The organism is Pseudomonas nitroreducens (assembly GCF_010994165.1).
Classification (GTDB): domain Bacteria; phylum Pseudomonadota; class Gammaproteobacteria; order Pseudomonadales; family Pseudomonadaceae; genus Pseudomonas; species Pseudomonas nitroreducens.
Window position 1 is genome coordinate 55523 of the sequence record NZ_WMBX01000006.1, and the last position, 228403, is coordinate 283925.

General features: G+C 63.9%; 202 protein-coding genes and 3 pseudogenes (2 of these 205 cut by a window edge). 109 read left to right on the forward strand and 96 right to left on the reverse strand.

Annotated features, from left to right (window positions below; translation table 11 throughout):
- A protein-coding gene (locus tag GJV37_RS24130) for a heavy metal translocating P-type ATPase (RefSeq protein ID WP_246228437.1) crosses the window boundary here: on the reverse strand, positions 1-1632 show its 5' portion. Its footprint begins 438 nt before the window's first position; the window shows 1632 of its 2070 coding nt (coding positions 1-1632); it begins with the start codon at positions 1630-1632; its stop codon lies beyond the left edge, outside the window.
- Between the two features lie 87 nt (positions 1633-1719).
- Between GJV37_RS24130 and GJV37_RS24135 the strand changes: the two genes are divergently transcribed.
- Positions 1720-1941: a hypothetical protein gene (locus GJV37_RS24135; protein WP_193453096.1), complete on the forward strand. Its 222-nt coding sequence runs from the start codon at positions 1720-1722 to the stop codon at positions 1939-1941.
- A 54-nt stretch (positions 1942-1995) separates the two neighbouring features.
- Positions 1996-2463 carry a Cd(II)/Pb(II)-responsive transcriptional regulator gene (cadR, locus tag GJV37_RS24140; RefSeq protein ID WP_024765664.1) on the forward strand — a complete coding sequence of 156 codons (468 nt, stop codon included), beginning with the start codon at positions 1996-1998 and terminating at the stop codon, positions 2461-2463.
- A 253-nt stretch (positions 2464-2716) separates the two neighbouring features.
- Here the strand turns inward: cadR and GJV37_RS24145 are convergent, their stop codons facing one another.
- Entirely contained in the window at positions 2717-3052 is a 336-nt protein-coding gene (locus tag GJV37_RS24145; RefSeq protein ID WP_037009585.1) for a hypothetical protein, read from the reverse strand.
- Between the two features lie 208 nt (positions 3053-3260).
- Here GJV37_RS24145 and ppc point away from each other — a divergent pair, with 208 nt between their 5' ends.
- From ppc to GJV37_RS24185, 8 genes are all read left to right on the forward strand, one after another.
- Complete coding sequence (ppc, locus tag GJV37_RS24150; RefSeq protein ID WP_170860016.1) at positions 3261-5897, forward strand: phosphoenolpyruvate carboxylase; 2637 nt, start codon at positions 3261-3263, stop codon at positions 5895-5897.
- Positions 5898-6144: 247 nt separating this feature from the next.
- Positions 6145-6792: an adenylate kinase gene (adk, locus tag GJV37_RS24155; protein WP_024765662.1), complete on the forward strand. Its 648-nt coding sequence runs from the start codon at positions 6145-6147 to the stop codon at positions 6790-6792.
- Between the two features lie 88 nt (positions 6793-6880).
- Positions 6881-7555 carry a tRNA (adenosine(37)-N6)-threonylcarbamoyltransferase complex dimerization subunit type 1 TsaB gene (gene tsaB / locus GJV37_RS24160; protein WP_193453004.1) on the forward strand — a complete coding sequence of 225 codons (675 nt, stop codon included), beginning with the start codon at positions 6881-6883 and terminating at the stop codon, positions 7553-7555.
- 66 nt (positions 7556-7621) lie between these two features.
- Positions 7622-7966, forward strand: a complete 345-nt coding sequence (locus GJV37_RS24165; protein WP_024765660.1) for a hypothetical protein — start codon at positions 7622-7624, stop codon at positions 7964-7966.
- 4 nt (positions 7967-7970) lie between these two features.
- A complete protein-coding gene (locus GJV37_RS24170; RefSeq protein ID WP_170860015.1) occupies positions 7971-8828 on the forward strand; it encodes a DUF72 domain-containing protein in 858 nt (285 codons plus the stop codon).
- A 73-nt stretch (positions 8829-8901) separates the two neighbouring features.
- Positions 8902-9729: an isocitrate lyase/PEP mutase family protein gene (locus GJV37_RS24175; protein WP_170860014.1), complete on the forward strand. Its 828-nt coding sequence runs from the start codon at positions 8902-8904 to the stop codon at positions 9727-9729.
- A gap of 3 nt (positions 9730-9732) precedes the next feature.
- Positions 9733-10425, forward strand: coding sequence for an extensin-like domain-containing protein (locus GJV37_RS24180; protein ID WP_240967360.1), 693 nt, complete (start codon positions 9733-9735; stop codon positions 10423-10425).
- Positions 10426-10480: 55 nt separating this feature from the next.
- Positions 10481-11263 carry a class I SAM-dependent methyltransferase gene (locus tag GJV37_RS24185; protein ID WP_193453005.1) on the forward strand — a complete coding sequence of 261 codons (783 nt, stop codon included), beginning with the start codon at positions 10481-10483 and terminating at the stop codon, positions 11261-11263.
- A 157-nt stretch (positions 11264-11420) separates the two neighbouring features.
- On the opposite strand, the gene GJV37_RS24190 is transcribed toward GJV37_RS24185, so the two are convergent.
- A complete protein-coding gene (locus GJV37_RS24190) occupies positions 11421-12053 on the reverse strand; it encodes a TetR/AcrR family transcriptional regulator (protein ID WP_037009583.1) in 633 nt (210 codons plus the stop codon).
- 98 nt (positions 12054-12151) lie between these two features.
- Between GJV37_RS24190 and GJV37_RS24195 the strand changes: the two genes are divergently transcribed.
- Both GJV37_RS24195 and GJV37_RS24200 read left to right on the forward strand, forming a co-directional pair.
- Entirely contained in the window at positions 12152-13255 is a 1104-nt protein-coding gene (locus GJV37_RS24195; RefSeq protein WP_038803394.1) for an efflux RND transporter periplasmic adaptor subunit, read from the forward strand.
- Between the two features lie 6 nt (positions 13256-13261).
- Positions 13262-16330 (forward strand): efflux RND transporter permease subunit, encoded by a 3069-nt coding sequence (locus tag GJV37_RS24200; protein WP_193453006.1) that lies wholly within the window; start codon positions 13262-13264, stop codon positions 16328-16330.
- Between the two features lie 68 nt (positions 16331-16398).
- Here GJV37_RS24200 and GJV37_RS24205 read toward each other — a convergent pair whose 3' ends face one another.
- The 26 genes and pseudogenes from GJV37_RS24205 to plsB form a co-directional block, all read right to left on the reverse strand.
- Complete coding sequence (locus tag GJV37_RS24205; protein WP_024765652.1) at positions 16399-17076, reverse strand: DUF4197 domain-containing protein; 678 nt, start codon at positions 17074-17076, stop codon at positions 16399-16401.
- Between the two features lie 108 nt (positions 17077-17184).
- On the reverse strand, positions 17185-17583 hold the full coding sequence (locus GJV37_RS24210) for a YbaY family lipoprotein (RefSeq protein ID WP_170860012.1): 399 nt from the start codon (positions 17581-17583) through the stop codon (positions 17185-17187).
- Positions 17584-17667: 84 nt separating this feature from the next.
- Positions 17668-19749, reverse strand: coding sequence for a YjbH domain-containing protein (locus GJV37_RS24215; RefSeq protein WP_170860011.1), 2082 nt, complete (start codon positions 19747-19749; stop codon positions 17668-17670).
- Positions 19749-20525: a capsule biosynthesis GfcC family protein gene (locus tag GJV37_RS24220; protein ID WP_024766727.1), complete on the reverse strand. Its 777-nt coding sequence runs from the start codon at positions 20523-20525 to the stop codon at positions 19749-19751. The genes GJV37_RS24215 and GJV37_RS24220 overlap by 1 nt, the downstream gene beginning before the upstream one ends.
- On the reverse strand, positions 20522-21178 hold the full coding sequence (locus tag GJV37_RS24225; RefSeq protein WP_170860010.1) for a YjbF family lipoprotein: 657 nt from the start codon (positions 21176-21178) through the stop codon (positions 20522-20524). The genes GJV37_RS24220 and GJV37_RS24225 overlap by 4 nt, the downstream gene beginning before the upstream one ends.
- Positions 21179-21187: 9 nt before the next feature.
- On the reverse strand, positions 21188-22294 hold the full coding sequence (locus tag GJV37_RS24230) for a polysaccharide biosynthesis/export family protein (RefSeq protein ID WP_170860009.1): 1107 nt from the start codon (positions 22292-22294) through the stop codon (positions 21188-21190).
- Between the two features lie 166 nt (positions 22295-22460).
- Complete coding sequence (locus GJV37_RS24235; RefSeq protein WP_169887298.1) at positions 22461-23876, reverse strand: undecaprenyl-phosphate glucose phosphotransferase; 1416 nt, start codon at positions 23874-23876, stop codon at positions 22461-22463.
- 38 nt (positions 23877-23914) lie between these two features.
- Positions 23915-24934: an NAD-dependent epimerase/dehydratase family protein gene (locus tag GJV37_RS24240; protein ID WP_170860008.1), complete on the reverse strand. Its 1020-nt coding sequence runs from the start codon at positions 24932-24934 to the stop codon at positions 23915-23917.
- A gap of 61 nt (positions 24935-24995) precedes the next feature.
- Positions 24996-26405 (reverse strand): annotated as a pseudogene (locus tag GJV37_RS24245) (mannose-1-phosphate guanylyltransferase/mannose-6-phosphate isomerase).
- Positions 26406-26466: 61 nt separating this feature from the next.
- Complete coding sequence (locus GJV37_RS24250) at positions 26467-27579, reverse strand: glycosyltransferase (RefSeq protein ID WP_170860007.1); 1113 nt, start codon at positions 27577-27579, stop codon at positions 26467-26469.
- On the reverse strand, positions 27576-28910 hold the full coding sequence (locus GJV37_RS24255) for a hypothetical protein (protein ID WP_193453007.1): 1335 nt from the start codon (positions 28908-28910) through the stop codon (positions 27576-27578). Before GJV37_RS24255 ends, GJV37_RS24250 begins: the two co-directional genes overlap by 4 nt.
- A complete protein-coding gene (locus GJV37_RS24260) occupies positions 28891-29610 on the reverse strand; it encodes a hypothetical protein (RefSeq protein ID WP_193453008.1) in 720 nt (239 codons plus the stop codon). The genes GJV37_RS24255 and GJV37_RS24260 overlap by 20 nt, the downstream gene beginning before the upstream one ends.
- Entirely contained in the window at positions 29582-30991 is a 1410-nt protein-coding gene (locus GJV37_RS24265) for a hypothetical protein (RefSeq protein WP_193453009.1), read from the reverse strand. Before GJV37_RS24265 ends, GJV37_RS24260 begins: the two co-directional genes overlap by 29 nt.
- Before the next feature lie 17 nt (positions 30992-31008).
- On the reverse strand, positions 31009-32073 hold the full coding sequence (pseI, locus tag GJV37_RS24270; RefSeq protein ID WP_170860003.1) for a pseudaminic acid synthase: 1065 nt from the start codon (positions 32071-32073) through the stop codon (positions 31009-31011).
- 15 nt (positions 32074-32088) lie between these two features.
- Positions 32089-32583: a UDP-4-amino-4,6-dideoxy-N-acetyl-beta-L-altrosamine N-acetyltransferase gene (gene pseH, locus GJV37_RS24275; RefSeq protein ID WP_240967359.1), complete on the reverse strand. Its 495-nt coding sequence runs from the start codon at positions 32581-32583 to the stop codon at positions 32089-32091.
- Positions 32584-32595: 12 nt separating this feature from the next.
- Positions 32596-33681 (reverse strand): UDP-2,4-diacetamido-2,4,6-trideoxy-beta-L-altropyranose hydrolase, encoded by a 1086-nt coding sequence (gene pseG, locus GJV37_RS24280; RefSeq protein WP_170860002.1) that lies wholly within the window; start codon positions 33679-33681, stop codon positions 32596-32598.
- Positions 33678-34382, reverse strand: coding sequence for a pseudaminic acid cytidylyltransferase (gene pseF, locus GJV37_RS24285; protein WP_169887307.1), 705 nt, complete (start codon positions 34380-34382; stop codon positions 33678-33680). The genes pseG and pseF overlap by 4 nt, the downstream gene beginning before the upstream one ends.
- Positions 34379-35539: a UDP-4-amino-4,6-dideoxy-N-acetyl-beta-L-altrosamine transaminase gene (gene pseC, locus GJV37_RS24290; RefSeq protein ID WP_170860001.1), complete on the reverse strand. Its 1161-nt coding sequence runs from the start codon at positions 35537-35539 to the stop codon at positions 34379-34381. The genes pseF and pseC overlap by 4 nt, the downstream gene beginning before the upstream one ends.
- Positions 35539-36537 carry a UDP-N-acetylglucosamine 4,6-dehydratase (inverting) gene (pseB, locus tag GJV37_RS24295; protein WP_169887309.1) on the reverse strand — a complete coding sequence of 333 codons (999 nt, stop codon included), beginning with the start codon at positions 36535-36537 and terminating at the stop codon, positions 35539-35541. Before pseB ends, pseC begins: the two co-directional genes overlap by 1 nt.
- Positions 36538-36546: 9 nt before the next feature.
- On the reverse strand, positions 36547-37716 hold the full coding sequence (locus tag GJV37_RS24300) for a lipopolysaccharide biosynthesis protein (RefSeq protein WP_246228431.1): 1170 nt from the start codon (positions 37714-37716) through the stop codon (positions 36547-36549).
- 225 nt (positions 37717-37941) lie between these two features.
- Positions 37942-38439, reverse strand: a complete 498-nt coding sequence (rfaH, locus tag GJV37_RS24305) for a transcription/translation regulatory transformer protein RfaH (RefSeq protein ID WP_169887311.1) — start codon at positions 38437-38439, stop codon at positions 37942-37944.
- Between the two features lie 36 nt (positions 38440-38475).
- Positions 38476-40713: a polysaccharide biosynthesis tyrosine autokinase gene (locus GJV37_RS24310; protein ID WP_024766722.1), complete on the reverse strand. Its 2238-nt coding sequence runs from the start codon at positions 40711-40713 to the stop codon at positions 38476-38478.
- A gap of 19 nt (positions 40714-40732) precedes the next feature.
- Positions 40733-41179 carry a low molecular weight protein-tyrosine-phosphatase gene (locus GJV37_RS24315; RefSeq protein ID WP_193453010.1) on the reverse strand — a complete coding sequence of 149 codons (447 nt, stop codon included), beginning with the start codon at positions 41177-41179 and terminating at the stop codon, positions 40733-40735.
- Between the two features lie 325 nt (positions 41180-41504).
- Positions 41505-42557 (reverse strand): glycosyltransferase family 4 protein, encoded by a 1053-nt coding sequence (locus GJV37_RS24320; protein ID WP_024766720.1) that lies wholly within the window; start codon positions 42555-42557, stop codon positions 41505-41507.
- 149 nt (positions 42558-42706) lie between these two features.
- Positions 42707-43153, reverse strand: a complete 447-nt coding sequence (locus tag GJV37_RS24325; protein WP_024766719.1) for a low molecular weight protein-tyrosine-phosphatase — start codon at positions 43151-43153, stop codon at positions 42707-42709.
- Positions 43154-43243: 90 nt separating this feature from the next.
- A complete protein-coding gene (plsB, locus tag GJV37_RS24330) occupies positions 43244-45754 on the reverse strand; it encodes a glycerol-3-phosphate 1-O-acyltransferase PlsB (RefSeq protein WP_193453011.1) in 2511 nt (836 codons plus the stop codon).
- 170 nt (positions 45755-45924) lie between these two features.
- Here plsB and GJV37_RS24335 point away from each other — a divergent pair, with 170 nt between their 5' ends.
- Together GJV37_RS24335 and GJV37_RS24340 are read left to right on the forward strand one after the other, a co-directional pair.
- Entirely contained in the window at positions 45925-46368 is a 444-nt protein-coding gene (locus tag GJV37_RS24335) for a YMGG-like glycine zipper-containing protein (protein WP_024766717.1), read from the forward strand.
- 574 nt (positions 46369-46942) lie between these two features.
- Positions 46943-47152, forward strand: a complete 210-nt coding sequence (locus tag GJV37_RS24340; protein WP_015476243.1) for a cold-shock protein — start codon at positions 46943-46945, stop codon at positions 47150-47152.
- Positions 47153-47221: 69 nt separating this feature from the next.
- Here GJV37_RS24340 and GJV37_RS24345 read toward each other — a convergent pair whose 3' ends face one another.
- The 5 genes from GJV37_RS24345 to GJV37_RS24365 form a co-directional block, all read right to left on the reverse strand.
- Positions 47222-47593 (reverse strand): hypothetical protein, encoded by a 372-nt coding sequence (locus GJV37_RS24345; protein ID WP_024766716.1) that lies wholly within the window; start codon positions 47591-47593, stop codon positions 47222-47224.
- Positions 47594-47603: 10 nt separating this feature from the next.
- Complete coding sequence (locus GJV37_RS24350; RefSeq protein WP_024766715.1) at positions 47604-48413, reverse strand: putative RNA methyltransferase; 810 nt, start codon at positions 48411-48413, stop codon at positions 47604-47606.
- Positions 48413-48592, reverse strand: a complete 180-nt coding sequence (locus GJV37_RS24355; protein WP_024766714.1) for a hypothetical protein — start codon at positions 48590-48592, stop codon at positions 48413-48415. The genes GJV37_RS24350 and GJV37_RS24355 overlap by 1 nt, the downstream gene beginning before the upstream one ends.
- On the reverse strand, positions 48589-49746 hold the full coding sequence (dapE, locus tag GJV37_RS24360) for a succinyl-diaminopimelate desuccinylase (protein WP_193453012.1): 1158 nt from the start codon (positions 49744-49746) through the stop codon (positions 48589-48591). Before dapE ends, GJV37_RS24355 begins: the two co-directional genes overlap by 4 nt.
- A gap of 132 nt (positions 49747-49878) precedes the next feature.
- Positions 49879-52476, reverse strand: a complete 2598-nt coding sequence (locus GJV37_RS24365) for a glycosyltransferase (protein WP_193453013.1) — start codon at positions 52474-52476, stop codon at positions 49879-49881.
- Positions 52477-52760: 284 nt separating this feature from the next.
- On the opposite strand from GJV37_RS24365, the gene tcdA reads away from it, so the two are divergent.
- On the forward strand, positions 52761-53567 hold the full coding sequence (tcdA, locus tag GJV37_RS24370; protein ID WP_024766092.1) for a tRNA cyclic N6-threonylcarbamoyladenosine(37) synthase TcdA: 807 nt from the start codon (positions 52761-52763) through the stop codon (positions 53565-53567).
- Between the two features lie 112 nt (positions 53568-53679).
- Here tcdA and GJV37_RS24375 read toward each other — a convergent pair whose 3' ends face one another.
- The 5 genes from GJV37_RS24375 to GJV37_RS24395 all read right to left on the reverse strand — a co-directional run bounded on the left by GJV37_RS24375 (position 53680) and on the right by GJV37_RS24395 (position 57449).
- Positions 53680-54087 (reverse strand): SufE family protein, encoded by a 408-nt coding sequence (locus GJV37_RS24375; protein ID WP_024766091.1) that lies wholly within the window; start codon positions 54085-54087, stop codon positions 53680-53682.
- The gene (locus GJV37_RS24380) at positions 54084-55289 is read right to left on the reverse strand and encodes an aminotransferase class V-fold PLP-dependent enzyme (RefSeq protein ID WP_193453014.1); all 1206 of its coding nucleotides are present in this window, start codon (positions 55287-55289) and stop codon (positions 54084-54086) included. Before GJV37_RS24380 ends, GJV37_RS24375 begins: the two co-directional genes overlap by 4 nt.
- A gap of 94 nt (positions 55290-55383) precedes the next feature.
- Complete coding sequence (gene dapD / locus GJV37_RS24385; protein WP_065084548.1) at positions 55384-56418, reverse strand: 2,3,4,5-tetrahydropyridine-2,6-dicarboxylate N-succinyltransferase; 1035 nt, start codon at positions 56416-56418, stop codon at positions 55384-55386.
- 42 nt (positions 56419-56460) lie between these two features.
- On the reverse strand, positions 56461-57087 hold the full coding sequence (locus GJV37_RS24390; protein WP_193453015.1) for a LysE family translocator: 627 nt from the start codon (positions 57085-57087) through the stop codon (positions 56461-56463).
- An 11-nt stretch (positions 57088-57098) separates the two neighbouring features.
- Positions 57099-57449, reverse strand: a complete 351-nt coding sequence (locus tag GJV37_RS24395) for an ArsC family reductase (RefSeq protein WP_024766089.1) — start codon at positions 57447-57449, stop codon at positions 57099-57101.
- A 170-nt stretch (positions 57450-57619) separates the two neighbouring features.
- On the opposite strand from GJV37_RS24395, the gene GJV37_RS24400 reads away from it, so the two are divergent.
- Complete coding sequence (locus GJV37_RS24400; RefSeq protein ID WP_193453016.1) at positions 57620-59281, forward strand: Na+/H+ antiporter; 1662 nt, start codon at positions 57620-57622, stop codon at positions 59279-59281.
- Positions 59282-59396: 115 nt separating this feature from the next.
- On the opposite strand, the gene dapC is transcribed toward GJV37_RS24400, so the two are convergent.
- The 3 genes from dapC to map all read right to left on the reverse strand — a co-directional run bounded on the left by dapC (position 59397) and on the right by map (position 64251).
- Positions 59397-60593 carry a succinyldiaminopimelate transaminase gene (dapC, locus tag GJV37_RS24405; RefSeq protein WP_193453017.1) on the reverse strand — a complete coding sequence of 399 codons (1197 nt, stop codon included), beginning with the start codon at positions 60591-60593 and terminating at the stop codon, positions 59397-59399.
- 29 nt (positions 60594-60622) lie between these two features.
- Positions 60623-63322: a [protein-PII] uridylyltransferase gene (locus tag GJV37_RS24410; protein ID WP_065084286.1), complete on the reverse strand. Its 2700-nt coding sequence runs from the start codon at positions 63320-63322 to the stop codon at positions 60623-60625.
- Positions 63323-63468: 146 nt separating this feature from the next.
- Entirely contained in the window at positions 63469-64251 is a 783-nt protein-coding gene (gene map / locus GJV37_RS24415) for a type I methionyl aminopeptidase (protein ID WP_024766086.1), read from the reverse strand.
- Positions 64252-64569: 318 nt separating this feature from the next.
- Between map and rpsB the strand changes: the two genes are divergently transcribed.
- The 23 genes from rpsB to ispD all read left to right on the forward strand — a co-directional run bounded on the left by rpsB (position 64570) and on the right by ispD (position 90248).
- Positions 64570-65310 (forward strand): 30S ribosomal protein S2, encoded by a 741-nt coding sequence (rpsB, locus tag GJV37_RS24420; protein WP_024766085.1) that lies wholly within the window; start codon positions 64570-64572, stop codon positions 65308-65310.
- 125 nt (positions 65311-65435) lie between these two features.
- Positions 65436-66305 carry a translation elongation factor Ts gene (gene tsf / locus GJV37_RS24425; RefSeq protein WP_024766084.1) on the forward strand — a complete coding sequence of 290 codons (870 nt, stop codon included), beginning with the start codon at positions 65436-65438 and terminating at the stop codon, positions 66303-66305.
- Between the two features lie 206 nt (positions 66306-66511).
- Positions 66512-67249 (forward strand): UMP kinase, encoded by a 738-nt coding sequence (pyrH, locus tag GJV37_RS24430; protein ID WP_017521181.1) that lies wholly within the window; start codon positions 66512-66514, stop codon positions 67247-67249.
- Position 67250: 1 nt separating this feature from the next.
- Entirely contained in the window at positions 67251-67808 is a 558-nt protein-coding gene (gene frr, locus GJV37_RS24435) for a ribosome recycling factor (RefSeq protein ID WP_024766083.1), read from the forward strand.
- Positions 67809-67824: 16 nt separating this feature from the next.
- Complete coding sequence (uppS, locus tag GJV37_RS24440; protein WP_037009545.1) at positions 67825-68580, forward strand: polyprenyl diphosphate synthase; 756 nt, start codon at positions 67825-67827, stop codon at positions 68578-68580.
- A complete protein-coding gene (locus GJV37_RS24445) occupies positions 68574-69389 on the forward strand; it encodes a phosphatidate cytidylyltransferase (protein ID WP_024766081.1) in 816 nt (271 codons plus the stop codon). Before uppS ends, GJV37_RS24445 begins: the two co-directional genes overlap by 7 nt.
- Positions 69386-70576, forward strand: a complete 1191-nt coding sequence (ispC, locus tag GJV37_RS24450) for a 1-deoxy-D-xylulose-5-phosphate reductoisomerase (protein WP_065084287.1) — start codon at positions 69386-69388, stop codon at positions 70574-70576. The genes GJV37_RS24445 and ispC overlap by 4 nt, the downstream gene beginning before the upstream one ends.
- Before the next feature lie 16 nt (positions 70577-70592).
- Complete coding sequence (gene rseP / locus GJV37_RS24455; protein ID WP_170859906.1) at positions 70593-71945, forward strand: sigma E protease regulator RseP; 1353 nt, start codon at positions 70593-70595, stop codon at positions 71943-71945.
- Between the two features lie 73 nt (positions 71946-72018).
- Entirely contained in the window at positions 72019-74394 is a 2376-nt protein-coding gene (gene bamA, locus GJV37_RS24460) for an outer membrane protein assembly factor BamA (RefSeq protein ID WP_024766078.1), read from the forward strand.
- A 48-nt stretch (positions 74395-74442) separates the two neighbouring features.
- Complete coding sequence (locus GJV37_RS24465; protein ID WP_024766077.1) at positions 74443-74946, forward strand: OmpH family outer membrane protein; 504 nt, start codon at positions 74443-74445, stop codon at positions 74944-74946.
- On the forward strand, positions 74946-76007 hold the full coding sequence (gene lpxD / locus GJV37_RS24470) for a UDP-3-O-(3-hydroxymyristoyl)glucosamine N-acyltransferase (RefSeq protein WP_037009538.1): 1062 nt from the start codon (positions 74946-74948) through the stop codon (positions 76005-76007). The genes GJV37_RS24465 and lpxD overlap by 1 nt, the downstream gene beginning before the upstream one ends.
- Before the next feature lie 48 nt (positions 76008-76055).
- Positions 76056-76496, forward strand: coding sequence for a 3-hydroxyacyl-ACP dehydratase FabZ (gene fabZ, locus GJV37_RS24475; protein ID WP_024766076.1), 441 nt, complete (start codon positions 76056-76058; stop codon positions 76494-76496).
- Positions 76493-77269, forward strand: a complete 777-nt coding sequence (lpxA, locus tag GJV37_RS24480) for an acyl-ACP--UDP-N-acetylglucosamine O-acyltransferase (RefSeq protein WP_024766075.1) — start codon at positions 76493-76495, stop codon at positions 77267-77269. Before fabZ ends, lpxA begins: the two co-directional genes overlap by 4 nt.
- 2 nt (positions 77270-77271) lie before the next feature.
- Positions 77272-78414 (forward strand): lipid-A-disaccharide synthase, encoded by a 1143-nt coding sequence (lpxB, locus tag GJV37_RS24485; protein WP_170859907.1) that lies wholly within the window; start codon positions 77272-77274, stop codon positions 78412-78414.
- Positions 78414-79025: a ribonuclease HII gene (rnhB, locus tag GJV37_RS24490; protein ID WP_170859908.1), complete on the forward strand. Its 612-nt coding sequence runs from the start codon at positions 78414-78416 to the stop codon at positions 79023-79025. The genes lpxB and rnhB overlap by 1 nt, the downstream gene beginning before the upstream one ends.
- 154 nt (positions 79026-79179) lie before the next feature.
- Positions 79180-82710, forward strand: coding sequence for a DNA polymerase III subunit alpha (gene dnaE / locus GJV37_RS24495; protein ID WP_024766072.1), 3531 nt, complete (start codon positions 79180-79182; stop codon positions 82708-82710).
- Positions 82711-82823: 113 nt separating this feature from the next.
- On the forward strand, positions 82824-83774 hold the full coding sequence (accA, locus tag GJV37_RS24500) for an acetyl-CoA carboxylase carboxyl transferase subunit alpha (RefSeq protein ID WP_065084293.1): 951 nt from the start codon (positions 82824-82826) through the stop codon (positions 83772-83774).
- A 69-nt stretch (positions 83775-83843) separates the two neighbouring features.
- Positions 83844-85163, forward strand: a complete 1320-nt coding sequence (gene tilS, locus GJV37_RS24505) for a tRNA lysidine(34) synthetase TilS (protein ID WP_084358877.1) — start codon at positions 83844-83846, stop codon at positions 85161-85163.
- 171 nt (positions 85164-85334) lie between these two features.
- A complete protein-coding gene (locus GJV37_RS24510) occupies positions 85335-86963 on the forward strand; it encodes a CTP synthase (protein WP_024766069.1) in 1629 nt (542 codons plus the stop codon).
- 2 nt (positions 86964-86965) lie between these two features.
- Positions 86966-87811, forward strand: a complete 846-nt coding sequence (gene kdsA, locus GJV37_RS24515; RefSeq protein WP_024766068.1) for a 3-deoxy-8-phosphooctulonate synthase — start codon at positions 86966-86968, stop codon at positions 87809-87811.
- Between the two features lie 104 nt (positions 87812-87915).
- Complete coding sequence (eno, locus tag GJV37_RS24520; RefSeq protein ID WP_015476278.1) at positions 87916-89205, forward strand: phosphopyruvate hydratase; 1290 nt, start codon at positions 87916-87918, stop codon at positions 89203-89205.
- Between the two features lie 63 nt (positions 89206-89268).
- Positions 89269-89553, forward strand: coding sequence for a cell division protein FtsB (ftsB, locus tag GJV37_RS24525; RefSeq protein WP_017521200.1), 285 nt, complete (start codon positions 89269-89271; stop codon positions 89551-89553).
- On the forward strand, positions 89550-90248 hold the full coding sequence (gene ispD / locus GJV37_RS24530; protein WP_037009531.1) for a 2-C-methyl-D-erythritol 4-phosphate cytidylyltransferase: 699 nt from the start codon (positions 89550-89552) through the stop codon (positions 90246-90248). Before ftsB ends, ispD begins: the two co-directional genes overlap by 4 nt.
- A 228-nt stretch (positions 90249-90476) precedes the next feature.
- Here ispD and yedF read toward each other — a convergent pair whose 3' ends face one another.
- The 3 genes from yedF to GJV37_RS24545 all read right to left on the reverse strand — a co-directional run bounded on the left by yedF (position 90477) and on the right by GJV37_RS24545 (position 92879).
- Entirely contained in the window at positions 90477-90725 is a 249-nt protein-coding gene (gene yedF / locus GJV37_RS24535) for a sulfurtransferase-like selenium metabolism protein YedF (RefSeq protein ID WP_024766066.1), read from the reverse strand.
- Positions 90691-91917 (reverse strand): selenium metabolism membrane protein YedE/FdhT, encoded by a 1227-nt coding sequence (gene yedE, locus GJV37_RS24540; protein ID WP_065084296.1) that lies wholly within the window; start codon positions 91915-91917, stop codon positions 90691-90693. The genes yedF and yedE overlap by 35 nt, the downstream gene beginning before the upstream one ends.
- Before the next feature lie 68 nt (positions 91918-91985).
- On the reverse strand, positions 91986-92879 hold the full coding sequence (locus tag GJV37_RS24545) for a LysR substrate-binding domain-containing protein (protein ID WP_065084297.1): 894 nt from the start codon (positions 92877-92879) through the stop codon (positions 91986-91988).
- Between the two features lie 216 nt (positions 92880-93095).
- On the opposite strand from GJV37_RS24545, the gene GJV37_RS24550 reads away from it, so the two are divergent.
- The 8 genes from GJV37_RS24550 to rpoS all read left to right on the forward strand — a co-directional run bounded on the left by GJV37_RS24550 (position 93096) and on the right by rpoS (position 100122).
- Entirely contained in the window at positions 93096-94208 is a 1113-nt protein-coding gene (locus GJV37_RS24550; protein ID WP_024766063.1) for an S-(hydroxymethyl)glutathione dehydrogenase/class III alcohol dehydrogenase, read from the forward strand.
- 45 nt (positions 94209-94253) lie between these two features.
- Entirely contained in the window at positions 94254-95105 is an 852-nt protein-coding gene (gene fghA, locus GJV37_RS24555; protein WP_170859910.1) for an S-formylglutathione hydrolase, read from the forward strand.
- A 59-nt stretch (positions 95106-95164) separates the two neighbouring features.
- Positions 95165-95638: a 2-C-methyl-D-erythritol 2,4-cyclodiphosphate synthase gene (gene ispF, locus GJV37_RS24560; RefSeq protein ID WP_170859911.1), complete on the forward strand. Its 474-nt coding sequence runs from the start codon at positions 95165-95167 to the stop codon at positions 95636-95638.
- Entirely contained in the window at positions 95635-96693 is a 1059-nt protein-coding gene (gene truD, locus GJV37_RS24565; RefSeq protein WP_193453018.1) for a tRNA pseudouridine(13) synthase TruD, read from the forward strand. The genes ispF and truD overlap by 4 nt, the downstream gene beginning before the upstream one ends.
- Complete coding sequence (gene surE / locus GJV37_RS24570; protein ID WP_024766059.1) at positions 96681-97439, forward strand: 5'/3'-nucleotidase SurE; 759 nt, start codon at positions 96681-96683, stop codon at positions 97437-97439. The genes truD and surE overlap by 13 nt, the downstream gene beginning before the upstream one ends.
- 25 nt (positions 97440-97464) lie before the next feature.
- A complete protein-coding gene (locus GJV37_RS24575; protein ID WP_088418250.1) occupies positions 97465-98100 on the forward strand; it encodes a protein-L-isoaspartate(D-aspartate) O-methyltransferase in 636 nt (211 codons plus the stop codon).
- 73 nt (positions 98101-98173) lie between these two features.
- Entirely contained in the window at positions 98174-99022 is an 849-nt protein-coding gene (locus tag GJV37_RS24580; RefSeq protein ID WP_024766057.1) for a peptidoglycan DD-metalloendopeptidase family protein, read from the forward strand.
- A gap of 95 nt (positions 99023-99117) precedes the next feature.
- Positions 99118-100122 carry an RNA polymerase sigma factor RpoS gene (gene rpoS / locus GJV37_RS24585; protein ID WP_038803400.1) on the forward strand — a complete coding sequence of 335 codons (1005 nt, stop codon included), beginning with the start codon at positions 99118-99120 and terminating at the stop codon, positions 100120-100122.
- 432 nt (positions 100123-100554) lie between these two features.
- On the opposite strand, the gene fdxA is transcribed toward rpoS, so the two are convergent.
- Together fdxA and mutS are read right to left on the reverse strand one after the other, a co-directional pair.
- Positions 100555-100878 (reverse strand): ferredoxin FdxA, encoded by a 324-nt coding sequence (fdxA, locus tag GJV37_RS24590; protein ID WP_015476292.1) that lies wholly within the window; start codon positions 100876-100878, stop codon positions 100555-100557.
- 65 nt (positions 100879-100943) lie between these two features.
- Positions 100944-103517: a DNA mismatch repair protein MutS gene (gene mutS, locus GJV37_RS24595; RefSeq protein ID WP_170859912.1), complete on the reverse strand. Its 2574-nt coding sequence runs from the start codon at positions 103515-103517 to the stop codon at positions 100944-100946.
- 82 nt (positions 103518-103599) lie between these two features.
- Here mutS and GJV37_RS24600 point away from each other — a divergent pair, with 82 nt between their 5' ends.
- The 3 genes from GJV37_RS24600 (at position 103600) to recX (ending at position 105723) form a co-directional block, all read left to right on the forward strand.
- Positions 103600-104112, forward strand: a complete 513-nt coding sequence (locus GJV37_RS24600) for a CinA family protein (protein WP_024765300.1) — start codon at positions 103600-103602, stop codon at positions 104110-104112.
- Between the two features lie 85 nt (positions 104113-104197).
- The gene (recA, locus tag GJV37_RS24605) at positions 104198-105253 is read left to right on the forward strand and encodes a recombinase RecA (protein ID WP_038803401.1); all 1056 of its coding nucleotides are present in this window, start codon (positions 104198-104200) and stop codon (positions 105251-105253) included.
- Between the two features lie 5 nt (positions 105254-105258).
- On the forward strand, positions 105259-105723 hold the full coding sequence (recX, locus tag GJV37_RS24610; protein ID WP_037016497.1) for a recombination regulator RecX: 465 nt from the start codon (positions 105259-105261) through the stop codon (positions 105721-105723).
- Positions 105724-105775: 52 nt separating this feature from the next.
- On the opposite strand, the gene GJV37_RS24615 is transcribed toward recX, so the two are convergent.
- Positions 105776-106849, reverse strand: coding sequence for an LOG family protein (locus GJV37_RS24615; RefSeq protein WP_024765298.1), 1074 nt, complete (start codon positions 106847-106849; stop codon positions 105776-105778).
- Between the two features lie 165 nt (positions 106850-107014).
- A complete protein-coding gene (locus tag GJV37_RS24620; RefSeq protein WP_193453020.1) occupies positions 107015-108436 on the reverse strand; it encodes an MBL fold metallo-hydrolase RNA specificity domain-containing protein in 1422 nt (473 codons plus the stop codon).
- 125 nt (positions 108437-108561) lie between these two features.
- Between GJV37_RS24620 and GJV37_RS24625 the strand changes: the two genes are divergently transcribed.
- Positions 108562-110967: a phosphoketolase family protein gene (locus GJV37_RS24625; RefSeq protein WP_193453021.1), complete on the forward strand. Its 2406-nt coding sequence runs from the start codon at positions 108562-108564 to the stop codon at positions 110965-110967.
- 40 nt (positions 110968-111007) lie between these two features.
- Here GJV37_RS24625 and GJV37_RS24630 read toward each other — a convergent pair whose 3' ends face one another.
- Positions 111008-111223 (reverse strand): DUF3820 family protein, encoded by a 216-nt coding sequence (locus tag GJV37_RS24630; RefSeq protein WP_024765295.1) that lies wholly within the window; start codon positions 111221-111223, stop codon positions 111008-111010.
- Between the two features lie 9 nt (positions 111224-111232).
- Entirely contained in the window at positions 111233-111640 is a 408-nt protein-coding gene (locus tag GJV37_RS24635) for a quorum-sensing-regulated virulence factor family protein (RefSeq protein ID WP_024765294.1), read from the reverse strand.
- Between the two features lie 303 nt (positions 111641-111943).
- Here GJV37_RS24635 and GJV37_RS24640 point away from each other — a divergent pair, with 303 nt between their 5' ends.
- Positions 111944-112660 carry a tRNA-uridine aminocarboxypropyltransferase gene (locus GJV37_RS24640; protein ID WP_065084302.1) on the forward strand — a complete coding sequence of 239 codons (717 nt, stop codon included), beginning with the start codon at positions 111944-111946 and terminating at the stop codon, positions 112658-112660.
- A 159-nt stretch (positions 112661-112819) separates the two neighbouring features.
- Here the strand turns inward: GJV37_RS24640 and GJV37_RS24645 are convergent, their stop codons facing one another.
- The gene (locus GJV37_RS24645; RefSeq protein ID WP_024765292.1) at positions 112820-113704 is read right to left on the reverse strand and encodes a DMT family transporter; all 885 of its coding nucleotides are present in this window, start codon (positions 113702-113704) and stop codon (positions 112820-112822) included.
- A 266-nt stretch (positions 113705-113970) separates the two neighbouring features.
- Between GJV37_RS24645 and erdR the strand changes: the two genes are divergently transcribed.
- Together erdR and GJV37_RS24655 are read left to right on the forward strand one after the other, a co-directional pair.
- The gene (gene erdR / locus GJV37_RS24650) at positions 113971-114621 is read left to right on the forward strand and encodes a response regulator transcription factor ErdR (RefSeq protein WP_024765291.1); all 651 of its coding nucleotides are present in this window, start codon (positions 113971-113973) and stop codon (positions 114619-114621) included.
- A 107-nt stretch (positions 114622-114728) separates the two neighbouring features.
- Positions 114729-115100, forward strand: a complete 372-nt coding sequence (locus GJV37_RS24655; protein ID WP_024765290.1) for a diacylglycerol kinase — start codon at positions 114729-114731, stop codon at positions 115098-115100.
- Between the two features lie 110 nt (positions 115101-115210).
- On the opposite strand, the gene GJV37_RS24660 is transcribed toward GJV37_RS24655, so the two are convergent.
- A complete protein-coding gene (locus GJV37_RS24660; protein ID WP_024765289.1) occupies positions 115211-116137 on the reverse strand; it encodes a LysR family transcriptional regulator in 927 nt (308 codons plus the stop codon).
- Between GJV37_RS24660 and GJV37_RS24665 the strand changes: the two genes are divergently transcribed.
- The gene (locus GJV37_RS24665) at positions 116136-116351 is read left to right on the forward strand and encodes a hypothetical protein (protein ID WP_139092913.1); all 216 of its coding nucleotides are present in this window, start codon (positions 116136-116138) and stop codon (positions 116349-116351) included. The genes GJV37_RS24660 and GJV37_RS24665 overlap by 2 nt on opposite strands.
- 9 nt (positions 116352-116360) lie before the next feature.
- A complete protein-coding gene (fpr, locus tag GJV37_RS24670) occupies positions 116361-117137 on the forward strand; it encodes a ferredoxin-NADP reductase (protein ID WP_017517998.1) in 777 nt (258 codons plus the stop codon).
- A gap of 172 nt (positions 117138-117309) precedes the next feature.
- On the opposite strand, the gene GJV37_RS24675 is transcribed toward fpr, so the two are convergent.
- Positions 117310-117723 (reverse strand): VOC family protein, encoded by a 414-nt coding sequence (locus GJV37_RS24675; protein WP_054908175.1) that lies wholly within the window; start codon positions 117721-117723, stop codon positions 117310-117312.
- A 60-nt stretch (positions 117724-117783) separates the two neighbouring features.
- On the opposite strand from GJV37_RS24675, the gene GJV37_RS24680 reads away from it, so the two are divergent.
- Positions 117784-118086 (forward strand): heme-binding protein, encoded by a 303-nt coding sequence (locus GJV37_RS24680; protein ID WP_024765286.1) that lies wholly within the window; start codon positions 117784-117786, stop codon positions 118084-118086.
- 8 nt (positions 118087-118094) lie between these two features.
- Here GJV37_RS24680 and tsaA read toward each other — a convergent pair whose 3' ends face one another.
- Positions 118095-118793 (reverse strand): tRNA (N6-threonylcarbamoyladenosine(37)-N6)-methyltransferase TrmO, encoded by a 699-nt coding sequence (gene tsaA, locus GJV37_RS24685; RefSeq protein ID WP_193453022.1) that lies wholly within the window; start codon positions 118791-118793, stop codon positions 118095-118097.
- Between the two features lie 57 nt (positions 118794-118850).
- Entirely contained in the window at positions 118851-119624 is a 774-nt protein-coding gene (locus tag GJV37_RS24690; protein ID WP_193453023.1) for an SDR family oxidoreductase, read from the reverse strand.
- Positions 119625-119796: 172 nt separating this feature from the next.
- Here GJV37_RS24690 and GJV37_RS24695 point away from each other — a divergent pair, with 172 nt between their 5' ends.
- On the forward strand, positions 119797-121380 hold the full coding sequence (locus tag GJV37_RS24695) for an ArnT family glycosyltransferase (RefSeq protein WP_193453024.1): 1584 nt from the start codon (positions 119797-119799) through the stop codon (positions 121378-121380).
- On the opposite strand, the gene GJV37_RS24700 is transcribed toward GJV37_RS24695, so the two are convergent.
- The 3 genes from GJV37_RS24700 to rimO are packed head-to-tail and all read right to left on the reverse strand — an operon-like array spanning position 121328 to position 123541.
- Positions 121328-121696: a DUF2784 domain-containing protein gene (locus tag GJV37_RS24700; RefSeq protein WP_169887351.1), complete on the reverse strand. Its 369-nt coding sequence runs from the start codon at positions 121694-121696 to the stop codon at positions 121328-121330. The two genes, GJV37_RS24695 and GJV37_RS24700, sit on opposite strands and share 53 nt — an antisense overlap.
- A 7-nt stretch (positions 121697-121703) precedes the next feature.
- Positions 121704-122165, reverse strand: a complete 462-nt coding sequence (locus GJV37_RS24705) for a YehS family protein (protein WP_024765281.1) — start codon at positions 122163-122165, stop codon at positions 121704-121706.
- A 53-nt stretch (positions 122166-122218) separates the two neighbouring features.
- Positions 122219-123541, reverse strand: a complete 1323-nt coding sequence (rimO, locus tag GJV37_RS24710; RefSeq protein ID WP_084358889.1) for a 30S ribosomal protein S12 methylthiotransferase RimO — start codon at positions 123539-123541, stop codon at positions 122219-122221.
- A 244-nt stretch (positions 123542-123785) separates the two neighbouring features.
- Between rimO and GJV37_RS24715 the strand changes: the two genes are divergently transcribed.
- On the forward strand, positions 123786-125690 hold the full coding sequence (locus tag GJV37_RS24715) for a potassium transporter Kup (protein ID WP_024765279.1): 1905 nt from the start codon (positions 123786-123788) through the stop codon (positions 125688-125690).
- A 68-nt stretch (positions 125691-125758) separates the two neighbouring features.
- Here GJV37_RS24715 and aceK read toward each other — a convergent pair whose 3' ends face one another.
- Complete coding sequence (gene aceK / locus GJV37_RS24720; protein ID WP_024765278.1) at positions 125759-127495, reverse strand: bifunctional isocitrate dehydrogenase kinase/phosphatase; 1737 nt, start codon at positions 127493-127495, stop codon at positions 125759-125761.
- A 141-nt stretch (positions 127496-127636) separates the two neighbouring features.
- On the opposite strand from aceK, the gene GJV37_RS24725 reads away from it, so the two are divergent.
- Both GJV37_RS24725 and GJV37_RS24730 read left to right on the forward strand, forming a co-directional pair.
- Positions 127637-128134, forward strand: coding sequence for a GNAT family N-acetyltransferase (locus tag GJV37_RS24725; RefSeq protein WP_024765277.1), 498 nt, complete (start codon positions 127637-127639; stop codon positions 128132-128134).
- An 84-nt stretch (positions 128135-128218) separates the two neighbouring features.
- On the forward strand, positions 128219-129124 hold the full coding sequence (locus GJV37_RS24730; RefSeq protein WP_038803402.1) for a DMT family transporter: 906 nt from the start codon (positions 128219-128221) through the stop codon (positions 129122-129124).
- Between the two features lie 104 nt (positions 129125-129228).
- Here the strand turns inward: GJV37_RS24730 and GJV37_RS24735 are convergent, their stop codons facing one another.
- The 5 genes from GJV37_RS24735 to GJV37_RS24755 form a co-directional block, all read right to left on the reverse strand.
- Complete coding sequence (locus GJV37_RS24735) at positions 129229-130134, reverse strand: DMT family transporter (protein ID WP_024765276.1); 906 nt, start codon at positions 130132-130134, stop codon at positions 129229-129231.
- A 441-nt stretch (positions 130135-130575) separates the two neighbouring features.
- Positions 130576-131670 carry a polyamine ABC transporter substrate-binding protein gene (locus GJV37_RS24740; RefSeq protein WP_024765275.1) on the reverse strand — a complete coding sequence of 365 codons (1095 nt, stop codon included), beginning with the start codon at positions 131668-131670 and terminating at the stop codon, positions 130576-130578.
- A 211-nt stretch (positions 131671-131881) separates the two neighbouring features.
- Positions 131882-132856, reverse strand: a complete 975-nt coding sequence (cysK, locus tag GJV37_RS24745) for a cysteine synthase A (RefSeq protein ID WP_037009637.1) — start codon at positions 132854-132856, stop codon at positions 131882-131884.
- Positions 132857-132936: 80 nt separating this feature from the next.
- On the reverse strand, positions 132937-133137 hold the full coding sequence (locus GJV37_RS24750) for a helix-turn-helix transcriptional regulator (protein ID WP_024765273.1): 201 nt from the start codon (positions 133135-133137) through the stop codon (positions 132937-132939).
- An 18-nt stretch (positions 133138-133155) separates the two neighbouring features.
- On the reverse strand, positions 133156-133545 hold the full coding sequence (locus GJV37_RS24755; protein ID WP_084358891.1) for a hypothetical protein: 390 nt from the start codon (positions 133543-133545) through the stop codon (positions 133156-133158).
- Positions 133546-133776: 231 nt separating this feature from the next.
- Here GJV37_RS24755 and GJV37_RS24760 point away from each other — a divergent pair, with 231 nt between their 5' ends.
- From GJV37_RS24760 to GJV37_RS24775, 4 genes are all read left to right on the forward strand, one after another.
- Positions 133777-134622, forward strand: a complete 846-nt coding sequence (locus GJV37_RS24760; protein WP_015476360.1) for an AAA family ATPase — start codon at positions 133777-133779, stop codon at positions 134620-134622.
- Positions 134623-134766: 144 nt separating this feature from the next.
- The gene (locus GJV37_RS24765; RefSeq protein ID WP_015476361.1) at positions 134767-135948 is read left to right on the forward strand and encodes a vWA domain-containing protein; all 1182 of its coding nucleotides are present in this window, start codon (positions 134767-134769) and stop codon (positions 135946-135948) included.
- A gap of 208 nt (positions 135949-136156) precedes the next feature.
- Positions 136157-137176 (forward strand): AraC family transcriptional regulator, encoded by a 1020-nt coding sequence (locus GJV37_RS24770; protein WP_024765271.1) that lies wholly within the window; start codon positions 136157-136159, stop codon positions 137174-137176.
- 107 nt (positions 137177-137283) lie between these two features.
- Positions 137284-137499 (forward strand): DUF3079 domain-containing protein, encoded by a 216-nt coding sequence (locus GJV37_RS24775; RefSeq protein WP_024765270.1) that lies wholly within the window; start codon positions 137284-137286, stop codon positions 137497-137499.
- Between the two features lie 75 nt (positions 137500-137574).
- Here the strand turns inward: GJV37_RS24775 and GJV37_RS24780 are convergent, their stop codons facing one another.
- The 3 genes from GJV37_RS24780 to GJV37_RS24790 all read right to left on the reverse strand — a co-directional run bounded on the left by GJV37_RS24780 (position 137575) and on the right by GJV37_RS24790 (position 141980).
- Positions 137575-138141 (reverse strand): hypothetical protein, encoded by a 567-nt coding sequence (locus GJV37_RS24780; protein ID WP_193453025.1) that lies wholly within the window; start codon positions 138139-138141, stop codon positions 137575-137577.
- A gap of 133 nt (positions 138142-138274) precedes the next feature.
- The gene (locus GJV37_RS24785) at positions 138275-139321 is read right to left on the reverse strand and encodes a class I SAM-dependent methyltransferase (protein WP_024765268.1); all 1047 of its coding nucleotides are present in this window, start codon (positions 139319-139321) and stop codon (positions 138275-138277) included.
- A gap of 199 nt (positions 139322-139520) precedes the next feature.
- Positions 139521-141980 (reverse strand): DUF3772 domain-containing protein, encoded by a 2460-nt coding sequence (locus tag GJV37_RS24790; RefSeq protein ID WP_193453026.1) that lies wholly within the window; start codon positions 141978-141980, stop codon positions 139521-139523.
- Between the two features lie 251 nt (positions 141981-142231).
- Here GJV37_RS24790 and GJV37_RS24795 point away from each other — a divergent pair, with 251 nt between their 5' ends.
- From GJV37_RS24795 to GJV37_RS29700, 4 genes are all read left to right on the forward strand, one after another.
- A complete protein-coding gene (locus GJV37_RS24795; RefSeq protein ID WP_024765266.1) occupies positions 142232-143272 on the forward strand; it encodes a histone deacetylase family protein in 1041 nt (346 codons plus the stop codon).
- A 104-nt stretch (positions 143273-143376) separates the two neighbouring features.
- Complete coding sequence (locus GJV37_RS24800; RefSeq protein ID WP_038803404.1) at positions 143377-144474, forward strand: extracellular solute-binding protein; 1098 nt, start codon at positions 143377-143379, stop codon at positions 144472-144474.
- Between the two features lie 183 nt (positions 144475-144657).
- A complete protein-coding gene (locus GJV37_RS24805) occupies positions 144658-145596 on the forward strand; it encodes a DMT family transporter (protein WP_193453027.1) in 939 nt (312 codons plus the stop codon).
- Between the two features lie 174 nt (positions 145597-145770).
- Entirely contained in the window at positions 145771-145905 is a 135-nt protein-coding gene (locus tag GJV37_RS29700) for a PA1414 family protein (RefSeq protein ID WP_255302825.1), read from the forward strand.
- Between the two features lie 56 nt (positions 145906-145961).
- On the opposite strand, the pseudogene GJV37_RS24810 reads toward GJV37_RS29700, so the two are convergent.
- The 6 genes and pseudogenes from GJV37_RS24810 to speB form a co-directional block, all read right to left on the reverse strand.
- Positions 145962-146686, reverse strand: a pseudogene (locus GJV37_RS24810) (MBL fold metallo-hydrolase).
- Between the two features lie 136 nt (positions 146687-146822).
- Entirely contained in the window at positions 146823-148424 is a 1602-nt protein-coding gene (locus tag GJV37_RS24815; RefSeq protein WP_193453028.1) for a 5-guanidino-2-oxopentanoate decarboxylase, read from the reverse strand.
- 97 nt (positions 148425-148521) lie between these two features.
- A complete protein-coding gene (locus tag GJV37_RS24820) occupies positions 148522-149901 on the reverse strand; it encodes a sodium:solute symporter family protein (RefSeq protein ID WP_193453029.1) in 1380 nt (459 codons plus the stop codon).
- Between the two features lie 132 nt (positions 149902-150033).
- Positions 150034-151548 carry a purine-cytosine permease family protein gene (locus tag GJV37_RS24825; protein WP_024765262.1) on the reverse strand — a complete coding sequence of 505 codons (1515 nt, stop codon included), beginning with the start codon at positions 151546-151548 and terminating at the stop codon, positions 150034-150036.
- Between the two features lie 25 nt (positions 151549-151573).
- Positions 151574-151984, reverse strand: coding sequence for a YybH family protein (locus GJV37_RS24830; protein WP_037011698.1), 411 nt, complete (start codon positions 151982-151984; stop codon positions 151574-151576).
- A 16-nt stretch (positions 151985-152000) separates the two neighbouring features.
- Complete coding sequence (speB, locus tag GJV37_RS24835; protein ID WP_193453030.1) at positions 152001-152960, reverse strand: agmatinase; 960 nt, start codon at positions 152958-152960, stop codon at positions 152001-152003.
- A gap of 288 nt (positions 152961-153248) precedes the next feature.
- Here speB and GJV37_RS24840 point away from each other — a divergent pair, with 288 nt between their 5' ends.
- The 4 genes from GJV37_RS24840 (at position 153249) to GJV37_RS24855 (ending at position 157331) form a co-directional block, all read left to right on the forward strand.
- Positions 153249-154145 (forward strand): LysR family transcriptional regulator, encoded by an 897-nt coding sequence (locus tag GJV37_RS24840; RefSeq protein WP_024765259.1) that lies wholly within the window; start codon positions 153249-153251, stop codon positions 154143-154145.
- Positions 154142-154735 carry a tRNA-uridine aminocarboxypropyltransferase gene (locus GJV37_RS24845; RefSeq protein WP_193453031.1) on the forward strand — a complete coding sequence of 198 codons (594 nt, stop codon included), beginning with the start codon at positions 154142-154144 and terminating at the stop codon, positions 154733-154735. The genes GJV37_RS24840 and GJV37_RS24845 overlap by 4 nt, the downstream gene beginning before the upstream one ends.
- Positions 154736-155098: 363 nt before the next feature.
- Positions 155099-156709 (forward strand): ABC-F family ATP-binding cassette domain-containing protein, encoded by a 1611-nt coding sequence (locus GJV37_RS24850; RefSeq protein WP_193453032.1) that lies wholly within the window; start codon positions 155099-155101, stop codon positions 156707-156709.
- Between the two features lie 178 nt (positions 156710-156887).
- Positions 156888-157331 (forward strand): acetyltransferase, encoded by a 444-nt coding sequence (locus GJV37_RS24855; protein ID WP_193453033.1) that lies wholly within the window; start codon positions 156888-156890, stop codon positions 157329-157331.
- 51 nt (positions 157332-157382) lie between these two features.
- Here GJV37_RS24855 and GJV37_RS24860 read toward each other — a convergent pair whose 3' ends face one another.
- The gene (locus GJV37_RS24860) at positions 157383-157739 is read right to left on the reverse strand and encodes a hypothetical protein (RefSeq protein ID WP_024765255.1); all 357 of its coding nucleotides are present in this window, start codon (positions 157737-157739) and stop codon (positions 157383-157385) included.
- Positions 157740-157813: 74 nt separating this feature from the next.
- Between GJV37_RS24860 and soxR the strand changes: the two genes are divergently transcribed.
- Positions 157814-158299, forward strand: a complete 486-nt coding sequence (soxR, locus tag GJV37_RS24865; protein ID WP_024765254.1) for a redox-sensitive transcriptional activator SoxR — start codon at positions 157814-157816, stop codon at positions 158297-158299.
- Between the two features lie 199 nt (positions 158300-158498).
- Here the strand turns inward: soxR and GJV37_RS24870 are convergent, their stop codons facing one another.
- From GJV37_RS24870 to GJV37_RS24880, 3 genes are all read right to left on the reverse strand, one after another.
- Entirely contained in the window at positions 158499-159851 is a 1353-nt protein-coding gene (locus tag GJV37_RS24870; RefSeq protein ID WP_024765253.1) for an HlyD family type I secretion periplasmic adaptor subunit, read from the reverse strand.
- A gap of 5 nt (positions 159852-159856) precedes the next feature.
- Entirely contained in the window at positions 159857-162019 is a 2163-nt protein-coding gene (locus GJV37_RS24875; RefSeq protein ID WP_193453091.1) for a type I secretion system permease/ATPase, read from the reverse strand.
- 177 nt (positions 162020-162196) lie between these two features.
- Positions 162197-163486, reverse strand: a complete 1290-nt coding sequence (locus tag GJV37_RS24880; RefSeq protein WP_376784723.1) for a TolC family outer membrane protein — start codon at positions 163484-163486, stop codon at positions 162197-162199.
- A 549-nt stretch (positions 163487-164035) separates the two neighbouring features.
- Between GJV37_RS24880 and GJV37_RS24885 the strand changes: the two genes are divergently transcribed.
- From GJV37_RS24885 to GJV37_RS24915, 7 genes are all read left to right on the forward strand, one after another.
- Positions 164036-173338, forward strand: coding sequence for a retention module-containing protein (locus GJV37_RS24885; protein WP_193453034.1), 9303 nt, complete (start codon positions 164036-164038; stop codon positions 173336-173338).
- Between the two features lie 175 nt (positions 173339-173513).
- Positions 173514-174698 (forward strand): thiolase family protein, encoded by a 1185-nt coding sequence (locus GJV37_RS24890; protein WP_024764396.1) that lies wholly within the window; start codon positions 173514-173516, stop codon positions 174696-174698.
- A 316-nt stretch (positions 174699-175014) separates the two neighbouring features.
- The gene (locus tag GJV37_RS24895) at positions 175015-176070 is read left to right on the forward strand and encodes a putative 2-aminoethylphosphonate ABC transporter ATP-binding protein (protein ID WP_193453035.1); all 1056 of its coding nucleotides are present in this window, start codon (positions 175015-175017) and stop codon (positions 176068-176070) included.
- A 1-nt stretch (position 176071) separates the two neighbouring features.
- Entirely contained in the window at positions 176072-177778 is a 1707-nt protein-coding gene (locus GJV37_RS24900; RefSeq protein ID WP_038803407.1) for a putative 2-aminoethylphosphonate ABC transporter permease subunit, read from the forward strand.
- A gap of 95 nt (positions 177779-177873) precedes the next feature.
- Positions 177874-178899: a putative 2-aminoethylphosphonate ABC transporter substrate-binding protein gene (locus GJV37_RS24905; RefSeq protein WP_193453036.1), complete on the forward strand. Its 1026-nt coding sequence runs from the start codon at positions 177874-177876 to the stop codon at positions 178897-178899.
- Between the two features lie 91 nt (positions 178900-178990).
- A complete protein-coding gene (locus tag GJV37_RS24910; protein ID WP_193453037.1) occupies positions 178991-180121 on the forward strand; it encodes a TIGR03364 family FAD-dependent oxidoreductase in 1131 nt (376 codons plus the stop codon).
- A 112-nt stretch (positions 180122-180233) separates the two neighbouring features.
- Positions 180234-181256 (forward strand): transporter, encoded by a 1023-nt coding sequence (locus GJV37_RS24915; protein WP_037012376.1) that lies wholly within the window; start codon positions 180234-180236, stop codon positions 181254-181256.
- Between the two features lie 175 nt (positions 181257-181431).
- Here the strand turns inward: GJV37_RS24915 and GJV37_RS24920 are convergent, their stop codons facing one another.
- The 3 genes from GJV37_RS24920 to phhA all read right to left on the reverse strand — a co-directional run bounded on the left by GJV37_RS24920 (position 181432) and on the right by phhA (position 183875).
- On the reverse strand, positions 181432-182628 hold the full coding sequence (locus tag GJV37_RS24920) for an amino acid aminotransferase (protein WP_024764392.1): 1197 nt from the start codon (positions 182626-182628) through the stop codon (positions 181432-181434).
- On the reverse strand, positions 182625-182981 hold the full coding sequence (locus tag GJV37_RS24925) for a 4a-hydroxytetrahydrobiopterin dehydratase (protein WP_024764391.1): 357 nt from the start codon (positions 182979-182981) through the stop codon (positions 182625-182627). The genes GJV37_RS24920 and GJV37_RS24925 overlap by 4 nt, the downstream gene beginning before the upstream one ends.
- 105 nt (positions 182982-183086) lie before the next feature.
- Positions 183087-183875: a phenylalanine 4-monooxygenase gene (gene phhA, locus GJV37_RS24930; RefSeq protein WP_170859813.1), complete on the reverse strand. Its 789-nt coding sequence runs from the start codon at positions 183873-183875 to the stop codon at positions 183087-183089.
- A 271-nt stretch (positions 183876-184146) separates the two neighbouring features.
- Between phhA and GJV37_RS24935 the strand changes: the two genes are divergently transcribed.
- Entirely contained in the window at positions 184147-185709 is a 1563-nt protein-coding gene (locus GJV37_RS24935) for a sigma-54-dependent transcriptional regulator (protein WP_169887368.1), read from the forward strand.
- An 86-nt stretch (positions 185710-185795) separates the two neighbouring features.
- On the opposite strand, the gene GJV37_RS24940 is transcribed toward GJV37_RS24935, so the two are convergent.
- The gene (locus GJV37_RS24940; protein ID WP_037012382.1) at positions 185796-186005 is read right to left on the reverse strand and encodes a DUF6316 family protein; all 210 of its coding nucleotides are present in this window, start codon (positions 186003-186005) and stop codon (positions 185796-185798) included.
- 294 nt (positions 186006-186299) lie between these two features.
- On the opposite strand from GJV37_RS24940, the gene GJV37_RS24945 reads away from it, so the two are divergent.
- From GJV37_RS24945 to GJV37_RS25015, 15 genes are all read left to right on the forward strand, one after another.
- Positions 186300-186938, forward strand: a complete 639-nt coding sequence (locus GJV37_RS24945) for a peroxiredoxin (RefSeq protein WP_024764389.1) — start codon at positions 186300-186302, stop codon at positions 186936-186938.
- Positions 186939-187120: 182 nt separating this feature from the next.
- Positions 187121-188137, forward strand: coding sequence for an aliphatic sulfonate ABC transporter substrate-binding protein (locus GJV37_RS24950; protein WP_037012385.1), 1017 nt, complete (start codon positions 187121-187123; stop codon positions 188135-188137).
- Between the two features lie 3 nt (positions 188138-188140).
- Entirely contained in the window at positions 188141-188962 is an 822-nt protein-coding gene (locus GJV37_RS24955; protein WP_170859814.1) for an ABC transporter permease, read from the forward strand.
- Positions 188962-189714, forward strand: coding sequence for an ABC transporter ATP-binding protein (locus GJV37_RS24960; protein ID WP_065086433.1), 753 nt, complete (start codon positions 188962-188964; stop codon positions 189712-189714). Before GJV37_RS24955 ends, GJV37_RS24960 begins: the two co-directional genes overlap by 1 nt.
- 149 nt (positions 189715-189863) lie before the next feature.
- Complete coding sequence (gene ssuE, locus GJV37_RS24965; protein ID WP_037012392.1) at positions 189864-190457, forward strand: NADPH-dependent FMN reductase; 594 nt, start codon at positions 189864-189866, stop codon at positions 190455-190457.
- A 134-nt stretch (positions 190458-190591) separates the two neighbouring features.
- Positions 190592-191557 carry a sulfonate ABC transporter substrate-binding protein gene (locus GJV37_RS24970; RefSeq protein ID WP_038803409.1) on the forward strand — a complete coding sequence of 322 codons (966 nt, stop codon included), beginning with the start codon at positions 190592-190594 and terminating at the stop codon, positions 191555-191557.
- A gap of 178 nt (positions 191558-191735) precedes the next feature.
- Complete coding sequence (ssuD, locus tag GJV37_RS24975; RefSeq protein ID WP_024764384.1) at positions 191736-192884, forward strand: FMNH2-dependent alkanesulfonate monooxygenase; 1149 nt, start codon at positions 191736-191738, stop codon at positions 192882-192884.
- A 62-nt stretch (positions 192885-192946) separates the two neighbouring features.
- Entirely contained in the window at positions 192947-193735 is a 789-nt protein-coding gene (gene ssuC / locus GJV37_RS24980; RefSeq protein ID WP_024764383.1) for an aliphatic sulfonate ABC transporter permease SsuC, read from the forward strand.
- Entirely contained in the window at positions 193732-194544 is an 813-nt protein-coding gene (ssuB, locus tag GJV37_RS24985; protein ID WP_065086434.1) for an aliphatic sulfonates ABC transporter ATP-binding protein, read from the forward strand. Before ssuC ends, ssuB begins: the two co-directional genes overlap by 4 nt.
- Positions 194545-194588: 44 nt before the next feature.
- The gene (locus tag GJV37_RS24990) at positions 194589-194804 is read left to right on the forward strand and encodes a TOBE domain-containing protein (protein WP_017517652.1); all 216 of its coding nucleotides are present in this window, start codon (positions 194589-194591) and stop codon (positions 194802-194804) included.
- Positions 194805-195065: 261 nt separating this feature from the next.
- Positions 195066-195485, forward strand: a complete 420-nt coding sequence (locus GJV37_RS24995) for an MAPEG family protein (RefSeq protein ID WP_024764381.1) — start codon at positions 195066-195068, stop codon at positions 195483-195485.
- Between the two features lie 93 nt (positions 195486-195578).
- The gene (locus GJV37_RS25000; RefSeq protein ID WP_170859815.1) at positions 195579-196538 is read left to right on the forward strand and encodes a DMT family transporter; all 960 of its coding nucleotides are present in this window, start codon (positions 195579-195581) and stop codon (positions 196536-196538) included.
- 186 nt (positions 196539-196724) lie between these two features.
- A complete protein-coding gene (locus GJV37_RS25005) occupies positions 196725-197246 on the forward strand; it encodes a sigma-70 family RNA polymerase sigma factor (RefSeq protein ID WP_024764379.1) in 522 nt (173 codons plus the stop codon).
- The gene (locus GJV37_RS25010; RefSeq protein WP_170859816.1) at positions 197243-198193 is read left to right on the forward strand and encodes a FecR family protein; all 951 of its coding nucleotides are present in this window, start codon (positions 197243-197245) and stop codon (positions 198191-198193) included. Before GJV37_RS25005 ends, GJV37_RS25010 begins: the two co-directional genes overlap by 4 nt.
- A 242-nt stretch (positions 198194-198435) precedes the next feature.
- Positions 198436-200994 carry a TonB-dependent receptor gene (locus GJV37_RS25015; RefSeq protein WP_193453038.1) on the forward strand — a complete coding sequence of 853 codons (2559 nt, stop codon included), beginning with the start codon at positions 198436-198438 and terminating at the stop codon, positions 200992-200994.
- Between the two features lie 259 nt (positions 200995-201253).
- Here the strand turns inward: GJV37_RS25015 and aqpZ are convergent, their stop codons facing one another.
- From aqpZ to GJV37_RS25035, 4 genes are all read right to left on the reverse strand, one after another.
- Positions 201254-201934, reverse strand: a complete 681-nt coding sequence (gene aqpZ / locus GJV37_RS25020; protein ID WP_024764377.1) for an aquaporin Z — start codon at positions 201932-201934, stop codon at positions 201254-201256.
- 167 nt (positions 201935-202101) lie between these two features.
- Positions 202102-202725 carry an NAD(P)H-dependent oxidoreductase gene (locus GJV37_RS25025; protein ID WP_024764376.1) on the reverse strand — a complete coding sequence of 208 codons (624 nt, stop codon included), beginning with the start codon at positions 202723-202725 and terminating at the stop codon, positions 202102-202104.
- Positions 202718-204112, reverse strand: coding sequence for a class II fumarate hydratase (locus tag GJV37_RS25030; protein ID WP_024764375.1), 1395 nt, complete (start codon positions 204110-204112; stop codon positions 202718-202720). Before GJV37_RS25030 ends, GJV37_RS25025 begins: the two co-directional genes overlap by 8 nt.
- 106 nt (positions 204113-204218) lie before the next feature.
- Positions 204219-205232 carry a DUF2804 domain-containing protein gene (locus tag GJV37_RS25035; RefSeq protein ID WP_065086439.1) on the reverse strand — a complete coding sequence of 338 codons (1014 nt, stop codon included), beginning with the start codon at positions 205230-205232 and terminating at the stop codon, positions 204219-204221.
- A gap of 121 nt (positions 205233-205353) precedes the next feature.
- Between GJV37_RS25035 and GJV37_RS25040 the strand changes: the two are divergent.
- The 5 genes and pseudogenes from GJV37_RS25040 to GJV37_RS25060 all read left to right on the forward strand — a co-directional run bounded on the left by GJV37_RS25040 (position 205354) and on the right by GJV37_RS25060 (position 209788).
- Positions 205354-205912: pseudogene (locus GJV37_RS25040) on the forward strand (DUF2059 domain-containing protein).
- Between the two features lie 52 nt (positions 205913-205964).
- The gene (locus GJV37_RS25045; protein WP_037010396.1) at positions 205965-206276 is read left to right on the forward strand and encodes a BolA family protein; all 312 of its coding nucleotides are present in this window, start codon (positions 205965-205967) and stop codon (positions 206274-206276) included.
- Between the two features lie 151 nt (positions 206277-206427).
- On the forward strand, positions 206428-207363 hold the full coding sequence (trhO, locus tag GJV37_RS25050) for an oxygen-dependent tRNA uridine(34) hydroxylase TrhO (RefSeq protein ID WP_065086440.1): 936 nt from the start codon (positions 206428-206430) through the stop codon (positions 207361-207363).
- Between the two features lie 3 nt (positions 207364-207366).
- Positions 207367-208002 (forward strand): DsbA family protein, encoded by a 636-nt coding sequence (locus tag GJV37_RS25055; protein WP_169887374.1) that lies wholly within the window; start codon positions 207367-207369, stop codon positions 208000-208002.
- Entirely contained in the window at positions 207995-209788 is a 1794-nt protein-coding gene (locus GJV37_RS25060; protein WP_170859819.1) for an ABC transporter ATP-binding protein, read from the forward strand. Before GJV37_RS25055 ends, GJV37_RS25060 begins: the two co-directional genes overlap by 8 nt.
- Here GJV37_RS25060 and GJV37_RS25065 read toward each other — a convergent pair whose 3' ends face one another.
- Positions 209789-210676, reverse strand: coding sequence for a class I SAM-dependent methyltransferase (locus GJV37_RS25065; RefSeq protein ID WP_193453039.1), 888 nt, complete (start codon positions 210674-210676; stop codon positions 209789-209791). It abuts the gene before it with no gap.
- A gap of 124 nt (positions 210677-210800) precedes the next feature.
- Positions 210801-211904, reverse strand: coding sequence for a helix-turn-helix transcriptional regulator (locus GJV37_RS25070; RefSeq protein WP_246228434.1), 1104 nt, complete (start codon positions 211902-211904; stop codon positions 210801-210803).
- A gap of 334 nt (positions 211905-212238) precedes the next feature.
- Between GJV37_RS25070 and GJV37_RS25075 the strand changes: the two genes are divergently transcribed.
- Both GJV37_RS25075 and GJV37_RS25080 read left to right on the forward strand, forming a co-directional pair.
- A complete protein-coding gene (locus tag GJV37_RS25075) occupies positions 212239-214689 on the forward strand; it encodes an EAL domain-containing protein (protein WP_193453040.1) in 2451 nt (816 codons plus the stop codon).
- Between the two features lie 75 nt (positions 214690-214764).
- Positions 214765-215556, forward strand: a complete 792-nt coding sequence (locus GJV37_RS25080; RefSeq protein WP_024764366.1) for an iron-containing redox enzyme family protein — start codon at positions 214765-214767, stop codon at positions 215554-215556.
- 232 nt (positions 215557-215788) lie between these two features.
- Here GJV37_RS25080 and GJV37_RS25085 read toward each other — a convergent pair whose 3' ends face one another.
- The 3 genes from GJV37_RS25085 to GJV37_RS25095 form a co-directional block, all read right to left on the reverse strand.
- Positions 215789-216745, reverse strand: a complete 957-nt coding sequence (locus GJV37_RS25085; RefSeq protein WP_038803412.1) for a quinone oxidoreductase family protein — start codon at positions 216743-216745, stop codon at positions 215789-215791.
- A 34-nt stretch (positions 216746-216779) separates the two neighbouring features.
- Positions 216780-216941: a DUF1427 family protein gene (locus GJV37_RS25090; protein ID WP_081754002.1), complete on the reverse strand. Its 162-nt coding sequence runs from the start codon at positions 216939-216941 to the stop codon at positions 216780-216782.
- Positions 216942-217429: 488 nt separating this feature from the next.
- Positions 217430-218197, reverse strand: a complete 768-nt coding sequence (locus GJV37_RS25095) for an AraC family transcriptional regulator (protein WP_024764365.1) — start codon at positions 218195-218197, stop codon at positions 217430-217432.
- 303 nt (positions 218198-218500) lie between these two features.
- Between GJV37_RS25095 and hppD the strand changes: the two genes are divergently transcribed.
- The 4 genes from hppD to GJV37_RS25115 all read left to right on the forward strand — a co-directional run bounded on the left by hppD (position 218501) and on the right by GJV37_RS25115 (position 222282).
- Positions 218501-219583, forward strand: a complete 1083-nt coding sequence (gene hppD / locus GJV37_RS25100) for a 4-hydroxyphenylpyruvate dioxygenase (protein WP_024764364.1) — start codon at positions 218501-218503, stop codon at positions 219581-219583.
- Positions 219584-219633: 50 nt separating this feature from the next.
- The gene (maiA, locus tag GJV37_RS25105; RefSeq protein WP_169887378.1) at positions 219634-220275 is read left to right on the forward strand and encodes a maleylacetoacetate isomerase; all 642 of its coding nucleotides are present in this window, start codon (positions 219634-219636) and stop codon (positions 220273-220275) included.
- Between the two features lie 112 nt (positions 220276-220387).
- Complete coding sequence (locus GJV37_RS25110) at positions 220388-221803, forward strand: amino acid permease (protein WP_084359793.1); 1416 nt, start codon at positions 220388-220390, stop codon at positions 221801-221803.
- 101 nt (positions 221804-221904) lie between these two features.
- The gene (locus GJV37_RS25115) at positions 221905-222282 is read left to right on the forward strand and encodes an MliC family protein (RefSeq protein WP_024764361.1); all 378 of its coding nucleotides are present in this window, start codon (positions 221905-221907) and stop codon (positions 222280-222282) included.
- Between the two features lie 183 nt (positions 222283-222465).
- Here GJV37_RS25115 and GJV37_RS25120 read toward each other — a convergent pair whose 3' ends face one another.
- Positions 222466-223260 carry a nucleoside-binding protein gene (locus tag GJV37_RS25120; protein ID WP_226046570.1) on the reverse strand — a complete coding sequence of 265 codons (795 nt, stop codon included), beginning with the start codon at positions 223258-223260 and terminating at the stop codon, positions 222466-222468.
- 369 nt (positions 223261-223629) lie between these two features.
- On the opposite strand from GJV37_RS25120, the gene arfB reads away from it, so the two are divergent.
- Positions 223630-224043: an alternative ribosome rescue aminoacyl-tRNA hydrolase ArfB gene (gene arfB / locus GJV37_RS25125; protein WP_170859821.1), complete on the forward strand. Its 414-nt coding sequence runs from the start codon at positions 223630-223632 to the stop codon at positions 224041-224043.
- A 62-nt stretch (positions 224044-224105) separates the two neighbouring features.
- On the opposite strand, the gene GJV37_RS25130 is transcribed toward arfB, so the two are convergent.
- From GJV37_RS25130 to glcE, 4 genes are all read right to left on the reverse strand, one after another.
- Positions 224106-225800 carry a lactate permease LctP family transporter gene (locus GJV37_RS25130; protein WP_169887379.1) on the reverse strand — a complete coding sequence of 565 codons (1695 nt, stop codon included), beginning with the start codon at positions 225798-225800 and terminating at the stop codon, positions 224106-224108.
- A 253-nt stretch (positions 225801-226053) separates the two neighbouring features.
- On the reverse strand, positions 226054-226452 hold the full coding sequence (locus GJV37_RS25135; RefSeq protein WP_024764357.1) for a heme-binding protein: 399 nt from the start codon (positions 226450-226452) through the stop codon (positions 226054-226056).
- On the reverse strand, positions 226431-227705 hold the full coding sequence (glcF, locus tag GJV37_RS25140) for a glycolate oxidase subunit GlcF (RefSeq protein ID WP_193453041.1): 1275 nt from the start codon (positions 227703-227705) through the stop codon (positions 226431-226433). Before glcF ends, GJV37_RS25135 begins: the two co-directional genes overlap by 22 nt.
- A protein-coding gene (glcE, locus tag GJV37_RS25145) for a glycolate oxidase subunit GlcE (protein WP_193453042.1) crosses the window boundary here: on the reverse strand, positions 227705-228403 show its 3' portion. The gene runs 342 nt beyond the window's last position; the window shows 699 of its 1041 coding nt (coding positions 343-1041); the start codon falls outside the window, past its right edge — the gene reads right to left on this strand; its stop codon occupies positions 227705-227707. Before glcE ends, glcF begins: the two co-directional genes overlap by 1 nt.

Sequence of the window (228403 nt, forward strand, 5' to 3'; positions counted from 1 at the left end):
GGCGGCGGTGTGCGGGTTATCGCCGGTCAGCATCAGCGTCCTCACGCCCAGTTCATGCAGCTGGGCGACGGCTTCGCGGCTGGTCTCCTTCACGCCGTCGGCCACGGCGAACAGCGCCAGCGGACCTTGCGCATCGAGCAGCACGATGACCGTCTTGCCTTGCTGTTCGAGGGCGTCGAGGCGCTCTTCCAGCTCCTTCGAGCACAGCTCCAGCTCCTCCACCAGGCGGTGGTTGCCCAGGTGGTAGGTGCGACCGTCGATCTCGCCTTTCACGCCGCGGCCGGGCAGGGCGGTCAGTTCGCCGACGCTGTACAGCGCGATGTTGTCCGCTTCGGCGGCCTGGGCCACGGCGTGCGACACCGGGTGATCCGAGCGAGCAGCGAGGCTGGCGGCCAGTGCGCGCACGTCGCCGGCGGCGGTCTCCCGCAGGGCGGTGAAATCGGTCTGGCGCGGGCGACCTTCGGTGAGGGTGCCGGTCTTGTCGAGGGCGATCCAGCTCAACGAACGGCCCATTTCCAGGAACACTCCGCCCTTGATCAGGATACCCAGGCGAGCCGCTGCCGACAGGCCGCTGACAATGGTCACCGGAGTGGAGATGACCAGTGCGCAGGGGCAGGCGATCACCAGCAGCACCAACGCGCGGTAGACCCAGTCGAGCCAGGCGCCGCCGAAGAACAGCGGCGGCAGCAGCGCAGTGGCGATGGCGATGAGAAACACCGCCGGGGTGTAGAGGCGGGAGAACTGGTCGACGAAGCGCTGGGTCGGCGCCCGCGAGCCCTGGGCTTCTTCCACCGCATGGATGATGCGTGCCAGGGTGCTGTCGTCGGCTACGCGGGTGACGCGGTATTCCAGCGCGCTTTCACCGTTGATGGTGCCGGCGAACAGGGTGTCGCCTGCCTGTTTTTCCACCGGCAGACTCTCGCCGGTGATGGGCGCCTGGTTGACGCTGGAGCGGCCGTCGAGCACCTCGCCGTCCAGGGCGATGCGCTCGCCGGGGCGCACCCGCACCCGAGCGCCGAGAGCGACGGACTTGGCGGAGACTTCCTGCCATTGCCCGTCCACCTGGACCGTCGCCTGTTCCGGCGCCAGCTGCAGCAGGCCGCGAATGGCGTTGCGCGCGCGATCCAGCGACTTGGCCTCGATCAGTTCGGCGATGGCGAACAGCACGGCGACCATGGCCGCTTCCGGCCACTGGCCGATCAGCATGGCGCCGGTCACGGCGATGCTCATCAGGGCATTGATGTTGAGATTGCGGTTCTTCAAGGCGATCCAGCCCTTGCGGTAGGTCGGCAGGCCCGCGCCAAGGATGGCGGCAATGGCCAGCGCCGCCACCAGCCACTGCGGGCCGATGGCGAACCACTCGAAGAACTCAGCACCTGCCGCCGCGACACCGGCCAGCGCCAGTGGCCACCAGGGTTTCTGCTGGGTGGGTTTTGCGGGCGCGGGGGCGTTTTCATCCACGGGCTCGGCCTGCATGCCCAGGGACGCCACCAGCTTCTGCAACGGCTCGATGCTGTCGAAACGGTGCTGCACGCGCAGCAGGCGCTGCATCAGGTTGAAGTCGAGGTCCTCCACCGCCGGCACGCGGCCCAGTGCGTCGCGCAGCAGGCGTTCCTCGGTGGGGCAGTCCATGGCCTCGATGCGCAGGCTGATCCAGCGCAGCTCGCCGGCCGCAGCCCCTGCCACGGCGCTTGCCGCTTGCGCGGGGTCGATGTGCTCATGCTGATGATCGTGATCGTGATCGTGATCGTGGTCATGGCCGTGATCATGCGGCGCAAGTTCGGCGGCCGGCGCGCGCAGCAGCGCGCCTTTGTCGCAGCCACAGCATCCGGCGGCTTCCTGTTCGCGGTGCTGATCCTGGATTGGGGCGGGGCCGTGGATGATCGGGCCCTGGCGATTGGCAGTCATGTCGTCCGTTCCTGTTTGACGAGTTGCTGCTGATTGCACACCCTGTAGCAACTACAGAGTCAAGCACCTGCTGGCGAGGAGTCGAAAATGAAGATCGGTGAACTGGCGAAACTGACCGGCTGCCCGGTGGAAACCATTCGCTATTACGAGCGCGAAGGCCTGCTGCCTGCGCCGTCGCGCAGCGAAGGCAACTACCGCCAGTACGACGCCAGCCACGTCGAGCGGCTGTCGTTCATCCGCCATTGCCGTTCGCTGGACATGACCCAGGAGGAGATCCGCATCCTCCTCGGCCTGCGCGACCGCCCCGAGTCCGACTGCGGTACTGCCAACCGGCTGATCGACGAGCACCTGCACCACGTCGAGGTGCGCATCGCCGAACTGCAGTCGCTCAGCCAGCAATTGCGCGACCTGCGCGCGCAGTGCCAGGGCGAGGGCAGCAGCGTGGATTGCGGTATCCTGCGCGAGCTGGAGCAGCCGGCGGAGCCTTCGGTGATTCCCGATGCGTGCGCCGAGGCGGGGCATTTGCACGTGCCCGGCGTCCACGGCCGGCATTGATTGGTCCGTGCAGGAAGGCAGGTGGGCCGGCTTCGCCAGTATGCTTCTGCGCTGGGGGCGGTCCTCACCCTGACCCTCTCCCGGAGGGAAAGGGGACCGGATGGAGCAGGATGAAACCATGGCGTCAGCCGGCGCAATCTGCTCCCTCTCCCTGGGGGAGAGGGCTGGGGTGAGGGGCCGTCCAGGCACCGAAGCAGCCGCAGCAGGGCAGTGCTCCTGAAGCCTGAAACCATGCGCCTCGGCAGATGCCGATTCAGGAGTGCTCCGCCTCCGTCAGTTCATGCAGGTACTTGCGCGACAGCGCCAGGAAGCGCGGCGTCGGGCCTGTGTCTTCGTAGATCGGGTCGCCCTGTTCGTCGTGGGCCACCACCTTGTTCCCCTGCACGTAGGGGAGGCTCGCCTCCAGCTCCTCCAGCGCAGCGTTGACCAGTTCTCCCAGCAATTCCTCGACGCTGCGCTTGGGGTACATGTCGTGCAGCGCGGCCAGACGCGCGGCGGTCTCGACGTCCAGCGGAATGCTGTACTGATGGTGGGTCATGCGCCCCCTGGCGTTCTGTTCCCAATGGCGTACCAGCTCGCGGATCTTCATGTTCACCTCTAGGGTCGTTACGTGGCGGTCGGTCCTCGTGAGGCCGCCGCAGGTTTTCCCGACGATGGGGGATAACTTTCAGCCTAGACGTTGTCCGAGCATGACTGCGGGCGTTCGTCGAGCGCTTGTCAGCCGCCACACCTGGCGGCACTGTGAAACTCTCAGCGTGGCCCTTTCCAATGGGCGCTCTCACTCCAAGGAGACCGCGATGCCGGATATCGATGCGCGCCTGCGCGAGGACGTTCACCTGCTTGGCGAACTGCTCGGGCAGACCATCCGCGCCCAGTACGGGCAGGGCTTCCTCGACAAGATCGAGCTGATCCGCACGGGCGCCAAGGCCGCACGGCGTGGCTCGGCCGAAGGTGCCAAGCAGCTCACCGCGACCCTCGACGGCCTGGGCGAGGACGAACTGCTGCCGGTGGCGCGCGCCTTCAACCAGTTTCTCAACCTGGCCAATATCGCCGAGCAGTACCACCGCATTCGCCGCCGCACGCCCAAGGAGCCGGAACCTTTCGAGAACCGCGTCCTGGCCGAATTGCTGGGCCGTCTGAAAAAGTCCGGCCTGGGGCCGGAAGGCCTGGCGCGGCAGGTCGCGGAGCTGGAGATCGAGCTGGTGCTCACCGCGCACCCCACCGAAGTGGCGCGCCGCACGCTGATCCAGAAGTACGACGCCATCGCCGGCCAACTGGCCGCTGGTGACCACAGCGACCTGTTGCCCGAAGAGCGCCAGGCGGTGCAGGAAAAACTCCAGCGGCTGATCGCCGAGGCCTGGCACACCGACGAAATCCGCCGCACCCGGCCGACCCCGGTGGACGAGGCGAAATGGGGCTTCGCGGTGATCGAGCATTCCCTCTGGCACGCGCTGCCGGACTTCCTCCGGCACGTCGATCGCACCCTGCAGGAAACCCTCGGCGAACGGCTGCCGCTGGAGTCCGCGCCGATTCGCTTCGCCTCCTGGATGGGCGGCGACCGCGACGGCAATCCCAATGTCACCGCCGCCATCACCCGCGAGGTCCTGCTGCTGGCGCGCTGGATGGCCGCCGATCTCTACCTGCGCGACGTGGACAGCCTGGCTGCCGATCTGTCCATGCAGCAGGCCAGCGAAGAACTGCGCGCCGAAGTGGGCGAGCTTGCCGAGCCCTACCGCGCGCTGCTCAAGCAGCTGCGCGAACGCCTGCGTGCCACCCGTGCCTGGGCCGAGCGGGCCATCCATGCCGGCGAAGAGCCCGGCAGCGAGGTGCTGCAAGACAACCGCGAGCTGCTTGAACCACTGCAACTCTGTCACCGCTCGCTGCACGATTGCGACATGGGCGTGATCGCCGATGGCGCCTTGCTCGATACCCTGCGCCGCGCCGCTACCTTCGGCCTGTTCCTGGCCCGGCTGGACGTGCGCCAGGATTCCACGCGCCACGCCAGGGCGATGAGCGAAATTACCGAGTACCTGGGCTTGGGCAACTACGCCGAGTGGGACGAAAGCGTGCGCCAGGAATTCCTCCTGGAAGAGCTCGCCAGCCGTCGCCCGCTGCTGCCGGCGAACTACCAACCTTCCTCCGAGACCGCCGAAGTACTCGCCACCTGCCGCGTGGTGGCGCAGGCGCCGGCAGCGTCGCTGGGCTCCTACGTCATCTCCATGGCCGGTCATCCATCCGATGTGCTTGCTGTGCAATTGCTGCTCAAGGAGTGCGGGCTGGAGCGGCCGATGCGCGTGGTGCCGCTGTTCGAGACGCTGGATGACCTCGACCACGCCGGCCCCTGCATCGACCGCCTGCTCAGCCTCGACAGCTACCGCACCCGCCTGGCCGGGCCGCAGGAAGTGATGATCGGCTATTCCGACTCGGCCAAGGACGCCGGCACCCTGGCTGCCGCCTGGGCGCAGTACCGCGCGCAGGAGGCGCTGGTGGACATCTGCCGCAACCACGGCGTCGAACTGCTGTTGTTCCATGGCCGTGGTGGCACGGTCGGTCGTGGCGGCGGTCCGGCCCACGCGGCCATCCTTTCGCAGCCGCCGGGCTCCGTGGCCGGGCGTTTCCGCACCACCGAACAGGGCGAGATGATCCGCTTCAAGTTCGGCCTGCCGGACATCGCCGAGCAGAACCTCAACCTTTACCTGGCCGCAGTGCTGGAAGCCACCCTGCAGCCACCGCCGGTGCCCGAGCCGGCCTGGCGCGAGGAGATGGATCGCCTGGCCGCCGACGGCGTGCTCGCCTACCGCGCGGTGGTGCGGGAGAACCCGCAGTTCGTCGACTACTTCCGCGAGGCCACGCCGGAGCAGGAACTGGGCCGCCTGCCGCTGGGCAGCCGCCCGGCCAAGCGCCGCGAGGGCGGGGTGGAAAGCCTGCGGGCGATCCCCTGGATCTTCGCCTGGACCCAGACGCGCCTGATGCTGCCGGCCTGGCTGGGCTGGGAAGACGCACTGTTCAAGGCCATCGAGCGCGGCGAGGGCGCGCTGTTGTCCCGTATGCGCAAGGAGTGGCCGTTCTTCACCACCCGCATCGACATGCTGGAGATGGTGCTGGCCAAGGCTGACCGGGAAATTGCCCAACTCTACGACGAGCGCCTGGTGCAATCGGAACTGCGACCATTAGGTGCGCATTTACGCGACCTATTGTCGCAGTCGGTGCGCGTGGTGCTAGGCCTGACCGGGCAGTCCCAACTGCTCGCCCACGCCGCCGAGACGCGCGAATCCATTGGTGTGCGCAATACCTACCTGGACCCGCTGCACCTGCTCCAGGCCGAGCTGCTGGCCCGCTCGCGACGCTGCACCGGCGATGCCTGCGGCGGTCTGGAGCAGGCCATGCTGGTGACGGTCGCGGGGATCGCGGCGGGGCTGCGCAATACCGGTTGAGGGCACATCACCCCCCACCAAAGGTGGATTGCCGAGCCGGCAAATGAGATTAATTTGATGGCTGTTCCGGGTGCCATCAAGCGCCCGGGACCGGCTCGCGCAGTCCCCATGGCCGGCTTGTCTGGCAGGGGACCGCTGTGTATCGTGAGCAACCTTTCGGCGCATGTCTGCGCCATTCCAGCACGATGAGATTGGCCCCAAGAGGCGGATCCGTGATTTCGCTTAACAAGTATTAAGGAGCATATCGATGCGTGTGATTCTGCTCGGGGCGCCCGGTGCCGGCAAAGGTACCCAGGCTCGCTTCATCACTGAGAAGTTCGGCATTCCGCAGATCTCCACCGGCGACATGCTGCGTGCAGCGGTCAAGGCCGGCACCGAACTGGGCTTGCAGGCCAAGAGCGTGATGGACGCCGGTGGTCTGGTCTCCGATGACCTGATCATCAACCTGGTCAAGGAACGTATCGCCCAGCCCGACTGCGCCAACGGCTTCCTGTTCGATGGCTTCCCGCGCACCATTCCCCAGGCCGAGGCCATGAAGGAAGCGGGCGTCACCATCGACAACGTCGTCGAGATCGCCGTTGAAGACGAAGAAATCGTCAGCCGCATCGCCGGCCGCCGTGTGCATGCCGCTTCCGGCCGCGTCTACCACGTCGAGCACAACCCGCCGAAGGTTGCCGGCAAGGACGACGAGACCGGTGAAGAGCTGATCCAGCGCGAAGACGACAAGGAAGCCACCGTGCGTCACCGCCTGTCGGTCTACCACTCGCAGACCAAGCCGCTGGTCGATTTCTACCAGAAGCTGGCCGCCGCCCAAGGCACCCCGAAGTACACCCGCGTCGAGGGTGTCGGCTCGGTAGAGCAGATCACCACCAAGGTGCTCGCCGCCCTGAGCTGATCGCTCCCGCGTCTGCCAAAGGCCCGCACATGCGGGCCTTTGGCGTTTATAATGCCCGCCCGTTTTTTATCGACTAATGGAAAGCACCATGCCCACGCTGCTGGCCCTGGATACCTCGACCGAAGCCTGTTCCGTCGCCCTGCTGCATGACGGCCGTCGGTTCGTGCGCCATGAGGTGATCCCGCGCCTGCACGCCCAGCGCCTGTTGCCCATGGTGCAGGACATCCTCGGCGAGGCCGGCATCGCGCTGTCCGCCGTCGACGCCATCGCCTTCGGCCGCGGCCCCGGCGCCTTCACCGGTGTGCGTATCGCCATCGGCGTCGTCCAGGGCCTGGCGTTCGCCCTGCAGAAGCCGGTGCTGCCGATTTCCGACCTGGCGGTGCTGGCCCAGCGTGCGCACCGCGAGCACGGCGCCGCCCAGGTAGCCGCGGCCATCGATGCGCGCATGGACGAGGTGTACTGGGGTTGCTACCGCGTGGAGCAGGGCGAGATGCGTCTGGCCGGCTCCGAGGCGGTGCTGCCGCCCGAGCGCGTCGAGCTGCCGCGCGATGCCCAGGGCGCGTGGTTCGGCTCCGGAACCGGCTGGGGCTTCGAGGAGCGCCTGGCGGTGAAGGTCGCCGCCCGCGATGCCAGCCTGCTGCCGCACGCCGAAGACCTGCTGACCCTGGCCGAATTCGCCTGGGCGCGGGGCGAGGCGGTTGACGCAGAGCACGCGCAGCCCGTCTACCTGCGGGACAACGTGGCGACACCCAAGAAAGCCTGACCTGTGCCAATTGACCGCAGCCTGGAGCGCTCGCTAGAGTGAGCGCATTCCCACCGAGTTTCTGACATGCGTATCGACGGTTTCACTTCCATATCCCAGACGCCTGAGCGCGGTTCCCGGACGGGTACTGCGGTCACGCCGTATCGGGATGTGCAGAGTGACGTCGAAGCCCGCCGCGACCAACCCGCGCCGACCTCGGCGAGCCAGGGGCTGGATTCGCAGCCGCAGACCCGCCGCGTCGAATCCTCCAGCGCCAGCAGCTACGGCGTACCGGCGACCCTGCGAGACATCGAGTACCAGCGCCCGCTGAGCTCCCGTGCTGCCCAGGCGCTGGCCAGCTACACCAGCACCGCCAGCATGGCCGGCCAGTACGAAGGCCAGGAAGTCCTCGGTCTCGACCTCTACGCCTGATTCGATGTCACTGCCGTATTTCCTCGGATGTCCATCCTGGAACGAGCCTGCCTGGCGCGGCACCTTCTATCCCGCCGACCTGCGTCCCGCCGATACCCTGGGCTTCTACTCCCAGGTGTTCAACGCCGTGGAAGGCAACACCACTTTCTACGCCCGCCCCAACGCCGATACCCTCGCGCGCTGGGCGCAGACCATGCCGGAGACGTTCCGCTTCTGCGCCAAGCTGCCCCGCGATATCAGCCACGAGGGTGACCTGCGCGGCCAGTTGGAGAACACGCGGGACTTCCTTGATCTGCTGAAGCCGCTGGGTAAGCGCGTCGCGCCGCTGTGGCTGCAGGTGTCGGCCAGTTTCGGACCGGATCGGCTGGGCGAGCTGGCGGCCTGGCTCGACGCCTTCGCCGAGCGTCGCCTTGCCGTCGAGGTGCGACACCCGGCGTTCTTTGCCAAGGGCGAGGAGGAGCGGGCGCTCAACCGGCTGCTGCTGGATCGCGGTGTAGAACGTATCTGCCTGGACTCGCGGGCGCTGTTTGCCTGCCGGTCTGACGATCCTGCCGTGCTGCACGCACAGTCGAAGAAGCCCAAGGTGCCGGTGCGCCCGGCGGCGTTCAGCGACAGCCCGCAGGTGCGCTTCATCGGTGGGCCGGACCTGGACGCCAATCTCGTTCACCTTGCGCCCTGGGTCGGCAAGGTAGCCGAGTGGATCGAGCAGGGCCTGACGCCCTACGTTTTCCTCCACACGCCGGACAACCACCGTGCCGCCGAACAGGCGCAGCGCTTCCATGCCTTGCTGCGCGAGCGCCTTCCGGGTTTGCCGGCGCTGTTCGCGCCGAAGCCGGACGTGGAGCAGCTCGGCCTGCTCTGACACCCCAACTGTGCATGGCGGCGAGCGGGCGAGGGGGCTAACCTGCTCCTTCCCGTTCGGCCAGGAGACAGCCATGACCCATCAACAACAACGCGGCGAAGCCTTCCGCGCGCTGCACCAGCGCGAGGGCCTGTTCGTCCTGCCCAACCCCTGGGATGCCGGTTCGGCGAAGATGCTTGCCCACCTGGGGTTCGAAGCCCTCGCGACCACCAGCGCCGGGCTGGCTTTCGCGCTGGGACGCCGCGACGCCGAAGGCGCGGTCAGTCGCGACGAAGCCCTGGCCAATGCGCGGCAGATCATCGAGGCGACGCCGTTGCCGGTTGCCGCCGATCTGGAGAACGGCTACGGCGATACGCCTGACGATTGCGCCGAGACTATCCGCCTGGCTGCCGCCTGCGGGCTGGTGGGCGGCTCCATCGAAGACGCCAGCGGCCGCCCGGACACACCCATCTATCCGCTGGAACTGGCGGTCGAGCGCATTACCGCCGCCGTGCAGGCGGCCCGAGCCCTGCCTTTCACGTTCACCCTGGCGGCGCGGGCGGAGAACTTCCTGCATGGCCGTGCCGACCTGGACGACACCATCCGCCGCCTGGTGGCCTTCGCCGAAGCCGGCGCCGACGTGCTCTACGCGCCGGGCCTGAAGACCCGCGAGGAAATCGCCGCCGTGGTCAGCGCCGTGGCACCGCGACCGGTCAACGTGCTGGTGGGCTCGCCCGCCGTGCAACTTGGCCTGGAGGAGCTGGCAGCGCTGGGGGTGAAGCGCGTCAGCGTCGGTTCGACCCTGGCACGCGCGGCTTACGGCGCCTTCTTCAGTAGCGCCGAAGCGCTGGCCAAGGGCGACCTCAAGCCGATGCACGGCGCCATGCCCTTCGACCGCATCAACGGACTCTTCCGGGGCTGACGCTTGCGCTGGTGGCTGCTCGCTTTCGTCCTCGCCTGCGCGGGGTTCGCGTTATCGGTGCAGCAGCAGTGGCTGGGCCTGCCAGCTCGCTGGAATCCTTGGGCACCGCTGGATGTGCGCGATGAGCCCAGCCTGCTGACCCGCTACAAGCTCTGGCGACTGCGTGACGACGTCGACCTGTGCCGCCTGGCGTTGCAGAGTTCTGATCTCAAGGCGCAGCCGATGGCCGACAGCGAGCCGGTCGCCGGTTGCCCGTTGCAGAACGTCTGGCGCGTGCAGGCCGCCGAGGTAAAGCTGAGCAGCAGCTTCCTCGCCAGTTGCCCGATGGCGGTGAGCTTCGCGCTGTTCGAGCGGCACTCGCTGCAACCGGCTGCAAGGGCCGTCTACGGCCAGCCGGTGGTTGGCGTGGAGCACCTGGGCAGCTTTGCCTGCCGCAACATCTACGGGCGCGCCGATGCCCGCCGCAGCCAGCACGCGAGCGCCAACGCGCTGGATATTGCTGCCTTCCGCCTCGCCGACGGCCGGCGCATCGTCGTGGCCAGGGACTGGTCGGGGGAGGGCGATGCCGCTCGCTTCCTGCGTGCCGTGCGCGACGGCGCCTGCAGCAACTTCGACGCTGTGCTGGGGCCGGACTACAACCGCGCCCACCATGACCATTTTCACCTCGACCTGGGCGGCTGGCAGATCTGCCGTTGAGCCCGCTGGCTGCGCGCTGCGGTAGAATCGCGGTTTTTTCCAGGATCGCCCCGTCATGACCGAAGTCCTCACTCCGCCGCGCATCGTCGTCCAGGCCCTGGCGCCTGCCTGGCAGGCGTTCGCCGAGCAGTGGGCGCAGCGGCTCGGGCTGCCGATGGGCGAGGGGGATGCGGACTTCGCCCTGCAACTGGGCGATAACGGCCTGCAATTGCTGCAATTGGGGCCGGACTCGCCCGGCCCGGTGCGGGTGGACTTCCTCGAAGGCGCCACGGCTCACCGCCGCAAGTTCGGCGGCGGCGCCGGGCAGATGATTGCCAAGGCCGTGGGTATCCAGCAGGGCGTGCGTCCCCATGTGCTGGATGCCACCGCCGGCCTGGGCAAGGACGCCTTCGTGCTGGCGACCCTGGGCTGCGAGATGCACCTGACCGAGCGCCAACCGATCATCGCCGCACTGCTGGAAGACGGCCTGGCCCGTGCCGCCGGGGATTTCGAGGTGGGCGCCATCGTCGCGCGCATGCGCCTGCTGCAGGGCAACGCCATCGAGCGCATGGCCGCCTGGGAAGGCGAGGCGCCGCAGGTGATCTACCTCGACCCGATGTTCCCGCACCGCGACAAGAGCGCGCTGGTGAAGAAGGAAATGCGCCTGTTCCGCCCACTGGTGGGCGACGACCTGGACGCGCCGGCGCTGCTGGATGCGGCGCTGAAGCTGGCCAGCCACCGGGTGGTGGTCAAGCGCCCACGCAAGGCGCCGATCATCGAGGGGCAGAAGCCCAGCTACAGCCTGGAAGGCAAGTCCAGCCGCTATGACATCTATCCGCTGAAGAGCCTCAAGGGCTGACGGCCAGCTCAAGGTCCCGAGAAACTCCTACAGAACATTTCGCCGCAGCTTTGCTTTTGTAGGAGCGAGCTTGCTCGCAAACCCGCCTAACGCCGAACTCGCCGGGAAGCCCTGTTCGCGAGCAAGCTCGCTTCTTCTCTAGGCACTCCGGCGCGAGTCAGGGCCTGAAGGCCTTGAGGAACAGCGCCACCACTTCCTGCGCGTGAGCCTCGGACTCCTCCTCGGTCGGCGGCTCCACGCAACCGATCATCAGGCGGAAGTGCACGCAGCCCTGCACCAGCATCAGGAAGTGCTCGGCGGCCCGGCGCGGGCTGTCCATCGCCAGTTTTCCCTGCTGGCGAGCCTGCTCCAGCAGGCGCTCCATCTGGTCCAGCACGCGTTGCGGGCCGGCGTCGAAGAACAGCTGTGACAGATGCGGGTTCTGCCCGCCCTGGGCAATCATCAGCCGGCTCAGCGCAATGGCTTCCGGGCTGTTGATCAACTGATTGAAGCCGCGCGCCAGGTTCAGCAGCAGGCTTTCCAGCGGCGCATCGGCCGATGGCTCAGCAAACAGCTCTGGCAGGTTCTCCGCACACTTGGCCTGCACGGCTTCGACGAACAGCGTCTCCTTGTCCGTGAAGTGGCTGTACACGGTGAGCTTGGACACCCCGGCCTCGGCGGCGATGGCCTCCATGCTGCTGCCGTCGTAGCCATGGCGGACGAAGAGCTCCTTGGCGGCCTCGAGAATGGCTTGGCGCTTGGCGGGATCCTTGGGGCGACCCGGTCCGTTCGATGAGTTCGATGGCGACATGATTTTACATTTCTAATACTGGACTGATGGGTTCTGTATTTTTACTATACCGGGGAGTATAAGAATTCCAACCGCGTTTTGCGAAAGGGTCACACATCATGTTCCGCCATGCTCTGTCTGTCGCGCTGCCTGCTGCCTTCATTCTGTCCCTTTCTGCCTGCGGTAATGGCGAGCCTCCCAAGCCCGCCGTGCGTCCGGCCATCGTGGTGCAGCCGCTGCCGGCGCGTGACGTCACCGAAGCCTATCCCGGCGAAGTCCATGCCCGCCACGAGCCGGAGTTGGCGTTCCGCATCGGTGGCAAAGTCAGCAAGCGCCTGGTGGAAACCGGCGAACGGGTGAAGAAGGACCAGCCGCTGGCGGAACTCGATCCCGAAGACGTTCGTCTGCAGCTCGAAGCCACCCGTGCCCAGGTGGCGGCTGCCGAAGCCAACCTGCAGACCGTCCGCTCCGAATACACCCGCTACAAGACCCTGCTGGAGCGCCAGCTGGTCAGCCAGTCGCAGTTCGACAACATCGAGAACACCTACCGCGCCGGCGAAGCGCGCGTGAAGCAGATTCGTGCCGAATACGACGTGGCCAGCAACCAGGCTGGCTACGCGGTGTTGCGCTCGCCCCAGGACGGCGTGATCGCCACGCGCCGTGTAGAGGTGGGGCAGGTGGTCGCCGCCGGGCAGACCGTCTTCACCTTGGCCGCCGATGGCGACCGCGAAGTACTGATCAGCTTCCCCGAACATGCCTTCGAGCGCTTCCGCGTTGGTGAGGCGGTGAGCGTCGAGCTCTGGTCGCAGCGTGACAAGCGCTTCAGCGGCAAGATTCGCGAACTGTCGCCGGCGGCCGATCCGCAATCGCGCACCTTTGCAGCGCGCGTTGCCTTCGACGATCCGAAAGTGCCCGCCGAACTGGGCCAGAGCGCCCGCGTCTACGTCCATGCCGAGGGCGCCGTGCCGCTGGCGGTGCCACTGGCCGCGCTGACCTCGGAGGCAGGCCAGCCATTTGTCTGGGTGGTCGATCCGAAGACTTCCACCCTGCACCGTCGCCCGGTGCGCGTCGGTCCCTACGCCGAAGACCGCGTGCCGGTGCTCGAAGGCTTGAAGGATGGCGACTGGGTGGTGGCAGCCGGTGTCCAGGTGCTGCGTGAAGGGCAGGAGGTACGGCCTGTCGACCGGGAGAACCGGTCGATCAAGCTGGTGGCGAAGGAGTAACGCCCGATGCAATTCAACCTTTCCGCCTGGGCGCTGCAGAACCGCTCCATCGTCCTGTACCTCATGCTGCTGCTGGGCATAGTCGGTGCGCTGTCCTACACCAAACTCGGGCAGAGCGAAGACCCGCCATTCACCTTCAAGGCCATGGTGGTGAAGACCAACTGGCCGGGCGCGACCGCCGAGGAAGTCTCGCGCCAGGTCACCGAGCGCATCGAGAAGAAGCTGATGGAGACCGGCGACTTCGACCGCATCATTTCCTTCTCGCGGCCCGGTGAATCCCAGGTGACCTTCGTCGCCCGCGAGGACTTCCACTCCCGCGATATCCCCGAGCTCTGGTACCAGATCCGCAAGAAGGTCAACGACATTCGCTACACCCTTCCGCAGGGCATCCAGGGGCCGTTCTTCAACGACGAGTTCGGCACCACCTTCGGCAACATCTACGCGTTGTCGGGCAAGGGCTTCGACTACGCGGTGCTCAAGGACTACGCCGACCGCCTGCAGCTGCAGTTGCAGCGCATCAAGGACGTCGGCAAGGTCGAACTGGTCGGCCTGCAGGACGAGAAAATCTGGATCGACCTGTCCAACACCAAGCTCGCCACCCTCGGCCTCCCGTTGGCGGCGGTGCAGAAGGCGCTGGAAGAACAGAACGCGGTCACTGCCACCGGCTTCTTCGAAACGGCCTCTGACCGGGTGCAACTGCGCGTGTCCGGTCGCTTCGACTCGGTGGAGGACATCCGCTCCTTCCCGATCCGCGTCGGTGATCGCACCTTCCGCATCGGCGATGTGGCCGAGGTGCACCGCGGTTTCAACGACCCGCCCGCGCCGCGCATGCGCTTCATGGGCGAGGACGCCATTGGTATCGCCGTGGCCATGAAGGACGGCGGCGACATCCTGGTGCTGGGCAAGAAGCTTGACGCGGAATTCGAACGCCTGCAGCAGACGCTGCCGGCAGGCATGGAGCTGCGCAAGGTGTCCGACCAGCCGGCAGCGGTGCGCGAAGGCGTCGGCGAGTTCGTCCGTGTGCTGGCCGAGGCGCTGATCATCGTGCTGCTGGTGAGCTTCTTCTCCCTCGGCCTGCGCACCGGCCTGGTAGTGGCGCTGTCGATCCCGCTGGTGCTGGCGATGACCTTCGCCTGCATGTACTACTTCGGCATCGGCCTGCACAAGATTTCCCTCGGCGCGCTGGTGCTGGCGCTGGGCTTGTTGGTGGACGACGCGATCATCGCCGTGGAGATGATGGCGGTGAAGATGGAGCAGGGCTACGACCGGCTCAAGGCGGCGAGTTACGCCTGGACCAGTACGGCCTTCCCGATGCTCACCGGCACGCTGGTGACCGCTGCCGGTTTCCTGCCCATCGCCACCGCGCAATCGGGCACCGGCGAGTACACTCGCTCGCTGTTCCAGGTGGTGACCATCGCGTTGCTGGTGTCGTGGATCGCCGCCGTGGTCTTCGTGCCCTACCTGGGCGAGAAACTTCTGCCCGACCTTGCCAAGCGTCACGCGGAAAAACACGGCGGCACCGACAAAGGCCACGATCCGTATTCCACTGCCTTCTATCAGCGCTTCCGCCGCGTGGTGGAATGGTGCGTGCGCTACCGCAAGACGGTGATCCTGCTGACCGTGGTGGCCTTCATCGGCTCGATCATGCTGTTCCGCCTGGTGCCGCAGCAGTTCTTCCCGCCATCGGCGCGCCTGGAGTTGCTGGTGGACCTCAAGCTGGCCGAGGGCGATTCGCTCACCGCCACCACCGAGCAGGTCAATCGCCTGGAGAAGATGCTCGCCGAGCACCCGGGCATCGACAATTACGTGGCTTACGTTGGCACCGGCTCGCCGCGCTTCTACCTGCCGCTGGACCAGCAACTGCCGGCGGCGAGCTTCGCGCAGTTCGTGGTCCTGGCGAAGAGCCTGGAGTCGCGCGAGGAAATCCGCCAGTGGCTGATCAAGCACATGAACGAGGACTTCCCGACCCTGCGTACTCGTATCAGCCGCCTGGAGAACGGCCCGCCGGTCGGCTACCCGGTGCAGTTCCGCGTCTCCGGCGAGCACATCCCGGAAGTCCGCGAGCTGGCACGCAAGGTCGCCGAGAAGATGCGCGAGAACCCCCATGTGGTGAACGTGCACCTGGACTGGGAAGAACCGAGCAAGGCGATCTTCCTCGACATCGACCAGGAGCGCGCCCGTGCCCTGGGCGTGAGTACTTCGGACATCTCGCAGTTCCTGCAGAGCTCGCTGACCGGCTCCACCGTCAGCTACTACCGCGAGGACAACGAGCTGATCGAGATCCTCCTGCGTGGCGACGAGCGCGGCCGGCATGACCTCTCGCAATTGCCCAGCCTGTCGATGCAGACCAGCAGCGGCCGCAGCGTGGCACTGTCGCAGGTCGCGACCCTGGAATATGGCTTCGAGGAAGGCATCATCTGGCGGCGCAACCGCCTACCGACTGTGACCGTGCGTGCCGACATCTACGACGACTCGCTGCCGGCAACGCTGGTGAAGCAGATCTCGCCGACGCTGGACCCGATCCGCGCCGAGCTGCCCGACGGCTTCCTGCTGGAAGTCGGCGGTACCGTGGAAGATTCGGCCAAGGGCCAAAACTCGGTGAACGCTGGCGTACCGCTGTTCATCGTGGTGGTCCTCAGCCTGCTGATGATCCAGCTGCGCAGCTTCTCGCGGATGATCATGGTGTTCCTCACCGCGCCGCTGGGCCTGATCGGCGTGACCCTGTTCCTGCTGGCGTTCCAGAAGCCCTTCGGCTTCGTCGCCATGCTCGGCACCATCGCCCTGGCGGGGATGATCATGCGCAACTCGGTGATCCTCGTGGACCAGATCGAGCAGGATCGCGCCCATGGCATGGATACCTGGCACGCGATCATCGAAGCCACGGTACGGCGGTTCCGCCCCATCGTGCTGACCGCCCTGGCCGCCGTACTGGCAATGATCCCGCTGTCGCGCAGCGTGTTCTTCGGGCCGATGGCGGTGGCGATCATGGGCGGCCTGATCGTCGCCACGGCGCTGACGCTGCTGTTCCTGCCGGCGCTCTATGCGGCGTGGTTCAGGGTGAAGAAGGAAGCCTGATCCCAAGGCTCTGGCCCATGAAAAAGCCCGGCGAATGCCGGGCTTTTTCCTTTCTCGTTCGGGGGAGATCAAAGCACCCCGAATACCTTCTTCGCCAGGCCGGTAGCGGCGGAAGCCGGGTTCTGGCGGATGCTCTTTTCCTGCTGCGCAATCATCTTGAACAGACCATCCAGCGCTTCTTCGGTCACATAGTTCTCGATGTTCGCGCTCTTCGCGTCCACCACGCCGAAGGCCGCGGCCTGGCTGGCGAAGGCGTTGTACTGCTTGGCGACGCCGACCTGGTCGGTGGCCTGCTTGATGATCGGCAGGAACTTGGCGCGCAGTTGCTCGCGGCTGCTGCGGTTCAGGTAGTCCGTCGCCGAGTGCTCGCCACCCTGAAGAATGCCCTTGGCATCGGTCACGCTCATTTTCTTCACCGCATCCACCAGCAGCGCCTGGGCCTGCGGCATGGCGGCCTCGGCGGCCTTGTTCATGCTCGCTTCGAGCTGGTCAACCTGGGCGCCCATGCCGAACTGCTTCATGGTCTTGGCGGCCTTGCCCAGTTTGCCGGGCAGCTCGATGCGCACGGCCGGGTCGTTGCTGAAGCCGCCGGGTTGGCTGAGCTGTTTCACGGCCACCTGCGCACCCTGGGTCAGCGCATCCTTCAGGCCGCCGGTGGCGTCGCTTTGGCTGAGGTCGGAAAGGGACAGGGCGAAGGCATTGAAGGACAGCAGGGCGCCGGCCAGCAGAACGGGGAATCGCAGCATCGATACTTCCTTGGGCGAAACACGGCGGCCGGGCGGCCCCGCGGTGGAGAATGGAGGAGGGAGATTAACGGAGGAAGGCCGCCGGGGAAAATCCGGCGGCGCGGTGAATCAGCGCACAGGGTCAACGCGGACTCGTAGTGGTTGCGGGTCGCTGCCGTCGAGTTTGACGCTGTGTCGCTCGGTGGTGATGAACAGCAGGCGGCCGTTGTCCTCGATGCGCGCACTGACGGCGTAGCTGTGGCCCGGCTTGACCTGGTTGCGCTCGTAGTCGAGGTGGAACGCCAGTGGCACCTGCCGCCCGGAGTCCAGTTGCTGCCGGGCCAGCTCGGTGACGGGCGCGTCGGCCAAAGAAACGTCCTGCAGACTGACGGTGACCTGGGCAGTTGGCGGTAGAGCAATGCGCTGCAGGTAGACAACTTCGCCGTCCAGCGACGCCTTGTCACCGGAGGGAGTGGAGCTGCACGCGGCGAGCAGGCCGGTCATCAGTAGCAGGGGTAGGGTTTTCATAAGGTAACTCTCCTTGGATCCAGGGCGCCTCAGACCATTGTGGGTGACTTTGGTTTCCGCGCCATGATCCGGGAGAGCTTCGAGTTATTTCACGATGCGTCCGAACAGGTTCTGGAACATCACCGGGTCGCGGCCTTCGGTTAGGTCGTAGAGCGAGTAGTAGTGGTTGAGGCGGGCGCCACCGTCGCGAGTCAGCGGGTCCCAGGAAAGATTGGCCCGGCGCATGGTGGAGCTGCTCATCAGTTCGTCGAACGGAATCGATACGTAGATGCCCTTGTCGAAACTGCCTTCGCCGTAGGCTTCCTTGTTGGCCGTGGTGAGGGTGACCCAGGCGCCAAAACGCACGCCGTTGCGGAACTGCCGAGAGAGATCGAGCGTGCTGCCCCAGTCGCGAGCCAGGTAACGACCAGCGCTGACCTGGGCGAGGATGTCTTCGAAGCCGGTTTGCCAGTAGAGCGTGACAAAGCCCGTCGCAGTCTGGTAATCGCGCAAGCCGAAGTGCTGATCAAAATCGCGTTGGCGGACCAGGTCCAGATTGGCACCTACGGCCCAGTCCTGGTTCATAGGGCGATACAGCAGCTCGCCGCCGATGCCGGCGTACATGCTCTCCAGGTAACCACCGTAGACCATGCCGTAGAGGTCTTGGTCGAGCCGTGCGGTCCTGTTCAACTGGAAAGTCGGCAGCACGACGCCGGAGGTGGTCATGTACTGGCGGATGTCCGTACGGACCCGCGGCAGGCCGCTGGGGGCGTCGTACTTGAAGTTGTCGTAGTTGTTGATCAGGTTGGCGCTGAGCAGGCCGTTCGCCCACAGGCTCGGGGTAAAGCGGTATTCGCTGTCGAGGTCGGCGGTGAACTGGTAAAGCAGGAAGTTATCCGGCCCGCCGATGCTCTGGTTGTAGCCCAGGCCGATGTTGTAGCCGAACGCCTCGGGCTGCTGTTTATAGACCACTTCTTCCTGTTGCGGCAGCGGCGTGTTCTGTTCAGTCGTGCGGCGCAGGTCTTCCAGTGGGCGTTCCTGCGTTGCGACATCGCGGAATATCTTGCGCGGCACACTGGTTTCGACCACGGGTTGCCCGTAACGGGTATCGATGACGGTGAACCACTGGACATCGTCATCCGCGCTGTTGTCGAGAATGCGCGAGGCGCGGCCGACAGCTTCGGGCGGATAGAGGTAGCGGGTCTGTTCGCCATAGACCACGAGCTCATGGTCCTTCTGGGCGATACGTTCGACCTTGTAGCCGGCATTTTCGTCGAGACGGCGCGAGACATCGGCCCAATCGGTTGTACCTTGCGGCTGGCCTTTGGGCTCCGCCAGTGGCTCGGGGGCAGGGTCAGAAATCTTGGCGGGGGCCTGGCGCGTAGCGAAGTTGGTGTGCACGGTGATGCCGAACATGGCGGTATTGCCGCGCTCGAAGGCCGCCTGCAGATCTATCGCGTCGCTGGCCTTGTACACCACGCCGATGTTGAAGGGAGAGCTTTGCTTCTGGTTGTTGTTCTGTGGCTCATGCTGGTAATCGTTGCCGTCGTACTCAAGCTTGATCGACAGGGGCTGCCACGGCGTTTGCCAATTGATGCCGCCGAACGGAGAGGGGCGGCCGCTGAAGTAGCTGTTGGAACTGAACTCGCCTGTACCTTCGGATCTCGGCCGAGTGTTGAAGCGGTTATCGACCCAGCCCAGCGGATTGCTCCAGTCGCCTCGATTACCGATGTATCCCCAGGCAACGCCCAGGCTGAAGTCAAGGTTGCCGACGCGCTTGTTGCCGACCAGATATTCACTGGAGAATAGCCCGGTACCGCCAATATCCCGGCCACCCATGGCTATTTCCGGTGTCCAGCGGTCTTCCTGCACCAATCGGAATTTGACGTCGAAGGCCTTGTCCTTGTAGCTCTGGTCACCGCTGAGATCATCAGGACCGTACTTGCGGTTGCTGATGGAGGTATAGCGGAAGGTCCCCTCCATCCAGTCGAAGGGTTGCAGCGAAAAGCTGTAACGCGAGTACGGATCGGTGCGGTTGGCGTTGACGCTGATCTCACCTGCCGGCGCCATGCGCGCAGTCGGGGTCTGCAGCAGGCCTACGCCGCCGAAATCGTTCTGGGTGTAGCGCGGATCGGCACCCGCCAGGCTGGCACCGGCCAGCAGCAGGTAAAGGCTGTGGCGACGCATCACGGCGACTCCGCTGGCAGGGGTTGGGTGGCGAGGAAGTCGGCCAGTTCGCGATTCAGATCAGGGGCGTTGTCCTTGAGTTGCGAAGCGTCCAGCGGCACCAGCAATACGGCGCCGGGGGCTGGTGGCTCGGCGTTATCCTCGCGGTTCCACAGGGCGACACCCAGTGGCGTGACCTTGCCGTCGGGCTGGATCACGAAGAGATAATCCGGGTCCGCGTCGGCCAGGGCCGGGCAGTCCTGCGCATAGCGATAGGCTGGCTGCAGCGGCACGAACGGAAGCGTGCAGTCCATCGATACCGCACCGGTGATACGCACGGTACTCGGCCGCGCGGGGAAAATCAGCCGGTCGCCGCCCAGCAGTCTCGGCGAGTGCGCCGCATTCAATTCGACTTCCAGCGGGTCCAGCCGGTACAGCCGGCGGCCTGTGACGGGCAGCTCGGCCACCCGCTCGCTGAGGCGTTTGGCTGTGGACGCCAGGCTGGTGTTCTCCTGCAGCGAGGCGAGGCGTTGCACCTGGATCAGGTCGAACAGGATGCCGCCCTTCAGCCGGCGCTGCTGCTGTTGCAGGCTCTGGCGCTGCCAGGAGGCACCCAGCCAGTAGCTTTGCGGATCGATCCGCTCGTGTTGCAGCAATTCGCCCAGGCGCAGGCCTTCCTGAATCTCACGTGGCCCTGGGGATGGAAGTTCGCCGAGCACTTCGATGCGGGTAGTGGCATGGGTTACTGCGCACGCAGCGATGCTGGCTGCGAGCAAGGCAAGCCGGACCTTCTTCATGGCTGCCCCCGCAACGGCCGCAATTGGATGATGGTGACCGTCAGGCTGGGTGTGACGTGCTGGCGGCTCTGCATGACGAAGCCGTCACTGGGGTCGACCCAATAGTTGTTGGTTGAGGTCATACCCTTGATGGGCGCGCTCAGGCGCTCATCGATGCGCAACAGCGAGTAATCCTGATCCAGGATGTGCACGGTTTCGAGCTCGCCCCGCCGAAGACTGCCGCTGAGTGGAATGTCCATCTGGTAGCCCGGGCCGAGGTCGACCCAGCGTTGGCTGGCCTGCTCCTCGCCGACGTGCTGCAGCCCGCTGCGGAACGGCGAATCCGCTGGCAGTCGTGTGCCCAGGAGGTCGTTCGGGAAACCAAGGCTGCGGACGACCAACCCATCCTGCAACAGCAACAGTTGATTCGACGACGTTCGCCAGTACTGCACGTTGCCCTGAACGCGCACCAGCGCCATGACTGCCGAGCCATATTCGCTGGTGACCTCGATCTGGTAATAGGGCAGGGCGTTGACCTGGGCTCGGGTCAGCTCCAGCGACGCAGGGGATCTGACACTGCTGCCCAGGGTATCGAGTGACGCCCGCATCAGCGGGTTGCAGGCGCAAAGCAACAGGCTGAGCGCGGCCAGCCCCGCGAGGCGAATGGCGATCATGGTGATGGCTCAGTTGTTGTTCAGGTTGTGCTGGATGGAAGAGCTGGTGCCGAGAATGCCGGCGGACGGAACCAATTGGCTGATGAGGCGGTTCCAGCGGGTCACGCCGGCCGGGCCGACATAGACGACGTCCTGCGGCTTGAGCTGGAACTGCTGGGCGAGGATGAAGGCTGTGGGCGAGTTGGCGTCAAGCTGGAAGACCTTGGCGCGCTCGGTCTCCAGGTTCTCCACGCCACGTATGACGTAGACCGCCTTGCCGTTCGCGGTGGTCTGGTTCAGGCCGCCTACGCTGCCCAGCGCATCGGCCAGGTTCATCTCGCGAGTCTTGAAGGTCAGCGCGCGCGGCGCGTTGACCTCGCCCATCAGGTAGACCTTCTTGCGATCGTTGTAGGGCAGGTAGATGCGGTCGCCATCCTTCAGGTACAGGCTGTACAGGTCGGAATCCTGGGCAGTGTTCAGGGCATCCAGGTCCAGGCGGTAGACCTGGTTGTCGCGCTTGAGCGTGAGGCCGGAAAGATCCGCGTTGGTGGTGTCCAATTCGGCGCTGCCGATGGCCTCCATCAGCGACAGGGGCGTGGCGGTGATGGCTTGCGGACCCGCCTTCAGGAAGGCGCCATTGAGCACGACGCGCTGGCTGCCGTAACGCATGACGGCGATATCCACCTGTGGCTGCTCGACGTAGGCGGCCAGGGCGTTGGTAATGGTCCCGCGTACGGCCTCGATGGTGCGGCCGCCGACCTTGATCTGGCCGATGTAGGGATAGAACAGGGTTCCGTCGGGGCGTACCAGACGACCGTTGGCGTCCAGTTGCTGCTGTTGGCCGGCGGGAGTCGTCAGCTCCGGGTGGTCCCACACGGTGATGTACAGCAAGTCGCCGGGGCCAATACGGTAGCTCTCCGGACTATAACCGATCAGTTCCTGGGGAACTAAACTCTGCTGTTTCGTCGCGGCCTCGACGGCGAGCAGCTTGGGTGTGATTTGCACCAGCTGGACGCGGCTCGACTCGGCCGAATCCTCCTGCATCAGCCTTCCTGTATCCAGGTTCTGGCCAGGGGAGAACATGCACCCCTGAAGTGCGAGGGCGGACAGGATCGCAAACGACAACGGACGGATCATGGGGAGGCTACATAGGAGTAGTGATTAAAAGGCGCAGGGCGCCTGTTCTTGATGGCACAGGGGGCTGGCCAGGAGGCTGCGCAAGGTAGCAATCGGGAGGCTTTTGGGATGTAGGAAAAGACGAACAGTTATCGACAGGGAATTCGCTAACGGAGGAGTGGTTCGCTCAGTACGCGTTCTGGTGCACGAAGCCCTTGAACAGAGTCAGGAAGACGATCTTCAGGTCCCACCACAGGGACCAGTTATTGATGTAGGCCAGGTCGAACTCGACGCGTTTCTGCATTTTCTCCAGGGTATCGGTCTCGCCACGCCAGCCATTGACTTGCGCCCACCCGGTGATGCCCGGCTTTACCTTGTGGCGCAGCATGTAGCTGCTGATCTGGCCCCGGTATTCCTCGTTGTGCGCGATGGCGTGCGGACGCGGGCCGACGATCGACATGTCGCCCATGAACACGTTGATGAACTGCGGCAACTCATCCAGCGATGTACGGCGCAGGAACGCGCCCAGCGGCGTGATGCGACTGTCATTGCGAGTCGCCTGGGTGACAGTTGCTCCGTTCTCCATCACGCGCATGCTGCGGAACTTCCATACCTCGATCGGCCGACCGTCGATGCCGTAGCGCTTCTGGCGGAAGAACACAGGCCCGGGGGAGGTTAACTTTATAGCCACGGAGATGAACAGCATGGGCAGGGCGATCAGGCAGAGGATCAGAGAGGAAAGAACGATGTCTTCCAGACGCTTTACCAGCGCACTGGCGCCCACCATGGGGCTGTCGAAGATGCTGATGGTAGGGATGCCATCGATGTTCTGGGTACTGGCGTGGAGCAGATCAAACACGAATACATCGGGAACGATGCAGACCGAAACGGTGGTGTCGCTCAATTGCTCCACCAGCCATTTGATGCGTGCCTCGCTGCGCATTGGCAGGGCGATATAGATGCGATCCAGGCCGCCAGTGCGAGCACGCTCGACCAGATCCTTCAAATCGCCCGAGATGGGAAGTCTTACCTTGCCATTACCCAAGCTGACCGGTTCATGGCGCATATCGTCATAGAACCCTACGAGCTCCAGTCCCATCCAGGGAGCGCTGGCTATATTGGTTGCCAGGCGCTGGCCCAGGGTGCCCGCCCCGACAATGGCTACAGAGCGGATATTGAAGCCGCGGCGGCGAAGCGTATGCAGCGCTGTGCGCAACAAGATGCGATAACTGCAAAGCCCGATAGCTACCAGGGAAAACCATTGAAGCTGGCCAGAGCCGTCGAGCAGGGTAATTTCCGGTATTAAATAATCTGCGACAGCTACGCCGGCAAAGCTGACCGCCCAAATCCCCGCTACCTTGCGCAGCTCCTCGCGGATGCGCTCGCCGCGCCACGAGGTGTAGAGCTGTCCGAAATCACTCAGCAGATAGAAGATAACGAGCGCAAACAACGTGGCGATGACGGCTGAGTAATCCCATTGTGCTGTATTGGCCGTGAGAACAATCTCCATGCCGACACAGATGACACAGAGGTCGAGCAACTTCTGCAGGACGGATATCGTGGCTTGATGGGGCCGGAGAATTCCGCGTTCCATGCCGTTCATTTTTTAATTCTCTCTGGAGCTTCGGAATCTGATGGAAATCAGCGCCACTCTTCAGGGGCGGCGGACTTCCAGTCACTGAACGCAGACTTCAGGTCGTACTGGTAGGGATATCCCAACTCGACCAAGCGGCCGGGATGAATATTGTTGGAGCGCACCAGTTTGCGAATTCGGACGGGACTGAATGGGTGACGAATGCCCAGTGGGCGAGCAACCAGATCTATGCCATAAGCGGCACATAACAGCAGAGGGAAAGGAATCGCCGGCACGCGGCGCGTTACTCCCGCGACTTGGCACACTGTATCGACATACTCCTGTATGGACGGGCCAGGGTTCATTGACATGTTGAACAGCGACAAACGCTCACCCTCTGTCTTTTGTCGCTCCAGCATCCACCATATGGCCGAACACAATTCCTTCACGTAGGTGCCGGCCTTTCGCGTTTCGCGGTTGCCCATATAGAAGAAGTAACGGCGCATCACTGCCTTGACCAGACGGGACACGTTACCACCTTCGCCCGGTCCGAATACTACGCCGGGACGGACAATAACCAGATGGCGATTTTCCTTGTCTGCCGCCAGCCAGGTCTGATGCATCTTTTCCGCCACCAGCTTCGATCCGCCGTATGCAGTCATAGGGACAGGCAGGGAGCGTTCATCCTTCTGTTCCTCGCTGGGACCATAGGGAGAGATAGAACTGGTAAAGATGATTTCATTGCAGCCAACTCGCTCTGCCCAAGCGCAAACGTGTTGTGCGCCCAATAAGTTGGTTTCGTAATACTCGAAATCTTCATGCCCTGGCTCGCGGTGCACAGCGGCAAAATTCGCGATCAGCGAAATGGGTTCCGGTGGCGTCCATTCGATGGGCTGACGGACATCGCCACGAATCTCGACGATTCTGGTCTCCGCCCGAACCAGTTCTTTTCGATAAGAGAAGCGTTTATCGGAGACTTGTTCCTTGTCGAATAAATAGACTTTTTCAAATTTCCCAGTGGATAGAAGTTTTTTGGCAAAGAAAACTCCAATGAATCCGGAGCCCCCAAAGATGACGGCGCAGCGCATAATTAACCTTTGAATAGAGATTTTTAGGACTTGTAGCTGGCAATCAGTGGAAGAATTTTAATCACGTCCGGCCGTATTTATCTTCATAGCGAACGATATCATCTTCACCGAGATAAGTGCCCGATTGAACCTCGATCAGATCGAGCGGGATCACCCCAGGGTTTTCAAGGGCATGGACCTGACCGATTGGTATATAAGTTGATTGGTTCTCCGTCACCAGATAGGTTTGGTCGCCATTGGTGACCTTCGCCGTGCCGCTGACGACGATCCAGTGTTCTGCTCGGTGATGATGCATTTGAACAGAGAGCTTGGCACCAGGCTTAACGGTTATACGCTTAACCTGATAGCGCTGACCGTTGTCTATAGAGTCATAAACACCCCAAGGGCGATAAACTTCCCTGTGATTGATATATTCAGTTCGATTTTCATGCTTGATTCGTTCAACGATGTTCTTTACTTCTTGGACCTTGTCCTTATGAGCAACCAAGACAGCGTCCTTGGTTTCGACGATTACCAGATTTTCCACTCCGACGGTTGCAACCAACCGGCTGTCCGCATGGACATAGGTGTCGCGAGTACTTTGCTCCATAACGTCGCCAGACAATACGTTGCCACAGCTGTCTTTCGCTCTTACTTCCTACAGCGCCGACCAAGAGCCGATGTCACTCCAGCCCGCATCAAGCGGCACCATGACCGCCTCGGAAGTCCTTTCCATCACTGCATAATCGATAGAATCCTCTGGGCAGGCAGCAAAAGCGTCATGGTCGACACGAATGAAGTGTAGATCATTCTTTGCTTTTTCCAACGCTTGCTGACATGCAGTAAGAATAGTTGGATGGAAGTTCTGGAGTTCTTCGAGATACCGGCTGGCGCGGAACATGAACATGCCACTGTTCCAGCAGTAATTTCCACTGGCGACATAGTCACGTGCAACATCAAGTTTCGGCTTTTCCACAAAACGGCGTACGGTGTAGCTACCATTGTACAGAGGCTCGCCTTTTTGGATATAGCCATAGCCGGTTTCTGCCTGCTGCGGAACTATTCCAAAAGTGATCAGCTTCCCCTCGTCTGCCAATTGATGCGCGTTACGGATGCCCAAATGGAAGGCGTCAATATCTTTGATCAAATGGTCTGCGGCCAGAACAAGCATGACGGCATCTCCCTTTTCCTGGATTATCTGCAGCGCAGCAAGAGCAATAGCAGGCGCCGTATTTTTACCTACTGGCTCCAGCAGGATTCGTGCGTCGCTCTTGCCAAGTTGACGAAGTTGCTCAGCCACGAGAAAACGATGCTGTTCATTACAGATAATTATTGGCTGAGCCACTTTCAGTCCACGCAGGCGTTCAATCGTGGCTTGCAACATGGAAAACTGTGCATCGGCTAAACGAAGAAATTGCTTGGGATTCAACTGTCGGGAGAGCGGCCATAACCGAGAGCCGGAGCCTCCAGCCATGATTACGGGAATGATCAAGAGTATGTCCTTAAGCTTGCTGTTGCACACCTAGAGATGGGCACAGTCTTTACTTTTCTATTCAGAGAGGAGTATTGGCGGTAGCCAACTTTTGGTTAATAAATTCTTTAATACGGTGCTGGAACACGTCTTTAGAGAATTTTTTTGCGTGCCGATGCATTTCTTCCGGCGAGAATACGAAGTTACCGGACTCAAGCTGGTCAACAGCGTCAATCAATGCCTCGACATTTTGTTCGCGAAAAAGAATGCCGGTCTTGCCGTGAATGACTGTGTCTAGAGCCCCGCCTTTCCCATAGGCAATCACTGGTGCTCCGGCTGCCATAGCTTCGACCGGTACAATGCCGAAATCCTCAAGTCCAGGGAATATCAAGCCACGGCACCGCTGCAACAGATCCTGAATAACAGTAAAAGGCTGGCGCCCCATCATCGTTACATTCGGACCGGCTATTTTCTGAAGCTTATTGAATAGCTCACCTTCTCCAACGACGGCTAATGGCAGTCCTATTTTGTTGAAGGCTTCGACGGCCAGATCTGCGCGCTTGTATGCCACCAACTGCCCAAGACAGAGATAGAAGTCGCCGCGCTTCAATAGTGGATTGAAATCTGAGACGCTGACAGGCGGGTAGATGATCTCTGATTCACGGCGATAGAACTTTTGGATTCGAGATGCGACGAAAGTTGAGTTTGCGACGAAATGGTCCACGCGGTCCGCCGAGAGCCTATCCCAGACTCTGAGCCAATGGGCAATGGCCGGGAAAAGTACTCGAATTAATCGTCCTGCGCCTGATAGATAATCATGGTACATGTCCCAGACATAACGCATAGGAGAGTGGCAATAACAAATATGAACGGCATCAGGACGTGTAATTACCCCTTTGGCTGGACCTGATTCACTGCTGATAACTAAGTCATAATCAGTTAGGTCAAGTTGCTCAAGAGCAAGTGGCATGAGCGGTAAATATTTTTGATAATATTTTCGTGATTTGGGGAGTTTTGAAATAAATGTGTTTATTATTTTTCCTTGGAAATTTTCAGGTAATGCCTTACGCATGATCTGCTCATCGCAGACGTGGATAAATATGTCCGCGCTAGGGTATAGTTCTGCAATTGCAGAGCACACTGCTTCACCGCCACGATTACTTAACCACCAATAATGAATTATCGCTATATTCATATTTTGGTCCTTTTGGTTGAATGTAAGTCTGATGTTGGCGAAGTATTGAATATTTTCATTCGGGAAATAATTGTGGAAATGGCTATTGATGAAATTATTAAATACTGACCTGCGCCAGAGGAGAATAAATTTACGACAAAAGAAAATGCTAAAAACGAATTGATTATTATAATGAGCGGGAGGTTTTGTGGCGCTCCTCGCCTAAGGCGCCTGTAATAGCTTCCGAAAAATAGACCTACTGCTAAACATGCAGGTATACAGAATATTGGCCCGAAATCGTAAACGAGTGGCCCGAAAAACGTGGTGTATACCCCTGGCCTTAGTATTCCTGAAGCGATAGTTTCTTCAATATTATTGAAACCCAGTGCTGAGCTAAGTATTTTTGCGGGAATGTAAAAGTCGATCATGCCATAGGTGGTTGCAGAGCTTGTATTCTCTGCAAGATAAAAGAATTCGTATAGGCCGTGAAGAAAATATTGACAGAAATTTACTAATGAGTAGACAAGAGCTGAGATTCCACTTATTCCGCTTTCTCTAATTAAGGATAGCGTGGCGTCACTTGCTGGAGCGAATTTAGCGTAACCGGATATTTGCATTGAGGAAATTGGGTCGATTCCATACTGTGATGCTCTCTCAATGAATATGTATGTAGATAGTCCAAATGCTAACAGTAGTCCGGGAATTAAAACTGTCGTTGTTAATATAATGGATTTGACTTTCTTGGGGTTTATAGATTTTGTTGTGAGTGTTGATATTAATAGAGTGCTTAGATATATAACTAGTGTGCTTCTAGAGCCCTGGTATAAGGTGTCAAATAGCGGGTATGTTAGACTTGCTAGAGCAAAAACATAATTCGCTCTTCTGTGTATTCCACATTTCTTTGATAGAAGGATTAGGGTTGGTAAGAGGATTAGTGTGGATGCTAAAAGTGCGGAAATTAATGCGAGTGAACCATTACCGCCTGTAGAGATTAATTCTCTATTTTCAGCAAAATTTGAAGATATATTACCTCCTGCGCGCAAATAAATTCGCTCAAATGCACGGAGGACCATGCCTAGAAGTCCAAGAATGAAAATGTAATTTGTTAATTTCTTTAGGCGCTGTGGGTCTATGTATAGTGTTAAATCATGGTTTTTATAGCTGCGTGCCCCCATGACTATTCCCAGAGCCAGAAGTGTGGAGCATAGTAAGATAACTGTTATTGATTTTGTTCCTCCTTGAAATATGAAATTTATAGGAGCTATGCACCAAAGAATAAAAAAAAGTCCAGCTCCATAGGTTAATGTTGTTATTGGGTTTAACGTTTTGATTTCAATTGCTGTGTGTTTCATTTGGAAGTTTTAATTGGTGTTCTTCTATTAGTTTTGCGATAGCGAGGCTTATTTGATCTTGATAGCCCTGCTTGAAATGGAATAAATCTTTATTGTAGTTCTCTTCATATTGGGATTCTGTCAATTTATCTAGGTTGATTAATTGCTGGGGGAATTTTTTTTGGAGGAATTTATTGATTTCCGTAGAACGCATGTTGTGGTGTTTCCCATATAGGCGACTGTCAACTCTGAGTGTTGGTATGATAAGTATGTTTTTCGATTTTTCCGAAAGTTTTCCTATTAGCTCTCTGAATTCAAATTCTAGGTCTTCAAGAGAAAGGTAGAAATCTGGAATTATACGAATTAAGATTATCCTTAATAGGAATAAAGGGATTCTAAGTATGTAGCTGGTACAGAATTTTGGTGGGATAGAGAAATACGAATCGCGAGCCTTAGTTATACCGGCTGCCCTAAGGGTAAGTATAAATTTTCTAGGGATTCGTGGGTGTATGTCAGGATTTCCAAGTCCAATAAGGATTGAGTCGTATATTTCTGGTGTGCCAGATATAGCGGGAATGGCTTTCTTTATGCTCATGCCGGGAAGCTCAATAATTTTTGTTTCCCAGTATCTATTTAGAGATTTCTTTATTAAGTTTGCGTATCCATTGCATCCCCAGTCTGTTCCGTGTGAGTCACATATTATAAGAAGTTTCTTTTTCATTTATTAGTAATTCAAAGGCATTTGATACTGTTTCTATGTTTTCTTTGGAAATACATTCAGGAAGGCTGATTGGGTCACTAATTATTCCAGGGTGAGCTTTTTTAAGTATTTCTTCGATAGCCGATTTTACTCTGCTGAGTGAGTGATTGTTGGGGCTGCTAAGTAATAACGGGATGGCAGATGGATTTTGTATTTGTTTACAAGAGGGTAGGGTGTTAAAGAACATTGGTGATAAGGTTGCTGATTTAACTCCGAAAATTGCGGCCTCATATGCAATGGTTCCTGATATTGTTATTACAAGCGAGGAGTTCTTTATTAGTTCGTGCGAATCTGTGTTTGGGTGAATTAGTCGGACATTTGGGATTTTTTGTATGTTCTTTAGATATTTTAGTGGTCTATCTCCAATGGCGTTTGAGTGCTCTTTTACATATATCTTGTATTGGCTTGGTACGTGTATTGATATTTTCTTTATTAATTCTATCTGGTTTGAGTGTTCGGTTCCTAGTACGTCAATGGATGCTTCAGGTTGTTTGTGCAAAGTAAATAGTATGTTCTTTTCTCCATGGACCGGATTCTCAAAGGCTATGTATTTTTCTAATAGCTTTGCACGAACGGAGGCGAGATATTTTTTTTCTATGAATAGATGGTGGCTTATGCTTTTTTCAGCTGCGTTCGTCTTTTGCTCGGATAAGGTTGTTAGTAATTTCTTTGGTATAGATTTTATGAGTTTTTTGTCAAATATCTTATGAGGTTTGTTGTTTGTGTAGAAGTATTGTGGCTTTTTGTTGTTTTTAGTTACATCTGTTATTAACTCTTCTGCGGTAAATTTTGATTGATTTATTTTGTGAGAGATTTCATGTATTTTATCTTCTAAGTATCCTTCAAAAAAAGCAAAATAATTGCTAGGTATTCTAATTGTGTGAGGTTTTTTGAATTCCGCCCCTCGTGTCTTGCAAATAAATGCTGTTAACGTCTCGTGAAGAGCAGTAGCTTCGCCAAAAATTAATTTTATGTTTTCATTTTTTATTTTTTCGATAATTTTGTGTGTGCAATATAGTAAGTATTTTTCTGATTGATCTTGAGGCCAATGGCTGATAATTCTATCGGACTGAATTATGAAATTTGCAGATACTCCATTTATTTTTTCGGATTCTCTAAGGGCTTCTCTAGCTATACTCTCTTCCTGAGAGGAGATATGTTCATTTTTATGTATCTGAGTTATTTTGTTTTGGTTGACGCCGTGGTCTATTAAGTATTTTGTCCACGTTGGTGATGTTGATATCCAGCTGACACTTAGATTATTAATTCTTCTTTCAAGCTCTTTGGCTATACATTGAAAGAAGACAGTTTTATTGAAGCAGGCTATGAAGCAGATGTTCAATTTTACCTACCTTTTATTTATATTTTTTCGTCTATTAAATCTAGAGAGGTTGGTGTGTTTTTTTTAATTGCAATTTTTGCTGGTTTCCCTACGATTTCATCTCGCATTTTTGGCGGTAGTCCATATCCTGGTCGAATGCTTACGATCGCGTCTTCAGTTATTGTCTGGCCGCAATCTAGATTTTTTTTGAAATATAGCGACCGTCGAAATTTTATATTCCCCTGTTCGCTTGATTTGCAGCCGTAGCTCACATTTCCCATTGCTTTCCAAGCGGATTTGCTATTTTGGCAAAGTTGTAACAGTTCATATGGTTCGATAGAGAAACTATCATCTGGTCCACCACCGGATCGATCTAGAGTAAAGTGCTTTTCAATGATGGAAGCACCCAATGCAACGCTGGTGATAGCGGTTATATTGTCTAGCGTATGATCGGATAGGCCCGTGACTAAACCGAACCGTTGCTTCATATCAGTAATAGTGTGTAGGTTGTACTCTTCCGCTGGTGCTGGATATCCACTAACGCAGCGTAGTATGGCTAGGTCCTTACAGCCCCCCTCTCTAGCTGCCTCGATGGCTTCTCCAATCTCTTCTGCGTCCGCCATTCCAGTAGAGATGATCATGGGCTTACCTGTACTGGCGACGTATTTGATAAGTGGCAGGTCCACTGCTTCAAACGAGGCTATCTTATACGCGGGGGTCTTAAGACTTTCTAGCAGATCGACAGCAGTATTATCGAACGGAGAACTGAATATGGTAATGCCAACTTTGCGCGCATGCTCAAAAAGCGGCTTGTGCCATTCCCAGGGCATTTGAGCCTCTTGGTAAAGTTTATAGAGCGTTTTACCATCCCACAGACCACCACGAATCTGGAATTCTTCTGAGTCGCAGTCGAGGGTGATGGTGTCGGCAGTGTAGGTTTGCAGTTTGATGGCATCCGCACCGGCCTTATGGGCCTCTTCAATAATCCTGAGTGCTGTTTCCAGCTTGCCGTTATGATTTGCGGAGAGCTCGGCGATAATGTAGGGGGGGCAGTCTTCCGCAATGCGTCGGCCGGCGATGGAGATGCTGGGAATTTTCTTCATGTTTGAGTTCCAGAGTTACTTTTGCCACTCTTGCGCGAGCAGCCCGAAGCAATGAATGCTGTGGTAATGGTTGCCATCGAAGTGCTGGTCTCGCAACACACCTTCCTGTTGAAAACCAAGCTTCTGGTGTAGGTGCAGGGACCGTTCGTTGTAGGCCAGTACTTGAGCGCTGATCTTTCTGAGTTTAATTTCCAGAAAGGCCATTCTGAGTGCTGCTGTGCACATGCTCGAGCCCGTGCCTCTTGGGGCGTCGGGCGCAATATAGAATCCCCATTCGGCAATTCCGCTATCGGGTTTTTCCGTGAAATTTATGTGCCCAAGAGGTGTGCTATTGTTCTCGTAAATCAGTAATGTGTACTTCGGATCCTGTGCAGCGCGACAGAACCACTGGATATGCTCGGCGAGTTGGATGGGGCGCTGGTTGAACATGTAGCGATTGATTGCAGGGTCATTACGCCAATCGAGCAATAACGGAAGGTCTGGCTCGGTCAGAAGTCTGAGTTTTCCCATTAAAAATCCTGTTTATCGCCTGAGGAGGTTCACGACCCGTTCGGCACCGCGCCCATCGGTAATATTTTTCGCTGCCTCGGACATCTGTCTAAGTTTACTCGACGAGCACATACGCTCGAACTCGCCGGGAAGTTGGGCGGCAATCTGGTCAACAGATTCGATCACGGTTGCAGCACCAACAGCCTTAAGTTGGTGAGCAACTTCGCGCTGGTTGTCCGCCAGTATGAGCATGAGACTGGGAAGGCCGAGGCAGCAGCGTTCCCACGAGGTGGAACCTGCCGCGCCAATGGCGATATCGGCTTCGCTCATCAGTTGGGCCATGCGCTGCGTGTTGATTAATACGCTCGTAGGGCAGGGCATGGCGTGAGCGACGGTTTTTACCGCCTCACACCAGGGAGCGGTCGCACCCATTATCACTTGGATGTTCCAGTGGGACTGGGCGAGCGCTTGTAGCGCTGCCAAAACTTGCCCCGTGGCATTGTGAGCATCAATGCCTCCCATAGTGATCAACAGGTTGTGGATGTGCGGATGTTTTCTCCGCAGCAGGCTTTGTTTACGCATCAGAGCGAACTCCGGCCTGAGCAAAGCGAATTGTGGCCCGAGTAGTTGCAAGCAACCTTTGGGTACTTTTGCGGAATAGTCTTCTTCTTGCCGTCCTAGACTCTGGTCAAGCAATACGTGGCAGGCATGGTCCCTATCAGCAAGATCATCGATTACCATCAACTTCTTGCAGTGCGCCGCGAGTTGGCTTTCCCATCGGAGATCCAACGCATAGTGGTCAACTATCAACCAGTGGACTGGTTGTCCCGCAGACAGATGATGCTGGGTTTGCCGGGCATCTTCCTGCCAACTTGCACCGAGCCACCCTGCATGAGCAGGTAGGGCGGTGGCGACATGTTGTTGGATGGAAGGCGCCGGTAGAACGCTTAGTGTGTGCCCTTTTTGCAGAACAGTACTGTTCATGTTTCCAGGGTGTTCGCGGCAGACGAAATGGCACTGATGCCCAGCGGTCTTGAGGGCATCGGCCAGCGTGAGGCAACGCATCAGGTGGCCGGTGCCCATGTTCAATGACGCGTCAACCCGGAAGACAATATTCATTGGGCCGTCCCGGCCTCTGCTTGCATGGCTTTGAACATCCACTCCGCCCTTTGCCAGTCTTCCTCAGTATCGATGTCCTGAACGCGGTGCCGGGGAAGCAATACTGCTGCGGAGGCATCCCCGAAAATCATATTTCCGGCGAGCCAGGCTTCGGGACGCCCCCAGTAGAACTGCCCAGCGTCGTGATACGCTTCTTCCAGGTCCTGGGAGCGTGTGGTGAAGTGTTCTGGATTGAACATACCGACGCGGCCGTTTGCAGCCAAGCGAATGGCGCGCTGAATGGGAAACGCATAACTGGTTGCCGCGAAGACATAATCCACCCGCTGCGTGTCCAGCATTGCTTTTCCTTTGCGCAGATAATCAGGCTGCAGGAACGGAGCGGTTGCATAGATGCAGCAGACTTGGCTGATGACCCGTTCTCGTTGCAGGTACCAATCGATGGCATGTTGAATGACAGGGATAGTTCCAGTGTGGTCATCCGACAGCGATCCGGGACGTTGAAAGGGCACCTGTGCCCCCGCTTGTCGGGCAACTTCCGCAATGCTTGGATCGTCGGTAGAAACGACGATTTCGTCGAAGCAGCCGCTTTCCAGCGCTGCCTCGATGGACCAGACGATCATCGGTTTCCCGCAGAAGAGCTTTATGTTCTTGCGTGGGATCCGTTTGCTACCCCCTCGGGCAGGAATGACTGCCAGTTTCATGCGCCGAGTGCCTGGCGTAGTGCTGCGACTACCTGATCTTGCTGTTCGTCGCTAAGCGACTGGTACATAGGCAGGCTGACCGCTTCGCGGTAATACTGCTCGGCTTCTGGATAGTCACCCTTCTTGAACCCGAGGCCCTGGTAGTAGGGCTGAGTATGAACAGGGATGTAGTGCAGGTTCACACCGATCCCGGCTGTGCGCAGATACTCGAAAACTTCGAGGTGGCTGCGTATACATTTATCCAACTGAAGGCGGATAACGTAGAGGTGCAAGCCTGAGTAACTTTCCGGATGTTGCCAGGGAACCACCACCGGAAGTGATGCGAGTAATTCATCATAGCGCTGCGCAAGGACATGGCGACGTGCTACATAGGCATCCAGGCGTTGCATCTGGCTGACGCCGAGCGCTGCTTGCAGTTCGGTCATCCGATAGTTGTAACCGAGGTCGATTTGTTGGTAGTACCAGGGACCATCAGCGGCATGAGTCATTTGCGCAGGATCGCGGGTGATACCATGGCTGCGAAGTAAGTTCATGCGCTGCGCCAACTCGGCGTTGTTGGTCAGCGCCATGCCACCTTCTGCTGTGGTGATGATCTTCACGGGGTGGAAGCTGAATACCGTGATGTCACTGTAGCGGCCGCAGCCGATGAAGTCTCCGCGATACTTCCCGCCGATGGCGTGGGAGGCATCTTCGATTATCTTGAAGCCATAGCGTTGCGCCAGCGCATGAATTGCCGCCATATCGCAAGGCTGGCCGCACAGGTGTACTGCGACCAGGATCCTGGGTAAGGTGCCGTTGGCCGCGGCTAGTTCAAGCTTGCGGGCCAGCATTTGGGGGCAAAGGTTGTACGTCTTCGGGTCGATATCGACGAAATCGACTTTCGCACCGCAATAAAGGGCGCAGTTGGCAGAGGCAACAAAGGTGATTGGGGTAGTCCAGAGCGTATCACCTGCTCCCAGCCCAAGCGCCAGGCAGGCCATGTGCAATGCAGAGGTGGCACTATTGACCGCGAGAGCGTAACGCGCACCGACATGCTCGGCGACGTTCTGTTCGAAGCGAGGAACCATCGGTCCTTGCGTAAGGAAGTCCGAATCCAGCACCTCGAGAACGGCATCGATATCAGCTCGGAGAATCTCCTGTCGGCCGTAGGGGATCATCAGATGCTTCCTATCTTGTCGAAGTTGCGGTCGATCCAGGTGCTGAGGGCTTCGTCAGTCATCCATTCGGAGTTGTTGTCGCTGGCGTAGACGAAGCCTTCGGGAACCTTGGTGCCGTCCTTGATTCGCTTCTTGCAGGTCGCCCAATTGTTGATGGTCGGCAGGATCTTGAAGTGTTCGGGATACTCGTAGGTGTACAGGGCATCTTCTGCGCTGATCATCTGCTCGTGCAGCTTCTCGCCGGGTCGGATACCCACGATTTCCTGGCGCGACTGCGGTGCGACCACACGTGCCAGGTCGGTAACCTTCATCGAGGGGATTTTCTTTACGTAGATCTCGCCGCCTTCCATGTCATCGAAAGCATGCCAGACGAGTTCCACGCCTTCCTCCAGGGAAATCATGAAGCGCGTCATGCGGTCGTCGGTGATTGGAAGAACACCCTTGTCCTTGATGCTCATGAAGAAGGGGATCACCGAACCGCGAGAACCCATGACGTTGCCGTAGCGAACGACAGAAAAACGTGTGTCATGTCCGCCGGAGTAGGAGTTGCCGGCGACGAAGAGCTTGTCGGAAGCAAGTTTGGTGGCGCCATAGAGATTGATGGGGCTGCTGGCTTTGTCGGTCGAGAGCGCGACAACGCGTTTTACACCCTTATCAATACAGGCATCGATAAGGTTCATGGCACCCATCACGTTGGTCTTGATGCATTCAAACGGGTTGTATTCAGCGGTGGGGACGATCTTGGTAGCCGCTGCGTGTACGACGTAATCCACTCCGTCGAGAGCGCGATAGAGACGCTCCTTGTCCCGCACGTCCCCAATGAAGAAGCGAACGCGGTTGTCACCCTGGAACTTCTTGGCCATCTCCCACTGTTTCATTTCATCTCGCGAGAAGATAATGATCTTTTTCGGAGAGTATTTGGCCAGCGTCATTGGGACGAACGTGTTCCCGAAAGAGCCAGTTCCGCCGGTAATCAGGATTGTCTTGTTGGTGAGCATCGGTATTGCCTATTTAATAAAATAAATGAACGGGTTGTAGTCGCGCGGGGTAAGTAGATAGAAGCTCAGGGTTTTTATGATCAGGATGATGAGGAAAGCTATACATAAACTGATCGGAACTGCCATGTACGAGAGAAGCGATGAGAGCACCCAGGTGCTCAGCAGGAATACGGGGCATCCGATAATGTGGCTTAGGATGATGGCGCGATCTTTCCCTTGAGCGTAAAGGCAGTAGTGGGGAATCATGCTAAATGCGTAAAGCAGAATACTGGATAAAGACCAGTAGAAGAGGTCGCTGTTTTCGGAGTAGAACGGCTTTCCAATCAAGCTGAGCGCTGGATTGAGTAGTACCGCCGCAGCCAACGCCATTGCAGATGAGAATAGGATTGTCTGGATAAGAAGATTTCGCGACTGGGCCCGAAACCGGACCGAGTCACCTTCGTTATAGGACCTTATGAGTTCGGGGTAGATGAATGAAAAAACCCCTGCATCCAGAAAGGATAGTAGGGCGCTGCTCATTCCCATGAACAAAACGTAGGCGCCCAGTATTTCGAGGTTCGCAAGCGCTTGTATCCAGTACCGATCGAACGTGAATACTCCGCGGATGGCAAGAGTGGCTACCAGGAAAGGGAGTGCGACCTTGATGCCTTTGATGATCCAGTGCCAATCGACCTTTTCTCGCCAGCCATGTATTTCCAGTTGTCGCAATTTGACAGTGCTGAGGGCTATTGCCAGTAGATCGCCAATGACCCAGAGGAGTAGGACACTGTCAAGGTTCTTGAAGCTCGGGTAGAACGTCATCAGCAGGATGACAGCCAATGGCCAGGATCCGCTACGAATAAATAGGTTGAGACTGGCGGCGTGTTGCTGTGATAAAGCGATTAATAATCTACCAAGCTCTTGATTTACATGTTCAAGAATGAGTAGCGCAAAGAACCAGATTGCCAGCTTCCAAGGGAGAAGTTTTTCTGAAAATATAAGAAGCAGTAGCGGTAAAAATATAGCGTACAGAATAACCGTCATGGTTATCTGGCTTTTCAGCATGCCGCCAAAGCCTCTCTCGCTACTTTTTGAAATTTCGCGGGTTGTATAGGTGTAGAAATCCAATCCAACAAGATAGAGCGAATAGGCAATGGTGGCGGTTAGTAGCCCATAGAGTCCAAGTTCGTTGGCAGTCAAGAGGCGGGCGAGAAAAAAATCAGGAGGAATTTGCTTGCCAATGTCGCACTGCGAAGGGCGAGATTGCCTATTCTGGATAATGGGATTTTCGGCATGTAAAGTATTCAGGCACGCTACCGCCCCAGGATTTTTCGTTCAGCTCCTGAGACGTTTAGGCCATGTTGTATATCTATTTGCAAAATGCAGATAAATACTGGGGTGGTTAATAAATATTCAGGCCAGCTATCAGTCGGCCTTACTAAAGCTGCGAGTAGAAACACTGACTTGCACTTCTCGTTGTAGAAGATTAAGTAGCAACAACACTCGCTCGGTGCCGTCTTTCGCGATAAATATGGCTTCCATGCTTTTGGTGCCGGACCAGTCGACTACGACTCTGTCTCCAGGCTGTAATTCATGCTCCAGTGGTTGATCACGAAGTCGAAGGTGCCCAATGATGTGGTCGGGAACGGGTAGCGGATTGGGGCCGAACCGAACGATTTGGCTGACGCCCCGTGTCGAGCGAATCGGCATCCAGTTGTCTTGCAAGGTGTCCAGTTCGATGAACAGGTAGCCAGGAAAAAGTGCTTCCTCTTGGCGGACCCATTGGCCATTCCGCAGCCGTTCAATCTCGTGGGTGGGCAGCAGGCACTCATACCCCTGGTGTTGCAGATGTTCGAGTGCACGAAAGCCCTGCTTGGGTTTGCACTGAACGAGGTACCAACGTTTTTCCGCTGTAGCTTGCATGTCTCTCTCCCCTTGCGGGGTATGGCTCATGGGCAGTCAGGACTTGTCCGATAGGTACTCGTACTGATAGTTGCTGTAAGCGCCATTCCCGTAGTAGTCCGCTGCGCGGCGCATCACGCCGTTGAGAATGGCTCCTTTGAGCTGGATTCCATTCTGCGCGAAGCGGCGAATAGTCAGTTCGATCTCGCGCGGGGCGTTCTTGCCGAAGCGAGTGACGATCATGCTGGTGCCTGCCTGGTGTCCAACGATGGCGGCGTCGGTAACGGCGAGCAGGGGAGGAGTGTCCAGGATGATGAGGTCGAAGGCGTTGCTCGCGGTTTCCAACAGGTTGGTGAAGTTCGAATGCATCAGCAGTTCGGAGGGATTCGGGGGAATCGCACCGCGCGAGATGAAGTAGAGGTTTTCCACGTTGGTCTGCTGCACTGCCTGTTCGAAGCTGCAGCGGCGAATGAGCAGGTCCGAAAGGCCGGACTTCTCGCTTACGCCCAGTGTCTTGTGTAAATAGCCCTTGCGCATGTCGACATCGATCAGCAGTACACGCTGTCCGGTCTGGGCGATCACGGCAGCCAGGTTTGAGCTGACGAAGGACTTGCCAACATCCGGGCTTGGGCCGGAGATCATCAGGCGGTTGTCGCCGGACTCCAGCATGGCGAAGTGCAAGCTGGTGCGCAGGCTGCGCAGGGACTCGATAGCCAGGTCAGTCGGATGGCTTGTCGCGAGCAGGGGGGCGGCAGCACGGCTGTCTTTCTTGCCGCCACGGCGTTCGTCTTCCGCGGATTTGTGCAACACGCTGAACGGAACGGAGGCGTAGACCGGCAGGCCCAGTTGTTCGATGGCATCTACCGTTTCGATGCCGCGGTTCAGGGCTTTGCGCAGCAGCACCAGGGCGATGGCGGTAAACAGGCCGAGCAGGGTGGCGATTGCAACGATCAATGCCTTTTTCGGTTTCACCGGCTTGGTGGTGTCGACATCGGCGCTATCGATGACACGCACATTGCCCACCGCGCCTGCGCGCACTACGTCGAGCTCCTGGCTCTTGTTCAGCAGTTGCGTGTAGATGGTGGTGCTGACCTCGACATCGCGAGTCAGGCGCAGCAGGTCCTGCTGGGTTTCCGGCAGGCCTTCGACGCGCTTGGACAGGCCATTCTGCTTGGCGGTAAGTTCGCCGATCTGCTTGGCCAGGGCCTGGTACGCCGGGTGCTGGCGGGTGAACTTGCGGTCCATTTCCGCCTGCTGCAATTTCAGCTCGGAGATGCTGGTGTCCAAGGCGACGCTCTGGTCGAGCAGGGCTTTGGTTTCCAGGCTGATATCGGCGGACTTGGCCTTGGTCTGGTAGCTGCTCAGGGCATTTTCGGCCGTTTCCAGATCACGCCGCACTTCAGGCAGTTGGCCACGGAGGAACTCGAGGCTGGACGCGGCTTCCGCCGACGCACGTTGAACGTTCTGGCGGACGTACTGCTGGCTGATTTCATCGAGAACAGCCAATGCGCGCGCGGAGTCGTCGTCGTCCAGCGACAGGTCGATGATGCCGGACTCCTTGCCGGTCTCCGAGACCTTCAGGGCGTCCTGATAGTCCAGGATGGTGCTCAGCCGCCGGTGTTTGATGACGCGAAAGCGCGTGCCGGGATTGGCGCGCAGGCCCTGGACCTGAAGCTTGATGCCTTGCTGGTCATAGGCTTGCCCGACTACACCGTCTACGAGCAGGTTGTCGTCATCGTCGAACAGTTGGAATCTGCCGTTCTCCCCGGCAATCAGCGTGAGCTTGTCTTCCAGCAGGGCGTCGGGGACTTCCAGCTGGAATATCTCCAGCGATTCACCTCCCCAGGCAAAACGGCTCATGCCCAGAACGGGGGCTGCCACTTCGCCGGGCTGCGTCGGCTGATAATGGCGTTGCATGAAGCTGCCGATTACCGGGAACTCCGACGGCTGGACGTCGATATCCAGGTGCAGCGTGTCCACGGCCTTGCCGATGACATTGCGCGAGGTCAGCAACTGGATCTCCGTCACGGCGGGTGACTGAGGACCGCCGAGCATATCGCTCATTTCCGTCAGGCCCGGAATGCCGGGTGTTTTCTGCTCTACCTGGATGGTGGCGGAGGCTCGGTAGATTGGCGTGGCCAGCACGGCATAGGCGGCACCGGCCAGCAGGAAGCCAGCGGTGATGCCTGCGATCATCCATTTGTGGTCGAGCAACGTGCCGAACAGAGCCAGCAGGTCGATTTCGTCATCGTCACTGACGGCCGGCTGAATGGCCGGCGCTTGAGGGTATTGCATAAGGGGCTTCTTGATGGATTCAGCGTTGAGGTTGAAGGCGTCGGGACCAGGCATCTACGCCTTCCTCGATCAAGGCGTAGGCATGCTCGAACGCTGCCGTTCCGCGGCGGTACGGGTCCGGAATTTCGCGCTCGCTCTGCCATTTACCGAGCAGGAAGGTCTTGCCACGGGATACCGGTGATAGCCGGATGACGTCCTGCAGGTGCCGGTGCTCCATGACGAGCACCAGATCGGATGCCAGCAGGATCTGCGGTGTCAGTTGGCGAGCCTGATGCTCCTGTGGTTGATGGCCGTGGCGCTGCAGGGTGTCGAGGGCGTGGCGCTCGAGAGGGTGGCCGACGAAGGCAGTCAGACCGGCGGAGCTGACCCTGATGCCCGTGCCGCCCAGGTTGCGCCGCAGCAAATGCTCACCTGTTGGGCTGCGGCAGATGTTGCCTGCGCAGATAACCAGTACATTGTTGAACACGCTGACCACCGCTACGTTTATAGATCGCTACCTATGGGGCGCGAAAATTAAGCTTCGGGGACAGGTGATTCAATGCGGTTTCCTACCGTTTTGTGGGTTTGGGAATTATCTGAGGAGGGTTAAAGGGAATCCCTTCAAAAGGGGGGTAGTGGCAGACGATTCTGGTGGCGCAATGCCGCTCTCACCAGTTCGCCGATTGATCCAGTGCGGTTATCTGAGCGCATGGGAATGTGGGGGAGTTGAAAGATGATTTGCGCGTGCGGAGGGGAAGCGGAGTTTATGGGGGTTGAGGGAGGGAGCCTGCCCTTCGGGGCAGGACTGAGAGTCAGTTGGCGGCCAGTCGCTGGACTGGGCTTGGTGGGGTGAAGCGAGCGTAGAGGTTCTCCAGCGAAGACTGCAACTGTTCGCCGCAGTGCAAGCTCTGGATGCTGTGGCTGTTGCGGATCAGGTCGGCCTGCACGAGCGGGTCGCCCTGGGCAAAGGCCAGGACTTGCCTTTTTGCCTCTGCTAGATCCCGCGCGGTGGATAGTCCTTCGGCGACAAAGGGACCGATGCGCCGCAGTGCGATGGGCAGGTCGAGTTTCGCTGCTTCCAGCACTGAAATCGGAAATCCGTCCCACGCGGCAGTGTGGAAGTAGAGGTCCAGCCCCTGCATGTGTGCGATGACTTCAGCGCGTGGGCGCCATCCCGTCACTTCGATACCGGCGTGCTCCAGTTCCGCCATGGCGCGAGCATCGCCTCCGCCAATCCATTTGAAGTGGGCGATTTCCCGGCAGCTTTCGGCCATGGCGCGGAAGTATTCATGGCCCTTCTGCCGGCTGATACGCCCGACCATGCCAACCACAGGCTTGCTGGTGAGGCTGCGAACTGTCGGCACCTCCGGCAGTTCGTCGCAAACATTGACCAGCCCCAGGGTATGCCCCGGTTCGATCAGTTCCCCGGCAATGCGTTGTTCATCCATGCCGCAGCCGGCGATCACTGCGGTGCGCCGTGCCAGCAGCGACTCGATGGCGCGGTAGGCCTTCAGCATCAAGGGATGATCGCCACGCAGGAAGGCGAAACCGTGCGGGGTGTAGACGATCTTCTGCGCCGGGATGAACGGCAAGGCGCGGATCAGCGCGCCGGCGTAGGTGCTGTGCAGGTGGATGACGTCCGGCTGTATGCGATCGATGTAGGGCTTCACCCGCGCCAGGCTGGAAAGCCGGCGCGGCACCAGTTCCATGTGCTTGAACAGGCCCTGACTTTCCTCACCGGTGGTATCGCCCTTGCGCACCGAGGCGAGCAGGTAGTGCTCATGCTGCTGGGAGTTGAGGATGTAGGAGTTGATGGCCGAGGTGACGCCGCCGCCGAAGGACTCGGTGATGTGCAGGATCTTCATAAAGCGATGTAGGCCCCTGGAAAATTACTTGTCGTAACTGGGAGACCAAACAGCTGGATATGGTCTTGCTGGGCTAGAGCGTAGCCTTTTTCAACAGTGCAATGTAAGGATTTCTGACGCTTTTTTCGGATGGCGAATAAGTCGCCAAATTACCGGCGAGCTCGCACGCGACCGATCCACGGGGCGACCGCCGATTCGATCAGCGAGTACGCGCGTTCGAAGGCTTCCGGGCCTTTGCGGTAAGGGTCCGGGATCTCCTGATCGGTCTGCCATTTGCCCAATAGGAAGGTTTTGCCGCGGGCCTCAGGTGCCAGGCGAATCACGCTGTCGATCTGCGATTGCTCCATGACCAGGATGAGATTGGCCTCATGGATCATCTCGGCGTTGAGCTGGCGGGCTCGGTGAGGTTGGGGGTGGTGACCGTGGCGGCGGAGGATGGCGAGGGCGGTATTGTCGATGGGGTGGCCGACCAGCGCGCTGAGCCCGGCGGAGGCCACGGCGATATTGGTGCCCTGCAGGGATTCGCGCAGCAGGTGTTCGGCGATTGGGCTTCGGCAGATATTGCCGACGCAGACGATCAGAATCCTGTTGAACACGTTGAGCGTCCCTGACCGCGACCGATAATCGTCAGAAATCTATCGGTCGTGGTGCAGGGGCGTCAAGCCGCCGTCAGAGGGCAGCAGGGCTCAGCTCTGGCTGGCGGGCGGCTGCTCGGCGGGAGCGGTTTCTTCCTGGGGCGGGCGCTCCAGGGCGACCTGGCGGATGGATAGGCGAATTTCCGCTGGCAGCACGCGCTTGGCGGCTCCCTCGGCCAGTTCGCCGAGCAGTTCGTGGTAGCTCAGCTTGCCGTTCTCGTCCCTGCGCAGCACGCCTTCGTCCAGCAGGGTCTGGATGAAGTGACGGAACAGGCTCTTGTCGAAGAACTCCGGGGCATTGAGGCCATGGAGGACCGACAGGCGCTGGGCCATCACGGTGCAGAGGTTTTCCAGTTCCTCGGCGGTGAGCTGCTTCTGTCCGGCGTTGAGCACCAGCGATATGGACATGTAGAAGCGCTGCAGGGTCTGGGTGATGGCGCGGGCCAGCAGGGTCAGCAGCACATACTGTCGCGAGCTGGGCGCCGGACGGATGAAGGTGTCGTTCTCCTGTTTGAGCAGTTCGCTGGCGACCATGGCCTGCAGCCACTGGTCGACCACCGCGTCCAGCTCGTCCAGGCTCCAGCGGATGAACAGCTCGGCCTGCAGGTACGGGTACAGCGCGCGGGTGTAGCGCAGGAGCTGTTCCCGACTGATTCGGCCACTGTTCTGGAAGAAGCTGGCGATCAGCGCCGGCAGGGCAAAGATGTGCAGGACGTTGTTGCGGTAGTAGGTCATCAGTACCGCGTTTTGTTCATCGAGGTAGCAGATGCGGCCGAGGGCGTCCTTCTGCTCGCTGAGCAGGTTCATGCTCTTCACGTACTCGATCAACTGCTGCCCGTCGCCCTCGGGCAGTGTGGCGCTGGGCGAGTAGGGCACCTTGTGCAGCAGGTCGAGGTAGAGGTCGATCACCCGCGCCAGGGCGGTTTCGTCCAGTGCCAGCCGGGTAGTGGATAGCAGTGCCAGTGCCACCAGGTTTACCGGGTTGATCGCGGCAGCATCGTTGAGATGGCGGGCGACGTCGCGGGCCAGGTGGTTGGTGGTCTCCGACAGCCAGGCTGGGCGGTATTCCGGCCCCAGCTCCTGTTGGCGCCAATCCGGTTGTTGCTGGTCGAGGAAGCGGTCGAGGTGAATCGGCTCGCCGAAGTTCACCCAGACTTGACCGAAGCGCTGCTTGAGTGCGCCGATGACCTTGAAGATATCGAATATCGACTCCTTCTTCTTCGCCGCTCCTCGCAGTTCACCCAGGTAGGTGCGGCCTTCGAGCACGCGCTCGTAGCCGATGTACACGGGGACGAAGACGATGGGACGGCGCGAGTCACGGAGGAAGCTGCGCAGGGTGATCGCCAGCATGCCGGTGCGCGGGTGCAGCATGCGCCCGGTGCGGGAGCGGCCGCCCTCGACGAAGTACTCGGTGGAGAAGCCACGGCTGAACAGGGTGTGCAGGTATTCGTTGAACACCGCGGTGTACAGCTGGTTGCCCTTGAAGCTGCGGCGCATGAAGAAGGCCCCGCCGCGACGCAGGATAGAGCCCACCACCGGCATGTTGAGGTTGATGCCGGCGGCGATGTGCGGCGGGGTCAGGCCGTTGCGGAACAGCAGGTAGGACAGCAGCAGGTAGTCGATGTGGCTGCGATGGCAGGGCACGTAGACGATCTCGTGACCCTGGGCGACTTCCTGGACGCGCTCGATGTGGTTGACCTTCACGCCCTCGTAGAGCTTGTTCCAGAACCAGGTCAGGGTCACTTCGAGGAAGCGGATCACCGGGTAGGAGACATCGGCGGCGATCTCGTTGGCATAACGCAGGGCGGCGGCTTCAGCCTTTTCCTGGGAAATCTTCTGGGTTTCGCATTCTTCCTGGATCGCCTGGCGCACCAGCGGCGCACGCAACAGGCCCTTGACCAGGTTTCGGCGGTGGGAGAGGTCAGGGCCGATCACTGCGGTCTTCTGGTTGCGGAAGTGCACGCGCAGGATGCGCTGGACCATGCGCAGGGTGCGTTCGTGGCCCTTGTTCTGCTCCACCAGTTCGCGCAGATGGATGGGGGCTGAAAACTGCACGCGGGTCTTGCGGCCGAGGATGAGGATGCGCGCCAGCTTGCGCAGTCGGCCAGTGACGGCCCAGTTGTCGGCGAACAGCAGCTTCCAAGCGCTCTTTTCGCTGTCCGGCGATTGGCCCCAGAACACGCTGACCGGGACGATCTGCGCATCGTCGATGCCGTTCTGGCCGATGGCGCCGAGCATGCGCACCAACGCTGGCGGGGCGCCGCGTTTGTCCTGGCGACCCAGCCAGTCGGGCTCGGGGGTCAGGTAGAAGAAGGCGGCGGGTTCGATGGATTCACCCACTGCCACCGGCATGACCGGGCGCGGCAGGCCGGCCTTGCGGCATTCGGTATCCACCACGGCGAGGTCGCTCACCGAGGGCTGCTGCAGGACGTACAGGACCGGTTTGCTGCGGTCGATCTTCAGGCTGAAGGACGACTGGTTGATGGTTTCCGAGCGCACCCAGAGGTAAAGCAGGCGGCGCAGGGCACCGAAACCGAAGCGGCGGAACGGGTAACGAGGCATACAGGCCCTATGGCTGGCAGAAATAAAACGAGCGATTGCTCAGACCGGCTAGTTTGCCGGATTAGGCCCCCGCCAGCAAAGCCGCGAGCGCTTGGTCGGAGTTGCGCGGATGCCCCGTGGGTAGCGGCTATCCTGCCCTTTGAGGGATGAACTTCTAGGGAGGTTCCGCGATGCGTGCGCTTACCTTGGGATGCCTGCTGGCGTTTTGCGCCGCGCTGCCTGCCCAGGCCCAGACAGTGGTTCCGCTCAAAGGGCAGAGCAGTCAGCAGATGCAGCAGGATATGGCCGATTGCAACGCGGCGGCGGCCAGCAGTTCCAGTTCCGATCCGCATGTCGGCGGACGGGTTCGCGGTGCGGCGAAGGGCGCGGCGGCCGGAGCCGTCGGCGCAGAAGTGCGCGGGCAGCAGCACGACGAACTCTACGACCGCGCCAGCGACGATGCCAAACAGCAGTACCGGCAGAACCGTGCCGGCGAAGTGGCGGCTGCCGGTGCGGCGGTCGGTGGCATGCGGCAGCGCCAGGAGCGTCGGCAGGATCGGCGTACCCAGAGTTCGGCAAGTGCCAGCGCCTATGGCGGTTGTATGCAGGGCCGGGGTTATCAGGTCAGTCCCTGAATTGCGGCGGTGGGTAGCCGTGACATAAAGAAACGCGATGGTGCACGGCCTGTCCGCAGTTTGATGTGCGAAGGAGAGTTCTGCGGGATATCTCCATCGACTTGGATGAAGAACGGATCGCCTATTCAGCAGCGGAATAGTCGGGCATATCGTCGCAGCGGCAACTGGAGCGCCGGCTGATCCGTTGTCTGAAAGATTTTTCGGAAGCTCGCTCAAGCGGACGAGCGGGAACGAAACTACCCGCCGCAAATGCGTGAAAGTGCGAAAAGGTCCACGTTCGAAACACTTTCGTTACGCGTGGTAACGAGCACCAAAATGGCTCTGCAGGCCCCGAAAAATGGCACTTTGTCCTGTTTGGTCATAGGGGCGCGGAGGGGATGAAAAAGTGCTTTTCAGCTGTAACTTTTGATTTATATACTCGGGAGCGCTGTCGCCCGTCGGCGTTATTCGAATTACCTTCCTACGTGCCATTCGGTGCGGGTTGGATGATAAGGAAAGCGTTCAGCCGGCGACTGCCGAAGTCCTCATTCCCGGGGGCCATCCAAAAATAATAGGCAAGTTGGAGAGTGTGGTAATGGCTGATCGTGAGGTCGGAACCGTCAAGTGGTTCAATGACGCCAAAGGTTATGGATTCATTCAACGCGATAGCGGTCCGGACGTTTTCGTTCACTACCGTGCCATTCGTGGCGATGGTCACCGCTCCCTGGTCGAAGGCCAGAAAGTGGAGTTCTCGGTGATCCAGGGTCAGAAAGGCCTCCAGGCGGAAGACGTCGCCAAGGTCTGAGCCCCCGAAAAAACAAAGGCCCGTCCATTGGACGGGCCTTTGTTTTTACAGCCTTGCGCAAGCCAGCGTTCAGCCTGTGCGCCAGGTGATTTCCTCGACGCCCGCGGCGGTCACTTTCAGCCAGCGGTCCGCGTCTTCCTCGCCCTGATCCTCGCTCCAACTGCCTGGTGCACAGCGCACTTCCACGTCCAGCGCGGCGCAGGCATCGCGGGCACAGGCGGCGTCGTCGTCCCATGGCGTACGGTCACTTTCGAGGAACAGGCTGTTCCACTTGCCCACGGCTTTCGGCAGCCAGGTCGCAGGGATGCCACCGGCGGTGCACTTGAGGGTTTCGCCCTGTTTGCGCCATTCGCTGCAAGGGCCAAGTGCCTTTTCCAGCCAGGCGCTGACGGCGGCCTGGTCGGCATCCTTGATGTAGATCTCGATATCCGGTTGGCGCATGGCGTCCTCGTCAGGGTTCTTGGCGTTGCAGCCAATCGTAGCGTACCGCGACCGTCACCTCGAAGGGCTCGGCGAGGATGCGTTCGCGTCGCTCGGCGTTGACCCGCCAGCCGTGGGGCGTCATCGCCAGCAGGTGCTCGCGGGCTTCGCGGGTTTCCAGCGGCAGCCTGAAGCTCAGTTGTTCGGTGTGCGCCAGCTTCAGTTCTTCAGGCAGATCGACGAGGTGCTTGTCTTCGACGTATTCGCGCACTTCGTCGTACAGGCGTTCGCGCAGTTCCAGCAGGTGGTCGCGTGCCGGGCCCAGGCGCAGCACGCCGCCTCCGGGAGTCAGCAGGCGTGTGGCTTCCTTCCAGTCGATCGGGCTGAACACGCTGGCCAGCAACTGGCAGGAAGCATCGGCCAGCGGCACGCGGGCCATGCTGGCGACCATCCAGGTCAGTTGCGGGGCGCGCTTGCACGCGCGTTTCACGGCTTCGCGGGAGATGTCCAGGGCATAGCCGTCGGCCTGGGGCAGGGCTTCGCCCAGCTGCGCGGTGTAGTAACCCTCGCCGCAGCCGATATCCAGCCAGCGACCGGGAGCCCGCTCGGCAGCGAGTTCGGCCAGGTGCCTGGCCAGCGGTGCATAGTGCCCGGCGCCGAGGAAATAGCGGCGCGCCTCGACCATGGCGGCGTTATCGCCTGGATCGAGACTCTTCTTGTGCTGCACCGGCAGCAGGTTCAGGTAGCCCTGGCGTGCGCGGTCGAAGCGGTGCCCGGCGGGGCAGGCCACGCCGTTGTCGGCTTCGGTGAGTGCCTCGCGGCACAGCGGACAGATCAGCATCACTTCTTCCCCGGTCCCAGCGGCTGCGGCAGGTCGTTGCGCAGCACGGTGGGCAGCGAGCGGCGGCGCTGGGCAATCTGGTACACGCGCAAGGAATAGCGGCGCTCGGCGGCTGGCGCGGGCGGCGGGGTGTCGGGCTGGATGGCGCCCAGGCAGAAGCCTTTGTTCGGTCCAGTCATGCCAGCAGTCGCACCAGGGTCTGGTAATAGATTTCGGTCAGCACATCGAGGTCGCTGGCCAGTACACGTTCGTCCACCTGGTGAATGGTGGCGTTCACAGGACCGAGTTCGACCACCTGGGTGCCCATGGTGGCGATGAAGCGGCCATCGGAGGTGCCGCCGGAGGTCGACGGCGTGGTCTCGCGGCCGGTGACTGCGCGGATCGCCGCCGCCACGCCATCGAGCAGCTCGCCGGGCTGGGTGAGGAAGGGCAGGCCGGACAGCGCCCAGTCGATGTGCCACTCCAGGCCGTGCTTGTCGAGGATCGCCGCGACGCGTTGCTGCAGGCCCTCCACGGTGGATTCGGTGGAGAAGCGGAAGTTGAAGATCACCTTCAGGTCGCCCGGAATCACGTTGGTCGCGCCGGTGCCGCCGTTGATGTTGGAGATCTGGAAGCTGGTCGGCGGGAAGTAGTCGTTGCCGTTGTCCCAGTGTTCGGCGGCGAGTTCGGCCAGGGCCGGGGCGGCGAGGTGGATCGGGTTCTTCGCCAGGTGCGGGTAGGCCACGTGGCCCTGCTTGCCGCGCACGGTCAGGGTGGCGCCGAGGGAGCCGCGGCGACCGTTCTTGACGATGTCGCCCACTAGGGTGGTGCTCGACGGCTCGCCGACGATGCACCAGTCCAGGCGCTCATTGCGGGCCTTGAGGCGCTCGACCACGGCCTTGGTGCCGTGATGGGCGGGACCTTCCTCGTCGCTGGTGATCAGGTAGGCGATGCTGCCGCGGTGGTCGGGGTGGTCGGCGATGAAGCGCTCGGTGGCGATGATCATCGACGCCAGGCTGCCTTTCATGTCCGCCGCGCCACGGCCGCAAAGCATGCCGTCGGCATCGATCAGAGCGTCGAACGGCTGGTGCTGCCAGGCCTGCTCGGGGCCGGTGGGGACGACGTCGGTGTGGCCGGCGAAGCACAGCACCGGGCCATTGGCGCCGTCGCGGCCCTGGCGCAGGGCCCAGAAGTTATCCACATCCTCGATGCGCATGGGCTCCAGGGCGAAGCCGCAGGCGTCCAGGCGCTGCATCATCAGCTGCTGGCAGTCGGCATCGACCGGTGTGACGGAGGGACGGCGAATCAGCTCGCAGGCGAGGGCCAGGGTCGGCGAGAGGGACATTGAGGGCATCCTGGGGGTGGAACGGAAAAAGGCGCCCATCTTAAAGCAAAAACGCCGGCGTTTGGCCGGCGTTCTCGGGAGCGGATCAGCGGTACGGTTCACCCAGCGGGAGCGAGCAGGCTCGCTCCCGCAGGCTTTGCATCAGTTGGCCGGCGCGACATCCGCTGCCGGCGCCTCCTGAGCCTTGGGCGCGGCGGACAGCAGCGCCATCACCAGTGCGGCGAGGTAGGGCAGCGACTGCACCAGCAGCATGGCCACCCAGAACATCATGTCGCGGCTCGGTACGCCCTGCACCAGCACGATGCCCAGTGCGGCGCCCCACAGCAGCAGCATGATGAAGACCTCCTCGCGCGCCTCTGCCAGTGCCACCAGCAGGCCGTGGTTGGAGGCCATCTTCGGCGTGCGGAAGAACGGGATGGTCTTGGTGAACGCCCCGTAGAGCACCGCCTTGGCGATGGTGTGCGACAGCGCAAGGCCTGCCACCGCCGCCTGGAACGAACGCAGGAGGTTGACGCCCACGGCACGGCGGTAGAGGAACATGATCTTGCCGAACTTGAAGAAGAACAGCGCCAGCGGCGGGATGGCGAAGATCAGCAGCGGCGGATCGACCCGCTTGGGCACGATGATCATCGCCGAGGACCAGAGCAGCGCGCCGACGGTGAAGAAGATGTTCATGCCGTCGGCGATCCACGGCAGCCAGCCGGCGATGAAGTGGTAGCGCTGGCCGAGGGTGAGCTTGCTGTCCTTGCCCTGGAACAGCGCGCGGGCGTGGCCCTTCATGATCTGGATGGCGCCATAGGCCCAGCGGAAGCGCTGCTTCTTGTAGTCGATGAAGGTGTCGGGCATCACGCCCTTGCCGAAGCTCTGGTGCGAGTAGGCGGCCGAATAGCCCTTCTCGAACACCCGCAGGCCCAGCTCGGCGTCCTCGCAGATGGTCCAGTCGGCCCACTTGAGTTCGTCCATCACGGTCCGGCGGATCATGGTCATGGTGCCGTGCTGGATGATCGCGTCGCGGTCGTTGCGGGTGACCATGCCAATGTGGAAGAAGCCCTTGTACTCGGCGTAGCAGAGCTTCTTGAAGACGTTTTCCTCGCCGTCGTGGTAGTCCTGTGGAGACTGCACCACGGCGATCTTCGGATCGCTGAAATGCGGCACCATCTGCTTGAGCCAGTTCGGCTCGACGCAGTAGTCGGCGTCGATCACCGCGACGACTTCGACGTCCGGCGCGGTGTGCGGCAGGATGTAGTTCAGCGCGCCGCCCTTGAAGCCGGCCAGGGGCGCGACGTGGAAGAAGCGGAAGCGCGGGCCGAGGACTTCGCAGTAGTCGCGCACCGGTTCCCAGACCGCCGGGTCCTTGGTGTTGTTGTCGATGATCAGGACTTCGAAATCCGGATAGTCGAGCCTGGAGAGCGCATCCAGGGTCTTCTTCATCATCTCCGGCGGTTCGTTGTAGCAGGGCACGTGCACCGAGACCTTGGGCCGATAGCCGGTATCGGTCAGCACTGGGTCGAACGGCCGGCGGCGCTTGCGCACCCACACGGTCTCGGCCAGTTCATGGGCCTCGGTGAGCAGGACGATGAATACGCCCAGCGCGCCGATGCCCAGCAGGCCGCCGACGGTCAGGCTGAACCAGGTGCTGTATTGCTGGCTGTAGTCGTAGGCGATCCACACCAGCACCGAGCCGCCAGCAAAGGCGACCACGGTGAGGAAGGTCCGCCCGCGCTGGCGCAGGGCGCTGCCGTCGATCATCAGCAGGGTCAGGGCAAGCAGCGCCATCACCACCGAGGCGACCGCCAGGGCGCGCCATTGCGGGATGTTCACCACCGGCCCGGTGAAGTTGAACTTGGGTTGGCGCTGGGCGTTATACACGCCCCAGTAGGCACCCACCGAGCCTTCGTCGCCGACTTTCCAGGGTTGGTCGAAGGCCTCAACGACGAAGTAGTTGTAGCCCCGCTTGTTCAGCGCATTGGTCAGCGTGCGCAGGTAGATGGCCTGGTCCGCCTGGGTGGCGTCGGCGGCGCCGCGCATGCGGCCGTTGCTCGGCCAGCCGACTTCGGCCAGCAGCAGCGGCTTGCGCGGGAACTTGGCGCGCAGCTCCTTGGCGCGCTCGAGGACGAACGGCACGGCGTTGTCCATCGGCGTGTATTCCCAGTACGGCAGCACGTGGGCGGCGATCAGGTCGACGTGCTTGGCCATCTCCGGGTATTTCTCGTAGATGTGCCATTGCTCGGCGGTCGTCACCGGCACCTTCACCGCCTTGCGCACGCGGTCCAGGTAGGCGGTGAGTTGCTCGACGGTGACCTCGCGGCGGAACAGCGCCTCGTTGCCGACGATGACCCGCACGACACTGCGCGAGTTGTTGGCGATCTCGATGCCGCGCTCGATTTCGGCCTCGTTCTCGGCTTCGTCCGGGCCGATCCAGATACCGAGGCTGACACGCATGCCGAGCTCTTCCGCCAGGCGCGGGATGTCGGCCAGTGAGCCCTTCACCGAGTAGGTGCGGATGTTGTCGGTGTTCCTGGAGACCAGTTCCAGGTCCGAGCGGATCTCATCGTCGCTGGGGAACTGGTCCTTCTGCGGATTCTGGTTCAGGCGGAAGGGCGAGAAGGAGAATCCGGAAATGCTTTCCGGCCAGTCGGGAACGCTGACCGGGCGGTTGTAGAGAGCCCAGAAGCCGGTGAAGAGTGCCGCGAGGGCGACGAAAACCACCAGGTTGAGGCCGAACTTGCGTGAAGACATGGTGCGATCGGGTTCCAAAGGGTGGAACGGGGAGGGGCCGGGACAGTCTCCGCGGGAGACTCTTCGGTCGGGGCGCATCCTACCCCGCACTCCGGGGGCTGTACAGGTTGCCGGCACCGTCCGCCGAGACGGCGAGCGTGGGTATTTTCCGACAGTTTAGAATGTGTGGCAGGCGCGTGGCTGAGACTGCGGCAATCCGGCTTTGTTGCACGCTCGCCAAGGCTGGTCGTTATGGGCGACCGGTCGTTATAGAATGCCGGCCGTTTCGATGCGAGGTGTGGGCGATGCAACTGGATGAACAGCGTTTCGGCGGAATCGCGCGGCTCTACGGCCGTGAGGGCCTGGAGCGTCTGGCGGCCAGCCATGTGGCGGTGGTCGGGATCGGCGGCGTGGGCTCCTGGGCGGCCGAGGCCCTGGCGCGTAGCGGCGTGGGCGAGATTTCCCTGTTCGATCTCGATGACGTCTGCGTCACCAACACCAATCGCCAAGTGCATGCGCTGGCCGGCGCCGTGGGCAAGCCCAAGGTCGAGGTCATGGCCGAGCGCCTGAAGGCAATCAATCCCGGCATCGTCGTACACGCTGTAGCCGATTTCGTTACTCGTGAAACCATGGCGGACTACATCACCCCGGAGCTGGATTGCGTGATCGACTGCATCGACAGCGTCGCCGCCAAGGCTGCGCTGATCGCCTGGTGCAAGCGCCGCAAGCTGCAGATCATCACCACCGGTGGCGCGGGCGGGCAGGTCGATCCGACGCAGATCCAGGTCGCCGACCTGAACAAGACGTTCAACGACCCGCTGGCCGCCAAGGTCCGTTCCATGCTGCGCCGCGACTACAACTTCTCGCGCACGCCGGGCCGGCATTACAGCGTGCAATGCGTGTTTTCCACCGAGCAACTGCGCTATCCCAAGCCGGACGGCACGGTGTGCCAGTCGAAGAGTTTCGTCGGCGAGGGCGTGAAGCTGGACTGCGCCGGCGGTTTCGGCGCGGTGATGATGGTCACGGCGACCTTCGGCATGGTCGCGGCGGCGCGGGCGGTGGACAAGATCGTCGCCGGGGCGCGGCGGCCTTCGGAGCGTTCCGCAGGCTAGGCGCCTTTGTAGGACTGAGGGGCGCCTAGCCCATGCTCGCGAACGCTTCGGCTGGATGCCTTGGTGTCGGGTGGGTTCGCGAGCAAGCTCGCTCCTACGAAAAAGCAGGTGCTCAGTCGCTGACCAGTTCCTGCATGCGCTTCAGGACTGCATTCAGGCCGTTGCTGCGCGACGGCGAGAGTTGCCGGCCCAGGCCCAGCCGATTGAACCAGTCGGGCAGGTCGATGGCAGACAGCTCGTCCACCGGCAAGCCTTCCACCCGTACCAGCAGCAACGCCAGCAACCCGCGCAGCAGGCGCGCATCGCTGTAGGCGCGGAAATACCAGCGGCCATCCCGCGAGTCAGCCAGCAGCCAGACGTTGCTCTCGCAGCCCTGCACGCGGTGCCCGTCGCTGCGCTCGGTTTCGCTCAACGGCTCCAGGCGTTCGCCCCATTGCATCAGCAGGCGTGCCCGTTGCTCCCAGCCCTGCAAGGCAGTGAAGGCCTGCAGCGCCTCGGCGGCTGCGGCGGGCAGGCTCATCGCAGCAACTCCAGGGCGCTGTCCAGAGCGATGAAGAAACGTTCCAGGTCGGCACTGTCGTTGTAGAGGCCAAGGGAGACCCGCAGGGCACCGGCCACGTCGAGGGTCTTCATCAGCGGCATGGCGCAGTGGTGCCCGGCGCGCACGGCAATGCCCTGTTCGGTGAGCAGATGGCCGAGGTCGGCCACATGTACGCCCTCGACCACGAAACTGGCCAGCGCCACTTCCGGTTCGCCCAGCACGCGCACGCCATCACGGGCGCGCAGGCCGGCGAGCAGGCGAGCGTGGAGGAAATCCTCGTGGGCGCTGACTTCGGCCCTGTCCTGGGCGGCCAGCCACTGCAGCGTGGCGCCCAGGGCGATCACCGGGCCGATGGGCGGGGTGCCGGCCTCGAAGCCCATCGGGGCGTTATGGAACTGTGCGTCGAAGTAGTCAGCAACGCGCACCATCTCGCCGCCGAATTGCCAGTGCGCCAGTCGCTCGAGCGACTCCGGGCGGCCCCAGAGCAGGCCGAGGCCTTCCGGGCCGTAAAGTTTGTGGCTGGAGCAGACATAGAAATCACAGCCGAGTGCCGACAGGTTGTGCCGGCCGTGGACAACGCCCTGGGCGCCATCCACCACGGTCAACGCGCCGTGCTGCCGAGCCATCTGCAACAGCTCCGGCAGCGGTTGCCAGGTGCCAAGCACGTTGGACAGCTGGCTGACGGCAAGCAGGCGCGTGCGCGGGCCGATCAGGCTGGCGGCGCGGTTCAGGTCGATGCGGCCGTCACTGTCCAGCGGCAGGATCACCAGTTTCAAGCCGCGACGCTTGGCCAGTTGCTGCCAGGGCAGCAGGTTGGCGTGGTGCTCCAGGGCGCTGACGACGATCTCGTCACCGCTGTGGAAGTCCGCCTCCAGTCCGTAGGCCAGCAGGTTCAGGGCTTCGGTGGCGCCACGGGTGAAGATGATCTGCGCCGGGCTGCCGCCATTGAGCCAGCTGGCGGCCAGGCTGCGGGTCGCTTCGAAGGCGCGGGTGGCGCGCTCGCCGGGCAGGTGCTGGGCACGGTGTACGTTGGCGGCGCCACTGGCGTAGTAGCCGGCGAGGGCGTCGATCATGGCGCGCGGCTTCTGCGCGGTGGCGGCGCTGTCGAGGTAGGTCTGGCCTTCGGCCTCGAAGGCGGCGAGGGCCGGGAAGTCGGAGCGCCAGGGTGAGGGAATGGACATGGGCGTGCGGCCGGTTGCGGAAAAAGTAAAACGGGGGCCGCAGCCCCCGCTTCTCCAAGCTTAGTGCGTACCCCGCATCTGCGGGGCGCCCAGCTTAGTTGTGTGCGTGCAGCGCTTCATTCAGCTCGATCGCGGTCTTGTTGGTCTTGCACTCGACTGCGCCGGTCTGGGAGTTGCGGCGGAACAGCAGGTCGGCCTGGCCGGCCAGGTCGCGGCCCTTGACCACTTTCACCAGGTTGTTCTGGTCGTCCAGCACGGCGATCTTGGTGCCGGCGGTGACGTACAGGCCGGCTTCGACGATGTTGCGGTCGCCCAGCGGGATGCCGATGCCGGCGTTGGCGCCGATCAGGCAGCCTTCGCCGACGCTGATGACGATGTTGCCGCCGCCGGACAGGGTGCCCATGGTGGAGCAGCCGCCGCCCAGGTCCGAGCCCTTGCCGACGAACACGCCCGCGGAGACGCGGCCTTCGATCATGCCCGGGCCTTGGGTGCCGGCGTTGAAGTTGACGAAGCCTTCGTGCATCACGGTGGTGCCTTCACCGATGTAGGCGCCCAGGCGTACGCGGGCGGTGTCGGCGATGCGCACGCCGGTCGGGACCACGTAGTCGGTCATCTTCGGGAACTTGTCGACGGAGAAGACTTCCAGCAGCTTGCCCTTCAGGCGCGCTTCCAGTTGCAGCTCGGCCAGTTCGGCCAGGTCGACGGCGCCCTGGTTGGTCCAGGCCACGTTCGGCAGCAGCGGGAAGATGCCGGTCAGGTTCAGGCCGTGCGGCTTGACCAGGCGATGGGACAGCAGGTGCAGCTTGAGGTACGCCTCGGGAGTGGAGCTGGGGGCGGCGTCTTCGGCCAGCAGGGTGGCGACCAGCGGCTTCTGGCTTTCGGCCAGGCGGTTGAGCAGCGCGGCCTGGGCAGCGTCGACGCTCTCGACGGCGTCGGCCAGCTGGTAGGCCTGGTGGGCGGTGAAGGCAATCGCCTGGTTGCCGCCTTCATAATTCAGCAGCGGGCTGATGGCTGCGACCAGTTCTGCGCTGGGGTTGAGCAGCGGCTGCGCGTAGAAGACTTCCAGCCAGTTGCCCTGGCGGTTCTGGGTGCCGACACCGAAAGCGATGCTGAACAGGGATTTCGACATGAGGGGGATTCCTTGAAAGAGATTCTCGAAGAATGAATTCGGTCAGGCCGGACGGCGACTGAGCAGCAGGCCCAGCCCGGCGCTGCCCAGCAGCGCGGCACAACCACGGTTGAACAGGCGCCGGGCGCGTGCACCGGCGAGCAGCTTGCCGAGGCGGACCCCGGCGAGCCCGTAAAGGGCGATGGCCAGCCATTCCAGCAGCAGGAAGGCTGCGCCGAGTTGGGTGAACTGCGCGCCCACGGCCTGGCGCGGATCGACGAACTGCGGCAGGAAAGCGGTGAAGATGAGGATCGCCTTGGGATTGCCGGCGGCCACCCAGAACTCCTGGCGGGCCAGGCGCCACAGGCTGGTGGCGGTAGCCGGGGCGCCATCGACGGACAGGTTCGCTGTCGGCGCGCGCCACAGCTGCACGGCCAGCCACAGCAGGTAACCGGCGCCCACCAACTTGATCGTCAGGAACAGCCAGGCCGAGGCCTGCAGTACCAGCGCCAGGCCGGAGGCGGCCAGGGCCAGCATGCCGGCGAAGGCGACCAGCCGTCCGCCACCGGCGAGGGTGGCGCGCAGCAGGCCGAAGCGCGCGGCATTGTTCAGCGAGAGCAGGTTGTTCGGTCCCGGCGCCAGGTTCAGGGCGAAGCAGGCGGGGAGGAACAGGGCCCAGGCGATGCTCATCGTCCTGCGACTCAGGCCAGGGCGGCGGCGTAGAGATCGGGCTTGAAGCCGACCAGGGTGCGATCACCCAGGTCCAGCACTGGGCGCTTGATCATCGACGGCTGCGCCACCATCAGTTCGATGGCCTTGGCCTGGTCGATATCGGCCTTCTGCGCGTCGTCGAGCTTGCGGAACGTGGTGCCGGCACGGTTCAGCACAGTCTCCCAGCCATGCTCGTTGCACCATTGCTCCAGGTGCGCGCGGTCTATTCCGCTAGTCTTGTAGTCGTGGAAGGCGTAGTCGACGCCATGTTCTTCCAGCCAGGTACGGGCCTTCTTCATGGTGTCGCAGGCTTTGATTCCATACAGCGTCCGCTCGCTCACGGGGCGCTACTCCTTTTCGATGCTTTTTTCAGGCGCGGGATTATGCCATTTCCCAGCGCCTTGCGGGACGCCGCCGGGAGGCCGGCGTATTGCAACAGTTTTTTGCCCGAAGCGTGGCTGATCCGCGCCGCGATGGGTGCTTCAATGGATGGCTGTGTTGGAGTTCGACGATGCAAACCGTTTACACCGTGTTGATCCTGTTGCTGGTCGTGGGGGGAACCCGGCTCGCCGCTCAACTGATCCCGCTGCCCCTGCCGCTGATCCAGATCGTTGCCGGCGCCATGCTCGCCTGGCCGAGCCTGGGGCTGCACGTGGCGCTCGATCCCGAGCTGTTCATGTTCCTGTTCATCCCGCCGCTGCTGTTCGCCGATGGCTGGCGCATGCCCAAGGGTGAGTTCTGGAAGATGCGCTGGCCGATCCTCACCCTGGCTTTCGCCCTGGTGCTGTTCACCGTGCTCGGCGGTGGCGTCTTCATCCACCTGCTGATTCCCGAGATACCCTGGGCTGCCGCCTTCGCCCTGGCGGCGGTGCTGTCGCCGACCGATGCGCTGGCGGTCTCGGCCATCGCCCAGGACCGCCTTCCCAGGCGCCTGATGCACGTGTTGCAGGGCGAGGCGTTGATGAACGACGCCTCCGGCCTGGTCGCCTTCAAGTTCGCCATCGCCGCTGCCATGACCGGTACCTTCTCGCTGATCGACGCCAGCCTGAGTTTCCTGCTGGTGGCGGTTGGCGGGCTGGCCTGCGGGGTGTTCATCAGCTGGCTGCTGGGGCGCATTCGCGCCTGGATGATCCGTCGCGGCTGGGATGATCCGGCGACGCACGTGGTGCTGATGCTGCTGTTGCCCTTCGCCTGCTACATGATCGCCGAGGAGCTGGGGGTGTCCGGCATCCTGGCGGCGGTGGCGGCCGGCATGATGCAGAGCTGGGCCGACCTGCTGCCGCGGCAGACCAACACGCGCCTGCTCAACCGCAGCGTCTGGTCGATGCTCGAGTTCGCCTTCAACGGCGTGGTGTTCCTGCTGCTGGGCCTGCAGTTGCCGGACATCCTGAAATCGGTCTCCCACCATGCCGATGACGTGATGTGGCGCTCGTCGCTGCTGCTGTTCTACGTGCTGGCGGTGTTCGCCGTGCTGATCCTGCTGCGTTTCGGCTGGGTCTGGTGTTACTGGAAGGTGTCGGTGCGCTTCGAGCAGTGGTGGGGGATAGAGCTGGGCGGTCGTTCGGGCGAGCCGGTACTGCGGTTGTCGGCAATCTCGGCGCTGGGCGGGGTGCGCGGGGCGGTGACGCTGGCCGGCGTGCTCTCGGTACCGCTGCTGTTGCTCGATGGTTCGGCCTTCCCGCAGCGCGACCTGATCATCTTCATCGCCACCGGGGTGATCCTGGTGTCGCTGATCGCCGCCACCATCGGCCTGCCGATCCTTCTGCGCGGCCTGCCGGCAGCCAGCAATGACCAGCGCGAGCGCGAAGTGCAGTCGGTGTGGCGCAAGACCGCGGTGGCGGCCATCCACATGCTGGAAGGCGAGGAAATGCCGACTCGCGACGGTGCGGATGCCGACGAAGCGGCGCGCCTGGCAGAGGTGAAGGCGCGGCTGATGGCCGAGTATCGCCACGAACTGGACCCGGCGCCGGACTCCCAGGAAGCCCGCGAGCGCGCCCACAGCCTGGAACTGGCCGATCAGGCGCTGCGCATCAAGGCGCTGCGGGCGCAGCGCCTTGAGCTGTACCGCATGCGTCGTGAGCATGAGATCGACGACGAGACCATGCGCGAGGTGCTGGGCGAGCTGGACAGCCAGGAAGCCTGGGTGACCAGCAAGGCGGGGCGCTGGGTGTAGTGGTGCTCTTGTAGGAGCGAGCTTGCTCGCGAACCGCTTGGCTCTGGATCTGCCGGATAGTTCTGTTCGCGAGCAAGGACTGGGCGTGCCCCTCGGTCCTACAGGGTGTGCAACCTCAGAGGCTCTGTACGTACTGCTTGATCCGCTCGGCTGCTTCCACGCACTCAGCCAGCGGAGCCACCAGCGCCATGCGCACGCGGTTGGCGCCGGGGTTCTCGCCGTTCACTTCGCGCGACAGGTAGGAGCCCGGCACCACGGTGACGTGTTGCGCATCGAACAGGCCGCGGCAGAACTCGGTGTCGGCAACCGGTGTTTTCGCCCACAGGTAGAAGCTGCCGTCCGGGCGCTGCACGTCGAGCACGCCGCCGAGGATGTCCAGCACGGCGTCAAACTTCTCGCGGTACAGGTCGCGGTTGGCGCGCACGTGGTCCTCGTCCTTCCAGGCAGCGACGCTGGCCAGTTGGGTCTGAACCGGCATGGCGCAGCCGTGGTAGGTGCGGTACAGGAGGAATTTCTTCAGAACCTCGGCATCGCCGGCGACGAAGCCCGAGCGCAGGCCCGGCAGGTTGGAGCGCTTGGACAGGCTGTGGAATACCACGCAGCGCTTGAAGTCGTTGCGGCCCAGTTCGGCGCAGGCGCTCAGCAGGCCGGCCGGCGGGTTCTGCTCGTCGAAGTACAGCTCGCTGTAGCACTCGTCGGCGGCGATCACAAAGTCGTGCTCGTCGGCCAGGGCGATAAGCTTCTTCAGGGTTTCCAGCGGCACCAGCGCACCGGTGGGGTTGCCCGGCGAGCAGAGGAAGAGGATCTGGCAGCGCGCCCAGATGTCGGCCGGCACGGCGTCGAAGTCCGGGTTGAAGCCGTTGTCTTCCAGGCACGGCAGGTAGTGCGGCTCGGCGCCGGCCAGCAGGGCCGCGCCTTCGTAGATCTGGTAGAACGGGTTCGGGCTGATCACCAGACCCTTGGCGTTGCGGTCGACCACGGTCTGGGTGAAGGCGAACAGCGCTTCGCGGGTGCCGTTCACCGGCAGCACGTGGCGCGCAGCGTCCAGCCAGCCGGCCGGTACCTTGAAGCGGCACTCGCACCAGGCGGCAATGGCTTCGCGCAGGGCGGGGATGCCCAGGGTGGTCGGATAGACGGCCAACTGGTCGAGGCTATCGGCCAGGGCCTTGGCGACGAACTCCGGCGAGCGGTGCTTGGGTTCGCCGATGGACAGCGCGATCGGCTTTAGCTCCGCCGGCGGCTGGGCGCCGGCCAGCAGGGCGCGGAGCTTCTCGAAGGGGTAGGGCTGGAGCAAGTCGAGGGCAGGATTCATGGGCAAGGCTCTTTCTTTCTAAAGTCTGACTAAATGCTGATGCGTACCGGCATGCTCTGCTGGCCGCCGTCGGAAAGGATATCGACCAGGGCGGTCTGGATGCGCTTGCACAGCTCGGGGTCGGAGAGCGGCTGGTTGTGCGCATCGGTGACGAAGAACACGTCTTCCACGCGTTCGCCCAGTGTGGCGATCTTGGCGTTCTGCACCGACAGGTCGAAGTCCAGGAATAGCCCGCCGATCCGCGCGAGCAGGCCGGGGCGGTCCGGTGCTATCACTTCGAGCACGCTGACCTGACGCGCCGCGTCGGTGGAAATGGTCACCTGCGGGTTGAAGGCGAAGTGCTTGAGCTGGCGCGGCACCCGGCGCTGGATGATGGTCGGGTACTCGTCCGGGTCCTTCAGCGCGTTGACCAAACCTTCGCGAATTTCCTCGACTCGGCTGGGATTGTTGCCGATCGATCCGCCATCGGCGTCGAGCACTATGTAGGTGTCGAGGGTGAACAGGCTGGTCGATGTGATGATCCGCGCGTCCTGAATGTTCAGGTTGAGCTGGTCCATCGCGGCCACGGTCACGGCGAAGAAGTCATGCTGGTCGCCGGCATAGATGAAGATCTGCGTGCCACCCTCGAATTCGCGCTGGGCGGTTTCCTTGATCAGCACCAGCGGGGTGCCGTCGTCCGGATGCTGGAGGATGGCTTCGGTGTGCCAGGCCACGTCGGCTGCGCTGTGGCGCAGGAAATAGTCGTCGCCCAGTTGGCTCCAGAGCTGCTCGGCGTCGTCCTGGTCGATACCGCCGCGCACCAGGATGTCGATGGCTGCGCTCTGTGTCTGGCGAATCTGCTCCTCGCGGTCGACCGGGTTCTCCAGGCCGCGTCGCAGGGCGCGCTTGGTCTCGGTGTAGAGCTGGCGCAGCAGGCTGGCGCGCCAGGAGTTCCACAAGGTCGGGTTGGTGGCGTTGATGTCGGCCACGGTGAGTACGTAGAGGTAGTCCAGGTAGGTCTGGTTGCCCATCAGCTGGGCGAAGTCGTAGATCACCTGCGGGTCGGACAGGTCCTTGCGCTGGGCGGTGGTGGACATGATCAGGTGGTTCTGCACCAGCCAGGACACCAGGTTGGTGTCCCACGGCGGCAGCTGGTGGCGCTGGCAGAAGTGCTCGGCGTCCACCGCGCCCAGTTCCGAGTGGTCGCCGCCGCGGCCCTTGGCGATGTCATGGTAGAGGCCGGCGATGTAGATCAGCTCGGGCTTGGGCAGGCGCTCCATGATCTTGCTGGCCAGCGGGTACTTCTCCGCCATGTCCGGGCGGCGCAGCTTGCGCAGGTGCTTGATCAGGTTGAGGGTGTGCGCATCCACCGTATAGATGTGGAACAGGTCGTGCTGCATCTGCCCGACGATCAGGCCGAACTCCGGCAGGTAGCGGCCGAGGATGCCGTAGCGGTTCATCCGCCGCAGGTTGCGGTGGATGCCTTCCTTGCACTTGAACAGCTCGATGAACAGGCTGGTGTTGCGAATGTCGTGGCGGAAGTCGTCGTCGATCAGGTGGCGGCTGTCGCGCAGCAGACGGATCGTATCGGCGCGCACGCCCTTGATCTCGGGGTGCTGGGCGAGCAGCACGAAGATTTCCAGCAGGGCGAACGGGGTGCGCTTGAAAACGTTGGCGTGGGTGACTTCCAGGTAGCCGTCGCGCAGCTGGAAGCGACTGTTGAGCGGCAGGATCTGGCCGTTCTCGCCGGCCCGCAGTATCACTTCCTCGAAGTGCTGCATGATCAGGTCGTTCAGCTCGGACACCGCCATCACCACGCGGTAGTACTTCTGCATGAAGCGCTCGACGGCCAGCTTGGCGTCGTTGCCTTCATAACCGAGCATCCCGGCAATGCGCCGCTGATGGTCGAACAGCAGCCGGTCCTCGGCGCGGCCGGCGAGCATGTGCAGGGCGTAGCGGACCTTCCAGAGGAATTCCTGGCTGGAGGCCAGCACCGCGCACTCGCTCTCGACCAGGAACCCCTCGCGCACCAGGGCGTGCAGGTTGAGGCTGCCGAAATGCCGGCGGGCGACCCAGAGTAGCGTCTGGATGTCGCGCAGGCCGCCGGGCGAGCCCTTCACGTTGGGTTCGAGGTTGTATTCGGTGTCGTTGTATTTGGTGTGGCGGTGAATCTGCTCCTTGCGCTTGGCCAGGTAGAACTGGCCGCTGGGCCACATCTGCTTGGCGCTGGTGGCTTCGAGCATGCGCTGGCGCAGGCTGTCCGGGCCGGAAATGGTCCGGCACTCCATCAGGTTGGTGACCACGGTGAGGTCCGCGCGCGCTTCCTCGGCGCACTCGGCCACCGAGCGTACGCTCTGGCCGACTTCCAGGCCGATGTCCCAGAGCAGGGTGAGGAAGCCTTCGATGGGCTCGCGGAAGATTTCCTGGTCTTCGCTGTCCAGCAGGATCAGCAGGTCGATGTCCGAGTGCGGGTGCAATTCGCCGCGGCCATAGCCGCCCACGGCGACCAGCGCGATGTCGGCGTCGTCGCCCCAGTCGAAGCGATTCCAGGCCTGCTGCAGGATCTGGTCGACGAACCAGGCACGGTCCTCGATCAGCCGGCGGATATCGCGGCCGCCGTTGAAGCGGCTATCCAGCACTTCGTTGGCCTGACGAATGGCCTTCTTGAAGGCGGCGATGGGGCTGGATTTGAGGGCCAGTTCCGCCTGGAACTGCCCACGGTCGAACAACTCGGGATCCACCTGCGGCATGGCGGCCTTCCTGATCAATGGCTTAGGGGAGGGCAGGGGCAAGAGGGCGGTCGGGCCTGGGCGCTTGGCGCCAGGCCCGGCAGCTGTGCCGGGCCGGGATTTCTATGTTCTACCCAGCCGTCGGCGAGATTGCAAACCGCTTCCGGTCAGGCCGGCGTGCGCGGGAAGCTTTCGTCGTTGCGCAGGGTCAGGATCTCGTAGCCGTCGGCGGTGACCAGCACGGTGTGCTCCCACTGCGCGGACAGCTTGCGGTCCTTGGTGATGGCGGTCCAGCCGTCGCCGAGCAGGCGGGTTTCCGCGCGGCCCTGGTTGATCATCGGCTCGATGGTGAAGATCATGCCTTCCTTGAGTTCCAGGCCGGTGCCGGCGCGGCCGTAGTGCAGCACTTGCGGCTCTTCGTGGAACACCTTGCCGATGCCGTGGCCGCAATACTCGCGTACCACGGAGAAGCCGTTCTTCTCGGCGTATTTCTGGATCACTTCGCCGATGTCGCCCAGGCGTGCGCCCGGTTTGACCAGCGCAATGCCCTTGTACAGGCATTCCTGGGTGATCTGGCAGAGGCGGTCAGCCCATTCCGGGGTCTTGCCCACCGAGAACATCTTGCTGGTGTCGCCGTGGTAGCCGTCCTTGATGACGGTGACATCGATGTTGACGATGTCGCCTTCCTTGAGCGGCTTCTCGTTGGGAATGCCGTGGCACACCACGTGGTTGATCGAGGTGCAGATCGACTTGGGGAAGCCCTTGTAGTTCAGCGGCGCGGGAATGGCCTTCTGCACGTTGACGATGTAGTCGTGGCAGAGACGGTCCAGCTCATCGGTGGTGACGCCGGGCTTGACGTGTTCGCCGATCATTTCCAGCACTTCGGCGGCCAGGCGGCCGGCGACGCGCATTTTCTCGATGTCTTCGGGCGTCTTGATGGTGACGGTCATGCGACTTCTCTATCAGGCGCTGCGTACGCGCGGGTAAATAAGAGGAATACGCAAGTCTATCAGATTCGGTGCCTTTCTATTAAGGGCGGGCGGCCGACCGGGCTGTTCGGACGAGGCGGTGGGGAGATGCCGGGCGTCCCTCCGGGTTTTGTTCTGGCCGAGGTTGTGGTATAAAGCGCCCCGCTCCGGAGGCTACGGCCATTCCGGGGCATTAACCCACACATGCATCGACACGATGGCCTGGGTGCCCTGCGACACAGTCGAAGGGTTGGCCGTTGGGATGCATGGAGGCCTAACCCGACTTATCGAGGAACTATCATGTCCCAAGTCAATATGCGCGATATGCTGAAGGCCGGTGTGCACTTCGGCCACCAGACCCGTTACTGGAACCCGAAAATGGGCAAGTTCATTTTCGGCGCGCGCAACAAGATCCACATCATCAACCTCGAAAAAACCCTGCCGATGTTCAACGAGGCCCTGACCTTCGTTGAGCGCCTGGCCCAGGGCAAGAACAAGATCCTGTTCGTCGGCACCAAGCGTTCCGCCGGCAAGATCGTTCGCGAAGAAGCTGCCCGTTGCGGCATGCCGTACGTCGACCATCGTTGGCTGGGCGGCATGCTCACCAACTACAAGACCATCCGTCAGTCGATCAAGCGTCTGCGCGAGCTGGAAGTTCAGTCCCAGGACGGTACTTTCGCCAAGCTGACCAAGAAAGAAGCCCTGATGCGCAGCCGTGATCTGGAAAAACTGGATCGCAGCCTGGGCGGCATCAAGGACATGGGCGGCCTGCCGGACGCTCTGTTCGTGATCGACGTTGACCATGAGCGCATTGCTATCACCGAAGCCAACAAGCTGGGTATCCCGGTCATTGGCGTCGTCGATACCAACAGCAGCCCGGAAGGCGTTGACTATGTTATCCCGGGTAACGACGACGCCATTCGCGCCGTACAGCTGTACCTGGGCTCCATGGCCGAAGCCGTACTGCGTGGCAAGAGCGCCGGTGGCGTGACTGCTGACGAGTTCGTAGAAGAAGCGCCGGCCGAATCCGCCGAAGGCTGATTCCAGGACGTCCAGACGTCCTGCGGTGCGCGGAAAGGGGGCTAGGCCCCCTTTTTGCCACCCTGTAAATTCCGCCCGGGCAGCCGGGCGATCTGGTTTTGAGAGCAACTCAAGAGGATTTCGAAATGGCAGAAATTACTGCAGCACTGGTCAAGGAACTGCGTGAGCGTACCGGCCAGGGCATGATGGAGTGCAAGAAGGCACTGGTAGCCGCCGAAGGCGATATCGAAAAAGCCATCGACGACATGCGTGCTTCCGGCGCCATCAAGGCTGCCAAGAAGGCTGGCAACATCGCCGCCGAAGGCGCCATCGCCGCCAAAGTGGCTGATGATGCCAAGTCCGCTACCATCATCGAAGTCAACTCGCAGACCGACTTCCTGGCCCTGCAGGACGACTTCAAGAACTTCGTGGCTGCCAGCCTGGACAAGGCCGTTGCTCAGAAGCTGACCGACGCTGCTCCGCTGATCGCCGAGCAAGAGTCCGCTCGTGAAGCCCTGGTTGCCAAGTGCGGCGAGAACGTCAACATCCGTCGTCTGGCTCGCGCCGAAGGTGACGTGGTTGGCGCCTACCTGCACGGCCACCGCATCGGCGTTCTGGTCACCCTGAAGGGCGGCAACGCTGAACTGGCTCGCGACATCGCCATGCACATCGCTGCCAGCAACCCGCAGTTCCTGGATCCGTCGCAGGTTTCCGAAGAAGCCGTTGCCAAAGAGAAGGAAATCTTCCTCGCTCTGAACGCCGACAAGATCGCCGGCAAGCCGGAAAACATCGTCGAGAACATGGTCAAGGGCCGTATCTCGAAGTTCCTGGCCGAAGCCAGCCTGGTCGAGCAGGCGTTCGTCAAGGATCCGGAAGTCAAGGTCGGTGACCTGGCCAAGAAAGCCGGCGCTGAAATCGTTTCCTTCGTTCGCTTCGAAGTAGGCGAGGGCATCGAGAAGGTCGAAGCCGACTTTGCTGCCGAGGTTGCTGCTCAAGTAGCCGCTTCCAAGCAGTAATAGACAGTCTCACGACTGTCGCCCCGCAAGAGGCTGCCCGCTAACGCGCGCGGCCTCTTTGCCAAACTGGGGAAGCCAAAAGGGCTGGCTTCCACGGCGCAGGCCCGCCAGGCGGGCTCAAAGGCGCCGTAAGGCTGGCTGGTCCAAGCTTTCCGCAAGGCGCCCGCAAGGCGCACAGCATTCAATCGCCGCAGGAGAAAAAGGTCATGGCTCAGCAGCTGAGCGCTCGTCAACCTCGCTATAAACGCATTCTTCTAAAATTGAGCGGCGAAGCCCTGATGGGCTCGGAGGAGTTCGGCATCGATCCCAAGGTGCTGGACCGCATGGCGCTGGAGATCGGCCAGCTCGTCGGTATCGGCGTGCAGGTCGGCCTGGTGATCGGTGGCGGCAACCTCTTCCGCGGCGCGGCGCTGTCCGCAGCGGGCATGGATCGCGTCACCGGCGACCATATGGGCATGCTCGCCACCGTGATGAACGGCCTGGCCATGCGCGACGCCCTGGAGCGTTCCAATATCACCGCCATCGTCATGTCCGCCATTTCCATGGTCGGCGTGACCGACCACTACGACCGCCGCAAGGCCATGCGCCACCTGAAGAGCGGCGAAGTGGTGATTTTCTCTGCCGGTACCGGCAACCCGTTCTTTACCACTGACTCCGCCGCCTGCCTGCGCGCCATCGAAATAGATGCTGACGTAGTACTCAAGGCGACCAAGGTGGACGGCGTGTACACTGCCGATCCGTTCAAGGACCCGAATGCCGAGAAGTTCGAGCGTCTGACGTACGATGAAGTGCTCGATCGCAAGCTGGGTGTGATGGACCTCACTGCCATCTGCCTGTGCCGGGACCAGAAAATGCCGCTGCGCGTGTTCAACATGAACAAGCCCGGCGCGCTGCTGAATATTGTTGTAGGTGGTGCTGAAGGCACCCTGATCGAGGAGGATTGAGATGATCAACGAGATCAAGAAGGAAGCACAGGATCGTATGGGCAAGACCCTGGAAGCCCTGGGACATGCCTTCGCCAAGATTCGTACCGGCCGTGCGCACCCGAGCATCCTGGATAGCGTGATGGTGTCCTACTACGGTTCCGACACTCCGCTGCGCCAGGTGGCCAACGTCACCGTGGAAGATTCCCGCACCCTGGCCCTCAGCGTCTTTGACAAGACCATGATCCAGGCGGTCGAGAAGGCCATCATGACCTCCGACCTGGGCCTGAATCCGGCCACCGCCGGCACCACCATTCGCGTCCCGATGCCGGCCCTGACCGAGGAGACCCGCAAAGGCTTCACCAAGCAGGCTCGCGCCGAGGCGGAGCAGGCCCGTGTTTCCGTACGCAACATCCGTCGTGATGCGCTGGCACAGCTCAAGGACCTGCAGAAAGAGAAGGAAATCAGCGAGGACGAAGAGCGCCGCGCCGGCGACGACGTGCAGAAGATCACCGACAAGTTCGTCGCCGAGATCGAAAAGGCCCTCGAGGCCAAGGAAGCGGATCTGATGGCCGTCTGACGGCCGGGCTCTCGTCATGGAAAAGACCAAGCAGGTGACGCCCGTGCCCCGGCACGTGGCGATCATCATGGACGGCAACAACCGCTGGGCGAAGAAACGCCTGATGCCTGGCGTGGCCGGGCACAAGGCTGGGGTGGATGCCGTCCGTGCGGTGATCAAGACCTGCGCCGAGGCCGGCGTTGAGGTGTTGACGCTGTTCGCCTTCTCCAGCGAGAACTGGCAGCGCCCGGCCGAAGAGGTCGGTGCGCTGATGGAGCTGTTCCTCATGGCCCTGCGCCGCGAGGTTCGCAAGCTCAGCGCCAATGGCATCCGCCTGCGCATCATCGGCGATCGCAGTCGCTTCGCCCCTGAATTGCAGGCGGCGATGCGCGAAGCCGAGGCGCTGACGGCCAATGGCTCCAGCATGTTGCTGCAGGTGGCGGCCAACTATGGTGGCCAGTGGGACATCACCCAGGCCGCCCAACGCCTCGCTCGCGAAGTGCAGGCGGGTCATCTGGCGCCGGACGATATTTCCCCGGAATTGATCCAGGGTTGCCTGACCACCGGCGACCAGCCGTTGCCCGACCTGTGCATCCGTACGGGTGGCGAGCACCGCATCAGCAACTTCCTTCTCTGGCAGCTGGCTTACGCCGAGCTGTATTTCTCCGATCTCTACTGGCCCGACTTCAAGCACGAAGCCATGCAGGCTGCGTTGCAGGACTTCGCCTCTCGTCAGCGCCGCTTCGGCAAGACCAGTGAGCAGGTCGAGGCCGAGGCACCTCCCTCATGTTGAAACAACGAATCATCACGGCGCTGGTCCTGTTGCCGATCGCGCTGGGTGGTTTCTTCCTGCTCGACGGTGCGGCGTTCTCGCTGTTCATTGGTCTGGTGGTCAGTCTGGGAGCCTGGGAATGGGCGCGCCTGGCGGGTTACAACGAGCAGTCCGCCCGCGTCGGCTATGCCGCGGTGGTTGCCGGGTTGATGCTCGTGCTGGCCTGGCTGCCGCAGCTGGCGGGCGCCGTACTGGTTCTGGCGCTGCTGTGGTGGGCGCTGGCGATCGTGATGGTGCTGACTTACCCGGACAGCGCCTCGAGTTGGGGCGGCCGCTGGCGCCGCCTGCTGATCGGCCTGCTGATCCTGCTGCCGGCCTGGCAGGGCCTGGTGCTGCTCAAGCAGTGGCCGCTGTCCAACTGGCTGATCGTTGCGGTGATGGTGCTGGTCTGGGCCGCCGACATCGGTGCTTACTTCTCCGGCAAGGCCTTCGGCAAGCGCAAGCTCGCTCCGCGCGTCAGCCCGGGGAAGAGCTGGGAAGGTTTCTTCGGTGGCATGGCGCTTTGCCTGGTAATCACCGTCGTCGTCGCCATCTACCGCGATTGGACCGTCCGTGAGCTGCTGCTGGCGCTGCCGTGCGCGGCCATCGTGGTAGCCCTGTCGGTCATCGGCGATCTAACCGAGAGCATGTTCAAGCGCCAGTCAGGCCTCAAGGACAGTAGCAACCTGCTGCCTGGCCATGGCGGCGTGCTGGACCGCATCGACAGCCTGACCGCTGCGATTCCGGTGTTCACCGCGCTGTTGTGGGCCGTGGGCTGGGGTGCTCCGTGAGTCATCCTCTGTGGATTACCGTGCTGGGGGCGACGGGCTCGATCGGTCTCAGCACCCTCGACGTCATCGGACGTCATCCTGATCGTTACCGCGTCTTCGCCCTCAGCGGCTTTTCCCGTCTGGCAGAGCTCGAAGCGCTGTGTGTGTGCCATCGTCCGCGCTTTGTCGTGGTGCCGGAGAAGGAGCAGGCGCAGGCCCTTCAGGATCGCCTGAATTCCGCTGGCTTGCAGGCTCGCGTGCTGGTGGGGGAGGCCGGGCTTTGCGAGGTTTCCGCGCATCCTGAAGTGGATGCGGTGATGGCCGCCATCGTCGGTGCTGCCGGCCTCAAGCCCACTCTGGCCGCCGTCGAGGCGGGCAAGCGGGTATTGCTGGCCAACAAAGAGGCGTTGGTGATGTCCGGCGCCCTGTTCATGGACGCCGTGCGCGCCAGTGGTGCGGTGCTGCTGCCCATCGACAGCGAACACAACGCGATCTTCCAGTGCATGCCGGCGGATTATGCTCGCGGACTGGGACAGGTCGGCGTTCGGCGTATCCTGCTGACCGCCTCGGGTGGGCCCTTCCGCGAGACGCCGCTGAAGCAATTGCTCGAGGTTTCCCCTGAGCAGGCTTGCGCCCACCCCAACTGGTCGATGGGGCGGAAGATTTCCGTCGACTCGGCCAGCATGATGAACAAGGGCCTGGAGCTGATCGAGGCCTGCTGGCTGTTCGACGCTGCGCCATCGAAGGTCGAGGTGGTGATCCATCCGCAGAGCGTGATTCATTCGCTGGTGGACTATGTTGACGGCTCGGTGCTGGCCCAGCTGGGCAACCCGGACATGCGCACCCCCATCGCCCATGCGCTGGCCTGGCCGCAGCGGATCGATTCCGGGGTTTCGCCGCTGGATCTGTTCTCCATTGCTCGCCTGGACTTCAGTGCGCCCGACGAACAGCGTTTTCCCTGTCTGCGCCTGGCGCGTCAGGCTGCTGAGGCTGGCGGCAGTGTGCCGGCGATGCTCAATGCGGCAAACGAAGTGGCCGTTGCCGCTTTCCTCGAGCGGCGCATCCGCTTCACGGATATCCCGGTTATCATCGATGAAGTGCTGAACCGCGAGGTGCGCACGCCGGTCGAATCGCTCGATGCGGTGCTGATGGCTGACCGACGTGCGCGCGGTGCAGCGCAGGCGTGGTTGCAGGAGCGCGGGCATTGAGCCCGAGGAGGTAGCGATGAGCGCCCTTTATATGGTGGTGGGACTGATTGTCGCCCTGGGCGTACTGGTCACCTTCCACGAGTTCGGACACTTCTGGGTTGCCCGCCGCTGCGGGGTCAAAGTCCTGCGTTTCTCCGTGGGCTTCGGCACGCCGCTGGTGCGCTGGCATGACCGCCATGGCACCGAGTTCGTCGTAGCCGCCATTCCCTTGGGCGGCTACGTGAAGATGCTGGACGAGCGTGAGGGTGATGTGCCTGCCGAACTGCTCGACCGTGCCTTCAATCGCAAGACCGTGTTCCAGCGCATCGCTATCGTGGCGGCCGGTCCGGTGGCCAACTTCCTACTCGCCATCCTGTTCTTCTGGGTGCTGGCCATGCTTGGCAGCCAGCAGATCAGGCCGGTCATCGGCTCTGTGGTGGCGGATAGCCCGGCGGCCATCGCTGGGTTGGCGTCCGGCCAGGAAGTCGTTGCCGTGGACGGCGAAGCCGTCGATGGCTGGAGCAGCGTCAACCTGCAACTGGTACGCCGCCTCGGTGAAACGGGCGAGCTGAGCGTCACGGTGCTGGAGAAGGGGTCGAGCGTTCCCGCGGTGCACCAGGTCCGCATCAGCTCCTGGCTGAAGAACGAAGACAATCCCGATCCCATCGGTGGGCTGGGGATCCAGCCCTGGCGACCCTCTGTCGCACCGCTGATTGCCGAGCTGGACGAAAAGGGCCCTGCCAAGGCTGCCGGCCTGCAGATCGGTGATCGGATCGTCACTCTTGACGGTCGGCAGGTCACGGATTGGCAAGAAGTGGTCTCGCGTGTACGCGCCATGCCAGAGCGCAAGGTGATCCTGGAGGTCGAGCGCGCCGGCCGGAACCAGGAGCTTGCCTTGACCCTGGCGGCCAAAGGCGAGGGCAAGGCCCGCACCGGCTACCTGGGCGCGGGTGTCGCCGGTGGTCAATGGCCGCCCGAAATGCTCCGTGAAGTGAGCTATGGGCCGGTGGCCGCGGTGGGGCAGGCGCTCTCCCGAACCTGGTCTATGAGCCTGCTAACTCTGGATTCTCTAAAGAAAATGGTGCTCGGGCAGCTCTCGGTAAAAAACTTGAGCGGGCCGATAACCATTGCTAAAGTGGCGGGCGCTTCAGCCCAGTCCGGCGTAGGAGATTTTCTGCATTTCCTCGCCTATCTGAGCATCAGCTTGGGGGTTCTCAACCTGTTGCCGATTCCTGTTCTCGATGGCGGGCATCTGCTGTTCTACATGGTCGAGTGGGTGCGAGGTCGCCCATTGTCGGAGCGGGTCCAGGCTTGGGGGATGCAGATTGGCATCAGCCTGGTAGTCGGGGTCATGTTGTTGGCCCTGGTCAACGATCTGAGTCGACTGTAACCGCCATTGGATTTTCGGATCTGCCGCCTTTTGCGGCAGATTCTCTATTTGTCAGTTGGAATAAAAGGACTCCATGAAACGCTTTCTGCTTCCCGCGGCCCTTTCCGCGCTGATGATCGCCCAGGTTCACGCCGAGTCCTTCACTGTTTCCGATATCCGGGTCAACGGCCTCCAACGCGTGTCTGCCGGCAGCGTGTTCGCCGCATTGCCGTTGAACGTCGGCGAGCAGATCGATGATCGCCGCCTGGTCGAAGCGACCCGCTCGCTGTTCAAGACCGGTTTCTTCCAGGACATCCAGCTCAGCCGTGATGGCAATGTGCTGATCGTCAACGTGGTGGAGCGCCCGTCCATCTCCAGCATCGAGATCGAGGGCAACAAGGCCATCACCACCGAAGACCTGATGAAGGGGCTGAAGCAATCCGGCCTCTCCGAAGGCGAAATCTTCCAGCGTGCGACCCTTGAGGGCGTACGCAACGAGCTGCAGCGCCAGTACGTGGCCCAGGGTCGCTACTCCGCCGAGATCGAGACCGAAGTGGTGCCGCAGCCGCGCAACCGTGTGGCGCTGAAGATCAACATCAACGAAGGCACCGTGGCGGCCATCGCCCATGTCAACGTGGTGGGCAACACCGTCTTCTCCGAAGAAGACCTGACCGATCTGTTCGAGCTCAAGACCACCAACTGGCTGTCCTTCTTCAAGAACGACGACAAGTATTCCCGCGAGAAGCTCTCCGGCGACCTGGAGCGCCTGCGCTCCTACTACCTGGACCGCGGCTACATCCACATGGATATCGCCTCCACCCAGGTCTCCATCACCCCGGACAAGAAGCACGTCTACATCACCGTCAACGTCAACGAAGGTGAGAAGTACACCGTCAGCGACGTGAAGCTCTCCGGCGACCTGAAGGTGCCGGAAGAGGAAGTGAAGAAGCTGCTGCTGGTGAAGAAGGGCCAGGTGTTCTCCCGCAAGGTGATGACCACCACTTCCGACCTCATCACCCGTCGCCTGGGTAACGAGGGCTACACCTTCGCCAACGTCAACGGCGTACCCGAGCCGAACGACGAGAACAAGACCGTGTCGATCACCTACGTGGTCGACCCGGGCAAGCGCGCCTACGTCAACCGCATCAACTTCCGTGGCAACACCAAGACCGAGGACGAAGTACTCCGTCGCGAAATGCGCCAGATGGAAGGCGGCTGGGCGTCGACCTACCTGATCGACCAGTCCAAGCAGCGCCTGGAGCGCCTGGGCTACTTCAAGGAAGTCAACGTCGAGACTCCGGCCGTACCGGGCACCGACGACCAGGTCGACGTCAACTACAGCGTGGAAGAGCAGCCGTCCGGCTCGATCACCGCCAGCGTGGGCTTCGCCCAGAGCGCCGGCCTGATCCTTGGCGGCTCGATCAGCCAGAACAACTTCCTGGGTACCGGTAACAAGGTCAGCATCGGCTTGACCAAGTCCGACTACCAGACCCGCTACAACTTCGGCTTCGTCGACCCCTACTGGACTGTCGACGGCGTGAGCCTGGGCTACAACGCCTTCTACCGCAAGACCGATTACGATCAGCTCGACGTAGACGTCTCCAGCTACTCGGTGAACAGCCTGGGTGCCGGCGTCAGCATCGGCTACCCGATCAGCGAGACCTCGCGTCTGACCTACGGCCTGACCGTGCAGCGCGACGACATCGATACCGGCGCCTATACCGTCGACGAGATCTTCGACTTCATCGAGAAGGAAGGCGACAGCTTCACCAACTTCAAGGCGTCCATCGGCTGGTCCGAATCGACCCTGAACAAGGGGGTGCTGGCCAACCGTGGTCACTCGCAGAGCCTGGTGCTGGAAACCACCATTCCAGGCAGCGACCTGTCGTTCTACAAGCTTGATTACCGTGGCCAGATCTTCGCGCCGCTGACCGAAAACTACACGATGCGCTTCCACACCGAGCTCGGTTACGGCGGCGCATACGGCGACACCGATCGTCTGCCGTTCTACGAGAACTACTACGCCGGCGGCTTCAACTCGGTGCGTGGCTTCAAGGACAGCTCCCTCGGTCCGCGCAGTACGCCCAGTAAAGCTCGTAATAACGGTGATGGGCCGGATGACCAGGGCCGCTACACCGACCCGGATCAGGATCCGCAAGCCTTCGGTGGTAACATCATGATCACCGGCGGTGCCGAACTGCTGTTCCCGCTGCCCTTCGTGAAGGATCAGCGCCAACTGCGTACCGTGCTGTTCTACGACATCGGTAACGTGTTCGATACCGACTGTCCGATCTCGACTACCCAGGGTTGTGACGGTGTCAAGTTCCAGGACATGGCCATGTCCGCGGGTGTGGGCCTGACCTGGATTACCGCACTGGGCCCGCTCAGCTTCAGCCTGGCGACCCCGATCAAGAAGCCGGACAACGCCGAAACCCAGATCTTCCAGTTCTCCCTGGGACAGACCTTCTAATTGGCCGTATCGTTGTAATGACAACCATGCTTTGTGCAGGAGTGCATTGTGCGTAAGTTGACCCAGTTCGTCCTGATCACCGCCGCCCTGGCAGCGAGCCCCGCGTTCGCCGACATGAAGATCGCGGTGCTCAACTATCAGATGGCACTCCTCGAGTCGGATGCGGCCAAGCAGTACGCCGTGGACGCCGAGAAGAAGTTCGGCCCCCAACTGACCAAGCTCAAGGCCCTGGAAACCGATGCCAAGGCCCTGCAGGACAAGCTGGTCAATGGTGGCAGCAAGATGTCCAACGCCGAGCGTGAAAAGGCCGAAGGCGACTTCAAGCAGAAGGCCCGCGACTTCCAGTTCCAGTCCAAGGAGCTGAACGAAGCCAAGGCCGTCGCCGACCGCGACATGCTGAAGAAGCTGAAGCCGAAGCTGGACCAGGCTGTGGAGGAAACCATCAAGAAGGGTGGTTTTGACCTCGTGGTCGAGCGTGGTGCCGTGGTCGACGTGAAGCCGCAGTACGACATCACCCGCCAAGTCATCGAGCGCATGAACCAACTGCGCTGATGATGACCGAGCTGTCCTTTACCCTCGCCGAACTGGCCGCGCAGCTCGATGCCGAGTTGCGCGGCGATCCCGCCTTGGTTATTCGCGGGTTGGCTACCTTGCAAGAGGCAGGGGCTGATCAACTCAGCTTCCTGGCCAATCCGCAGTACCGCAAGTTCCTTCCCGACAGCCAGGCCGGTGCCGTCCTGCTGACTGCTGCCGATGCCGAAGGCTTCAGCGGTAATGCACTGGTCGTTGCCAATCCCTACCTGGCCTATGCCGGCCTGTCCCACCAGTTCGACCGCAAGCCCAAGGCAGCGGTTGGCATTCATCCCACTGCCGTGGTCGATGAAGGTGCGCAGGTCGATGCGTCCGCCAGTGTCGGTCCGTATGCCGTGGTCGAAGCAGGCGCGCAGATCGGCGCCAACGTGACCATCGGTGCCCATTGCTTCGTCGGCGCGCGCAGCGTGATCGGCGAGGGCGGCTGGTTGGCGCCCCGCGTAACGCTCTACCACGACGTGCGCATCGGCAAGCGCGTGGTGATCCAGTCGGGTGCCGTGCTGGGTGGCGAGGGCTTCGGCTTCGCCAACCACCAGGGTGTCTGGCAGAAGATCGCGCAGATCGGCGGCGTCACCCTGGGTGATGACGTCGAGATCGGCGCCAATACCACCATCGATCGTGGTGCGCTGTCCGACACCATCGTGGGCAATGGCGTGAAGCTGGATAACCAGATCATGATCGCCCACAACGTGCAGATCGGTGACCACACCGCCATGGCCGGCTGCTGCGGGATTTCCGGCAGCGCCAAGATCGGCAAGCACTGCATGCTTGCCGGTGGTGTCGGCCTGGTCGGCCACATCGAGATCTGCGACAACGTCTTCGTCACCGGCATGACCATGGTCACCCGTTCGATCACCGAGCCGGGCTCCTACTCCTCCGGTACCGCCATGCAGCCTGCGGCTGAATGGAAGAAGAGTGCCGCGCGCATTCGTCAGCTGGATGACATGGCCCGTCGTCTGCAGCAGTTGGAAAAGCGCCTGGCCGCCGTGACCCCAAGCGGAGACGCTCCATCAGATGCGTGATCCACGCATTTTTTGGCGTTTCCCTTTTCTGAACAGGCTCCCCTGAACATGATGGACATCAACGAGATTCGCGAATACCTGCCTCATCGCTACCCCTTCCTGCTGGTGGATCGGGTGGTCGAGCTGGACATCGAAGGCAAGCGCATTCGCGCCTACAAGAATGTCAGCATCAACGAGCCGTTCTTCAATGGCCACTTCCCGCAGCATCCGATCATGCCGGGCGTGCTGATCATCGAGGCCATGGCCCAGGCGGCCGGCATCCTCGGCTTCAAGATGCTCGACGTGAAACCGGCCGATGGCACCCTTTACTATTTCGTCGGCTCCGACAAGCTGCGCTTCCGCCAGCCGGTGTTGCCGGGGGACCAGCTGCAGCTCAACGCCCAGTTCCTCAGCGTCAAGCGCGGCATCTGGAAGTTCGACTGCAACGCCACCGTGGACGGCAAGCCGGTTTGCTCGGCTGAAATCATCTGTGCGGAACGCAAACTATGAGTTTGATCGATCCTCGCGCCATCATCGACCCGCGCGCAAAGCTGGCTGACGACGTAGAAGTGGGCCCCTGGTCCATGGTCGGGCCGGATGTGGAGATCGGCGAAGGTACGGTGATCGGTCCCCACGTGGTGGTCAAAGGCCCCACGAAGATCGGCAAGCACAATCGGATTTTCCAGTTCTCCAGCGTGGGTGAAGATACCCCCGACCTGAAGTACAAGGGCGAACCGACTCGCCTGGTGATCGGCGACCACAACGTGATCCGCGAGGGTGTCACCATTCATCGCGGCACTATCCAGGACCGCTCGGAAACCACCATTGGCGACCACAACCTGTTCATGGCCTACGTCCATGTCGGCCATGACAGTGTGATCGGCAACCATTGCATCCTGGTGAACAACACCGCGCTGGCGGGTCATGTTCACGTGGATGACTGGGCAATCCTCTCCGGTTATACCCTGGTGCATCAGTTCTGCCGTATCGGCGCCCACGCCTTCTCGGGCATGGGAACCACCATCGGCAAGGACGTCCCGGCCTATGTCACGGTCTTCGGCAACCCCGCCGAGGCCCGCAGCATGAACTTCGAGGGCCTGCGCCGTCGTGGTTTCAGCGCCGAGTCGATCCAGGCGCTGCGCCGGGCCTACAAGGTGGTCTACCGCCAGGGCCTGACGGTGGACGAGGCGCTGGCCGAACTGGCTGAAGCCTCCGCGCAGTTCCCGGAAGTCGCGGTGTTCCGCGATTCCATCCAGAGCTCCACCCGCGGCATCACTCGCTGACCATGCAAAGCACCGCACGCAAGCTGCGCGTCGCCCTGGTCGCGGGCGAGGCGTCCGGCGATATCCTCGGCTCCGGTCTCATGCAGGCGCTCAGGCAGCGCCACCCCGACATCGAGTTCATCGGTGTCGGCGGCCCGCGCATGGAGGCCGAAGGGCTGGAGTCGCACTTCCCCATGGAACGCCTCTCTGTCATGGGGCTGTTCGAGGTCCTCGGGCGCCTGCGCGAACTGCTGCGCCGGCGCAAGGACCTGGTGCAGATGCTGATCGCGGCGAAGCCGGATGTGTTCATTGGCATCGATGCGCCGGACTTCAACCTGAACATCGAACTGAAGCTGCGCCAAGCAGGCATCCGCACGGTGCACTACGTCAGCCCGTCGGTCTGGGCCTGGCGGCAGAAGCGTGTGCTGAAGATCAAGCAAGCCTGTGACCTGATGCTGGCGCTCTTCCCCTTCGAAGCGCGCTTCTACGAAGAGCATGCGGTACCGGTGCGCTTTGTCGGCCATCCGCTGGCCAATACCATCCCCCTGGCGGCTGATCGTGCCGGTGCGCGCGAGCGCCTTGGCCTGCCGCAGGACGCCAGCGTCGTTGCACTTCTGCCTGGCAGTCGGGGAGGGGAGGTCGGCAAGCTCGGCGTGCTGTTCCTGGATACTGCCCGACGCCTGCTCCAGGATCGCCCCGGCCTGCGTTTCGTGTTGCCCTGTGCCAGTCCCGAGCGTCGCCTGCAGATCGAAGAGATGCTGGTCGGCCGCGACTTGCCGGTGCAGTTGCTCGACGGCGCTTCCCACGAGGCCCTCGCCGCTTGCGATGCCGTGCTGATCGCCTCTGGTACTGCCACGTTGGAAGCGCTGCTGTACAAGCGGCCGATGGTCGTTGCCTACAAGGTGGCGCCCATGACCTACCGCATTCTCAAGCGCCTGGTGAATAGTCCGTACATCTCGCTGCCGAACCTGCTGGCCGGCCGACTGTTGGTGCCGGAACTGATCCAGGATGCGGCGACGCCCGAGGCGCTGGCCGCGACCCTGACGCCGCTGCTCGACGACGGCAGCGTGCAGACCGAACCCTTCGACGCCATCCATCGCGCCCTGCGCCAGGATGCGTCAGCGCAGGCCGCCGAGGCGGTGCTCGCCCTGATGGAGAAACGCTGATGCAGATGGGCCTGGACTTCACCCTTGTCGAAGAGCTGGTCGCCGGTGTCGATGAGGTTGGCCGTGGTCCGCTGTGCGGTCCCGTGGTCACCGCTGCGGTGATTCTCGATCCGGCTCGGCCGATCAGCGGGTTGAACGATTCCAAGAAGCTCACCGAAGCCAAGCGGGAAAAACTCTTCGACGAGATTCGCGAGAAAGCCCTGGCCTGGTGCATCGCCCGTGCCGATGTGCATGAGATCGACCAGCTCAACATCCTTCACGCCACCATGCTCGCCATGCAGCGCGCGGTGGAAGGCCTGAGCGTCACGCCGAAACTGGCGCTGATCGACGGTAATCGTTGCCCGAAGCTGAAAGTCCCCTCGGCACCGGTGGTGCAGGGTGACGCCAAGGTGCCGGCTATCGCCGCGGCCTCGATCCTGGCCAAGGTCAGCCGCGACCGCGAGATGCAGGAAATGGAAGCGCAGTACCCAGGCTACGGCATCGGTGGGCACAAGGGCTATCCCACGCCCGTGCACCTCGAAGCTCTCAAGCGCCTGGGCCCCACGCCCATTCATCGCCGTTCGTTCGGTCCGGTGCGCGCTTTGCTCGAAGACGCCGGCGGCATCCTGTAACGCCCTGTTATTACTCTGAAAATACTCCAGGCAGGCTGTTCTCCGGTGCGTTGACGCAGCGGCTGCGACGGCTGGCCCATTGATCCCTGTAGCTTTGCGGACAGCCCCGGTACAATCCGGGGCTTGCCGTTTTTCGCGTTTGCCAAGGACCACCATGACCGCCACCTTCGTTCACCTGCGTCTGCACACCGAATTCTCCCTGGTCGACGGCCTGGTGCGGGTCAAGCCGCTGATCAAGGCGGTTGGCGGGGCGGGTATGCCGGCGGTGGCGGTGACCGACCTGAGCAACATGTGCTCGCTGGTAAAGTTCTACAAGACGGCCATGGGCGGCGGCATCAAGCCGATTTGCGGCGCCGACATCTGGCTGGCCAACCGCGACGAGGACGGCCCGCTGACCCGCCTGACCCTGCTGGCGATGAACGCCAAGGGCTATCGCAACCTCACCGAGCTGATTTCTCGCGGCTGGCAGGAAGGCCAGCGCAACGGCGAGATCATCATCGAGCGCCAGTGGGTAAAGGAGGCCGCCGAGGGCCTGATCGCGCTGTCCGGCTCCAAGGAAGGCGAGATCGGCTTGGCCCTGCTGGAAGGCGACGATGCCCTGGCCGACTCGCTGCTTGCCGAGTGGCTGGAAGTGTTCCCGGAGCGCTTTTACCTCGACATCCAGCGCACCAACCGCGTCAACGACGAAGAACACGTGCATGCCGCCGTGGCCCTGGCTGAGCGCAGCGGCGCGCCACTGGTGGCGACCAACGACGTGCGCTTCATCAAGCAGGAAGACTTCGAGGCCCATGAGACCCGCGTGTGCATCGGTGAAGGCCGTGCGCTGGACGATCCGCGCCGCTCGCGTCACTACTCTGACCAGCAGTATCTGAAGAGTCCGGCAGAAATGGCCGAGCTGTTCAGCGATATCCCCGAAGCGCTGGAAAACTCCGTCGAGATCGCCAAGCGCTGCAATATCGAGGTGCAACTGGGCAAGTACTTCCTGCCCAACTTCCCGATCCCCTACGACGACATGGATATCAACCAATATCTGCGCCATGTCTCCTACGAGGGCCTGGAGGAGCGCCTGGCGGTGCTGTGGCCGAAGGAAACCACGCCGAACTACGAAGAGAAGCGGCAGATCTACGTTGACCGTCTGGAGTTCGAGTTGGGCACCATTATCCAGATGGGGTTCCCCGGCTACTTCCTGATCGTGATGGACTTCATCAAGTGGGCCAAGAACAACGGCGTGCCTGTCGGCCCCGGCCGGGGTTCGGGGGCCGGTTCGCTGGTCGCCTACGTGCTGAAGATCACCGACCTCGATCCGCTGGCCTACGACCTGCTGTTCGAGCGTTTCTTGAACCCCGAACGTATTTCCATGCCCGACTTCGATGTCGACTTCTGCATGGAAGGCCGCGACCGGGTGATCGACTACGTGGCCGGCGCCTACGGCCGCAATGCGGTCAGCCAGATCATTACCTTCGGCTCCATGGCCGCGAAGGCGGTGGTGCGTGACGTGGCGCGGGTGCAGGGAAAATCCTACGGCCTGGCCGATAAGCTGTCGAAGATGATTCCCTTCGAAGTGGGCATGACGCTGGAGAAGGCCTTCGAACAGGAGGAAATGCTCCGCGACTTCCTCAAGTCCGACGAGGAAGCCCAGGAAATCTGGGACATGGCGCTCAAGCTGGAAGGTGTCACCCGTGGTACCGGCAAGCACGCCGGTGGCGTGGTGATCGCGCCGACCAAGCTGACCGACTTCGCTCCCATCGCCTGTGACGAGGAGGGCGCCGGCCTGGTGACCCAGTTCGACAAGGACGATGTGGAAGCTGCCGGCCTGGTGAAGTTCGACTTCCTCGGCCTGCGCACCCTGACCATCATCAAATGGGCGATGGAGATCATCCATCGCATCCAGAAGAAGAACGGCGACCCGAATCTGGTCGACATCGACCGCATTCCGCTGGACGACAAGAAGACCTACGACCTGTTGCAGAAGGCTGAAACCACCGCGGTCTTCCAGCTTGAATCGCGTGGCATGAAGGAGCTGATCAAGAAGCTCAAGCCGGACTGTCTGGAAGACCTCATCGCACTGGTGGCGCTGTTCCGTCCCGGTCCGCTGCAGTCGGGCATGGTGGACGACTTCATCAACCGTAAGCATGGTCGCGAAGAGATTTCCTACCCACACCCGGATTACCAGTACGCTGGCCTGGAACCGGTGCTCAAGCCGACCTACGGCATCATCCTGTACCAGGAACAGGTGATGCAGATCGCCCAGGTGATGGCGGGCTACAGCCTCGGTGGTGCGGACATGCTGCGCCGCGCCATGGGCAAGAAGAAGCCCGAGGAAATGGCCAAGCAGCGCGGCGGCTTCATCGAAGGTTGTGCCGGCAACGGCATCGACGCCAACCTCGCGGGCAACATCTTCGATCTGGTGGAAAAGTTCGCCGGCTACGGCTTCAACAAGTCCCACTCGGCCGCCTACGGCCTGGTGTCGTACCAGACCGCCTGGCTGAAGACCCACTGGAAAGCCCCGTTCATGGCTGCGGTACTGACCGCGGATATGCAGAACACCGACAAGGTGGTGACGCTCATCGAAGAGTGCCGCCACATGAAGCTGCGCATTCTCGCGCCGGACGTGAACAACTCGGAGTTCCGCTTCACCGTGGATGAGGACGACCAGATCGTCTACGGCCTGGGCGCGATCAAGGGCGTCGGTGAAGGCCCGGTGGAAGCCATCACCGAGTGCCGCAACGAAGGCGGCCCGTTCAAGAACCTGTTCGACTTCTGCGATCGCATCGATCTCAAACGCGTCAACAAGCGGACCCTGGAAGCGCTGATCCGCGCCGGTGCGCTGGACCGTCTCGGCCCGCACTTCTTTGAGGAGCAGAAGGCCTACCACGCCCACGTCGACATCAACCGCGCCGTGCTGCTGGCCTCCATGGAAGAAGCCGTCAAGGCCGCCGAGCAGACCTCGCGCAGCCATGACAGCGGCCACATGGACCTGTTCGGCGGCGTCTTCGCCGAGCCCGAGGCGGACGTTTACGCCAACCATCGCAAGGTCAAGGAGCTCAACCTCAAGGAGCGCCTGAAAGGCGAGAAGGACACCCTCGGCCTGTACCTGACCGGCCATCCCATCGACGAGTACGAAGGCGAGGTGCGACGTTTTGCCCGCCAGCGCATCGTCGAGCTCAAGCCCGCGCGTGACACTCAGACTGTCGCCGGCCTGATCGTCAACCTGCGGGTGATGAAGAACAAGCGCGGCGACAAGATGGGCTTCGTGACCCTGGACGACCGCTCCGGCCGTATCGAAGCCTCGTTGTTCGCCGAAGCCTTCGCCGCCAACCAGGCGCTGCTGCAGACCGATGCGCTGGTGGTGATCGAGGGCGAAGTCAGCCAGGACGATTTCTCCGGCGGCCTGCGCCTGCGCGCCAAGCGCGTCATGGGCCTGGAAGAGGCCCGCACGTCGCTGGCCGAGAGCCTTCGGGTGCGCGTGCATGCCGATGCGCTCAAGGGCGACCGCCTGCGCTGGCTGGCCGATCTGTGCACCCGCCACCGGGGCAGTTGCCCGGTGACCGTCGACTACAGTGGCGAGTCGGCACGCGCGCTGCTGCAGTTCGGCGAGCAGTGGCGGATCGACCCGGCAGACAACCTGATTCAAGCGCTGCGTGACCAGTTCGGCCGCGACAACGTCTTCCTGAACTACCGCTAGCGTGGCGGTGGCCAAACGCCGCCCGCTCGCCAGTCTCGACCCTCGGCGCCCGATACCGTAAGGTAGGGCGCCTACGGACCAGGCCCAGCCGCCAACAGAACGACGGATAGCCCATGAACCCGAATTTTCTCGATTTCGAACAGCCCATTGCCGACCTGCACGCCAAGATCGAAGAGCTGCGGTTGGTCGGTAACGACAACGCCCTGAACATCACCGACGAAATCTCCCGTCTTCAGGAAAAGAGCAAGGCGCTGACCGAGAACATCTTCGGCAACCTGTCCAGCTGGCAGATCGCCCAGCTCGCTCGCCATCCGCGTCGTCCCTACACCCTCGACTACATCGAGCACATCTTCACCGAGTTCGAAGAGCTGCACGGTGATCGTCACTTCGCCGATGACGCCGCCATCGTCGGCGGCGTTGCTCGCCTGGAAGACCAGCCGGTGATGATCATCGGTCACCAGAAGGGCCGCGAAGTTCGCGAGAAGGTCCGTCGCAACTTCGGCATGCCGCGCCCGGAAGGCTACCGCAAGGCCTGCCGCCTGATGGAAATGGCCGAACGCTTCAAGATGCCGATCCTGACCTTCATCGACACCCCCGGCGCCTACCCGGGCATCGACGCCGAAGAGCGTGGCCAGAGCGAGGCCATCGCCTGGAACCTGCGTGTCATGGCGCGCCTGAAGACCCCGATCATTGCTACCGTGATTGGCGAAGGTGGTTCGGGCGGTGCGCTGGCCATCGGCGTGTGCGACCAGCTGAACATGCTGCAGTACTCCACCTATGCGGTGATCTCGCCCGAAGGTTGCGCCTCGATTCTCTGGCGTACCGCCGAGAAAGCACCGGAAGCGGCCGAGGCCATGGGCATCACCGCCAACCGCCTGAAGGATCTGGGTATCGTCGACAACGTTATCCCGGAGCCGCTGGGCAGCGCCCACCGCGACCCGGCCGCCATGGCCGAGACCATCCGCAATTCCCTGCTCGGCCAGCTCGACACCCTGGGCCAACTAAGTACCGAAGAGCTCCTTGCGCGCCGCTACGAGCGCCTGATGAGCTACGGCGTCGCCTGATCAACGCATTCGGCGCAGTGCGGGTGACGAGGTATCCTTGCCTCGTCCCCGACCCTGCCGACCTGCGCCATGTCTGCTGAATTCGAATCCCGACTGCTGAGTCTCCTCGCTCCCTGGTGTGCTGCGCCGGCTTGGCACGTTGCCTTTTCCGGCGGGCTGGATTCCACCGTCCTGCTGCATCTCCTGGCCGGGCTGGCCCGCCGGCAACCCGTGCCTCCTCTCTCCGCCATTCACGTTCACCACGGCCTGCAGGCCGTCGCTGACGCTTGGCCGGAACATTGTCAGCGGTTCTGCGATGGTATCGGTGTGCCCTTGCGGGTGACGCGCGTGCAAGTCGATGGTGGTGCAAGCCTAGAGCGCGCGGCGCGGGAGGCGCGTTATGCGGCTTTCACCGCGGCGCTGGGGGAGGGGGAATGCCTGCTGACCGGGCAGCACCGTGACGACCAGGCCGAAACCGTTCTTTTCCGGCTTTTCCGTGGTGCCGGAGTGCGCGGCTTGTCCGGAATGGCCGCTTGTCGACCGTTGGGGGCTGGGATGCTGTTGCGTCCGTTGCTGGGCATCAGTCGCGCGGAGCTGGAGAGGTACGCCCGTCGCCATGGGCTGGGTTGGGTCGACGATCCGTCCAATGCTTGCGACGACTTCGACCGCAACTATCTGCGCAACCACGTTGTGCCGGGCATCGTCCAGCGCTGGCCGTCGGCGGTGGAGACCATCGCCCGCAGTGCCGAGCACCTGGCGGAGGCCGATGGGCTGCTCGCCGAACTGGCGCAGAACGACCTGGTGTCGGCCGGAGCCCGAGACGAATACATCGGTATGCAATTGCCCTCACTGGCCGTCGCCGCACTGGCGCAGCTGAGCGAGCCACGCCAGCGCAATGCCCTGCGCCACTGGCTCGCGCCCCTGGCGCGCTTGCCGGACAGTGCCCACTGGGTCGGTTGGCGGGACCTGCGCGATGCTCGCGAAGACGCCGAGCCGATCTGGCGCCTTGCCGATGGCGAGCTGCGCCGTGCCCACGGTCGGCTCTGGTGGCTGGCCAATCCCTGGCTGGGTTTCGTACCGGCCAATCAGAGCTGGCGCGACCCTTCGCAGGTACTTTCGCTGCCGGGCAATGGTGAGTTGCGGTTTGACGGCGAAGCGCCTAAAGGGCCGCTGGAGGTTCGCTACCGGCAGGGCGGAGAAGTGATGGCGCTGGTCGGTCGCGGCAGTCGTGACCTCAAGCGCCTGCTCAACGAAGCAGCGGTGCCGGCTTTCCTGCGCGGCCGTCTGCCGCTGCTCTGGCGAGCCGACGAACTGCTCGGTGTAGCGCTGCTGCCGGGCTTGCGGGTGGAGGCTGGGCAGGGCTGGACCCTGCGCTGGACACCTCCGACGAATGACTCGGGTTTGAGCTGATAGCGGCTTTCCGGTAGACTACGCTCCCGTCTTGTACCGCTCCTGTTGATTCGCCTTCGAATCAGTGGGAGTTCGCTATTTTCACGACGAAGTCGTGAGCCGGGTCTTGTACCCGACACCTTCGCTTCCCCGGCGGCCGAGCCGCCTAAACGCTGACATTCAGGGCTTTTCATGACGCGCTACATCTTCGTCACGGGTGGTGTTGTTTCTTCATTGGGGAAAGGCATCGCCTCGGCTTCCTTGGCTGCCATTCTGGAAGCGCGTGGCCTGAAGATCACGATGCTCAAGCTGGACCCCTACATCAACGTCGACCCGGGCACCATGAGCCCGTTCCAGCACGGTGAGGTGTTCGTCACCCACGACGGCGCTGAGACTGACCTCGATCTGGGCCACTACGAGCGTTTCGTTCGTACCACGATGACCCAGAACAACAACTTCACCACCGGCCGCGTCTACATGGACGTGCTGCGCAAGGAGCGCCGCGGTGACTATCTGGGCGCCACCGTGCAGGTGATCCCGCACATCACCGACGAGATCAAGCGTCGCATCATCAAGGGCGCCGGCGATGCCGATGTGGCCCTGGTTGAAGTCGGCGGTACCGTGGGTGATATCGAATCGCAACCTTTCCTCGAGGCCATCCGCCAGTTGCGCGTGGAGATCGGTTCGCGCCGCGCCATGCTGATGCACCTGACGCTGGTCCCGTACATCGCCACCGCCGGCGAGACCAAGACCAAGCCGACTCAGCACTCGGTCAAGGAACTGCGTTCCATCGGCCTGCAGCCGGACATCCTGATCTGCCGCTCCGACCACCCGGTGGACGTGTCCTCCCGCCGCAAGATCGCCCTGTTCACCAACGTGGAAGAGCGCGCGGTCATCTCGCTGGAAGACGTCGACACCATCTACCGCATTCCGTCGGTACTGCACGCCCAGGGCGTGGACGACCTGGTCGTCGAGCGCTTCGGCCTCGAGTGCGGCCCGGCCGACCTGTCCGAGTGGGACCGCGTGGTCGACGCCAAGCTCAACCCCGAGCGTGAAGTCACCATCGCCATGGTCGGCAAGTACATGGAACTGCTCGACGCCTACAAGTCGCTGATCGAAGCCATGACCCACGCCGGCATCCAGAGCCGCACCAAGGTCAACCTGCGCTACATCGACTCCGAGGACATCGAGCAGCAGGGCACCAGCCTGCTCGAAGGCGCCGACGCCATCCTGGTTCCGGGCGGCTTCGGCCTGCGCGGCGTGGAAGGCAAGATCACCGCCGTGCAGTACGCCCGTGAGAACAAGGTCCCGTACCTGGGCATCTGCCTGGGCATGCAGGTGGCTGTCATCGAGTACGCCCGCAACGTGCTGGGCTGGACCGATGCCAACTCCACCGAGTTCGACAAGTCCAGCGGCCACCCGGTCGTCGGCCTGATCACCGAATGGCAGGACGCTACCGGCGCCACCGAAGTGCGCACCGAGGCTTCCGACCTGGGCGGCACCATGCGCCTGGGCGCCCAGGAGTGCCTGCTGTCCGCCGGCACCCTGGTGCACGATTGCTACGGCAAGGAAGTGATCGTCGAGCGTCACCGTCACCGCTACGAAGTGAACAACAACCTGCGTCCGCAACTGGAAGCTGCCGGCCTGAAGATCTCCGGCCGCTCAGGCGACGGCGCGCTGGTCGAAGTGGTCGAGGCTCCGGATCATCCGTGGTTCGTCGCCTGCCAGTTCCACCCGGAATTCACCTCCACCCCGCGTGATGGCCACCCGCTGTTCAGCGGCTTCGTCAATGCCGCCCTGAAACAAGCCGGGAAAGCCTGAACATGACCCAGAAGATCATCCGCGTCGGTGATATCCAGATCGGCAACGACCTGCCGTTCGTGCTGTTTGGCGGCATGAACGTGCTGGAGTCGCGCGACCTGGCGATGCAGGTCTGCGAAGAGTACGTGAAGGTGACCGAGAAACTCGGCATCCCCTACGTGTTCAAGGCCAGCTTCGACAAGGCCAACCGTTCCTCGATCACCTCGTTCCGTGGTCCGGGCATGGAAGAAGGGCTGAAGATCTTCGAAGAGATCAAGAAGACCTTCAAGGTGCCGGTCATCACCGACGTGCACGAGCCCTACCAGGCCGCTCCAGTGGCCGAGGTCTGCGACATCATCCAGCTGCCGGCCTTCCTGTCCCGGCAGACCGACCTGGTCGTGGCCATGGCCAAGACCAATGCGGTGATCAACATCAAGAAAGCCCAGTTCCTCGCGCCGCAGGAGATGAAACACATCCTGCGCAAGTGCGAGGAAGCGGGTAACGACCAGTTGATCCTCTGCGAGCGTGGCTCCTCCTTCGGGTACAACAACCTGGTGGTGGACATGCTCGGCTTCGGCATCATGAAGCAGTTCGAGTACCCGGTGTTCTTCGACGTGACCCACGCCCTGCAGATGCCGGGTGGCCGCGCCGATTCCGCCGGCGGCCGCCGTGCCCAGGTCACCGACCTGGCCAAGGCCGGCATGAGCCAGGGCCTCGCCGGCCTGTTCCTGGAGGCCCATCCGGACCCCGAGAACGCCAAGTGCGACGGTCCGTGCGCCCTGCGCCTGAACAAGCTCGAGCCTTTCCTGTCCCAGCTCAAGCAGCTGGACGACCTGGTCAAGAGTTTCCCCATTATCGAGACTGCCTGAGAATCGGCTCGATGCCTGCCGCGCTGAGCACGGCAGGCCATTGAGCCGATTCTGATGTCTCACCAGCCGCCCCGTTTATCTCTATCTTCGGAGTGTTATCAAGAATGGCAAAGATCGTCGACATCAAGGGCCGTGAGGTCCTGGACTCCCGCGGCAACCCGACCGTTGAAGCGGACGTGATCCTGGACAACGGCATCGTCGGCAGCGCTTGCGCCCCGTCCGGTGCATCCACCGGTTCCCGCGAGGCGCTCGAACTGCGCGATGGCGACAAGAGCCGTTACCTGGGCAAGGGCGTGCTGAAAGCCGTGGCCAACATCAATGGCCCGATCCGCGACCTGCTGCTGGGCAAGGACGCGGCTGACCAGAAAGGTCTGGATCACGCGATGATCGACCTCGACGGCACCGAGAACAAAGGCAAGCTGGGCGCCAACGCCATCCTCGCCGTGTCCCTGGCCGCCGCCAAGGCCGCTGCCCAGGCCAAGGGTGTGCCGCTGTACGCGCACATCGCCGACCTGAACGGCACCCCGGGCCAGTACTCCATGCCGGTTCCGATGATGAACATCATCAACGGCGGCGAGCACGCCGACAACAACGTCGACATCCAGGAGTTCATGGTCCAGCCGGTTGGCGCCAAGAACTTCGCCGATGCCCTGCGCATGGGCGCCGAGATCTTCCACCACCTCAAAGCCGTGCTGAAAGCCCGTGGCCTGAACACCGCCGTGGGTGACGAAGGTGGCTTCGCGCCGAACCTGGCTTCCAACGAAGACGCCCTGGCCGCCATCGCCGAAGCCGTCGCCAACGCCGGCTACAAGCTGGGCGATGACGTGACCCTGGCCCTGGACTGTGCCTCCTCCGAGTTCTTCAAGGACGGCCAGTACGACCTCGAAGGCGAAGGCAAGGTATTCAGCGCCGAAGGTTTCGCCGACTACCTGGCGGGCCTGACCCAGCGCTACCCGATCATCTCCATCGAAGACGGCATGGACGAGTCCGACTGGGCTGGCTGGAAAGTCCTGACCGACAAGATCGGCGAGAAGGTGCAACTGGTCGGCGACGACCTGTTCGTGACCAACACCAAGATCCTCAAGCGCGGCATCGACGAGAAGATCGGCAACTCGATCCTGATCAAGTTCAACCAGATCGGCTCGCTGACCGAGACCCTGGAAGCCATCCAGATGGCCAAGGCCGCCGGCTTCACCGCGGTGATCTCGCACCGTTCGGGCGAAACCGAGGACAGCACCATCGCTGACCTGGCCGTCGGCACCGCCGCTGGTCAGATCAAGACCGGCTCCCTGTGCCGCTCCGACCGCGTATCCAAGTACAACCAGCTGCTGCGTATCGAAGAGCAACTGGGCGCCAAGGCGCCGTACCGTGGTCGCGCGGAATTCCGCGGCTGATCCGAGTCTGGTACGGTGAAGGGGTGGCAGAAGCCACCCCTTTGCGTATAGGGAGCTGAAGGTTTGAGGTTACGTAGCCCTTACTGGCTGTTCGTCGTGCTGATCCTGGCGCTGGCCGGCCTGCAGTATCGCCTGTGGGTTGGCGATGGCAGCCTGGCGCAGGTGCGCGACCTGCAGAAGCAGATCGCCGACCAGCAGGGCGAGAACGAGCGCCTGCTCGAACGTAACCGCATCCTCGAGGCGGAAGTCGCCGAGCTCAAGAAAGGCACCGAGACCGTCGAGGAGCGTGCCCGTCACGAACTCGGCATGGTCAAGGACAAGGAAACCCTCTACCAGCTCGCGCAATGACCACTCCCGCCTTCTGGGCCATCATCCCGGCCGCCGGCATCGGTTCGCGGATGCGCGCCGACCGCCCCAAGCAATACCTCGACCTTGCCGGTCGCAGCATTCTCGAGCGCACCCTCGACTGTTTCCTCGGTCATCCCCGCCTGAAGGGACTCGTGGTGTGCCTGGCCGCCGACGATCCCTGGTGGCCGACCCTGCCCAGCGCTTCCAATGAGCTGATCCAGTGCGCCGATGGCGGCCGCGAGCGCGCCGATTCCGTGCTCAACGGCCTGCTGCGTCTGACCGAACTGGGCGCCACGCCGGACGACTGGGTACTGGTGCACGACGCCGCTCGCCCGAACCTGGCGCGTACCGACCTGGACCGCCTGCTGGATGAGCTGGAGTTCGACGCCGTAGGCGGCCTGCTCGGCGTGCCCGCGCGGGACACCTTGAAGCGCGTCGGCGCCGATGGCCGCGTGGTCGAAACCATCGATCGCAGCGTGGTCTGGCAGGCCTACACCCCGCAGATGTTCCGTCTCGGCGCCCTGCACCGCGCGCTCGCCGATGCGCTGGTGGCCGACGCGGCCATCACCGATGAGGCGTCTGCCATGGAGTGGGCGGGCTATGCGCCGCGCATGGTGGAAGGGCGGGTGGACAACATCAAGGTCACCACCCCGGAAGACCTGCAGCGCCTGCAGCGTAGCTTCGCCAAGCACTGATTATTGCTGGCGCGGCACTTGACCGGTCGCGGCATATCCGACCTCTGTAGGAGCGAGCTGGCTCGCGAACCTGACAAGCACTGAAGTCGCCGGAAACCTTGTTCGCGAGCCAGCTCGCTTCTACAGACTGCGCCCTGGGCCGAACCCTTGGAGCGGGCTCTGTCCGCGATAGGTTCGAGTCGCGTCGGAAGCCCGTCGCGGACGGAGTCCGCTCTTACAAGAGCAGCTTCAGCCCAGTAGCGGTACTTCGATCAGGAAGCGGAACAGCGCGCCGTGCTGCTCCACTGCCAGGCAATGATAGCCATGACGCCGGGTGTCTTCCGGAATGCCATGGACCGACTGCGAGCAGTCGGTGACCACTTCCAGCAGATCGCCCGGCTTGAGCGTCTCCAGGGTTTCCAGGGTGGCTATGGCGTTGTACGGGCAGTGTTCGCCGCGCAGGTCAAGCGACAGCGTCGGCGTCTTGGTTTCGGACATCGTTGGTCTTCCGTCTACGAGTGAAGCGCTGCGCGTTGAGCTGCACCAGCAGCATGCACAGCGCGAGGCCGGCGAAAGTGATCAGCAGGCCGCCGCCGGGGCCGAACTCCTGCAGCAGATTGAGCTTGGGATAAGGCAGCGCGAGGCTGGTGCCAAGCTGGTCCCAGAACACCGCGACCAGGGTGCCGCCGATCACGTTGCCGACGCCGACCACCCAGAAATGCACCTGGCCTTCCATCGAGCGGTACATCCAGCCGGTCTCGCAGCCGCCGGCCAGCACGATGCCGATGCCGAACAGCACGCCGCCGATCACGGCGTTCGGTCCCATCCAGAAGATCTTCGGTGGCAGGCCGTTGTGGATCGCCGCGAAAGTGCCGATGCAGGCAGCGGCCATGCCCAGCAGGATGCCCAGTGCGGCCTGGGTCCGGCCGGTGGTCCAGAGGTCGCGGGCGGCGCTGGTGAAGCAGATCTGCGCGCGCTCGATCAGGCCGCCGAACAGCAGGCCGAACAGGCAGGCCATGCCCAGCACCAGCGAGACTTCGAAGCGCCAGGCAGCGAACAGCGCGGCGAGCGCCAGTACGCCCATGCCCAGGCGCCATTGCAGCTTGGCGCGGCGAGCGAGGGCTTCGGCACTCGGCAGGGCTGCCGCCTTGCCGCCAACCTTCAACGGAATGCGCAGGAAGGGCAGCAGGCTGATCTTCACGCCGAACCAGGCGCCGATCACGGTGGAGAACATGAAGGCCCAGGCGTGCACCGAGAACATCGGGATACCGGTGAAGAAGGCTGCCAGGTTGCAGCCCATCGCCAGGCGTGCGCCGAAGCCGGCAATCACGCCGCCTATCAAGCCCTGCAGCAGGCGGCGCTTGCTGGTCGGCCAGCGCAGGCTGACGTTACCGGCCCAGAGCGCACAGACCAGCGCGCCGAGGAACATGCCGATGATCATCACGCCATCGATGCGATCCAGCGGCGTGCCCTGCAGGCCGATGATCTTGAAGTAGCTCCATTCCTGCGGCTGCAGGCCGAACCAGGACAGTATGTGGCCGCCCCAGCGGGTGAACTCGCCGGTGACGGCCCAGAAGGTGCCGGTCATGGCGAAGTAGTAAGCCGAGATGACCCCCAGGGCAACCAGGGTTGGCAGTGGCGACCAGAAGCGCAGTAGATAGCGCTCGCGGAAGGAAGAAAGGGCTGACATCTCGTCGTCCTTGATCCGAAGGGTGGGAAACCGCCCATTCTAGCCAAGGCCACTTTCAGCCGCTTGCTTCATGGCAAAGGAGCGGGCTGAAGATGCTGTAGGCCTTCCTTGAGGTGATCCACCAGTTGCCGCACCTTGGGCGACAGGTGCCGCTGCTGCGGATAAAGCGCCCAGACCCCGGTATTGGGCGGCTGATGATGGTCCAGCAAGGAAACCAGGCGGCCGCTGCGCAGGTGTTCCAACACATAGTAATCCGGCAGTTGGCACAGGCCGAAGCCGCGCAACGCCGCGTCCAGCACCGCCTGGCCGCTGTTGCAGCGCCAGTTGCCCTGCACCCGGTGCTGGGTTTCGCGGCCGTCCTCGAGGAAACTCCACTGGTCGCTGCTGCCCACCAGGCAATTGTGTTGCGCGAGCTCTGCCACACTGTGTGGCGCGCCGTGGTGGGCGAGGTAGCCCGGCGTTGCACAGAGGTACATCACCCTCGGCGCCAGACGGGTTGCCACGAGCCGGGAGTCGCTCAGGCGCCCCAGGCGGATCGCCAGGTCGAAGCCTTCGTGGAACAGGTCGAGTTGGCGATTGGACAGCTCTATCTCCACGCGCAACTGTGGAAACTGCTCCATGAACCCGTTCACCAGTGGCACCACGAACCGCTCGCCGTAAGCCACCGCGCAGGTCATGCGCAGCAGTCCCTTGGGCTCGGCAGATAGATCGCTCACCGCCCGCAAGGCTTCCTCGCGAGCGTCCTGCAGGCGCCGGCAATGCTGCAGGAAGGTCTGGCCGGCTTCGCTCAGCGTCACCTTTCGGGTGTTGCGGTAAAGCAGGCGCGTCTGCAGGCGCTCCTCCAGCCGCGCGACCTGGCGGCTGACGTGGGATGAAGATACGCCGAGGCGCTCGGCGGCGGCGGTGAACTGACCGGTTTCGGCGACGGCAACGAATTCGTCCAGCCCTTCCCAGCGGTGCATGTGGATTGTCCCTGTATAGCAATAATGTTTTGATTATTGCCTGATTATTCCCTGACAGGAGGTTTTCTACACTTCCAAGGCTTTGGGGCGCACTTTTCGTCGGCCGCCCCGAATGTTCCCCGACGGGGCTCCGGCCCGTCCCGGTTTCTCGGCCGTCGCGCCGAACCCGTCCGCCCCAGGCGGGCGTTGTCGTTTCCTTCGTTCAGGAGTTTCCAGATGATCAAGTCCCGTGCTGCCGTTGCCTTCGCCCCCAACAAGCCGTTGGAAATCGTCGAAGTCGATGTGGCGCCGCCGCAGAAGGGTGAAGTCCTGGTGCGCATCGTCGCCACCGGCGTCTGCCACACCGACGCGTACACCCTGTCCGGCCAGGATTCCGAGGGTGTGTTCCCGTGCATCCTGGGTCATGAAGGTGGCGGTATCGTCGAAGCGGTGGGCGAGGGCGTGACTTCGCTGAAAGTGGGTGACCATGTGATCCCGCTGTACACCGCCGAATGCCGCGAGTGCAAATTCTGCAAATCCGGCAAGACCAATCTCTGCCAGGCCGTGCGTGCCACCCAGGGCAAGGGCCTGATGCCCGATGGCACCAGCCGCTTCTCCTACAAGGGCGAGCCGATCTACCACTACATGGGCTGCTCGACCTTCTCCGAGTACACCGTGCTGCCGGAAATCTCCCTGGCGAAGATCCCCGAGGAAGCGCCGCTGGAGAAGGTCTGCCTGCTCGGCTGCGGCGTCACCACCGGCATCGGTGCGGTGCTCAATACCGCCAAGGTGGAGGAGGGCGCTACCGTCGCCATCTTCGGGCTGGGCGGCATCGGCCTGGCGGCGATCATCGGCGCGAAGATGGCCAAGGCCTCGCGCATCATTGCGGTGGACATCAACCCGGCGAAGTTCGATATCGCCAAGGAGTTGGGCGCCACCGATTTCGTCAATCCGAAGGATCACCAGAAGCCGATCCAGGAAGTGATTGTCGAAATGACGGACGGCGGCGTGGACTATTCCTTCGAATGCGTAGGCAACGTCCAGCTGATGCGTGCGGCGCTGGAGTGCTGCCACAAGGGCTGGGGCGAATCCACCATCATCGGCGTCGCCGGTGCCGGCCAGGAAATCAGCACCCGTCCGTTCCAGCTGGTTACCGGGCGCGTCTGGCGCGGTTCCGCCTTCGGCGGCGTGAAAGGCCGCACCGAGCTGCCGAGCTACGTGGAAAAGGCGCAGAAGGGCGAGATCCCGCTGGATACCTTCATCACCCACACCATGGGCCTGGAGAAGATCAACGAAGCCTTCGACCTGATGCATGAAGGCAAGAGCATCCGCTCGGTCATCCACTACTGATCGAACCGCCGGGCGCCTTGTGCGCCCGCCCTCACAGGAGGCTCCATGACGGATTCCATCGAACTGATCAGCAGCCAGAAGAGCTTTGGCGGCTGGCACCAGCGCTATCGCCATCGCTCCGAGACGCTCGGCTGCGAGATGGTCTTTGCGGTCTACCTGCCGCCGCAGGCCGAGCCAGAGGCGGGCCTTCCGGTGCTTTACTGGCTGTCCGGCCTGACCTGCACCGACGAGAACTTCATGCAGAAGGCCGGCGCCCAGCGCGTGGCCGCGGAACTCGGGATTGTGATCGTTGCGCCGGATACCAGCCCGCGCGGGCCGGAAGTGCCGGGCGATCCGGATGGCGCGTGGGACTTCGGCCTTGGTGCCGGCTTCTACGTCAATGCCACGCAAGAACCCTGGGCCCGCCATTACCGCATGCACGACTACGTGGTGCAGGAACTGCCGGCGCTGATCGAAGCGAATTTCCCGGTATCCCGGAAACGCGGCATCAGCGGGCATTCCATGGGCGGCCATGGCGCATTGATCTGCGCGCTGCGAAATCCGGGGCGCTACCTGTCGCTGTCCGCCTTTGCCCCCATCACTCATCCGAGCGATTGCCCCTGGGGACAGAAGGCGCTGGGTCGCTTCCTGGGCGAAGATCCGGCGGCGTGGCGCGAGTGGGACGCGGTGGAGTTGCTGGCCAACGCCAGCGAGCGCCTGCCGATCCTGGTCGACCAGGGCGAGCGTGACGACTTCCTCGCTGTGCAACTCAAGCCCGAAGCGCTGCGCGAAGCCGCCGCTGCGGTCGGTCATCCGCTGGACCTGCGCCTGCAGCCCGGTTACGACCACAGCTATTACTTCATTGCGAGCTTCATCGAAGATCACCTGCGCCACCATGCCGCGGCGCTCTGCGGCTGACACCCTGGGCGCAGTGATCCGGTAGAATCGACGCCCTGACATCAACAGGGCGTTTTTTCATGCGTATCGGACATGGCTACGACGTGCACCGCTTCGGCGAGGGAGACTTCATCACCCTTGGCGGCGTGCGTATTCCCCACAAGTTCGGGCTCGTTGCCCACTCCGACGGCGACGTGCTGTTGCACGCGCTTTCCGATGCCTTGCTGGGCGCCTGCGCGCTGGGCGATATCGGCAAGCACTTCCCTGATACCGACCCGCAGTTCAAGGGGGCCGACAGTCGCGCACTGTTGCGCCACGTGCTGAGCCTCGTGGAAGCCAAGGGCTGGAAGGTGGAAAACGTCGACACCACCATCATCGCCCAGGCGCCGAAGATGGCGCCGCACATCCAGAACATGCGCGAGACCATCGCCACCGACCTGAAGGTCGAACTGGACCAGGTCAACGTCAAGGCCACCACCACCGAGAAACTTGGCTTCACCGGGCGCGAAGAGGGCATCGCGGTCCACGCCGTCGCTTTGCTGGGGCGCGCATGACCGAGTTGGAACTGCTGGGCCCGCGCGCCCATGGCGAAGCTTGCGGGCAGGCTGTGCTCAAGGCGGTGGCCGAAGACTTCCAGGTCGACGAAGTGCTGGATATCCCGCTCTCCGGCGATGGCGAGCATCTGTGGCTGCGGGTGGAGAAACGCGGCCTGAACACCGAGGAAGCGGCGCGCCGTCTCGCCCGTGCCGCGGGCGTCCCGGTGAAGATGATCAGCTATGCCGGTCTCAAGGACCGCCAGGCGCTGACCCGCCAGTGGTTCAGTCTGCACTTGCCGGGGAAGTCCGATCCGGACCTGACTGCCGCCGAGGACGACACTCTGCGAATCCTCGAGCGCAATCGCCATCGCCGCAAACTGCAGCGCGGTGCACATTCGGCCAACGGCTTCACCTTGCGCCTGACCGAGCTGCAGGCACAGCGCGAGCAGCTCGAAGCGCGCCTGAAGGCCATCGTGGCCCAGGGCGTACCGAACTACTTCGGCACCCAGCGCTTCGGCCATGGTGGCGGCAACGTCTTCGATGCTCGTGGCTTCGCCGAGCGCGGCAAGCTGCCGGAGCATCGCAACATGCGCTCGCGCCTGCTCTCGGCAGCGCGCAGCTATGTCTTCAACCAGGTGCTGGCTCGCCGGGTGGCCGAAGGCACCTGGAACCAGGCGCTGGTCGGCGACCTGTTGGCGTTCACCGACAGCCGCAGCTTCTTCCCCGCCGGCGAAGCGGAATGCTCCGACCCGCGTCTCGCCGCACTCGACCTGCACCCCACCGGCCCCATGTGGGGCGAGGGTGATTCACCCGCGGCGAACCGGCCGGGAGATATCGAACGCAGCGTGCAGCAAGCGGAGATGGCGCTTTGCCAGTGGCTCGCCAGTGCGGACATGGCGCACGAACGGCGCATTCTGCGCCTCCCCATCCCGGGCCTTACATGGCATTATCCCGCCCCTGACATTCTGCAACTGGAATTCGTCCTGCCGGCTGGCTGCTTCGCCACCGTGGTAGTGCGCGAGCTGATCGACCTCGTGCCGGCAGGGCAGACGGAAAGCCCATGCGCATATTGATTGCCAACGACGACGGGGTCACTGCACCCGGTATCGCCGCGCTTCACGACGCGCTGTCCGATTATGCGGACTGCATCGTGATCGCCCCGGAAGCCGATCGTAGCGGAGCGAGTAGTTCGCTGACGCTGGATCGGCCGCTGCATCCCCATCGCCTGGGCAATGGTTTCATCAGCCTCAACGGCACTCCGACCGACTGCGTGCACCTGGGCCTCAACGGTCTGCTCGAAGAAGTGCCGGAGATGGTCGTCTCGGGTATCAATCTCGGCGCCAACCTGGGCGATGACGTGCTCTACTCGGGTACCGTGGCCGCAGCCCTGGAAGGGCGTTTCCTGTCCCGGCCGGCCTTCGCCTTCTCGCTGTGTTCGCGCTTGACGGACAACCTGCCGGCCGCGATGCATTTCGCCCGCCTGCTGGTGGAGTCCCACGAGAAGCTCGATCTGCCGCCGCGTACCGTGCTCAACGTGAATATCCCCAACCTGCCGCTGGAGCGCATCAAGGGCATCCAGCTGACTCGCCTGGGGCATCGTGCTCGCGCCAAGCCGCCGGTCAAGGTGGTCAACCCGCGCGGCAAGGAAGGCTACTGGATTGCCGCCGCCGGCGACGCCGAAGACGGCGGCGAGGGCACCGATTTCCATGCCGTCATGCAGGGGTATGTGTCGATTACGCCACTGCAGATGGACCGGACCTTCCGGGAGGCGTTCAATGTCCTTGGCGACTGGCTCGGAGGGCTCGACCATGGCCAATGAATTGTCCCGCCGCGGCGGCATCGGCATGACCTCCCAGCGTACCCGTGAGCGGCTGATCCAGCGTTTGTACGAAGAGGGGCTGTCCAACGCCCACGTGCTGGAAGTAATCCGCCGTACCCCGCGCCATCTGTTCGTCGATGAAGCGCTGTCGCACCGCGCCTACGAAGATACCGCGCTGCCCATCGGGCACAACCAGACCATTTCGCAGCCCTTCATGGTGGCGCGGATGACCGAGTTGCTGCTGGCTGCAGGCCCGTTGGACAAGGTACTGGAGATCGGCACCGGCTCCGGGTACCAGACCGCCGTGCTGTCGCAACTGGTGGAGCGGGTGTTCTCCGTCGAGCGCATCCAGGCCCTGCAGGACCGCGCCAAGGAGCGACTTGCGGAGCTAAACCTGAGAAATGTTGTCTTTCGTTGGGGCGATGGCTGGGAAGGCTGGCCCGCCCTGGCGCCTTACAACGGCATCATCGTCACCGCAGCTGCGGCCGAGGTCCCGCAGGCATTGCTGGACCAGCTGGCGCCCGGGGGGCGGCTGGTGATTCCGGTAGGCGGCGGCGAGGTGCAGCAACTGATGCTGATCGTCCGCACCGAGGACGGCTTCCAGCGGCAGGTGCTGGACTCCGTCCGCTTTGTCCCGCTGCTCAACGGTCCGCTAGGCTGAGAGCAGGCCGGTCAAGGCTGCGGTTACTGTCGGCCAGTGAGGCTGGACGTCAATTCATGGATAAGGGGGATGGGTGAGCTTGACAGCGACCCTGTGTCAACGGAACTGGATCAAGGGCCTGGGCCACGCTGTGGTGGCCATTGCCGTCTGCTCTCTGCTGGCGGCCTGTTCTTCGACTTCGCGCAGTACCACAACCGTGGTGGACCGCAACGCCCAGCAGAAGCCGGCTGTCACCAGTGGCCAATATGTGGTGCGCCCCGGTGACACGTTGTACTCCATCGCCTTCCGCTATGGCTGGGACTGGAAAGCCCTGGCTGCGCGCAACAACATCTCCGCGCCCTATACCATTCGCCCAGGCCAGGCCATTCGCTTTGACGGCGGATCGACGGCTGCACCGTCTGTCGCCAAAGGTGCTACGCCTGTCGCGCCAGTTGTTGTCAACAAACCGACATCTACCCCGGCGACCGCCAGCAAACCGACCACGCCCGCCGTCACCGCACCAGCACAACCGCCCGCCAGCGGCGGAACTCCGGCGGTTGCAGGGGGGGCGCCGGGAGGCTGGATCTGGCCAACCAATGGCACGCTTATTGGGCGCTTTGCATCAAACGGCAGTTTGAATAAAGGGATTGATATAGCCGGACAATTGGGCCAGCCTGTCCTGGCTGCGTCTAATGGCACGGTGGTGTATGCCGGTAGTGGTTTGCGGGGCTACGGCGAACTCGTGATCATCAAGCACAGCGATACCTACGTAAGCGCCTACGGTCACAACCGTAGGTTGCTGGTGCGGGAAGGGCAACAGGTCAAAGTCGGGCAGAACATTGCCGAGATGGGCTCCACAGGGACTGACCGGGTGAAGCTGCACTTCGAGATTCGCCGCCAGGGTAAGCCTGTAGATCCGCTGCAATACTTGCCAAGTCGTTGACGGTAGCTGTTCCCCTGCGTGGGTGAGCGGGCCTCGGTGTCCTAAGGATAAGGTCGCACCGGGACTTGTTGTCGAACTCAGCAAGGGATAACGACATGGCACTTAAAAAAGAAGGGCCGGAGTTTGACGTCGATGATGAAGTGCTCCTCCTGGAGCCTGGCATCATCCTCGAAGAATCATTTGCCGAAGAGCAGGTATCGCTTCGAGTCACTCCTAAAGCCACCTCACTCTCCTCTCTCAAGCAACACAAGCACATCGATTACAGCCGCGCGCTCGACGCGACCCAGTTGTATCTGAATGAAATCGGTTTCTCGCCGCTTCTGACCCCGGAAGAGGAAGTCCACTTTGCGCGACTCGCGCAGAAGGGCGACCCGGCCGGCCGGCGACGGATGATCGAAAGCAACCTGCGTCTGGTGGTGAAGATCGCGCGACGGTACGTCAATCGCGGCCTTTCCCTGCTCGACCTGATCGAAGAGGGCAACCTTGGGCTGATCCGCGCGGTGGAGAAATTCGACCCGGAGCGCGGCTTCCGTTTCTCCACCTACGCGACTTGGTGGATTCGTCAGACCATCGAGCGGGCCATCATGAACCAGACCCGCACCATTCGATTGCCGATTCACGTGGTGAAGGAGCTCAACGTCTACTTGCGGGCCGCTCGCGAGCTGACCCACAAACTGGACCACGAGCCGTCGCCCGAGGAAATCGCCAACCTGCTCGAGAAGCCGGTGGAAGAGGTCAAGCGGATGCTCGGTCTGAACGAGCGCGTCACTTCGGTGGATGTCTCTCTCGGCCCTGACTCGGATAAGACGCTGCTCGATACCCTGACCGATGATCGTCCAACCGACCCCTGTGAGTTACTGCAGGACGACGATCTCAGCGAGAGCATCGATCAGTGGTTGTCGGAGCTGACCGATAAGCAGCGCGAGGTGGTGATTCGTCGCTTTGGCCTGCGCGGCCATGAAAGCAGCACCCTGGAGGAGGTTGGCCAGGAAATCGGCCTGACCCGCGAGCGAGTTCGGCAGATCCAGGTTGAGGCCCTCAAGCGTCTGCGCGAGATCCTCGAGAAAAACGGCCTGTCGAGCGACGCGCTGTTCCAGTAGCTGCCAAGTCGACAATGAAGAAGCCCGGATGAATCCGGGCTTTTTTATGCGCTCTGATGTAAGCATTCGCTTACATAGCGTGTGAGTGTTCAGCTTGAAGAGTCGCCAGCTTTGACTTCTATTTTTCTTATCTTATTGTTTTTAAAGGATTTTATTTTTATCCCGGCTGCGAGACCGGCTGGGTGCGCGGAAGTGCCCCAGTTGCTGAGTTCCGGCAGGGGGGTAATATCACTCCTGCGTACACGGAAAGGCGCAGACCGGTAAGGATGTCGGTCAGGAGCACCGCGGGAAGCGGTTCATCAGGATGATGAAAAAAGGAAGAAAGAGTGGGCGGGTTATCCCGCCCCTTTTTTTTGCCTGCAAGAAAGTGATGTCCGGATATAGAAAGGCCCGCACTGAGCGGGCCTTTCGTGTTTTGGTTGGCAGCGCGAATCAGCGCTCCAGGTACTGCATCTTGTTCGGCTTGCCGTCCCACTCTTCGGCGTCCGGCAGGGAATCCTTCTTCTCGGTGATATTCGGCCATACATCGGCCAGATCCTTGTTCAGCTCGATGAACTCCTGCATGCCATCCGGGACCTCGTCCTCGGAGAAGATCGCCTGTGCCGGACATTCCGGTTCGCACAGGGCGCAGTCAATGCACTCATCCGGGTGGATGACCAGGAAGTTCGGGCCTTCGTAGAAGCAGTCCACCGGGCATACTTCCACGCAGTCGGTGTATTTGCACTTGATGCAGTTGTCGGTGACGACGAAGGTCATTTCTAATTTTCTCCTCAGGCGGGCGGCTAAGCGCGCGCGATTCTAGCAGCTTGTCCAGCGGTTCGTCAGACTCGCGTCTTCCATGCATATAACAATTCGAGAGCTTGACGTGGTGTCAGGTCGTCGGGGCTGACACGCATCAGCTCTTCAACGATCGGGTGCGGCAGGCTGGCGAACAGATCGCTTTGCAGCGGCGCCGGGCTTTTCGGGTCGCTCGAGCGTGGTGCTTCGTGGGGCAGGCTGGTGGTTTCCAGGCGCGCCAAGTGTTCACGGGCGCGCTGAATGACCGCACCCGGCACGCCAGCCAATTGCGCCACCGCCAGGCCGTAACTCTGACTTGCCGGACCAGGCAGCACGTGGTGCAGGAAGACGATGCGTTCGTTGTGTTCGGTGGCGTTGAGGTGCACGTTCGCCACCGCCGGTTCGCTTTCCGGCAGCACGGTCAGCTCGAAATAGTGGGTGGCGAACAGGGTGAAAGCTCGCAGTTTCGCCAGGTGTTCAGCCGCGGACCAGGCCAGCGACAGGCCGTCGAAGGTGCTGGTGCCGCGGCCCACTTCGTCCATCAGCACCAAGCTGCGGTCGCTGGCGTTGTGGAGGATGTTCGCGGTTTCGCTCATTTCCACCATGAAGGTGGAGCGACCGCCAGCGAGGTCGTCGGAAGAGCCGATACGGGTGAAGATCCGGTCCACCAGCGACAGTTCGCAGCGCGCCGCCGGCACAAAACTACCTATGTGCGCTAGCAGCACGATAAGCGCTGTTTGCCGCATATAGGTCGATTTACCGCCCATGTTCGGGCCGGTTATCACCAGCATGCGAGTGTCTTCATCGAGGTTCAGGTCGTTGGCGACGAACGGCGTATCCAGTACCTGCTCGACCACGGGGTGGCGGCCCTGCTCGATGAGAATGCCGGATTCCTCGACAAAGCGCGGGCGGTTCAGATCGAGGTTCAGCGCGCGCTCGGCGAGGTTGGACAGCACATCCAGTTCGGCCAGGGCAGCGGCGGTGTCCTGCAGCGGCGCCAATTGGCCGATCAGCAGTTCCAGCAGTTCCTCGTAAAGCTGCTTCTCGCGGGCCAGGGCGCGGCTCTGGGCCGATAGCGCCTTGTCTTCGAAAGCCTTCAGTTCCGGGGTGATGAAGCGCTCGGCGCCTTTCAGGGTCTGGCGGCGAATATAATCGGCGGGGGCCTGTTCGGCCTGCACGCGCGGCAGTTCGATGTAGTAACCGTGGATGCGGTTGTAGCCGACTTTCAGGTTCGGCAGGCCGGTGCGGGCTTTTTCGCGGGTTTCCAGGTCCATCAGGTACTGGCCGGCGTTCTCGCTGAGCATCTGCAGTTCATCCAGCTCGGCATCGTAGCCGCGGGCGATGACGCCGCCGTCGCGGATCACTGCAGGCGGGTTTTCGATCACCGCCCGGGCCAGCAGGTCGGCCAGCTCGGGGTAGGTGCGGATGCTGACGGCCAACTCGCCCAGGTGCGGGGATTCCAGCTCGGTCATGCCGTTCTGCAGTTCAGGCAGGGCCGCGAGGGCGTCGCGCAGACGAGCGAGGTCGCGCGGGCGGGCATTGCGCAGGCCGATACGGGCGAGGATACGTTCGACGTCGCCGATTTCCTTCAACTGCGGCTGGAGGATTTCGAAGCGATAACGCTCCAGCAGGCAGGTGATCGAGTCCTGGCGGGCTTCCAGCACCGCGCGGTCGCGCAGCGGACGGTTCAGCCAACGGGTCAGCAGGCGGCTGCCCATGGCGGTCTGGCAGCGGTCCACCACCGATTGCAGGGTGTTGTCACGGCCGCCAGCCAGGTTGATGTCCAGTTCCAGGTTGCGGCGCGTGGCACCATCGAGGATTACGGTATCGTCGATGCGCTCGTGACGCAGGCTGCGCAGGTGTGGCAGGGCAGTACGCTGGGTTTCCTTGGCGTAAGCGAGCAGGCAGCCGGCGGCGCCGATGGCGAGAGTCAGTTCCTGGCAGCCGAAGCCCTTGAGATCCTGGACGCCGAATTGCTGGCACAGGCTCTTCTTCGCCGAGTCGCGATCGAAGTCCCAGGGCGCGCGGCGATGCGCGCCACGGCGTTTCTCCGCCGGCAGGCCCTGAGGCCAGTCGTCGGGGATCAGCAGCTCGGCGGGATTCAGGCGCTCCAGTTCGGCGAGCAGGGTTTCCCAGCCCTTGATTTCCTGGACGTTGAACCGGCCGCTGGTGATGTCCAGCACGGCCAGGCCGAACAGGCGCTCATCACCCAGCACGGCAGCAATCAGGTTGTCCCGGCGCTCATCTAGCAGCGCTTCGTCGCTGACGGTGCCGGGAGTGAGAATACGTACGACCTGGCGCTCCACCGGCCCCTTGCTGGTGGCCGGGTCGCCGATCTGCTCGCAGATCACCACTGATTCGCCGAGCTTCACCAGCTTGGCCAAGTAGCCCTCGGCGGAGTGGAACGGGATGCCCGCCATCGGGATGGAGTTGCCGGCAGACTGTCCGCGCGCGGTGAGAGTGATGTCCAGCAGCTTGGCGGCCTTCTTGGCGTCCTCGTAGAACAGCTCGTAGAAGTCGCCCATACGGTAGAACATCAGTTGATCCGGGTGCTGGTTCTTCAGCTTCCAGTACTGCTGCATCATCGGTGTGTGGGCGGAGAGGTCGCTCTGACTCATGGCTTCTGGCTGTCCGGCTTCAACATGCAAAAGCGCCTAGTGTACGGTATCCGCCTGGCCTTCTTTAACCCCGGAGCGCACTGTGTCCGTTACCGATTCCTTTATTACAGACCTCTCTGCCCGATTGGGCGCTCGATTGGCTGCCAAGACATTACGCGTCACCACCGCCGAATCCTGCACCGGTGGTGGCATCGCCGAGGCGATCACGCGCGTCTCCGGGAGTTCCGCCTGGTTCGAAGCGGGCTACGTCACTTATTCCAATACCCAGAAGACCCGCCAGTTGGACGTGCCGGCCGAGCTGTTTCCAAGGGTCGGCGCGGTGAGTCGGGAGGTGGTCGAGGCCATGGTTGCTGGCGCTTTGCCTCGCAGTGGTGCGGATATCGCCGTGGCGGTGAGCGGTATTGCCGGGCCGGATGGCGGTTCTGCCGAGAAGCCGGTAGGCACTGTCTGGCTGGCTTGGCGCAAAGGTGAAAAGGTGTACAGCGAACGCCGTCTGTATGCCGGTGATCGGGAAGCGGTACGCCGGCAGACGGTGGCGACCGCTCTGGAAGGGCTATTGCGACTGGCGGACGGGGAAAATCCGATTCAGGGGTAGGCGAGCGGCTTGCCCTGTGGAATAATACTGGCTACTTATACAGTTGTTCGTGGCCGCCCGGCCGCCTGACTTCGCGAGGACTTCAATGGACGACAACAAGAAGCGCGCCCTGGCCGCGGCCCTGGGACAGATCGAACGCCAATTCGGCAAAGGCGCGGTCATGCGCATGGGCGACCATGAGCGCCAGGCTATCCCCGCCATCTCCACCGGCTCGCTGGGTCTGGACATTGCGCTGGGCATCGGCGGTCTGCCGAAGGGCCGTATCGTCGAGATCTACGGTCCGGAATCCTCGGGTAAGACCACCCTGACCCTGTCGGTCATCGCCCAGGCCCAGAAAGCCGGCGCCACCTGCGCCTTCGTCGACGCCGAGCACGCGCTGGACCCGGATTACGCCGGCAAGCTGGGCGTCAACGTCGACGACCTGCTGGTATCCCAGCCGGACACCGGCGAACAGGCGCTGGAAATCACCGACATGCTGGTGCGTTCCAACGCCGTTGACGTGATCATCGTCGACTCCGTGGCGGCCCTGGTGCCCAAGGCCGAAATCGAAGGTGAGATGGGCGATCAACACGTCGGCCTGCAGGCCCGCCTGATGTCCCAGGCGCTGCGCAAGATCACCGGCAACATCAAGAACGCCAACTGCCTGGTCATCTTCATCAACCAGATCCGCATGAAGATCGGTGTGATGTTCGGCAACCCGGAAACCACCACCGGTGGTAACGCGCTGAAGTTCTACTCCTCCGTTCGTCTCGACATCCGCCGGACCGGCGCGGTGAAGGAAGGCGACGAGGTGGTCGGTAGTGAAACCCGCGTCAAGGTCGTGAAGAACAAGGTCGCCCCTCCGTTCCGTCAGGCCGAGTTCCAGATCATGTACGGCCGCGGCATCTACCGCACTGGCGAAATCATCGACCTGGGCGTGCAGCTGGGCCTGATCGAGAAGTCCGGCGCCTGGTACAGCTACCAGGGCAGCAAGATCGGCCAGGGCAAGGCCAACGCCGCCAAGTTCCTGGAAGACAACGCCGAGATCTGCAACACCCTCGACAAGGCCATCCGCGAACAACTGCTGACCAACCAGCCAGCGCCGACCAAGGCCGAACTCGCTGCGGCTGAGGCCGAAGCGGAAGCTGAAGCCGATTATTGATCGCGATGACCAGCGAGCTCGATAACCTCGTCGCGGTGCGACGGGTCGCCATGGACCTGCTGGCAAGACGCGAGCATGGCCGGGCAGAGCTCTCGCGCAAGCTGCGGCAACGCGGCGCCACGCAGGACCTGATCGACCCCGCCCTCGACCGTTTGGCCGAGGAGGGGTTGCTCAATGAAAGCCGTTACCTGGAAAGCTACATCGCCAGCCGTGCGCGAGCAGGTTACGGTCCGGTGCGGATTCGCGAGGAGTTGTCGCAGCGGGGTTTGCCACGTGGTGAGATCGACGGTGCGCTGCGCTTGTGCGGCGTCGATTGGAGCGAAAACCTGCGTGAAGTCTGGCGCCGCAAGTTCGCCCGGCTGCCACAGGATGCCCGCGAGCGAGCCCAGCAAGGGCGTTTCCTGAGTTATCGGGGTTACTCGATGGAAGCCATCAGTCGGCTTCTGAGCGGTCGACGATCAGATGATTGAAATGAACAAGGCACCCCATGCGGGTGCCTTGTTTGTTCTCGGAGCCAGGAAATCAGCGTTCCCAGTTCTCCGGCTGGTTGATGAAGTTCAGCAGCTCGCGCAGTCGCCCCTGGTCACGGCCGTTGAAAGCGAAGGCCAGACGGGTGAGGTGGGAGAACTCCGGTTCATCCAGTTCCGATTCGCTGTAGGGTTGCTGGTGGAAGCCGTCCGTGACGCAGAGGCTGCCAAACTCGCGCTCCAGCAATTGCAACGCGCGCACGCTCAGCGGATGGTTGAGGCGGATGACGAAGCGATCCTTGAGCCAGCGGCTGGAGTGGAAGTTGCTGTAGAACTGGGCGATTTCCTCGGCGGCCTCCTCGGCTGAGTGCACTAGCCTCATCAGGTTCATGTCGCTGGGCAGGATGTAGCCGTTGTCTTCGAGCTGCTCCTTGATGAATTCCAGGGCGTGGTCCCAGTAATGCCCGCCCGGTTGGTCAAGCAGCACAACCGGCACCAGCGGGCTCTTGCCGGTCTGGATCAGGGTCAGCACTTCCAGCGCCTCGTCGAGAGTGCCGAAGCCGCCGGGGCAGAGCACCAGTGCGTCGGCTTCCTTGACGAAGAACAGCTTGCGCAGGAAAAAGAAGTGGAACGACAGCAGGTTGCTGGTGCCATCCACGATGCGATTGGCGTGCTGCTCGAAGGGCAGGGTGATGTTGAAGCCCAGGCTGTTTTCCAGTCCGGCTCCCTCGTGGGCCGCGGCCATGATGCCGCCGCCTGCGCCGGTGATGACCATCAGGTCGTAGCGCGCCAGGGTTTCGCCCAACTCGCGGGCCAAGGCGTAGACGGGGTGATCGGCCGGCGTGCGCGCCGAGCCGAATACGGTAACTTTGCGGCGACGTTTGAACTGCTCCAGGGTGCTGAAGGCGTGCTCCATCTCGCGCAGGGTCTGCAGCATGATCTTGGCGTCCCAGCGGTTGCGGTCGGCCTGGGCCATGCGGGCGACGGTGGTGAGCATCTCACGGTACAGCGGCAGGTTCTGGCTGTCGCCGGGAGCGGCCAGTGCGGCCAGTTCCTCGATCTTCTGCGCAAGGTCAGTGCCGCTGGTCTGGAAGTGTCTGGAGAGGTAGTCGTCGGGCTCGTAGGGCATGTTGATACTCCTTGTTCATCAACCCCTGATCGCCTGTCCATGGGGGCGCCGGCCACGCAAGGTGGCTCTGGTCGTTACGCCTTGGCGCTACGCCGCACGCACAGGGTTCAGCAGTAGGCCAGCCCAGTCTGGCACGCGGGTGTGACAGTCGGTGAGGCCTCGATCTCAGATGGCGATCCGGTCTCCGGGCTCCGGAATGTTGGCCGTCCAGTTCAGGCGATCCTGGAGTGCACCCTTGAGTACATCCATCTTTTCCCGCTCGCCATGTATCAGGTATAGCTCGGGTTTGTGTTCGAAGTGGCCAACCCACTGAATTAATTGTGATTGTCCCGCATGGGCGGAAAACCCGCCAAGGGTGTGGATCTGTGCTTTCACGCTGATGCGCTGGCGCAGGATGCGGACCGATTCGGCACCGTCGACGATGGCGCGTCCCAACGTGCCCTTGGCCTGGAAGCCCGGGAAGACGATGTGGCATTCCTCGCGCCAGAGGTTGTGCTTGAGGTGATGGACGATGCGCCCACCGGTGCACATGCCGCTGCCGGCGATGATGATGGCGCCGCTCTTGATGCGATTCAGCGACATGGATTCATCCGCGCTCTGGGTGGTACGCAGGATCGGCAGCCACTCGCCGACCTTGGCGGTGCCGGTGCCGCGCATGTATTCGCGGTCGACGTCGGCGATCTCGCCGATGTGCTGCAGGTAGATGTTGTTGGCCTGGGCGGCCATGGGGCTGTCGAGATAGACGACCTGCTGCGGCAGGCGGCCCTCCTGGTAGAAGCGTCCGAGGTAGTAGATCAGGTCCTGGGTGCGGCCCACGGCGAAGGACGGGATCAATACGTTGCCGCCCTCGTTCTGCGCGCGTTGGAGGATGCCGGCCAGTTCCAGTAGCGTATCGTTGGCATCGCGGTGGTCGCGGTCGCCGTAGGTGGATTCCAGCAGCACCACGTCGGCGCGGGATAGCGGCGTGGGTGTGCGCATAAGGGGCGAGCAGGTGCTGCCCAGGTCCCCGGAGAACACCAGACGGCGGGTCGAGCCGAACTCATGGATTTCCAGTTCAACGATGGCCGAGCCGAGGATGTGCCCGGCGTTATGGAAGGTCACGCGGATGCCGCGCGCTATGTCCACCGTGCTGCCATAGCTGACGCGGCGGCGCTGGTTCAGCGCGCGGGAAGCGTCTTCGACGGTGTACAGCGGCTTGACGGGGGGCTTGCCGAGGCGGGTGCGCCACTTGTTTTCCCACTCGGCGTCCTTCTCTTGGATGTGCGCCGAATCCATCAGCATCAGTTCCAGCAGATCGCAGCAGGATTCGGTGGCGTAGATCGGTCCCTTGTAGCCTTCCTTTGCCAGGCGCGGCAGCAACCCGCTGTGATCCAGATGGGCGTGGGACAGTACGACGGCGTCGAGCTCCTGCGGATCGAAGGGGAAGGGTGTGCGGTTGGTCGCCTCGTTGTCGCGGGTGCCCTTGTTGCCGCTGCGCCCCTGGCGCATTCCGCATTCGAGCAGCACGCGGACGCCGTCGCGGGTTTCCAGGAGGTAGCAGGAACCGGTGACTTCCTGGATTGCGCCGATGAAGGTGAGAAGCGCCATGTCGTCTCCTTGTCGGAATTCTCTTTCAGCCTTGCTCGAATGGTCGGGACGGTCGTTGATGCATGTCAGCGCCTGTCCGATCTCTGGAGACCTAGACTTTCCGGCATAACCAAGGGAGAGCCGACATGTCACAGATCCTGCCAAGCCCCGAGGAGCTTGCCGCCCATGCGGCAGCCGAGCCGGAATATGCCCGCTGGCTGCAAGGCCGTGGTCCGCTTCAGCATAGCGTGCAGACCCAGGCGGCGGTCTTTCGTGTGGCTCATCAATTGGTCCAGTACGGCCGGCAGCCGGATCTGGCCAGCGTCTACCGGCTGTTCGGCGCGCTGGATCGCCTGACCTGCGCCGGCCTCTGGCTGGTGGCGCACATGACCTACGCCAGGCGTGTCCGCCTCGATGGCGCACCCTTGCAGCCCGAAGATTTCAAGGCTCAGCCCGAAGGACATACCGGCGGCGCGCTGAACATGGTGCCAGCCTATGCGGGCTACCTCGCCCTGAATGCCCTGAGCGGCAGGACACGCGGCTGGCTGATGGGGCAAGGGCACTGCGTGGCAGCGATCGACGCGCTCAACGTGCTCACCGGCAACCTGCATCCGGAACAGGCCGCAGCCTACGGGAATGGCGAAGCTGGTCTGGATCGGCTGGTGCAGGACTTCTACAGCTATGCGCAGACGCCGGAAGGCAAGGTTGCCGCTCCTTTGGGCAGCCACGTCAATCCGCACACCGCCGGCGGGGTTGCCGAAGGTGGATACCTCGGCTTCGCCGAGTTGATGTATGCGCACATGCCGCTGCCGGGCGAGACCCTGGTGGCCTTCCTCTCCGACGGCGCTGCCGAGGAGCAGCGCGGTAGCGACTGGATTCCCCGCTGGTGGCGCGCCGAGGACTGTGGCACGGCCTTGCCGGTGATGATCGCCAATGGCCGGCGTATCGAGCAGCGCACCGACCTGGGCACCCACGAAGGGCTGGAAGGCTTCAAGCTTCATCTGCGCCGCTGCGGATTCGATCCGATCAGCTTCGATGGCCGCGACCCGGCAGCTTTCGTCTGTGCCCTGTGGGAAATGGAAGAGCGGTTGCAGCACCGCGTCGATGAGAAGGAGCGCGGCATCCTTCGCTACCCTTTACCGATTCCTTACGGCATCGCCGAAACGACCAAGGGCTACGGGTTCTATGGCGCTGGCAGCAATGCCGCGCACAACCTGCCGCTACCGGGCAATCCCAGCGAGGATGCCGAGGCGCGCGACCTGTTCAACCAGCATGCGGCGCCGCTCTGGGTCGAGCCCGATGAACTTGCCGAGGCTTGTCAGCTCTTCATCGCTTCACGCAGCGGCCGAGTGCTGGAACGGGATAACCCGCTCGCCGTGCGTCGGCCCATCGAGCCTTCGATTCCCCCGCTGCATTACCGCAATGATGAATGCTCCCCCATGGCCGCTCTGGATCGCTTCTACGTCGACCTGTGCGGCGCCAACCCGGACCTTCGCGCCCGTGTCGGCAATCCGGACGAACTGGCGAGCAACCGCCTGGGCGGCGTGCTCAAGGCGCTGCGGCACCGGGTGAGCGAGCCGGAGAGCGACCTGGAAGCCGTGGATGGCCGGATTATCACCGCGCTTAACGAAGAGGCAGTGGTTTCCGCCTGCCTGGCCAACCAGGGCGGGCTGAACCTGGTGGCCAGCTATGAAGCCTTCTGCGTGAAGATGCTCGGAGCGGTGCGCCAGACGCTGATCTTCGCCCGCCAGCAGAAGGAAGCAGGGCGTCCGGCAGGCTGGCTCGGCTGGCCGCTGGTGGCGACCTCGCATACCTGGGAGAACGGTAAAAACCAGCAATCCCACCAGGACACCACCTTCTGCGAGGCGCTGCTGGGCGAGATGAACGACATGATGCGGGTAGTTTTCCCGGCCGACCACAACAGCCTGTTGGCGCTGTTGCCGGACATCTATCGCAGCCGCGGGCAGTTGGCCTGCATCGTGGCCCCCAAGCGCGAGCGGCCATCGGTATTTACCCAGGCTCAGGCCGAGCAGCTGGCGCGAGATGGCGCAATCCTGCTGGACGAGCATCCCGGCGCCGAACCGCTGCTGCTGATCGCCAACGGCAGTTACCAGTTGGCCGAGATGCGCCGCGCTGCCTTGCGGCTGGAGGAGGCTGGCTATCCTTATCGACTGGTTTATCTGCAGGAGCCGGGGCGCTTCCGCGCGCCGCGCGACAATTGGGAGCTACAAGCGCTGGCGGACGAGTCCATCGCCATGCGTCTGTTCCCCGACCACTACGAGCGGCGCGTGCTGCTCACCCACATGCGCCCGGAGGTGGCACGTGGACACCTCTGGCCGATCCTGCCCGATGCGCTGAAGACGGCGGTCCTGGGGTACCGTAACCAGGGTGGAACGCTGGACGAGGCGGGCATGCTGTTCGCCAACCGTTGCAGCTGGGCCCATGTACTGGCGGCCTGTGCACGACTGCTGGACATCCCCCGCAGCGCCTTGCTCGCACCGGACGAGGCGGCAGCGGTGGCCGCCAAGGAAAACCCCGCCATCCTGCGTTGATCGGCGCTGGCGCAACCGCCATCCGGCGGTTGCGCGGACTTCAGCGCTTGAGTGGCTTGATCAGGCCGTCGAGGCCGTCGATCTTCAGTTCCAAGGTCAGTTGCATCAATCGGCCCAGTTCGCCGGCCGGGAACTGGCCCTTCTTGTGGAACCACAGCAGGTACTCGTCCGGCAGGTCCACCAGCATGCGGCCCTGATACTTGCCGAAGGGCATTGGCGTGCGCGCGATCTTCAGCAACATTTCCTTGTCGAGCATGCAGGCGGTTTACTTCTTCAGCTTGATCTTGCAGCTGCCGGCGTCGAAACGCTCGGTGGCGACCGGGGCGTTGGTCTTGTACTCGGTGAAGCTGTAGGTGAGGATCGCGCCCTCGGCCAGCAGTTGGCGGTAGGCGGTATTACTGCAGACGCTGTCGCCCAGCTGGCTGCGCACGCTGTCCGGGTTTTCGCGCATGCGCTCGGCATGGCTGGCGCGCACGCTCAGGTGGTTGATCAGTTGCGGGCCCTCGACGGTGTAGCCCTGGTCGAGGATGTCCTCGTTGATCGCGCGTGGGGTGCCTTCGCTGCTTTCCTTGGCGACCTTTTCCAGGGTCTGGGTCAGTTCGAAGTCCTTCTTCGAGGCGGCATGCGCGACGGGAAGAACGAGGCAGAGGGCGAGGGCGGTGAGGCGCAGCATGGGCATCTCCTGACAATGGTGCCGATTCGACCGTGGCGAGCCTTCCGGGTTCGCTGGTCATTACAGCCGCCTATTGTCCCCGAAAACGACCTCCCTGCCGAGATTCGATTGCCGCAGCCCGCTGTCCGGCACGTCAGGCGGCCAACTTCGTCGAGGGATGACGCGAAGCCGGTCGCGACTTTCATCGCCACTCGGCCGTGTACAGGGAGGCAGGTTGCAGCTCTGGTACAATCGGCGGTCCGCACCCGTCGCCCCGTTCGAGCCTTCGATGTACCGTCCGATCTTCCGCACCCCGGTGGCCCGATGAGCCACGCTGTCGCCCGCCTGCGTGATGAGCGCCTGGCCCGCTGCCTCAAGCCCTTCGTGGCCCGTGGCTCGCGCTCGCCACGCTGTCCCGGTTGCCGCCTGCGGCCGAACTACTGCATGTGCGGCCTGCGCCCGCAGGTCGAGTCCAACGCGGCGATGTGCCTGGTGATGTTCGACACCGAGCCGCTCAAACCGAGCAATACCGGCTGGCTGATCGCCGAGACGGTGCCCGACACCTGGGCGTTCGGCTGGTCGCGTATCGAGGTCGATCCGGCGCTGCTGGCGCTGCTCGACGATCCGCAGTGGCAGCCGTATGTGGTATTCCCCGGCGAGTTCGTCCAGCCCGAGCGCGTAGTGACCACGGTGGAGCCGCAGGCCGGCAAGCGCCCGCTGTTCATCCTGCTCGACGCCACCTGGAATGAGGCGCGCAAGATGTTCCGCAAGAGCCCCTACCTGGACCGTTTCCCCGTGCTGAGCATCACCCCCGATGCCCTGTCACGCTATCGCCTGCGCCGCTCCAAGTTCGACGAGCACCTGTGCACCGCCGAAGTTGCTGCGCTTTGCCTCGGGCTGGCCGGTGACCGCCGCGCCGGCGATGCGCTGGACGCTTATCTGGATGTGTTCAGCGAGCGTTACCTGGGCTCCAAGCGCCAGCAGCCGCTGGACGAGCAGAGCCCGGCGCACCAGGCGTTGAGACCGTTTACCGAGCGCTAGATCGGCTCTTCATCGCATGAATGTGATTTTCAGGGTGGGCGCCGAGGTGTGCGGTTCGCGAGCAAGCTTGCTCTTACGAAGAGCGCTCGTGCCGCCGAATCCCCAGCCTGCAGGAGCGAGCTTGCTCGCGAACAGTCTCGCTCCGTTATGCAGTAGAGATCAGACCGCCTTCACCTCGGCTTTCTTCGGCCAAAGCTGTGCCACCAGCATGCCGGCCAGCATCAGCGCGCAGCCGAAGTAACCGCGCACATGCAGGGTCTCGTCGAGGAACAGCGCACCGGCGATGGCAGCGAACACCGCCTCCAGCGAGAGGATGATCGCCGCGTGGGAGGCGATGGCGTGCTTCTGCGCGATGACCTGCAGGGTGAAGCCGGTGGCGACGCCGAACAGGCCGCCGTAGATCAGGGCGGGGGCGGCCTGGACGATGGCATCCCAGTGAATCTCTTCGAACACCACGGCCAGGATCATGCTCACCACCGCGCAGGTGACGAACTGCAGGAAGGCCAGACGGATCGGGTCATAGCGGCTGGCGAACAGGCCGACGAGCAGGACGTGGCCGCCCCAGACGAAGGCACCGGTCAATTGCAGCCAGTCACCGGAGGCGACGTGAAAGCCCGGGCCGATGCTCAGCATGGCCATGCCGGTCACGGCCAGCGCGGCACCCAGCCAGGTGCCCATGCCGGCTCGATGGCCGATCAGCAGGCCGAGCAGCGGCACGATGATGACGTACAGGCCGGTGATGAAGCCGGAATTGGTCACGCTGGTGAACATCAGGCCAACCTGCTGCAGGTTGATCCCCACGGTCAGTGCGGTGCCGATGGCCAGGCCCGCGAGGATCTGGCCCCGGTTGAACGGCTGGGCGCCACGCTTGCTCGACCAGGCCAGCAGCGGCAGCAGTGCCACGGCGCCGAGGGTGAAGCGCAGGCCGGTATAGAGGAAGGGACCGATGGCATCCATCCCGAGGCGTTGCGCGACGAAGGAGACCCCCCAGATCATCGCGGTGAACAGCATCAGGATATCGGCGCGTAGCGCATGGCTTTTCATCTTGTTCTCGTAACAGGCAGGAAAAAAAGCGGAACTCTGCCGTAACACCGGGCCTTTGGAAAGGGGAGCGGCTTCTCGGCGGGTACACTGGCAGGGGCTTTGAAACCACGCTGCATGTACCGTTGGGCGATGTATTCGCGGCGGACACCGAGGGTTGTCTTTGCGTACAATGCGACAAGCAGTGCTCTATCCGTGCTCCGACCTTTCCTGCGCAAGTCTGGCTGTTATCCACGGCAGTACTTCGACGCGGCCTTCAAGGAAAATTCATGGCTTCCTACGAGATCCTGATCGCTGACGATCACCCGCTGTTCCGCAGTGCCCTGCACCAGGCCCTGACCATCGGTCTTGGTCCCGAGGCGCGACTGTCGGAGGCCGCGAGTATCGCGGAGCTGGAGACGCGCCTGAACGAGAAGGCCGACTGGGATCTGGTGCTGCTGGACCTCAACATGCCCGGCGCCTACGGCTTCTCCGGCCTGGTGCTGTTGCGCGGGCAGTACCCGCAGATCCCGGTGGTGATGGTCTCGGCCCAGGAAGATGCCGCCGTGGTACAGCGCTCCCGTGAGTTCGGCGCCAGTGGCTTCATCCCCAAGTCCAGCGAACTGAGTGTGCTGCAGCAGGCCGTGCGGGCGGTGCTCGATGGTGACGTCTGGTGGCCGCCGCAGGTGGATGCCGTGACCGAGATGAGCGATGACGTGCGCGCCGCCAGCGCTGGCCTGGCCAGCCTGACGCCGCAGCAGTTCCGTGTGCTGACCATGGTCTGCGAAGGCCTGCTGAACAAGCAGATCGCCTTCGAGCTGAGTGTCTCCGAAGCCACGGTGAAGGCTCACGTCACCGCGATCTTCCGCAAGCTGAACGTACGCACCCGCACCCAGGCGGCGCTGTTGCTGGCGCAGATGGAGTCGGTGCCGGGGGCCTGAGGCCACCATATTCCGGCTCAGGGGCCGTTACATTCTGTAATGGCCTTGACCCCTTTTTGACGATCGCTGGTATAGAGTGCCGCGACCTTTGCCTGTGAGAACCACACGTGTCCGCCTCCCCCTTCAAGGGCCAGACCGGCCTGAAACGCATCTTCAACGCCGCCGGCTACTCGCTGGCCGGCTTCGCCGCCGCCTTCAAGGGTGAAGCGGCCTTCCGCCAACTGGTGCTGATCAACGTCATCCTGATCCCGCTGTCGTTCTTCTGCGATGTGACCCGCGGCGAGCGCGCGCTGATGATCGCCGTGTGCCTGCTGGCGCTGATCGTCGAACTGCTCAATTCCGCCATCGAGGCGGTGGTGGACCGGGTTTCCCTGGAGCGTCATCCGCTGTCGAAGAACGCCAAGGACATGGGAAGTGCGGCCCAGTTCGTCGCGCTGACCATCATCACCGTGACCTGGGCGGGCATCCTGCTCGGCTGACGGCCTGTAGGAACGAGCTTGCTCGCGAACGGCCTGACACTGATGTCGCAGGTTTGAAGCGTTCGCGAGCAAGGGTTGGGCGCCCCCTCGGTCCTACAAAAAAGCACACTTCAGGGAATCATCGGCAGGACAATATCGTCGCTGCGCGTCACCCCGGCGGTTTCGCTGCGGCACAGTTCCAGGAACTCGCGCATGGTCGCGGTCTGGTATTTCTGCCGGTGCCAGATGAAGTAGAACTGCCGGCGCAGGTCCAGGTCCGGGGTTTCCACCGGGACCAGGCTACCGCGGCGGAAGGCGTCGCGCAGGGCCAGGCGCGAGATGCAGCCGATGCCCAGCCCTGACTCCACCGCACGTTTGATCGCCTCGGTGTGTTCCAGCTCCAGCCGCACGTTCAGCGGCTCCACGTGGTGTCGCATGGCCTGGTCGAAGGTCAGCCGCGTGCCGGAACCCTGTTCCCGCAGGATCCAGGCTTCTTCCGTCAGCCGCTCCAGGCTCGCGTGGCCTTCGCGGGCAAGTGGGTGCTGCGGTGCGCAGAACACCACCAGTTCGTCTTCCATCCAGGGCTGCACCTCGATGTCCGGGTGCTGGCAGTCGCCTTCGATCAGCCCGAGGTCGAGTTCGTAGTGCGCCACGCGCTGCACCACGTGGGCGGTGTTGTGCACGTGCAGGCGCACCCGGCAGTCGGGCTGGCGCTGCATGAAGGTGCCGATCAGCAGGGTCGCCAGGTAGTTGCCGATGGTCAGGGTGGCGCCCAGGTCCAGCGAGCCGAAGGCGCTCTTGCCGTTGAGCATGTTTTCGATCTCGCTGCCGCGGTCCAGCAGCGCCACTGCCTGGGGTAGCAACTGGCGGCCGAGGGCGTTGAGGGTCAGGCGTTTGCCGGAGCGATCGAACAACTTGCAGTCGAACTGCCGCTCCAGCTCGCCCAGGGCGGTGCTGGTCGCCGACTGCGACATGGACAGCCCTGCAGCGGCGCGGGAGACGCTTTCCTGCTGGGCGACGGCGACGAAGACTTCGAGCTGGCGCAGGGTGAATTTCATGGACGATGGCTCCGAAAAGGCTGCGCGACATTTCGTCGCCCCGGTGCCGGAATGCCCGGAAGGTATCCTTTTGCGGCGACATGATGCGGCCTTATCTGCGTTTTGGATTAGCAATATCCAGATAATTTATTTTGCGGATATTGTCGCCGCCTATAAAATGTCGCGCAATTGCGCTACGTCCGGGATCTGCTGGGGTGCGCCACGTTTCTCCTAGGAGTCCTTGATGAGCAACCTGTACACCGAGCGCGTTCTCAGCGTGCACCACTGGAACGACACCCTCTTCAGCTTCAAGACCACCCGTAACCCGGGTCTGCGCTTCAAGACCGGTCAATTCGTGATGATCGGCCTGGAAGTCAACGGTCGTCCGCTGATGCGCGCGTACAGCATCGCCAGCCCGAACTACGAAGAGCACCTGGAGTTCTTCAGCATCAAGGTCCCGGACGGTCCGCTGACTTCGCGTCTGCAGCACCTGAAGGAAGGCGACGAGCTGATGGTCAGCCGCAAGCCCACCGGCACCCTGGTGCTGGACGACCTCAAGCCCGGCAAGCACCTGTACCTGCTGAGCACCGGCACCGGCATGGCGCCGTTCCTGTCGGTGATCCAGGACCCGGAAGTCTACGAGCGCTTCGAGAAGGTCATCCTGGTCCATGGCGTGCGCTGGGTCAGCGAGCTCGCTTACGCGGACTTCATCACCAAGGTCCTGCCGGAGCACGAGTACTTCGGCGACATGGTGAAAGAGAAGTTGATCTATTGCCCGCTGGTCACCCGTGAAGAGTTCCACAGCATGGGCCGCCAGACCGACCTGATGCGCAGCGGCAAGCTGTTCGCCGACATCGGCCTGCCGCCGATGAACCCGCAGGACGACCGCGCCATGATCTGCGGCAGCCCGAGCATGCTCGACGAGACCAGCGAAGTGCTGAACAGCTTCGGCCTGCAGATCTCCCCACGCATGGGCGAGCCCGGCGACTACCTGATCGAGCGCGCCTTCGTCGAGAAGTAAGCAGCGTCCGACGGTTCAGTTGAAAGAACGCCGCGATTCCCTTGGGAACGCGGCGTTTTTTATGCCTGGATTTCTGCCCCCGGTAGCAGCTCTTTGCAGGAGTGAGCTTGCTCGCGAACCTGCAAGGCACGGTGCGTCCTCGTTCGCGAGCAAGCTCGCTCCTATCAGGGCGTCAGACCAACCGCTGCCCCGACACCGCCGGGTGATACAGCGGCTGCACCTTGTTCCCCGCCGGGTCCAGCAGGTGGAAGCTGCGCGCGCCGTCGCCATGGTCGAACGGGCGGTCCAGCAGCGTCACACCGCGTGCCTTGAAATACTGGTACCAGGCTTCCAGCTCTTCCACGCTGTCCACCACGAAACCATAGTGATCCATGGTCTGCAGCCCGTTGGCGGCACCGAAGCCGCGGCCCAGCGAGAGGTTGTCGTTGCCGCAGGTGAGGTACACCAGGTCCTCGTTGGCACGGTTCAGCACCTCCATGCCGAGCACATCGACATAGAAGCGCTCGCACTCTTCCAGGTTCGGCACCAGCAGGGCGAGATGGCGCAGGCCGTTGAGGCGGCCGGGGCGGGCAGGGAGATCGGACATGAACGAGGTTCCTTTTTTGTATACAATTTATTTTCAAATTTAAAACAAAAGGAACGCCCTGTGTACAGTCTGTTCATCAAGACCCGTGTCAAACCCGGTAGCGCCGAGGATTTCCTCCACGCCATCAAGGCCAACGCCGCTGCTTCCGTGTCCAGCGAGCCGGGCTGCCTGGTCTTCGATGTGTCCCAGGATCGCCTTGATCCGGACGTGATCTACCTCTACGAGATCTACCGCGACGACGCGGCCTACGAGGCGCACACGCAGACCGCGCACTTCCGCGACAGCCGCCCGCTGGTGGAGCCGCTGATCATCGAGCAGGAGTGCTTCGAGAGCGACGTGATCGCCCTCAATCCGGTGGACTGAGGCAGGATTCAGTTGGCGGCGCGCTGTACGTCCAGCACGCAGATTTCGCCATCGGTGGGGTAGTGCCAGTGCACATCCAGGTCCCACAGGCGCACGCCGTAGCGGCGCTCGGGCGGCGGCTTCTGGTAGGCCGGGCGGGGATCCTGGGCGAGGCACTGCTCGATCAGCTCGCGCACCGGCTGACCGAGGCGCTGGCCATGTTCACGAGCCTGGCGCAGGGCTTCGTCGTCCCAGTGCACGGCGATGGGGGCGGGAGGGGCGTCGGCGATGGCGTTGCGCGCTTCGACCACGATGTCCGCGTAGGGCACGTACGGCTTGATGTCGATCACCGGCGTGCCATCGAGCAGGTCGATGCCGGACAGCCAGAGCCGGTCGGGCTCGACCTTTTCCAGTTTCACCACGGATTGGCCGAGGCCGTTGGGGCGGTGGGTGGCGCGGGTGGCGAAGACGCCCATCGACTGGTTCCCGCCCAGGCGCGGCGGGCGCACCTTGAGCCGTGGCTTGTCTTCCAGCGCCTGGTGGAAGAGGAAGATCAGCCAGACGTGGCTGACCTGCTCCAGGCCTGCCACAGCATCGCCCGTGTCGAACGGCGGCAGCAGTTCCAGCACACCGGTCGCGGCCGGAGCCAGTTGCGGCTGGCGCGGGATGGCGAACTTCTCCTTGAAGCAGGAGCGGACGTAGCCGATGGGCGAGAGGGTGTGGGACATGGCGGCAGAGGCTGTTGCAGGGGCCGCCATGGTACCCGATTCCCCTGGCAGCGGGCTTCAGCCGAGGTGGAAGCCGCCGTCGATGGGGATGATATTGCCGGTCATGTAGGCGCCGGCAGCGCTCGCCAGGCTTATTGCCAAAGCGGACATTTCTTCCTCGCGGCCCCAGCGGCGCATGGGGATGACGGCGGTGTCCTCGGCCATGGCCTGCTCGTCGTTGGCGATGTGGCGGGTCATCTTGCTGGGGAAGCGGCCGGGGGCGATGACGTTGACGTTGATGTGGTCGCCCACCAGTTCGCGGGCGAGCATGCGCGACAGCTGGTGCAGCGCAGCCTTGCTCGGGCCGTAGGCATAGGCGTTCTCGCCGTGGGAAGTGACGCCGGCCACCGAGCCGATGTTGATCACCCGTGCCGGACTCTGCGCACTGCCGGCCTTCTTCAGCAGCGGCAGCAGTTGCTGGATGCAGCTGAACACGGCGGTGACGTTGAGCTGCATGACCTTCTCCCAGCCCGAGGCCGGGTAGCTTTCCAGCGGCGCGCCCCAGGTGGTGCCGGCATTGTTGACCAGAATGTCGAGGTGATCCAGGCGCTCGTTAAGCTCGGCGGCCAGTGCACGGGCGCCTTCCTCGGTGGCGAGGTTGGCCCGCAGGCCGATGCACTCGCCGTACTGCGACAGCTCGGCGGCGGTGTCGGCGCAGGCGGCGCCATCGCGGGCGCAGACGATGACGCTGGCGCCGGCTTCGAGCAGGCCCTGGGCGATCATCCGGCCAATGCCGCGGGTGCCGCCGGTGACCAGTGCGGTCTTGCCTGCGAGGGAAAAGTACGGGTGCATGAGCCTCTCCTGGCTGGTTTTTCGCCTCACCCTAGCGGGATGAGCGGGGCGCTCCGAGCACTATCCAATCGGGAAATGGCGGCGCATTACGCGACGGCTGCATTTTCTTAACCTGCGCATAACCTTCGTTGCCCTAGTGTCCGCCGCACATTCGGTTGGTCGGGGCCAGGTGATGCAGGGTTGGAGCAAGGATCGGAAGGCATTGGCGCTGCTATTGGGCGTCTCGGCGCTGCTGTTGCTGTTCGGGTTGGGCTGGCGCGAGGTCTGGGGCCCGGAAGTGCGCTGGGCGGATATCTCGTTGCAGATGCTGCAGTCAGGCGACTACTTCGATCCCTACCTGCGTGGGGCGCCGTACTACGACAAACCATTGCTGTCCTACTGGCTGATCACCGCGCCGGCCAGCCTGTTCGGTCTCAACCATTGGACGCTGCGCCTCAGCACCGTGCTGGCCGGGCTGGGCAGCATCTGGCTCACCTGGTGGCTGGGCGAACGCCTGCTGCGCAAGGGCACCGGACTGCTGGCCGGCTGGCTGCTGGCGACCACTTTCTACTTCCTGTTCTGGGCGCGGGTGGCGACGGCGGACATGCTCACGGTGTTCGGCGTGCTGGCGGCGCTGGCCTGGTACTGGCGTGACCCGGAGGACACGCGGTTCAGGAGCTACGTGGGCTTCTTCCTGATCCTCTCGCTGACGTCGCTGTGCAAGGGGCTGATCGGTTTCGTCCTGCCGGGGCTGGTGCTGCTGCCGCATCTGCTCAGCGAGGGACGCTGGCGCCGGCACCTGAACCTGCGGTTGCTGGTGGCGCTGGTAGTGGCCGGTGGCGTGTATGCGATTCCCTTCGTGCTGTCGCACTTCTACGGCCAGCCCAGCTACGGCGAGAGCGGGCTGGCGCTGGTATTCCGCGAGAACGTGGTGCGTTTCTTCCAGCCCTTCGACCACGAGGGGCCGATTTACACCTACCTGCTCTATCTGCCGGCCTACACGCTGCCCTGGGCACCGCTGTGGGTGCTCGGCCTGTGGTTCGCTGCGCGTCGCTGGAAGCAGCTGGAGCCCGACGCGCGCTGGCTGGTCTGGGCGCTGGTGTTGCTGTTCGCGTTCTTCACTGCCAGCGGTGGCCGGCGCAGTTATTACGTGCTTCCGCTGGTGCCGTTCGCGCAACTGTTGGGGGCGTGGTGGGTGATCGAGTGGCGGCATGAACGCAAGCTGGCCGGGCTGGGGCGTGCCTGGCCGCGGGCGGTCGGCGCCGCAGCGGTGGTGATGCTGCTGGTGGTGGGCGTGGCGTACCCATGGAGCAATGCTGGCGGCGGGGTTCCGCTGTTCGCCAGGGAGGTGCGTGCCGCCGCGGAGCAGACGGCGCCCTGGTCGCAGTGGCGGGTACTGGTCCTCGGCGATGACGACGCGCGCCTGCCGATCTATCTGCAGAAGCATGGCGAACGGCAGGCCCATCCCTTCCTCTATATCCATTCCGATTATCCGCAGGGCGACAGCGCCGCGTTGTTCGCCTGGCTGCGCCAGCGCACCGGCGAGGACTGGGACCCGGCGCGCACCCTGATCGTTTCCCAGGTGACCCATGAAGGTACGCAGCCGCTGAACTGGCTGACGGCGGATCACCGGCTGATCGAGTCCGGGCTCAACAATGGCCAGCGCCTGGGGCACGCGAAGAACAAGGAGGCGAGCCTGGCCTATCTGCCGATGGACAAGCCGCTCAGCGCGAACGCAGCACCCGGCGCAGCAGAAGCAGGTAAGGCGGCAGATTGACTGCGGCCACGATGAGGCCGAGGACGACCTGGGTTGCCTCGGTCAGGCCGGCGGGGTAGATCAGCGGGATCAGGTAATGCTCGATGAAGCCGCCGCTGTAGCCCTGGTCGCCGGCCAGGGCGCGGAAGTGATTCTCCAGCGGCGTGAGCGGGCAATAGAGGTGGAGGAATTCCACCGCCATGCCCCAGACCGCCGCCGGTACGTGCAGCCACGCCAGGCGCGGCCAGCGCAGCACCAGCAGGCCGCCGAGCAGCGCGAAGAGGATGAAGCCCAGATGGAACAGGACAACGGCGTCGGCGGCCAGGCGATAGAGCATGTCGATCTCAGCGCTGCTGGCGCTGCGTCAGGCCCTTGAGGAAGTTGCGCAGCAACTGATCGCCGCAGGGTCGGTAGTTGTTGTGGCCGGGTTTGCGGAACAGCGCGCCCAGTTCTGTCTTGGTGACGATGAAGCTGACGCTGTCGAGGATCGCGAGGATATCGTCGTCGCGCAGTTCGAAGGCCACGCGCAGTTTCTTCAGGGTGATGTTGTTGGTCAGCGGCAGTTCCACCGGCGGCAGCGGGCGCGATTCGTCGCGGCCACGGCGATGCACGATCAGGCCGTCGAGGAAGTGCGCCAGCACGCGGTCGCTGCAGGGCTTGAACTCCGGCTCGTCGTCGCGGGCGAGGAAGGCGCCGACATCCTCGGTGCTGAGGTTGAAGCCGGCCAGCGCGGTGATCTCGGCGACCTGCGCATCGCGGATGTCCAGCAGGTAGCGCAGGCTGCGCAGTACGTCGTTGTTGGTCATGGGCTTTCCAATAGCAGAAATGAAAAGCCCCGCATCAGCGGGGCTTTTGCGGATCAGACCAGTTCGGCCCAGAGGTCGTACTCGTCGGCGTCGGTGATGCGCACGCGCACCTTGTCGCCCGGCTTCACATCGAAGCTGTCGATGTACACGGCGCCGTCGATTTCCGGGGCGTCGGCGAAGGAGCGGCCGACCGCGCCTTCGTCATCCACTTCGTCGATCAGCACGTCGATTTCCTTGCCGATCTTCAGCTGCAGGCGTGCGGCGGAAATGGCCTGCTGGTGTGCCATGAAGCGCTCCCAACGGTCCTGCTTGACGTCATCGGGGACGACTTCCAGGCCCAGGTCGTTGGCCGGGGCGCCTTCCACCGGGGAGTACTGGAAGCAGCCGACGCGGTCGAGCTGGGCTTCGGTCAGCCAGTCGAGCAGGTACTGGAAGTCGTCCTCGGTCTCGCCGGGGAAGCCGACGATGAAGGTGGAGCGGATGGTCAGCTCGGGGCAGATCTCGCGCCACTTCTTGATACGCGCCAGGGTCTTGTCCTCGAAGGCGGGGCGCTTCATGGACTTGAGCACTTTCGGGCTGGCGTGCTGGAAGGGGATGTCCAGGTAGGGCAGCAGCTTGCCCTCGGCCATCAGCGGGATCACGTCGTCGACGTTGGGATACGGGTAAACATAGTGCAGGCGCACCCATACGCCCATCGAGGAGAGCGCCTGGCACAGCTCCAGCATGCGGGTCTTCACCGGCTGGCCATCCCAGAAGTCCATCTTGTACTTCAGGTCCACACCGTAGGCGCTGGTGTCCTGGGAGATCACCAGCAGTTCCTTCACACCGGCTTTCACCAGGCGCTGGGCTTCGCTGAGCACGTCGCCCACCGGGCGGCTGACCAGCTTGCCGCGCATCGACGGGATGATGCAGAAGCTGCAGCTGTGGTTGCAGCCTTCGGAAATCTTCAGGTAGGCGTAGTGGCGCGGGGTCAGCTTGATGCCCTGCGGTGGCACCAGGTCGATCAGCGGGTTGTGCTCGGCCTTGGGCGGAATCACCTCGTGGACGGCATTGACCACCTGCTCGTACTGCTGCGGGCCGGTCACGGCCAGCACGCTGGGGTGCACGTCACGAATGCTGTCTTCAGCCACGCCCATGCAACCGGTGACGATCACCTTGCCGTTCTCGGCGATGGCTTCGCCGATGGCGTCCAGGGATTCGGCCTTGGCGCTGTCGATGAAGCCGCAGGTGTTCACCACCACCACGTCCGCGTCCTGGTAGGTGGGGACGATTTCGTACCCTTCCATGCGCAGTTGGGTGAGGATGCGTTCGGAGTCGACAGTCGCTTTCGGGCATCCGAGCGAGACGAATCCTACTTTGGGGGTGGCGGTGGACATGTGCGGCTAACCTCGAAGGGCGCGCTGGCGGCGCCTCTGATCAAAAAGTGCGCAATTCTAGCGGCGTCCCGCGCACTTGACCAGCCTCTCTGGGACAAGCTGTCGCACGCCGCCGGACAACCCCTTGCGCCCGGTAATTCCGGGCAACAGGCTCTATAGTCAATCAGAACCTTCGAACCCGGCTCTTGCATCGACGAATGGGTCGGAGCAGGATGCGCCGAATTTTTTTGAGGAATTTTGTTACATGTCCGATGCAAGCGCCGGCACCGTTGAGCATGAACAGCCCCACTCGAGCTCCGCGATCGGCCTGATGGTCGGTGCCGTGGGCGTGTGCTATGGCGATATCGGTACCAGCCCGCTGTACACCCTGAAGGAAGTCTTCGTGGGCGGTTATGGTGTGCAGGCCAACCACGACGGCGTGCTGGGCGTGCTGTCGCTGATCTTCTGGTCGCTGATCTGGGTGGTGTCGATCAAGTACGTGATCTTCGTCCTACGCGCCGACAACCAGGGCGAGGGCGGGGTAATGGCGCTGTCGGCTCTGGCCCGTCGCGCCGCTACCGGGCGCCACAAGTTGCAGGCGATGGTGGTGATCGCCGGGCTGATCGGCGCGGCGCTGTTCTATGGCGACAGCATGATCACTCCGGCGATTTCGGTGCTTTCCGCGATCGAGGGCCTGGAAATCGCCTTCGACGGGCTGGAGCACTGGGTCGTGCCGCTTTCGCTGATCGTGCTGGTCGGCCTGTTCCTCATCCAGAAGCACGGGACCGCGCGCATCGGCATCCTCTTCGGCCCGGTGATGGTGGCCTGGTTCCTTGCGCTGGCGGCGCTGGGTATCTATGGCGTGGCGCAGCAACCGGAAGTGCTGAAGGCAATGAGTCCGGGTTGGGCGCTCAACTTCTTCATTTCGCATCCGGGCATCGGCGTAGCGATCCTCGGCGCCACCGTGCTGGCGCTGACCGGCGCCGAGGCGTTGTACGCTGACATGGGCCACTTCGGCCGCAAGCCCATCGCCCGTGCCTGGTTCGCCCTGGTGCTGCCGGCGTTGGTGCTCAACTATTTCGGCCAGGGCGCGACCATCCTGGTCAACGCCGAAGCCGCGCGTAATCCCTTCTACCTGACGGCGCCGAGCTGGGCGCTGGTGCCCCTGGTGGCGCTGTCCACCGCGGCCACGGTGATTGCGTCGCAGGCCGTGATCTCCGGCGCCTTCTCCCTGACCCGTCAGGCCATCCAGCTCGGCTACGTGCCGCGCATGGTGATCCAGCACACCTCCAGCCACGAGCAGGGGCAGATCTACATCGGCATGGTGAACTGGGCACTGATGGTCGGCGTGGTGCTGCTGGTGCTGGGCTTCGAGTCCTCCGCCGCGCTGGCCTCGGCGTACGGCGTCGCGGTGACCGGCACCATGCTGATGACCACGCTGCTGATGGGCGTGGTGATCTGGCTGATGTGGAAGTGGCCGCTGTGGCTGGCGATTCCGTTCTTCCTGATGATGCTGCTCGTCGACACCTTGTTCTTCGCCGCGAACCTGCCCAAGGTCGTCCAGGGTGGTGCCTTCCCGGTGGTCGCCGGTATCGGCCTGTTCATCCTGATGACCACCTGGAAGCGCGGCCGCCAACTGCTGGTGGACCGTCTCGACGAAGGCTCGCTGCCGCTGCCGTTGTTCATCTCCAGCATCCGCTCGCAGCCGCCGCACCGCGTGCAGGGCACTGCGGTGTTCCTCACCGCGCGCACCGACGCCGTGCCTCACGCGCTGTTGCACAACCTCCTGCACAACCAGGTGCTGCACGAGCAGGTCGTCCTGCTCACCGTGGTCAACGAAGACAGCCCGCGGGTTGCCCCGGACCGTCGCTTCGAGGTGGACGCCTACGGCGAGGGCTTCTTCCGCGTGGTGCTGCACTTCGGCTTCATCGAGGACCCGGACATCCCGCAGGCGCTCAAGCTGTGCCACCTCAACGAGCTGGACTTCAGCCCGATGCGCACCACCTACTTCCTCAGCCGCGAGACGGTGATCCCGTCCAAGCTGATCGGCATGGCGCGCTGGCGCGAGGCACTGTTCGCCTTCCTGCTGAAGAACGCCAACGGCAACCTGCGTTACTTCAACCTGCCGCTGAACCGAGTGATCGAACTGGGGACGCAGGTGGAAATCTGAGTGCACGCCGCCCATGAAAAACGCGCCGATTGGCGCGTTTTTCCTGTTGGCCGGGGCAGCGAGCGGGATCAGCGCGTCAGCGCTTCCTCCGGTGATTCATGGCGGCGGTAGGGGAACACATCGATCACCTTCCCTGCGCGAATCTGTTCCTGTAATCCCTTCCAGTAGTCGGCATCGAACAGGTTGCCGTGCAGCTTGGCGAATTGCCGGCGCAGCTTCAGGTCGACGAACAGGAAACGCGGGAACTCCTCGGGGAACACGTCCATCGGCCCCACCGAGTACCAGGGCTCGGAGGACAGCTCGTCTTCCTCGTAGCGCGCCGGCGGGATGTGGCGGAAGTGCACCTCGGTCAGGTAGCTGATCTCGTCGTAGTCGTAGAACACCACACGGCCGTGGCGGGTGACGCCGAAGTTCTTCAGCAGCATGTCGCCGGGGAAGATATTAGCCGCCGCCAGTTGCTTGATCGCCAGACCGTAGTCGTACAGCGCCTCGTGCACCTGGGCCTCGGTGGCCTGTTCCAGGTACAGGTTCAGCGGGGTCATGCGGCGCTCCGTCCAGCAATGGCGGATCAGCACCACATCGCCTTCCAGCACCACGGTGGAGGGCGCCACGTCCAGCAGCTCGGCCAGGCAGTCGGGTTCGAACTTGCTCACCGGGAAGCGGAAGTCGGCGAACTGCTGGGTGTCGGCCAGGCGGCCGACGCGGTCGTGGTTCTTCACCAACTGGTACTTCTGGATCACCGTGGCGTGGTCCACGGTCTTGGCCGGGTTGAAGTTGTCCTTGATGATCTTGAACACCGTGTTGAAGCCCGGCAGCGTGAACACGCTCATCACCATGCCGCGCACACCGGGGGCCATGACGAAGCGGTCGTCGGTGGCCGCCAGGTGGTTGATCAGCGCGCGGTAGAACTCGCTCTTGCCCTGCTTGTAGAAGCCGATGGAGGTGTACAGCTCGGCGATGTGCTTGCCCGGCAGCAGGCGCTTGAGAAAGGCGACCATTTCTGCCGGCACCGGCGCGTCGACCATGAAGTAGGAGCGGGTGAAGGAGAAGATGATCGAGACCTCGGCCTCGTCGGTGATCACCGTGTCGAACTGGATGCCGCGCCCTTCGTGGTGCACCAGCGGGAACACCAGCGGCCATTGCTCTTCGGGAGTGAACAGGCGGCCCACCAGGTAGGCGCCCTTGTTGCGGTAGAACACCGAACCGATCAGCTCGATGGTCAGGGTCGGGTCCTTGCACACCCAGTCCGGCAGGTTGGCGTGCAGCAGGTGATCCATACGCTCCAGGTCGCGCTCGCGGTCGTCGTAGTCCACGGCGAACCGGTAGTCGTCGAAGATGCGCTCCAGCGCCTGGCGCAGCTTGCCGCCGGGGCGGTAGAGGCGCGTGTGCGGATCACGGGAGTGGGCACGCAGCGCGGGCCGGGTGGTGTGGACGAACATCGTGCCGTCGCTGATGTTGTCGTGGCTGAACAGGCCGCAGAAGATCGAGTTGAACCAGGTTTCCGCCAGCTCGTCGTCCAGCCGCGGGTCGATCAGGGTGATGTAGGCGCTCTTGGCGATGGGCCAGCGCTCCACGTCCACCAGGTCGATGCCGGCCATGGCGCGGGTCAGGCGCTCGACGGTCTCGGCGACTTTTTCCTCGTACAGGTTGATGCGCTCGGCCGAGGCCTGCTGCGCTTCCTGCCAATGTGCCTGTTCGAAGCGCGCCGGCGCGCCGGCGGTGATCCGGTGGAACTGCGCGCGGTAGTCGTCGAAGCCTTCGAGGATCAGGGTCGCGATCTCGGTCGCCGGCCAGTGCTGAGCCATGGGAGCGCCTCTGCAGAGTTCTTGTGCAGCGAGCTTAGCCATGGGGGCGGAGGAGGGGAAGGGAGATTTCCTACCGCCGGCCGTGCGCTGACTTGCCGTATGCTGAACGACCCATTCCCCCAGGCAAGGAGCCGACAAGCGATGGATGACTTTCACATCGAACGCTGCACGGAGCAGCATATCAGTGGCCTGTGTACCCTCTACAACGATCCTGCCGTGGCCCGCCAGGTGCTGCAGATGCCGTACCAGGCGCCGGACCTGTGGCGCAAGCGGCTGGTGCTGGATGACGAGCGCCGGGTAACGCTGATGGCGATGCACCAGGATCAGGTGATCGGCAGCGCGAGCATCGAACAGTTCCCGCGCGTGCGGCGCAGCCATTGCGGCAGCATCGGCATGGGCGTCGCGGTTGCCTGGCAGGGCCGCGGCGTCGGCACGCGGCTGCTGGCCGAGTTGCTGGAGGTTGCGGACAACTGGATGGCCCTGCGCCGCGTCGAGCTGACTGTCTACACCGATAACGCTCCGGCCATCGCGCTGTACCGCAAGTTCGGTTTCGAAGTGGAAGGGCAATTGCGCGAGTACGCCATTCGCGACGGCATCTACGCCGACGTGCTGAGCATGGCGCGCCTTCGGGGCAGTTGACCGTGGACTTTGAAAGTCAGCTGTGGATGGATGTGATTTTCCACCGGCGTAGTCTGGTGGCTTACCTGCCCTGGAGCTGCCTTGATGAATCCCGCCGCCCTGCTGAACCTGCTCGCCCTGGCCGCCATCTGGGGTGCCAGCTTTCTGTTCATGCGCCAGCTGGTGCCGGCCATCGGGGTGATGCCGACGGCCTTCTTCCGCGTCTTTCTGTCCGCCGTCGGGTTGGTGGTGATCCTGCTGGCGATGCGCACGCGCTGGGACTTTCGCGGCAAGCTCGGGCGCATCCTGCTCATCGGCGTGATCAGCTCGGGCATCCCGGTACTGATGTACAGCCTGGCGGCCCAGTTCCTGCCGGCCGGCTACTCGGCGATCTTCAACGCCACGACGCCGCTGATGGGGGTGCTGATCGGCTCGCTGCTCTTCGGCGAGGCGCTGACTGGCGCCAAGTCGCTGGGTGTGCTGCTGGGGTTGGCAGGCGTAGCGGTGCTGACCCGTGCCGGCCCGGCTCCCTTCGATGCCGGCTTGCTCTGGGGCGCTGCCGCCTGCCTGGTGGCGACCACCTGCTACGGCTTCGCCGGCTTCATCACCAAGCGCTGGATCAACGACCAGGGCGGGCTGGATTTCGGCGTTTCTGCCCTTGGCAGCCAGACCGGCGCGACGCTGTGCCTGCTGCCGTTCTTCCTCGGCACCAGCCTGGACATGCCGCTGGCGCCGCTGCTGGAACCGAAAGTCCTGCTGGCCCTGGCCGGGTTGGGTTTTCTCTGCACGTCCTTCGCCTATGTCCTGTACTTCCGCCTGCTGGCCAGCATCGGTCCGCTGAAGACCATGACAGTGACTTTCCTGATTCCGCCCTTCGGCGTGTTCTGGGGCGTGCTGCTGCTGGACGAGTCGCTGTCCTGGGCGCACCTGCAGGGTGGCGTGCTGATCGCCGCGGCGCTGTGGCTGGTGCTGCGGCCGGCGCCGGTGGCGAAGGTGGAAGCGGCGCGGTGAGAGCTACGGATATTCCCTGATGGTTTGTGCTGGCGGGTTTCCCTCTCCCCAGCCCTCTCCCTGAAGGGAGAGGGTCAGGGAGAGGGAGCAGGCTCCACGGTGGACTACCCGTTATCCACCGCTTGTGCGTTTCCAGCGCCCCGCGCCGGAGCCGTCTTGCGAAACACCAGCATCAACCCCATCACGATCAGCCCCATGCCCAGTAGGCCGAGGGCGGACAGGCGATTGCCGAACACCGCGTAATCCATCAGCGCCGTTACCGCCGGCACCAGATAGAACAGGCTGGTGACGTTGACCAGATTTCCCGCCGCGATCATCCGGTACAGCAGCACGGTGGCCAGCACCGAGACCATCAGTCCCATCCACAGCGCGCTGAGGATGAATGCGGCATTCCATTCCACGTGCAGCGGCTGGAAGGGCGCGACGGCAACGCAGAGCATCAGTCCGGCGATGTACTGCAAGGGCAGGGTGCCCAGCGGGTTCTCGCGGATGTTCTTCTGCAGGATCGAGCCGCCGGTGATCGACAGCAGCGCCAGCAGGCAGCAGGCCAGACCGGCAAACGTAAGCCCCGAGAGCCCGATGCTCTGGTAAACCACCATCACCAGCCCGACCAACCCCAGCGCCAGGCCGCCCAGGCGCAGCGCCGAGTGTCGACGTTCGAGCAGGAAGCTGGTCAGCATCGGCTGCACACCCAGCACCGTGGCGATGACGCCGGGGGTGACGTGCAGGTCCAGCGCCATCAGGTAGAAGATCGGGTAGATGCCCAGCATCACCAGGCCGGTGAGCACGGCGTGGCGCACTTGCTTGCGCTCGCGCGGCCAGCGCAGGCCGATCAGCGGGGAAATGGCCAGCAGCGCCACCAGTGCGGTGCCGAAGCGAGCGATCAGAAACACCATCGGCGAGGCATGGGCCAGGCCCCACTTGCTGATGATGGCGGCGCTGCTCCACAGCAGCACGAACAGGGAAGTACTGGCCAGGGTGGCCAGGGACGAACGGTTGAACGAAATCATGCAATGCACCTGTCGTCAGGCAGATCACGACCGGCCTGCGTAGGGCCGGACACATACCGGGGTCGCGTCAGTGAGGCGCGGAAAACCAGGCGATGGAAAACGCGGGTGGCGTCAGAAGCTCACGCCGGGTGGCGGGTAGGCCGCACCGGGAGGCGGAGGCGACGCGACAGCGACGACAGGAGGGGGCGGAGGACAGGCCGCGCCCGCACCCGCGCCGCATGCCGGGGAGGCTGCAGCGATGATTGCCGGATCGGGCAACGGGTATCGGGACATGGAAGGCGAACCTGTTCAGTGGTGCAGCAACGGCGCTGCGTGGGCTGACTATAGCGGGCGTTGCGCGAGTAGGCGAGCCCTGTGCGAGTCGCGCGGCAATCTGCGATTCCTGCGACGAAAAACGACAACGCGCGGTCGGAGCCGCGCGTTGTCAGGCAAGGGTGACGCTTACTTGCCGGTCTTGATGGTGTTCCAGGTGCGGGTACGTACGCGGTCGATCTTCATCGGCATGGATTCGAGGGCGAACAGCTTGGCCATCTTGTCCTGCGGCGGGTAGATCGCCGGATCGGCCTTGATCGCCTTGTCCACCAGCGGGTCGGCAGCCAGGTTGCCGTTGGCGTAGTGCACGTAGTTGCTCACGCCGGCCATCACTTCGGGGCGCAGCAGGTAGTTCATGAAGGCGTAGGCGGCTTTCTCATCCGGCGCGTCGTTCGGCATGGCGACCATGTCGAACCACAGCGGCGAGCCTTCCTTCGGGGTGGAGTACTGGATTTCCACGCCGTTCTTGGCTTCCTTGGCACGGGTGGCGGCCTGCAGAATGTCGCCGGAGAAGCCGACGGCCACGCAGATTTCGCCGTTCGCCAGGTCGCTGACGTACTTGGAGGAGTGGAAGTAGCGGATGTACGGACGCACCTTGAGCAGCGCTTCCTCGGCCTTCTTGTAGTCATCCAGCTTCTGGCTGTGATGCGGCAGGCCCAGGTAGTTCAGGGTGATCGGCAGCAGTTCCGGACCGTTATCCAGCACCGCTACGCCGCACTTGGCCAGCTTTTCCATGTATTCGGGCTTGAAGAAGATGTCCCAGGAATCGATCGGCGCGTTGTCGCCCAGCACTTCCTTGATCTTCGCCGGGTTGTAGCCGATGCCGGTAGTGCCCCACAGGTAGGGGAAGCCGTGCTCGTTGCCCGGGTCGTTCACTTCCAGCGCCTTCATCAGCACCGGGTTGAGGTTCTTCCAGTTCGGCAGCTGGCTCTTGTCCAGCTTCTTCAGCGCGCCGGCCTGGATCTGCTTGGCCATGAAGTGGTTCGACGGCACCACGATGTCGTAACCGGATTTGCCGGTCATCAGCTTGCCATCGAGGGTTTCGTTGCTGTCGTAGACGTCGTAAGTCGCCTGGATGCCGGTTTCCTTGGTGAAGGTCGGCACGGTGTCCGGGGCGATGTAGTCGGACCAGTTGTAGATCTTGACGCTGTCGGCCTGGGCGGCGCCGGCGGAGACAGCGAGGGAGAGTGCAAGGGTGGAGAGCAACGGGGCGGAAATTTTCATTCTTGTGTTCCTGACAACGGTGCGGAAAGCCCGGGCCATCCGCGAAAGATGGGCGACGCTTCGTCGCGGGCTGGGCAAGAATTAACCATTTTGCCGGAACATGGCGAGAGGCCATGGCTGCCTGCGGGTCCGCAGACAGCGCATGTGGCCCGAGCCGTACCGAGTTGGCACGGCAGGTAGGAGACCGCCCCGCAGAGGGGCGGAATAGAGCTTACTGGACCAGTTCCTGGTCCTCGAACAGACCGTCGAACAGCATACTGGAGAGGTAGCGTTCGCCGGAGTCCGGCAGCACCACGACAATGGTCTTGCCCTGCATGTTCGGTTCTTCGGCCAGCTTCACCGCGGCGGCCATTGCGGCACCGCTGGAGATGCCGCAGAGGATGCCTTCTTCCTGCATCAGGCGCAGGGCCATGTTCTTGGCGTCTTCGTCGGCGATGGTGGCAACGCGGTCGACCAGGGACAGGTCGAGGTTCTTCGGCACGAAACCGGCACCGATGCCCTGGATCTTGTGCGGGCTGGGCTTGACCTCTTCGCCGGCCAGGGTCTGGCTGATCACCGGCGAGCCGACAGGCTCCACGGCCACCGAGAGGATCGGCTTGCCCCTGGTGTTCTTGATGTAGCGCGACACGCCGGTGAGGGTGCCGCCGGTGCCGACGCCGGCCACCAGCACGTCCACCGCGCCGTCGGTGTCGTTCCAGATTTCCGGGCCGGTGGTCTTCTCGTGGATCGCCGGGTTCGCGGGGTTGTCGAACTGCGCCGGCATGAAGTACTTCGCCGGGTCGCTGGCGAGGATTTCCTCGGCCTTGGCGATGGCGCCCTTCATGCCCTTGGCCGGCTCGGTCAGCACCAGCTCGGCGCCCAGGGCCTTGAGCACCTTGCGGCGCTCCAGGCTCATCGAGGCGGGCATGGTGAGGATCATCTTGTAGCCGCGGGCGGCGGCGACGAAGGCCAGGCCGATGCCGGTGTTGCCGGAGGTCGGCTCGACGATGGTCATGCCCGGCTTCAGGCGGCCGCTGGATTCGGCGTCCCAGATCATGTTGGCGCCGATCCGGCACTTCACCGAGTAACCGGGGTTGCGGCCTTCGATCTTGGCCAGGATGGTGACGCCGCGCGGGGCGATGCGGTTGATCTGGACCAGCGGCGTATTGCCGATGGACTGCGCGTTGTCGGCGTAGATGCGGCTCATGATGCGTTCCTTAGGTTGGAGCGGTGCAGACCCAGCAGCCTATGCCCGGCGGGCGTTCGCGTCCAGTCGAGGCGCCCAGCTCAGTCGGGCTGCGCGTCGCTGAAGATGGCCTCGATGGGCAGGCTGAAAACCCGGGCTATACGAAAGGCCAGCGGCAGGCTGGGGTCGAACTTGCCACTCTCGATGGCGATCACGCTCTGCCGCGAAACCCCCAGTTGCGTGGCGAGGTCCTGCTGGCTCCAGCCGTGCTCGGCGCGCAGTTCCTTGAGGCGATTGTGCATGGCTGCTCCTCAGCTCATTCAGACGAAGCGGCGGCGCAGCAGTACCACGGCGACGCCGTAGGCGGCCCAGAACAGCGGGAAGGCGAGGATCACCGGGAAGCGCGGCCAGGCGGCGTATTGTTCGAGGAAGCCCCAGGCGCTGAACAGCCCGACCACCACGCCGCCGGCCAGCATCGCCGCGCGGGACAGGAGGAAACGCAGGAATTCGTCCGGCTCGCTGCGCAGGTAGCGGTCGAACACGTAGAGCATCGCCAGCAGCGGCAACGCCGGAGAGGCGGCGGCCAGGACGCGCAGGGCATAAGGCAGCTGCTGCAGGTCCAGCCCCCAGCTGATCAGCGCCACCAGGGCGGAGTAGATGAACATGAGGGCGGCACAGGACAGGGTATAGCGGCGCAGAGCGGGATTCATCGCGGTCTCCTTGTGATGTAAAGTTAACTTAACATCGAGAATTCTGCGATGTAAAGTAAGCTTGTCATTAACGAGTCAATCGCGATCAGTCGCCCCCTGACCCGCCATTCAATGACTGAATGCCGCGTCTGCGTTCACACTCGCCTTGGGTGCGCGGTATAGTCGCAGCTTGTCCGACCACTCGCCCGGCCCGGCAGAACGCCCGGCCCGCTATCGTTCGAGGATTCACCGATGAAGTTCGAAGGCACCCAGTCCTACGTCGCCACCGACGACCTCAAGCTGGCGGTCAACGCCGCCATCACCCTGCAGCGCCCGCTGCTGGTGAAAGGCGAGCCGGGTACCGGCAAGACCATGCTCGCCGAGCAGCTGGCGGAGTCCTTCGGCGCCAAGCTGATCACCTGGCATATCAAGTCCACTACCAAAGCCCACCAGGGCCTCTACGAGTACGACGCGGTCAGCCGCCTGCGTGACTCGCAGCTGGGCGTGGACAAGGTCCACGACGTGCGCAACTACATCAAGAAGGGCAAGCTCTGGGAGGCCTTCGAGGCCGAAGAGCGCGTGATCCTGCTGATCGACGAGATCGACAAGGCCGACATCGAGTTCCCCAACGACCTGTTGCAGGAACTCGACAAGATGGAGTTCTTCGTTTACGAAACCAACGAAACCATCAAGGCCAAGCAGCGCCCGATCATCATCATCACCTCCAACAACGAGAAGGAACTGCCGGACGCCTTCCTGCGCCGCTGCTTCTTCCACTACATCGCCTTCCCCGACCGCGAGACCCTGCAGAAGATCGTCGACGTGCACTACCCGAAGATCAGCGGCACGCTGGTCAGCGAGGCGCTGGACATCTTCTTCGACGTGCGCAAGGTGCCGGGCCTGAAGAAGAAGCCCTCCACCTCCGAACTGGTGGACTGGCTGAAGCTGCTGATGGCCGACAACATCGGCGAAGCCGTGCTGCGCGAACGCGACCCCACCAAGGCCATCCCGCCGCTGGCTGGCGCCCTGGTGAAGAACGAGCAGGACGTTCAATTGCTTGAGCGTCTTGCCTTCATGAGCCGCCGCGCGAGTCGCTGAGGCTCTTACTCCCTCTCTCTTCAGGGAGAGGGCCGGGGAGAGGGAAATGGCCCCGTGCCGTGCTTGCCCTCTCCCTAACCCTGGCTACGCGCCCCGCTCCGAAGGGAGAGGGGACCGTTACTTGCGATTTCCGAGGGCATCTCCATGCTGCTCAACCTGTTCAACGAAATGCGCGCGGCCAAGGTGCCGGTGTCGGTGCGAGAGCTGCTCGACCTGATCGATGCGCTCAAGCACCGCGTCGTGTTCGCCGACATGGACGAGTTCTACTACCTCGCCCGCACCATCATGGTGAAGGACGAGCGCCATTTCGATAAGTTCGACCGGGCCTTCGGCGCCTACTTCAAGGGCCTGGAAAAGCTCGACGACCACCTCAAGGCGCTGATCCCCGAAGAGTGGCTGCGCAAGGAATTCGAGCGCCTGCTGACCGACGAGGAGCGTGCGCAGATCCAGTCCCTGGGTGGCCTGGACAAGCTCATCGAGGAATTCAAGAAGCGCCTCGAGGAGCAGAAGGAACGCCACGCCGGCGGCAACAAGTGGATCGGCACCGGCGGCACCAGCCCGTTCGGCTCCGGTGGCTTCAACCCCGAAGGCATCCGCGTCGGCGACGCCGGCAAGCGCCAGGGCAAGGCCGCCAAGGTCTGGGACCAGCGCGAGTACAAGAACCTCGACGACCAGGTCGAGTTGGGCACGCGCAACATCAAGATCGCCCTGCGCCGCCTGCGCAAGTTCGCCCGCGAGGGCGCGGCGGAAGAGCTGGATATCGACGGCACCATCGACCACACCGCCAAGGACGCCGGCCTGCTCAACATCCAGATGCGCCCGGAGCGCCGCAACACCGTGAAGCTCCTGCTGCTGCTGGATATCGGCGGTTCGATGGACGCCCACGTGAAGGTCTGCGAGGAACTGTTCTCGGCCTGCAAGACCGAGTTCAAGCACCTCGAATACTTCTACTTCCACAACTTCATCTACGAGTCGGTGTGGAAAAACAACCTGCGCCGCTCCAGCGAACGCACCGCCACCTTCGACCTGCTGCACAAGTACGGGCCGGACTACAAGGTGGTGTTCGTCGGCGACGCCGCCATGGCGCCCTACGAGATCACCCAGGCCGGCGGCAGCGTCGAGCACTGGAACGAGGAAGCCGGCTACGTCTGGATGCAGCGCTTCATGGAGAAGTACAAGAAACTCATCTGGATCAACCCCTACCCCAAGGACACCTGGAACTACACCGCCTCCACCGGCCTCGTGCGCGAGCTGGTGAAGGAGCAGATGTTCCCGCTGACCCTGAGCGGCCTGGAAGAGGGCATGCGCTTTCTCTCCCGTGGTTGAGCCCCGGAACGGTGCGCACGCACCGTTCCGATGTCCGCAAAGGTAACCCTGCCGCGGAGTCTCGAAACTTCCACATCGCGCCCTAGGCCCCGTAAGATGGGGATCGATCCGGCCACGCTGGGTGGCCGGCACGCAACTTGCCTGCTCCTGACCTGTCCCCGTGCTGGTAACACAGGCGGGGCGCCGTAGCGTCTACGATGGGCATCGAATGAATCCTCTGACCTTCTCCCGCTCCACCTGGCTCAACTCCCTGCACATGACGTCGCTGACCGTCGCGCTGATGGAGTCCGAGGGGCACAGCCGCGAGTCCATCCTCGAGGGCAGTGGCATCACCGGCGACGACCTGCTCGACCTGCGTCGGCTGGTCAGCCCCTGGCAGGAACAGCAGGTCTTCAGCAATGTGCAGAATCTCGCCGGCGAGCCCGCACTCGGCCTGCGCCTGGGCGTGCGCACGCGGATCACTGCCTATGGCCTGCTCGGCTATGCGCTGATCTCTGCGCCGACCCTGGGCGAGGCGCTGCGCATCGGCCTGAGTTACCCGGTGTTGCTGGGCACCTACTTCCACCTGGCGCTGGAAGTGGATGGCGACATGGCCTGGCTGGTCGCCACCGGCTATGGCGAGGAAGAAGCGATGCGTCCGTTCAACACCGAATTGTGCCTGGGCTCGCTGAAAGTGGCCTGCGCCGACCTGCTCGGCCAGCCGTTGCCACTGGTGCGCGCAGAGTTCGACTACGAAGGTCCGGTCGATCGCCGCGCGGCCTACGCCACGTTGTTTGGCTGCCAGTTGGGTTTCAACTGTTCGCGCAGCGCCATCGGTTTCCCTGCCAGTTGGCTGGACATGCGCCTGCCTCTGGCGGATGCCGTGACGCACCGTGAGATGCTGGAGCAGTGCCGACGCCAGAACATCGACCTGGCAGCCCGCCGCGCCTGGCTGGACAAGGTCCGCGCAATACTCGGCGAACGCCTGCAGGAGCCGCCGGGTCTGGAAGAACTGGCGCGCCGCCTCAACTGCTCCTCGCGCAGCCTGCGCCGCCACCTGCAGCAACAGCAGACCAGCTACCAGCAATTGCTCGACGAGTTGCGCTTCGCCCGTGCCAAGGAACTGCTGCAGGACGGCGACATGCCGATCTACCGCATCGCCGAGGAGCTGGGCTTCAGCGAGACGGCCAGCCTGCGCCACGCCTTCCAGCGCTGGAGCGGACAGCCGCCCAGTCACTTCCGTGCATAAACGCCGCGCGTGAAATTTCCCTCGGGCTTGTCGTGGATCAAGGAGCCCTTGGATGTCCTGGGCATAGCCTTGAAGAATCCCACAAGGAAACCTCCGAGGGCCTGACCATGGCCAAGAAATTCCCGCTCAACCCGCCGCACCCCGAGCGCATCTGCTGGGGCTGCGACCGTTATTGCCCGGCCACCAACCTGGCCTGTGGCAACGGTGCGGACCGCACCATGCACCCGGCCGAGATGCTCGGCGATGACTGGTATCAATTCGGTGACTGGGGTATCGAGGCGCCGAAAACGATTTCTGCCGTGCAACTGGAGCCTTCCAGCTAGCGCACACCCGCGCCGTTGCGGCGCCGGCCATGAAAAAGCGCGCACTTCCTCCCCGGAATGCGCGCTTTTTCGTCATCAGCCCTTGGCGGGGGTGATGCCGTAGATCTTCTGGAAGCGGGCGATCAGGCCGACCGGCTTCTTCTCTTCCTTCTGCATCAGGTAGACCACGCGCTCGCCGTTGGGGCCGCTGGCGATTTCGGTGTGGCGGAAGATCGGTTCGCCCAGGCCGTTCATGTCGACCATGTCGCCGTAGCGCTGGGCTACATAGATCACGCCTTCCTGGCGGATTTCGCCGTAGAAGCCGGCGGCCGGCGGCAGGCTCTGCTTGTAGAACTGGTAGGAGGCGATCTTCTTCGCGTCCTTGTCTTGGTCCTCGGCGCGGACGACCAGGACGACGTTCTGGCCGAACTTGTCCTTCTCGCCCACTTCCCTGGTGTAGATGGTCTTGCCGGTGACGATATAGTCGCGGTAGACGGCGGCGTCATCGAACAGGTACAGGGTCTCGTCGGTACGCACCAGGTACCAGTCGTCGTTGTTGGGCGTGGCTTCCTTGCTGGCTACCGGAGCCTGGGCGGCGCAGCCAGCGAGGGCGGCGACGAGCAGAGCGAGGGATGCAGCTTTGTTGGCTTTGTTGTTGAACATCTCGGGGGCTTCCTGGGGTTGAAAGCCTGCGAGTTTCAATGGGCCATATAACGGATTGATGACGGGCAAATGACGAATTGTTTCGAAGCTGCAGCGCCCGCTTCACGGGCGCTGCAGGCAATCTCCCGGCGACTCAGGGGCGCGCTTCGAGGATCAGGTTGAACGGGGTTTCGGCTGCCCGGCGGAAGCGGCTGAAACCGGCCTCCTCGAACACTTTGCGCAGGCGCGCTTCGCCTGCCTGGGCGCCGAGCCCCAGGCCGACTTCCTGGGATAGCGAGTTGGGCGTGCAGATAAAGGTGGACGCGGCGTAGAACAGCCGGCCGACCGGGTTCTGGTTGTCGTCCAGGTGATCATTGGCAAAGGGCTCGACCAGCAGCACGGTGCCATCCGCCTTGAGTGCCTGGCGTGCGTGCTGCGCGGCGCCCACCGGGTCGCCCATGTCGTGCAGGCAATCGAAGAAGCAGATCAGGTCGTAGTCGGTGCCGGGGTAATCCTTGGCACTGGCACGCTGGAAGCTGGCGCGACCGGCGACCTCGGCCTGATCCGCGCGCTGGTTGGCCACTTCTATCGAAGGCTGGTGGTAGTCGAAGCCGACAAAATAGGAGGCCGGGAAGGATTGCGCCATGACGATGGTGGAGGCGCCGTGGCCGCAACCGACATCGGCGACCCGCGCGCCATGCTGGAGCTTGTCGACCACATCGTCCAGGGCCGGCAGCCATTCGGCCACCAGGTGCGCGCGGTAGCCAGGGCGGAAAAATTTCTCGGTGCCGGAGAACATGCAGGGGTGGTGATCGCCCCAGGCCAGGGCGCCGTCGCCGCGCATGGCGGCGACCAGCTTGTCCTTGTCGTGGTAGAGCGCGGCGACCACGGAAGCGCCGCCGGCGACGTAGACGGGAGAGTCCTCGATGGCCAGGGCCATCGCCTGCTCTTCGGGCAGGCGGAAGTTGCCGTCCTGGTGCTCCATGTAGCCGGAGGCGGCATGGGCGCTCAGCCATTCGCGCAGCAGGCGGGCATTGCAGCCGCTGCGCTCGGCCAGTTGCGCCGGGCTCAGCCATTGGCCATCGGCCATGGCTTTGTATAGGCCCAGTTCTTCACCCAGGATGATGTTGGCGAGCATCGCCGCGCCACCCATGTCGGTGACCAGCTTGCCCATGAATTCGTTGAGTCTGGCTTCGTCCATCGCGCGAACTCCCATGCGAAGCCGCGGGCATTCCCAGCGGCAACGGAGAAAGGAAGGCGGCAGGCGGCAAGGCCGGGTGCCGCGCCGGGCGCCGGCCAACGACGGGCACGGGACGCTGCGGGCGCAACGGCAACTCCCGCGCGGGACTGTTGCGCGAAGGCCGGTAGCGCGGCAGCCCTACCGGCGTGACTTTCTCATTCTACGGCGGTGGGTTCGCTGCGGCGGCGTCGCCGACTTGCGGTGCTGTCGCTTCGCCAGAGCGTGGCTCGCGCGCCATTTGCGGCCGCTGCAGGATCAGGTTCTGCGCCACGGTCAGGTTGATTCCGGCTTCGCGCAGCCCACTGAAGATGGTGAACAGCAGGTCGCTCTTGGTGCCGTACACCGCCCGTGGGCTGCTGACGTTGCCCGAGGCGGCCAAGGTCAGGCCGGTGGCGCTGAGGTCCTTGAAGGTCACCGAGGGCGCCGGCGTCTCGACGATGTTCTCGTGCTCGGTGTAGGCCTTGAGCATCAGCTCGCGGACCTTCTGCACGTCAGTATCCAGCGGCAGGGTCAGGTTGATGCCGACCACGCCCAGGGCGCTGCCCATGGTCACGTTGCGCACGTTCTGCGAGATGAACTGCGAGTTGGGGACGATGACGGTGGACTGGTCGGACATCTGGATTTCCGTGGCGCGCACGTTGATGCGGCGGATATCGCCCTCCACGCCGCCGGTGAGGCTGACCCAGTCGCCCACCTTCACCGGGCGCTCGGTGAGCAGGATCAGGCCGGAGATGAAGTTCTGCACGATGGCCTGCAGGCCGAAGCCGATACCCACCGACAGGGCGCTGACCACCCAGGTCAGGCTGGTGAGGTTGATGCGCAGCGCCGAGAGCACCAGCAGCACCAGGATGACCATGCCGATGTAGCCCACCAGGGTCACCAGCGAGGCGCGCATGCCGACGTCCATGCTGGTTTCCGGCAGCAGTTCCTCGGCCAGCCAGCGCTTGAGCAGGCGCAGGCCGAACAGCCCGGCGGCCAGCGTGCCCAGGGCGAGCAGGATGTCCTGCGGGACGATGTTCAGGCGGCCCAGGGACTGGCCGCTTTCCACCAGCCGCACCAGGCCCTGGAGCAGCTCGCCGGGGCTGGTGCCGGTGGTGGAGAAGGCGATCAGTATCGTCGACAACACCAGCAGCGTGCGCCCGGCGCCGGTCAGCAGGGTGGCGAACTGCGCCTGGTGGCGCGGGTCGACGCCAAGGTTTTCGGCCAGCCGCGCGCCGATCTTCTGCCTGGGTGACAGCAGCGCTTCGCAGAGGTCGACGAACAGGGTCGTGAGCAGGTAGCCGGTGGCGCAGACCACGCTGGCCCAGAGCAATTTTCCGGCGAGGAAATAGGCCAGCGACAGGTAGCCGGTGACCAGCGCGAGGACGATCAGCAGCACGGTGATCATCATTGCCAGCACGATGATCCCGGCCAACGCGGAGGTCTCGTGCCCCTCGGCTTCGCGGCGAGCCCGGCGGTAGCGGTACAGGGCAATCGAGAAGAGCAGCGCGGTTGCCAGGGCGGTGATGCCGTTCACCGCGACAGTCAATGCCAGGCTGGCACCGCTGGCGCTGTTCAGCCGCTCCTGGGTGCCGAGCACCAGCAGCAGCCAGGCCATCAGCCAGGGGAAGGGGGAGAGCGCATCGGCCACCGGGTCGGGCAGGTCGGGCAGGCGCCAGGACGGTCGCTGCACGGCGAGCAGGGCGCGCCCCAGGCCGGCAGTGAAAGTGCAGAAGATCACCAGTGTCAGCAGTTGGTCGCCCAGGTTGGCCATACTGCCGTTGAGCTGCTCGTGCCAGTCCAGGCCTTCGCGAATCAGCGCGGCGCCGCCGCCCAGGGTGAGGATGGTGGCCAGGCTGACCGCCACGGCGAGCGCGCTGCGGCGCAGGCGGCCCACCGGAATCCAGCGGATCATCGCCTTGGTCAGCAACTGCTCCAGCAGGCGCCGGCCGGGGATCCACAGCAGCGCGCCAGCGATCAGGCAGGCGATGAAGGGCCAGCGGTGTTCCGGTTGCCAGGTCAGGGCGAAGGCGTCGCCGATCTGTCCGCGAATCGCTTGCAGTCGGGACAGGTCATCATCGGTGGGGCGGATCAGGCTGGACCAGAAGCGCGGGCTCAGCGGTGGCGGGTAGCGCGTGGCGATCTGCGAGTTGAACTGGCTGCGGCGCAGGTTGACGATCTGTGCGGCCAGGTCCTGGGCATTCTTGTCCAGTTGGTTGGCGCGATCCTGCTGCTTCTGCTGCTGCTTCTGATCGGCCAGCAGATCGTTGCGCTGATTGGTGAGGCTGGACGCTTCGTTGGGCGTCATCGGGCCGAGGACCTTGAGCTGGTCTTCGGTGCGCGCCAGTTGCGTGGTGATGTCCGCTGCGCTCTGTTCGGCACGGGCCTGGACGCCCAGCGCCGCCTGGCGCAGGTTGGAGAGCAGGCCGTCGTCGCTGTCGGCGGATACCCGCTGGCGGATCAGTTCGAGACGGTCGCTGAGCTGGTCGAGGCTGGCGTCGTCCGGCAGCTCCGGCAGCTCGATGGTGTCGCCGGCCTGGACGTCGGTCGGCTCGTCGGCCAGCACGGCGCCTGCTCCGGCCAGCGACAAGGTGAGCATCAGCAGCACGCGGCTGCAGGCATGCATGAAGGTTTCCCGCATCTTCCCCCATCCTGTGGTCAAAACGCATGTGGGTGTTCGACCGGTCAGTGGCCGGCACAATTCCCTGGAGCATAGCGTCGTAGTGGCCGGTCCTTGTCCGGCTGGTCCGCATAATCAGTGTATGCAGATGGTTAAGGGTCAGAAATTCTGGCCACATCGATCCCCTTTTGGCCGCTTCCGCTGTTTTGTGCAGCGCAGTCGCTGGGCAGAATTCCCCCACGGACAACAAGAATCCTTCAGAGGGTACTCCCATGCTTACCGTGTACAGCGATGATCACCGCCTGCATTTCGGCCAGTCCGAACTGGTCGACGGCAAACTCCAGCCCTGCTTCGAAATGCCCAGCCGCGCGGACACCGTGCTGGCCCGCGTGAAATCGCAGAACCTGGGCGAGATCATCGAGCCCAAGGACTTCGGCCTGGAGCCGATCCTGCGTGCGCACAACACCCGCTACGTCGAATTCCTCAAGGGCGCCTGGGCGCGCTGGGCGGCCGAAGGCCACACCGGCGACCTGGTTTCCACCACCTTCCCGGGGCGCCGCCTGCTGCGTGACGGTCCGATCCCGACTGCGCTGATGGGCGAAGTGGGACACTACAGCTTCGACACCGAGGCGCCGATCACTGCCGGCACCTGGCAGGCCGTGTACAGCTCGGCCCAGGTCGCGCTGACCGCCCAGGACCACATGCGCCAGGGTGCCAGCACCGCTTTCGCTCTGTGCCGTCCGCCGGGCCACCACGCCGGCAGCGACTTCATGGGCGGCTACTGCTTCCTGAACAACGCCGCCATCGTCAGCCAGGCCTTCCTCGACCAGGGTGCCAAGCGCGTGGCCATCCTCGACGTCGACTATCACCACGGCAACGGCACCCAGGACATCTTCTACCGCCGCAACGATGTGCTGTTCGCCTCGATCCACGGCGACCCGCTGGTGGAGTATCCGTACTTCCTCGGCCACGCCAACGAGCACGGCGAGGGCGCCGGCGAAGGCTACAACCACAACTACCCGCTGCCGCACGGCACCGGCTGGGATGGCTGGTTCGCCGCGCTGGACGATGCGTGCCGCAAGATCGCCGACTACGCGCCGGACGCGGTGGTTGTATCGCTGGGCGTGGATACGTATAAGGACGACCCGATTTCCGAGTTCAAGCTGGACAGCCCGGACTACCTGAAGATGGGCGAGCGCATCGCCGCACTGGGTATCCCGACCCTGTTCATCATGGAAGGGGGCTACGCGGTCGAGGCCATCGGCGTCAACGCGGTGAACGTGCTGCAGGGCTACGAAGGCGCTGCACGCTAAGTAGAAAAGATCGGGCGGATGAATATCCGCCCGATTGCTTTTTATGGCTCGCGGCCCGCTGTTTGTAGTGGTCAGAGTGCGAGCGCATCCAACTGGGGAAGGACATGAACAAGAATACCGCGCTGCGCGGCCTGCTCGCCGCCGCCGCCCTCGTCACCGCCGGTGCCGCCAGCGCCGCGCCGGAAGTGCGCATCTACAACTGGTTCGACTACATCGGCCCGGACACCCTCAAGGGCTTCCAGAGCGAGACCGGCATCAAACCGCAATACGACGTCTACGACAGCAACGAAGTACTGGAAGCCAAGCTGCTGTCCGGCCACTCGGGCTATGACGTGGTCGTACCCAGCGACAGCTTCCTGCCCAACTACCTCAAGGCCGGCGTGTTCCAGCCGTTGGACAAGAGCAAGCTGCCGAACTGGAAGAATCTCAATCCCGCCCTGCTCAAGGTGCTGGAGAGCAAGGACCCGGGCAACCAATACGTGATGCCCTACATGTGGGGCACCAACGGCATCGCCTACAACGTCGACAAGGTCAAGGCCGTGCTCGGCGACAACGCGCCGGTGGACTCCTGGGACCTGGTGTTCAAGCCGGAGAACCTGGCCAAGCTGAAATCCTGCGGCGTGGCCTTCCTCGATTCGCCCACCGAAGTCATTCCGCAGGTCCTACATTACCTGGGCCTGTCGCCGAACAGCCACAACCCGGACGACTACAAGAAGGCCGAGGCGCTGCTGGCGCAACTGCGTCCGCACATCACCTACTTCAGCTCTTCGAAGTTCGTCACCGACCTCGCCAACGGCGATGTCTGCGTAGCCCTGGCCTGGTCCGGCGGCGCGATGCAGGCGGCCAATCGCGCCAAGGAAGCCAATAACGGCATCCACATCGAGTACCGCATTCCCAAGGAAGGCGCGGCGGCGTGGTTCGACGTGCTGGCGATTCCGAAGGACTCGAAGAACGTCGAGCAGGCCCACGCCTTCCTCAACTACCTGCTGCGCCCGGAAGTGGTCGCGCCGATCTCCGACTATGTCGCCTACGCCAACCCCAATCAGGCGGCGGACGGGCTGATCTCCAAGGAGCTGCACGACAACCCCAACGTCTACCCGCCGGCGGACGTGCAGGCCAAGCTGTTCTCGGTGGAGATGCTGCCGCCCAAGCTGGAGCGTATCCGCACCCGCACCTGGACCCAGGTGAAATCCGGCAAATAATGTCGCCCACGGCGCTCTGAACAGCGGATTTCCGTTGGCGGCCGGGCGCCGCGAACTGGCATGATCGGCGGACCTTCTTCGAGGAGGTCCGCCGATTTTCATTGGGCTTCCCGTCCCTCCTCAACTGCCGAGCCTTGCCATGACCTGCCGGACCGCTGCACACGCCTTCGCCAGGAGGCGCTCATGAATACCCAAGCCACTATCGTCGAGCGCAAGGGCGCCGATGCCTTCGCCATCCAGGTCATGACCGGCCTGTGCATCATCTGGGGTCTCCAGGCGGTGATGGTGAAACTGGCTGCTCACGACATCGCGCCGATCATGCAGGCCTTCGGCCGCAACCTGGTGGCCGCCGTGGTGGTGGGGCTGCTGATGTGCTGGCGCGGCGGCTGGGAAGGCTTCCTGCGCCATGGCACCGTCAAGGGCGGTCTGCTGGCCGGCGTGCTGTTCGCCGCCGAGTTCTTCTTCATCGCCCAGGGACTGGTCTATACGTCGGCCTCGCACATGGCGGTGTTCATCTATACGGCGCCGATCTTCTCGGCGCTGGCGCTGCACTTCCTGCTGCCCAGCGAGCGCCTGCGGCCCTTGCAGTGGCTGGGGATCGGTGTGTGCTTCGCGGGGATCGCAATGTGCTTCGGCGGTGGCTTCGACGTCGCCAACCTGGACGGCCGCATGCTGCTGGGCGATGCCTTTGGCGTGCTGGCGGGCTTTTCGTGGGGCATGACCACCGTCGCAGTGCGCACCACGCGGCTGTCCGAGGCCAAACCGATCCTCACACTGTTCTACCAGCTGCTGATCGCCGCGCTGCTGTTGCCTTTCGCCGCACTGGCCCTGGGCAAGACCCAGGATGTCAGCTTCACCGCCATCGGCGTGGGCAGCGTGCTGTTCCAGGGGCTGGTGGTGTCGTTCTTCAGCTACTTCACCTGGTTCTGGCTGCTGCGCCGCTATCTGGCGTCGAACCTGGCGGTGTTTTCCTTCATGACGCCGATGTTCGGCATCGCCTTCGGCGTGCTGATCCTCGGCGAGCCGCTGACCCCGAATTTCGTCGCGGGCGCCGCGCTGGTGCTGGCGGGGATTACCCTGGTGAGCAGCGAGCAGTGGATTCGCCGGATGCTTTCGCGCTGAGGGGGAACTGTCGCGCTCTTGATTCAGGTCAGGCGTCGCGGCGGGGTAAGACGATAGTCTTTGTTTCAAGGAGTGAGTGGCACGGGCGGAGAGTGGGACGCCGGGCTATTCTTCCTAGGGCGGCCCATGGTGGTAACGGGCCGCCCGACCTGAATTCGAACGAGGAGGCATTCCATGAAAGTCTGGCTGCAAAGCATTGCGTGGAAACTCGGAGTCACGCTCGGCCTGATCGAGCCTCCACGTCTGCAACCCATCCCCGTCCGCAGCGACGAGCAACGTCGCCTGATGGAGCAGCGTCGGCGCTACTGATCGCGCCCGCTACCGCAAAAGGAAAACCCGCCAGCCGGCGGGTTTTTTCTTGTCCGTCATTCGTGGGCCTTGAACCAGTCGTCGATCATCCTTTTCAGCCTTTCCCCGGAGAAACTCGGGAAGTGCCCGCCATGCACGGTGCGCACCGGCAACTCGCGCAGGCGCGAAAGGCTGGCGGCGTAGTCGTCGAGATTGGAGTGGTAGGCGTCCTCGATCAGCGGGCCGTCGTAGATGATGTCGCCGGAGAACAGCGTCTGCGTCTTCTCCTCCCACAGGCTGATGCCGCCCGGTGAATGCCCCGGCGTATGCAGGACCTGCAGGGTACGGTCGCCCAGGTCGAGTACGTCGCCTTCGTCGATGTGCGGGTGGCCGGCGCGGCTTTCACCCGGTATTCGGCGTAGCACAGCGGGTAGTCCGGGTGCGCGTCGAACATCTCGTCGTCGACGAAGGCGGTGGCCAGGGTGCGCTCGCCGTCGGGGCTGGCAAGGATATCGGCTTCGGCCGGGTGCACCAGGCGCTCGTCGAACTCGTGGTGGCCGGCGATATGGTCGAAGTGGGTGTGGCTGGCTACCGCCAGCAGCGGGCGCTCGGTGAGCCAGGGAAGCTGCTCGCGCAGGCTCACCAGGCCAGAGCCGCTGTCCACCAATACATCGCGGGCGCGGCCCTGGATATGCCACATGTTGCAGCGGTAGAAGGGGCGGACGTACGGCTCGTGGATCAGGCTGACGCCGTCGTAGCAGTGACGGACCTCGAACCAGCGGTCGCGGGTGACGATCTTCATGACTCGGATTCCGGGTGGAATGCGCGGCGCGCCAGCGCGCGGATCGCGGGTGGCTGTGCGTTCACCCTAACCTCTCCCGGAGGGAGGGGGCAGGGGCGGGGCGGGTTTGGACAACCCGCCCCGCTCAGCGGATGGATCAGGGTGCGAAGGGCGCCGCTTCCATCACTTCCACGATCAGCGGGCGATCGCTCGGGGCGTTGCGCAGCAGTTGCTGCAGGTGCGCGTGGTCGCGGGCGCGCTCGGCGGCGCAACCAAAGCCCTTGGCGATGGCGAGGAAGTCCGGGGTGTAGATGTCCACGCCCAGCGGAGTGATGTCGCGGCGTTCCATGTAGCGCTTGATCTCGCCGTAGCCGTGGTTGTTCCACAGCAGGACGATGATACCCACCTTGGCTTCCACGGCGCTGGCCAGCTCGGTCATGGTGAACTGCAGGCCGCCGTCGCCCATCAGGCTGATCACCGGGCGGCCCGGCTCGCCGAGCTTGGCGCCGATGGCGGCCGGCAGGCCGTAGCCCAGGGTGCCGTAGCCGGTGGAGGCGTTGAACCAGCGGCGACCGCCGTCCAGTTCCACCAGGTGGTTGCCGCTGTAGACAGTCTGCGTCGAGTCGCCGACGAAGCGCGCGTCGGGCAGTACTTCGAGGATCTTGCCGAACAGCTCGCGGTAGTGCGCCCAGCCGCTGAAGTCCTCGGCCAGTTGTGCGCGTACCTTGGCTGCGCGCTGGGCGCCGGGGCTGTTGGCGTCGGCCTGGCGGGCCGGCAGCAGGTCGAGCAGGGCGCGCATGGCGGTGCGGGCGTCGCTGTGGATGGCGATGCTCGGCGCGTAGTTGCGCATCAGTTGCTGCGGGTCGATGTCGATGCGGATCAGCTCGCCGCCGATCTTGAAGTTGCCATCGAACACCACGTCATAGTCGGTCTCGCCCAGCTCGGTGCCGATGGCCAGGACCACGTCGGCTTCCAACGCCAGCTCACGGACCGGAATCAGCGACTGGTTGCTGCCGATCAGCAGCGGATGTTCCGGTTGCAGCAGGCCCTTGGCGTTGATGGTCTGCGCGGTCGGCGCGTCCAGCGCGATGGCCAGCGCGCGGGCTTCAGCCTGGGCTTCTACGCAGCCGCCGCCGAGCAGCAGCAGCGGGTTCTTTGCCTTGGCCAGCTTGGCGGCGGCTTCATGCAGCGGCGAGCGCGCAGGGGCGGGGCGGGCCAGTTGCACGCGCGGGCGCACCTGCATGTGATCGGCCGGGGCGGTGATGATGTCCAGCGGCAGCTCGATATGCACCGGGCGCGGGCGCTCGCTGTCGAACACGGCGAAGGCGCGGGCCAGCACGGCCGGCAGTTCCTCGACGCTCATCAGCGTGTGGCTGAAGGCGCTGACGCCGGCGACCATGGCGCGCTGGTTCGGCAGCTCGTGCAGGTAGCCGTTGCCGTGGGCCAGGCGCGAGCGTTCGTTGACGCTGCTGATCACCAGCATGGGGATGGAGTCGGCGTAGGCCTGGCCCATGGCGGTGAGGATGTTGGTCATGCCCGGGCCGGTGATGATGAAGCACACGCCCGGCTTGCCGGTGACGCGCGCGTAGCCGTCGGACATGAAGCCGGCGCCCTGTTCGTGGCGCGGGGTGATGTGGCGGATGCCGCTGTGGGGCAGGCCGCGGTACAGCTCGACGGTGTGTACGCCGGGGATGCCGAAGACGGTATCGACGCCCCAGGCTTCGAGTTGCTTGACGAGGAATTCGCCGCAGGTGGTCATGGCAGTTCCTTGGAGTTCGTGGGTGAGGTGGTCGTTAATCATGCAAAAGGGCGCGGAGATCAGCTCGCCGCGCCCTTTTGCCTAGCGCAAGGTCTTGTCAGGCCGCGTCGGCGACAGCTGCCGGGCGGGGCGACAGCAGGCTGACGACGATGAAGCTGATCAGGCCGATGGCCAGGCTGTAGTAGATCGGGGTGTTGGCGTCGAAGCCATCCTTGAGCATGAACACCAGCGCGGTGACGAAGCCCAGGGCCATGCTGGTGATGGCGCCGGCGGTGGTGGCGCGCTTCCAGTAGATGGCGCCGATCAGCGGGATCAGCATGCCGCCGACCAGCAGGTTGTACGCCAGGGTCAGGGCGCTGAGCACGTCGTTCACCACCAGGGCGATGGCCAGGACCACGACACCGGTAACCAGGGTGCAGATGCGGTTCAGACTCAGGCGGGTGGAGCGCTGGCCGGTGACGATCGGCAGCAGGTCCTCGGTGATGGTGGTGGAGGCGGCGAGCAGGCCGGCGCTGGCGGTGGACATCATCGCGGCCAGGGCAGCGGCGATCACCAGGCCACGGATACCATCCGGCAGCGCGGCGCTGACGATGGCGGCGAAGGCGTTGTTGACGTTGTCCAGGTCGGGCAGCAGCACCTTGGCGCACATGCCGATCAGCGCGCCGACCAGGCCGTAGATCACGCAGTACACGCCCGCGGCGGTGCCGGCGTACTTGGTGACCTTCTCGTCGCGGGCGGTGAACACGCGCTGCCAGATGTCCTGGCCGATCAGGATGCCGAAGAAGTAGATCAGGAAGTAGGTGATGATGGTGTCGTAGCCGATGGTGTGGAAGCTGAAGGCGGTCGCCGGCAGTTTCGCCATCAGTTCGTCCCAGCCGCCCACTCGGTACAGGCAGATCGGCAGCAGGATGAACATCAGGCCGACGGTCTTGATGATGAACTGCACGATGTCGGTCAGGGTCAGGGACCACATGCCGCCGATGGTGGAGTAGATCACCACGACGCCGCCGCCCAGCAGCACGGACACCCAGAACGGCAGGCCGAACAGGACCTGCATGACGGTGCCGATGGCCAGGGTGGAGACCACGCCGATCATCAGCGCGTAGGCGAACATGATCACCGCCGAAGCCTGGCGGGCCATCGGGTTGTAGCGACGCTCCAGGACCTGGGTGACGGTGAAGATGCGCAGCTTGAGCAGTGGCTTGGCCAGGAACAGGTTCAGCGCGATGATGCCGGCGCCCAGGGCGGCACACAGCCAGAAGCCGGAAATGCCGTGGACGTAGCCCAGACGCACGGTGCCCACGGTGGAGGCGCCGCCCAGGACGGTGGCAGCCATGGTGCCCATGTAGAACGACGGGCCGAGGTTGCGGCCGGCCACGAGGTAGTCTTCGTGGGTCTTGGCGCGGCGCATGCCGTACCAGCCCAGCCACAACATGCCAGCGGCATATATCAGTACGACGATCAGATCTAACGCCATGGTCGGCTCCTCACACTTGCATTGTCATTGTTGCCGCGCGCTTGTGGCGTGCGGTAGGGCATCGGACCGGCGGCGACCGGTCCGATGGGGGCTTTCAGGTAGAGCGCTTCGCGTCAGGCCGCGAAGCCTGGATCAGGCTGCCGGCTCGCTGATGCTGCGCACTGGGCGATCATGGCTGGCCACCCAGCGCGGGCCCTTGGGGCCATACACGCCAGCGGGTTCCGGGAAGGTCCGCAGCAGGGCCACGTAGAGCAGGGCGGCCATGCCGAGAGTGACCGGCAGGCTGATGTCGATGCCGCCGGCCAGGTTGCCGAGGGGGCCGACGAACTGGCCCGGCAGGTTGACGAAGCACAGGCCCAGGGCCGCACTCGGGATCCACGCGCCCATGCCGCGCCAGTTCCAGCCGTTGTGGAACCAGTAGGCGCCGCCTTCCTGGCCACGGGTGAACACCTGCAGGTCATCGGCGTGGTAGAAGCCACGACGGATGATCAGGCCGAGGATCATGATCACCATCCAGGGGCTGGTGCAGGTGATGATCAGCACGGCGAAGGTGGACACGCTCTGCACCAGGTTCGCGGCGAAGCGACCGATGAAGATGAAGGCGATGGACAGCAGGCCGATCAGCAGGGTCGCCTGTACGCGGTTGAGCAGGCGCGGGAACACGCTGGACATGTCCAGGCCGGTGCCGTACAGCGAGGTGGTGCCGGTGGACATGCCGCCGATTACCGCGATCAGGCACACCGGCAGGAAGAACCAGCTCGGCGAAACGGCCAGCAGGCCGCCGACGTAGTTGTTCTGCGCGATGTAGTCCGGAGCGTTGACGGCAACGATGGTGGCGGTGGCCAGGCCGAACAGGAACGGGATCAGGGTGGCCAGCTGGGCGCAGATCACGGCCAGCATGATGCGCTTCTGCGAGGTCTGGCGCGGGATGTAGCGGGCCCAGTCACCGAGGAAGGCGCCGAAGGACACCGGGTTGCTCATCGCCAGCAGGGCGGCGCCGATGAAGGCGGCCCAGAAACCTTCGCTGCCCATCTGCACGGTGCCAGCGTAGCCAGCGTCGAACGGGCCTGCGAAGGCGAACAGGCCGAGCAGGAACAGCAGGCTCGCGGCCCATACGGCGATCTTGTTGACCATCAGCATGAAGCGGAAGCCGTAGATGCAGACGATCAGCACCAGCACGGCGAACAGGCCGTAGGCCAGGCCCAGGGTCAGGTCGGTTTCCGGCAGGTCGAACAGGCGCTTGGCGCCACCGATCAGCGCATCGCCCGAGCTCCACACGGAGAGGGAGAAGAACGCGACCGCAGTGAGCAGCGACAGGAACGAACCGACGATCCGCCCGTGTACGCCGAAGTGGGCGCCCGAGGAGACCGCGTTGTTGGTGCCGTTGAGCGGGCCGAACAGGCCCATCGGCGCGAGGATGAGCGAACCGACCAGCACGCCGAGCACGATGGCCCAGACGCCGGCCTGGAACGACAGGCCGAACAGTACCGGGAAGCTGCCCAGCACGGCGGTGGCGAAGGTGTTGGCGCCACCGAAGATCATGCGGAACAGGTCGGTGGGCGTGGCGTTGCGTTCGTGATCCGGGATCTGTTCGACCCCGAATGTCTCGATCGTTGTGATTGCGTGTGCGTTGTTCTTGTTATCCATGACTTCCTCCCGGGGAGCCCTGTCTTTATGGCGTCGGAGACGGTGACAGGTGCTCGTGTGTGGCCAGCCAGCGGCCCTGTTTCGGATCACGGCGGAAGACGATGGTCTCCCGTTCGTGGTTCAGGCTTTCCTCTCCCTGGATGCGCAGCCGCGTGGCGACGTCGTGGCAGAACACCGCCACGTCTTCGCTCTGCAGGCTCACAAAGGTGTTGCTCGAAAGGCAGTCAAGGACCTCGAAACCATCGTCACGCAGCCAGCCCTCCCACACCTCGCGATAAGCCGCGCGCGACAGCAGCGGCACCGGCCAGGTGTGGAAAATGAAGGAGGCGTCTTCGCTGAAGGCGGCGAAGTAGGCTTCGGTGTCGGTGCGCGCGAAGGCTGCCACGAGCTCGCGGGCAGCCTCCAGCACCTGTGCTACGCAGGCGTCGTTATTCATGTAGGTGCTCGTGCGCTCAGCGACGCTCTACGCCCGGGAGGATGCAGAGCATTTCGTAGAGCAGGTTGGCGCCGAGCAACGAGGTGTTGCCGGTGGTGTCGTACGGCGGGGAGACCTCGACCAGGTCGCAGCCGATGATGTCCAGGCCTTGGCAGCCACGGACGATTTCCATCGCCTGGATGGTGGTCAGGCCGCCGATTTCCGGGGTGCCGGTACCGGGCGCCCAGGCCGGGTCGATGCCGTCGATGTCGAAGGACAGGTACACCGGGCCGCCGCCGACCTTTTCGCGGACTTCGGCCATCAGCGGTTCCAGCGACTTGTGCCAGCACTCTTCGGCCTGCACCACGCGGAAGCCCTGCTTGCGGCTCCAGTTGAAGTCTTCGGCGGTGTAGCCCTGCGCGCGCAGGCCGATCTGCACCACGCGGTCGCAGTCCAGCAGGCCTTCTTCCACCGCGCGGCGGAAGGTGGTGCCGTGGGCGATCTTCTCGCCGAACATGTGGTCGTTCACATCGGCATGGGCGTCGATGTGGACCAGGCCGACCTTGCCGTGCTTCTTGTGGATGGCCCGCAGGATCGGCAGGGTGATGGTGTGGTCGCCGCCCAGGGTCAGAGGGAGGATGCCGTGGTCGAGGATCTTGTCGTACGCCTCTTCGATGATGCGTACGGCTTCCATCAGGTTGAAGGTGTTGATCGCCACGTCACCGATGTCGGCGATGTTCAGCGAGTCGAACGGCGCAGCGCCGGTGGCCATGTTGTACGGACGGATCATCACCGACTCGGCGCGGATTTCGCGCGGCCCGAAACGAGTGCCGGAGCGCAGGGAGGTGCCGATGTCCAGGGGTACGCCGACGAAGGCGGCATCGAGCTGGTTGAGCTCTTCGGGGGACTGGATATGCGGCAGGCGCATCATGGTGGCAATGCCGCCGAAACGCGGCATTTCGTTACCGCCCAGGGGCTGGTGAAGTTTCTTGTCCATGGGGAGGGCCTCAGGCTGATCGCTGTCTTCGTGGAAACAGGCTTGTTGATACTTAGGGCCGGATTCTCTCCACGCCGGGTAGTGGAAAAAATCGCTGGCTACAAATAATCACTTCAGAGTTTTCTAAACTAATAACGGTCGCTAAACTGCGCCACCTTGCCGCAGCAGGCGGCTCGCCGGGCTTGTGGCCTGCGGTTCCTGAATAGATAGGTGGCTTGCTATCATCCGTTTTTCAGGTATAGAAACTACTGAACTAGAGCGGCCCGGCCGCGGTTTTGCGGAGTCTTCATGAGCGCGAGCGCATTGCCCGACGTCAAACTGCTGCGGATTTTCGCCTGCGTGGTGCGTAGCCAGGGCTTCGCCGCCGCCCAGCAGGAGTTGAACCTGTCGACCTCGGCGATCAGCACCTACATGAGCCAGTTGGAGAACCAGTTGGGCATCGTGCTCTGCCACCGTGGTCGCGGCGGCTTCGGCCTGACCAGCAAGGGCGAGCTGTTCCATCAGGAAACCCTGCGCATCCTCGGCGAGCTGGAAGGCTTCGAGCGCTATGCCGCGACCTTGAAAGGCGAGCTGCGCGGCACCCTGAACCTCGGCGTGCTGGATTCCACCGTGAGCGACCCGGCGCTGCCGCTGGCGGATGTGATCGGTTCCTTCAGCAGCCTGCACCCGGCGGTGCACCTGCACCTGCAGGTGCAGAGCCCCTACGAGTTGCAGCTGGCGGTGCTGGACAACCGCCTGGACCTGGCCATCGGCTCCTTCTTCAGCCGGATGAACGGCCTGGTCTACCAGCCTCTTTATAGAGAGCAGCACTGGCTGTACTGCAGCGACCGCCACCCGCTGTTCGACGGACGGCGCATTCCCGCCGAGCTGATCACCCAGCAGCGCATGGTCGGACGTGGCTACTGGAGCCAGGCGGAGCTGGCGCGGCACGGCTTCAAGCACAGCGCCGGCACCGTGGAGAGTATGGAGGCGCAGCTGATCCTGATTCTCTCCGGCGGCTATATCGGCTACCTGCCCGAACACTACGCCCACCCCTGGGTGGAGCAGGGCCGCCTGCGTGCGTTGCTGCCGGCGACCTTCGGCTACCAGGCACCGTTCTCGCTGATCCTGCGCCGCGGCCGTTCCCGCGAGCCGCTGATCCAGAACTTCCGCGACCTGCTGCGCACCCAGCCGAGCCAGTCATGAGCCGCGCCCGTTGCCCGCGCTGCCAGCGCCCGCTGGATCATTGCCTGTGTGCGCTGATTCCCCGTGTGGATAACCGCACCCGCGTCCTGTTGTTGCAGCATCCGAGCGAGGCCGGCCATGCGCTGAATACCGCGCGGCTGGCAGCTCTTGGGTTGATCAATGCCGAATTGATGGTCGGTGAGGATTTCAGCGGCCTGGACCTGTCCGCCTGGGATGCCTGGTTGCTGTTTCCCGGCGAGTCCGCCCTGGTGCTGGGCGAACTGGCTGCTCGGCCTGTGGATAAACCGCGCCTGCTGGTGGTGCCCGATGGCACCTGGCGCAAGGCGCGCAAGCTGCTGCACCTCAATCCGAACCTCGCCGCGCTGCCGCGCGTTGTGCTGCCGGAAGGTCTCACCTCGCGCTACCGCCTGCGCAAGGCGCCGGCCGAAGGGGCTCTGTCCACCATCGAAGCCGTGGTGCATGCCCTCGATGCGCTGGACGCACCGCAATCCCACGCCGACCTGCTGCGTCCGTTCGATGCGCTGATCGAAGGGCAGATTGCCGCCATGGGGGAGGAGACCTTCCGGCGCAACCACGGGACGCGCTGCTGATCCGCTCCTACGAGATACCTCTGCGCTTGGGCCATCCCTCACCCTAGCCCTCTCCCAAGGGGAGAGGGGACCGTTCGGTGCAGGATGAAACCTTCGCGTCAGTCGGCTCGGACTGCCCCCTCTCCCTGAGGAGCGGGGCGCGCAGCCAGGGTTGGGGGGAGGGGGAAGACGCAGAGACGGGCTATCCAGAGAAGACTGTTGCTCCTACAGGAGCAGGAGCGCGGGGACGCGCGTATACTGCGCCCCTCATTCCCCTTCGCGAGGTGTTCGTCCGATGCGCCATTGATGCCGCCGTGGTTTCACGGCCTGTTTCCGTCCCAGGTTCCGTTCCTGGGGGTTACCCGGCATCCGATGGATTTGCGTATGACGAACCCTGTCTCCCTGGCGCTGCATGGCGTCACGTTTCAATTGCCCACGGGCGAACCGCTGTTTCGCGACCTCAACGAAACCTTCGACGAGCGCCGTACCGCGCTGGTCGGGCGCAATGGTGCGGGCAAGTCCGTGCTGGCGCGGATCATGGCGGGAGTCCTGGCGCCCAGCGCCGGGCGCTGCCTGGCCTCCGGGCTCGTGCATTACCTGCCCCAACACATCGAGCCGCAGGCGTTTCGCAGCGTGGCGGAGCTTGCCGGCGTGCAGCCATTGCTGGATGCGCTGGCGCGGGTCGAGGCCGGCGCCGTCGACCCCGCCGACTTCGAGTTGCTGGACGGGCGCTGGGACATCCGCGCGCAGCTGGAGGCGATGCTGTCGGCGGCAGGATTGGGGCATTTGACCGTCGATACGCCCGCTGTCCGCCTGAGCGGCGGCGAGTGCATGCGCGTGGCGCTGCTCGGCGCCTGGCTGAGCGAGGCGGAATGGCTGCTCCTCGACGAACCGAGCAACCACCTGGATCGCGCCGGCCGCGAGGCGCTGCGCGAGCAGCTTCAGCGCTGGCGCGGCGGCCTGATCCTGATCAGCCACGATCGCCTGCTGCTGGATGACATGCAGCGCATCGTCGAACTGTCTTCCGCCGGGCTGCGCAGTTACTCCGGTGGCTATGCCTTTTATCGGGAGGCGCGCCAGCAGGAGCAGGACAATGCGCTGCGCGAACTGCAGCGGCGCAAGCAGGAGCGGGACCGCCAGCAGCGCGCGATGCAGGAGCAGCGCGAGCGCCAGGCGCACCGTCAGGCGAAGGGACGCAGGGATGCGCAGGAGGCCAACCAGGCGAAGATCCTGGTGGATCGGCAGAAGGAGCGCAGCCAGACCAGCATTGCGCGCCTGGCCACGCAGCATGGCGAACGCCGCGAACAGTTGGCGCAGGACGTGCGGGACGCGTTCGGCCAACTGCGTGATGACGCCGCCGTCGCATTGAATGCGCCGGCGTGTGAGTTGCCCGAGCAGCGCGCGGTACTGCAACTGGCCGGGTTGCGCCTGCCTTTCGGCAATCCCGCTCCGCTGGACCTGCAACTGAACGGGCCGCGCCGCCTGGCGGTGACCGGGTGCAATGGCAGCGGCAAGTCGACCTTGCTCAAGGTGCTGGCCGGCATCGTCGAACCTGTCGCCGGGCTTTGCGATGTGAAGGTGCGCAGCGCCTACCTGGACCAGCATCTGGCGGCGTTGTCGCCGGAGCGGTCGGTGCTGGAGCTGTTGCTGGAGCGCAACCGGGCTGTGGACAAGTCCGTGCTGCGCACACGCCTGGCGCAACTCGACCTGCCGGCCGCGCGGGTCGATCTGCCCAGTGCGCTGCTCAGCGGCGGCGAGCGCCTGAAGGCGGCGCTGGCCTGCGAGATCTACGCCGAGCAGCCGGCGCAGCTGCTGCTTCTGGACGAGCCGGAAAATCACCTCGACCTGCCATCCCGCGAGGCCCTGGAAGAGCTGTTGCGGCAATACCGGGGTGCCTTGCTGGTGGTATCCCACGATGAAGCGTTTCTTGCCCGGCTGGCGCTGGAGGGCCGCCTGGAGTGCGCGCGAGACGGCTGGCATTGGCGCGCAGGCTGAACCTTTACCGGTCGGCGCGAGGCAGTTAGGATCGGCGTCCCTCTCTTTCCGGCTGCCTCTGCCGTGACCCGCCCAGGCGTTGATTCGCGAAGCGGGCATTCATGCTGCCGACGCTCCAACGGCCGTCACCGCTCGTGGCGTGCTATCCCTTTGTGATCTGTTGAATCAGGATGAATTCATGCTCATTCGCCAACGCATCGCTGCGGACAACCCGCGGCTGCTCGATATCTGGCTGGGCGCCGTGCGCGCGACCCACGACTTCCTGCAACCCTCCGACATCGACGCGCTCCTGCCGCTGGTTCGCGATGTCTACCTGCCCGCCGTCGAGGTCTGGGTGGCGGTCGATACCGACGACTGCCCTCAGGGCTTCATCGGCCTCAACGACAACCATGTGGAAATGCTTTTCATCGACCCGGATTGCCGGGGGCGGGGCCTTGGCCGCGCGCTGCTGGATTTCGTGCGCGAAACGCGCGGTACGCTGGGTGTCGACGTCAATGAACAGAATCCTCAAGCGGTGGGGTTCTATCTGCACTACGGCTTCGTCCAGACCGGGCGCTCACCGCTGGATGGCGAAGGTCGGCCGTTCCCCTTGCTGCATATGAGCCTGCCGGCCAGTCAGTAAGCGCAGGCAGAACCTGTAGGCGTTCCCCTCGGTCCTACAAAAAGCCGGGGGTTACGCTGTGTGCTCGGTCTCGCTGCTGCCGAAGCGGATGCTTCGCGCGCCGAGCCTGAGCAGGCTGTCGGCGAACAGGTCGCTGGCCGTGCTACGGCAGTCCCAGGCGGCTTCCCAGTCTTCCTTGCGGCGCCAGTGCAGGCGGCCGACCAGCCGCTGCGGTTGGCCTTCGGCATGCAGCTCGCTGGCGAGGTAGCCGGGGCGCCGGTAGAACAGCTCCTGCAGATGCGCCAGGTAATCGCACAGGCGCGCGGCGATGTGCGGGCGTTGCTGGGGTGTCACGTCGATCTCGATCTGCAGCACGAAGTGCGGATTGTCCACGCAGGCCTGGGCGGTGATCGGGCTGGGTTGAGTCATGTTCCTGGGCTCCCTGTCTTGAACCGAATGCCAGGCGAGGGTAAAACCTCAACATAACTTGAGGTCAATAGCCCATGAAAGAATCTTCTTCCTGCTCCCTGCACCGCGACCTGAGTGTCGGCGAACTGGCCAAGCGCGCCGGCGTGGCCGTCTCGGCGCTGCACTTCTACGAGACCAGGGGGCTGATCAGCAGCACTCGCAACGCGGGCAACCAGCGCCGCTACTCGCGCGACACGTTGCGCCGGGTGGCGGTGATCAAGGTGGCGCAGCGGGTAGGGATTCCCCTGGGGGAGATCGCCGACGCACTGGGCTCGCTGCCGACCGGGCACAACCCGTCGGCAGCGGACTGGGCGCGATTGTCGGCGCGCTGGCGGGAGGACCTGAACGAGCGGATCGAGAAGTTATTGCTGCTGCGCGATCAACTCGACGGCTGCATCGGTTGTGGCTGTTTGTCGATGGAGGCCTGCCCGCTGCGCAATCCGGGGGACAAGTTGGCAGAGGAGGGGCCGGGGGCGCATTGGCGAGAGGGGGGCAGTGAGGCTGAAGAGCTGAAGAGCTGAAGAGCTGAAGAGCCCCTCTCCCTAACCCTCTCCCTGAAGGGAGAGGGGACTGTCCCGAGTGAGGGGAGTTTTTGAGCTGGCCGGACGCGATTGTATGAATGAAGCGCCAGTGTAAAAGCTCGCTCGTATAGCTCCCTCTCCCTTCAGGGAGAGGGCTGGGGAGAGGGCAAACCCCTGCTGCGAAGCCCGACCCAAAAACTCACCGCTCCCGCAGTGCCTCCCACCGCGCCTTCAACACCGGCTTCAAGATGTAATCCAGCACGCTCTTCTCGCCGGTGATGATGTCCACCGTCGCCACCATGCCGGGGATGATCAGCAGGGGCTTGGCGTCGGTGCCCAGGTGGTTCTTGTCGGTGCGCACCTGGATCAGGTAGAAGCTGTTGCCCTTGTCGTCGGTGATGGTGTCGGCGCTGATCATTTCCAGCTTGGCCTTGAGCCCGCCGTAGATGGTGTAGTCGTAGGCGGTGAACTTCACCGTGGCCGGCTGGCCGGGGTGGAGGAAGGCGATGTCCTGCGGGCGCACCCGCGCTTCCACCAGCAGGTTGTCCTCCAGCGGGACGATTTCCACCATGTCGTTGCCCGGCTGCACCACGCCGCCGATGGTGTTGACCTTGAGCTGCTTGACGATGCCGCGCAGGGGCGCGACCACCAGCGTGCGGTTGACCTTGTCGTCGATGGCGCGGCTGGTGGCGGTGAGCTTGTTGAGGTCGGTGCGAACGTCGTTGAGTTCCTTCAGCGCATCGCTGCGAAAGCCCAGCTTCGATTCCTCGACCTTGCGCTGGATCTCGTTCACCGCCGCCTCGGCGCGGGGGATGGCGAGGTTGGTGGCGTTGAGGTCGCCGCTGATCTCCACCGCGCTGCGGCGCAGGCGCAGCAGCTCGACGGGGGAGACCGCACCGGCCTTCACCAGCGGCTCGGACATGTTGATCTCCTGCTGCACCAGGCCGAGGCTGGAGCGGTATTGCTGCGTCTTGGCGCGGAACTCCTGCAATTCCTGGGTCTTCTGCCGCAGTTGTTCCTGAAGAATGTTCAGCTCGCTGTTCTGCCGCTGCATGCGAGTCTGGTAGAGCGCCATCTGGTCCTCCACGACCTGCGGCGCGGCTTTCTTCAGGTCGTCGGTGAAGTCCGGCGCACGCCCGTCCGCTTCCGCTTTCAGGCGCTCCACGCGGGCTTCCAGCGAGTTGCGGTCGGCCTCGGACTCGCCCTTGTTGGAGGAGAAGCGCGTGTCGTCCAGGCGCAGCAGCGGCTGGCCCTTGTTCACCACCTGGCCTTCGCGGACGAAGATTTCCGAGACGATGCCGCCCTCCAGGTTCTGGATGGTCTGCACCTTGGAGGAGGGGATGGCCTTGCCTTCGCCCTTGGTGACTTCCTCGATGTCGGCGAAGTACGCCCAGGTGATGGCCGCCACCAGCAGCCCAAGTGCTGCCCAGAGCGTGATGCGCGTGGCGTTGGGCGAGTCTTCCAGCAGGGTGCCCTGCACCTCGGGCATGAATTCGGTGTCGCGGGCGCCGTTGCCGCCCAGGTAGCCGCGGATCGATTGCGAAAAGTGCATGGCCATTACCCCGCTGCCGGGCCGACGTGGCCCTTGCGCAATGCTTCGATGACCGCGTCTTTCGGGCCGTCTGCGACGATGCGGCCACTGTCGAGCACCAGCAGGCGGTCGACCAGGCTGAGCATCGAGGTGCGGTGGGTGACCAGCAGCAGGGTCTTGTCGCGGCAGGCCTCGTGCAGGCGCTTGCGGAGGATCTCCTCGCTGCTGTTGTCCATGGCGCTGGTGGGCTCGTCGAGCAGCAGGATCGGCGGGTCGAGCAGCAGCGCGCGGGCCATCAGCACCGCCTGGCGCTGGCCGCCGGAGAGCAGCTGGCCGCGCTCGCCCACCGGCCGGTCGAAGCCGGCCGGGTGTTGCCGGGCCAGTTCGCTGACGCCGGTCAGTTCGGCCACTTCGAGCATCCGCGCGTCGCTGACGTAGCGCGCGCCCAGGGTCAGGTTGTCGCGCAGGCTGCCGGCGAGCAACGGCAGGTCATGGGCGACGTAGCCGATCTGCTGGCGCAGATCGGAGACGTCGAGCTGGCGCAGGTCCAGGCCGTCCAGCAGGATCTGTCCTTCGTCCGGGTGATAGAAGCCCATCAGCAGGCGGCCGAAGGTGCTCTTGCCCGAGCCGCTCTTGCCGATGATGCCGATCTTCTCGCCGGGGGCCAGGCGCAGGCTGACGTGGTTCAGCGCCGGGCTGGTCTGCTCCGGATAACTGAAGCTCAGTTGGCGGACCTCCAGTGCGCCGTGCAACTGGGTGCGCTCCAGCGGGCGCTGGCGGGCCTGGCGTTCCTGGGGCAGTTCCATCAGCGCGTCGGTGCTCTTCATGGTCAGGCGCGCCTGCTGGTAACGGGTGATCAGCCCGGCGATCTGCCCCAGCGGGGCGAGTACGCGGCTGTTGAGCATGTAGCTGGCGACCAGGGCGCCGACGCTGAGGTTGCCGTCGAGGATGCTGTAGACCCCGGCGCAGATCATCGCCATGCCGGCGAACTGCTGGAGGAACAGGGTGCCGTTGGTGGCCAGGGCGGAAAGGAAGCGCGCGTGGTTGTCCAGCCGCGCCAGCGCGCCATGGGTGGCTTCCCAGCGGTACTGGCGCTCGCTCTCGGCGCCGCAGGCCTTGAGGGTTTCCAGGCCGCCGAGGGTTTCGATCAGCAGCGCCTGGCGTTCGGCGCCCAGGGTCAGGCTCTTCTGCACCGTGTCGCGCAGGCGGCTCTGGATGATCAGGGCGAAGACGATGGTGAGCGGGAAGGCCAGCAGTGGAATCGCGATCAGCCAGCCGCCGAGCAGGCCGATGACCAGGATCATCAGGATCGAGAAGGGCAGGTCGATCAGGCTCGTGAGGGCCAGCGCGGTGAGGAATTCGCGCAGGCCCTGGAAGTCATGGATGCTCTGGGCGAAGCCGCCGATGGTCTCGGGCTTGGCCTTGAGCGACATGCCGGTGATGCGTTCGAACAGGGTGGCGGACAGCACCACGTCGGTCTTCTTGCCGGCCATGTCCAGCAGGTTGGAGCGCAGCACGCGCAGCAGCAGTTCGAACATCGTTCCCAGCAGCAGGCCGGCCGCCAGTACCCAGAGGGTCGAGATCGCCTGGTTGGGCACCACGCGGTCGTAGGTCTGCATGACGAACAGCGGCACCAGCATGCCCAGCAGGTTGATCAGCAGGCTGGCGACCAGGGCATCGGTATAAAGCCAGCGCGAGAGCCGCAGGGTGTCGCGGAACCAGGCTTCGACCCGCGGCACCAGCGGTTTGCGGGCGGCCTCCAGTTCGTGGCGCGGGCGGGCGAAGAGGGCCTGGCCACTGTACTGGGCGGCCAGTTCCTCGGCGCTCACGGCCTGCTCGCCGCCTTCGGTTTCGCAGGGCAGGATCAGTGCCTGGCCGTCGTCGCGCCATTGGCGCAACACCGCGCTGCGGCCGTCGTTGAGCAGCAGCAGCACCGGCAGGTTCAGGCTGGAAATGCTCTTCAGCTCGCGGCGCAGCAGTCGCCCCTGCAGCCCGGCACGCGCGGCGGCGCGCGGCAGCAGGCTGGCGGACAGGCGCTGGTTGGGCAGCGGCAGTCCGGCGGCGAGGCTGTTGCGACTCACCGCGCAACCGTGCAGGCGGCAGAGAATCAGCAGTCCGTCGAGCAGGGGATCGTCATGGCTCAGGCGCGGATCGCCCGGCGCGGGTGCGCCGCGCTCCTGGATGATCATGGTCACGCTACTTCCTCCCGGGCCGGGCCAGCCCACGCCAGCAGCAGCCGGCGAGCACTTGCAGGTGCTCGCCGGCCCTCGCCGGACGCCGGTTTTTCCGTGCCCCGTCGTATCGCTTCACGGCCGCCTCCCCAAGGCTGGGCAGCGTGGGGGAGGCGGCGAATGTGTGCGACTTTCTTATTTCAGGTCAGGCAGGCGTGCCTCGTTCTTCACGTCCGACAGCGCCACCGACTCGTGGGGCGCTACCACATGCTGGGAGCGCAGCAGCGAACCCATGCTGCCCAGCACGCGGTACATCGAGTACTCCTCGGTGTAGCGCACTTCGGTGTAGCGGCGGTTGGCGGTGAACAGTTCGTTCTCGCTGTCCAGCAGGTCGAGCAGGGTGCGCTGGCCGAGAGTGAACTGTTGCTGGTACGCCTCGCGCACCTTGCGGGTGTAGTCGGCGTATTCACGGGCCGGCTGGGTCTGCTTGCGCGAGTTTTCCATCGCGTCCCAGGCCAGCGAGAGGTTCTCGTTGAGCAGCCGCAGCGCGTTGTTGCGGATGTCCTGGGCCTCGCCGATCTGGTGCGAGGTGGCATTCAGGTGAGCCTTGTCGCGCATCCCGTTGAACAGGTTGTAGCGCATCACTACCTGGGCTTCCCAGCTGTTGTAGTGGCCTTCGTCGCCGTCGACGTTGTTGTTGGCCGCCTTGGCCAGCTCCGCGTCGAAGCGCGGATAGAAGGGCGCCTTGGCCGCCTCGTACTGGGATTCGGCGGCATTGACGTCGGCCTGCGCCGATTTCAGCAGCGGGTTGTCGCTGAGCATGTTTTGGCGGGCGCTCAGCAGGTCCGGCGGCACTTCGGCCTTGATCGTGGTGGGCATTTCCAGCTGGTCGGGCATCTTGCCGGTGGCGCTGTAGAAATTCGCCTCGGCGTCGGCCAGGTTCACTTCCTCGGTGTAGAGGTTGTTCTGCGCCAGGGCCAGACGCGCGATGGCCTGGTCGTTGTCCGCGGTACTGCCGACGCCTCGCTCGCTGCGCAGGCGAATCTGATCGCCGATGCGTTCGTGGGCCTGCAGGTTGTTCTTCGCCAGGGTCACCATTTCGCGACGCTTGAGCACTTCGAGGTAGACCTCGACGGTGCGCAGGGCGGCGGTCTCGGAGGTGCCGAGGATGCGGAAGGCCTTGGAGTTGACGTTGGATTCGTTGCGCTTGACCTCGTTGGGCGTGCCGAAACCGTCGAACAGCATTTGCCGCAGACGGATTTCCGCATCACCACGGGTCAGGGTTTCATCGTTGTGATTGCCCGCCGCGCGAGTGGTCGGGCTGTCGGTGTTCTCCCGGCCGTATCCGGCCACGAGATCGACGGTTGGCAGATAGCCTCCCCTTGCAAACTTGAGTTCTTCATCCGCAGTCAGGCGACTGTTCACGCTCTGACTGATTTCCGGGTGGTACTGCAGCGTGCTTTGTATAGCTTCAGTCAGGGTCATTGCCTGCCCATGGGCCCCTGACACCGCCAAAAATACACCGCTCCATAGTGCCGCGTTACGACTGCGCATGGCTTTGCTCCTGGTGTTCTCGTACTTCGATGCTCTTGGATCGCCAATTTATTGGCTTTTTTCTCTTATCAAGCGTTTCACGCCTGTAACATCAGAGCTAAGAACAACTTTTCGAAAACCTCAGAAGAATTTTTCACATGGGTTATTCTGAAAAAATCTTATGAGTCATGTGAAAAACCGCACATTGTTTGAACGTGCAAGCCCTCGTATTTCCTGGGTATGGGCGGGAAAGGCGCTTGCAAACGAAGCCAGGTACGGTTTGTAGCAGTTAGGGCGGGGACCACCGCAGAAGGACAATAAAACGCGTGGCCAGCATGACAGAAAATTGTCGCTGGCTTTTTGATACGCAAACGCTACCAGTCCTTTTCGCACCCTTCGCAGCTTTCGTAGCGGCATCCGGATACAAGCGTGCCATGGCCTGTTCAGGTTACTTGCGTGTCGGTGGAACCGGCCGCGGACAGTGCAGTGGAGGAAGGACTCATGGCTACTTTGATGGGTGTCGTCAGCAAGGTAATCGGCGAAGTGTTTGCGGTAGCCGCCGATGGATCGCGTCGTCCTTTGGAGCAGGGAGACAAGGTTTTCGTAGGCGAGCAGCTGGTCACCGGCGCCAATGGCGCGGTGGCATTGAAAGTCGCTGGCGGCGGCGAGATCACCCTGGGCCGCGACAGCGCCTTGCCGCTGACCTCGCAGATGCTCGCTGCTGCGCACCAGGCGCAGAACGGTGACGAGCAGGTAGCACAACAGCCTGCGCCGCCGAGCGCGAAAGACACTGCCGACGTCAAGGCCCTGCAGGCCGCCATCGCCGCGGGCGCCGACCCGACCCAGCAGGCCGAAGCCACTGCCGCAGGTCCCCAGGCGGGCAACGCCGCCAATGGCAAACCCGGTGGCGGGCACTCCTTTGTTCTGCTGACCGAAGTCGGCGGGCATATCGACCCGACCATTGGCTTCCCCACCGGGCCGATCGGCTCCGGGCCACTGCCCCTGCGCGAGTTCGACGGCGTTCCGCAGCCGCGCGCCGAGGCCGTTACGCCGCCGGAGGTCCTGCCGCCGGATGGCCAGCCGAGCGCTGGCCCCAACGGCCCTGGTACCGCCAACGTATTCGAGGCCGGCCTGCCCGGCGGAATTCCCGATGGTGCAGGCGAAGGCGCGACCTTCACCGGCAGCCTCGGCTACAACTTCGGCAGCGATGGCGTCGGCAGCTTCTCGTGGGGCACTGCAGGGCTGCCCAGCCTGACCTCAGGCGGTGTCGCCATCACCTACAGCGTCAGCCCCGACGGCCATGTACTGACCGGTAGCGCCAACGGCACGCCGGTGTTCACCGTGACCCTCACCGATATCAATACCGGCGCCTTCGAAGTGACCTTGCTGCAGCCGGTGGATCATCCGGTCAAGGGCAGCGAAGACACCCTGACCTTCGAGATTCCCTACACCATCACCGATGGCAACGGCACCCCGGCCAACGGAAGCCTGACCGTGGGCATCGTCGACGATGCACCGCAGGCCGGCCTGTCCGCCGACAATGGCGTGGACGTGCTGCTGCAGACCCACGACGCCAACACTGCTGGTGCGGCCTTCGACACGTCCACCGCCGACTACAGCTCGGCCTTCCAGGTGACCGCCAACTATGGCGGCGACGGCGCCGGCAGTACCCAACTGACCTACAGCCTGAACCTGGTCGGCGCCAACGGCGCCAACTCGGGCCTGACCAGCGGCGGCGCCACTATCTACCTGTACAGCGTCGGCGGCGCCATCGTCGCCTCCACCTCCGCCAGCGCCGCCGGCATTACCGGCGAGAACACCGTGTTCTCGCTGTCGGTGAATGGCAGCGGCGTGGTTACCCTGACGCAGTACAGTGCCATCGACCATGCCCTGCCGGGCAGTGAAAGCGGTTATGCCAGCCAGACCGCAGTGCTCGATTCCGGCCTGGTGCAACTACAGGGCAACCTGACGGTCACCGACCGCGACGGCGACAGCGTTTCCTCCAGCAGCTCCATCGACCTCGGCGGCCGGGTGAGCTTCACCGATGACGGCCCGACCGTCGCCGTGGGCAATACCGAAGGCCTGCATCTGACCGTGGACGAGACCAACCTCGGCCAGGACGCCACCAGCAGCATGGCGGTGGGTGATCTGTTCAACGCCCAGTTCGGCGCTGACGGCGCCGGCACCATCACCTACAGGATCGGTACGACCGACAATACCGACAGCGGGCTGAAAGACACCGCCACCGGCGACAAGATCTTCCTGTTCAACACCGCCAACGGCGTCGAAGGACGTGTGGGCGGTGCCGACGGGGCGGTCGCCTTCCGAGTGACCCTGGGTAGCGACGGCAAGATCACCCTCGACCAGGTGCGTGCGCTGGTGCACCCGGACGCTGCCGATGCCAACGACCCGCTGAGCCTGGGCGCCGGCAAGATCAGCCTGTCTGCCACCGTGACCGACGCCGACGGCGACCATCAGAGCGCCAGTCTCGATCTGGGCAGCAAGCTCACCTTCCTCGACGATGGCCCGCGCATCGCGCCGGTGGAAGGTGGCGATATCCACCTCACCGTGGACGAGACCCAACTCGGGCAGGCCGCCACCAGCAACTCCGTCGCCGACCTGTTCAACGGCCAGTTCGGTGCGGACGGCGCCGGCTCCATCAGCTACAAGCTCGAAGCCGCGGACAACACCGATAGCGGCCTGAAAGACACCGCCACCGGTGAGCGGATCTTCCTCTACAACACCGCCAATGGTGTGGAAGGGCGCCTTGAAGGCACCAGCACCGTGGCCTTCCGCGTCACCATCGACGGTGACGGCAAGGTTACCCTGGAGCAACTGCGGGCCCTGGCCCATCCCGATGCCAGCGATCCCAACGATGCGCTGACCCTGGCCGGCAAGATCGCCCTGACCGCCACCATCACCGACAAGGATGGCGACAGCGCCACCGCGCAGATCGACCTGGGGGGCAAACTGACCTTCCTCGACGACGGCCCGAGCATCACGCCGTGCCAGGACGCCGATATCAAGCTCACTGTGGACGAAACCCACCTGGGCGTGAGCGACACCAGCTCGATCACCGTGTCCGACCTGTTCACCTCCCACTTCGGCGCTGACGGCGCAGGCGCTATCACCTACAAGCTGACGACCGAGGACGGCAAGGACAGCGGCCTGACCGATACCGCCACGGGCGAGAAGATCTTCCTTTACAACACCGCCAATGGCGTGGAAGGGCGGGTCGGCAGCAGTGCCGACGTGGCCTTCCGCGTGACCCTTGGCGCGGACGGCAAGGTCACGCTGGACCAGGTGCGCGCGGTGGTTCACCCGAACACCAGCGATGCGAACGATGGCGTCAGCCTCGACGCGAACAGCGTCACCCTGACGGCGACCATCACCGACAAGGACGGCGACAGTGCCCAGGCCCACATCGACCTGAGCGGCAAACTGACCTTCCTCGACGACGGCCCGAGCATCACGCCGTGCCAGGACGCCGATATCAAGCTGACCGTGGACGAAACCCACCTGGGCGTGAACGACACCAGCTCGATCACCGTGTCCGACCTGTTCACCTCCCATTTCGGCGCTGACGGCGCAGGCGCTATCACCTACAAGCTGACGACTGAGGACGGCAAGGACAGCGGCCTGACCGATACCGCCACGGGCGAGAAGATATTCCTTTACAACACCGCCAATGGCGTGGAAGGGCGGGTCGGCAGCAGTGCCGACGTGGCCTTCCGCGTAACCCTTGGCGCGGACGGCAAGGTCACGCTGGACCAGGTACGCGCGGTGGTTCATCCGAACACCAGCGACGCGAACGATGGCGTCAGCCTCGACGCGAACAGCGTCACCCTGACGGCGACCATCACCGACAAGGACGGCGACAGTGCCCAGGCCCACATCGACCTGAGCGGCAAGCTGACCTTCCTCGACGACGGCCCGAGCATCACGCCGTGCGAAGACGCCGACATCAAGCTCAGCGTGGACGAAACCCACCTGGGCGTGCCGGACACCAGCAGCGCTTCGGTCGCCGATCTGTTCACCACCCATTTCGGTGCGGACGGCGCCGGTGAGATCACCTATAAGCTGGCCGGGGCCGACAACACCGATACCGGTCTGAAGGACACCGCGACCGGTAGCCGGGTGTTCCTCTACAACACCGCCAACGGCATCGAGGGGCGCCTGGAGGGCACCAATACCGTAGCCTTCCGCGTGTCCATCGACGGCGACGGCAAGGTCACCCTGGAGCAGTTGCGCGCCCTGGCACACCCCAATACCAGTGACGCCAACGATGCGCTCAACCTCAGCGGCCAGGTCACCCTGACAGCGACCATCACCGACAAGGACGGCGACAGTGCCAGTGCCCATGTCGACCTGGGCAGCAAGCTGACCTTCCTCGACGACGGCCCGAGCATTGCCCCGTCGAGCATCTACGACATCAGCCTGGAAGTGGACGAGTCCGACCTTTCCAACGACGCCCGCGTCGAGTCCAGCCTGGTCTCGCTGCTGTTCGAGACGCACTTCGGCGCCGACGGTGCGGGCAGCATCACCTACAAGGTCAGCACGGTGGATGGCACCGACAGTGGCCTGAAGACCACCCAGGGCGAATCCATCCTGCTGTACAACGTCGACGGCACCGTGGTCGGCAAGGTCCAGGGCAGCGGCGCGATCGCCTTCGTGGTCAGCGAAGACCAGGGCGCGCTCATGCTCGACCAGCGCCTGGCGCTCAAGCATCCGGACACCAACGACGCCGATGATCCGCTGCGCCTGGAAAGCGGCAAGATCACCCTGACCGCCACCATCACCGATGGTGACGGCGACAAGGCTTCGGCCCATGTCGACCTGGGCAGCAAGATGGTGTTCTACGACGACGGTCCGCGCATCGAGCCGTGCACCGACGCCGATATCAAGCTGACCGTGGACGAGACCAAACTGGGTGTCGACGCGCAGGCTTCGGCGGATGATGTCGCGGCACTGTTCACCGGCCACTTCGGCGCCGATGGCGCCGGCGGCATCACCTACAAGGTCACCACCACCGACGGCACCGACAGCGGCCTGAAGGACACCGCCACGGGCGGGAAGATCTTCCTCTACAACACCGCCAATGGTGTCGAAGGGCGCGTGGAGGGCACCAACCTGGTGGCCTTCAGCGTGAACCAGCACAACGGGGTGATTACCCTCGACCAGCAACGGGCGCTGGTACACCCGGTGACCACCGATGCCAATGATCCGCTGAGCATCGGCGCCGACAAGATCACCCTCACCGCGACCATCACCGATGGCGACGGCGATCATGCATCGGCCAGCATCGACCTGGGCGGCAAGCTGACCTTCCTCGACGATGGTCCCAGCATCCAGCCGTGCACCGATGCCGACATCCGCCTGGAAGTGGACGAAAGCAACCTCGCCAGTGACGCGCGGGTCGAAGCGCCGCTGGTGTCGGAACTGTTCACCGCCAGCTTCGGCGCTGACGGCGCCGGGTCGGTCACGTACAAGGTCAGCACCGTGGACGGCACCGACAGCGGCCTGCGCGAAACCGCCGGCGGCGCGCGCATCCTGCTGTTCAACGACGGCAACGGCGTGGTGGGCAAGGTCGAGGGCACTGGCGCCATCGCCTTCGTGGTGCGTCCCGATGGCGGTGCGCTCACGCTGGACCAGCGTGTCGCCTTCATCCATCCCGATGCCCACAACGACGATGAAGCCCTGAGCATCGCCAGCGGCAAGATCACCCTGACCGCCACCATCACCGACAAGGATGGCGACAGCGACAGCGCCTCCATCGATCTGGGCAGCAAGCTGGTGTTCCACGACGACGGGCCGAGCATCGTGGCCAACCAGGCCGATGGCCCTGCCCTGGTGGTGGACGAGAGCAACCTGGGCGCCAATGCCAGCGCCAGCGTCAGCAGCCTGTTCACCAGCCACTACGGCGCCGATGGCGCGGGTTCGCTGGTGTACAAGGTGGTCGCGGCGCAGGATGGCAGCGACAGCGGCCTGCGCGTCACCAATGGCGACAAGATCTACCTGTACAACGAAGGCAATGGCGTGGTCGGCCGGGTCGGCGGGCAGAGTGGGGCGGTCGCCTTCACGCTGACGGTGAACAACGGCACTGTCACTCTCGACCAGCAACTGGCGCTCAAGCATCCCGATGGCAATAACCCGGATGACCCGCTGAGCATCGCCAGCGGCAAGATCAGCCTGACGGCCACCATCACCGATGGCGATGGCGACTCCCACAGCGCCAGTGTCGAACTGGGCAGCCAGCTGAGCTTCCATGACGACGGCCCGAGCATCACTGCCAGTGCGCAAGGTGCACCGGCTCTGGTGGTGGACGAGACCAACCTGGGTATCGACGCCAGCGCCAACATCACCAGTCTGTTCACCAGCAGCTATGGCGCCGACGGTGCGGGCTCGCTGGTGTACAAGGTGGTCGCGGCGCAGGATGGCAGCGACAGCGGCCTGCGCGTCACCAGCGGCGACAAGATCTACCTGTACAACGAGGGCAATGGTGTCGTCGGTCGAGTGGGCGGAGCCAACGGCGCCGTTGCCTTCACGCTGACGCTGAACAACGGCAGCGTGACCCTCGACCAGCAGATGGCGCTCAAGCATGCCGACGCCAGCAACCCCGATGATGCGCTGAGCATCGCCGACGGCAAGATCAGCCTGACCGCCACCATCACCGATGGCGATGGCGATTCGAAGTCCGCCAGCCTGGACCTGGGCAGCAAGCTCAGCTTCCATGACGACGGCCCGAGCATCACCGCCAATGCCGCTGCGGCGCCGACCCTGACCGTCGATGAAACGCACCTGAACGTCGATGCCACCGCCAACTTCAGCACGGCCTTCACCGCCAATGCCGGCGCTGACGGCGGCAGCACGACTTACAGCCTGAGCGCGACCACGGGCACCCAGAGCGGCCTGCAGACCACCGACGGGCAGAACATCGTGCTGGTCAAGGTCAGCGCCACCGTGGTGGAAGGCCACGTCGGCACTGCCAGTGGCGCGACCGCCTTCACCCTGACGCTCGACAGCGGCACCGGCGTGGTCAAGCTCGACCAGCAACTGGCGCTCAAGCATCCCAACGCCAGCGACCCGAACGATCCGCTGAGCCTGGCCAGCGGCAAGATCGGCCTGGTCGCCACCGTGACCGACGGTGACGGCGACACGAAATCAGCGAGCATCGACCTGGGCAGCAAGCTCAGCTTCCTCGATGACGGCCCGACCGCGGTGGACGACTCGCCGCGCTGCCTGGTGCAGCAGGCGCCGCCAGCGGTGAACCTGACCCTGGTGGTCGACGTTTCCGGCAGCATGGCTGGCGACAAGCTGACCAACGCCAAGGCGGCCCTGGTCAACCTGGTGCAGCAGTATGCGGCCATGGGGATTGCCATCCATGTATCGCTGCTGAGCTTCGCGGCCACTGCCAAGGACCTGGGCGACTTCAACTTCACCGGCACTTCCGACGCGCAGTACACGGCGCTGGTGAACAAGATCAATGGCCTCAGCGCCGACGGCGAGACCAACTACCAGGCTGCCCTGGACCTGGCCAGGACCAATGTCACCTCCGACATCACCGTCAGCGGCCATGATCCGGCGGCGATCAACCGGGTGTACTTCATCTCCGATGGCGAGCCGACCACCGGCAACACCAACTCGGCAATCACCCAGTGGAAGGCCTTCCTGGCCAACCCGGACGGCGACGGCAATGACGCCACCAACCATGTGGATGCCTACGCCGTCGGTCTGGGAGCCTCGATCACCGATGTCGACCTCAAGGGCGTGACCAACACTGGCGATCCGATCATCGTCACCAAGCCCAGCGACCTGACGGCCACCCTGCAGAACCTGGTGACCATCGACTCGGTGAGCGGCAACCTGCTGGCCAACGACCTGCCGGTCAGCGCCGATGGCACCGTGCGCATCACCCAGGTCGAGTTCGGCGGCGAGAAGTTCGCGGTGGATGCCGCGGGCAACCTCACCAACGAGAACCCCAACGCCACCACCGCGACCGGCAGCTACAACGCCAGCAGCGGCCTGCTGACCATCCAGACGGCCAACGGCACGCTCACCGTCTACCTCAAGGACGTGACCGGCCACCAGGCCGGCGACTACAGCTACGCCTCCAAGGCCGGCGTGGCGTTCCCGGAAAGCGGGCAGATCAGCGAGGTCTTCAAGTACACCATCGTCGATGGCGACGGCGACACTGCGTCGGCCAACCTCAACATCTGCCTGAAGTACGGCCAGCCGATCCTGGTGGTGGGCAGCAACAGCGGCGACGTGGATGGCTCGACCGTCCTGCACACCGTCCCCAGCCCGCTGGATGCGGACAAGGCCGGGCAGATCAACGGCAGCGGCGGCAACGACGTGCTGATCGGCGATGCCGGCGGGGTCTCGGTCTACACCCAGCCGGGCAAGAACTACAACATCTCGCTGATCGTCGATACCTCCGGCAGCATGGCCGACCCGTCGGGCAGCAACATGTCGCGCATGGCCCTGGCGAAGAACGCACTGATCAACCTGGTCAACACCATCAAGGGACACGACGGGGTGATCAACGTGAGCCTGGTGTCGTTCAGCGACAACTCCCACGTCACCACTTTCAATGGCCTGAGCGCCGCCAACGTGACCGCGCTGATCGCCGCCATCAACGCTCTGAGTGCCAGCGGTGCGACCAACTACGATGACGCGATGAAAGCGGCCTCGCAGTGGTTCAACACCCAGGTGACGACCAACCATGCCGATGCGGCCCATGGCTACATCAACCTGGCGTTCTTCCTCACCGACGGCAACCCGACCGTTTCCAACAGCGACTCCAGCTCGGGCAACATCACCAACTACGGCGACATGAACAATGCACTGGTGTCGGGCAATGACATGCTTCACCACGCCGGGGCGCTCACGGGCGACAACGCGGTGGACGTCAATGCCATCGGTATCGGCAACGGCATCAACAGCAACTACCTGAAGTTCTTCGACAACACCGACACCACGGGCACCGGCTCGGTCACCCTGGATGGCAAGACCATCAACGCCAGCGTCGGCGAGCCGCAGATCATCAACACCGCCGAGCAATTGCAGGCAGCGCTGCAGGAGGGCTTCAGCACCAGCACGCCGGTCACCGTGGGCAACGACCACCTGGTCGGTGGCTCGGGCAATGACATCATCTTCGGCGATGTCATCAACACCGACTCGCTGGCCTGGGCCGGGCATGCCGCCGGGTCGCACAACGGGCAGGGCTACCAGGCGCTGGTGGACTACCTGACCGCCACCAACGGCAGTGCGCCGACGGTCGCGCAGATCACCAACTACATCGTCCAGCACGCGGACCAGTTCAACGTCGCCGGCGATACCCGCGGTGGCAACGACATCCTCGAGGGCGGCGCCGGCAATGACCTGATGTTCGGCCAGGGCGGCAACGACAAGCTGATCGGTGGCCCCGGCGACGACATCATGTACGGCGGTACCGGCGCGGACGAGTTCATCTGGAAGTCGGGCGATACCGGGCACGACGTGATCAAGGACTTCAGCATCGCCGAAGGGGATTCGCTGAACCTCGCCGACCTGCTGCAGGGCGCGTTGCCCACCGCCGATTCGCTGTCCCACTACCTGTCCTTCTCGGTCAACTCGGGCACCACCAGCATCGCCGTCAGCCCCACCAGTGGCGGCGCCGCGACCCAGACCATCGACCTGGCCAACGTCGATCTCTCCGCCAAATACGCGGGCCACGCCGGCAGCGGCGTGCTCTCGGCGGGAGATACCCATACCGTGCTCAACGGCCTGCTGGGTGACCACGCGATCAAGACCGACACCGTCTGACCGGCGCAATACCGGTCGAAACCGCCGCCTCCGGGCGGCGGTTTCGTTCGTGCCTGCCCAACGAGGGTGGGGGCACGGCTATACGGCTGGTGAATGATCGTCGCGGTGCTCCGTCAGTGGCGCTTATGCTCCACGCACACCTTCCTCAGTCCAACAACAAGCAACGAGGTTTCCCATGCGCGAAGTGGTGATCGTCGACAGCGTCCGTACCGGCCTGGCCAAGTCCTTCCGTGGCAAATTCAACATGACCCGTCCGGACGACATGGTCGCCCATTGCATCGACGCGCTGCTGGCGCGCAACAACCTCGATCCGTTGCTGGTGGACGACTGCGTGGTCGGCGCCGGCTCCAACGAAGGCGCCCAGGGCCACAACATCGGCCGCAATGCCGCGGTGCTGTCGCGCCTGGGCACCCACGTCGCCGGCATGACCCTCAACCGCTACTGCTCCTCGGGCCTGCAGGCCATCGCCATTGCCGCCAACCAGGTGGCCTCCGGCTGCAGCGACATCCTGGTGGCCGGCGGCGTCGAGTCCATCAGCCTGACCGCGGGCAAGATGAACCGTGACAACTTCGTCAACCCGCGCCTGGAGTCGGACTTCCCCGGCATCTACTACCCCATGGGCCAGACCGCCGAGATCGTCGCCCGCCGCTACAATGTCACCCGCGAAGCGCAGGACCTGTACTCGCTGCAGAGCCAGCAGCGCACCGCACGGGCCCAGGCCGAAGGCCTGTTCGATGACGAAATCGTGCCCATGAGCGTGAAGTACCTGGTGGAAGACAAGGCCACCGGCGAGAAGAAGGTGCTCGACGCCGTGGTGGATCGCGACGACTGCAACCGCCCGGAAACCACCCTCGAGGGCCTGAACTCCCTCAAGCCCGTGTTTGCCGAGGATGGCTCGGTCACCGCCGGCAACGCCTCGCAACTCTCCGACGGCGCCTCGATGACTCTGATCATGACCCTGGAAAAGGCGCTGGAACTGGGCCTCAAGCCCAAGGCCTTCTTCCGTGGCTTCACCGTCGCCGGCTGCGAGCCGGACGAGATGGGCATCGGCCCGGTGTTCTCGGTACCGAAACTGCTCAAGGCCAAGGGCCTGCAGGTCGCCGATATCGACCTCTGGGAGCTCAACGAAGCCTTCGCTTCCCAGTGCCTGTATGCCCGCGATCGCCTGGGCATCGACAACGAGAAGTACAACGTCAACGGCGGCTCCATCTCCATCGGCCACCCGTTCGGCATGACCGGCTCCCGCCAGGTCGGCCACCTGGTGCGCGAACTGCAGCGGCGCAACCTGCGCTACGGCATCGTCACCATGTGCGTGGGCGGTGGCATGGGCGCCACCGGCCTGTTCGAGGCGGTACGCTGATCCAGGCAAGACGGCCAGCGGCCTGCGCCGCTGGCTGATCGGCAGCGACCGCTCCACGCAAGCGGGACGAGGCCCAGGAGAACCCCCGGCGGCGACGCCGGGGGTTTTTCATGTCTGCTCCTGCAGGACGAAGGACGAGCCGTTCAACGCCGCCACTTCCAAAATTTTTTCGCCCCTATACCAAAATCTGCCTATGGATCTATCGGCGCACTTGGCCCTTTGGAAATAGTGCCGTCGCAATCCGTCCCTAGCATGGACCTCGTTCCTTCACGCCGCGGCACCCGCAGCGTGGACCACAAGAAAACGAGGTACCGCCATGCATCCCTCCATCGCCGGCACACCGCTCAGCGTGCGCCACATCCGCAAGCGTTTCGGCCAGTTCGTCGCTCTCGACGGCGTGTCGCTGGACGTCAAGGCCGGTGAGCTGGTCTGTCTGCTCGGTCCCTCCGGTTGCGGCAAGACCACGCTGCTGCGCTGCATCGCCGGCCTGGAGCAACAGGATGACGGCAGCCTGCACCTGGGCGAGCGCGACGTGTCGAACCTGCCGCCGCAGGCGCGGGACTACGGCATCCTGTTCCAGTCCTACGCGCTGTTCCCCAACCTCACGGTGGAACAGAACATTGCCTATGGCCTGACCAATGCAGCCAAGGAAGAAGCCCGCCGCCGCGTCGCCGAGATGCTCGAACTGGTCGGCCTGACCGGCAGCGAGAAGAAGTACCCCGGCCAGCTCTCCGGCGGCCAGCAGCAACGCGTCGCCATGGCCCGCGCGCTGGCGCCGAGTCCGTCGCTGCTGCTGCTCGACGAGCCGATGTCGGCGCTCGACGCCCGTGTCCGCGAACACCTGTGCGGCGAGCTGCGCCAGCTGCAGAAGAGCCTGGGCATCACCACCGTGATGGTTACCCACAACCAGGACGAAGCCATGCTGATGGCCGACCGCATCGCGGTGATGAACCACGGGCGCATCGAGCAGTACGGCACCGCCCAGGAAATCTACAGCACGCCGAGCACGCCCTTCGTCGCCGAGTTCGTCGGCCAGGGCAACTGGCTGCCCTTCGAGCGCGGCAGTGATGGTCATGCCCGCGTCGGCAGCCTCAACCTGCGCCTGCACAGCCAGGCGCAAAGCGCCTCGGGCCGGCTGTTCTGCCGCCCGGAAGCGATCAGCGTGAACCCGGCGGTGCACCAGGAAAACCTGTTCCGCGCGCAGATCCGCGAGATCACCTTCCTCGGCAACCGCTGCCGCATGAGCTTCGAGCTGGAGCAACTGCCGGGCCATGCGCTGCTCGCCGAGCTGGCGCCGGAGGACATGCCGCGCCCGGGCACTCCAGATATCTGGGTGTCACTGCCGCCGCGCAGCCTGCAGGTGTTCGCCTGAAATGGAAGCCGTGGTGAAGCACAGCCCGACGCTGTCCGTCGGCAAGGTTCGCGGCGATCTGGGTGATCGCCTGTTCGTCCGGGGCGGCAAGGTCCTGCTGCTGGTCCTGCTCACCCTGGCGGTGCTGATGCCGCTGCTGGCCATCTTCTGGCGCGGCTTCAGCGGCGAAGCGGGGCAGGGCGGCGGCCTGGCGGCCATGGGCGAGCTGCTGCGCAGCGACAACTTCCACTGGCTGCTGGGCAACAGCCTGAAGGTCTCGGTGAGCGTGGCGTGCATCGTCGTGCCGGCGGCCTACCTGTTCGCCTATGCGCTGCAACGCACGCTGATCCCGGCCAAGGGCCTGTGGCGCGGGATTTCCCTGCTGCCGCTGCTGGCGCCTTCGATGCTGCCGGGTATCGCGCTGATCTACCTGTTCGGCAACCAGGGCCTGCTGCGCCACCTGCTGTCGGACAACATCTACGGCTTCTGGGGCATCGTCCTCGGCGAGGCGATCTACACCTTCCCCCATGCGTTGATGATCCTGTTGTCCGCGCTGTCGTTGGCCGACGCGCGCCTGTTCGATGCCGCCTCCAGCATGGGCGCCGGCCCGTGGAAAGCCTTCCGCAGCATCACCTGGCCGGCTTCGCGGCAGGGCGTGTTCGCCGCCTTCTGCCTGGTGTTCACCCTGACCATCACCGACTTCGGCGTGCCGGTCGTGGTGGGCGGCGATTATCAGGTGCTGGCGCTGGAAGCCTACAAGGCGGTGGTCGGCCAGCAACAGTTCGGCCGTGGCGCGCAGATCGGCATGATCCTCCTGCTGCCGGCGCTGCTCAGCTTTGCGGTGGATACCTGGCTGCGCCGTCGCCAGGGCGACGCCATGAGCGGCCGCGCGCAGGTCTATCACCCGAAACCCTCGCGTCGCCGCGATGCCGCCTTCCTCGCCATCGTCGTGCTGATCAGCATGGTATTGCTGGGCGTGCTGGGCATGGCCGTGTACTCCTCGCTGGTGAAGTTCTGGCCCTATAACCTCTCGCTGTCGCTGAACCACTACGACTTCAACACCACTGCCGGCGGCGGCTGGCTGGCCTATCGCAACAGCCTGACCATGGCCGTGTGCACCGCGATCATCGGCAGCGCGCTGATCTTCACCGGCGCCTACCTGATCGAGAAGACCCGCGAGCAGCGCTGGCTGAGCCAGCTGCTGCGCATGCTCTGCTTCGTGCCGATGGCCGTGCCGGGCCTCGTGCTGGGCCTGGGCTACGTGTTCTTCTTCAACCTGCCGGGCAACCCGCTGCATGTGTTCTACGGCAGCATGGCGCTGCTGGTGGTGTGCACCATCGCCCACTACCTGACCACCGCGCAGATGACCGCCACCGCCGCGCTGCGCCAGCTCGACGGCGAATTCGAGGCCGCCGCGCTATCGCTGAAGATGCCGCTGTGGCGCCACTACCTGCGCGTCACCGTGCCGATCTGCCTGCCGGCGCTGCTGGACATCACCCGCTACCTGTTCGTCTCGGCGATGACCACGGTCTCGGCGGCGATCTTCCTCTACAACCCGGACACCATCCTCGCCGCCGTCGCCGTGCTGAACATGGACGACTCCGGCAACGTCGGCGGCGCCGCCGCCATGTCCACCCTGATCCTGCTCACCTCCGCGGCTGTGTCGCTGCTGCTGGCCGGCGCCTCGCGCGGCCTGCTGCGCCGCTCCCAGGCCTGGAGAAACCCGTAACACCGCTGGACGCTGTCGCCCCCGTTTCGGCGAGGGCTCAACCCCTGACAAAACCCGCCTCCGCGCGGGGAAAAAACACTGCCAAGGAGCTCCACATGTTCAAACGTCTTGCCCTCGCCGCTGCCGTGGTTGCCGCTTTCGCCGCACAGGTCCACGCCGCCGACACCGAACTGACCGTCTACACCGCCCTGGAACCGGAACAGCTGACCGCCTACAAGCAGGCCTTCGAAGCCGAGAACCCGGACATCAAGATCAAGTGGGTACGTGATTCCACCGGCATCGTCACCGCCAAGCTGCTGGCCGAGAAGGATCGCCCGCAGGCCGACGCCGTCTGGGGCCTGGCGGCTTCCAGCCTGGCCATCCTCGATGCGCAGGGCATGCTGGAGAAGTACGCGCCCAAGCACCTGGACGCCATCGGCAAGAACTACCGCGACCCGGTCAACCCGCCGGCGTGGGTAGGCATGGATGTCTGGGCCGCCACCATCTGCTTCAACACCGTCGAGGCCGAGAAACTGGGCCTGGAGAAACCGGTGAGCTGGCAGGACCTGACCAAGCCGGAATACAAGGGCAAGATCGTCATGCCGAACCCGGCATCCTCCGGCACCGGCTTCCTCGACGTTTCCGCCTGGCTGCAGACCTTCGGCGAGAAGCAGGGCTGGGCCTACATGGACGCCCTGCACGAGAACATCGGCCAGTACGTCCACTCCGGCTCCAAGCCGTGCAAGCTGGCCGCCGCCGGCGAGTTCCCGATCGGCATCTCCTTCGAGTACCCGGCCGTGCAGCTCAAGCGCCAGGGCGCGCCGCTGGACATCGTCCTGCCGAAGGAAGGCCTGGGCTGGGAAATCGAAGCCACCGGTATCGTCAAGGGCACCCAGCATGAAGCCGCCGCGAAGAAACTCGCCGACTTCTCCGCCAGCCCGAAAGCCATGGAGCTGTACAAGGAAAACTTCGCCGTGCTGGCCCAGCCGGGCATCGCCAAGCCGCAGACCGAACTGCCGGCCGACTATGAGCAGCGCCTGATCAAGAACGACTTCGCCTGGGCTTCGAAGAACCGCGACGAGATCCTCGCCGAGTGGCGCAAGCGCTATGACGGCAAGTCGGAGAAGGTTGCGCAGAAGTAAGGTTTGACACCGATGGCTCCCTCTCCCCAACCCTCTCCCTTCAGGGAGAGGGCGGGGGAGAGGGGCTCTTCGCCACGCAGGAAATACCCCCATGAGCCACACCCACTGCGACGTCGCCATCGTCGGCGCCGGTATCCTCGGCCTTTCCCACGCCTACGCCGCCGCCCGCCGCGGGCTTTCCGTGCGTGTCTTCGAACGCACCGCCACACCCCTGGGCGCCTCGATACGCAACTTCGGCCAGGCGCTGGTCACCGGCCAGCCGCCGGGCGTGATGTCCGACCTGGCACGAGCCAGCCGGCCGATCTGGGGGCAATGGGCGGAAGGCGCCGGGTTCTCCCTGCGGCGCAACGGTTCGTTGCTGTTCGCTCGCACCGAGGCCGAGGAGCATCTGCTGGAAGCCTTCTGCGCCGGCCGCGCGAAGGCGATGGACTACCGCGTGGGCCTGCTGCGCGGCAGCGAGCTGAACGACCTCTACCAGGGGCACTTCCGCCATCACCGCGCCGCGCTGCTCGGCTTCGACGACCAGCAGTTGTACTCCCGCGAAGCGCTGCCGAGCCTGATCGATTACCTGCGCCGCGAGCACGGCGTGCAGTTCCATTTCTCCACCCTCGTGCGTGACGTCGACAGCGGCGTGCTGCGCACCACGGCGGGCAGCTTCACCGCCGGGCAGGTGATCGTCTGCTCCGGCCACGACTACCAGACGCTGCTGGCCGAGGTCATCGCGCCGCTGGAGCCGCAGGTGTGCCGTCTGCAGATGCTGCGCGCCCGCCCGCAGGTCGATTTCGGCCTCGCCCACTCGATCCTCACCGGCCTGAGTTGCGTGCATTACGGTGCCTTCTCCGACCTGCCCGAGGCCGAGGCGGTGCGCGAGCAGATTCGCCGCGAGACGCCGGAACTGGAAGAGCAGGGCATCCACCTGCTGGTCAGCCCAACGCCCCATGGCGAGCTGATCATCGGCGACTCCCACCATTACGGCAGCGACGCCGCGCCGTTCAATGCCGAGGCCGTGGACAGACTCATGCTGGAGCTGGCCGAGGACACCCTGGGCATGCATGTGGAGGTGGTCGAGCGCTGGCAGGGCGTCTACGGCTCGCGCGGGCCGGGGCCGTTCTCCGTGCTGCAGGCCGCCGACGGCATCACCGCCGTGCTGATGCACACCGGCGTCGGCATGAGCATCGGCCCGGCGCTGGGCGAGCGCACCGTGGCCGGATTGTTTGGCTGACACGCAGCTGTCATCTGCCGTTCACTGGGTTCTGGTACTACCGGCACACACGGATTCGCTTTTTTGTAGGAGCGAGCAAGCTCGCTCCTACAGGCTGCGCGCGCGGAGAGACATGAACCACAGCATCGTTCAGAGCCATCAGGATTCCGACCTGTTCGGCCTGCTCTATGGCTTCAGCTTTCGTCCCGGCCAGCCCGGCCTGGAAATCGACTCGCCTACCGCGCTGCAGCGCCTGCAGGAGCCGCGGGCGACGGATGAGTTCCTCTGGCTGCACCTGAACCTGGCGCACGCGGCCTGCGAGCGCTGGATGAAGTCGCACCTGGAACTGCCCGACTACTTCTTCGAGACCCTGCGCGAAGGTTCGCGCTCCACCCGCATCGAGCATGTGGACGGCGCGTTGCTGGCGGTGGTCAACGACGTGGTGTTCGACTTCAGCAGCCGCATGTCCTCGGACGTCGCCACGCTGTGGGTCTGCGCCCGTGGCCGCCTGCTGGTGACTGCCCGTGCGCAGCCGCTGCGTTCGGTGGATACGCTGCGCTCCTCGGTGAAGCACGGCGAAAGCTTCAACTCGCCGCTGGAGCTGCTGGTCCACCTGCTGCGCGACCAGGGCGAAATCCTCACCCGCATCGTCCGCGAAACCAGCATCAGCGTCGACCGCATCGAGGACCAGTTGCTGTCCTCGCGCCTCTCCGCCAGCCGCGCCGACCTGGGCGGCATGCGCCGGGTGCTGGTGCGCCTGCAACGCCTGCTGGCGCTGGAGCCGGGCTCGCTGATGCGCCTGCTCAACCGCCCGCCGCTGTGGCTGAAGGAAGACGACGTGCGCGTGCTGCGCGAGGCCACCGAGGAGTTCTCCCTGGTGATCAACGACCTCACCGCCCTGGGCGAACGCATCAAGCTGCTGCAGGAAGAGATCGCCGCGAAGATCAACGAGCAGAGCAACCGCACGCTGTTCACCCTCACCGTGGTCACGGTGCTGGCGCTGCCGATCAACATCATCGCCGGCTTCTTCGGCATGAACGTCGGCGGCATTCCCTTCTCCAGCGACCCGGAGGGGTTCTGGATTCTGGTCGTGCTGGTGGCCAGCTTCACCGGCCTGGCCGGGCGCTGGGCGTTTCGCAAGCGCGACGATTACTGACCAACGCCGGCAGGGGCACTTTGCAGGAGCGAGCGTGCTCGCGAACAACCCCGGCACCAGAGCAGCCGGTTGATACCGTTCGCGAGCAAGCTCGCTCCTACAGGCAAGGCAGGGCCCCGATTTCCGGGCAAAAAAAGACCGGCCCAATGGCCGGTCGAGGGGGAAGAAAACGACGTCAGCGGCAGACGCGGGCGATGGCCGCCGCCAGGTGGTCGAGGCGTTCGCCGTCGAGCCCGGCGATGTTCGCGCGGCCGCTGCTGACCAGGTAGATGCTGTGCTCCTCGCGCAGGATGCGCACCTGCTCGGCCTGCAGGCCGGTATAGGAGAACATGCCGCGCTGGATGGCGATGTGCGCAAAGCGCTCCGCCAGCCCGTGGGGGCGCAGGGCTTCCACCAGGCCGATACGCAGGTCGGCGATGCGCCCGCGCATGGCGTCCAGCTCTGCCAGCCACAGGTTCTTCAGTTCCGGGTCGCCGAGGATGGTGGCGACCACTTCGGCGCCGTGGGCCGGTGGGGTGGACCACAGGTTGCGGGCGAACAGTGCCAGTTGGCTGCGGATGTCGGTGAGCTTGTCGGCGTTCTCGGCGCAGACGATCAGCGCGCCGACGCGGTCGCGGTAGAGGCCGAAGTTCTTCGAGCAGGAGCTGGTGATCAGCACTTCCGGCAGGCTCTCGGCCAGCAGGCGCACGGAATACGCGTCCTCCTCCAGCCCATCGCCCAGGCCCTGGTAGGCGAAGTCCAGCAACGGCAGCAACTCGCGGCGACGGACGATCTCCAGCACGCGCTGCCATTGCGCGTGATCCAGGTCGAAGCCGGTGGGGTTGTGGCAGCAGGCGTGCAGCAGCACCACGTCGCCCTGCGGGATTTTCTCCAGCATGGCGAACATGGCCTCCGCGTCGAGACGATTGTCCGCGCCGACGTAGGGGTAGTGCTTGATCGGCACGCCGGCGGCGGCGAACAGGGTCTCGTGGATCGGCCAGGTCGGGTCGCTCAACCAGATATTTTTCCCCGGCAGGCAATGCGCGATGAACTCCGCCGCCAGGCGCAGGGCGCCGGTACCGCCGGGCGTCTGCGTGGCGTCGGCACGCGAATCGGCCAGCAGCGGCGAGGTGACGCCCAGTACCTGCTCGCACAGGCGTGCAGCGAACAGCGCGTCGCCGTGGCTGCCGACGTAGCTCTTGGTGGTCTCGCTATCCACCAGGCGCTGCTCGGCCAGCTTCACCGCGCGGGGAATCGGCGTGAGGCCCTGGGCGTCCTTGTAGACGCCCACGCCAAGGTCGAGCCGCGCGGGGTTGGGGTCGGCCCGGTAGGCTTCGAGCAGGCCCAGGATCGGGTCGCCCGGTACGCGGGTGACCTTGGCGAAATGGCTCATTTGCGTCCCTCTGCTTTCGCGGCCAGCTCGTCGGTGCGCGCGGCCATGATGAAATCGTTGCGGTGCAGGCCCTTCAGCTCGTGGCTCCACCAGGTGACGGTGACCTTGCCCCACTGGGTCAACAGGTCGGGGTGGTGGCCTTCTTCCTCGGCGATAGCGCCCACCGCGTTGGTGAAGGCCAGGGCATGGCGGAAGTTCTTGAACAGGAAGACCCGCTCCAGCTCCATGTGATCGTCGCGGACCTCGATATTCCAGTCCGGGATCTGCTTGATCAGCACCGCCAGTTCTTCGTCGGACACCTTCGGGGCGTCGGCGCGGCAGGCTTCGCAATGGGCTTGGGTAAGTGCGGTCATGAAAGGTTCTCCTTGTCGTGGGGTGGCATAGGAGTGCGCTCGCGAACCATCTTAGGCTCGCGAGCACGTCTCATCCTAGGCACAGATGGGATCCATTGCAGCGGATCAGGCGGCCTGTTTCGGCGGAAACTTCGGCGCGTGCAGGCCCAGAAGCATGGCTTCGCGCACCAGCGCCATGATGTCCTCATGGGCCAGGTCGAACAGGCGCTTGAGCTCGGGGAGCACGAAATACAGGGGCTGCAGGATGTCGATGCGGTACGGCGTGCGCATGCATTCCAGCGGGTTGAAGGCCTGGTGCTCGGGCGCATCGGAGAGGCTGTAGACGCTCTCCCTGGGCGACGAAAGGATGCCGCCGCCGTAGATGCGCAGGCCTTGCGGGGTGTCCAGCAGGCCGAACTCGATGGTCATCCAGTAGAGGCGGGCGAGGTACACCCGTTCTTCCTTGCTCGCGGCCAGGCCGAGCTTGCCGTAGGTGTGGGTGAACTCGGCGAACCAGGGGTTGGTCAGCAGCGGGCAGTGGCCGAAGATCTCGTGGAAGATGTCCGGCTCCTGCAGGTAGTCCAGCTCTTCCGGGGTGCGGATGAAGGTGGCGACGGGGAATTGCTGGCTGGCCAGCAGCTCGAAGAAGGTCTGGAAGGGAATCAGGGCCGGCACCCGCGCCACGCGCCAGCCGGTGGTGGCCTGGAGCACCTGGTTGATTTCGCTCAGTTGCGGGATGCGGTCGTGGGGCAGGCCAAGCTGTTCGATGCCGTCCAGGTATTCCTGACACGCGCGGCCCTCGATCACTTTCAATTGGCGGGTGATCAGGGTATTCCAGACCTGGTGCTCGGCTTCCGGGTAGTGGATAAAGCCATCTTCATCAGGTTGGCGGGCCACGTACTGCGTTGTCTTCATGGGTGCCCTCATAGGTACTGTGGCGTCGAGGCCTTGTTGTTGTGATGACCAACATTTAGCGCGAGTCGTGCCGCCGAACAGCCCCCTGTTCGCGGTGTTTTCAGCCTACCAGGGCCTTCATCCGTAAAGAAAAGATTACGCAAGGCGGCGCAGGCATCCGGCCATGGCTTGAAGGTGCGGCTTGGTGTCACATATTCTTGACGGTAATTTCCGGCTGCCTTGCGAAAATCCGCGCCGGAGCGCCCACCACAACGACAACCACGGGCCCGCCATGCGCATCAAAGTGCACTGCCAGAACCGCGTCGGCATCCTGCGCGACATCCTCAACCTGCTGGTCGACTACGGCATCAACGTCAACCGCGGCGAAGTCGGCGGCGAGCAGGGCAACGCCATCTACCTGCTCTGCCCGAACCTGATCAACCTGCAGTTCCAGTCGCTCAAGCCCAAGCTCGAAGCGGTGCCCGGCGTGTTCGGCGTCAAGCGTGTCGGCCTGATGCCCAGCGAACGGCGCCACCTGGAGTTGAACGCATTGCTGGCGGCGCTGGAGTTCCCGGTGCTGTCCATCGACATGGCCGGGCAGATCGTCGCGGCCAATCGGGCCGCCGCGCAGCTGCTGGGCTCGCGGGTCGACGAAGTGCCGGGGATTCCGCTGTCGCGCTACGTCGAGGACCTCGACCTGCCGGAGTTGGTGCGAGCCAACAAGGCACGCATCAACGGCCTGCGCGTGAAGGTGAAGGGCGATGTGTTCCTCGCGGACATCGCGCCGCTGCAATCCGAACACGACGAGAGCGAGGCGCTGGCTGGCGCCGTGCTGACGTTGCACCGCGCCGACCGCGTCGGCGAGCGCATCTACAACGTGCGGCGCCTGGAGTTGCGCGGCTTCGACAGCATCTTCCAGAGCTCGCGGGTGATGGCCGCCGTGGTGCGCGAGGCGCGCCGCATGGCGCCGCTGGATGCGCCGCTGCTGATCGAGGGCGAGACCGGCACCGGCAAGGAACTGCTGGCCCGCGCCTGTCACCTGGCCAGCCCGCGCGGGCAGTCGCCGTTCATGGCGCTGAACTGCGCCGGCCTGCCCGAATCCATGGCCGAGACCGAGCTGTTCGGCTACGGCCCGGGCGCCTTCGAGGGCGCGCGTCCGGAAGGCAAGCTCGGCCTGCTGGAACTCACCGCGGGCGGCACGCTGTTCCTCGATGGCGTCGGCGAGATGAGCCCGCGCCTGCAGGCCAAGCTGCTGCGCTTCCTGCAGGATGGCTGCTTCCGCCGCGTCGGCAGTGACGAGGAGGTGTACCTGGACGTGCGCGTGATCTGCGCGACCCAGGTGGACCTGTCCGAGCTGTGCACCAAGGGTGAGTTCCGCCAGGACCTCTACCACCGCCTCAACGTGCTGTCGCTGCACATCCCGCCGCTGCGCGAATGCCTGGACGGCCTGGAACCGCTGGTGCAGCACTTCCTCGACCAGGCCAGCCGGCAGATCGGTTGCGCTCTGCCCAAGCTCTCGTCCCAGGCGCTGGACCGCCTCGGCCGCTACCACTGGCCGGGCAACGTGCGGCAGCTGGAAAACGCGCTGTTCCAGGCGGTCTCGCTGTGCGAGGGCGGCACCATTCGCCCCGAACACATCCGCCTGCCGGACTACGGTGCGCCGCATCCGCTGGGCGACTTCTCCCTGGAGGGCGGGTTGGACGCCATCGTCGGTCGGTTCGAGAGAGCGGTGCTGGAGCGGCTCTACCGCGAGCACCCGAGCAGCCGGCAACTGGGCAAGCGCCTGGGGGTGTCGCACACCACCATCGCCAACAAGCTGCGCCTGCATGGGTTGGGGCAAAGCGAGGAGTCCTGAGCGACTCCCAGGAACTGAACGCAGCGGGAAAAACAAAACCCCGGCACCGGGCCGGGGTTGTGCACTCGCGTTCGGTCAGCTCGCCGTCACTGCGCCACGCGCGCCATCAACCCTGCCGCCTGGCGCATGCGGGTGATGTATTGCGCCACCTCGCGTTCGGCATCGAAGCGGGTGAAGTACGGCCCTTCGAGAGTCCCTTCGCGGGTGGAGAAGAAGTACTGGCCATTGACCGCGCTGATCCGATCGCTGCGGTAATGGGTGGCCGCCTGATTGTCGCCGACACGTTGCCCCAACATACGCTGACCTCCCGTACAAAAGGATTAATTGATTCGAGTGTATGCCGCAAAGCCCCGCCGTACAGGGGCTGCAGGGGGATGGCGACGAACGGTTGGGTTTTGTCTCAGCGGTGAAACACCTGGCGGGCAGAGCTTCCCGCTAGCTTGGCTATGCTCAGTGTCCAGCGCGCCCGGGGCGCCAGGGCAGGGTCGATACGAGTTCTTGATTTTGGTTATAAGAAAATCAAAATATATTCTTTTTAATGCGTAAAGACCTTGTGCATAGTGGCTACCAACACGAACAAGGAGAGACCCATGAGCTTGCGACTCGGCGACATCGCCCCCGACTTCGAACAGGAATCCAGCGAAGGCCGCATCCGTTTCCATGAATGGCTGGGCAACAGCTGGGGCATTCTGTTCTCCCACCCGGCCGACTTCACCCCGGTGTGCACCACCGAGCTGGGCTTGACCGCCAAGCTCAAGGACCAGTTCGCCGCCAAGGGCGTCAAGGTGATTGCCCTGTCCGTCGACCCGGTGGACTCCCACGTGAAGTGGATCGACGACATCAACGAGACCCAGAACACCGTGGTCAACTTCCCGATCATCGCCGACGCCGACCGCAAGGTCTCCGAGCTGTACGACCTGATCCACCCGAACGCCAACGACACCCTCACCGTGCGTTCGCTGTTCGTCATCGACCCGAACAAGAAGGTGCGCCTGACCATCACCTACCCGGCGAGCACCGGGCGCAACTTCAACGAAATCCTGCGCGTCATCGACTCGCTGCAGCTCACCGACAACCACAAGGTCGCCACGCCCGGTAACTGGCAGGACGGCGACGACGTGGTGATCGTGCCCTCGCTCAAGGACGAGGAAGAGATCAAGCAGCGCTTCCCCAAGGGCTACCGCGCCATCAAGCCGTACCTGCGCCTCACCCCTCAACCGAACAAGTGATTCTCCGCTCCCCATCCGGGGAATCACTCACGCCTCGAGCGGGAAATCGGGCCGGTCCGCCGGCCCCTTTTTTATCTTTCACGCGCGGACCACGCCGCGCTTTTTTATTCGCTCCACCACCAACGATCTGACTTGCCCGCCAGACGGGAAGAAGACACCAGTCCACGCCAAGGAGAACGACCATGGGTCATTCCACCTGGCGCCGCAGCCTGGCCGTCGCTCTTCTCGCGAGCCTGCCGATCGGCGCCTACAACAGCCCCGCCCAAGCCGCCGACGCACCGAAGGAGGTGCGCCTGGACTACGCCTACTACGCGCCCACCAGCCTGGTGCTCAAGCACTTCGGCTGGCTGGAGAAGTCCCTCAAGCCGCAGGGCACCGAAGTGCGCTGGGTGTTCAGCCAGGGCAGCAACCGTTCCCTGGAATACCTCAACGCCGGCAGTACCGACTTCGCCTCCACCGCGGGGCTGGCCGCCGTACTCAGCCGCGCCAACGGCGCGCCGCTGAAGACCGTCTACATCGCCAGCCGGCCGGAGTGGACCGCGCTGGTGGTGCCCAAGGATTCGCCGCTCAAGTCCGTCGCTGACCTCAAGGGCAAGAAGATCGCCGCCACCAAGGGCACCGATCCCTATCTGTTCCTCCTGCGCAGCCTGCAAAAGGCCGGGTTGGACAAGAACGACGTGGAAATCGTCCACCTGCAGCACCCGGACGGCCGCGCCGCGCTGGAGCAGGGCAGGGTGGATGCCTGGGCGGGGCTGGACCCGCACATGGCCGCCAGCGAACTGCAGGCCGGCTCGCGGTTGCTGTACCGCAACGTCGACTTCAACAGCTACGGCGTGCTCAGCGTCACCGAGAAATTCGAGCAGGAGCAGCCGGAGCTGATCAAGCAGGTCATCGCCGCCTACGAAGAGGCGCGCCAATGGGCCATCGCCCATCCGGAGGAAACCGCGAAACTGCTCGCCGAGGAGGCCAAGCTGCCGCTGGAAGTGGCCAAGCTGCAGCTCTCGCGCACTGATTTCAGCAAGCCGCTGCCGGGCGCCGAACAAGTTGCCGCGCTGAAAGCCGCCGCGCCGATCCTGATCGATGAGCAACTGGTTCGCCCGGGCACTGATGTCACCGCCGTGGTGGATCAGCTGATTGCCCCGCAACTGGCCGGCGAGGTGATTGGCAAGGCTGGCGCTGTCGCCAAGGCGGAGCAGTAATCCATGCCAACCCAGAGCCTGCGCCTCGCTCGCCAGCGCCGCCTGCCAAGGCTGCGCTGGCCGCGACTGAGCTGGCGCGCCTGGCTGCTGCCGCTGCTGCTGTGCGCGGGGCTGGAGTTGGTGGTACGCGTCGGCTGGCTGCCCGAGCACCAGATGCCCGCGCCCAGCAGTGTCGCGCTGACGCTCTGGCAACTGGCCCAGGGCGAGCTGTGGAGGCACGTGGCGGCCAGCCTCGCACGGGTGGCTGCCGGCTTCTCCATCGGCGCGGCGTTGGCCATCCTGATCGGCACCTGGGTCGGCCTCAGCCAGCGTGCCGAGGCTTATCTCGAACCGACTTTCCAGGCGCTGCGGGCCATTCCCAGCCTCGCCTGGGTGCCGCTCCTGCTGCTCTGGCTGGGCATCGACGAGACGCCGAAAATCGTGCTGATCGCCCTCGGCGCTTTCTTCCCCGTGTATCTCTCGCTGGTAGCCGGCGTGCGTAACGTCGACCGCAAGTGGGTCGAGCTGGGCCGCTTGTATCACCTCTCGCCCTTTGCCCTGGTGCGGCGGATTCTGCTGCCGGCCGCGCTGCCGAGCCTGTTCACCGGCCTGCGCGGCGCCCTGAGCCTGAGCTGGATGTTCCTCGTTGCTGCCGAGCTGATCGCCGCCACCCGTGGCCTCGGCTATCTGCTCAGCGACGGCCGGGAAACCTCGCGGCCGGACATCGTCATCGCCGCCATCCTGGTGCTGGCGGTGCTCGGCAAGCTCAGCGACAGCCTGCTCAAGGCGCTGGAGCAGCGTGCGCTGGCCTGGCGCGATACCTTCCTGGGCAATGGAGAGAGCTGATGAGCGCCTTGCTGGAACTGCGTGATATCCGCAAGAGCTTCTCCGGCGTGCGGGTGCTGGACGATGTCAGCCTGAGCCTGGCGCCGGGCGAAGTGGTCAGCCTGCTCGGCCCCAGTGGCTGTGGCAAAAGTACCCTGCTGCGCATCGCCGCCGGGCTGGACGACGAGTTCGCCGGCTCGCTGGAGCGCAACCCGCTGCTGGGTTTCGGCCCGGACGGCGACACCGGTCGTGGCGGTGGTGGCGTCGGCGTGGTGTTCCAGGAGCCGCGCCTGCTGCCCTGGCTGACCGTGGCGCAGAACATCGGTTTCGCCGACGGCTGGCTGGCCGATGACCACCGTATCGCGCACCTGCTGCGCGACGTGGGCCTGGAAGGCAAGGGTGACCTGCTGCCCAAACAACTCTCCGGCGGCATGGCCCAGCGTGCGGCCATCGCCCGTGGTCTCTACGGTCGTCCGCAGGTGTTGCTGCTGGACGAACCCTTCAGCGCGGTGGACGCCTTCACCCGCATCCGCCTGCAGGACCTGATCCAGCAACTGGCGCTGGAGTACGACATCAGCATCCTGCTGGTCACCCACGACCTCGACGAAGCCTTCTACCTCAGCGACCGCGTCCTGCTGCTGGGCGGCGCACCCAGTCGCCTGCGCCGCGAATTCCCCGTACCGCTGCCGCGCCCTCGGGATCGTCGCGCCGTCGAGTTGGCCTTTCTGCGCGGCGAAGCGCTGACCGAGCTGCACCAGTCCCACGTCATCTGACTCATCACTGTTCTACATTAAAAACAAAATCGCATAACCAAATGAAAAAATAACATTTATTGGAATATGAGATTGCCTGTTAAGGTCTATGCACATTGGTTAGCAGGGCGGCATTCGTATCGTCCTGATCGTTATAAGGAAGCGTGCAGATGTATGTAGTCACCCTAGCCGGCAGCCCCAGCCAGCGTTCCCGCTCCGGCGTCCTCCTGGACGTCGCACGGAACTGGCTGCACGCCCACGGCGCCGAGGTGCGCTCCTACTCCGTGCACGATTTTCCGGCGGAAGACCTGCTGCATGCACGCTTCGACAGCCCGCGGGTGGTCGAGCTGATCGAACAGGTCCTGCGCGCCGACGGCCTGGTGATCTCCACCCCGGTGTACAAGGCATCCATCGCCGGTGCGCTGAAGGTCATTCTCGACCTGCTGCCGGAGCGGGCGCTGGCGCACAAGGTGGTGCTGCCCCTGGCTACTGGCGGCAGCAACGCGCACATGCTGGCGGTGGACTACGCGCTCAAGCCGGTCCTCGCTGCGTTGAAGGCACAGGAAACCCTGCATGGGGTGTTCGCCGAAGAGAGCCAGGTGCAATACCCCGAGGGCAATTCCCCGGCGCGCCTGGAACCGACCCTCGAACACCGACTGCTGGAATCCCTGGAACAGTTCCATGGCGCCCTCGCGCGCCGGCCGAAACCCATCGACCCGAACCTGCTCAACGAACGGCTGATCAACGCCCGCTGGAGCATCTGACAGACAACCCCACGCAGTGAACGCCAAGCCCCAACCCGGCAGGCGGCAACTGCGTCACCAACAAGAAAAGGCCCTCACCGTCCCGCCAACGGGACCGCAGGTCCGGCAATCACACTCGACGAAGGATCACTCCCATGCGGACTCTCACTTTGCGTAGTGGACTGGCGGCCCTGCTGATCGCGGCCCTGTCCTACAACGTCCAGGCGGACGAACAACCCGGCACCCTGCGTATCGGCTATCAGAAATACGGCACCCTGGTGCTGCTCAAGGCCCGTGGCACGCTGGAGAAGCGCCTGGCCGAGCAGGGCGTCAAGGTGCAATGGACCGAATTCCCCGGCGGCCCGCAGCTGCTCGAAGGCCTGAACGTCGGCAGCATCGACTTCGGCGTCACCGGCGAAACCCCGCCGGTATTCGCCCAGGCCGCTGGCGCCGATCTGGTCTACGTGGCCCATGAACCGCCGGCGCCGACCAGCGAAGCGATCCTGCTGCCCAAGGATTCGCCGATCAAATCCGTCGCCGAGCTCAAGGGCAAGAAAGTCGCCCTGAACAAAGGCTCCAACGTGCACTACCTGCTGGTGCGCGCCCTGGAGAAAGCCGGCCTGAAATACACCGATATCCAGCCCGTCTACCTGCCGCCGGCCGACGCCCGCGCCGCCTTCGAGCGTGGCAGCGTCGATGCCTGGGTGATCTGGGACCCGTACCAGGCCGCCGCCGAGAAACAGCTCTCCGCCCGCACCCTGGTGGATGGCACCGGCCTTGTGGATAACCACCAGTTCTACCTCGCCACCCGCCCGTACGCGAACCAGCACCCGCAGGTGATCACCACCCTGATCGACGAAGTGCGTTCGGTGGGCGAGTGGTCGCAGCAGAACCCGCAGCAGGTGACCGACCAGGTCGCGCCGCTGCTCGGCCTGCCGGCGGACATCACCTTCACCGCGGTGAAACGCCAGGGCTACGGCGCCCAGCCGATCACCCCGGACGTTACCGCCGCGCAGCAGAAGATCGCCGACACCTTCACCGACCTGAAGCTGATCCCCAAGAAGCTGAGCATCAAGGACGTGGTGTGGACGGCGCCTGCCAAGGTCGCTACCGCCCAATGATTCCCTTGTAGGAGCGAGGGGGACGCCTAGTCCTTGCTCGCGAACCCGCCCAGCTCCAGAGCTGCCGGGAGTCGGTTCGCGAGCAAGCTCGCTCCTGCGAAGAACAGTAGCAACACGTACACCCATCCCATCATCGCGCGGCTACGCCACGCCGGCGCGCTTATCTGGAGTTACAGCGATGAGTCTCAACATCTTCTGGTTCCTGCCGACCCACGGCGACGGCCACTACCTGGGCACCGCCGAAGGCGCCCGTGCCGTGGACCACGGTTATCTGCAACAGGTCGCCCAGGCCGCCGACCGCCTCGGTTTCGGTGGCGTGCTGATCCCTACCGGCCGCTCCTGCGAGGACTCCTGGCTGGTTGCCGCCTCGCTGATCCCGGTGACCCAGCGCCTGAAGTTCCTGGTCGCCCTGCGTCCGGGCATCATTTCCCCGACCGTGGCCGCCCGCCAGGCCGCAACCCTCGACCGGCTCTCCGGTGGGCGCGCGCTGTTCAACCTGGTGACCGGCGGTGACCCGGACGAACTGGCCGGCGACGGCCTGCACCTGAGCCACGCCGAGCGCTACGAAGCCTCGGTCGAATTCACCCGCATCTGGCGCCGCGTACTGGAGGGCGAGACCGTCGACTACGACGGCAAGCACCTGCAAGTGAAGGGCGCCAAGCTGCTCTACCCGCCGATCCAGCAACCGCGTCCGCCGTTGTACTTCGGCGGTTCCTCCGACGCCGCGCAGGACCTCGCTGCCGAGCAGGTCGAGCTGTACCTGACCTGGGGCGAGCCGCCGGCCGCCGTCGCCGAGAAGATCGCCCAGGTCCGCGAGAAGGCCGCCAGGCAAGGCCGCAGCGTGCGCTTCGGCATCCGCCTGCATGTGATCGTCCGCGAGACCAACGACGAAGCCTGGCAGGCCGCCGACCGCCTGATCTCCCACCTGGACCAGGACACCATCGACCGTGCCCAGGCGTCCCTGGCGCGCTTCGATTCCGTCGGCCAGCAACGCATGGCCGCCCTGCATGGCGGCAACAAGGACAAGCTGGAGGTCAGCCCCAACCTCTGGGCCGGCGTCGGCCTGGTGCGCGGCGGTGCCGGCACCGCGCTGGTCGGCGATGGCCCGACCGTGGCGGCGCGCGTCAAGGAATACGCGGACCTGGGGATCGACACCTTCATCTTCTCCGGTTACCCGCACCTGGAAGAGTCGTACCGGGTCGCCGAATTGCTCTTCCCGCACCTGGACCTCGCTCGCCCGCAGCAACCGCAGGAGCGCGGCTACGTCAGCCCGTTCGGCGAGATGGTCGCCAACGACATTCTGCCCAAGGCGGCATCGGCGAGCTGATAAGGCGGTCGGGCGGCAAACGCGCCGCGTGATCCGCCCGACGAAGAATCCGGAGAGACGAAATGAGCAATTCCAATCAACTCGCCCAGCGCCTCGCGCCCTGGGCCCTGCCGGTGGGCCTGGTGGTGATCTGGCAACTGGCGGTGGAATTCGGCTGGCTGTCCAGCCGTATCCTGCCGGCGCCCAGCGCGGTGGCCGAGGCCGGCTACCACCTGGTGGTCAGCGGCGAACTGTGGCAACACCTGGCGATCAGCACCTGGCGTGCCGCCGTCGGCTTCCTCATCGGCGGCAGCATCGGCCTGGTGCTGGGGCTGATCACCGGCCTGTCGAAGTGGGGCGAGCGCTTCCTCGACAGCTCCGTGCAGATGATCCGCAACGTGCCGCACCTGGCGCTGATCCCGCTGGTGATCCTGTGGTTCGGCATCGACGAGTCGGCGAAGATCTTCCTGGTCGCCCTCGGCACGCTGTTCCCGATCTACCTCAACACCTACCACGGCATCCGCAACATCGACCCGGGCCTGCTGGAAATGTCGCGCAGCTACGGGCTGTCCGGCTTCGCCCTGTTCCGCCAGGTGATCCTGCCCGGCGCGCTGCCCTCGATCCTGGTCGGCGTGCGCTTCGCCCTGGGCTTCATGTGGCTGACCCTGATCGTCGCTGAGACCATTTCCGCCAACTCCGGCATCGGCTACCTGGCGATGAACGCCCGCGAATTCCTGCAGACCGACGTCGTAGTCCTGGCCATCCTGCTCTACGCCGTGCTCGGCAAGCTGGCCGATCTCGCCGCCCGCGGCCTTGAGCGCGTCTGGCTGCGCTGGCACCCGGCCTATCAGGTCAAGGGAGGTGCGGCATGAATGCGGTGAACAACCTGCCTCAGAAACTCAAGAAAGGCATTCCGCTGGCGCTGGAAAACGTCCGTAAACGCTTCGGCGAGCGTGAAGTGCTCAAGGGTATCGATCTGCGGATTCCCGCCGGCCAGTTCGTCGCCATCGTCGGCCGCAGCGGTTGCGGCAAGAGCACCCTGCTGCGACTGCTGGCCGGGCTCGACGAGGCCAGCGACGGGCAACTGCTGGCCGGCTCCGCGCCGCTGGACAGTGCCCGCGAAGAAACCCGTCTGATGTTCCAGGACTCGCGGCTGCTGCCCTGGAAGCGGGTGATCGACAACGTCGGCCTCGGCCTCAAAGGCGACTGGCGCAAGAAGGCGCTGGACGCGCTGGAAGCCGTGGGCCTCGCCGACCGCGCCAACGAGTGGCCGGCCAGCCTGTCCGGTGGCCAGAAGCAGCGCGTGGCCCTGGCCCGTGCCCTGATCCACCAGCCGCGCCTGCTGCTGCTCGACGAGCCGCTGGGCGCGCTGGATGCCCTGACCCGTATCGAGATGCAGCAACTGATCGAGCGCCTCTGGCAGCAGCATGGCTTCACCGTGCTGCTGGTCACCCATGATGTCGCCGAGGCCGTGGCCATCGCCGACCGGGTGATCCTCATCGAGGATGGCGAGATCGGCCTGGACCTCAATGTCGAGCTGCACCGCCCGCGCGCCCGTGGTTCGGCACGCCTGGCCGCGCTGGAAGCCGAAGTGCTCGAACGCGTGCTGTCGCTGCCGGCGCAGCCGCCCGAGCCGGAACCCGTTTCCCCACTGCCCACGCAGCTGCGCTGGGCGCTCTGATCCAACGTTCATCCGAAGACCCCATTCTCCCAAGGAGCTACGCCATGACCATCAAAGCCATCAACGTCCGCAACCAGTTCAAGGGCACCATCAAGGAAATCGTCGAAGGCGATGTACTGTCGGAAATCGACGTGCAGACTGCCGCTGGCATCGTCACCTCGGTGATCACCACCCGTTCGGTGAAAGAGCTGGAACTGGCCATCGGCAGCGAAGTGATCGCCTTCGTGAAATCCACCGAGGTGTCCATCGCCAAGCTCTGAATGCGGCGCTGGAATACAACGGGCAGTCCGGAAACGGGCTGCCCGTTTCCTTTTGCGCGACGGCTTCCGGGACGCGCCGGGCGATTTTGTAGGAGGGCTGGAGCGCAGCGACACCCATGCTGTCGGCGCGTGGCCCGATGGGTATCGCAAGCTCCACCCATCCTACGAATAGCCAGGCTTTGCGCCAGCGGCAAACGGCTAGAGCAATTGCTCTACTTCCCTTAGACTCCCGCTCAAACCAACAAGAGAAAGGAGTCCCGCATGTCCCTGAGTCCCTCTGCCTTCGCATTGCTCGGCCTGGTCGCCTGGACCGTGCTGCTGGTTCTGCTGCTGGTCAACCAGCGTGGCCTGCTGGTGATGAGCGGCCGCATGAAGGTCAACGTCTTCGCCGCCGACGGCAGCAACACCCCCGGCACTTTCGGCCAGCGCCTGGTGCGTGCCCACGCCAACTGCGTGGAGAACGTGCCGCTGTTCTGCGCGGTGCTGCTCTATGCGATGGTCACTCAGCAGACGGTAATCACCGACCCGCTGGCGCCAACCCTGCTGGTGGCGCGCATCGTCCAGTCGGTGGTGCACCTGCTCAGTACTTCCGCGCTGGCGGTGTGGGTGCGTTTCGCTGCCTTCTTCGTTCAGCTGATCATCCTGATCTGGTGGCTGCTGCGCCTCTCGACCCTGATCTGAGCGGCGACCGGAACAGTTGCGCAACGCAACTGTTCCTATGGGGCGATACCGCCATGACTTAGCATGGCGGACCGCACACGCGTCGAGGCTTCCATGCACGTTTCATCCGGCCGCTGGCAATTCGGCCTGTTCCTGGCCCTGGTCACCGCCGTTCTCTGGGGCATCCTGCCGATCAAGCTCAAGGAAGTGCTCAGGGTCATGGACCCGATCACCGTCACCTGGTTTCGCCTGGTGGTGTCCGGTGGTCTGCTGCTGATCTACCTGGCCTTCACCCGCCAGCTGCCGCGCTTCTCGCCACTTGGCGCGCGCGGCAAGGGATTGGTGCTGCTGGCCATTCTCGGCCTGACCGGCAACTACGTGTGCTACCTGATCGGCCTGCGCATGCTCACGCCGGGCACCACGCAACTGGTGATCCAGATTGCGCCGATCCTGCTCCTGCTGGGCAGCCTGTTCGTCTTCAAGGAGAGCTTCAGCATCGGCCAGGCGCTGGGGCTCGCCGTGCTGATCTTCGGTTTCGGGCTGTTCTTCAACCAGCGCCTGGCGGAACTGTTCAGCTCGCTGGGCGAGTACACTACCGGCGTGCTGATCGTGGTCTTTGCCGCCTTCATCTGGACCTTCTACGGCCTGGCGCAGAAGCAACTGCTGACCCAGTGGACCTCGGTGCAGGTAATGATGGTGATCTACCTGGGCTGCGGTGCGTTGCTCACGCCCTGGGCGCATCCGCTGGAAGCGCTGGACCTCTCGCCGCTCCAGGGCTGGCTGCTGCTGGCCTGCTGCCTGAACACCCTGGTGGCCTATGGCGCCTTCGCCGAGGCGCTGGCGCACTGGGAGGCCTCGCGGGTCAGCGCGACCCTGGCGATCACCCCGCTGGTGACCTTCGCGTCGGTGGCGCTGGCTGCCTCGCTGTGGCCGGAGTTCGTGCTGCCCGAAGACCTCAACGGGCTGGCCTATGTCGGCGCGCTGCTGGTGGTCAGCGGCTCCGCGCTGACCGCGCTGGCGCCTTCACTGTTGCGCAGTTACCGGGCGCGAAGGGCGCGCATCGCCAACCTCTGAATCCCCGAGGGCCGCCGCGAGGCGGCCTTCTGCTATCCAGCGCTCGCGTTCGGCTTCATTTTCGCAAATGATATGTATTATCATTTGTGCAATTCGATGGTTGTCGAGGCCCAGCGCCTCGGTTCGGGGGCGACGTGGTAGCGGGCAATAGCGGAGCAGGGCGGCGACGCCGGGAGGCGTGGGTCGATGGATGAGCGCTTCTCCCGTTCGGTGTCCCAGGCCTATCGCTCCTTCCACGGCGAGCTCCTGCGCTTCCTGCGCAAGCAGCTGGGCAGTTCGGCGGATGCCGCCGACCTCGCCCAGGATGCCTTCGCCCAGTGGCTCAAGTCCTCCTCGCGGCATGAAGTCGAACAGCCGCGCGCATTTCTCTTCCAGGTCGCGCGCAACCTGCTGCGCGACCACTGGCAGCGCTCCCGGCGCTTCTCCAATGAGCCGGAAGAGGCCCTCGACCATGACCAGCAACCGGCCGCCGAAGGAGGCGAACCCGTGGTGCAGTTCGAGCGACAACGTTATCTTCGCCAGCTTTCGAAGGCGCTCGACAGCCTCCCGCCACGGCGCCGCGAGGCCTTCATCCTGCACAAGTTCGATGGCCTTTCGCAGCCGGAGGTGGCCAGGCGCATGGGGATTTCATTGAGCATGGTGGAGAAGCACGTTGCCAGCGCGCTGCTGCATTGCAAGCGTCAGGTTCAGGGAGAGGGCGAAGCATGACGCCGCAGGAAGAACGCCAGCAGGTGATCGACGAACTCGCCGCCAAGTGGTTCAGCCGCCAGCGCGCAGGCGCCTGGGATGCCCGCGAGCGCCAGGCCTTCGCCGACTGGCTGGCGGAAGACCCTGCGCATGAATCCGCCTACCGTGAGATCGAGCAGTTGTGGAGCGATCTCGACCATATCCGCCGACCGGCCATCGTGCCTGGCCGTCGCCCGGCATGGCCTTGGCGCGGGCTCGCGGCTGCCAGTGTGTTCTGCGCGGCGTTGCTGCTGGCAAACGACTTCAGCGGCGGCCGCCTGGCCGATCCGCAACAGGTGCAGACCACCGCTGCGGGCGAGCAGCGCGAGGTGACGTTGGCCGACGGCACGCGGGTTTTCCTCGCGGGGGATTCGTCGTTGCGCGTGAACTCCTCGGATGCGTTCCGCGATGTGCAATTGCTGCGCGGCGAGGCCTATTTCGAAGTCACCCACGATGTTGCCCGGCCCTTCCGGGTGACCTCCGGTGGCAGCCGTGTGCGCGTCCTTGGCACCGGTTTCGATGTGCACCGTACGGACGACGGCCTGACGGTGGCCGTGCGCCACGGCAAGGTGGCCTTGCAGGCGAAACTCGATGCGCGTGACGAGCAGACCCTGACCGCGGGTGATCGCGCCCAGCTTGCTGCCGGGGCAGGGGAGGTCCAGATCGACCGCGTACCTGTCGCCTCCATCGCTGCGTGGCGCGACGGCATGCTCGCCTTCCGCAATCAGCCCCTGGGGGCGCTGGTGGACGAGCTGTCGCAGTACCGCGCGGCGCCCATCCGCCTCGGCGATGAGCGCCTGGCGCAGAGGCCCATCTCCGGCAACGTGCGCCTGGCCCGCCCGGACGACTTCCTCGCGGCCCTGCCGGTACTGCTCGACGTGCGCGTGCAGCGCAAGGCCGATGGCAGCGCCGTGATCCTGCCGCGCTGATCGCCCCTCCCTTGTAGGAGCGAGCTTGCTCGCGAACGTATTTCCCGGAAGCACCGGACCTGGGCCGGTTCGCGAGCAAGCTCGTTCCTACGAAAATCCCGTACCCGTTTCCGCTCCCATGTACCCTGAATCATTTTTGAGAAATATTTTTATTTGCAGGTGTGGGGTTTTCTCGAATGAGGGTCTTCCCCGTCATTCGCTGCGAAACGCGCAGCGCTTTTCGTCCCTGGGGAGGGCCTTGCATGCAGTCTCGTTTCAACTTCCCGTTCGCACGCCCGCTAGGCTGTGCCGTGCTGCTCGGCAGCCTGATGACGGCCGAGTACAGCCGCGCTGTCGATTGGCAGATCGACTTGCCGGCGCAGGCACTGAGCGACTCCATCGGCAGCCTGTCGCAGCAGGCAGGCGTGCAGGTGCTTTATGACGCCTCCCAGCTGGAGGGGCTCAAGGCTCCCGCGGTAGCCGGCCGCTACAGCATGCGCGAAGTCCTGGAGCACCTGCTCAAGGGCTCGTCGCTGGAACTGGTGGAGGCGGGCGACGGCTTTGTCGTGCGGCGCTCCGGCAAGGTCGACAAGTTCAGCGACAACGCCATGGAACTGGATTCGCAGACCATCGTCGGCAGCGGCCTGTCGGTGGACTCCAGCAATGTCGGCCGTTCGACCCTGACCCGCAAGGACATCGAGCGCATCCAGGCCGACAACATTCCCACCCTGCTGCAGACCCTGCCCGGCGTGACCATGGGCGGCTCGCCCAAGCCGGGCGGGCAGACCGTCAACATCTGGGGCCTGGGCGATGCCGAGGACGTGCCCTTCACCCTCGACGGCGCACCCAAGAGCGGCTTCGAGCGCTACCAGCAGGGCACCGTGTTCATCGAGCCGGAGCTGATCAAGCGCATCGAAGTGGAGAAGGGCCCGCACTCGGTCTACAACGGCAACGGCGGCTTCGGCGGCACCGTGCACATGGAAACCAAGGACGCGCCGGACCTGCTGCGCGACGATCAGAACGTCGGCGCCATGCTCAAGTACGGCTACCACTCCAACGACCAGCAGAAGATCTACAGCGGCGCCGTCTATGGCCGAACCGAGGACCGCAAGGTCGATGCGCTGGCCTACGTTACCGCCCGCGATGGCCGCGACATCAAGCTCGCCGGGCACATTCCCGACCCGAACAACAACTACCCGATCAACCCCAGCCGCCTGCCCAATAGCGCCCAGGACCTGGACGCCGGGCTGTTCAAGCTGAACCTGCACCCCAACCTCGACAACGACATCAGCCTGGCCTACAGCCGCTCCCACAGCACCCGCTGGACGCCGTTCTCCTCGGCCTCCTACCCGACGCCACCGACCCAGTCGAGCATTGATCGCTACGGCTATGAAGCGGCGCTCAAGCGCCTGCTGGCGCACCGCGACACCACCGACACGACCTGGTCCGGCAAGTACGAATACCACCCGATCGACAACCCGCTGATCGACCTGATGGTGCAGTACTCCGAGTCGCACATCGACCAGACCGACGAGCGTAATCCGGACGCCTTCTTCCAGGTCTCCACCGGTGGCCGCAAGATGGATACCGACTACAAGGACAAGGTGCTGGAGTTGCGCAATACCAGCCTGTTCGCCACCGGCCCGGTACAGCATGCGTTCACCGTGGGTACCGAGTTCCACCGGCACACCCGCACCACCGACATGTATATCCCCGGCTCCACCTACAACACCGCGCGCTACAACTATGGGCACTTCCAGCCGACCTTCATGCCCAGCGGCAAGCAGAACACCAACAGCGCCTACATCCAGGACGCGCTGACCCTGGGCAGCGTGACCATCACCCCGTCGTTGCGCTTCGACCATGTGCGCAACCAGGGCAAGGACAATGACGCGCCGATCTACAACAACGCCGCGCAAGGCCACGACTACAGCTCGCAGACCTACAGCGGCTGGTCGCCGCGCCTCTCGCTGTTCTGGACGGCCACCGAGCGCCTGGGCTTCTTCGCCGACTACAGCCGTACCTGGCGTGCGCCGGTGATCGACGAGATGTACGAGGTGCAGAACAGCAGCACGGTCAGCGCCACCAGCCGCGACCTCGACCCCGAGCGCATTCATGCGCTGCGCTTCGGCTCGCTGGTCAACCTGCCGGACCTGTTCATCAACGGCGACAACCTGCAGGTGCGCACCACGCTGTTCCAGAACAAGATCAAGGACGAGATTTTCCGCACCCGCAGCGTCGGCTGCGAGCAGCAGGCCATCGACAACGGCACCATCTCCGGCAGCTGCGGCGACTACCTGCCGCTCTCCAACTACCGCAACCTGCCGGGCGTGACCTACAAGGGCTTCGAGATCGAGAGTTTCTACGACAGCCCCTGGCTGTTCGGCGGGCTGTCGTACTCGTGGGTGACCGGCAAGCACGACGGCGCCTACAGCAACCCCTGGGGGCCGAACGTGTGGGCGCGTGACGTGCCGCCGGCCAAGTGGGTCGCCACCCTGGGCACCAAGATTCCGGCGTGGGACGCGCAGATCGGCTGGCAGGGCGAGTTCGTCCGCCAGACCGACCGCCTGCCCAGCGACAAGTACAAGGGCGGCATGGGCACCAGCGTCGGCGACATCTTCTGGGACCAGACGGTCAACGACAGCTATGACACCCAGCGCGTCTTCGCCAGCTGGAAGCCGCGCCGCCTGGGCTTCGAGAATACCGAGCTGAACTTCACCGTGGACAACCTGTTCAACCGCGACTACCACCCGGCGCTGGCCGGCGACAGCGTCTACAGCCAGGGCCGCAACGCCAAGTTCAGCCTTACCCAGTACTTCTGAGAGGCTCCCTGTCGACTGTAGGAGCGAGCTTGCTCGCGAGCGGATTTCCCGGCAGCAGCGGAGCAGGGCGCGTTCGCGAGCAAGCTCGCTCCTACGATCCGGCGTGCTCCTAGGGCGCATAAAGCGGGACGCTTTATCCGCCGATGGTGCTCACGGCGGATAACGCCGTTGGCGTTATCCGCCCTACCAAAAGGCCTGCGCCAAGTACCAACGAAAACGGGCGCCCGAAGGCGCCCGTTTGCTATTGCAGGTATCAGGCTCAGGCAGCCGGACGCACCACGCGGTAGACCAGCGCACCGATCACGCCGCCTACCAGCGGGCCGACCCAGAACAGCCACAGCTGCTTCATGAACAGCGGGTCGGCGAAGATCGCCACGCCCAGGCTGCGCGCCGGGTTCACCGAAGTGTTGTCGATCGGGATGCTGATCAGGTGGATCAGCGTCAGCGTCAGGCCGATGGCGATCGGCGCAAAGCCCGCCGGGGCCAGCTTGCTGTCGGTGGCGCCCATGATCACGAACAGGAAGAACGCGGTCAGCAGTACTTCGGCCGTCAGCGCGGAGAGCATGCTGTAGTGGTCTGGCGAGCCTTCGCCGAAGCCGTTGGCGGCAAAGCCCGCCAGCGCGTCGAAGCCCGGTTTGCCGCTGGCGATGAAGTACAGCGCCGCACCAGCGAGGATGCCGCCAACCACTTGGGCGACGATGTACGGGACCAGCTCAGCGGTGCGGAAGCGGCCGCCGGCCCACAGCCCGAGGCTGACCGCGGGGTTGAGGTGGCAACCGGAGATCGGGCCGATGGCGTAGGCCATGGTCACGACCGTCAGGCCGAAAGCCAGGGCGACACCCAGGACGCCAATGGCGTGGGCGGCGAAGATGGCGCTGCCGCAACCACCGAACACCAGCCAGAAGGTGCCGATCATCTCGGCGGAAAGTTTGCGAAGCATGCTGCCTCCAGAGGCGGGGAGAGGTACCCGGAATTTGGGTGTAGGCATGCTAAGAGAAAGGGTCGGGGCGACTGGTGTAGGGGAAATCCTATGTGTGACGGGGCAAAAGCCGATCATGAAAGCCGAAGGCGGCGTAGAACACTGTAATCCCGTGCTCTACGACCGAATCAGACTTGTGAGCCGATCTGCTCCGCCCGCCGCAGCCAGCCCTGGCGTTGTTCCTCGCCCGAGCCGCGCACCGGGCTGAATTCCTCCAGGTGATGGAGGGCGATGCCGCAGGGCGCGAGGATGCAGCGGGTCATCTGCCGATGGGCCGGTGCGCCCTGACGCAGGCGGTAGTGCCAGTGCGTCTGGTCGTGGCTGACCAGCAGGTCGGCGCTGCGCCCGCCCAGCAAGGGTTCGAACTCGCGGGACTCCACCGAGCGGTAGCGGAAGGCGAAGCCGGGTTGCAGCACGCGGTCGAAGAAGCCCTGCAGCAGCGCCGGCAGGCCGCCCCACCAGACCGGGTAGACGAAGGCGATGTGCTGCGCCCAGTGGATTTGCCGCTGCGCTTCGAGCACGTCCGGTTCGAGGGATTGGCCCAGTTCATAGCCGCCGCGCAGCACGGGGTCGAAGTTCAGCTCGCCGAGCTTGAGCATGTGCACCACATGGCCCTTGGTGCGGGCGCCGTGGGCGTAGGCCTCGGCGAGCGCGTGGCAGAAGCCGCCGGGCTTGGGCGAACCCAGCACCAGCAGCACGCGCTTGCCGTCGCCTTCAAGGGGCGTGGCGCCATGCTTGACGGCTTCAACCATTCTGCCCGGCCTCCAGCATGGTTTCCGGGCGGACCCACTGGTCGAACTCGGCGTCGCTCAGGTAGCCCAGTTCCAGTGCGGCGGCGCGCAGCGTCTTGCCTTCGGCATAGGCCTTCTTGGCGATCTCGGCGGCCTTGTCGTAGCCGATGTGCGGGTTGAGCGCGGTCACCAGCATCAGGCCGCGGTCGAGGTGCTCGCGCATCTTCGCGGCGTCCGGTTCCATGCCGGCGATGCAGTGGGTGTTGAAGTTGCGGCAGCCGTCGGCCAGCAGGCGTGCGGACTCCAGCAGATTGTGGATGATCACCGGCTTGTAGACGTTGAGCTGCAGGTGGCCCTGGCTGGCGGCGAAGGTGATCGCGGCATCGTTGCCGAAGACCTGGCAGGCGAGCATCGACAGGGCCTCGCACTGGGTCGGGTTGACCTTGCCGGGCATGATCGAGGAGCCCGGTTCGTTGGCCGGCAGCTTCACCTCGGCGAATCCCGCGCGGGGGCCGGAGCCGAGCAGGCGCAGGTCGTTGGCGATCTTCATCAGGGCCACGGCCAGGGTCTTCATCGCGCCGGCGAGGGTCACCAGCGGTTCGTGGCCGGCGAGGGCGGCGAACTTGTTCGGTGCGGAAACGAAAGGCAAACCGGAAAGGTCGGCCAGTTCAGCGGCGATGGCCTCGGCAAACTCCTTCGGCGCGTTCAGCCCGGTGCCGACGGCGGTACCGCCCTGGGCCAGCTCGTAGACGGCCGGCAGTGCCGCGCGGAGGGCGCGCTCGGCATAGTCGAGCTGGGCGACGAAGGCGGAAAGTTCCTGGCCGAAGGTGACCGGCGTTGCGTCCATCAGGTGGGTGCGCCCGGTCTTCACCAGGTTGGCGTGGCGCGCGGCCTGCTGGGCGAGGCCGCCGCTGAGTTCGGCGATGGCCGGCAGCAGGTCGTTCTGCACCGCCTGGGCGGCGGCGATGTGCATGGCGGTGGGGAAGCTGTCGTTGGAGCTCTGCGCGCGGTTCACATGGTCATTGGGGTGCACCGGCTTCTTGCCGCCGCGGCCGTTGCCAGCGATCTCGTTGGCGCGCCCGGCGATGACCTCGTTGACGTTCATGTTGCTCTGGGTACCGCTGCCGGTCTGCCAGACGACGAGGGGGAACTGGTCGTCGTGCTCGCCCGCGAGCACTTCGTCAGCCGCTTCCTCGATCAGGCTGGTGATGTTCTCCGGCAGCTCGCCCAGCTGTGCATTCACGCGGGCAGCGGCCTTCTTGATCAGCGCCAGGGCGTGGACCACCGCCAGTGGCATGCGCTGCCCGCCGATGGCGAAGTTCTCCAGCGAACGCTGGGTCTGGGCGCCCCAGTAGGCGTCTTCGGGGACTTCTATGGGGCCGAGGCTGTCGGTTTCGGTGCGGCTCATGGTGCTTCTCCGGAAAAGGGTCTCGGCCAGTTTAGGCCGCCACGGGGCTTCCGGGTTCCACTCTGGCTCAATGGCCGTGATAGAGCGGTTTCAACGACGCGCCGGGTTACCAGCGGGCGTGAGTGGCGCCGATCCAGCCGAGCGCGCCGTTGACCGGCACCAGTTCGCCGCCGGCTTCGCGCAGGGAGCCGTCGAAGCGGCCGAACCACTGGCTGGTCTCGGCGAACAGCGGGCCCAGGCGCGGGCTGGCGCGATGCAGCTTGCGCGGAGTGAAGGTGAGGTCGACACGCTCGTCGGCATCTCGCAATTGCCACGGCGACAGCGGGTCGTGGGGAACCTGGTGGATCTCCACAGGGCCGGCCAGCGCCTGCAGTTCGCCGCCGAACCACAAGGCGTTCTCGCTCAGGTGGCTGTTTTCCGTCCAGCCGGCGCCGAAGTTGCCGGCGATGCCGCCGGGCGCTGCGAAGGCGGCGCGGGTCCAGCGGGTGTGGAAGGGCCAGACGCCGCGGCCGAAATCCAGTGCGGCGAAGCTCTGGCCCTCGCTGCAGCGGTAGGTCTTGTGGCCGAGGCTGAGGCTGCCGCTGATCGGCAGGCCCATCTGCCGGCTGCAGGCGTGGAAGCACTTGCCGCTCATCGGCACCACCAGGTTGACCGACTCCAGGTGCGCCGGGCGCTGTACTTCCAGGGAGAGGTTCAGCGGCTGGCCCCCCAGGTTCGGCGCGCAGGCGGTGATGCGCAACTGGCCCGGCTGCTCGTCGAAGCCCAGGCTGAGCTGGCCATGCGCGAAACGGTGGCTCTGGTTCGGCATGTCCGGCAGGTGGCAGCCCAGGCCGAACGGGCTGAACTGGGTGCGGTGCACCGACTGTCCGGTTTCCAGGTCGAGGAAGTACACGGCGCCGTAGCCCAGGTAATCGAGGTCGGCGATGGTGATCGAGAGCATCCAGCCCGGCGCGTTGATGCACCAGTGGTTCCAGCGCTTGCGCCGGCCGGCGTTGCCGGAGAGCTGGCAGAGCGTCTGTGGCCGCGACGACCAGCCCACGGCCGCGCTGTTCAGGCGGCCGCGCGCATCGCACAGGGGCGGTGCGGCGATGGAAGTCGGCGGGTGGCTGAGGGTGTTCATCGGTCACATCCATGTGGCAACGCGCCGCAGCATGCCGTTTCATGAACTGTCCTACAAGAGAAGCCGGTCACTTCCCGCTCAATTGGCACTCACTTGAGCGCATTCCGAACTTAGGCGCAGAATGGCGGGTCCGACACGGACACCCTTCAGACTCACAGGACTGCCCCATGACCGTTCTTCGTTCCCTCTGCACCGCAGCACTTCTGGTTGGCTTCAGTTCCGTGGCACTGGCTGATGCCAACGCCGAGGCGGAGAAATTCCTCAAGCAGGTGCACGCCGACAAGCTGACCGTGCCGGTCTACGCGCAAGTCCAGCAGATGCTCGCCCAGCGCTTCGCCCAGGCCAAGGCACCGGACAGCAAGAAGGCCGTGCTCGACCGCTACCAGGCCAAGGCCAACGCCGAGCTGGACCGTGCCGTGGGTTGGGACAAGCTCAAGCCCGAACTGGTCAAGCTCTACACCAGCAACTTCAGCGAGTCCGAGCTCAAGCAGCTGAACGATTTCTACGCATCCCCCCTGGGCCGCAAGGTGCTGGAGAAGATGCCGCGCCTGACCGCCGAATCCGCCCAGCTGACCCAGGCCAAACTGCAGACCGCGGTGGAGCCGGTGAACAAGCTGATGGCCGACATGGACAAGGAACTGGGCGTGAAAGCCCCGGCCGCTCCGGCCAAGAAGCCCTGATCGTCCTGATTACCACTTGCCTGAACCGTACTGATTGCCAGCGAGACCCGACATGAGCATGCGTGACCGACTCCAGACCGCCCTGGGCGCCCTCGAACCTCAGCACCTCGACGTGCTGGACGAGAGCCACATGCACAGCCGCGGGCAGGAAACGCACTACAAGGCGGTGATCGTCAGCCCGGCGTTCACCGGGCTGAACGCGGTGAAGCGGCACCAGAAGGTCTATGCCACGCTCGGCGAGCTGATGGGCCAGATCCATGCGCTGGCTCTGCACACCTACACCCCCGAGGAGTGGGCGCAGCAGGGACAAGCGCCGGATTCGCCGACCTGCCGTGGCGGCAGCAAGCACGATCTTCCGCATTGATCGGCTGCCGGATGCGGGCTTCGTCCCGCTCCGGTAGAATGCGACACCCAGCGCCGGCTTCTGCCGGCGCTGTCATTTTCAGCTGTTCGTTTCAGCTCTTGTTGATAAAGACCCGGTCCGCCCTTTACGCGGGCGACCACTGGAGTGATGCATGACCACCGAAAGAATCGTCGTCGCGGCGTTATACAAGTTCGTCTCCCTGCCCGACTACGTCGCCCTGCGCGAGCCCCTGCTGCAAACCCTGCTGGAAAACGGCGTGAAGGGCACTTTGCTGCTCGCCGAAGAGGGCATCAACGGCACCGTCTCCGGCACCCGCGCCGGTATCGACGGCCTGCTGGCCTGGCTGCGCAACGACCCGCGCCTGGCCGATGTGGACCACAAGGAGTCCTACTGCGACGAGCAACCCTTCTACCGCACCAAGGTCAAGCTGAAGAAGGAAATCGTCACCCTCGGCGTGCCTGGGGTGGACCCCAACGCCAAGGTCGGTACCTACGTCGAACCCAAGGACTGGAACGCGCTGATCTCCGACCCGGAAGTCCTGCTGATCGACACCCGCAACGACTACGAAGTGGCCATCGGCACCTTCGAGGGCGCCATCGACCCGAAGACCAAGTCGTTCCGTGAATTCCCCGACTACATCCGCGAGCACTACGATCCGGCCAAGCACAAGAAGGTCGCGATGTTCTGCACCGGTGGTATCCGTTGCGAGAAGGCCTCCAGCTACATGCTCAATGAAGGCTTCGAAGAGGTTTTCCACCTCAAGGGCGGCATCCTCAAGTACCTGGAAGAAGTGCCCGAGGCCGAAACCCTCTGGCGTGGCGACTGCTTCGTGTTCGACAACCGCGTGACCGTGCGCCATGACCTGAGCGAAGGCGACTACGATCAGTGCCACGCCTGCCGCAACCCGATCTCGGTTGAGGACCGCGCCTCCGAGCATTACGCCCCCGGCATCAGTTGCCCGCACTGCTGGGACTCGCTCTCGGAGAAGACCCGTGCCAGTGCCCGCGAACGGCAGAAGCAGATCGAGCTGGCGCGCCAGCGCAACCAGCCGCACCCCATTGGCCGTGATCCTCGCGCGGAGAACTGATCCATGACCAGTCGCCTGCTCTACGTGATGGACCCGATGTGCTCCTGGTGCTGGGGCTTTGCCCCGGTTGCCCAGGCACTGGTAGAGCAGGCGCGCGCCGCCGGCGTGCCGCTGGCACTGGTGATGGGTGGCCTGCGCACGGGGCAGGGCGCGGCATTGGAGCCGACCACCAAGCGCTACATCCTCGAACACTGGGAAGCGGTGCACCGTGCCACTGCCCAGCCGTTCCGCTTCGAAGACGCGCTGCCTGATGGCTTCGTCTACGACACCGAGCCGGCCTGCCGCGCCATCGTTACCGCGCGCCGCCTCGATGAAGACTGCGCCTGGGCGCTGGTCGGCGAAATCCAGCGGGCCTTCTATGTGCAAGGCCGCGATGTCACCCAGGCCAGCGTGCTTACCGAACTGGCCGAACAGGTCGGCCTGCCGCGCATCGAATTCGCCGAAGCCTTCGACAGCCAGGATAATCACCTGGCAACGCTCGCCGACTTCTCCTGGGCCCGCGACCTGGGCATCGCCGGTTTCCCCACGCTGCTGGCCGAGCGCGATGGCCAACTGGCCCTGCTGACCAACGGCTACCAGCCGCTGGGCGAACTCGCGCCGCTGCTGGCGCGCTGGCTGGAGCGTGGGCGGCATGCCTGAGCTGTCCGCTGACCGCCTGAGCTGGGCGGAGATTCGCCGGCTCGCTTTCCGTCATCGCAAGGCCCTGCTCCTCGCCAACCTGGTCGCCGTGCTGGCCACCGCCTGCAGCGTGCCGATCCCGCTGCTGCTGCCGCTGCTGGTGGACGAAGTGCTGCTGGGCAAGGGCGACGCTGCCCTCCAGGTGATGAACCTCTGGCTGCCCGCCGGCTGGCACAAGCCCGCCGGCTACATCGGCCTGATGCTGCTGGTGACCCTGGTGCTGCGCAGCTGCGCGCTGGTGTTCAACGTGCTGCAGGCCAAGCTGTTCGCGCGGCTGTCCAAGGACGTGGTGTACCGCATACGCTTGCGCCTGATCGAGCGCCTGAAGCGCATCGCCCTGAGCGAGTACGAGATTCTCGGTGGCGGCTCGGTCAGCGCACACCTGGTGACCGATCTCGACACCCTCGACAAGTTCGTCGGCGACACCCTGAGCCGCTTCCTGGTGGCGTTGCTGACCCTGTGCGGCACCGCCGGCATCCTGATCTGGATGCACTGGAAGCTGGCACTGCTGATCCTGCTGTTCAACCCGCTGGTGATCTTCGCCACGGTGCAACTGGGCAAGCGCGTGAAGCACCTGAAGAAGCTGGAGAACGACAGCACCTCGCGCTTCACCCAGGCCCTGACCGAAACCCTCGAAGCCATCCAGGAAGTGCGCGCCGGCAATCGCCAGGGCTTCTTCCTCGGCCGCCTCGGCGTGCGCGCCCGCGAAGTGCGTGACTATGCCGTCGCCTCGCAATGGAAGAGCGATGCCGCCGGGCGCGCCAGCGGCCTGCTGTTCCAGTTCGGCATCGACCTGTTCCGCGCTGCGGCCATGGTCACCGTGCTGTTCTCGGACCTGTCCATCGGCCAGATGCTGGCGGTATTCAGCTACCTCTGGTTCATGATCGGCCCGGTCGAGCAATTGCTCAGCCTGCAATACGCGTATTACGCCGCCGGCGGTGCGCTGGCGCGGATCAACGAGCTGCTGGCCCGCGCCGATGAACCGCATTACGAACATCGCCGCGATCCGTTCGCCGGGCAGAACAGCGTCGGCATCCAGGTGCGCGACTTGAGCTTTGCCTACCGCGATGAGCTGGTGCTGGACGGTCTCGACCTGGATATCGCCCCCGGCGAGAAGGTTGCCATCGTCGGCGCCAGCGGCGGTGGCAAAAGCACCCTGGTGCAGTTGCTGCTGGGCCTCTACCAGCCGCAGTCCGGGACCATCCGCTATGGCGGCGCGGCGCTGGAGGAGATTGGCCTGGACTGCGTGCGCGAGCATGTCGCCGTGGTCCTTCAGCATCCGGCGCTGTTCAACGACACGGTGCGCGCCAACCTGACCATGGGCCGCGAGCGCGGCGACGAAGCCTGCTGGCGCGCCCTGGAAGTGGCGCAGCTGGCGGACACCATTCGCGCCCTGCCACAGGGGCTGGACAGCGTGGTCGGGCGTTCCGGCGTACGCCTCTCCGGCGGCCAGCGGCAGCGCCTGGCGATCGCTCGCATGGTGCTCGCCGAGCCGAAGGTGGTGATCCTCGACGAGGCTACCTCGGCGCTGGATGCCGCCACCGAATATGCCCTGCACCAGGCTCTGCAGCGCTTCCTCGAAGGCCGCACCACGCTGATCATCGCCCACCGCCTGTCCGCGGTGAAACAGGCCGACCGCGTGCTGGTGTTCGACGGTGGGCGCATCGCCGAGGACGGTGATCACCAGCAACTGATCGCCGAAGGCGGGCTCTACGCTCGCCTGTATGGCCACCTGCAGCAGGGCTGATCAGCCGTAGCGGGTGACTTCGAGGAAGGCCACGCAATTCCCCAGATCGTGGAAGACCCGCGCGCCGCCAATGTCGTTGTAGGGAATGCCCAGCAGCAGGTCGAGCAGGCAGGCGTCGCTGCGGTAATGCGGGCGCCAGTCGAGCAGCCCTTCGAGGTAGGCGATGTCCGGCACGCCGGGCAGGAAGTTGCCCATCAGCAGGCGACCGCCAGGCAGCAGGCGGGCGAACAGGTTGCGCGTCAGGTCGCGGGCGTCGTGGTCGTCGAGCACTTCGTACAGGCCGGGGGAGTAGATCAGATCGAAGCGGGTGAGGTCGGGGCGGCCGTAGAACAGGTCGTCCAGGGTGCACTGCTGCGTCAGCACACCGAGCGCGGCGTAGCAGGCCTCCACGGTCTGCAGCGACAGTGTCTGGGGGTCGAGGGCAACGAACTCGCGGAACTGACCGTGGCGCAGCGAGCGTGCCAGCTCGACCTCGCGCAGGTGTCCGCAGCCCACGCAGAGGATGCGCGCCTGGCCGCTGAGCTGATCGCAGCAGCGGTCGATCTCTCGCGCCAGCAATTGGCGGCGCGAGCGCAGTGCGCGAGACGCAGGGGCGGAGCTGGCGTAGCGGAACAACTCATCGGTTGGTCCGTCGGGCAGCAGTGAGCGTAGGGTGCTGTCGATGCCGTAGAGATAGTCCATCAGCACGACGTTGCCGGCGCCTTCTCCCATCGGCCGTTCACGGCGCCGGGGGAAGGGCACCACACGCGGTGCTGCGGCCGGCGGCGCGCCACCCGTGGCGAGCGCCAGCAGGTCGGCCTCGTCATCCCTCAGGTGACGCAGATGCTGTTCGAGTTGCTCGATGGCTTCGGTAAGCGAGTTCGGATTCTGCTGGGTGCCGTTGTCCATGCCGTCCACCTGAGAGAATGCTCAGTGATAAGAATGCGCCACCGGCCTGGCCGGTGATCCGTCCAACACCTTAGGGGGCAGTTGGCCCCGGGCCATCATCTGAATGAATGACGGCCGCGAAAACTCAGCGCTGCCCGAGCCGCACCAGCAGGCTGACCAGTTCGGCCTGGCGGCTGGTGTTGGTCTTGCGGAACAGCGCGCGCAATTGGCTGCGTACCGTATTGATCGAGGTGCCGAGCTGGTCGGCGCAGTGTTCGGGTGTCAGGCCGCGTACCAGCAGGGCGCCCAGGCGCTGTTCGGCCGGGGTGAGGCCGAACAGGTCGCCCAGCAGACCGCTCTGGCGGTGCGCATCGAGCAGCGCCAGCAGCACCAGCGGGCGCTGGAAGGGCTGGTTGAAGCTTGCTTCGGCAGGCACCGGGGTGACCAGCAGTTCCTCCCCGCTGCCATCGTCCAGCGGTAGCCAACCGGCCTTTGCCTTGCCGGCGCGTGGCGCGGCCTGGCGCACCAGCGCCTGGAGCCTCGCGTCGTGCTGGCGGCAGTGCAGGCGGCCGAAGACTTCATGGAACAGCCCGGCGCGCTGCCCGAGCCGTTGCTGCGCCGCCTGGTTGGCGTAGAGCACGCGGGCATTGCCCTCCAGCAGCCACAGCGAGGTGGGGAGCCGGTCCAGCAGCAGGTCGCGGTGGGCCAGTTGCTGGCGCATCTCGTCGATGCGTCCGAACATCCGTGCCGCACGGGTCAGATGCTCGCTCAGGCGGGTCAGCAAGGTTTGTTCCTGCGTATCGGGATAGCGAGCGCCGAGGCTGGTCAGCACCGACAGGTAGACGCCGGAGTTGGCCTGTTCGTTGAGCTTGAGGCAGGACACGTTGTGCATGCCGTTGGGGCGCTGGAACTCCTGGTAGTACGGATCGCGGGCGATGCGCTGCGGGCCGTACTCCTCGCGGTCGTGGTACCAGTGGCCTACCGGGCGGTGGAGCATGAACCCCTTGGACGGGTCGATGGTGCAGAACTCGCGGTTATAGGTTTCGATGGCGCCGGGATCGCAGAGGTTGATCTCGCTCGCCAGCGCGCCGCTCTCGGTCTGGTCCCAGAACAGCAGGGCGCCTTGCTGACGGCCGCTGGCGCAGATCAGTCCGGTGAGCAGCGGCAGCCAATTGGCCTCATCGAGCACGCACTCGTAGGTCAGGCCCACCAGCCGGTCGTACTGCGTCTCCATATCCCGCTGCGGCATGGTCGCTCCATCGGTTGCTCGCGGATTGCACTTTGCACGATCGACTGAGGTATGGCACATGGCCTTAGCTGTCGCAAGGCCACTAATCGGCTGTTCGGGGCTAGTACCTGGCAGGCGGCCAAGGCGTTTTCCCTGCACGTTCCCGACATTTTCCGCCGGACGGCGGGTATCTAGCCGACCAAGCGTCATGCCGTCTGGTTTGTGGATTTCCCGTGATCGGCTAGAAGTTAAGAAGGGGCGGCCTGACAGAGATGTCCCCGAGGCGGAGAGGGTAACTCCGCCCTGTGGCCTGGCAGGGATCAGAAGAGGGAAGTCGAAACTGGTTATGGATGCAATGGGACTCTTGCCGACCCGGCGTACGACGCGTCTGCTCAAGCTGGTCTGGCCCTTCATGGTCGTGGTCCTGCTGCAGACGCTGATCGGCAGCGGCAGCTTCTTCATCCTCTCTGGCGTGCGCGCTTACGTCGGCGGTGAGAGCCTCTGGTCAAAGGGTCAGAAGGACGCCATCCATTACCTGCAACTCTACGGCCAGAGTCGGGACAGCGCGGATTACGCGCGTTACCGCGCCGCCATCGCCATTCCCCAGGGCGACCGGACCTTCCGCGCCGCCCTTGACCTCAATCAACCGGACTTTGCGCTGGCTCGCGCCGGAGCGTTGCAGGGCGGTATCCATCCCGACGACATTGGCGTGCTGATCTGGCTGTACCGCTACTTCCACGAGTACAGCTACTTCGATCAGGCGGTGAAGATGTGGATCATCGGCGACGCCTATCTCGATCAGTTGGAGCAACTGTCCGAGGAGATGAATGCGAGGATCCGCGCCAATGACGTCCGCCCCGGCGACCTGAGCTACTGGAACAGCCGTATCCAGGCGATCAACGACGGCGTCACACCGGCGGCCATGGCCTTCTCGGCCGCGCTGGGGCAGGGCTCGCGGATGATCATGTGGGTGCTGCTGGTCACCAACGGCGTCACTGGCCTGGCGCTGATCCTTCTGGCCGTGTGGCGCACGCGCAAGCTTCTGCACCAGCAACGCGCCTTCGAAAGTGCCCTGGACACTGAGCGGGAGCGCGCGCAGACCACCCTTGCGGCCATCGGCGACGGGGTGGTCACCCTCGACGAACATGAGTGCATCGCCTACTTCAACCCCGCGGCGGAGCGCCTGATCGGCTGGGACAATTCCATGGCCGTCGGCCTGCCGCTGCGCTCGTTGCTACGGGTGCTCGACGAGAGCTCCCAGGTTGAGGGCCTGCCGCTGGTCGGGCAGATCCTGCGTGGCGAAGTGGACGGCGGCAGCGAGACCAGCAAGCTGATCCAGCGCCTGGATGGCACCAGTGTGGCGGTGACCCTGGTGGCCACGCCGATCCATGCCGACAGGCGGGTGGTCGGCGTGGTGCTGGTGCTGCACGACATGACCCGCGAGCGCCAGTACATGGCCAGCCTCTCCTGGCAGGCGACCCACGACGCGCTGACCGGCCTGACCAACCGCCGCGAATTCGAATTCCGCCTCAAGCAGGCGCTGGAAAGCTCGGCGGACTCCCACGACCAGCATTCGCTGATGTACCTGGACCTGGACCAGTTCAAACTGGTCAACGACACCTGCGGCCACGCCGCCGGCGACGAACTGCTGCGCCAGGTCTGCTCGGTGTTGCAGCAGTGCCTGCGTGACGGCGACACCCTCGCGCGCCTTGGTGGCGACGAGTTCGGCATCCTACTGGAGCATTGCCCGCCGGACATGGCGGTGCAGATCGCCGAGCGCATCCGCCTGACCGTCCAGGCCCTGCATTTCATGTGGGAAGGCCGTGGCTTCAACATCACCGTGAGCATCGGTGTGGTGCACATTTCCGCCATGCTGGTGTCGGTGGAGGAGGCGCTGCGCTGCGCCGACATGGCCTGCTACATGGCCAAGGAGAAGGGCCGCAACCGAGCCCAGGTGTTCCGCCCGGATGACACCGAGTTGTCCAACCGCGTCGGCGAAATGGCCTGGGTGCAGCGCATCCGCCTGGGGCTGGAGGAAGAGCGCTTCTGTCTCTACGCCCAGTCGATCTTCCCGGTCGACGACCGTGTGATGGAAGGCGCACACGTCGAGTTGTTGCTGCGCCTGAACGACGAGTGCGGCCGGCTGGTGGCGCCGATCAACTTCATCCCCGCCGCGGAACGCTACGGCCTGATGCCGGACATCGACCGCTGGGTGGTCGAGAACGCCTTCCGGACCCTGGCCGAGCGCATCGTCGATGGTGGTTACGAACCGATCCACACCTGCGCCATCAACCTCTCCGGCGCTACCATCGGTGACGACACCTTCCTCGACTTCCTCCGCGAGTTGCAGCCGCGCTACGGCATCGAGCCGTCAAGCGTGTGCTTCGAGATCACCGAGACCAGCGCCATTGCCAACCTGGTCAACGCCACGCGCTTCATCCAGGAGCTCAAGGCCCTCGGGTACCGCTTCTCCCTGGACGATTTCTGCGCCGGCATGTCCTCCTTCGTCTACCTCAAGCATCTGCCGGTGGACTATCTGAAGATCGATGGCAGTTTCATCAAGGACATGCTCGAAGACCCCATCGACCGTGCCATGGTCCAGGTGATCAACCAGATCGGCCACGTGATGGGCAAACGCACCGTGGCGGAGTTCGTCGAAACGCAGGAAATCCTTGAAGTCCTGCGCGAAATAGGCATCGACTACGCCCAGGGTTACGGCCTGGCTCGGCCGCAACCCTTCAATCGCAGCTTCCTGCGTGAGACGCACGTCTCAGTCGTGGCAACCGACACAACCTCCGGACGGTGACGCGCAGCCTATAGGGGACTAACCTGAGGCCTGATTTACCGGTGCTCGCATGGATCGACCAGCACGGAGCCTTGGATGAACGACACCTTTGTTCGAAGTGGGCCGCTCAAGGAGCTTTCCAGTTATCCGCACTGGGCGCAACGCCTGGTGCAGGAGTGCGAGACCAGCCGCCTGGCGGTGGTGGGCCATCCACTCTACGCTCGCATGCGAGACGGCCACCTGAGCCGGCAGACCATGCGCGCCTTCCTCATCGGCGGCTGGCAGGTAGTCGAGCAGTTCCCCCTGTACATGTCCCAGAACCTGCTCAAGACGCGCTTCGGCCGCAGCCCCGGCGAAGACATGGCGCGGCGCTGGTTGATGCGTAACATTCGCGTCGAACTCAATCATGCTGATTACTGGCTGCACTGGGCCGAGGCTTACGGCGTGACCCTCGCCGAGCTCAAGGCGCAATTGGTGCCGGCGGAGCTGCACGCCCTCGGTCATTGGTGCTGGCACACCTGCGCTACCGACGATCTGGCGCTGGCGATGGCGGCCACCAATTACGCCATCGAAGGTGCGACGGGGGACTGGTCGGCACTGGTCTGTTCCCTGGATACCTACGAACGCACCCTTCCGAGTGGCGCCCGCAAGGACGCCATGCGCTGGCTGAAGATGCACGCCCGCTACGATGACGATCACCCCTGGGAAGCGCTGGAGATCATCTGTACCCTCTGTGGCCCGCAGGTGCCGGTGCCGCGTGTGCTGGCGCTGCGCGAGGCCGTCTGCAAGAGCTACGGCTACATGCGCATGTTCCTTGACCACTGCCTCGCGCTGGAACAGGCGCAGGGCGGGGCGCGGCGCACTGCTTCGATGAAGGCGGCGGGGTAGTCTTCATCCGCGCTCAGGTCTCTGTCGGCATGGGAGCGGGGTGATGCCATCCCCTCACCCTGGCTGTGCACCCTTTGCAGAGGGAAAGGGGGCGGTTCGGTGTGATGGCCTGCCTCGGTGCCTGCCGGATAGCCGCCTTAATGACCCTTTTCCCCGGGGGCACGCCGGGCGCCCCCTCTTTCTCGGCAGAGGGCCGAGGTTAGGGGCGCTTCCAGCGCTCGGTGATCCAGCTTCAAGGCACGAGAATGATCTTCTCGCTGCTGCCTTCGTTGATCTCGTGATAACGCTGGATACCCTCGCTCAGTGGCACTTCGCGCAGGCCGCCGGGCAGCGGCAGCCTGCCGTCGTCGAACCACTGGCCGAACTGACGCAGCATCGCGGCGCAGGCGACCGTGTCGTACAGCAGCGAATTCACCCCCACCACCGAACCGCCTCGGCGATACAGCGCCAGGGCCGGCAACTGCACGTGGCCGTCCACTGGCGCGGCGATGATAGCGATACGGCCGAAGGTGGCGAGGGCGGAAACGGCGGCCGGCAGCCAGAAACCGGTGGTATCGAAAATCACCTCGGCGCCGCCGGGGAAATGTTCGTCCACCTGCGCCGCCAGCGTTTCCGCGGAGTCCAGCAGGAGGCTCGGGATGCCTTGGGCCTGCAGTTCCACCTGCGACTCGGCGCGCCGCACTGCGCCCAGCACCTGCGCGCCTCGGGCCTTGGCCAGGGAGATGGCCGCCGCGCCGACAGCGCCGGAGCCGATCACCAGCAGGCGCGTCCCCTTGCCGACCTGGCTACGCTCCAGGGCATCCCAGGCGGTGGTGAAGGGGACGCCGCAGCTGGCGGCCTGGGCGAAGCTCATGCGCTCTGGCATCAGCGCCACGCCGCCGAGCGGTACGCTCATCAGTTGGGCGTGACTGCCATTGCGGGTGAAGCCCAGGCCCTTGCCGGTGCCCCAGACGGATTTGCCGAGCAGCTCGGTCGGGCCTTTCACCACGGTGCCGGCAAAGTCGCGGCCGGGCACGCGGGGCAGGGTCGTGTAGGGGAAGCGGCCGAGGACATTCTTGACGTCGCTGGGGTTCAGGCCGGCGGCGTGGACTTCCACCAGCACCTCGTCGGTGGCGGGCACCGGATCGGCGATTTCGGTGAAGCTCAGGGCGGCGAGGTCGCCGGTGCGGTCGAATTGCAGGGCTTTCATGGCACGGGTCCTTGGCAAGCAGTGGGAGATGGGATCAGTGGAACCAGCGGGTCAGCAGCGGCAGGGCGTTCTCGCCGATCTGCATGCCCAGCAGGCCGACCAGCGCCACCAGCGGCGGTGCTGGCGAACGGAAGTCGAGGAAGTGGTAGGCCAGGCCGACGGCAATGCCGATGGCCAGGGAGATCAGGTAGCTCATGTGTCCTCCGTGGATCGCTCCGGCGGCTGGATGGGATAGGGGCAGTCTAGGGACTGCTGGAGGGTGTCGCCGGTCAGGGACTTCGGAATATCGGACAGATGTCGGTGGGGAGTATGGGATGGGCGTGCACCCGCGTAGGAGCGGACTTCGTCCGCGATGTGCCTGCCTTGCTCTGAAGTTTCCTGCGTCGCTTCGGCGTGTGCTGATGGATTGGGTTTCGCCTCTCGGCGAGTCCCTTTTGTCAAACGCCACAAAAGGAACCAAAAAGTCTTGCCCCTCCATCCGGTTTTTCGCCTAGGCGAAAAATTCCCTCGTTGAAAGGGGGGGGGCCGGAGTGTGCGGATACTTCTCTGGAAGTCTTCCAGAGGCTGGAGCCAGAGCCGAAGCGTGGAGCATGCTTTTCCTGTAGGAGCGAGCTTGCTCGCGAACCCGCCCCGTGCCGGCGCTGATCGCGAATCACGAAGAAGCGCCGCTCCCGAAACGATGCGCTACCGGGCGCAATACTCCGAAGGCGCCACGCCCAGCTCGCGCCGGAACATCTCGCTGAAGCTCCCCGGCTGGTACCCCAGACCATGGGCGATCTGGCTCACCGGCATACCCTCGTTGAGTTGCGCCACCGCCGTGGCCAACTGCACCTGCCGCCGCCACTGGGCGAAGCCCATGCCCAGGCTGCGCTGGAACAGGCGGGCGAGGGTGCGCACGCTGGCGCCGGCGTCGGCGGCGTGCTGCTCGAAGGAAATCTCCTGGCTCGGCTCGGCCATCACCGTCAGGCACAGGTTCAGCAGGCGGCGGTCGGAATCCTCCGGCAACGGCACGCGCAGCAGCAGGCTTCGGGCCCTTTGCAGCTCGAGCACGGCCAGTTGCGACAGCGCCTGGTAGTAGTCAGTGTCTGGCTCGCGCTCGTGCTGCACCAGCGTGACGATCAGCTCGCGCAGCAGCCCGCCGACCTCGAATGCCTGCACCTGCTCACCCAGCGAGTCCGCCGTGCCCGGCCGCAGATAGATGTTGCGCATCTGCAGCTCGCTGACCACGCGGATGCCGTGGGGCACCTGGGGCGGCAGCCAGACGGCACGATTGGGCGGCACCAGCAGCGCTTCGGAGGGCGTCTCCAGCCACATCACCCCGGACATCGCATAGAGCACCTGCCCCCAGTCATGGGAGTGCGGCTCGATGTGCAGGCCGCGCGGATAGCTGCGGGCGAGGGCGCGCAGTGGAGCGGGCGTGGCGTCGAAATCGGGGGGAGCGGCGCGGGCCATGGGACGATTCGGGCAGGGGAGATGGGCCGCATGGTAGCCGCCGCGTGACGGCCTGACGAGTACGCGGCACTCGCACTGGCACGCCGGCGCTCCACCTTGTCACGAATTCTTTACGGTGCGGCGGCATGCCGCACGGGGCTTTGGGCGACGTAAGGATTTCTTGCCGCGCCGCGGCTCCCGTGGCCCCGGTAACGCCCCGCCGGTGGCTTGTTCCAAAGCGCCGCGACGGTTGTGATGAAGGTATTCCAAACGCCTGGACGGCCCCTGCGCCGAACCAGCCGATAACGACAACGAGGAGGCCGGATGAACGCCGTGACCAAGATCGAGCAACACAACCCCATCGGCACCGACGGCTTCGAGTTCGTCGAATTCACCGCCCCCGACGCCCAGGGCATCGAGCAACTGCGCCAGCTGTTCACCGGCATGGGCTTCACCGAGACCGCCAAGCACCGTTCCAAGGAAGTCTTCCTGTTCCAGCAGAACGACATCAACATCGTGCTCAACGGCAGCCCCACCGGCCACGTCCACGAGTTCGCCAGGAAGCACGGGCCGAGCGCCTGCGCCATGGCCTTCCGGGTGAAGAATGCCGCCCAGGCCGCCGCCTACGTCGAGTCCCAGGGCGCCAAGCTGGTAGGCAGTCACGCCAACTTCGGCGAGCTGAACATCCCCTGCGTCGAGGGCATCGGCGGTTCGCTGCTGTATCTCGTCGACCGTTATGGCGACAAGAGCATCTATGACGTCGACTTCGAGTTCATCGAAGGCCGCAGCGCCACCGACAACGCCGTCGGCCTGCTGTGCATCGACCACCTGACCCACAACGTCAAGCGCGGCCAGATGGACGTCTGGTCCGGCTTCTACGAGCGCATCGCCAACTTCCGCGAGATCCGCTACTTCGACATCGAAGGCAAGCTCACCGGCCTGCTGTCCCGCGCGATGACCGCGCCCTGCGGGAAGATCCGCATCCCGATCAACGAGTCGGCGGACGACAAGTCGCAGATCGAGGAATTCATCCGCGAGTACCACGGCGAAGGCATCCAGCACATCGCCCTGTCCACCAACGACATCTACGAAACCGTGCGCCAGCTGCGCGCCAACGGCGTGGACTTCATGAGCACCCCGGACACCTACTACGCGAAGGTCGATACCCGCGTCGCCGGCCACGGCGAATCCCTGAAGGACCTGCGCGATCTGAACATCCTGATCGACGGCGCGCCGGGCGACGACGGCATCCTGCTGCAGATCTTCACCAACACGGTGATCGGCCCGATCTTCTTCGAGATCATCCAGCGCAAGGGCAACCAGGGCTTCGGCGAGGGCAACTTCAAGGCCCTGTTCGAATCCATCGAGGAAGACCAGATTCGCCGTGGCGTGATCTCCGATCAGTAAATCGCTAGCAGGGTGGCTGCGCGTAGCGTGGCCACCCTCGGAGAAACGCCATGCTCACCCTGTACTCCTACTGGCGCTCCAGCGCCGCCTACCGTGTGCGCATCGCGCTTGGCCTCAAGGGCCTGGCCTACCGCCAGGTGCCCGTGCACCTGGTGAAGGACGGCGGCCAGCAGCACGCTGCCGACTACAAGGCGCTCAATCCCCAGGAACTGGTGCCGCTGCTGGTGGACGGCGAGGCGCGCATTGCCCAGTCCCTGGCCATCCTCGAATACCTCGACGAAACCCATCCGCAACCCGGCCTGCTGCCGCGCGATGCGCTGCAGCGTGCGCAGGTTCGTGCACTGTCCCTGCATATCGCCTGCGACATTCACCCGCTGAACAACCTGCGTGTGCTGCAGTACCTCAGCGGCCCGCTGGCGGTGGCGGACGAGGCGAAGACGGCATGGATTCGCCACTGGGTCGAAACCGGCCTGCACGCGCTGGAGGAGGGCGTAACCAACTGGAGCGGCCCGCTATCCCTCGGCGAGCGCCCCGGCTACTTCGAGGCCTGCCTGATTCCCCAGCTGTACAACGCCCGTCGCTTTGACTGCGACCTCTCCGGCTGCCCGCGCCTGCTCGCCATCGCCGCGCGCTGCGAGCTCCTCGAAGCCTTCCAGCAGGCCGCCCCGGAGGTGCAGCCCGACGCCCAGTAACCCTGTAAACCAGCCTTCCCGCTCCACCGCTCTTTAGCCTTGCCTTGCCCGCACCGCCTGGCCACAAGCCGGGCGGCCGAATCCCGTCACAGATAAAAACAACAGGTGACGCATGACGCGTGAAACTCAACACGCAGGCCAGCTCCAGCGCGGCCTGAAGAATCGCCATATCCAGCTGATCGCCCTCGGCGGCGCCATCGGTACCGGGCTGTTCCTCGGCTCGGCCGGGGTGCTCAAGTCCGCCGGCCCGTCGATGATCCTCGGTTATGCCATCGCCGGCTTCATTGCCTTCCTGATCATGCGCCAGCTCGGCGAAATGATCGTCGAGGAGCCCGTGGCCGGCTCCTTCAGCCACTTCGCGCACAAGTACTGGGGCGGCTTCGCCGGCTTCCTCTCGGGCTGGAACTGCTGGGTGCTGTACATCCTGGTGGGCATGTCGGAGCTCACCGCGGTGGGCAAGTACATCCACTACTGGTGGCCGGACGTGCCGACCTGGGCCACGGCGGCAGTCTTCTTCGTGGTGGTCAATGCGATCAACCTGTTCAACGTGAAGGCCTTCGGCGAGGCGGAGTTCTGGTTCGCCATCATCAAGGTCGCCGCCATCGTCGGCATGATCGCCCTGGGCTGCTACCTGCTGGCCAGCGGCACCGGGGGCGAGCAGGCAACCGTGAGCAACCTGTGGGCCCACGGCGGCTTCTTCCCCAATGGCATCAGCGGGCTGGTGATGGCCATGGCGATCATCATGTTCTCCTTCGGCGGGCTGGAGATGCTCGGCTTCACCGCCGCCGAGGCCGACCAGCCGAAAAAGGTGATCCCCAAGGCGATCAACCAGGTGATCTACCGCATCCTGATCTTCTACATCGGCGCGCTCACCGTGCTGCTCTCGCTGACCCCATGGGACAGCCTGCTGCAGACCCTCAACGCCTCCGGCGACTCCTACAGCGGCAGCCCCTTCGTACAGATCTTCTCGATGATCGGCAGCGGCACCGCGGCGCACGTGCTCAACTTCGTGGTGCTCACTGCCGCGCTGTCGGTCTACAACAGCGGCACCTACTGCAACGGCCGCATGCTGGTGGGCCTGGCGGAGCAGGGCGATGCCCCGCGCGCGCTGGCCAAGGTGGACAGCCGTGGCGTGCCGGTACGCTCGCTGATGGTCTCCGCGGCGGTGACCTTCCTCGCCGTGCTGGTGAACTACCTGGTGCCGGCCCGCGCGCTGGAGCTGCTGATGTCCCTGGTGGTCGCCGCGCTGGTGATCAACTGGGCGATGATCAGCCTGGCGCACCTGAAGTTCCGCGCGCACATGGATGCCGAGGGCAAGCGCAGCGCCTTCCGGGCCGTCGCCTATCCGGCGGCCAACTGGCTGTGCCTGGGCTTCGTGGTGTTCATCCTCGGCGTCATGCTGCTCACGCCGGGCATCCAGATCTCGGTCTACGCGATCCCGGTGTGGTTGCTGGTGATGTACGGTTGCTATCGCCTCAAGCGCCAGCCGGCGGCGCACAGCAGCGCCAGCGCCGCGCTGGCTGACTGACCTGGCGGCCTGATCCTACGTTGGGTCGAGCCGCGCGCGATTGACCGCGTGGCCCGATCCTTCCTAGAGTGACCGGGCCATTTTTCGTCAGAGGGATACTCATGAAAAAAGCACTTTGGCTGCTCGCGGCGGCCGTGCCGGTCATCCTCGTCGCTTGCGGCGGTGAAGAGAAGAAAGCACCCCAGGTCGATGCGCTGGTCCTGCCCGGCGACGCCAAGCTGGATTCGCGCAGCGTCTCGTACAAGTGCGAGGACGGCCGCAAGATCAGCGTGCAGTACCTGAACAAGGGCGACAACAGCCTGGCCGTAGTGCCGGTGACGGACGCCTCCAGCCTGGTCTTCGCCAACGTCATCTCCGCCTCCGGTGCGCGCTATGCCGCCGGGCAGTACGTCTGGTGGACCAAGGGCGAAGACGCGACCCTGTACAAGGACTGGAAAGGCGGCGAGCCCGCCGATGGCGTGGCCTGCAAGGAGCGTTGATGCTTCCTGCACTGCGCTGACGAAAAAGCCCGGCATTGGCCGGGCTTTTTCATGGGTGGATCAATCTGCGTCGACAACGGGAGCAGCCGCAGGATGGCGTGGAGCGCAGCGATACCCATCGATTCTTTGCGGCATCGCTGATGGGTATCGCAAGCTCCACCCATCCTCCGTCGAGCCAAATGATCAGAAAGTGAACTCCAGGTTCACCGTCGGCGTCGAGGTGCGGGTGCCACGCCCGCCATCCACGCCGAACTTGTTGTGCCAGTACTCGTAGCCCACGCCGAGCCACAGGTTCGGCTGGCGCTTGGTGCCGGGCAGGGTGGCGAACATCAGCGAGGTACGGACCAGCGTCTCCGGCGCGGTGTCGTTGTCGTTGTAGTCCTCGCCCTTCTCCCCGGTGTAGTTCAGGAAGCCCTGGAACTTCGCGCCGTGGTCGCCCAGCTGGAATGGCCGCAGCCAGGTCAGGTTGAGCATGTAGGTGGTATCGAAGGTGTGGTCCGGGTGTTTCGCGTTGGGGATGCCGGAGTGGTTCTTCTCGCGGTAGTAGAACAGCGAGAGGTCCAGCACGCCGGGGCCGTTGAACTTGATGGTCGGGCCGAACACCAGCGCGCGCTTCTTCGCCGAGCCCAGGTTGTTGTTGCGGCTGGCGTCGAAGCCGAAGGTGAAGGCGTGGTCCTTCACCAGGCCCTTGCCCTGCGGCAGGTCGAACACCCGCGAGGCGAACAGCTGGCTGCGGAATACCCCGTAGACCTCGCTGCTGCCGTGGTCGGTGCCCTTGCGCGGATCATCGCTGTCGGACTGCAGCACATCGAGGTGGAAGAAGTTGCTGCCGTAGCGGTAACCGTCGGCGTGGCTGAAGCTGAAGATGCGCTTGCTGATGTCGTGCGGGTTGTTCGGGTTGGTGAAGCCCTTGCCGTAGCGGAAGCCCAGCGTGTTGCTGGTCCACTCGAAGAAGCGATCGTCTTCGGCCTGCGCCATGCCCAGCGGGGCGAGGACCAGTGCAGTACCGAGGGCGAACCGGCGGCCGTTGCTCAGGCGGCGGCTGGAACGCGGTTGGGGGCGGGCGGCGCCAACGGCCGTCGTCGCGGATGAAACCATGCTGCACCTCTGTCTTTTTCTTGTTTTTGTGGCTGGGGGGCCGGCGTCCCGCAGGAGGAACTGCGGTCGGTGACAGGCTGGGTTCTAATGGTGAATTGATGACATTGCAAGAAAAACTTGTACACAAATTCGTATACAAAAATTGACGCAGAAGTCAGGAACGGGCGCTTCACGGCGGGCTAGATGGCTTCGGGACACCAGCGGCGCTGCGCGGTATCCTGACGTTCATTTCCACTTTGAATGCTTCCCATGCTGCAGATTTCCAACACCGTGCAGGTCCCCGACGCGGAGATCGAGCTGACTGCCATCCGCGCCCAGGGCGCCGGCGGGCAGAACGTCAACAAGGTGTCCAGCGCGGTGCATCTGCGCTTCGATGTGCGCGCCTCGTCCCTGCCGGAGTTCTACAAGGAACGCCTGCTCGCGCTCAGCGACCAGCGCATCACCAGCGACGGCGTGGTGGTAATCAAGGCGCAGCAGTTCCGGACCCAGGAACAGAATCGCGAGGACGCCCTCAACCGCCTGGTGGAGCTGATCCGCAGCGCCACGAAAGTGGAGAAGAAGCGCCGCCCGACCAAGCCGACGCTGGGCTCGAAGACGCGCCGGCTGGAGGGCAAGAGCAAGCGTGGGTCGATCAAGGCGGGGCGGGGGAAGGTGGACTTCTGAAGCGATAACGCGCCCTGCAGGAGCGCACCACACGCGCTCCTGCAGGAAACTCCAGTGGCGCCTCAGCGCACCAGCATCCCCGTGAATACATAGGCCTGCGCGAGGGTGATCAGCCCGATGAACGCGGCGAAGATCAGGCTGTGCTTGACCGTGAAGCGGAACAGGTCCGACTCGCGCCCGACCATGCCGGTGGCCGCGCAGGCCACGGCGATGGACTGCGGCGAGATCATCTTACCGGTCACCCCGCCGGTGGTGTTGGCGGCCACCAGCAGCGTGTCGCTCACGCCGAGTTGGTGCGCGGTGGTCGCCTGCAGCGAGCCGAACAGGGCATTGGATGAGGTGTCCGACCCGGTGAGGAATACCCCCAGCCAGCCGAGGAAAGGCGAGAAGAACGGGAAGGCCGCTCCGGTTCCGGCGAGCACCAGCGCCAGGGTGGTGGACATCCCCGAGTAGTTGGTGACGAAGGCGAAGGCCAGCACCATGCCGATGGTCAGTACCGGCCACTTCAACTCCTTCAGTGTCTCGCCGAAGGTTGCTGCGCCGCTCTTCGCGCCAATACGCAGGATGGCCATGGAGACCAGCGCCGCAAGGAAGATCGCCGTGCCGCTGGCCGAGACCAGGTCGAACTTGTAGACCGCCGGCATCGGCGTCGGGTTGGCGACAATCGGCGCGGCCTTCAGTACCAGCTGGTCGAGGTAGGGCACGGCGATCACCGCCACCCAGCTTTCCAGCGCGCCGCCGGGCAGGAACAGCGCCTTGAACGGCTTCATGGTCCAGATGGTCACCAGCACCGTGAGGATCAGGAACGGCGACCAGGCCTTGAAGATCTGCCCGAAGCTGCACTGGGATTCGCGTTGCCTTCCGCCGCCTCCACCACCCAGGCCGCCGAGCGTCGTGGTGCCGTCGGCGTTGAGGCTGGAGAACTCCGTCTCACGCAGGTTCACCGGTTGCCACACCCGCAGGAACAGCGTCAGGCAGACCATGCTCAGCAGTGCGGAGGTGATGTCCGGCAGTTCCGGGCCGATGAAGTTGGAGGTGAGGAACTGGCTGATCGCGAAGGTACCGCCGGCCACCAGCAGCGCCGGCCAGGTTTCGCGCACTCCGCGCCAGCCGTCCATCATCGCCACCAGCCAGAACGGCACGATCACCGACAGGATCGGCAACTGCCGCCCGGCCATGGCGCCGATCTTGAAGGCATCCACGCCCGACACCTGCCCGGCGACGATGATCGGGATGCCCAGCGCACCGAAGGCCACCGGCGCGGTGTTGGCGATCAGGCACAGCCCTGCCGCATACAGTGGGTTGAACCCCAGGCCGACCAGCAGCGCCGCGGTGATCGCCACCGGTGCGCCGAAGCCCGCCGCGCCTTCGAGAAACGCGCCGAAGGAGAAGCCGATCAGCACCACCTGCAAACGCTGGTCAGTGGTGATCGCCAACACCGAGCTGCGGATGATCTCGAACTGCCCGCTTTTCACCGTCAGCTTGTAGAGGAACACTGCGGCCACGATGATCCAGGCGATCGGCCAGAGCCCGTAGAAGAAACCGTAGATCGCCGAGGCCAGCGCCTTGTCCACCGGCATGTGGTAGACGGTGACGGCGATCAGCAGCGACAGCAGCAGGGTGATCGCCCCCGCGATGTGGCCCTTCAAGCGGAACACCGCCAGGGCGAGGAAGAAGAAGATGATCGGCACGAGGGCCGCCAGTGCCGACAGCCCGAGGCTGCCGAGTGGGGTGTAGAGCTGTTGCCAGGTTTGCATGGGGATTGTCCCTTGTTGTTGTGGATGCACACGGCAAAGCGTCAGCGGTGGATAACTTTTGTCGGTGGTGCGTTGGACGGCGGTCGGCGATGTGCCGGCGCCCATGGAAAAAGCCCCGGCACGCGGCGCGTAGCGGGGCTTCTGAACAACGAGGCGGGCAAGCTTTCGCGGGGGTCGCCGCCGGCCCGCTTGAAGCCGACGGCGACTGCAGCCCGGACGCTGGGCACCTGACGCCAGAGCCGCGTGGACGACTTCACAGCGCCGCCACGCCTGCGCTGGCGACCTGCGCATCTTCCCCGGCTTTCACGCCGGAGACGCCGACCGCGCCGATCACCTGGCCTTCGACGACGACCGGCACGCCGCCTTCGAGCGAAGTGATCAGCGGCGCGCTGACGAAGGCCACGCGGCCGTTGTTGACCATGTCCTCGTAACCCTTGGTTTCACGCCGGCCCAGCGCCGCGCTGCGGGCCTTTTCGGTGGCGATGTAGGCACTGGCCGGCGCGCAGCCGTCGAGGCGCTCCAGGGCCAGCGGGTGGCCGCCGTCGTCCACTACCACGATGGACACCGCCCAGTGATTGCGCTGCGCCTCATCGCGGGCGGCGGCGAGGATGCGGCCGACCTCCTGCTGGGTCAGAACGGCTTTGTTGAGCATGCTTGCACCTCGCCTTGAGAGTGGGGTTGCGGCGCGTCGGCCAGCGCTTCCTCCACCAGTTCGATCCAGTGCCGAACCGGCGTGCGTCCCGCGCCGCCCAGGTGTGTCTGGCAGCCGATATTGGCGGTGACGATGACCTCGGGGTTGCCGCTTTCCAGTGCCTGCATCCGGTTGTCGCGCAGTCGCCTGGACAGCGCCGGCTGGGTCAGCGAATAGGTGCCGGCGGAGCCGCAGCACAGGTGGCTGTCCGGCACGCCGGTGAGGCTGAAGCCCAGGCGTGTGAGCACGCTTTCCACCGCGCCGCCAAGCTTCAGCGCGTGCTGCAGCGTGCAGGGGCAGTGGAAGGCCAGGCGGCGGTCGCCCTGCAGGTGGAGTTCTTCCAGCGGCTCGTCGCGCAGCACTTCGGAGAGGTCGCGGGACAGCTCGCTGATCCGCTTCGCCTTGGCGGCGTAAGCGGTGTCGTGTTCCAGCAGATGGCCGTAATCGCGGACGAAGGCGCCGCAGCCGCTGGCCGTCTGCACGATGGCCTCGGCGCCGGCTTCGATGGACGGCCACCAGGCGTCGATGTTCCGGCGGGCGCGCTCAAGGCCTTGCGCCTGGGCATTCAGGTGATAGTCCACGGCGCCGCAGCAACCGGCGTCCGCCGCCGGGATCACGCTGATGCCCAGGCGATCCAGCACCCGCGCTGCAGCGGCATTGGTGTTGGGCGACAGCGCCGGTTGCACGCAGCCTTCGAGCATCAGCATGCGCCGGGTGTGGTGTGGTTTCGGGCGTTCCACGGGCGGGTGCGGATGGCGCGGCAGTTTGCTCTGCAGGCTCTCCGGCAGCAGTGGGTAGAAGGTCCGCCCGGCCTTGGCCAGCGCGCCGAACAAAGCGGCATTCGGCACCACGGCGCGCAGGCCGCGACGCATCGCGCGCTCGCCGAAGGTTCGCGGCACCTGCTCCTCGACCACCGCGCGGCCGATGTCCAGCAGGTTGTGGTAGTCCACCCCGGAAGGGCAGGTGCTTTCGCAATTGCGGCAGCTCAGGCAGCGGTCCAGATGCTCGCGGGTGCTGGCGCTGGGATCAACGCCTTCGAGCACCTGCTTGATCAGGTAGATGCGCCCGCGCGGGCCGTCCAGTTCGTCGCCCAGCAACTGGTAGGTCGGGCAGGTGGCGGTGCAGAAGCCGCAGTGCACGCAGGAGCGCAGGATGCGCTCGGCTTCCTCGGCGCGCGGCAGGTGCCTGGCCTGTTCGCTCAGCTTGGTTTGCATCAGAGCTCCCTGTACATCCGGCCGGGGTTGAAGATGCCTTGCGGGTCCAACTGCTGCTTGAGGCTGCGGTGGTAGCGCAGCAGGGCGGCAGGCAGTGGATGGAACGCATCGTCACCCGGCGCGTAGCGAGTAGCGTGGCCGCCGAACTCGGCGACGCTGTGGCGGATCAGCTCGGCGTCCGCGTCGGACTTCAGCCAGCGCTGCGCACCGCCCCAGTCGATCAGTTGTTCACCCGGCAGGGCTATCGCCGGGGTTGCATTGGGCAGTGACAGCCGCCACAGCGTGCCGGGGCCGGCGAAGAAGCCGAGGCGCTGCTCGCGCAAGTCCTGCCAGTAGGTACTGTCGATCTCCTCGCCACCCAGGCGCAGGCGGGCGGAGCACACGGAGCCTTCGCCGCCTTCCAGACGCAGATGCAGCGCCGCTCCGTCGTGGCAGGCGGCGGTGATCGGGATCGGTTGCGCACCCCATTCCGCCAGTTCTCCCAGCGCCTGGTGAACGTCCATTTGCAGGCGCAGGCTGGCGCACATCCGGGGTTTGGGCAGCACCTTCATCGACACTTCGGTGATCAGCCCCAGGCAGCCGAAACTGCCGGCAAGCAAGCGGGAGAGGTCATAGCCGGCGACGTTCTTCATCACCTCGCCGCCGAAGCGCAGCAGCTTGCCATGGCCGGTGATCACCCGTGTGCCCAGCACGTAGTC

Bases quoted from the DNA above. Each gene is read 5' to 3' on its own strand.
- GJV37_RS24135 (WP_193453096.1), top strand. From the start codon at position 1,720: ATGCTGATGATCGTGATCGTGATCGTGATCGTGGTCATGGCCGTGATC.
- cadR (WP_024765664.1), top strand. From the start codon at position 1,996: ATGAAGATCGGTGAACTGGCGAAACTGACCGGCTGCCCGGTGGAAACC.
- GJV37_RS24145 (WP_037009585.1), bottom strand. From the start codon at position 3,052: ATGAAGATCCGCGAGCTGGTACGCCATTGGGAACAGAACGCCAGGGGG.
- ppc (WP_170860016.1), top strand. From the start codon at position 3,261: ATGCCGGATATCGATGCGCGCCTGCGCGAGGACGTTCACCTGCTTGGC.
- adk (WP_024765662.1), top strand. From the start codon at position 6,145: ATGCGTGTGATTCTGCTCGGGGCGCCCGGTGCCGGCAAAGGTACCCAG.
- tsaB (WP_193453004.1), top strand. From the start codon at position 6,881: ATGCCCACGCTGCTGGCCCTGGATACCTCGACCGAAGCCTGTTCCGTC.
- GJV37_RS24165 (WP_024765660.1), top strand. From the start codon at position 7,622: ATGCGTATCGACGGTTTCACTTCCATATCCCAGACGCCTGAGCGCGGT.
- GJV37_RS24170 (WP_170860015.1), top strand. From the start codon at position 7,971: ATGTCACTGCCGTATTTCCTCGGATGTCCATCCTGGAACGAGCCTGCC.
- GJV37_RS24175 (WP_170860014.1), top strand. From the start codon at position 8,902: ATGACCCATCAACAACAACGCGGCGAAGCCTTCCGCGCGCTGCACCAG.
- GJV37_RS24185 (WP_193453005.1), top strand. From the start codon at position 10,481: ATGACCGAAGTCCTCACTCCGCCGCGCATCGTCGTCCAGGCCCTGGCG.
- GJV37_RS24190 (WP_037009583.1), bottom strand. From the start codon at position 12,053: ATGTCGCCATCGAACTCATCGAACGGACCGGGTCGCCCCAAGGATCCC.
- GJV37_RS24195 (WP_038803394.1), top strand. From the start codon at position 12,152: ATGTTCCGCCATGCTCTGTCTGTCGCGCTGCCTGCTGCCTTCATTCTG.
- GJV37_RS24200 (WP_193453006.1), top strand. From the start codon at position 13,262: ATGCAATTCAACCTTTCCGCCTGGGCGCTGCAGAACCGCTCCATCGTC.
- GJV37_RS24205 (WP_024765652.1), bottom strand. From the start codon at position 17,076: ATGCTGCGATTCCCCGTTCTGCTGGCCGGCGCCCTGCTGTCCTTCAAT.
- GJV37_RS24210 (WP_170860012.1), bottom strand. From the start codon at position 17,583: ATGAAAACCCTACCCCTGCTACTGATGACCGGCCTGCTCGCCGCGTGC.
- GJV37_RS24215 (WP_170860011.1), bottom strand. From the start codon at position 19,749: ATGCGTCGCCACAGCCTTTACCTGCTGCTGGCCGGTGCCAGCCTGGCG.
- GJV37_RS24220 (WP_024766727.1), bottom strand. From the start codon at position 20,525: ATGAAGAAGGTCCGGCTTGCCTTGCTCGCAGCCAGCATCGCTGCGTGC.
- GJV37_RS24225 (WP_170860010.1), bottom strand. From the start codon at position 21,178: ATGATCGCCATTCGCCTCGCGGGGCTGGCCGCGCTCAGCCTGTTGCTT.
- GJV37_RS24230 (WP_170860009.1), bottom strand. From the start codon at position 22,294: ATGATCCGTCCGTTGTCGTTTGCGATCCTGTCCGCCCTCGCACTTCAG.
- GJV37_RS24235 (WP_169887298.1), bottom strand. From the start codon at position 23,876: ATGAACGGCATGGAACGCGGAATTCTCCGGCCCCATCAAGCCACGATA.
- GJV37_RS24240 (WP_170860008.1), bottom strand. From the start codon at position 24,934: ATGCGCTGCGCCGTCATCTTTGGGGGCTCCGGATTCATTGGAGTTTTC.
- GJV37_RS24250 (WP_170860007.1), bottom strand. From the start codon at position 27,579: ATGAATATAGCGATAATTCATTATTGGTGGTTAAGTAATCGTGGCGGT.
- GJV37_RS24255 (WP_193453007.1), bottom strand. From the start codon at position 28,910: ATGAAACACACAGCAATTGAAATCAAAACGTTAAACCCAATAACAACA.
- GJV37_RS24260 (WP_193453008.1), bottom strand. From the start codon at position 29,610: ATGAAAAAGAAACTTCTTATAATATGTGACTCACACGGAACAGACTGG.
- pseI (WP_170860003.1), bottom strand. From the start codon at position 32,073: ATGAAGAAAATTCCCAGCATCTCCATCGCCGGCCGACGCATTGCGGAA.
- pseH (WP_240967359.1), bottom strand. From the start codon at position 32,583: ATGGGAAAACTCAGACTTCTGACCGAGCCAGACCTTCCGTTATTGCTC.
- pseG (WP_170860002.1), bottom strand. From the start codon at position 33,681: ATGAATATTGTCTTCCGGGTTGACGCGTCATTGAACATGGGCACCGGC.
- pseF (WP_169887307.1), bottom strand. From the start codon at position 34,382: ATGAAACTGGCAGTCATTCCTGCCCGAGGGGGTAGCAAACGGATCCCA.
- pseC (WP_170860001.1), bottom strand. From the start codon at position 35,539: ATGATCCCCTACGGCCGACAGGAGATTCTCCGAGCTGATATCGATGCC.
- pseB (WP_169887309.1), bottom strand. From the start codon at position 36,537: ATGCTCACCAACAAGACAATCCTGATTACCGGCGGAACTGGCTCTTTC.
- rfaH (WP_169887311.1), bottom strand. From the start codon at position 38,439: ATGCAAGCTACAGCGGAAAAACGTTGGTACCTCGTTCAGTGCAAACCC.
- GJV37_RS24310 (WP_024766722.1), bottom strand. From the start codon at position 40,713: ATGCAATACCCTCAAGCGCCGGCCATTCAGCCGGCCGTCAGTGACGAT.
- GJV37_RS24320 (WP_024766720.1), bottom strand. From the start codon at position 42,557: ATGAAGATCCTGCACATCACCGAGTCCTTCGGCGGCGGCGTCACCTCG.
- plsB (WP_193453011.1), bottom strand. From the start codon at position 45,754: ATGCCTCGTTACCCGTTCCGCCGCTTCGGTTTCGGTGCCCTGCGCCGC.
- GJV37_RS24335 (WP_024766717.1), top strand. From the start codon at position 45,925: ATGCGTGCGCTTACCTTGGGATGCCTGCTGGCGTTTTGCGCCGCGCTG.
- GJV37_RS24340 (WP_015476243.1), top strand. From the start codon at position 46,943: ATGGCTGATCGTGAGGTCGGAACCGTCAAGTGGTTCAATGACGCCAAA.
- GJV37_RS24345 (WP_024766716.1), bottom strand. From the start codon at position 47,593: ATGCGCCAACCGGATATCGAGATCTACATCAAGGATGCCGACCAGGCC.
- GJV37_RS24350 (WP_024766715.1), bottom strand. From the start codon at position 48,413: ATGCTGATCTGTCCGCTGTGCCGCGAGGCACTCACCGAAGCCGACAAC.
- GJV37_RS24355 (WP_024766714.1), bottom strand. From the start codon at position 48,592: ATGACTGGACCGAACAAAGGCTTCTGCCTGGGCGCCATCCAGCCCGAC.
- dapE (WP_193453012.1), bottom strand. From the start codon at position 49,746: ATGCCCTCAATGTCCCTCTCGCCGACCCTGGCCCTCGCCTGCGAGCTG.
- GJV37_RS24365 (WP_193453013.1), bottom strand. From the start codon at position 52,476: ATGTCTTCACGCAAGTTCGGCCTCAACCTGGTGGTTTTCGTCGCCCTC.
- tcdA (WP_024766092.1), top strand. From the start codon at position 52,761: ATGCAACTGGATGAACAGCGTTTCGGCGGAATCGCGCGGCTCTACGGC.
- GJV37_RS24375 (WP_024766091.1), bottom strand. From the start codon at position 54,087: ATGAGCCTGCCCGCCGCAGCCGCCGAGGCGCTGCAGGCCTTCACTGCC.
- GJV37_RS24380 (WP_193453014.1), bottom strand. From the start codon at position 55,289: ATGTCCATTCCCTCACCCTGGCGCTCCGACTTCCCGGCCCTCGCCGCC.
- dapD (WP_065084548.1), bottom strand. From the start codon at position 56,418: ATGTCGAAATCCCTGTTCAGCATCGCTTTCGGTGTCGGCACCCAGAAC.
- GJV37_RS24390 (WP_193453015.1), bottom strand. From the start codon at position 57,087: ATGAGCATCGCCTGGGCCCTGTTCCTCCCCGCCTGCTTCGCCCTGAAC.
- GJV37_RS24400 (WP_193453016.1), top strand. From the start codon at position 57,620: ATGCAAACCGTTTACACCGTGTTGATCCTGTTGCTGGTCGTGGGGGGA.
- dapC (WP_193453017.1), bottom strand. From the start codon at position 60,593: ATGAATCCTGCCCTCGACTTGCTCCAGCCCTACCCCTTCGAGAAGCTC.
- GJV37_RS24410 (WP_065084286.1), bottom strand. From the start codon at position 63,322: ATGCCGCAGGTGGATCCCGAGTTGTTCGACCGTGGGCAGTTCCAGGCG.
- map (WP_024766086.1), bottom strand. From the start codon at position 64,251: ATGACCGTCACCATCAAGACGCCCGAAGACATCGAGAAAATGCGCGTC.
- rpsB (WP_024766085.1), top strand. From the start codon at position 64,570: ATGTCCCAAGTCAATATGCGCGATATGCTGAAGGCCGGTGTGCACTTC.
- tsf (WP_024766084.1), top strand. From the start codon at position 65,436: ATGGCAGAAATTACTGCAGCACTGGTCAAGGAACTGCGTGAGCGTACC.
- pyrH (WP_017521181.1), top strand. From the start codon at position 66,512: ATGGCTCAGCAGCTGAGCGCTCGTCAACCTCGCTATAAACGCATTCTT.
- frr (WP_024766083.1), top strand. From the start codon at position 67,251: ATGATCAACGAGATCAAGAAGGAAGCACAGGATCGTATGGGCAAGACC.
- uppS (WP_037009545.1), top strand. From the start codon at position 67,825: ATGGAAAAGACCAAGCAGGTGACGCCCGTGCCCCGGCACGTGGCGATC.
- GJV37_RS24445 (WP_024766081.1), top strand. From the start codon at position 68,574: ATGTTGAAACAACGAATCATCACGGCGCTGGTCCTGTTGCCGATCGCG.
- rseP (WP_170859906.1), top strand. From the start codon at position 70,593: ATGAGCGCCCTTTATATGGTGGTGGGACTGATTGTCGCCCTGGGCGTA.
- bamA (WP_024766078.1), top strand. From the start codon at position 72,019: ATGAAACGCTTTCTGCTTCCCGCGGCCCTTTCCGCGCTGATGATCGCC.
- lpxD (WP_037009538.1), top strand. From the start codon at position 74,946: ATGATGACCGAGCTGTCCTTTACCCTCGCCGAACTGGCCGCGCAGCTC.
- fabZ (WP_024766076.1), top strand. From the start codon at position 76,056: ATGATGGACATCAACGAGATTCGCGAATACCTGCCTCATCGCTACCCC.
- lpxA (WP_024766075.1), top strand. From the start codon at position 76,493: ATGAGTTTGATCGATCCTCGCGCCATCATCGACCCGCGCGCAAAGCTG.
- lpxB (WP_170859907.1), top strand. From the start codon at position 77,272: ATGCAAAGCACCGCACGCAAGCTGCGCGTCGCCCTGGTCGCGGGCGAG.
- rnhB (WP_170859908.1), top strand. From the start codon at position 78,414: ATGCAGATGGGCCTGGACTTCACCCTTGTCGAAGAGCTGGTCGCCGGT.
- dnaE (WP_024766072.1), top strand. From the start codon at position 79,180: ATGACCGCCACCTTCGTTCACCTGCGTCTGCACACCGAATTCTCCCTG.
- accA (WP_065084293.1), top strand. From the start codon at position 82,824: ATGAACCCGAATTTTCTCGATTTCGAACAGCCCATTGCCGACCTGCAC.
- tilS (WP_084358877.1), top strand. From the start codon at position 83,844: ATGTCTGCTGAATTCGAATCCCGACTGCTGAGTCTCCTCGCTCCCTGG.
- GJV37_RS24510 (WP_024766069.1), top strand. From the start codon at position 85,335: ATGACGCGCTACATCTTCGTCACGGGTGGTGTTGTTTCTTCATTGGGG.
- kdsA (WP_024766068.1), top strand. From the start codon at position 86,966: ATGACCCAGAAGATCATCCGCGTCGGTGATATCCAGATCGGCAACGAC.
- eno (WP_015476278.1), top strand. From the start codon at position 87,916: ATGGCAAAGATCGTCGACATCAAGGGCCGTGAGGTCCTGGACTCCCGC.
- ispD (WP_037009531.1), top strand. From the start codon at position 89,550: ATGACCACTCCCGCCTTCTGGGCCATCATCCCGGCCGCCGGCATCGGT.
- yedF (WP_024766066.1), bottom strand. From the start codon at position 90,725: ATGTCCGAAACCAAGACGCCGACGCTGTCGCTTGACCTGCGCGGCGAA.
- yedE (WP_065084296.1), bottom strand. From the start codon at position 91,917: ATGTCAGCCCTTTCTTCCTTCCGCGAGCGCTATCTACTGCGCTTCTGG.
- GJV37_RS24545 (WP_065084297.1), bottom strand. From the start codon at position 92,879: ATGCACCGCTGGGAAGGGCTGGACGAATTCGTTGCCGTCGCCGAAACC.
- GJV37_RS24550 (WP_024766063.1), top strand. From the start codon at position 93,096: ATGATCAAGTCCCGTGCTGCCGTTGCCTTCGCCCCCAACAAGCCGTTG.
- fghA (WP_170859910.1), top strand. From the start codon at position 94,254: ATGACGGATTCCATCGAACTGATCAGCAGCCAGAAGAGCTTTGGCGGC.
- ispF (WP_170859911.1), top strand. From the start codon at position 95,165: ATGCGTATCGGACATGGCTACGACGTGCACCGCTTCGGCGAGGGAGAC.
- truD (WP_193453018.1), top strand. From the start codon at position 95,635: ATGACCGAGTTGGAACTGCTGGGCCCGCGCGCCCATGGCGAAGCTTGC.
- surE (WP_024766059.1), top strand. From the start codon at position 96,681: ATGCGCATATTGATTGCCAACGACGACGGGGTCACTGCACCCGGTATC.
- GJV37_RS24575 (WP_088418250.1), top strand. From the start codon at position 97,465: ATGACCTCCCAGCGTACCCGTGAGCGGCTGATCCAGCGTTTGTACGAA.
- rpoS (WP_038803400.1), top strand. From the start codon at position 99,118: ATGGCACTTAAAAAAGAAGGGCCGGAGTTTGACGTCGATGATGAAGTG.
- fdxA (WP_015476292.1), bottom strand. From the start codon at position 100,878: ATGACCTTCGTCGTCACCGACAACTGCATCAAGTGCAAATACACCGAC.
- mutS (WP_170859912.1), bottom strand. From the start codon at position 103,517: ATGAGTCAGAGCGACCTCTCCGCCCACACACCGATGATGCAGCAGTAC.
- recA (WP_038803401.1), top strand. From the start codon at position 104,198: ATGGACGACAACAAGAAGCGCGCCCTGGCCGCGGCCCTGGGACAGATC.
- recX (WP_037016497.1), top strand. From the start codon at position 105,259: ATGACCAGCGAGCTCGATAACCTCGTCGCGGTGCGACGGGTCGCCATG.
- GJV37_RS24615 (WP_024765298.1), bottom strand. From the start codon at position 106,849: ATGCCCTACGAGCCCGACGACTACCTCTCCAGACACTTCCAGACCAGC.
- GJV37_RS24620 (WP_193453020.1), bottom strand. From the start codon at position 108,436: ATGGCGCTTCTCACCTTCATCGGCGCAATCCAGGAAGTCACCGGTTCC.
- GJV37_RS24625 (WP_193453021.1), top strand. From the start codon at position 108,562: ATGTCACAGATCCTGCCAAGCCCCGAGGAGCTTGCCGCCCATGCGGCA.
- GJV37_RS24630 (WP_024765295.1), bottom strand. From the start codon at position 111,223: ATGCTCGACAAGGAAATGTTGCTGAAGATCGCGCGCACGCCAATGCCC.
- GJV37_RS24635 (WP_024765294.1), bottom strand. From the start codon at position 111,640: ATGCTGCGCCTCACCGCCCTCGCCCTCTGCCTCGTTCTTCCCGTCGCG.
- GJV37_RS24640 (WP_065084302.1), top strand. From the start codon at position 111,944: ATGAGCCACGCTGTCGCCCGCCTGCGTGATGAGCGCCTGGCCCGCTGC.
- GJV37_RS24645 (WP_024765292.1), bottom strand. From the start codon at position 113,704: ATGAAAAGCCATGCGCTACGCGCCGATATCCTGATGCTGTTCACCGCG.
- erdR (WP_024765291.1), top strand. From the start codon at position 113,971: ATGGCTTCCTACGAGATCCTGATCGCTGACGATCACCCGCTGTTCCGC.
- GJV37_RS24665 (WP_139092913.1), top strand. From the start codon at position 116,136: ATGGACGATGGCTCCGAAAAGGCTGCGCGACATTTCGTCGCCCCGGTG.
- GJV37_RS24660 (WP_024765289.1), bottom strand. From the start codon at position 116,137: ATGAAATTCACCCTGCGCCAGCTCGAAGTCTTCGTCGCCGTCGCCCAG.
- fpr (WP_017517998.1), top strand. From the start codon at position 116,361: ATGAGCAACCTGTACACCGAGCGCGTTCTCAGCGTGCACCACTGGAAC.
- GJV37_RS24675 (WP_054908175.1), bottom strand. From the start codon at position 117,723: ATGTCCGATCTCCCTGCCCGCCCCGGCCGCCTCAACGGCCTGCGCCAT.
- tsaA (WP_193453022.1), bottom strand. From the start codon at position 118,793: ATGTCCCACACCCTCTCGCCCATCGGCTACGTCCGCTCCTGCTTCAAG.
- GJV37_RS24690 (WP_193453023.1), bottom strand. From the start codon at position 119,624: ATGCACCCGTACTTTTCCCTCGCAGGCAAGACCGCACTGGTCACCGGC.
- GJV37_RS24695 (WP_193453024.1), top strand. From the start codon at position 119,797: ATGCAGGGTTGGAGCAAGGATCGGAAGGCATTGGCGCTGCTATTGGGC.
- GJV37_RS24700 (WP_169887351.1), bottom strand. From the start codon at position 121,696: ATGCTCTATCGCCTGGCCGCCGACGCCGTTGTCCTGTTCCATCTGGGC.
- GJV37_RS24705 (WP_024765281.1), bottom strand. From the start codon at position 122,165: ATGACCAACAACGACGTACTGCGCAGCCTGCGCTACCTGCTGGACATC.
- rimO (WP_084358889.1), bottom strand. From the start codon at position 123,541: ATGTCCACCGCCACCCCCAAAGTAGGATTCGTCTCGCTCGGATGCCCG.
- GJV37_RS24715 (WP_024765279.1), top strand. From the start codon at position 123,786: ATGTCCGATGCAAGCGCCGGCACCGTTGAGCATGAACAGCCCCACTCG.
- aceK (WP_024765278.1), bottom strand. From the start codon at position 127,495: ATGGCTCAGCACTGGCCGGCGACCGAGATCGCGACCCTGATCCTCGAA.
- GJV37_RS24725 (WP_024765277.1), top strand. From the start codon at position 127,637: ATGGATGACTTTCACATCGAACGCTGCACGGAGCAGCATATCAGTGGC.
- GJV37_RS24730 (WP_038803402.1), top strand. From the start codon at position 128,219: ATGAATCCCGCCGCCCTGCTGAACCTGCTCGCCCTGGCCGCCATCTGG.
- GJV37_RS24735 (WP_024765276.1), bottom strand. From the start codon at position 130,134: ATGATTTCGTTCAACCGTTCGTCCCTGGCCACCCTGGCCAGTACTTCC.
- GJV37_RS24740 (WP_024765275.1), bottom strand. From the start codon at position 131,670: ATGAAAATTTCCGCCCCGTTGCTCTCCACCCTTGCACTCTCCCTCGCT.
- cysK (WP_037009637.1), bottom strand. From the start codon at position 132,856: ATGAGCCGCATCTACGCCGACAACGCGCAGTCCATCGGCAATACGCCG.
- GJV37_RS24750 (WP_024765273.1), bottom strand. From the start codon at position 133,137: ATGCACAATCGCCTCAAGGAACTGCGCGCCGAGCACGGCTGGAGCCAG.
- GJV37_RS24755 (WP_084358891.1), bottom strand. From the start codon at position 133,545: ATGAATCCCGCTCTGCGCCGCTATACCCTGTCCTGTGCCGCCCTCATG.
- GJV37_RS24760 (WP_015476360.1), top strand. From the start codon at position 133,777: ATGAAGTTCGAAGGCACCCAGTCCTACGTCGCCACCGACGACCTCAAG.
- GJV37_RS24765 (WP_015476361.1), top strand. From the start codon at position 134,767: ATGCTGCTCAACCTGTTCAACGAAATGCGCGCGGCCAAGGTGCCGGTG.
- GJV37_RS24770 (WP_024765271.1), top strand. From the start codon at position 136,157: ATGAATCCTCTGACCTTCTCCCGCTCCACCTGGCTCAACTCCCTGCAC.
- GJV37_RS24775 (WP_024765270.1), top strand. From the start codon at position 137,284: ATGGCCAAGAAATTCCCGCTCAACCCGCCGCACCCCGAGCGCATCTGC.
- GJV37_RS24780 (WP_193453025.1), bottom strand. From the start codon at position 138,141: ATGTTCAACAACAAAGCCAACAAAGCTGCATCCCTCGCTCTGCTCGTC.
- GJV37_RS24785 (WP_024765268.1), bottom strand. From the start codon at position 139,321: ATGGACGAAGCCAGACTCAACGAATTCATGGGCAAGCTGGTCACCGAC.
- GJV37_RS24790 (WP_193453026.1), bottom strand. From the start codon at position 141,980: ATGCGGGAAACCTTCATGCATGCCTGCAGCCGCGTGCTGCTGATGCTC.
- GJV37_RS24795 (WP_024765266.1), top strand. From the start codon at position 142,232: ATGCTTACCGTGTACAGCGATGATCACCGCCTGCATTTCGGCCAGTCC.
- GJV37_RS24800 (WP_038803404.1), top strand. From the start codon at position 143,377: ATGAACAAGAATACCGCGCTGCGCGGCCTGCTCGCCGCCGCCGCCCTC.
- GJV37_RS24805 (WP_193453027.1), top strand. From the start codon at position 144,658: ATGAATACCCAAGCCACTATCGTCGAGCGCAAGGGCGCCGATGCCTTC.
- GJV37_RS29700 (WP_255302825.1), top strand. From the start codon at position 145,771: ATGAAAGTCTGGCTGCAAAGCATTGCGTGGAAACTCGGAGTCACGCTC.
- GJV37_RS24815 (WP_193453028.1), bottom strand. From the start codon at position 148,424: ATGACCACCTGCGGCGAATTCCTCGTCAAGCAACTCGAAGCCTGGGGC.
- GJV37_RS24820 (WP_193453029.1), bottom strand. From the start codon at position 149,901: ATGGCGTTAGATCTGATCGTCGTACTGATATATGCCGCTGGCATGTTG.
- GJV37_RS24825 (WP_024765262.1), bottom strand. From the start codon at position 151,548: ATGGATAACAAGAACAACGCACACGCAATCACAACGATCGAGACATTC.
- GJV37_RS24830 (WP_037011698.1), bottom strand. From the start codon at position 151,984: ATGAATAACGACGCCTGCGTAGCACAGGTGCTGGAGGCTGCCCGCGAG.
- speB (WP_193453030.1), bottom strand. From the start codon at position 152,960: ATGGACAAGAAACTTCACCAGCCCCTGGGCGGTAACGAAATGCCGCGT.
- GJV37_RS24840 (WP_024765259.1), top strand. From the start codon at position 153,249: ATGAGCGCGAGCGCATTGCCCGACGTCAAACTGCTGCGGATTTTCGCC.
- GJV37_RS24845 (WP_193453031.1), top strand. From the start codon at position 154,142: ATGAGCCGCGCCCGTTGCCCGCGCTGCCAGCGCCCGCTGGATCATTGC.
- GJV37_RS24850 (WP_193453032.1), top strand. From the start codon at position 155,099: ATGACGAACCCTGTCTCCCTGGCGCTGCATGGCGTCACGTTTCAATTG.
- GJV37_RS24855 (WP_193453033.1), top strand. From the start codon at position 156,888: ATGCTCATTCGCCAACGCATCGCTGCGGACAACCCGCGGCTGCTCGAT.
- GJV37_RS24860 (WP_024765255.1), bottom strand. From the start codon at position 157,739: ATGACTCAACCCAGCCCGATCACCGCCCAGGCCTGCGTGGACAATCCG.
- soxR (WP_024765254.1), top strand. From the start codon at position 157,814: ATGAAAGAATCTTCTTCCTGCTCCCTGCACCGCGACCTGAGTGTCGGC.
- GJV37_RS24870 (WP_024765253.1), bottom strand. From the start codon at position 159,851: ATGCACTTTTCGCAATCGATCCGCGGCTACCTGGGCGGCAACGGCGCC.
- GJV37_RS24875 (WP_193453091.1), bottom strand. From the start codon at position 162,019: ATGATCATCCAGGAGCGCGGCGCACCCGCGCCGGGCGATCCGCGCCTG.
- GJV37_RS24880 (WP_376784723.1), bottom strand. From the start codon at position 163,486: ATGACCCTGACTGAAGCTATACAAAGCACGCTGCAGTACCACCCGGAA.
- GJV37_RS24885 (WP_193453034.1), top strand. From the start codon at position 164,036: ATGGCTACTTTGATGGGTGTCGTCAGCAAGGTAATCGGCGAAGTGTTT.
- GJV37_RS24890 (WP_024764396.1), top strand. From the start codon at position 173,514: ATGCGCGAAGTGGTGATCGTCGACAGCGTCCGTACCGGCCTGGCCAAG.
- GJV37_RS24895 (WP_193453035.1), top strand. From the start codon at position 175,015: ATGCATCCCTCCATCGCCGGCACACCGCTCAGCGTGCGCCACATCCGC.
- GJV37_RS24900 (WP_038803407.1), top strand. From the start codon at position 176,072: ATGGAAGCCGTGGTGAAGCACAGCCCGACGCTGTCCGTCGGCAAGGTT.
- GJV37_RS24905 (WP_193453036.1), top strand. From the start codon at position 177,874: ATGTTCAAACGTCTTGCCCTCGCCGCTGCCGTGGTTGCCGCTTTCGCC.
- GJV37_RS24910 (WP_193453037.1), top strand. From the start codon at position 178,991: ATGAGCCACACCCACTGCGACGTCGCCATCGTCGGCGCCGGTATCCTC.
- GJV37_RS24915 (WP_037012376.1), top strand. From the start codon at position 180,234: ATGAACCACAGCATCGTTCAGAGCCATCAGGATTCCGACCTGTTCGGC.
- GJV37_RS24920 (WP_024764392.1), bottom strand. From the start codon at position 182,628: ATGAGCCATTTCGCCAAGGTCACCCGCGTACCGGGCGACCCGATCCTG.
- GJV37_RS24925 (WP_024764391.1), bottom strand. From the start codon at position 182,981: ATGACCGCACTTACCCAAGCCCATTGCGAAGCCTGCCGCGCCGACGCC.
- phhA (WP_170859813.1), bottom strand. From the start codon at position 183,875: ATGAAGACAACGCAGTACGTGGCCCGCCAACCTGATGAAGATGGCTTT.
- GJV37_RS24935 (WP_169887368.1), top strand. From the start codon at position 184,147: ATGCGCATCAAAGTGCACTGCCAGAACCGCGTCGGCATCCTGCGCGAC.
- GJV37_RS24940 (WP_037012382.1), bottom strand. From the start codon at position 186,005: ATGTTGGGGCAACGTGTCGGCGACAATCAGGCGGCCACCCATTACCGC.
- GJV37_RS24945 (WP_024764389.1), top strand. From the start codon at position 186,300: ATGAGCTTGCGACTCGGCGACATCGCCCCCGACTTCGAACAGGAATCC.
- GJV37_RS24950 (WP_037012385.1), top strand. From the start codon at position 187,121: ATGGGTCATTCCACCTGGCGCCGCAGCCTGGCCGTCGCTCTTCTCGCG.
- GJV37_RS24955 (WP_170859814.1), top strand. From the start codon at position 188,141: ATGCCAACCCAGAGCCTGCGCCTCGCTCGCCAGCGCCGCCTGCCAAGG.
- GJV37_RS24960 (WP_065086433.1), top strand. From the start codon at position 188,962: ATGAGCGCCTTGCTGGAACTGCGTGATATCCGCAAGAGCTTCTCCGGC.
- ssuE (WP_037012392.1), top strand. From the start codon at position 189,864: ATGTATGTAGTCACCCTAGCCGGCAGCCCCAGCCAGCGTTCCCGCTCC.
- GJV37_RS24970 (WP_038803409.1), top strand. From the start codon at position 190,592: ATGCGGACTCTCACTTTGCGTAGTGGACTGGCGGCCCTGCTGATCGCG.
- ssuD (WP_024764384.1), top strand. From the start codon at position 191,736: ATGAGTCTCAACATCTTCTGGTTCCTGCCGACCCACGGCGACGGCCAC.
- ssuC (WP_024764383.1), top strand. From the start codon at position 192,947: ATGAGCAATTCCAATCAACTCGCCCAGCGCCTCGCGCCCTGGGCCCTG.
- ssuB (WP_065086434.1), top strand. From the start codon at position 193,732: ATGAATGCGGTGAACAACCTGCCTCAGAAACTCAAGAAAGGCATTCCG.
- GJV37_RS24990 (WP_017517652.1), top strand. From the start codon at position 194,589: ATGACCATCAAAGCCATCAACGTCCGCAACCAGTTCAAGGGCACCATC.
- GJV37_RS24995 (WP_024764381.1), top strand. From the start codon at position 195,066: ATGTCCCTGAGTCCCTCTGCCTTCGCATTGCTCGGCCTGGTCGCCTGG.
- GJV37_RS25000 (WP_170859815.1), top strand. From the start codon at position 195,579: ATGCACGTTTCATCCGGCCGCTGGCAATTCGGCCTGTTCCTGGCCCTG.
- GJV37_RS25005 (WP_024764379.1), top strand. From the start codon at position 196,725: ATGGATGAGCGCTTCTCCCGTTCGGTGTCCCAGGCCTATCGCTCCTTC.
- GJV37_RS25010 (WP_170859816.1), top strand. From the start codon at position 197,243: ATGACGCCGCAGGAAGAACGCCAGCAGGTGATCGACGAACTCGCCGCC.
- GJV37_RS25015 (WP_193453038.1), top strand. From the start codon at position 198,436: ATGCAGTCTCGTTTCAACTTCCCGTTCGCACGCCCGCTAGGCTGTGCC.
- aqpZ (WP_024764377.1), bottom strand. From the start codon at position 201,934: ATGCTTCGCAAACTTTCCGCCGAGATGATCGGCACCTTCTGGCTGGTG.
- GJV37_RS25025 (WP_024764376.1), bottom strand. From the start codon at position 202,725: ATGGTTGAAGCCGTCAAGCATGGCGCCACGCCCCTTGAAGGCGACGGC.
- GJV37_RS25030 (WP_024764375.1), bottom strand. From the start codon at position 204,112: ATGAGCCGCACCGAAACCGACAGCCTCGGCCCCATAGAAGTCCCCGAA.
- GJV37_RS25035 (WP_065086439.1), bottom strand. From the start codon at position 205,232: ATGAACACCCTCAGCCACCCGCCGACTTCCATCGCCGCACCGCCCCTG.
- GJV37_RS25045 (WP_037010396.1), top strand. From the start codon at position 205,965: ATGAGCATGCGTGACCGACTCCAGACCGCCCTGGGCGCCCTCGAACCT.
- trhO (WP_065086440.1), top strand. From the start codon at position 206,428: ATGACCACCGAAAGAATCGTCGTCGCGGCGTTATACAAGTTCGTCTCC.
- GJV37_RS25055 (WP_169887374.1), top strand. From the start codon at position 207,367: ATGACCAGTCGCCTGCTCTACGTGATGGACCCGATGTGCTCCTGGTGC.
- GJV37_RS25060 (WP_170859819.1), top strand. From the start codon at position 207,995: ATGCCTGAGCTGTCCGCTGACCGCCTGAGCTGGGCGGAGATTCGCCGG.
- GJV37_RS25065 (WP_193453039.1), bottom strand. From the start codon at position 210,676: ATGGACAACGGCACCCAGCAGAATCCGAACTCGCTTACCGAAGCCATC.
- GJV37_RS25070 (WP_246228434.1), bottom strand. From the start codon at position 211,904: ATGCCGCAGCGGGATATGGAGACGCAGTACGACCGGCTGGTGGGCCTG.
- GJV37_RS25075 (WP_193453040.1), top strand. From the start codon at position 212,239: ATGGGACTCTTGCCGACCCGGCGTACGACGCGTCTGCTCAAGCTGGTC.
- GJV37_RS25080 (WP_024764366.1), top strand. From the start codon at position 214,765: ATGAACGACACCTTTGTTCGAAGTGGGCCGCTCAAGGAGCTTTCCAGT.
- GJV37_RS25085 (WP_038803412.1), bottom strand. From the start codon at position 216,745: ATGAAAGCCCTGCAATTCGACCGCACCGGCGACCTCGCCGCCCTGAGC.
- GJV37_RS25090 (WP_081754002.1), bottom strand. From the start codon at position 216,941: ATGAGCTACCTGATCTCCCTGGCCATCGGCATTGCCGTCGGCCTGGCC.
- GJV37_RS25095 (WP_024764365.1), bottom strand. From the start codon at position 218,197: ATGGCCCGCGCCGCTCCCCCCGATTTCGACGCCACGCCCGCTCCACTG.
- hppD (WP_024764364.1), top strand. From the start codon at position 218,501: ATGAACGCCGTGACCAAGATCGAGCAACACAACCCCATCGGCACCGAC.
- maiA (WP_169887378.1), top strand. From the start codon at position 219,634: ATGCTCACCCTGTACTCCTACTGGCGCTCCAGCGCCGCCTACCGTGTG.
- GJV37_RS25110 (WP_084359793.1), top strand. From the start codon at position 220,388: ATGACGCGTGAAACTCAACACGCAGGCCAGCTCCAGCGCGGCCTGAAG.
- GJV37_RS25115 (WP_024764361.1), top strand. From the start codon at position 221,905: ATGAAAAAAGCACTTTGGCTGCTCGCGGCGGCCGTGCCGGTCATCCTC.
- GJV37_RS25120 (WP_226046570.1), bottom strand. From the start codon at position 223,260: ATGGCGCAGGCCGAAGACGATCGCTTCTTCGAGTGGACCAGCAACACG.
- arfB (WP_170859821.1), top strand. From the start codon at position 223,630: ATGCTGCAGATTTCCAACACCGTGCAGGTCCCCGACGCGGAGATCGAG.
- GJV37_RS25130 (WP_169887379.1), bottom strand. From the start codon at position 225,800: ATGCAAACCTGGCAACAGCTCTACACCCCACTCGGCAGCCTCGGGCTG.
- GJV37_RS25135 (WP_024764357.1), bottom strand. From the start codon at position 226,452: ATGCTCAACAAAGCCGTTCTGACCCAGCAGGAGGTCGGCCGCATCCTC.
- glcF (WP_193453041.1), bottom strand. From the start codon at position 227,705: ATGCAAACCAAGCTGAGCGAACAGGCCAGGCACCTGCCGCGCGCCGAG.